Annotated in this window: 202 protein-coding genes and 2 tRNA genes (2 of these 204 running past the window's edge); 69 read left to right on the top strand and 135 right to left on the bottom strand. The window is 59.0% G+C overall.

All coding sequences use genetic code 11. The annotated features are described in order from the left end of the window. Both LF252_RS15580 and LF252_RS15575 read left to right on the top strand, forming a co-directional pair. A protein-coding gene (locus tag LF252_RS15580) for a metallophosphoesterase (protein ID WP_226270496.1) crosses the window boundary here: on the top strand, window positions 1-3354 show its 3' portion. 558 nt of this gene lie to the left of the window's left edge; 3354 of the gene's 3912 nt are visible here — the last part of the coding sequence; its start codon lies off the left edge, out of view; it ends in the stop codon at window positions 3352-3354. Window positions 3355-3511: 157 nt separating this feature from the next. Beyond that, window positions 3512-4639 carry a DUF6268 family outer membrane beta-barrel protein gene (locus LF252_RS15575; RefSeq protein ID WP_226270495.1) on the top strand — a complete coding sequence of 376 codons (1128 nt, stop codon included), beginning with the start codon at window positions 3512-3514 and terminating at the stop codon, window positions 4637-4639. Window positions 4640-4732: 93 nt separating this feature from the next. On the opposite strand, the gene LF252_RS15570 is transcribed toward LF252_RS15575, so the two are convergent. Then, entirely contained in the window at window positions 4733-5464 is a 732-nt protein-coding gene (locus LF252_RS15570) for a GAF domain-containing protein (RefSeq protein WP_226270494.1), read from the bottom strand. Window positions 5465-5602: 138 nt separating this feature from the next. Beyond that, a complete protein-coding gene (locus LF252_RS15565; protein WP_317197861.1) occupies window positions 5603-6679 on the bottom strand; it encodes an NAD(P)-dependent alcohol dehydrogenase in 1077 nt (358 codons plus the stop codon). Window positions 6680-6904: 225 nt separating this feature from the next. Here LF252_RS15565 and LF252_RS15560 point away from each other — a divergent pair, with 225 nt between their 5' ends. Further along, on the top strand, window positions 6905-7381 hold the full coding sequence (locus LF252_RS15560; RefSeq protein WP_226270493.1) for a hypothetical protein: 477 nt from the start codon (window positions 6905-6907) through the stop codon (window positions 7379-7381). Window positions 7382-7613: 232 nt separating this feature from the next. Here the strand turns inward: LF252_RS15560 and LF252_RS15555 are convergent, their stop codons facing one another. Both LF252_RS15555 and LF252_RS15550 read right to left on the bottom strand, forming a co-directional pair. Then, on the bottom strand, window positions 7614-10370 hold the full coding sequence (locus tag LF252_RS15555; protein WP_226270492.1) for a class I SAM-dependent DNA methyltransferase: 2757 nt from the start codon (window positions 10368-10370) through the stop codon (window positions 7614-7616). A 121-nt stretch (window positions 10371-10491) separates the two neighbouring features. Further along, complete coding sequence (locus LF252_RS15550) at window positions 10492-10830, bottom strand: ASCH/PUA domain-containing protein (protein ID WP_226270491.1); 339 nt, start codon at window positions 10828-10830, stop codon at window positions 10492-10494. A 274-nt stretch (window positions 10831-11104) separates the two neighbouring features. On the opposite strand from LF252_RS15550, the gene LF252_RS15545 reads away from it, so the two are divergent. Both LF252_RS15545 and LF252_RS15540 read left to right on the top strand, forming a co-directional pair. Beyond that, window positions 11105-11524 carry a hypothetical protein gene (locus LF252_RS15545; RefSeq protein WP_226270490.1) on the top strand — a complete coding sequence of 140 codons (420 nt, stop codon included), beginning with the start codon at window positions 11105-11107 and terminating at the stop codon, window positions 11522-11524. A 51-nt stretch (window positions 11525-11575) separates the two neighbouring features. After that, the gene (locus tag LF252_RS15540) at window positions 11576-11884 is read left to right on the top strand and encodes a carboxypeptidase-like regulatory domain-containing protein (RefSeq protein WP_226270489.1); all 309 of its coding nucleotides are present in this window, start codon (window positions 11576-11578) and stop codon (window positions 11882-11884) included. Between the two features lie 68 nt (window positions 11885-11952). On the opposite strand, the gene ppk1 is transcribed toward LF252_RS15540, so the two are convergent. Next, window positions 11953-14070, bottom strand: a complete 2118-nt coding sequence (ppk1, locus tag LF252_RS15535) for a polyphosphate kinase 1 (RefSeq protein ID WP_226270488.1) — start codon at window positions 14068-14070, stop codon at window positions 11953-11955. Window positions 14071-14190: 120 nt separating this feature from the next. Beyond that, on the bottom strand, window positions 14191-14682 hold the full coding sequence (locus LF252_RS15530) for a SixA phosphatase family protein (protein ID WP_226270487.1): 492 nt from the start codon (window positions 14680-14682) through the stop codon (window positions 14191-14193). A gap of 299 nt (window positions 14683-14981) precedes the next feature. Between LF252_RS15530 and LF252_RS15525 the strand changes: the two genes are divergently transcribed. Next, window positions 14982-17105: a T9SS type A sorting domain-containing protein gene (locus LF252_RS15525; protein WP_226270486.1), complete on the top strand. Its 2124-nt coding sequence runs from the start codon at window positions 14982-14984 to the stop codon at window positions 17103-17105. A gap of 82 nt (window positions 17106-17187) precedes the next feature. Here the strand turns inward: LF252_RS15525 and LF252_RS15520 are convergent, their stop codons facing one another. The 5 genes from LF252_RS15520 to LF252_RS15495 form a co-directional block, all read right to left on the bottom strand. Beyond that, window positions 17188-18888 (bottom strand): GEVED domain-containing protein, encoded by a 1701-nt coding sequence (locus LF252_RS15520; protein WP_226270485.1) that lies wholly within the window; start codon window positions 18886-18888, stop codon window positions 17188-17190. Between the two features lie 256 nt (window positions 18889-19144). Next, window positions 19145-20425, bottom strand: coding sequence for a M43 family zinc metalloprotease (locus LF252_RS23075; RefSeq protein WP_317197860.1), 1281 nt, complete (start codon window positions 20423-20425; stop codon window positions 19145-19147). 191 nt (window positions 20426-20616) lie between these two features. Next, the gene (hflX, locus tag LF252_RS15505) at window positions 20617-21951 is read right to left on the bottom strand and encodes a GTPase HflX (protein ID WP_226270484.1); all 1335 of its coding nucleotides are present in this window, start codon (window positions 21949-21951) and stop codon (window positions 20617-20619) included. 141 nt (window positions 21952-22092) lie between these two features. After that, window positions 22093-24846 (bottom strand): M16 family metallopeptidase, encoded by a 2754-nt coding sequence (locus tag LF252_RS15500; protein ID WP_226270483.1) that lies wholly within the window; start codon window positions 24844-24846, stop codon window positions 22093-22095. Between the two features lie 219 nt (window positions 24847-25065). Next, window positions 25066-25623, bottom strand: a complete 558-nt coding sequence (locus LF252_RS15495; RefSeq protein WP_226270482.1) for a hypothetical protein — start codon at window positions 25621-25623, stop codon at window positions 25066-25068. 150 nt (window positions 25624-25773) lie between these two features. Here LF252_RS15495 and LF252_RS15490 point away from each other — a divergent pair, with 150 nt between their 5' ends. Continuing rightward, entirely contained in the window at window positions 25774-26892 is a 1119-nt protein-coding gene (locus LF252_RS15490; protein WP_226270481.1) for a glycosyltransferase family 4 protein, read from the top strand. A 51-nt stretch (window positions 26893-26943) separates the two neighbouring features. After that, the gene (gene rfbC, locus LF252_RS15485) at window positions 26944-27486 is read left to right on the top strand and encodes a dTDP-4-dehydrorhamnose 3,5-epimerase (protein WP_226270480.1); all 543 of its coding nucleotides are present in this window, start codon (window positions 26944-26946) and stop codon (window positions 27484-27486) included. Between the two features lie 99 nt (window positions 27487-27585). Here the strand turns inward: rfbC and LF252_RS15480 are convergent, their stop codons facing one another. Beyond that, window positions 27586-28884 (bottom strand): UDP-N-acetylmuramoyl-tripeptide--D-alanyl-D-alanine ligase, encoded by a 1299-nt coding sequence (locus LF252_RS15480; RefSeq protein WP_226270479.1) that lies wholly within the window; start codon window positions 28882-28884, stop codon window positions 27586-27588. 64 nt (window positions 28885-28948) lie between these two features. On the opposite strand from LF252_RS15480, the gene LF252_RS15475 reads away from it, so the two are divergent. Continuing rightward, window positions 28949-31243 (top strand): T9SS type A sorting domain-containing protein, encoded by a 2295-nt coding sequence (locus LF252_RS15475; protein WP_226270478.1) that lies wholly within the window; start codon window positions 28949-28951, stop codon window positions 31241-31243. 97 nt (window positions 31244-31340) lie between these two features. Here the strand turns inward: LF252_RS15475 and LF252_RS15470 are convergent, their stop codons facing one another. The 4 genes from LF252_RS15470 to msrA all read right to left on the bottom strand — a co-directional run bounded on the left by LF252_RS15470 (window position 31341) and on the right by msrA (window position 35115). Further along, window positions 31341-32138 carry an amidohydrolase gene (locus tag LF252_RS15470; protein WP_226270477.1) on the bottom strand — a complete coding sequence of 266 codons (798 nt, stop codon included), beginning with the start codon at window positions 32136-32138 and terminating at the stop codon, window positions 31341-31343. A gap of 70 nt (window positions 32139-32208) precedes the next feature. Beyond that, window positions 32209-33381, bottom strand: a complete 1173-nt coding sequence (locus tag LF252_RS15465; RefSeq protein ID WP_226270476.1) for a methionine aminotransferase — start codon at window positions 33379-33381, stop codon at window positions 32209-32211. 76 nt (window positions 33382-33457) lie between these two features. Then, window positions 33458-34117: a hypothetical protein gene (locus tag LF252_RS15460; RefSeq protein ID WP_226270475.1), complete on the bottom strand. Its 660-nt coding sequence runs from the start codon at window positions 34115-34117 to the stop codon at window positions 33458-33460. A gap of 314 nt (window positions 34118-34431) precedes the next feature. Further along, on the bottom strand, window positions 34432-35115 hold the full coding sequence (gene msrA, locus LF252_RS15455) for a peptide-methionine (S)-S-oxide reductase MsrA (protein ID WP_226270474.1): 684 nt from the start codon (window positions 35113-35115) through the stop codon (window positions 34432-34434). A 142-nt stretch (window positions 35116-35257) separates the two neighbouring features. Between msrA and LF252_RS15450 the strand changes: the two genes are divergently transcribed. Continuing rightward, window positions 35258-38131 carry a BamA/TamA family outer membrane protein gene (locus tag LF252_RS15450; RefSeq protein WP_226270473.1) on the top strand — a complete coding sequence of 958 codons (2874 nt, stop codon included), beginning with the start codon at window positions 35258-35260 and terminating at the stop codon, window positions 38129-38131. A gap of 81 nt (window positions 38132-38212) precedes the next feature. Next, the gene (locus LF252_RS15445; RefSeq protein WP_226270472.1) at window positions 38213-40720 is read left to right on the top strand and encodes a TonB-dependent receptor plug domain-containing protein; all 2508 of its coding nucleotides are present in this window, start codon (window positions 38213-38215) and stop codon (window positions 40718-40720) included. A gap of 21 nt (window positions 40721-40741) precedes the next feature. Here LF252_RS15445 and LF252_RS15440 read toward each other — a convergent pair whose 3' ends face one another. Further along, a complete protein-coding gene (locus LF252_RS15440) occupies window positions 40742-41179 on the bottom strand; it encodes an META domain-containing protein (protein ID WP_226270471.1) in 438 nt (145 codons plus the stop codon). A gap of 409 nt (window positions 41180-41588) precedes the next feature. Between LF252_RS15440 and LF252_RS15435 the strand changes: the two genes are divergently transcribed. The 3 genes from LF252_RS15435 to LF252_RS15425 all read left to right on the top strand — a co-directional run bounded on the left by LF252_RS15435 (window position 41589) and on the right by LF252_RS15425 (window position 43091). Continuing rightward, the gene (locus LF252_RS15435; protein ID WP_226270470.1) at window positions 41589-42005 is read left to right on the top strand and encodes a hypothetical protein; all 417 of its coding nucleotides are present in this window, start codon (window positions 41589-41591) and stop codon (window positions 42003-42005) included. A gap of 192 nt (window positions 42006-42197) precedes the next feature. Then, entirely contained in the window at window positions 42198-42560 is a 363-nt protein-coding gene (locus LF252_RS15430) for a hypothetical protein (protein ID WP_226270469.1), read from the top strand. 81 nt (window positions 42561-42641) lie between these two features. After that, window positions 42642-43091, top strand: a complete 450-nt coding sequence (locus LF252_RS15425; protein WP_226270468.1) for a DUF2141 domain-containing protein — start codon at window positions 42642-42644, stop codon at window positions 43089-43091. Window positions 43092-43094: 3 nt separating this feature from the next. On the opposite strand, the gene LF252_RS15420 is transcribed toward LF252_RS15425, so the two are convergent. Further along, window positions 43095-43577, bottom strand: a complete 483-nt coding sequence (locus tag LF252_RS15420) for a YdeI/OmpD-associated family protein (RefSeq protein ID WP_226270467.1) — start codon at window positions 43575-43577, stop codon at window positions 43095-43097. 78 nt (window positions 43578-43655) lie between these two features. Between LF252_RS15420 and LF252_RS15415 the strand changes: the two genes are divergently transcribed. Further along, window positions 43656-44357, top strand: coding sequence for a DsbA family oxidoreductase (locus LF252_RS15415; RefSeq protein ID WP_226270466.1), 702 nt, complete (start codon window positions 43656-43658; stop codon window positions 44355-44357). Between the two features lie 313 nt (window positions 44358-44670). Beyond that, window positions 44671-45270 carry a DUF4136 domain-containing protein gene (locus tag LF252_RS15410; RefSeq protein ID WP_226270465.1) on the top strand — a complete coding sequence of 200 codons (600 nt, stop codon included), beginning with the start codon at window positions 44671-44673 and terminating at the stop codon, window positions 45268-45270. Window positions 45271-45563: 293 nt separating this feature from the next. Here the strand turns inward: LF252_RS15410 and LF252_RS15405 are convergent, their stop codons facing one another. Then, window positions 45564-45914: a hypothetical protein gene (locus LF252_RS15405; RefSeq protein ID WP_226270464.1), complete on the bottom strand. Its 351-nt coding sequence runs from the start codon at window positions 45912-45914 to the stop codon at window positions 45564-45566. Window positions 45915-46287: 373 nt separating this feature from the next. Here LF252_RS15405 and LF252_RS15400 point away from each other — a divergent pair, with 373 nt between their 5' ends. The 5 genes from LF252_RS15400 (at window position 46288) to LF252_RS15380 (ending at window position 49663) form a co-directional block, all read left to right on the top strand. Further along, window positions 46288-46959 carry a GAF domain-containing protein gene (locus tag LF252_RS15400; protein WP_226270463.1) on the top strand — a complete coding sequence of 224 codons (672 nt, stop codon included), beginning with the start codon at window positions 46288-46290 and terminating at the stop codon, window positions 46957-46959. Window positions 46960-47064: 105 nt separating this feature from the next. Continuing rightward, window positions 47065-48168: a spore photoproduct lyase family protein gene (locus LF252_RS15395; RefSeq protein WP_226270462.1), complete on the top strand. Its 1104-nt coding sequence runs from the start codon at window positions 47065-47067 to the stop codon at window positions 48166-48168. A 200-nt stretch (window positions 48169-48368) separates the two neighbouring features. Next, a complete protein-coding gene (locus LF252_RS15390) occupies window positions 48369-49199 on the top strand; it encodes an alpha/beta fold hydrolase (RefSeq protein WP_226270461.1) in 831 nt (276 codons plus the stop codon). A gap of 11 nt (window positions 49200-49210) precedes the next feature. After that, window positions 49211-49504, top strand: coding sequence for a hypothetical protein (locus LF252_RS15385; protein WP_226270460.1), 294 nt, complete (start codon window positions 49211-49213; stop codon window positions 49502-49504). An 18-nt stretch (window positions 49505-49522) separates the two neighbouring features. Continuing rightward, the gene (locus LF252_RS15380; RefSeq protein ID WP_317197862.1) at window positions 49523-49663 is read left to right on the top strand and encodes an amidohydrolase family protein; all 141 of its coding nucleotides are present in this window, start codon (window positions 49523-49525) and stop codon (window positions 49661-49663) included. Window positions 49664-49759: 96 nt separating this feature from the next. On the opposite strand, the gene LF252_RS15375 is transcribed toward LF252_RS15380, so the two are convergent. Both LF252_RS15375 and LF252_RS15370 read right to left on the bottom strand, forming a co-directional pair. Beyond that, window positions 49760-51286, bottom strand: a complete 1527-nt coding sequence (locus tag LF252_RS15375) for a tail fiber domain-containing protein (RefSeq protein WP_226270458.1) — start codon at window positions 51284-51286, stop codon at window positions 49760-49762. 188 nt (window positions 51287-51474) lie between these two features. Beyond that, window positions 51475-52185 (bottom strand): hypothetical protein, encoded by a 711-nt coding sequence (locus tag LF252_RS15370; protein ID WP_226270457.1) that lies wholly within the window; start codon window positions 52183-52185, stop codon window positions 51475-51477. 1009 nt (window positions 52186-53194) lie between these two features. Between LF252_RS15370 and LF252_RS15365 the strand changes: the two genes are divergently transcribed. Beyond that, complete coding sequence (locus LF252_RS15365; RefSeq protein WP_226270456.1) at window positions 53195-54397, top strand: DUF6575 domain-containing protein; 1203 nt, start codon at window positions 53195-53197, stop codon at window positions 54395-54397. Between the two features lie 36 nt (window positions 54398-54433). On the opposite strand, the gene mfd is transcribed toward LF252_RS15365, so the two are convergent. Continuing rightward, complete coding sequence (mfd, locus tag LF252_RS15360) at window positions 54434-57949, bottom strand: transcription-repair coupling factor (RefSeq protein WP_226270455.1); 3516 nt, start codon at window positions 57947-57949, stop codon at window positions 54434-54436. Window positions 57950-58316: 367 nt separating this feature from the next. Here mfd and LF252_RS15355 point away from each other — a divergent pair, with 367 nt between their 5' ends. The 3 genes from LF252_RS15355 (at window position 58317) to LF252_RS15345 (ending at window position 61080) form a co-directional block, all read left to right on the top strand. Next, entirely contained in the window at window positions 58317-58529 is a 213-nt protein-coding gene (locus LF252_RS15355) for a hypothetical protein (protein ID WP_226270454.1), read from the top strand. A 199-nt stretch (window positions 58530-58728) separates the two neighbouring features. Then, window positions 58729-59460, top strand: a complete 732-nt coding sequence (locus tag LF252_RS15350) for a metal-dependent hydrolase (protein WP_226270453.1) — start codon at window positions 58729-58731, stop codon at window positions 59458-59460. A gap of 636 nt (window positions 59461-60096) precedes the next feature. Next, window positions 60097-61080 carry an NYN domain-containing protein gene (locus LF252_RS15345; RefSeq protein WP_317197859.1) on the top strand — a complete coding sequence of 328 codons (984 nt, stop codon included), beginning with the start codon at window positions 60097-60099 and terminating at the stop codon, window positions 61078-61080. 97 nt (window positions 61081-61177) lie between these two features. Here LF252_RS15345 and LF252_RS15340 read toward each other — a convergent pair whose 3' ends face one another. Together LF252_RS15340 and LF252_RS15335 are read right to left on the bottom strand one after the other, a co-directional pair. Then, window positions 61178-61666, bottom strand: a complete 489-nt coding sequence (locus tag LF252_RS15340; protein WP_226270451.1) for a PaaI family thioesterase — start codon at window positions 61664-61666, stop codon at window positions 61178-61180. A 45-nt stretch (window positions 61667-61711) separates the two neighbouring features. Beyond that, window positions 61712-62152, bottom strand: a complete 441-nt coding sequence (locus LF252_RS15335; protein WP_226270450.1) for a GNAT family N-acetyltransferase — start codon at window positions 62150-62152, stop codon at window positions 61712-61714. Between the two features lie 142 nt (window positions 62153-62294). On the opposite strand from LF252_RS15335, the gene LF252_RS15330 reads away from it, so the two are divergent. After that, window positions 62295-62786 carry a YajQ family cyclic di-GMP-binding protein gene (locus tag LF252_RS15330; RefSeq protein ID WP_226270449.1) on the top strand — a complete coding sequence of 164 codons (492 nt, stop codon included), beginning with the start codon at window positions 62295-62297 and terminating at the stop codon, window positions 62784-62786. Window positions 62787-62839: 53 nt separating this feature from the next. Then, window positions 62840-63610 (top strand): TerC family protein, encoded by a 771-nt coding sequence (locus tag LF252_RS15325; protein WP_226270448.1) that lies wholly within the window; start codon window positions 62840-62842, stop codon window positions 63608-63610. A 77-nt stretch (window positions 63611-63687) separates the two neighbouring features. On the opposite strand, the gene LF252_RS15320 is transcribed toward LF252_RS15325, so the two are convergent. The 4 genes from LF252_RS15320 to LF252_RS15305 all read right to left on the bottom strand — a co-directional run bounded on the left by LF252_RS15320 (window position 63688) and on the right by LF252_RS15305 (window position 68316). Continuing rightward, on the bottom strand, window positions 63688-64431 hold the full coding sequence (locus tag LF252_RS15320) for a J domain-containing protein (protein ID WP_226270447.1): 744 nt from the start codon (window positions 64429-64431) through the stop codon (window positions 63688-63690). Continuing rightward, window positions 64428-64844 (bottom strand): hypothetical protein, encoded by a 417-nt coding sequence (locus LF252_RS15315; RefSeq protein ID WP_226270446.1) that lies wholly within the window; start codon window positions 64842-64844, stop codon window positions 64428-64430. Before LF252_RS15315 ends, LF252_RS15320 begins: the two co-directional genes overlap by 4 nt. Before the next feature lie 71 nt (window positions 64845-64915). Beyond that, window positions 64916-67588: a T9SS-dependent M36 family metallopeptidase gene (locus LF252_RS15310; protein WP_226270445.1), complete on the bottom strand. Its 2673-nt coding sequence runs from the start codon at window positions 67586-67588 to the stop codon at window positions 64916-64918. Between the two features lie 185 nt (window positions 67589-67773). Continuing rightward, window positions 67774-68316: an RNA methyltransferase gene (locus tag LF252_RS15305; RefSeq protein WP_226270444.1), complete on the bottom strand. Its 543-nt coding sequence runs from the start codon at window positions 68314-68316 to the stop codon at window positions 67774-67776. A gap of 233 nt (window positions 68317-68549) precedes the next feature. On the opposite strand from LF252_RS15305, the gene mutS reads away from it, so the two are divergent. The 4 genes from mutS to LF252_RS15285 all read left to right on the top strand — a co-directional run bounded on the left by mutS (window position 68550) and on the right by LF252_RS15285 (window position 73235). Then, complete coding sequence (mutS, locus tag LF252_RS15300) at window positions 68550-71261, top strand: DNA mismatch repair protein MutS (protein WP_226270551.1); 2712 nt, start codon at window positions 68550-68552, stop codon at window positions 71259-71261. Between the two features lie 276 nt (window positions 71262-71537). After that, window positions 71538-71613, top strand: a tRNA-Gly gene (locus LF252_RS15295). Between the two features lie 140 nt (window positions 71614-71753). Then, window positions 71754-71836, top strand: a tRNA-Leu gene (locus LF252_RS15290). A 109-nt stretch (window positions 71837-71945) separates the two neighbouring features. Next, complete coding sequence (locus tag LF252_RS15285) at window positions 71946-73235, top strand: site-specific integrase (protein WP_226270443.1); 1290 nt, start codon at window positions 71946-71948, stop codon at window positions 73233-73235. Between the two features lie 46 nt (window positions 73236-73281). Here the strand turns inward: LF252_RS15285 and LF252_RS15280 are convergent, their stop codons facing one another. The 18 genes from LF252_RS15280 to LF252_RS15195 all read right to left on the bottom strand — a co-directional run bounded on the left by LF252_RS15280 (window position 73282) and on the right by LF252_RS15195 (window position 90656). Then, complete coding sequence (locus LF252_RS15280) at window positions 73282-74094, bottom strand: hypothetical protein (RefSeq protein ID WP_226270442.1); 813 nt, start codon at window positions 74092-74094, stop codon at window positions 73282-73284. A gap of 160 nt (window positions 74095-74254) precedes the next feature. Continuing rightward, entirely contained in the window at window positions 74255-74947 is a 693-nt protein-coding gene (locus tag LF252_RS15275) for a KilA-N domain-containing protein (protein ID WP_226270441.1), read from the bottom strand. A gap of 39 nt (window positions 74948-74986) precedes the next feature. Then, on the bottom strand, window positions 74987-75187 hold the full coding sequence (locus tag LF252_RS15270; RefSeq protein ID WP_226270440.1) for a hypothetical protein: 201 nt from the start codon (window positions 75185-75187) through the stop codon (window positions 74987-74989). Window positions 75188-75189: 2 nt separating this feature from the next. Next, the gene (locus LF252_RS15265; protein WP_226270439.1) at window positions 75190-75483 is read right to left on the bottom strand and encodes a hypothetical protein; all 294 of its coding nucleotides are present in this window, start codon (window positions 75481-75483) and stop codon (window positions 75190-75192) included. Further along, window positions 75480-75770, bottom strand: a complete 291-nt coding sequence (locus LF252_RS15260; protein ID WP_226270438.1) for a hypothetical protein — start codon at window positions 75768-75770, stop codon at window positions 75480-75482. Before LF252_RS15260 ends, LF252_RS15265 begins: the two co-directional genes overlap by 4 nt. 330 nt (window positions 75771-76100) lie before the next feature. Further along, window positions 76101-77975, bottom strand: coding sequence for a leucine-rich repeat domain-containing protein (locus tag LF252_RS15255; protein ID WP_226270437.1), 1875 nt, complete (start codon window positions 77973-77975; stop codon window positions 76101-76103). A gap of 65 nt (window positions 77976-78040) precedes the next feature. Further along, window positions 78041-79258: an SH3 domain-containing protein gene (locus LF252_RS15250; protein WP_226270436.1), complete on the bottom strand. Its 1218-nt coding sequence runs from the start codon at window positions 79256-79258 to the stop codon at window positions 78041-78043. A 203-nt stretch (window positions 79259-79461) separates the two neighbouring features. Beyond that, window positions 79462-79728, bottom strand: a complete 267-nt coding sequence (locus LF252_RS15245) for a hypothetical protein (RefSeq protein ID WP_226270435.1) — start codon at window positions 79726-79728, stop codon at window positions 79462-79464. 112 nt (window positions 79729-79840) lie between these two features. Then, complete coding sequence (locus LF252_RS15240) at window positions 79841-82951, bottom strand: phage tail tape measure protein (RefSeq protein ID WP_226270434.1); 3111 nt, start codon at window positions 82949-82951, stop codon at window positions 79841-79843. A gap of 10 nt (window positions 82952-82961) precedes the next feature. Next, a complete protein-coding gene (locus tag LF252_RS15235; RefSeq protein WP_226270433.1) occupies window positions 82962-83420 on the bottom strand; it encodes a hypothetical protein in 459 nt (152 codons plus the stop codon). Beyond that, a complete protein-coding gene (locus LF252_RS15230; protein WP_226270432.1) occupies window positions 83417-84886 on the bottom strand; it encodes a hypothetical protein in 1470 nt (489 codons plus the stop codon). The genes LF252_RS15235 and LF252_RS15230 overlap by 4 nt, the downstream gene beginning before the upstream one ends. Next, window positions 84883-86913, bottom strand: a complete 2031-nt coding sequence (locus LF252_RS15225) for a hypothetical protein (RefSeq protein WP_226270431.1) — start codon at window positions 86911-86913, stop codon at window positions 84883-84885. The genes LF252_RS15230 and LF252_RS15225 overlap by 4 nt, the downstream gene beginning before the upstream one ends. A gap of 35 nt (window positions 86914-86948) precedes the next feature. After that, complete coding sequence (locus tag LF252_RS15220) at window positions 86949-87479, bottom strand: hypothetical protein (protein ID WP_226270430.1); 531 nt, start codon at window positions 87477-87479, stop codon at window positions 86949-86951. A 2-nt stretch (window positions 87480-87481) separates the two neighbouring features. Further along, entirely contained in the window at window positions 87482-88291 is an 810-nt protein-coding gene (locus tag LF252_RS15215) for a hypothetical protein (protein WP_226270429.1), read from the bottom strand. Between the two features lie 92 nt (window positions 88292-88383). Then, entirely contained in the window at window positions 88384-89784 is a 1401-nt protein-coding gene (locus tag LF252_RS15210; RefSeq protein ID WP_226270428.1) for a Fic family protein, read from the bottom strand. An 84-nt stretch (window positions 89785-89868) separates the two neighbouring features. Further along, window positions 89869-90069, bottom strand: a complete 201-nt coding sequence (locus LF252_RS15205; RefSeq protein WP_226270427.1) for a hypothetical protein — start codon at window positions 90067-90069, stop codon at window positions 89869-89871. Between the two features lie 27 nt (window positions 90070-90096). Further along, complete coding sequence (locus LF252_RS15200) at window positions 90097-90315, bottom strand: hypothetical protein (RefSeq protein WP_226270426.1); 219 nt, start codon at window positions 90313-90315, stop codon at window positions 90097-90099. Then, window positions 90312-90656: a hypothetical protein gene (locus LF252_RS15195; protein ID WP_226270425.1), complete on the bottom strand. Its 345-nt coding sequence runs from the start codon at window positions 90654-90656 to the stop codon at window positions 90312-90314. Before LF252_RS15195 ends, LF252_RS15200 begins: the two co-directional genes overlap by 4 nt. Before the next feature lie 329 nt (window positions 90657-90985). Here LF252_RS15195 and LF252_RS15190 point away from each other — a divergent pair, with 329 nt between their 5' ends. Both LF252_RS15190 and LF252_RS15185 read left to right on the top strand, forming a co-directional pair. Next, window positions 90986-92611, top strand: coding sequence for an AAA family ATPase (locus tag LF252_RS15190; RefSeq protein WP_226270424.1), 1626 nt, complete (start codon window positions 90986-90988; stop codon window positions 92609-92611). A gap of 53 nt (window positions 92612-92664) precedes the next feature. Then, on the top strand, window positions 92665-93507 hold the full coding sequence (locus LF252_RS15185) for a hypothetical protein (protein WP_226270423.1): 843 nt from the start codon (window positions 92665-92667) through the stop codon (window positions 93505-93507). A 15-nt stretch (window positions 93508-93522) separates the two neighbouring features. On the opposite strand, the gene LF252_RS15180 is transcribed toward LF252_RS15185, so the two are convergent. The 23 genes from LF252_RS15180 to LF252_RS15070 all read right to left on the bottom strand — a co-directional run bounded on the left by LF252_RS15180 (window position 93523) and on the right by LF252_RS15070 (window position 115341). Further along, complete coding sequence (locus tag LF252_RS15180) at window positions 93523-93894, bottom strand: hypothetical protein (RefSeq protein WP_226270422.1); 372 nt, start codon at window positions 93892-93894, stop codon at window positions 93523-93525. After that, complete coding sequence (locus tag LF252_RS15175) at window positions 93891-94355, bottom strand: lysozyme (protein WP_226270421.1); 465 nt, start codon at window positions 94353-94355, stop codon at window positions 93891-93893. The genes LF252_RS15180 and LF252_RS15175 overlap by 4 nt, the downstream gene beginning before the upstream one ends. Next, a complete protein-coding gene (locus LF252_RS15170) occupies window positions 94352-94921 on the bottom strand; it encodes a bacteriophage holin (protein WP_226270420.1) in 570 nt (189 codons plus the stop codon). The genes LF252_RS15175 and LF252_RS15170 overlap by 4 nt, the downstream gene beginning before the upstream one ends. Next, window positions 94921-95934 (bottom strand): DUF6712 family protein, encoded by a 1014-nt coding sequence (locus LF252_RS15165; RefSeq protein WP_226270419.1) that lies wholly within the window; start codon window positions 95932-95934, stop codon window positions 94921-94923. The genes LF252_RS15170 and LF252_RS15165 overlap by 1 nt, the downstream gene beginning before the upstream one ends. A 2-nt stretch (window positions 95935-95936) precedes the next feature. After that, window positions 95937-97313, bottom strand: a complete 1377-nt coding sequence (locus LF252_RS15160; protein WP_226270418.1) for a hypothetical protein — start codon at window positions 97311-97313, stop codon at window positions 95937-95939. After that, window positions 97310-97639, bottom strand: coding sequence for a hypothetical protein (locus LF252_RS15155; RefSeq protein ID WP_226270417.1), 330 nt, complete (start codon window positions 97637-97639; stop codon window positions 97310-97312). The genes LF252_RS15160 and LF252_RS15155 overlap by 4 nt, the downstream gene beginning before the upstream one ends. Before the next feature lie 318 nt (window positions 97640-97957). Further along, on the bottom strand, window positions 97958-99649 hold the full coding sequence (locus LF252_RS15150; protein WP_226270416.1) for a hypothetical protein: 1692 nt from the start codon (window positions 99647-99649) through the stop codon (window positions 97958-97960). Then, a complete protein-coding gene (locus tag LF252_RS15145) occupies window positions 99636-100298 on the bottom strand; it encodes a hypothetical protein (RefSeq protein ID WP_226270415.1) in 663 nt (220 codons plus the stop codon). Before LF252_RS15145 ends, LF252_RS15150 begins: the two co-directional genes overlap by 14 nt. After that, a complete protein-coding gene (locus tag LF252_RS15140; protein WP_226270414.1) occupies window positions 100276-101553 on the bottom strand; it encodes a DNA modification methylase in 1278 nt (425 codons plus the stop codon). Before LF252_RS15140 ends, LF252_RS15145 begins: the two co-directional genes overlap by 23 nt. Next, on the bottom strand, window positions 101543-102151 hold the full coding sequence (locus tag LF252_RS15135; protein ID WP_226270413.1) for a hypothetical protein: 609 nt from the start codon (window positions 102149-102151) through the stop codon (window positions 101543-101545). The genes LF252_RS15140 and LF252_RS15135 overlap by 11 nt, the downstream gene beginning before the upstream one ends. Continuing rightward, window positions 102148-102315 carry a hypothetical protein gene (locus LF252_RS15130; RefSeq protein WP_226270412.1) on the bottom strand — a complete coding sequence of 56 codons (168 nt, stop codon included), beginning with the start codon at window positions 102313-102315 and terminating at the stop codon, window positions 102148-102150. The genes LF252_RS15135 and LF252_RS15130 overlap by 4 nt, the downstream gene beginning before the upstream one ends. A 108-nt stretch (window positions 102316-102423) precedes the next feature. Beyond that, window positions 102424-102648 (bottom strand): hypothetical protein, encoded by a 225-nt coding sequence (locus tag LF252_RS15125; protein ID WP_226270411.1) that lies wholly within the window; start codon window positions 102646-102648, stop codon window positions 102424-102426. 3 nt (window positions 102649-102651) lie between these two features. Then, the gene (locus LF252_RS15120; RefSeq protein ID WP_226270410.1) at window positions 102652-103218 is read right to left on the bottom strand and encodes a hypothetical protein; all 567 of its coding nucleotides are present in this window, start codon (window positions 103216-103218) and stop codon (window positions 102652-102654) included. 55 nt (window positions 103219-103273) lie between these two features. Next, entirely contained in the window at window positions 103274-103606 is a 333-nt protein-coding gene (locus LF252_RS15115) for a hypothetical protein (protein ID WP_226270409.1), read from the bottom strand. Window positions 103607-103696: 90 nt separating this feature from the next. Then, complete coding sequence (locus LF252_RS15110; protein WP_226270408.1) at window positions 103697-104656, bottom strand: hypothetical protein; 960 nt, start codon at window positions 104654-104656, stop codon at window positions 103697-103699. A gap of 54 nt (window positions 104657-104710) precedes the next feature. Next, a complete protein-coding gene (locus LF252_RS15105; protein WP_226270407.1) occupies window positions 104711-106027 on the bottom strand; it encodes a S49 family peptidase in 1317 nt (438 codons plus the stop codon). A 129-nt stretch (window positions 106028-106156) separates the two neighbouring features. After that, entirely contained in the window at window positions 106157-106840 is a 684-nt protein-coding gene (locus LF252_RS15100; RefSeq protein ID WP_226270406.1) for a hypothetical protein, read from the bottom strand. Continuing rightward, window positions 106841-108889: a hypothetical protein gene (locus LF252_RS15095; RefSeq protein WP_226270405.1), complete on the bottom strand. Its 2049-nt coding sequence runs from the start codon at window positions 108887-108889 to the stop codon at window positions 106841-106843. It abuts the gene before it with no gap. Then, window positions 108890-109597: a hypothetical protein gene (locus LF252_RS15090; protein ID WP_226270404.1), complete on the bottom strand. Its 708-nt coding sequence runs from the start codon at window positions 109595-109597 to the stop codon at window positions 108890-108892. A 73-nt stretch (window positions 109598-109670) separates the two neighbouring features. Further along, a complete protein-coding gene (locus LF252_RS15085) occupies window positions 109671-110222 on the bottom strand; it encodes a hypothetical protein (RefSeq protein WP_226270403.1) in 552 nt (183 codons plus the stop codon). A gap of 857 nt (window positions 110223-111079) precedes the next feature. Then, window positions 111080-114184: a DUF6371 domain-containing protein gene (locus tag LF252_RS15080; RefSeq protein WP_226270402.1), complete on the bottom strand. Its 3105-nt coding sequence runs from the start codon at window positions 114182-114184 to the stop codon at window positions 111080-111082. A gap of 484 nt (window positions 114185-114668) precedes the next feature. Further along, window positions 114669-114923, bottom strand: a complete 255-nt coding sequence (locus LF252_RS15075) for a hypothetical protein (RefSeq protein WP_226270401.1) — start codon at window positions 114921-114923, stop codon at window positions 114669-114671. Window positions 114924-114966: 43 nt separating this feature from the next. After that, entirely contained in the window at window positions 114967-115341 is a 375-nt protein-coding gene (locus LF252_RS15070) for a hypothetical protein (RefSeq protein ID WP_226270400.1), read from the bottom strand. Between the two features lie 71 nt (window positions 115342-115412). Here LF252_RS15070 and LF252_RS15065 point away from each other — a divergent pair, with 71 nt between their 5' ends. The 5 genes from LF252_RS15065 (at window position 115413) to LF252_RS15045 (ending at window position 119243) form a co-directional block, all read left to right on the top strand. After that, on the top strand, window positions 115413-115757 hold the full coding sequence (locus LF252_RS15065) for a hypothetical protein (protein ID WP_226270399.1): 345 nt from the start codon (window positions 115413-115415) through the stop codon (window positions 115755-115757). Next, a complete protein-coding gene (locus LF252_RS15060) occupies window positions 115754-115999 on the top strand; it encodes a hypothetical protein (protein ID WP_226270398.1) in 246 nt (81 codons plus the stop codon). The genes LF252_RS15065 and LF252_RS15060 overlap by 4 nt, the downstream gene beginning before the upstream one ends. 220 nt (window positions 116000-116219) lie before the next feature. Continuing rightward, window positions 116220-117530 (top strand): site-specific integrase, encoded by a 1311-nt coding sequence (locus tag LF252_RS15055; RefSeq protein ID WP_226270397.1) that lies wholly within the window; start codon window positions 116220-116222, stop codon window positions 117528-117530. Between the two features lie 419 nt (window positions 117531-117949). Next, the gene (locus LF252_RS15050) at window positions 117950-118690 is read left to right on the top strand and encodes a hypothetical protein (RefSeq protein ID WP_226270396.1); all 741 of its coding nucleotides are present in this window, start codon (window positions 117950-117952) and stop codon (window positions 118688-118690) included. A gap of 103 nt (window positions 118691-118793) precedes the next feature. Next, window positions 118794-119243: a hypothetical protein gene (locus tag LF252_RS15045; protein ID WP_226270395.1), complete on the top strand. Its 450-nt coding sequence runs from the start codon at window positions 118794-118796 to the stop codon at window positions 119241-119243. Window positions 119244-119345: 102 nt separating this feature from the next. Here the strand turns inward: LF252_RS15045 and LF252_RS15040 are convergent, their stop codons facing one another. Continuing rightward, window positions 119346-120350, bottom strand: coding sequence for a helix-turn-helix transcriptional regulator (locus LF252_RS15040; RefSeq protein ID WP_226270394.1), 1005 nt, complete (start codon window positions 120348-120350; stop codon window positions 119346-119348). Between the two features lie 328 nt (window positions 120351-120678). On the opposite strand from LF252_RS15040, the gene LF252_RS15035 reads away from it, so the two are divergent. The 6 genes from LF252_RS15035 (at window position 120679) to LF252_RS22875 (ending at window position 128404) form a co-directional block, all read left to right on the top strand. Further along, window positions 120679-121092: an exodeoxyribonuclease X C-terminal domain-containing protein gene (locus LF252_RS15035; protein ID WP_226270393.1), complete on the top strand. Its 414-nt coding sequence runs from the start codon at window positions 120679-120681 to the stop codon at window positions 121090-121092. A 346-nt stretch (window positions 121093-121438) separates the two neighbouring features. Next, window positions 121439-122674: a reverse transcriptase domain-containing protein gene (locus LF252_RS15030; RefSeq protein ID WP_226270392.1), complete on the top strand. Its 1236-nt coding sequence runs from the start codon at window positions 121439-121441 to the stop codon at window positions 122672-122674. A 22-nt stretch (window positions 122675-122696) separates the two neighbouring features. Next, the gene (locus tag LF252_RS15025) at window positions 122697-123557 is read left to right on the top strand and encodes a hypothetical protein (protein ID WP_226270391.1); all 861 of its coding nucleotides are present in this window, start codon (window positions 122697-122699) and stop codon (window positions 123555-123557) included. After that, window positions 123554-125671, top strand: coding sequence for an ATP-dependent DNA helicase (locus LF252_RS15020; RefSeq protein WP_226270390.1), 2118 nt, complete (start codon window positions 123554-123556; stop codon window positions 125669-125671). The genes LF252_RS15025 and LF252_RS15020 overlap by 4 nt, the downstream gene beginning before the upstream one ends. A 17-nt stretch (window positions 125672-125688) precedes the next feature. Beyond that, window positions 125689-127500 carry a DUF7017 domain-containing protein gene (locus tag LF252_RS15015; protein ID WP_226270389.1) on the top strand — a complete coding sequence of 604 codons (1812 nt, stop codon included), beginning with the start codon at window positions 125689-125691 and terminating at the stop codon, window positions 127498-127500. A 124-nt stretch (window positions 127501-127624) separates the two neighbouring features. Then, the gene (locus LF252_RS22875; protein WP_262904951.1) at window positions 127625-128404 is read left to right on the top strand and encodes an HNH endonuclease; all 780 of its coding nucleotides are present in this window, start codon (window positions 127625-127627) and stop codon (window positions 128402-128404) included. A 114-nt stretch (window positions 128405-128518) separates the two neighbouring features. Here LF252_RS22875 and LF252_RS15005 read toward each other — a convergent pair whose 3' ends face one another. From LF252_RS15005 to LF252_RS14970, 8 genes are all read right to left on the bottom strand, one after another. Continuing rightward, entirely contained in the window at window positions 128519-128839 is a 321-nt protein-coding gene (locus LF252_RS15005; RefSeq protein WP_226270388.1) for a YegP family protein, read from the bottom strand. 32 nt (window positions 128840-128871) lie between these two features. Continuing rightward, window positions 128872-129543, bottom strand: coding sequence for a PD-(D/E)XK nuclease-like domain-containing protein (locus LF252_RS15000; RefSeq protein ID WP_226270387.1), 672 nt, complete (start codon window positions 129541-129543; stop codon window positions 128872-128874). Window positions 129544-129598: 55 nt separating this feature from the next. After that, window positions 129599-130288, bottom strand: coding sequence for a hypothetical protein (locus tag LF252_RS14995; protein ID WP_226270386.1), 690 nt, complete (start codon window positions 130286-130288; stop codon window positions 129599-129601). Between the two features lie 67 nt (window positions 130289-130355). Next, complete coding sequence (locus LF252_RS14990) at window positions 130356-130550, bottom strand: hypothetical protein (RefSeq protein WP_226270385.1); 195 nt, start codon at window positions 130548-130550, stop codon at window positions 130356-130358. A 4-nt stretch (window positions 130551-130554) separates the two neighbouring features. Beyond that, complete coding sequence (locus LF252_RS14985) at window positions 130555-130851, bottom strand: DUF3846 domain-containing protein (protein ID WP_226270384.1); 297 nt, start codon at window positions 130849-130851, stop codon at window positions 130555-130557. An 89-nt stretch (window positions 130852-130940) separates the two neighbouring features. Then, on the bottom strand, window positions 130941-131234 hold the full coding sequence (locus LF252_RS14980) for a hypothetical protein (protein ID WP_226270383.1): 294 nt from the start codon (window positions 131232-131234) through the stop codon (window positions 130941-130943). Further along, a complete protein-coding gene (locus LF252_RS14975; RefSeq protein ID WP_226270382.1) occupies window positions 131221-131514 on the bottom strand; it encodes a hypothetical protein in 294 nt (97 codons plus the stop codon). Before LF252_RS14975 ends, LF252_RS14980 begins: the two co-directional genes overlap by 14 nt. After that, window positions 131507-131878, bottom strand: a complete 372-nt coding sequence (locus LF252_RS14970; protein WP_226270381.1) for a hypothetical protein — start codon at window positions 131876-131878, stop codon at window positions 131507-131509. The genes LF252_RS14975 and LF252_RS14970 overlap by 8 nt, the downstream gene beginning before the upstream one ends. 178 nt (window positions 131879-132056) lie before the next feature. Between LF252_RS14970 and LF252_RS14965 the strand changes: the two genes are divergently transcribed. From LF252_RS14965 to LF252_RS14945, 5 genes are all read left to right on the top strand, one after another. After that, on the top strand, window positions 132057-132446 hold the full coding sequence (locus LF252_RS14965) for an SLOG family protein (protein ID WP_226270380.1): 390 nt from the start codon (window positions 132057-132059) through the stop codon (window positions 132444-132446). A gap of 970 nt (window positions 132447-133416) precedes the next feature. Next, window positions 133417-133911, top strand: a complete 495-nt coding sequence (locus tag LF252_RS14960; protein WP_226270379.1) for a M15 family metallopeptidase — start codon at window positions 133417-133419, stop codon at window positions 133909-133911. A gap of 4 nt (window positions 133912-133915) precedes the next feature. After that, a complete protein-coding gene (locus tag LF252_RS14955; RefSeq protein ID WP_226270378.1) occupies window positions 133916-134362 on the top strand; it encodes a hypothetical protein in 447 nt (148 codons plus the stop codon). Window positions 134363-134416: 54 nt separating this feature from the next. After that, window positions 134417-134713: a hypothetical protein gene (locus tag LF252_RS14950; protein ID WP_226270377.1), complete on the top strand. Its 297-nt coding sequence runs from the start codon at window positions 134417-134419 to the stop codon at window positions 134711-134713. A gap of 24 nt (window positions 134714-134737) precedes the next feature. Next, on the top strand, window positions 134738-134926 hold the full coding sequence (locus LF252_RS14945) for a hypothetical protein (RefSeq protein ID WP_226270376.1): 189 nt from the start codon (window positions 134738-134740) through the stop codon (window positions 134924-134926). A 160-nt stretch (window positions 134927-135086) separates the two neighbouring features. Here the strand turns inward: LF252_RS14945 and LF252_RS14940 are convergent, their stop codons facing one another. From LF252_RS14940 to LF252_RS14925, 4 genes are all read right to left on the bottom strand, one after another. Beyond that, window positions 135087-136400: an McrC family protein gene (locus tag LF252_RS14940; RefSeq protein ID WP_226270375.1), complete on the bottom strand. Its 1314-nt coding sequence runs from the start codon at window positions 136398-136400 to the stop codon at window positions 135087-135089. A 2-nt stretch (window positions 136401-136402) separates the two neighbouring features. Continuing rightward, the gene (locus tag LF252_RS14935; protein ID WP_226270374.1) at window positions 136403-137218 is read right to left on the bottom strand and encodes an McrB family protein; all 816 of its coding nucleotides are present in this window, start codon (window positions 137216-137218) and stop codon (window positions 136403-136405) included. Between the two features lie 881 nt (window positions 137219-138099). After that, the gene (locus LF252_RS14930; protein ID WP_226270373.1) at window positions 138100-139422 is read right to left on the bottom strand and encodes a Y-family DNA polymerase; all 1323 of its coding nucleotides are present in this window, start codon (window positions 139420-139422) and stop codon (window positions 138100-138102) included. Window positions 139423-139525: 103 nt separating this feature from the next. Continuing rightward, window positions 139526-139993: a LexA family protein gene (locus LF252_RS14925; protein ID WP_226270372.1), complete on the bottom strand. Its 468-nt coding sequence runs from the start codon at window positions 139991-139993 to the stop codon at window positions 139526-139528. Between the two features lie 219 nt (window positions 139994-140212). On the opposite strand from LF252_RS14925, the gene LF252_RS14920 reads away from it, so the two are divergent. Continuing rightward, complete coding sequence (locus tag LF252_RS14920; RefSeq protein ID WP_226270371.1) at window positions 140213-140473, top strand: hypothetical protein; 261 nt, start codon at window positions 140213-140215, stop codon at window positions 140471-140473. 98 nt (window positions 140474-140571) lie between these two features. Here LF252_RS14920 and darG read toward each other — a convergent pair whose 3' ends face one another. From darG to LF252_RS14870, 10 genes are all read right to left on the bottom strand, one after another. Continuing rightward, window positions 140572-141615, bottom strand: coding sequence for a type II toxin-antitoxin system antitoxin DNA ADP-ribosyl glycohydrolase DarG (gene darG / locus LF252_RS14915; RefSeq protein ID WP_226270370.1), 1044 nt, complete (start codon window positions 141613-141615; stop codon window positions 140572-140574). Window positions 141616-141620: 5 nt separating this feature from the next. Then, the gene (gene darT, locus LF252_RS14910) at window positions 141621-142238 is read right to left on the bottom strand and encodes a type II toxin-antitoxin system toxin DNA ADP-ribosyl transferase DarT (RefSeq protein WP_226270369.1); all 618 of its coding nucleotides are present in this window, start codon (window positions 142236-142238) and stop codon (window positions 141621-141623) included. Window positions 142239-142243: 5 nt separating this feature from the next. Continuing rightward, window positions 142244-142993 carry a M48 family metallopeptidase gene (locus LF252_RS14905; RefSeq protein ID WP_226270368.1) on the bottom strand — a complete coding sequence of 250 codons (750 nt, stop codon included), beginning with the start codon at window positions 142991-142993 and terminating at the stop codon, window positions 142244-142246. Further along, window positions 142990-146199 (bottom strand): type I restriction endonuclease subunit R, encoded by a 3210-nt coding sequence (locus tag LF252_RS14900; protein ID WP_226270367.1) that lies wholly within the window; start codon window positions 146197-146199, stop codon window positions 142990-142992. Before LF252_RS14900 ends, LF252_RS14905 begins: the two co-directional genes overlap by 4 nt. Before the next feature lie 100 nt (window positions 146200-146299). Next, entirely contained in the window at window positions 146300-147091 is a 792-nt protein-coding gene (locus LF252_RS14895) for a hypothetical protein (RefSeq protein ID WP_226270366.1), read from the bottom strand. 41 nt (window positions 147092-147132) lie between these two features. Then, window positions 147133-147750: a hypothetical protein gene (locus LF252_RS14890; RefSeq protein ID WP_226270365.1), complete on the bottom strand. Its 618-nt coding sequence runs from the start codon at window positions 147748-147750 to the stop codon at window positions 147133-147135. Window positions 147751-147761: 11 nt separating this feature from the next. Further along, the gene (locus LF252_RS14885; protein WP_226270364.1) at window positions 147762-148946 is read right to left on the bottom strand and encodes a restriction endonuclease subunit S; all 1185 of its coding nucleotides are present in this window, start codon (window positions 148944-148946) and stop codon (window positions 147762-147764) included. Window positions 148947-148955: 9 nt separating this feature from the next. Beyond that, window positions 148956-150479, bottom strand: coding sequence for a type I restriction-modification system subunit M (locus LF252_RS14880; RefSeq protein ID WP_226270363.1), 1524 nt, complete (start codon window positions 150477-150479; stop codon window positions 148956-148958). 84 nt (window positions 150480-150563) lie between these two features. Continuing rightward, entirely contained in the window at window positions 150564-151079 is a 516-nt protein-coding gene (locus LF252_RS14875; RefSeq protein ID WP_226270362.1) for a hypothetical protein, read from the bottom strand. A 4-nt stretch (window positions 151080-151083) separates the two neighbouring features. After that, a complete protein-coding gene (locus LF252_RS14870) occupies window positions 151084-151662 on the bottom strand; it encodes a restriction endonuclease subunit S (RefSeq protein ID WP_226270361.1) in 579 nt (192 codons plus the stop codon). A gap of 260 nt (window positions 151663-151922) precedes the next feature. On the opposite strand from LF252_RS14870, the gene LF252_RS14865 reads away from it, so the two are divergent. Continuing rightward, complete coding sequence (locus LF252_RS14865) at window positions 151923-153332, top strand: phospholipase D-like domain-containing protein (protein WP_226270360.1); 1410 nt, start codon at window positions 151923-151925, stop codon at window positions 153330-153332. Between the two features lie 33 nt (window positions 153333-153365). On the opposite strand, the gene LF252_RS14860 is transcribed toward LF252_RS14865, so the two are convergent. The 3 genes from LF252_RS14860 to LF252_RS14850 all read right to left on the bottom strand — a co-directional run bounded on the left by LF252_RS14860 (window position 153366) and on the right by LF252_RS14850 (window position 155147). Further along, window positions 153366-153662 (bottom strand): hypothetical protein, encoded by a 297-nt coding sequence (locus LF252_RS14860; RefSeq protein ID WP_226270359.1) that lies wholly within the window; start codon window positions 153660-153662, stop codon window positions 153366-153368. A gap of 133 nt (window positions 153663-153795) precedes the next feature. Beyond that, entirely contained in the window at window positions 153796-154785 is a 990-nt protein-coding gene (locus LF252_RS14855; protein ID WP_226270358.1) for a protein NO VEIN domain-containing protein, read from the bottom strand. Continuing rightward, the gene (locus LF252_RS14850; protein WP_226270357.1) at window positions 154785-155147 is read right to left on the bottom strand and encodes a hypothetical protein; all 363 of its coding nucleotides are present in this window, start codon (window positions 155145-155147) and stop codon (window positions 154785-154787) included. Before LF252_RS14850 ends, LF252_RS14855 begins: the two co-directional genes overlap by 1 nt. Window positions 155148-155183: 36 nt before the next feature. On the opposite strand from LF252_RS14850, the gene LF252_RS22870 reads away from it, so the two are divergent. Both LF252_RS22870 and LF252_RS14845 read left to right on the top strand, forming a co-directional pair. Next, a complete protein-coding gene (locus LF252_RS22870) occupies window positions 155184-155312 on the top strand; it encodes a hypothetical protein (RefSeq protein ID WP_262904950.1) in 129 nt (42 codons plus the stop codon). Window positions 155313-155382: 70 nt separating this feature from the next. Beyond that, window positions 155383-157281, top strand: coding sequence for a DUF262 domain-containing protein (locus LF252_RS14845; protein WP_226270356.1), 1899 nt, complete (start codon window positions 155383-155385; stop codon window positions 157279-157281). Window positions 157282-157426: 145 nt separating this feature from the next. Here LF252_RS14845 and LF252_RS14840 read toward each other — a convergent pair whose 3' ends face one another. From LF252_RS14840 to LF252_RS14815, 6 genes are all read right to left on the bottom strand, one after another. After that, window positions 157427-158224 (bottom strand): hypothetical protein, encoded by a 798-nt coding sequence (locus LF252_RS14840; RefSeq protein WP_226270355.1) that lies wholly within the window; start codon window positions 158222-158224, stop codon window positions 157427-157429. Continuing rightward, window positions 158187-159212 carry a hypothetical protein gene (locus LF252_RS14835; protein ID WP_226270354.1) on the bottom strand — a complete coding sequence of 342 codons (1026 nt, stop codon included), beginning with the start codon at window positions 159210-159212 and terminating at the stop codon, window positions 158187-158189. The genes LF252_RS14840 and LF252_RS14835 overlap by 38 nt, the downstream gene beginning before the upstream one ends. Before the next feature lie 12 nt (window positions 159213-159224). After that, window positions 159225-159800: a hypothetical protein gene (locus tag LF252_RS14830; RefSeq protein WP_226270353.1), complete on the bottom strand. Its 576-nt coding sequence runs from the start codon at window positions 159798-159800 to the stop codon at window positions 159225-159227. A gap of 9 nt (window positions 159801-159809) precedes the next feature. Beyond that, window positions 159810-160109 carry a helix-turn-helix domain-containing protein gene (locus LF252_RS14825; RefSeq protein WP_226270352.1) on the bottom strand — a complete coding sequence of 100 codons (300 nt, stop codon included), beginning with the start codon at window positions 160107-160109 and terminating at the stop codon, window positions 159810-159812. Window positions 160110-160188: 79 nt separating this feature from the next. Continuing rightward, on the bottom strand, window positions 160189-160479 hold the full coding sequence (locus tag LF252_RS14820) for a MerR family transcriptional regulator (protein ID WP_226270351.1): 291 nt from the start codon (window positions 160477-160479) through the stop codon (window positions 160189-160191). A 3-nt stretch (window positions 160480-160482) separates the two neighbouring features. After that, window positions 160483-160746, bottom strand: a complete 264-nt coding sequence (locus LF252_RS14815; RefSeq protein ID WP_226270350.1) for a hypothetical protein — start codon at window positions 160744-160746, stop codon at window positions 160483-160485. Window positions 160747-160848: 102 nt separating this feature from the next. Between LF252_RS14815 and LF252_RS14810 the strand changes: the two genes are divergently transcribed. Further along, window positions 160849-161727, top strand: a complete 879-nt coding sequence (locus tag LF252_RS14810; RefSeq protein WP_226270349.1) for a S24 family peptidase — start codon at window positions 160849-160851, stop codon at window positions 161725-161727. Between the two features lie 165 nt (window positions 161728-161892). Here the strand turns inward: LF252_RS14810 and LF252_RS23070 are convergent, their stop codons facing one another. Continuing rightward, a complete protein-coding gene (locus LF252_RS23070; protein ID WP_226270348.1) occupies window positions 161893-164271 on the bottom strand; it encodes an MG2 domain-containing protein in 2379 nt (792 codons plus the stop codon). Window positions 164272-164487: 216 nt separating this feature from the next. Between LF252_RS23070 and LF252_RS14800 the strand changes: the two genes are divergently transcribed. Continuing rightward, complete coding sequence (locus LF252_RS14800) at window positions 164488-165723, top strand: carboxypeptidase-like regulatory domain-containing protein (protein WP_226270347.1); 1236 nt, start codon at window positions 164488-164490, stop codon at window positions 165721-165723. A 25-nt stretch (window positions 165724-165748) separates the two neighbouring features. Here LF252_RS14800 and LF252_RS14795 read toward each other — a convergent pair whose 3' ends face one another. Further along, entirely contained in the window at window positions 165749-167413 is a 1665-nt protein-coding gene (locus LF252_RS14795) for a hypothetical protein (RefSeq protein WP_226270346.1), read from the bottom strand. Between the two features lie 439 nt (window positions 167414-167852). Between LF252_RS14795 and LF252_RS14790 the strand changes: the two genes are divergently transcribed. Genes LF252_RS14790 through LF252_RS14780 form a run of 3 tightly spaced genes read left to right on the top strand, consistent with a single transcriptional unit; the run spans window position 167853 to window position 170757 of the window. Next, on the top strand, window positions 167853-168836 hold the full coding sequence (locus LF252_RS14790) for an AAA family ATPase (protein WP_226270345.1): 984 nt from the start codon (window positions 167853-167855) through the stop codon (window positions 168834-168836). A 3-nt stretch (window positions 168837-168839) separates the two neighbouring features. Further along, the gene (locus LF252_RS14785; RefSeq protein WP_226270344.1) at window positions 168840-169397 is read left to right on the top strand and encodes an acyltransferase; all 558 of its coding nucleotides are present in this window, start codon (window positions 168840-168842) and stop codon (window positions 169395-169397) included. Beyond that, window positions 169348-170757: a lipopolysaccharide biosynthesis protein gene (locus tag LF252_RS14780; protein ID WP_449555723.1), complete on the top strand. Its 1410-nt coding sequence runs from the start codon at window positions 169348-169350 to the stop codon at window positions 170755-170757. Before LF252_RS14785 ends, LF252_RS14780 begins: the two co-directional genes overlap by 50 nt. A 142-nt stretch (window positions 170758-170899) precedes the next feature. Here the strand turns inward: LF252_RS14780 and LF252_RS14775 are convergent, their stop codons facing one another. Both LF252_RS14775 and LF252_RS14770 read right to left on the bottom strand, forming a co-directional pair. Then, complete coding sequence (locus tag LF252_RS14775) at window positions 170900-172639, bottom strand: T9SS type A sorting domain-containing protein (protein WP_226270343.1); 1740 nt, start codon at window positions 172637-172639, stop codon at window positions 170900-170902. A 203-nt stretch (window positions 172640-172842) separates the two neighbouring features. Beyond that, entirely contained in the window at window positions 172843-175689 is a 2847-nt protein-coding gene (locus LF252_RS14770; protein WP_226270342.1) for a TonB-dependent receptor, read from the bottom strand. Between the two features lie 148 nt (window positions 175690-175837). Between LF252_RS14770 and LF252_RS14765 the strand changes: the two genes are divergently transcribed. Both LF252_RS14765 and LF252_RS14760 read left to right on the top strand, forming a co-directional pair. Continuing rightward, window positions 175838-176734, top strand: a complete 897-nt coding sequence (locus tag LF252_RS14765; protein ID WP_226270341.1) for a YicC/YloC family endoribonuclease — start codon at window positions 175838-175840, stop codon at window positions 176732-176734. Window positions 176735-177069: 335 nt separating this feature from the next. Continuing rightward, a complete protein-coding gene (locus LF252_RS14760; protein WP_226270340.1) occupies window positions 177070-177615 on the top strand; it encodes a hypothetical protein in 546 nt (181 codons plus the stop codon). Window positions 177616-177699: 84 nt separating this feature from the next. Here LF252_RS14760 and LF252_RS14755 read toward each other — a convergent pair whose 3' ends face one another. The 13 genes from LF252_RS14755 to LF252_RS14695 all read right to left on the bottom strand — a co-directional run bounded on the left by LF252_RS14755 (window position 177700) and on the right by LF252_RS14695 (window position 196602). Then, complete coding sequence (locus LF252_RS14755; RefSeq protein WP_226270339.1) at window positions 177700-179067, bottom strand: M28 family metallopeptidase; 1368 nt, start codon at window positions 179065-179067, stop codon at window positions 177700-177702. Further along, window positions 179064-179471, bottom strand: a complete 408-nt coding sequence (locus LF252_RS14750; protein WP_226270338.1) for a VanZ family protein — start codon at window positions 179469-179471, stop codon at window positions 179064-179066. The genes LF252_RS14755 and LF252_RS14750 overlap by 4 nt, the downstream gene beginning before the upstream one ends. Before the next feature lie 22 nt (window positions 179472-179493). Next, window positions 179494-179874 (bottom strand): glycine cleavage system protein GcvH, encoded by a 381-nt coding sequence (gene gcvH, locus LF252_RS14745; RefSeq protein WP_226270337.1) that lies wholly within the window; start codon window positions 179872-179874, stop codon window positions 179494-179496. Window positions 179875-179989: 115 nt separating this feature from the next. Then, window positions 179990-180562 carry a hypothetical protein gene (locus LF252_RS14740; RefSeq protein ID WP_226270336.1) on the bottom strand — a complete coding sequence of 191 codons (573 nt, stop codon included), beginning with the start codon at window positions 180560-180562 and terminating at the stop codon, window positions 179990-179992. Between the two features lie 118 nt (window positions 180563-180680). Then, window positions 180681-188165 (bottom strand): T9SS outer membrane translocon Sov/SprA, encoded by a 7485-nt coding sequence (gene sov, locus LF252_RS14735; protein ID WP_226270335.1) that lies wholly within the window; start codon window positions 188163-188165, stop codon window positions 180681-180683. A 152-nt stretch (window positions 188166-188317) separates the two neighbouring features. Next, a complete protein-coding gene (ruvA, locus tag LF252_RS14730) occupies window positions 188318-188923 on the bottom strand; it encodes a Holliday junction branch migration protein RuvA (RefSeq protein ID WP_226270334.1) in 606 nt (201 codons plus the stop codon). Window positions 188924-189158: 235 nt separating this feature from the next. After that, window positions 189159-191435: an NADP-dependent malic enzyme gene (locus LF252_RS14725; RefSeq protein ID WP_226270333.1), complete on the bottom strand. Its 2277-nt coding sequence runs from the start codon at window positions 191433-191435 to the stop codon at window positions 189159-189161. 167 nt (window positions 191436-191602) lie between these two features. After that, window positions 191603-191971 (bottom strand): hypothetical protein, encoded by a 369-nt coding sequence (locus LF252_RS14720; protein ID WP_226270332.1) that lies wholly within the window; start codon window positions 191969-191971, stop codon window positions 191603-191605. Window positions 191972-191980: 9 nt separating this feature from the next. Next, entirely contained in the window at window positions 191981-192217 is a 237-nt protein-coding gene (locus LF252_RS14715) for a hypothetical protein (protein WP_226270331.1), read from the bottom strand. A 173-nt stretch (window positions 192218-192390) separates the two neighbouring features. Then, window positions 192391-194343, bottom strand: a complete 1953-nt coding sequence (locus LF252_RS14710) for a lytic transglycosylase domain-containing protein (protein WP_226270330.1) — start codon at window positions 194341-194343, stop codon at window positions 192391-192393. Between the two features lie 197 nt (window positions 194344-194540). Continuing rightward, a complete protein-coding gene (gene gatA / locus LF252_RS14705) occupies window positions 194541-195980 on the bottom strand; it encodes an Asp-tRNA(Asn)/Glu-tRNA(Gln) amidotransferase subunit GatA (protein WP_226270329.1) in 1440 nt (479 codons plus the stop codon). Window positions 195981-195993: 13 nt separating this feature from the next. Then, window positions 195994-196365, bottom strand: a complete 372-nt coding sequence (locus LF252_RS23065) for a Sec-independent protein translocase subunit TatA/TatB (protein ID WP_317197858.1) — start codon at window positions 196363-196365, stop codon at window positions 195994-195996. 12 nt (window positions 196366-196377) lie between these two features. Next, entirely contained in the window at window positions 196378-196602 is a 225-nt protein-coding gene (locus LF252_RS14695) for a twin-arginine translocase TatA/TatE family subunit (RefSeq protein ID WP_226270328.1), read from the bottom strand. A gap of 305 nt (window positions 196603-196907) precedes the next feature. On the opposite strand from LF252_RS14695, the gene LF252_RS14690 reads away from it, so the two are divergent. Then, window positions 196908-197864, top strand: a complete 957-nt coding sequence (locus LF252_RS14690; RefSeq protein WP_226270327.1) for a GAF domain-containing DNA-binding protein — start codon at window positions 196908-196910, stop codon at window positions 197862-197864. Between the two features lie 262 nt (window positions 197865-198126). Here the strand turns inward: LF252_RS14690 and LF252_RS14685 are convergent, their stop codons facing one another. The 7 genes from LF252_RS14685 to LF252_RS14655 all read right to left on the bottom strand — a co-directional run bounded on the left by LF252_RS14685 (window position 198127) and on the right by LF252_RS14655 (window position 206319). Further along, window positions 198127-199470, bottom strand: coding sequence for a murein hydrolase activator EnvC family protein (locus tag LF252_RS14685; protein WP_226270326.1), 1344 nt, complete (start codon window positions 199468-199470; stop codon window positions 198127-198129). Further along, the gene (locus LF252_RS14680; protein WP_226270325.1) at window positions 199454-200212 is read right to left on the bottom strand and encodes a DUF4292 domain-containing protein; all 759 of its coding nucleotides are present in this window, start codon (window positions 200210-200212) and stop codon (window positions 199454-199456) included. Before LF252_RS14680 ends, LF252_RS14685 begins: the two co-directional genes overlap by 17 nt. Further along, window positions 200205-202013: a tetratricopeptide repeat protein gene (locus LF252_RS14675; protein WP_226270324.1), complete on the bottom strand. Its 1809-nt coding sequence runs from the start codon at window positions 202011-202013 to the stop codon at window positions 200205-200207. The genes LF252_RS14680 and LF252_RS14675 overlap by 8 nt, the downstream gene beginning before the upstream one ends. A gap of 115 nt (window positions 202014-202128) precedes the next feature. Then, window positions 202129-203139 (bottom strand): sugar phosphate nucleotidyltransferase, encoded by a 1011-nt coding sequence (locus tag LF252_RS14670; RefSeq protein ID WP_226270323.1) that lies wholly within the window; start codon window positions 203137-203139, stop codon window positions 202129-202131. A 164-nt stretch (window positions 203140-203303) separates the two neighbouring features. Continuing rightward, window positions 203304-203738, bottom strand: coding sequence for a dUTP diphosphatase (gene dut / locus LF252_RS14665; protein ID WP_226270322.1), 435 nt, complete (start codon window positions 203736-203738; stop codon window positions 203304-203306). Window positions 203739-203910: 172 nt separating this feature from the next. After that, window positions 203911-205410 carry a lipopolysaccharide biosynthesis protein gene (locus LF252_RS14660; protein ID WP_226270321.1) on the bottom strand — a complete coding sequence of 500 codons (1500 nt, stop codon included), beginning with the start codon at window positions 205408-205410 and terminating at the stop codon, window positions 203911-203913. 120 nt (window positions 205411-205530) lie between these two features. Further along, window positions 205531-206319, bottom strand: coding sequence for an enoyl-CoA hydratase/isomerase family protein (locus tag LF252_RS14655; protein WP_226270320.1), 789 nt, complete (start codon window positions 206317-206319; stop codon window positions 205531-205533). Window positions 206320-206565: 246 nt separating this feature from the next. Here LF252_RS14655 and mscL point away from each other — a divergent pair, with 246 nt between their 5' ends. The 3 genes from mscL to LF252_RS14640 all read left to right on the top strand — a co-directional run bounded on the left by mscL (window position 206566) and on the right by LF252_RS14640 (window position 208612). Next, window positions 206566-206991, top strand: coding sequence for a large conductance mechanosensitive channel protein MscL (gene mscL, locus LF252_RS14650; protein ID WP_226270319.1), 426 nt, complete (start codon window positions 206566-206568; stop codon window positions 206989-206991). A 69-nt stretch (window positions 206992-207060) separates the two neighbouring features. After that, a complete protein-coding gene (locus LF252_RS14645; RefSeq protein ID WP_226270318.1) occupies window positions 207061-208062 on the top strand; it encodes a DUF3078 domain-containing protein in 1002 nt (333 codons plus the stop codon). Window positions 208063-208159: 97 nt separating this feature from the next. Further along, window positions 208160-208612 (top strand): hypothetical protein, encoded by a 453-nt coding sequence (locus LF252_RS14640; RefSeq protein ID WP_226270317.1) that lies wholly within the window; start codon window positions 208160-208162, stop codon window positions 208610-208612. Window positions 208613-209054: 442 nt separating this feature from the next. Here the strand turns inward: LF252_RS14640 and LF252_RS14635 are convergent, their stop codons facing one another. From LF252_RS14635 to LF252_RS14615, 5 genes are all read right to left on the bottom strand, one after another. Further along, window positions 209055-209843, bottom strand: a complete 789-nt coding sequence (locus LF252_RS14635; RefSeq protein ID WP_226270316.1) for a hypothetical protein — start codon at window positions 209841-209843, stop codon at window positions 209055-209057. A 189-nt stretch (window positions 209844-210032) separates the two neighbouring features. After that, window positions 210033-213083, bottom strand: coding sequence for a translation initiation factor IF-2 (gene infB, locus LF252_RS14630; protein WP_226270315.1), 3051 nt, complete (start codon window positions 213081-213083; stop codon window positions 210033-210035). 123 nt (window positions 213084-213206) lie between these two features. Continuing rightward, a complete protein-coding gene (nusA, locus tag LF252_RS14625) occupies window positions 213207-214493 on the bottom strand; it encodes a transcription termination factor NusA (protein WP_226270314.1) in 1287 nt (428 codons plus the stop codon). A gap of 123 nt (window positions 214494-214616) precedes the next feature. Next, window positions 214617-215090: a ribosome maturation factor RimP gene (locus tag LF252_RS14620; RefSeq protein WP_226270313.1), complete on the bottom strand. Its 474-nt coding sequence runs from the start codon at window positions 215088-215090 to the stop codon at window positions 214617-214619. 103 nt (window positions 215091-215193) lie between these two features. Then, complete coding sequence (locus tag LF252_RS14615; RefSeq protein WP_226270312.1) at window positions 215194-218679, bottom strand: DUF7948 domain-containing protein; 3486 nt, start codon at window positions 218677-218679, stop codon at window positions 215194-215196. A gap of 135 nt (window positions 218680-218814) precedes the next feature. Between LF252_RS14615 and LF252_RS14610 the strand changes: the two genes are divergently transcribed. The 3 genes from LF252_RS14610 to LF252_RS14600 all read left to right on the top strand — a co-directional run bounded on the left by LF252_RS14610 (window position 218815) and on the right by LF252_RS14600 (window position 222904). Beyond that, a complete protein-coding gene (locus LF252_RS14610; protein WP_226270311.1) occupies window positions 218815-219945 on the top strand; it encodes an endonuclease/exonuclease/phosphatase family protein in 1131 nt (376 codons plus the stop codon). Window positions 219946-220183: 238 nt separating this feature from the next. After that, entirely contained in the window at window positions 220184-221731 is a 1548-nt protein-coding gene (gene cysS, locus LF252_RS14605; protein WP_226270310.1) for a cysteine--tRNA ligase, read from the top strand. 153 nt (window positions 221732-221884) lie between these two features. Further along, entirely contained in the window at window positions 221885-222904 is a 1020-nt protein-coding gene (locus tag LF252_RS14600; RefSeq protein ID WP_226270309.1) for a M28 family peptidase, read from the top strand. 75 nt (window positions 222905-222979) lie between these two features. Here LF252_RS14600 and LF252_RS14595 read toward each other — a convergent pair whose 3' ends face one another. Together LF252_RS14595 and LF252_RS14590 are read right to left on the bottom strand one after the other, a co-directional pair. Continuing rightward, window positions 222980-223501: a GNAT family N-acetyltransferase gene (locus LF252_RS14595; protein ID WP_226270308.1), complete on the bottom strand. Its 522-nt coding sequence runs from the start codon at window positions 223499-223501 to the stop codon at window positions 222980-222982. A 69-nt stretch (window positions 223502-223570) separates the two neighbouring features. Then, window positions 223571-224479 (bottom strand): S66 peptidase family protein, encoded by a 909-nt coding sequence (locus LF252_RS14590; RefSeq protein ID WP_226270307.1) that lies wholly within the window; start codon window positions 224477-224479, stop codon window positions 223571-223573. Between the two features lie 139 nt (window positions 224480-224618). On the opposite strand from LF252_RS14590, the gene LF252_RS14585 reads away from it, so the two are divergent. Further along, a complete protein-coding gene (locus tag LF252_RS14585) occupies window positions 224619-225848 on the top strand; it encodes an alpha/beta hydrolase (RefSeq protein WP_226270306.1) in 1230 nt (409 codons plus the stop codon). 66 nt (window positions 225849-225914) lie between these two features. Next, window positions 225915-227075, top strand: coding sequence for an alpha/beta hydrolase (locus LF252_RS14580; protein ID WP_226270305.1), 1161 nt, complete (start codon window positions 225915-225917; stop codon window positions 227073-227075). A gap of 72 nt (window positions 227076-227147) precedes the next feature. Here LF252_RS14580 and LF252_RS14575 read toward each other — a convergent pair whose 3' ends face one another. From LF252_RS14575 to LF252_RS14565, 3 genes are all read right to left on the bottom strand, one after another. Continuing rightward, entirely contained in the window at window positions 227148-228413 is a 1266-nt protein-coding gene (locus tag LF252_RS14575) for a homoserine dehydrogenase (RefSeq protein WP_226270304.1), read from the bottom strand. Then, window positions 228403-229440 carry a homoserine O-acetyltransferase MetX gene (gene metX, locus LF252_RS14570; protein WP_226270303.1) on the bottom strand — a complete coding sequence of 346 codons (1038 nt, stop codon included), beginning with the start codon at window positions 229438-229440 and terminating at the stop codon, window positions 228403-228405. Before metX ends, LF252_RS14575 begins: the two co-directional genes overlap by 11 nt. Window positions 229441-229676: 236 nt before the next feature. Then, window positions 229677-230686 carry the 3' portion of an O-acetylhomoserine aminocarboxypropyltransferase/cysteine synthase family protein gene (locus tag LF252_RS14565; protein WP_226270302.1) on the bottom strand. 370 nt of this gene lie beyond the right edge of the window, so 1010 of the gene's 1380 nt are visible here — the last part of the coding sequence; its start codon lies beyond the right edge, outside the window; its stop codon occupies window positions 229677-229679.

Genomic DNA, 230686 nt, shown 5'->3' with positions numbered 1-230686 from the left:
CGCGACGCCTGTCCCGGGCCGGTAGAAATCCGCCTGCAGGACGACCTGGTGCTTATTGCCATTAACTCGCAGTGGTTTCTGCAGACTACCGGTGAGCGGCCGTACGGGGCCAACAGCGGCTGCGGTATTGCCAACGAAACCGACTTCTTCACGCAGGTGGAGGATATCATCCAGCGCAACGCGGGCAAGAACATTATGGTGGTGGCCCACCACCCGCTGTTTTCGGATGGTATTCACGGCGGATACTTCACGCTGGGGGACCATTTCTTCCCGCTCAGCATCGTGTACAAGTATGCCTTTGTGCCGCTGCCGGTCATTGGCTCCATCTACCCGTTTGCCCGCAAGTACGGTGGGGTAAGCCAGGATATTGCCCACCCGCTGTACCAGGCCTACAAGAAGGGGCTGCTGGAGATTTTCCAGAAGTACCCGAACGTGGTGTACGCCGCGGGCCACGAGCACAACCTGCAGTATTTCAAGGAAGGCAACCTCAACCACATCGTCAGCGGCTCGGGCTGCAAAACCCAGCACGTGAAACCCGGCTCGGGTGGCGATGCTATGTTCTCGGATAAGGAGAAGGGCTTTGCCCGGGTGAACTACTACGACAACGGGGAGGTGTGGACGGAGTTCTACATTCCGAACGGGGTGGGCGAAACCGGCCGCTTGGTGTACCGCACACCCATGTATGCCCGCCAGGATGCCGTGGCCGAAGGCCCGGGCAAAGCCACCGGCCCCCGCCCCAACTTCCGCGACTCCACCGTGACGGTAGCCGTTAACCCGGCTTACGACGACAAAGGCAAGTTCCACAAGTTCCTGTTCGGGGAGCATTACCGCAAGGAGTGGGCCACGCCGGTGAAGTTTCCGGTGCTGGACCTGGCCACTGAAAAGGGCGGCCTCACGCCCTATAAGATTGGCGGCGGCAAGCAAACGGCCTCGCTGAAAGTGCGCAACGAGGAAGGCCGCAACTTCACCATCCGCAGCCTCAACAAAGACCCCTCGGCGGTACTGCCCGAGGCCCTGCGCACCGGGGCGGCGGCCGATATTCTGCAGGACCAGATTTCGGCCCAGCACCCGTACAACTCCATCGTAATTCCGCCCCTGGCCGACGCGGCCCAGATTCTGCATACCAACCCCGAACTGCGCTACATTCCGCAGGACCCCCTGCTGGGCCAGTACCTGGAGCGGTTTGGCAACACGCCGGGTGCTATTGAGGAAGATGCCAAGGACGACCAGAGCAACGTGGAAAGCCTGGGCAACGCCAAAAACCTGGTGGGCACCGACAAGGTGTTTGAGCGCATTACCGACGACAACGACAACCGCGTCAACGAAAAAGCCTTTGCCCGTTCCCGCCTTTTCGATATGTGGATTGGCGACTGGGACCGGCACGAGGACCAGTGGCGCTGGGCTGAGAAAAAGGATAAGGATGGGGACCGGAAGTTCACGGCCGTGCCCGAGGACCGGGACATTGCCTTCTTCAAAGGCGACGGGCTGTTCCCGTACCTAGCCTCCCGCAAGTGGGCCATCCGCAACTTCCAGAACTTCGGCAAGGATTACGCCGACTGGAAGGGCCTGAACCTGACCGCCCTCAGCAACGACCGGGTGTACCTGGCCTCCGTAACCAAGGAGCAGTGGGTGAAGCAAGCCGAAGAGCTGAAAGCCAGCCTTACGGACGAGGTAATTGAAAAAGCCTTCCGTGAGCGGTGGCCCAAGCAGATTTATGACCTGCACGGGCCCGAAATCATTGCCAAGCTGAAAAGCCGCCGCGAGTTGCTGCCCCAGGTGGCCGCCGACTACTACGAGGTGCTCAGCCGCGTAACGGAGGTGAAGGGCTCCAAAAAGCGGGAGCGGTTTGTAGTGGAGCGCCTGCCCGACAACAAAACCCGCGTAACGGTCCAAAAAATCAATAAGGAAGGGGAGCTCACCAAGATGCTCTTCAACCGCACGTTCGATAACAAAGTAACCAAGGAGCTGCGCCTCTACGGCTTTGCCGGCGAAGACCAGTACGAGGTGAAAGGCGACGTGAAGAACGGCCCGCTGGTGCGCATCATCGGCGGCCTCGACCGGGACTCCATCGTGGACCGCTCCAACGTGGCCGGGTTCCGCCACAAGCTGCACGTGTACGATGCCGATACCGGCAATGTGATTGTGCCTGGTAAGGACGCCCGCCTGCGCCTGGAGCCCGGTATTGACGTGAGCCGCTACGACGTGCACACCCGCACCGACCGCAAGGACTACACCCTGAACTACTTCGGCCCCACGGCCTACTTCGGCTACAACGTGGACGACCGGATATTTGTGGGTGGCGGGGCAGTGTACCGCACCTACGGTTTCCGCAAGTCGCCCTACGCCACCGAGCAGAGCCTGGCGGCTAACTACTCGCCTTCCCAAAGCGCTTACAACGTGCGCTACCTGGGCCACTTCGTGGATGTGTTCGGCAAAACGGACCTGCGCCTCAACGCTCAACTCTACGGCCCGCAGCTATTGTACAACTTCTTCGGCCTGGGCAACGACACCCAGAACAAGCTGGCCGGTGATGATGATGGCCGCGTGCGTGCCCGTGACATCAACGATACGTACCGCATCCGCTTCTCGCGGCTGTACGTGGCACCCATGCTGGAAAAGGACCTGTTCAGCTTCCTGAAGTTTGGCTTTGGCCCCCAATACGACCAGTGGCGCATCGACCGGGCGCAGATTGGCAGCGAAATTGCTGCCGGCCTCAACCCTGATGGCAGCGGCCAGGATGGAACGGCCGCCGCTGGCATCCGGGCTTCCGATTTTGGGATGAACCGCTACATAGGCGGCAAGGCCTATCTGAACCTGGATGCGGCCAGCTCGCCTAAAAACCCTCGCATTGGCCTGCGCTGGTACAACTCGGTGGAGTACAACCACCAGCTCAACGGTGAAAAGCTGGACTACGCTCGTCTGGCTACCGAATTCCGGGCGTACCTCTCGCCCAACTTCCCCTTCCAGCTCACCTGGGCCGGCCGTATTGGGGCCAACCGTAACCTGGGCGACTACCGCTTCTTCCAGGCCAACACGCTGGGCGGCACTACCAACCTGCGCGGCTACCGCCGCACCCGCTACGCCGGCCGCAGCTCGGTATATGGTAACGCGGAGGTGCGTATTCAGCTGTTCAGCTTCAACGCCTACGTGGTACCCGGCAAGTTCGGCATCCTGGGCCTGGCCGATGCCGCCCGCGTGTACACCTCCCGCGACACCCAGAAAGGCCTCGATGCCTTCCACACCGCCGTGGGCGGTGGCGTGTGGGTAGATGTGCTGAAGCAGGCCGTCATCAACGCTACCTACTCAGTAGGCGAGGAGAAGCTGGTCTTCGTTGGCTTCGACTTCCTGTTTTAGGATAGTTGTCAGTTGCTAGTTGTCAGTTGTCAGGTACCGCAAGAACTAACAACGAGCAACGAACAACTGACAATTAAAATCTTATCCTTTTTCGCGAAAAGACGTTAAGGCTAGCCTGACGTCTTTTCGTCGTTTTTACCCCCTCTTACTCTCTTCTATGCCCCTATCTTCGACGCTGATTGGGCGCGTCGCCCGGCCATTTGCTCTTGGTTTCTGCGTGCTGACGGCTGCCGCGGCCCAGGCCCAGGTAACGCCCACTTCCCCGCCCGTGTACCCGCCGCCGGCCCCGCCCGCCTCCGATACCGTGGCCGCCGACCAGGTAGGCCGCGACCAGGAGTTTGCCACGCCTTCCGTGGTGGGCATGGGCCCCAGCAAAGGCCTGATTTTCCACTATGAGCGCATGCCCCGCTTCGGGGTTACCTCCGATGGGCAGGCCGTGGGGTTGCAGGACTACAAGTCGGATGCGGAGAAGAATGCCCGGCTGGTGATTAAGGGCTACATCCCGTTCTGGAACCGCCCGCACCTAAAAATGCTGCTGGGCATCAACTACGAGCGGGAGGAGTTCAAATTCAAGCAGTACCCCACCGGCTACGAGCTCTACGACAACATCGAGAACAAGGGCCTCAAAACGCTGGGGGCCCAGCTGGCCATTATCCGGCCGGTGAATGCCGTGAACTGGTACATCTTCCGGGTGAAGGGCGAGCTGAGCGGCGACTACACCTCGCAGGGCGTAAACGTGAGCGACTACCTGCGCGTGTCCTCCGAGTTTCTGTATGGCTGGAAGCGCAGCCCCACGTTTTCCTGGGGCGTGGGCCTGCAATTGGGCTACACCTTTGGGCGGCAGAGCATTTACCCGGCGGTGCTGTACAACCGCACCTTCAACAACCGCTGGGGCGTAGAGGCGCTATTCCCGGCCCGGATTACGGCGCGCTATAACGCCTCGCCCAAGTCCCTGTTCTTCGCCGGGTACTCCGTGGATGGCTTCAACTACATCATCAAGCTGCGGCAGCCTCTACGCCGCGCCGATAATATTGCCCTGAATACCCTGGAGCTGCGCGAAACCGAAGTGAAGTTCCGGGGCCGCTGGGAGCGGGAAATCTATGATTTCCTCTGGTTCGGGCTGGAGGGCGGCTACCGCTACAACTACGCCTTCGACGCCTTTGACCGCACCAATAACGACCGGACCAAAATCATCGACTCCAAGCTGGCCGGCGCGCCTTACGCCTCGGTGGAGCTGTTTATTGTGCCCCCGCGCAAGTTTCTGAAGAAGACGGTGAGCAAGTAGCGGAAGCCACCCCCGATAACGGCCCGATTACCAAAAAGCCCCCGGTGCGTGTTGCACCGGGGGCTTTTGTATGGCACGCAGTAGCGTAGCGGCTTACGCCAGCCGCTCCACGCGTTTTAGGGCCAGCTCAATTTGCTTGGTGAGCGTGTCGGCCACGAAATCCGCTTCCTCCGCAATGGATTGCTGGTATTCCAGGGCCGAAACCGAAGCCGCGTCCGTCTCCCACTGCAGCAGCTCCGAAAGGGTATCCAGGCGGGTCAGTGACTGGTCGAGGTGCTGGTAGAGCTGCAGCCAGATGGCGCTGGCGTTGGCGGGCTGCTTGGCTTTGAGCAGCAGGCGCAAATCCAGCAGCTGCATCACCACGTCGGCCAGCTTCTGGAGGCGAAGCTGCTCCTGGGCGGAGAGCTGGCGGGGCTTGCGGTCCATCACGCACAGGGCCCCCACGGGTACACCCTCGGTGGTGTGCAGGGGCGTGCCGGCGTAAAAGCGCAGGTGCAGGGCCTCGGCTACTGTGGGGTCTACCAGCTCGCAGGGCTCATGCTGCAAATCCTGGTACATGGTTACCTCCTGTTGCAGAATGGCCAGGGAGCAGATGCTCTCGTTGCGAGCCACCCGCTCGGTGCCGGCCAGCCCGAAGTTGGCCTTAAACCAGACGGTGTCCTTCTCCACCAGCGACACTAGCGCAATGGGCACCCCGAATAGCTTGGCCGTCAGGCGCACCAGCTCATCAAACACGGCGTCGGGGGCGCTGCCCAATACTTGGTAAGGCGCCAGCCCTTGCAGACGCTGCGCGTCGTCATCGGGAATCAGGGAAGTAAACTGCATCCGCAAAACTACGGCTTTCCAATTGGTAAAGCACAAGCGTAGGCCGCAGCAGCGAGGCTGAGTAGAGGTATTTACGGCGCACAAAAAAGCCCCCGGTGCAACGTGTACCGGGGGCTTTTTGATTGTAGCCCGTTCAGCCTATTCTTCCTTCAGCGAGGCCATGTCGATGACGTAGCGGAAGCGTACCTGCTCGTCTTTCAGCTTGTCGAAGGCCTTGTTGATGTCCTGCATCCGAATCATTTCCACCTCGGGCAGAATGTTGTGCTTGGCGCAGAAATCCAGCACTTCCTGGGTTTCCTGAATACCCCCGATGAGGGAGCCCGCAATGGAGCGGCGGTGCAACGCCACTTCCATGTTGTTGAGGGCCTTTTTGTACTCGCCCAGCAAGCCCACCGTTACCAGCGCCCCGTCGCGGCGGAGCAGGGGCACGTAGTCATTCAGCTCGAAAGCGTCGGGGATGGTTACTAGGATGAAATCCAGACTGAGGGCGTGGGCTTCCAGCTGCTTGGCGTCGGTGGTGAGGACCACGTGGCTGGCCCCTAGCTGCACGGCTTCGGCCTGCTTGTCTTTGTTGGTGGTTAGCACGGTTACTTCCGCGCCTAGGGCTTTGGCCAGCTTCACAGCCATATGGCCCAGCCCGCCCAGGCCGGCAATGCCTACTTTGGTGCCCTCTTTCACATTCCAGTTCTTAAGAGGTGAGTAGGTGGTGATGCCCGCGCACAGAATAGGGGCCACGGCTTTCACATCCAGGTTTTCGGGGATGCGCAGCACGAAGCTCTCTTTCACCACAATGGTAGTGGAGTAGCCGCCGTAGGTGTTGAAGCCGCTGCCATCGGGTTTCATGTAGCCGTTGTAGGTGGCCGTGAAGCTAACGGGGCCTTCGCAGTAGTTCTCTTCATGGTGCTGGCACGGCTCGCAACTGCCGCAGGAATCCACCATGCAGCCTACGCCCACTAGGTCGCCGACCTTGAATTTGCTCACGGCGGAACCCGCCCGCACCACGCGGCCTACCACCTCGTGGCCCGGTACGCAGGGGTACAGCGTGTTGCCCCAGTCGTTCTTCACTTGGTGCAGGTCGGAGTGGCAAACGCCGCAGTATAGAATGTCAATCTGTACTTCGTCCTCGGCCGGTGCTTTGCGCTCAATCTCCATTTCCGATAGGCCATTGAAGATAGAGCCCGTTGCGCCGTAGCCTTTGGCTTTGATAGTTTCCATGCAGGTGGGGGTGGTTGTGAAGTTAGGATAGTGCTTCACAGTACGCGCCCCTTAACGGAGGCGTTGTTGTACATACATACAAAGTATTGGCATTCCCGCCCAGGCCGGGGCTTGCGCGGCGTAGCCCAATTGAGCATCTTACCGTACTGTTCTGCTTATCCGCTACTGCCCGAAACGCATCTATTGCCGCGCGTTTTCCTTTACCCCCTTTTATCCCATCCTATCATGCCCAACCAGTTCTCGGCCGATATTCCGGCCGCCACCCTCGCCCAAGTGCAGCAGCACCTCGACGCCATCAAAACCGCTCTGGCACCCTACCTCGTCTCGCTCACGCCCGAGGAGCGCAAAACCATGCTGCGCATGGCCGACAAAACCGTGGCCTTCGTGCAGAAAACCGCCGACTATGCCACCAACACCCCTGCCTTCGTGCCCCCGTTCGTGGAGTTCAGCGAGATGCAGCAGGACGTGGCCGCCCTCACGGCCCTCACGCCCCTGCACCAGCAGCTGGAGCAGCTGGCCCTCGACGTGGACAGCACCATGATGACGGCCGGCTCCGAGGCCTACGGCCACTCACTTACCATCTACAACAACATTAAGTTTCTGGCCAAGAACAAGCAGCCCGGCGCGCAAACTGCCTACGACGACCTGAGCCAGCGGTTTGCCGGCCAGGGCAGCCGTAAAGTACCCGCCACCGAGAAGTAGGCAGCCGGAACGGAACGGCCGCAACGTTGGCCGCACGGGCGTTCTGGTTGCCTGAAAAGACGAACGAGTTCGGGTCCGACCCGAACTCGTTCGTCTTTTTGGCTGGCTGGTTGGCAACGGTGGCTTACTGACTGGCCGGCGCACTGAACGAGTTGCCTGAAAAGACGGACGAGTTTGGGGCCGACCCGAACTCGTTTGTCTTTTTGGCTGGCTGGTTAGCCAGCGCAGGAAACTAGGCGGCGGACTTGCGCGGGCGTTTGGGGGGCGGGGGCAGCAGGGGCGCTTGCAACTGCCGGTACTGCTCGAAGAGGAACTCCAGGCGGCTGAGCTCGGTGGGGAAGGCGGCGGGGCGGTAGCACAGGTCCACGGCCTTATCGAGCTGCTGGTGGGCTTTCACCAGAGCGGGGGGCATGGTGAGCGGGTCGTAGAGGGTGGCCAGGCTTTCCTCGGGGAACTGGGCCCGGGCCGCCAGCACCTGCTGCGCCGCCGCTTCCACCGCCGCCACCTGCTTCGCGCTGGGCGACGCCGGGAAGGGGAAGTTGTTGTATACGAGGGTGGCCGAATATCGGAAGTCGCTCTTGATGCGCCCGCAGATTTGCCGCATCCAAGCCATATGCATTTCCGAAGTCATCACGCCGAACAAATAGGGCGTAGCATTTGGGATACTCATGCAAGAATCACCGAGAATGACATCTGGAGTAAAGAAGCCAAAGGGTACGTAACGACGGTTTTCTGACGAGTGTCGGGGGATAAGCAGGTAGTTGTTTTTAGGCTGGCGTGTTTGGCCGAAAAGAGTCGGGTATTGGGCCATCCGTACTGTGTCAGCTTTGGAACTATCAAGACGGAATAATCTCACCTGATTAACTCGTTGCGACACAAGCGGCAATTCTTTAAGAACTGATGGGGAAATTCCTTCAAGCCATAAACTCCAACGGTTCTGGTTTCGCAGAAATTCTTGCGCCCCTAGAAATGGCTTGATGTAATCTTTCGCTCTTGGCTCATTCAGTAACAACTCATCCTTCTCAACATCATTCAAAAAGAAGAAGCCACCATCAACAGGCTTATTTCCATTGACCATTTCCGGGACGTGGCTTAACGGTTTAGTGCGGCCTGAAATAAGCGTGTTATCAGCTTCGATCAAGTAAGAGTTGATGCGTGAAACTTCTCTGCGCATAGGCTCAGCCCGTGGTGTGCTATAATCATAAATGAAGTGCTTCGGGCTGTCCTCTGGCCCAAATCCAATGATTACGCAATACACTTGCGCGTTTCCCCGTGCTTCATTATTCCATTTGAATGTGCGGTGAGCAAAATGAATTTTGACTTGCTGATTCGTGAACAGTTCATTCCATAGAATGCCTACTTGTTCACCTTGAACAATTGAGTTGGTGCTTACCAATGCCGCCCGTATACTGGTGCCCTTCATATACTGGGCAGCTTTATAAAACCAAGCCGAAGCAAAGTCCAACAGACCAGCACCGTTTACCCCCTTGAACAGTGTAGCCATTTCAGCCTTCTGCTGTTTAGTCTGCAAGTGGTAACCGATGAACGGCGGGTTGCCGAGGATGTAGCTGAGCTGGTGTTTGGGGGCCACGGTTTCCCAGTCGGTGGTGAGGGCGTTGCCGTGCACGATGCGGGCGGTGCGCGTCAGGGGCAGGCGCAGGTAGAGGTTGCCGAAAGCTTCGGAGAGGCGCAGGTTGAGCTGGTGGTCCATGAGCCACATGGCCACCTCGGCAATGCGGGCCGGAAATTCCTCCACCTCAATGCCGTAGGCCTGGTCTACCTGCACGCGGGCGTAGAGGGCCAAATCCACCGTCTGGCCGGTGGCGCGGCGGTCCTGGAACAGCCGCTCCAGAATTTCCTGCTCCAGCAGGCGCAGCTCCCGGTAGGTTACCACCAGAAAGTTGCCGCAGCCGCAGCTGGGGTCCAGAAACCGGAGCTGCTCCAGGCGGCGGTGCAGGGCATCGAGGCGGGGGCGGTTCTGGCCGGCCTGGGTGAGCTCCTGGCGCAGCTCATCCAGAAACAGCCCCTGAATCACCTTCAGAATGTTGGCCTCGGAGGTGTAGTGCGCCCCCAGGTTGCGCCGCTTCACCGGGTCCGTCACCGACTGAAACAACGACCCGAAAATGGCCGGCGAAATCCGCGACCAGTCAAAGTACGTGCACCGAATCAGCTGCTCGCGCAGGCCCGCATCGAAGGCCGGAAACGGGAAGAACTCCGTGAACAAAGAGCCATTCACGTAGGGCAGCTGCTGCAAGTGGGCCGGCAGCTGGCGCTGGCGCTCCTGGGGCGGCTGGTCGAGCACGGAAAAGAACTGGGCCAGCTGGGCCCCCACGTCGGAGCCATCGGGGCGGGTGTGGGCTTCCAGGAACTCGCGGAAGGCGTCCTTCTCGAAGATGGCCGTATCCTCGGCAAAGAGGCAGAACAGAATGCGCACCAGCAGCACTTCCAGCTTGTGGCCGTGGTAGCCGCCGCGCAACAGGGCGTCGTGCAGTTCGCCCATCAGCTCGGCCGCCTTTATGTTGGCGGGGTCCTCGGCCTGGTACTGCCGCTTCTGGTAGCCCGTCAGAAACGAGAACAAATGCAGGTGCTGGTGGAGCTCCTCCAGCCCGAAATCGAAGCTGGTGCCCTCATCCAGGTCGTAGAGCCGGAAGCGGGCGAAGTCGGATACCAGAATGTACTTGGGCAGCTCGTGGTCTTTGAGGCCGGGGAAATAGTCTTTGGCCTGCTGCACGGCCTTGTCCAGGTCTTTGCCCCGGCTTTTGTGCTCCACCAGCAACGTGCCCTTCCAGAGCAAATCAATAAAGCCCTGCTGGCCCGAGAGCTTCTTTACGGGCTCCTCGAAGGTGGCCACCCGGCGGCGGTTTACGCCGAACACGTTGAAAAAATCACCCCAGAAGGCTTTGGCTTCGGCGTGCTCCCGGGTTTCGCCCTGCCACTCCTGGGCAAAGCGAATGGCACGGTCTTTTACTTCGGATAAGGAAAGCGGCATAGCATAGGTAGTTGGGAGGCGGAAGATAGTAGTTCGGAACCATCCGCCCCGGCCCGCCGGGCGCAAAAAAGCCCCGACCTAGATAGGCAGGGGCGAGGGGTGAAAAGGAAATCGTACCGGGTTACCAGAGGCGGGTGTCGTGCACACCGGCGGGTAGGGGAGGATGTTCGGAGAAGCCCAACACGCACCAGCCGGCTTCTATGCCAAAGGAGCCCCCAGGCAGCAAGTGGCTGATCCAGCGCTCCAGCGTGCGGCCGGTGAAGTGTTCACTCTCAGGATCTACCTCGCAGAGCAGCACCGCGTCGCCGACCTGAAAGTTCCGGTCGTTGAGGCGAACGTCGAAGGGTTTGGTGCCGGCCTCCACCGCCGCAAAGCAGGCGGGCCAGATGTTGAGGGTATGAGGAGCAGCTAGCGCGGTAGCAGAAGCCCGCGCAATGGTGGCAGCAGAAGTAGGTTGCATACGCGTAGAATCAATGAGTGGAACGGCTTGCCCGCTAAGAGCATCATGCCGTATTGCCTTGAATATACGAAACAAGTATTCATAACGGATAATATAGGCGGATAGTTCAGCGGGAAGTAGTCAGAATAAGCAGCCGCTGATTTCTGGCCGCTTCAATGCACTAGCACGCGTTGCGGCTTCATCATTTCATGATGATTTGATAACCTGATGCTGGGCGAGGAGGGCGGTAATTTCGTGCCGGCCCGCTCTGTTCCCGGGCCACTATTCAGCGCCCATGAAAGCCGCCAAAAAACAGCTACTCGAAGAATTATCCACCACGTTGGCACCCCACATTGGCCTGCCGGCAGGCACTAAGCTCCCGAAGGGCATCAGCAAAACCGTGCAGCACCTTGCCGACCAAATTCTGCGGCAGCGGGCCAAGCAGGAAAAGCAGCGCACGACCGCACCAGCCAAAGTCGCCCGCCAGCTCCTGACCGAGCAATTGGCTGGCCTGCTCGATGCCCACTTGCACGATTCGCCGGAGCAGGAGCGGGAAGAACCCGTAACCAAAGCCATTCACAAAACTGCCGAACAGCTGGCCGGTAAAGTAGCCAAGCTCCGGAAGCTGCCGGTTACCGCCGAACCGGCCGACGAAACAAAAACGGCTACCGGGCGGCGCCCCCGCAAGGCCCGGGCCGTCAGCTCCCAAGCATAAGGCCCAATGATTGCGCGTAACCACTGTTTCTGGTTGATAAGCGGACTACTGGTGGCCTCAACTGCCCATGCACAGGTGCCGGAGCTAGGCACCCTGTACACGGGGCGGGTGCTTAACCAAGCTGCCGTACCATTGGCTGGGGCCTCGGTGCTGGTAAAAGGCACTGCCATAGCCGCCACTACCAACGCCAATGGCGCTTTCCGATTTATGGGCCCCAGCGGGCCGCAGGTATTGGTAGTGAGCTTCCATCAACACCTCACGGTGCAGCGCCCGGTAACCTTCCCTGACACTACAGTGGTACTGACGCTGTTTTCCACCCAGCCGCGCGTAACGGCCCCGCCTCGCCGAAAACGGCTATAAATAACTGGCCCCGGCCAAACCTCATAGGTTGTAGCCGGGGCCAGTATGGTAATCAGAAAAGTAGTAATCTATTGCTTCGGAGCGGCCGGCTTGCGTGGGCGGGCCGGTCTTTTGCTCAGGCTTTTCAGGTAGGCGTAGGTATCAAACTGGGAACGGATGCGGCCTGCCGTGGTGGCTTCGTCATCTTGACCCAGGAAATTATTCTGCCAGTCGCGGGCCTTCACGTTGTCCTGGCGCTGTAGGTCCAGCAGGTGGCGTACTTCGGCCTTCAGGTCGGGCTGCAGAATGGGAAAAGCCACTTCTACACGGCGGTCCAGGTTGCGGGCCATCCAGTCGGAGGACGCCACGTATACTTTCTCGTCGCCGCCGTTGCCGAACACGTACACCCGGGCGTGCTCCAGAAACCGGTCTACCATGCCGCGCTGCTGGATGTTGGTGCTTTGGCCGGCCAACTCCGGAATCAGGCAGGAGATACCCCGGATGAGCAGTTCCACCCGCACGCCAGCCTCACTGGCCTCGTATAGCTTCAGAATCATGCGCTCATCCTGCAGGGCATTCAGCTTCAGAATGATGTAGGCGTCCTCGCCGCGCCGGGCCCGCTCAATTTCGGCATCCACCAGGGCTACCAGCTTTTCGCGCAGCTCAAACGGGGCTACCAGTAGGTGCTGGAACTGGCCGGCCTTATCTTGCCGGTCGTGGAAGTACCGGAACACCTCGGCCACTTCCCGCGTGATTTCGGGGTTGCTCGTGAACAGGCCGTGGTCGGCGTAGATTTCGCTGGTTTTCTCGTTGAAGTTGCCGGTGCTGAGGTACGCGTACAGGCGGTTCTGGCCTTCCTCGGCCCGGGTAATCAGCAGCAGTTTGCTGTGTACTTTCAGCTCCGGAATACCGTAGATGACGTTGGCCCCGGCCTTCTGCAGCTTCTCAGCCCAGAACATGTTGCTTTCCTCATCAAAGCGCGCCTTCAGCTCCACTACCACCGTTACCTGCTTGCCGTTTTTCACGGCTTTCAGCAGGGCCTTGGCTACCTCGCTCTTGCCCGCCACCCGGTACAGCGTCATGCTGATGCCGCTTACCTGCGGATCCTTGGCGGCCTCCGTAATCAGCCGGGTCACGTAGTCGAACGACTGGTAGGGCGGGTGCAACAGGTGGTCGCGCTGGGCAATGGCGGGCAGCATGGCCCCAGTGCGTGGCAGGGTGGGATGGGGCAGCGGCGGCATGGGCGCGTACTGCAGGCGGGCCAGCCCAAAATCGGGGAAGCCGAAGAAGTCGCGGAAGTTATGGTAGCGGCTGCCTTCCACTAGTTCGTCCTTGCCAATGCCGGTTTTCTGCATTACGGCGCGCAGCACTTCCTTAGGCATGGCGGGGTCGTAGAGCAGGCGGGCCGGGAAGCCGGTTTCCCGCTTCTGCAGGCTGCTCTTGATTTTGGCCAGCAGGTTGCCCGATACTTCTTCCTGAATATCCAGCTCGGCGTCGCGGGAGAGTTTGATGGCGTGTACCTGCACTTTGCGGTACTTCGGAAACAGCTCCTGCGCGCAGCACCGGATTACGTCGTCCAGGAACATCACGTAGTGCTCCTCGCCCGCATCGGGCAGCTGCACAAAGCGGCTGCCGTGGCGCTTGGTGGGGAGCTCCATTGCCACCACCCGTTCCTCGTCGTGCTTTTTGCGGTCCATGGGTTCGGAGAGAAAGAAGGTCAGGTACACGCTCTGGTCGCGCAGGAACAGGTGGTGCAGGTTATCGTCGAGGATGATGGGCGACAGTAAATCCTGCACGTTGCTGCGGAAATACTGCTGCACCCACTGGCGCTGCTCCTCGCTCAAGTCGTGTTCCGAAATCAGGTGAATGTGCTCCTGACGCAGCCCGGGCAGAATCTGGTTGCGGAATGTGTCGCCGAATTCCTGCTGCTGCCGGCTTACTTCCTGCAGCAGGTCGCGGAGCTGCTCGGCGGGGTCTTCGCCCAGCTTGGCGCGGGTTTTCTTTTTGAGCTTCACCAAGCGGCGCAGCGTAGCCACGCGCACCTTGAAATACTCATCGAGGTTGCTGCTGAAAATGGCCAGAAACTTAATGCGCTCCAGTAGCGGCACTTCGGGGTTTTGCGCCTCCTGCAGCACGCGGCGGTTAAACGTCAGCCAGCTTAGCTCTCGGTTCAGCAGCCGGGGCTGCGCCTGTTTGGTTTCGGACATAAAGTTCAGTTGCCGGTTATGGGTTGCCCGTTGTGCGTTGCATATGGTAAGTAGCTCATTGTTAGCTAGCAGAGTTCAGGCCTGATAACGTACAACGGGCAACGCACAACCGGCAACTGCTTATTGGTTTTTCGGTTTGTCGAAGAAGTAGTATTCCGCGTTGGCCCGGTCAATCTGTGCCCACTGCTCGGTAGCAAACTTCAGGCACACGATAGCCGCCGTGGGCATTTCGGGGATTTCACTGGGCGAGAGCAGGTTGGCAAACTCCGTGATGGTGTTGTTGTGGCCCACCAACAGCACCGAGCCGGCCGTATCGGGCAGTTGGCGTACCACGGCCAGTAAGTCGGGCACGCTGGCCTCGTAGATAGCCTCAATCACTTTAATCTTATCGGTGGGGTATTCCAGCTCATTAGCCACCAACGCCGCCGTGCTCATGGCCCGCACAGCCGGGGAGCTCACCAGCAAATCCAACCGAATGTTACGCTTAGCCAGCGCCTGACCCATTAGGGGCGCATCGTCGCGGCCCCGGTCATTGAGCGGGCGTTGCTTGTCAGTCAGGTCATCAAAGTTCCAGCTGGACTTGGCGTGGCGCATTAGGTAGAGGGTCTTCATAGGAGTTGAGAGCGGAACGGTAGGCAGGCCTCTTTACTGAGGCTCCAGGAAAAAGTTTTACGGCGTAATTAATTAACACAAGTACCCTACCACAGCAGCCAGATTAGCCATCTTGGGGGGGAATATTAAGTGAAAATAATTCTTCAAATAGGATAGCTTACTCTTTGTTTGTATAGTTTTATGCTATGTTTTTCAATGATTTATGCAAAAAAAACCTCTAAACTTGTGGCAAATCCTGCAATTCGTCATCATCGAATTGGGATTGGGAGCATTTATTCCTGACTTCTTACCCACTATTTATGAGACAATTTTTCCCTGCTTGGTTACAATGCTTAATTCGGTATACGCTGGTCTGCGCCGTCCTTAGCCTGAGGGCTTGGCAAGCACAGGCCGAGGGCTCTAAAAACCTCACCCCCGGTACCGGTAACCGGGGCACGGCCACTGGTACCAACAACTTTGTCGGCTATCTGCAGCACGATGATGGCGCCCCCACCAGTGCCACTTCCAATTCCCGGTACTTTCTGAAGGAAGGAGCACCCGCCGACCAGCGACTGTATGTGCGCATGAACGGGGGCGAAACCCTGTACTTCGGGGTGCGCCGCGTGCGTACCAACGACGGCGTTAACAATGGCCGCCTGCGCCTGCAGGTAAAATACCTGAATGCCACCGGTACGGAGCAGGTAGCATTCACGGGCTACCTAGAACCACAAACTGCTACCGCCGAGGGGGGCGTGAACCTGGCCCCCAACCAACCCGGCTTCATTGCTACACCCGAGGAAGCGGCGGCCGGACCGCGCTACCAGGCCGGCAACACTACCCCGGCCGACGGATATAACCCCTTCGTGTTTGCTTCAGCCCCCGCCGACCCCGCCCGTGACTACTGGGTGGAGTTTATGGAAGTAAATGCCAGTGGCGCTTCGCAGGGTGTGAATCAGCGCAAAGCGTGGTATGACGTGTGGGATTTCACGGTGCGGGATGCCAATGGGGAAAAATCCGGGCGGCTGTATTCGCAGCAATGGTCGTTTACAGCCGCTGGCGGTACTAATGCGCTGTCTAGCTCCTTTATGCTCTACCCACTCATTCCTAACCCCAACTTCAACAACCAAAGCTTCTTTGTAAAGCGGGTGAGCTACGCGGGTATTCAGCCATTTGGCGTAATTCTGGTGGCCAATAGCCAGGGCACTACCGTAGCGGGCAACTTCCGGGCAAAGCGTAAAAGCCAGAGCAGCAACGTAGGGTACCCCGAGTACAAGCTGTTCGTGAACAACCCCGACCCGGCTATTTACCCTACTACGCCTCGCCCCAACAACCCCACAGTTACCACCCAGTGCAGCGGGGGTACTACCACTTTCAACCTGCGCGTAGACCAAGCCGGTTTTGGGGTGGTGTTCATTGATGGGGACCAGAACAACGTGTATGACCGCACTAAGGACCGGGTACTAGAAAAGCCCACCACCATCGGCGACAACGTGTTTGCCTGGGACGGTAAGACCGATGCCGGCACTGCCATGAACCAGACCACGCTGAGCGTTACGTTTTCGAGTGGGGTTGGACCAGTAAACTTTCCTATCTGGGACTGTGAGCAGGCCCCTACTACCGGCATTTCGGTGCAGGATGTGCGCCCCGGCAACGACGGGGCAGCCGACTACATTTTCTGGAACGATTCGTTGCTGGGCCCAAACTTCTCAAACCCCTATATCAATCCGGTGGGTAGCAATACCGTAGCTACCAGCCACCGCTGGGCCGCCGGCCTCGGCGACCAAAAGCTGGTGAACTCCTACGCTGTAGGGTTGCTGGCCCGCGGCAACGCCGTTCAAATTACGTACAACCCGGCTACTGCCTGCGCCACTACTGCGCCCGTAGTGCTGCAGCCGCTGCCGGTGCAACTAGTGTCGTTTGCGGCGCGGGCGCAAAAAGGTAGCGTAGCCTTGCAATGGCGCACTGCCTCCGAAACGCACAGCGCCTACTTCGAGGTAGAGCGGAGCGTGGATGGCCGGCACTTTGCGCCCGTGGGCCGGGTAGCCGCCCGGGGCACCAGCACTACACTGCAGCAGTACGCCTTCATCGATGCCACGCCGCCCGTGGGTCAGCTCTACTACCGTCTCCATCAGCTGGATGTGGATGGTACCGGCCAGTACAGCAGTGTAGAAGCGCTAACACTCCTGCCGCCCGCCGCGCAACTCACGCTCTATCCAAACCCGGCTACCGCCACCCTATACGTGCGGTGGCAGGAGAGCTCAGGTGGCCCTGTTACGCTCCGTATTCTGGATGCTACCGGCCGCGTGGTATGGCAGCAGCAGCACGCAATAGCCGCGTCGGAGCGGGGCCTAGAACTGCCAGTAGCCAGCCTGCCCTCCGGACGGAGCTACCTGCTGCAGGTGCAAACGGCTACAACCTCCGCGGTACAGCGCTTCGTTAAATAGAGCACAATATCAGCTCACGAAAAAGCCCCGCCTCCAGCTTGGAGACGGGGCTTTTTCGTGAGCCAAAGGCCGTGGGAAGACGCTATTCCTTGATGAAGCGCTGGTGCGTTACCTGCTGGCCATCGGCAATACGCAGGGTGTATACGCCTTTCGCCAGGTTGCCCACGTTCAGCAGGTTGCCGTCGAAGGATACGTGCTTCATCTGAGCGCCGCGCACGTCGTACACCGTTACCTGCACGGCCTTGTTATCGATAGACGAGGGTACGTCGATGTTCAGCACGTCGGTAGCGGGGTTGGGGTAGATGCGGTAGCCAGCCGATTCGGCAGTAGCTACGCTCTGACGGCCTGTGCCACCCGAAATGGTGATGCTGTAGTCTTCGGTTTCGCCGTAGCTGTAGCTGCTGCAGCTGGTGGTAGCCGAGGCGTCGCTCATAACAACGCGCATGCGGGTTTTACCGCTCTTAGCCGTGCTGGGCACTGTGAAGGTGCTAGTGAGCGTGCTGGAAGAAGCCGCGCTACGGCTGGCTACCAGCTCACCCGAGTCGGTGAAGTCACCGTCTTGGTTGTAGTCGATGTACACCTTCCAGTACTCGGTGTACGCCGTGGAGGCGTAGCCAGCCGAGTAGCTGATGGTTTGCGAAGTACCAGCCGTTACAGTAGTGCCAAGGGCGGTGCCATCGTAGTAACCAGCGTTGGCACCCGATGTGCGGTTGATGGAGCCCAACTGCACCAGGTCGATCCACTCATACGATACGCTGGTGCCTTTGCTGGCGCAGTAGGTAGGCGTGGTAGGCGTAGTGCCGCCGGGAGCGGTACCACCGTTGGAGGTGAGCAGCGAAGCACGAGCCCCGCCCGAGGCGAACAGGGCGTTCATGCGGCTCGACTGGCCGTTGGAGAACATGTACATACAGGCGTCATCCACGTAGTCCATGTAGTTCATGAACATGTCGCCGTTGCTGCCGTTGGAGCAGGTTACGTGCGGGAACGAGGGGCAGCCGTAGTTGCTGGTTTGCTGGGTAGGCGTATCCGACACCAGGTCATTGCCACAGTTTGCATCACCCCAGATGTGGCGCAGGTTCAGCCAGTGGCCTACTTCGTGCGTGGCCGTGCGGCCTAGGTTGAAGGGAGCCGACGACGAGCCGCCCCGCCCAAAGGCCGAGCTCAGGATTACTACCCCGTCGGTGCTCACGGCGCCGCCGGGGAACTGCGCGTAGCCCAGCACCCCGCCCGACAGGTTGCACACCCACAGGTTCAGGTACTTGGTAGCGTCCCAGGCGTTGAAACCACCGGTAGAGGTGCTCTTCATCTTGTCGTCGGTGCCCCAGCTGGTGATGGTCGTCGACTTACGCTCAATACCCGTGGTAGCGGCCCCGGTGGGGGTTTGCTTGGCCAGCACGAACTGAATGCCTACGTTGGCAGCCAGACCGGCAAAGGCGGAAGGCGTCTTGCTGGCGTCAGCGTTCAGCTTGTTGAAATCCTCGTTCAATACGGCAATCTGCGACTGAATTTGCGAGTCCGAAATGTTCTGGGCCGTGGTGTTGTACAGCACGTGCACTACTACCGGAATGGTTACCACCGCCGAGGTGCGTTTAGACACCGGGTTGTTGATGAAGCTCTGGGTCTGGGCCTCAATGCCAGCCAAACGCTGGGCCATAGCCGGATCGGCGGCCAGCTGCTGCGCCAGGTTTTCCATTGTAGAGCACTGCCGAACCTTTTGGGCCTGCGCCGAAAGCGCGCTGAAACCAAGGCAGGCTACTGCCACTGAGTAAAGGGTTGTTTTCATACGGTTTGTGTGAGTGGTTGTGGTAGATGGGTGAAGTGGAACAAAAAGGGCTGAGTAGGTGTGGTGGTTGTGAGAAAAGGGAACGTGGCGGCCAAATTATTGAAAATATTTAAATCATTTGAAGAATTATTGAATATTCTCTAATAATACTGCTCTGGTATAACTGAATTTTACATTTCAGGGCATCATTTTGAAACAACAACGCCCGGCCCCGCAGTTGCGGACCGGGCGTTGAAGCATGAGAAGCGACAATAGCTTACTGCTTCTGGAAGCGCTGATGCTGCACGTTTACACCGTCTGTGAGAACTACCTGGTAGAAACCAACGGGCAGCGACGATACGTCCAGGGTGCCGCTTTCGGAAGTGCGGGCCTGCTTCATCTCGAAACCGCGCAGGTCGTACACCTTGGCCGTCCAGTTGCTGGCGGGCGTATCCATAGCCGTACGGATGCTGATCTGGTCAGAAGCCGGGTTGGGGTACAGCTTCATCGACTCAGTAGTATTGCCGGCTACCAGCGGAGCAGTAGCACCGTTGGAGGTAACGAGGCCCACGCGGGCACCGCCCGTAGCAAACAGGGCGTTCATGCGGCTCGACTGGCCAGTCGTGAACATGTACATGCAGGCGTCGTCGGTGTAGTCCATGTAGTTCATGAACATGTCACCGTTCGGCCCGTTGGAGCAGGTTACGTGCGGGAACGAGGGGCAGCCGTAGTTGCTGGTCTGCTGGGTGGGGGTGTCAGCAACTTGGTCATTACCGCAGCTGGCATCACCCCAAATGTGGCGCAGGTTCAGCCAGTGGCCTACCTCGTGCGTAGCCGTGCGGCCTTTGTCGTAAGGCACGGCCGAGCCACCGGGCAGCGAAGAATACAGAATTACTACGCCATCGGTGCTGGCAGCACCGCCGGGGAACTGGGCGTAACCCAGCAGGCCCTGGCCCAGGTTACACACCCAGATGTTCAGGTATTTGGTAGCATCCCAGGCGTCGTCGCCACCCCGCTTGGAGTTTTTCACGGCGTCATTGCTACTCCAAGAAGTTGTCTTGGTTTGCTTGTGAATGATACCGTTGGTAGCGGTACCCGTGGGCGTACGCTTGGCCAGCGTGAACTGGATGTTGGTGTTGGCGGCGAGGCCCGAAAAAGCAGCCGGCACCTTGTTAATATCGGCGTTCAGCTTGGCGTAATCCTGGTTTAGCACGTCAATCTGCGCCTGTACCTGGGCGTCGCTCACGTTCTGGGCGCTGGTATTGTACAGCACGTGCACTACTACTGGGATGGTAACGGTAGCCGCAGTGCGCTTCGCCAGCGGGTCGGCTACGAAACGAGCAGTTTGGGCTTCGATAGTAGCCATACGCTGAGCCAGCGTCGGGTTGGCTGCCATCTGAGCCGCCAGCACCTCCATAGAGGCACAACCCCGGTTAGCAACTTTAGCGGGCAACTGACCATTAGCCGGCAACACAGTGCGTGCACCGGTTTGCGCCGAAGCAGTTACAGAAGCCAAACACGCCAAACCCAGCGACAATGAGTAAAAGGTTTTTTTCATGCGTAAACGTTGGTTGTGAAGAAGGGTAATGGGAAAATGGAAGCTAAATATACGATTTGTTGAAATATTATCAACAAAAAGCAAGTATCGATACGAACTATTGTAAAGTAGGTTAGGGCCGGACGCATTCAAAAATGAAAAAAGCCCGGCCTGGGAGCCGAGCTTCTTCATGGTCAGGAAGATAAATTTTGCTATTCTGCTTGGTCCGCTGATTCGGAGGTGGCGGTGTACCAGCTGTTAGGCGAGAGGGCCGCTACGTGGCGTACCAGCAGGGCCCGCAGCTCGTCGATGTTCTCCCGGTTTTTGGCCGAGATGAAAATCACCGGGTCGTGCAGCTTGGCCATATACGTGGCTTTGAGCTGCTCCAGGGAGGGGCGGGGAGCCGGAGCATCTTCATCCTCGTTCATCCCCTCAAAGCCGCCGTGATGGTTGATGCCTGCTTCCGGGTTGTACTCGTCAATCTTGTTGAACACGAGCAGCATGGGCTTATCGGCAGCCTGAATGTCCTTCAGCGTGTCGTTCACCACGGCAATGTGCTCCTCAAATGAGGGGTGCGAAATATCCACCACGTGCACTAGCAGGTCGGCCTCGCGCACCTCGTCCAGGGTGCTCTTGAAGCTCTCGATGAGGCGGGTGGGCAGCTTGCGGATAAACCCGACGGTATCGGCCAGCAGGAAGGGCACGGTGTCGAGCACCACCTTGCGCACGGTGGAGTCGACGGTGGCGAACAGCTTGTTTTCGGCAAACACGTCGGCCCGGCTCAGCAGGTTCATGATGGTGCTTTTGCCCACGTTGGTGTAGCCCACCAGGGCCACGCGCACCATGCCCGTACGAGACTTGCGCTGGGTGTGGCTCTGCTTGTCCAGCTCTTTCAGGCGCTCTTTCAGGAAGCTGATCCGGTCGCGCACCACGCGGCGGTCGGTTTCAATTTCGGTTTCACCGGGGCCGCGCTGGGCTACGCCCCCGCCGCGCTGCTTGTCCAGGTGAGTCCAGAGGCCGGTGAGGCGGGGCAGCAGGTACTGGTACTGGGCCAGTTCCACCTGTGTTTGGGCCGTGGCCGACTTGGCCCGTTGCGCGAAGATGTCGATGATGAGCAGGGAGCGGTCCACAATCTTCACCTTCAGCTCGGCCTCCAGGTTGCGCAGCTGTGAGGGCGAGAGGTCGTCGTCGAAAATGACCATGCTGGCTCCGCTGTGCTGCACGTAGGCCTTGATTTCCTCCAGCTTGCCCTCGCCCACAAACGTGCGCAGGTCGGGCTTATCGAGGCGCTGCACAAAGCGCTTGGTAACGGTGGCACCGGCGGTTTCCGCCAGAAACGCCAGCTCATCCAGGTATTCCTGAGTGCGGGCGTCGGCCTGGCGTTTTTCCGGCACGGCTACCAGCACGGCGGTTTCGGCTTCCTGAACGGTTTCGTAGGTGGCTTCTTTATTGCCCTTGGCCAGAATGCGAGCCACGCGGGGCTTCAGCCCGTCGGTTTGGCCGGGGTGGCGGGCACTGTTCTGGCGGCGTTTAGATTCTTTGGCCATAATCGGTGGGAAGGTCGGGGAAGTAAAACGAAAGCCCGCCAAGCGGCAGGCTTCCGAGGAATAGTACGGCAAAGGTACTGGGTTGGGTGCTGATGAGGTACGGGACGATAGGTAACTGCTGCCTCATCACCTGGCACTGCATCACTTCGCCTTTACGGAACGGGCAAAGTCGCCGGCTTTTACCTGCACAAGGCGGTCATAGGAGAAGTATTTTTGGATGGCGGCATTGACCTGCGCGGGCGTGAGGGCTGCCAGCTGCTTTTCCAGTTCGGCGTTGTACTGGAAAGTGCGGGCTTCGGGCCGGCCCAGGTACTGCGACCAGGTGCTGGCCAAATACCGGTCCTGGGCGCGCTGGACCTGGTAGTTCTGCAGCGCCGCCGATTTGGCCGCTTTCAGCTCCTCGGCCGTTACGCCGTCTTTGATAAAGCGCTCCAGCTCCTCGCGGTACGCCTGCTCCAGGCGGGCGGAGTTGTCGGGGTTGTAGATGGCGTAGGAGTAATAGCCGCCCATAGGGTCGTTGTCATCGGCGTACACCTGGGAGCCCACGCCGTAGCTCACGCCCTCCTTCTGGCGGATGCGGGTAGCCAGGCGGGAGTTCAGGAACCCGTCGCCCAGGATGTAGTTGCCCAAGAACAGGGCCGCGTAATCGGGGCTGTCGTCGCGCAGGGGCATTTTGAGCATGGTCACGTACAGGGCGTTGGCCTTATCGTTGGTCTGGATGCTTTCCTGGCGGGCCTTGGTTTCGAAGGCCATCAGCGGTACGCGGGTGTAGGGCGAGGCGGCTTTCCACGAAGCCAGCTGCTTGCCCACGCGCTGCTGCACGGCTTTCTCCTCGAAGGTGCCCACCACGGCCAGGGTGGCGTTCTGGGCCCCGTAGAAGGTTTTGTAGAACTGGCGCACGTCTTCCACCGTCAGCTTTTTCAGCTGGGCAATTTCGTCGTCGTAGCTCAGCGTTTCGAAGATGTGGCCGGCGGGGTAGGGGTTGGCCAGGCGCTCGGCCAGGTTGAAGGCCAGGGCCTGGGGCTCCTGCTTCTGGGCTTCCAGTTGGGCCAGGCGCTCCTGTTTCAGCTTCTCAAACTCCTGGGCCGGAAAGGTGGGGTTGTGCAGGCAGTCGAAGGCCACATCCAGCACGGCCGGCAGGTGTTCCTTATCGGTCTGAATGCCCATGGTAGTGGTCTGGCCGCCGCCGTAGAAGTACACCTGGGCCTTGGCTTTGTCGAAGGCATCCTTAATCTGGGCGTAGCTGCGGGTTTTGGTGCCGCGCTCCAGCATGGAGGCCGTGAGGCTGGCCAGCAACGCCTTGTTCTGCAAAGCCTGCTGGGTGCCGTAGCGCAGCTGCAAGGTAGCGTTGACGGCGTTGGCGCGGTTCTGCTTGTTGAGGTAGGCATACTTCAGCCCGTTTTTCTCCTGGCCGCGCTTGGTGCGGGCGTCAATGTTGGCCGGGGCCACATCAAAGGCCTCGCCGGTGGCCACGGCAGCTTCGCCCTTGTAGTCCTTCACCAGGGCCGCCACATCGGGCGTGGCCGGAATGAGGCTGCGGCTGGGCGTGTTGTCGGGCTGGAACAGGCCCACGGTGCGGTTGCTGGGCTTGAAGTAGGCGGTGGCCACGCGCTGTACATCGGCGGGCGTTACGCGGCGCAGGGCGTCGCGGTAGAGGTACACCAGCCGCCAGTCGCCGCTGGCAATGTACTCGCTCAGGCTCAGGCCCAGGTTTTCGCTGTTCTGGAACATCAGCTCCACGTTTTTCAGCAGCTTGGTGCGGGCCCGGTCTACTTCCTCGGCCGTAGGCGGCGTTTTGGTGGCTACCTCATCCAGGGTAGTCAGCATGGTGGTGCGGGCCGAGTCGAGGGAGCGGTTCTGGCGCACGTCGGCGTAGAAGTAGGCAAAGCCCGCGTCGTGCAGGCCCGGCGTGAAGCCCCAGGCGGCAGCGGCTTTCTTGGGCTCCACCAGGGCTTTGTACAGCCGGCCCGAAGGCTCGTTGGTGAGCACCTCCACCAGTACGTCGGTGGCGGGGTAGTCGGGGTGGGCGGCGGCGGGTACGTGGTAAGCGGCGGCCAAGCCCTGGGTGTCGCCGGGGCGGCGCAGCGTCACGCTCCGCTCCCCATCCTGGGTAGGCTCCACAGTGTAGGTAGGCTGCAGTTGGCGCGTGGGCTTCGGAATGCCGCCGAAATACTGCTTGATGAGGCTCAGCGTTTTGGCGGGGTCAATTTTGCCGGCTACCAGCAGCACGGCGTTGTCGGGCTGGTAGTATTTCTGGTAGAAGGCCTTGAGGTTGTCGATGGGCACCCGCTCAATGTCCTCCTTGGAGCCGATGGTGCTCTTGCCGTAGTTGTGCCAGAGGTAGGCCGTGCTCAGCACCCGGTCCATGAGCACGCGGGTCGGCGAGTTTTCCCCGCTCTCAAACTCGTTGCGTACTACGCTGAACTCGGTGTCGAGGTCCTTCTTGGCAATAAAGGAGTTCACCATGCGGTCAGCTTCCAAATCCAGCGCCCACTTCAGGTTTTCCTCGGTGGCCGAGAAGGTTTCGAAATAGTTGGTGCGGTCGTACCAGGTGGTGCCGTTGGGCGAGGCGCCGTGCTCAGTCAGCTCCTGGGGCACGTTGGGGTGCTTGGTGGAGCCCTTGAATACCATGTGCTCCAGCAGGTGAGCCATGCCGCTTTCCCCGTAGCCCTCGTGCCGGGAACCCACCAAGTAGGTGATGTTGACGGTGGCAGTGGGCTTGGAGGCATCCGGAAACAGCAGTACCCGCAGGCCGTTGGCGAGGCGGTACTCGGTGATGCCTTCCACGGCCGTGGTTTTGGTAACGCCCGCGGGCAGGGCCGGGGCAGTTTGGGCCCGGGCCGCCGGGGCCAGCAGGCTCAGCGCCAGCGGCGCCAGGAGGAAAGGTAATTTCATACTGAAAAAGGGAATAGGACTAAACAATCAGGCAACGGTGAAGATACAGAATAGCGTATAGAAGCCGCAGGATATTCAACAAAACAGCCAGATACGTTTACTAACAGGGGTTTTTGGGCAAAGCATGAAAACAAAAACACTTCTCTGTTTCTACCCACCCCAGGTGTAGAAACAGAGAAGTGCGTCGCAAATGGGCGCGGGATATTGCCCTAGTTGGTACTACAAGCTTGGCTGTACCGGAACTGGGGCAGCAGTGGTATCGGCGGCAGGTGCCTGGGCGGAGTCAACCGAAGTGCTGGAATTAGCAGCCATAGTAGTTGAATCGACCGGGGCTACGGCGTCAGGAGTGGCAGTAGCTTCGGCAAGGCCGGGAGCAGGGGCGCTGGTTGCAGCCGGAGCAGCTAGGCCGGGCAGCAGCGCCGGGAACGTGCGGTAAAGCGTAGCGCCGTAGAGCACGGCCGCCCCCAGCAGGTCGCCGAGGGCTAAGTGCCATTTCTCACGGCGCAGCGTCCACACATAGGCTACCAACAGCAGCAGCGTGCCCAGCAGCGCAATCGGAAACCCAACTCCCCGGCCCGAATCAACAGCCCACACTGCCCCACCCGAAATCAGTAGCAACCCCAGCAGCAGGCTGTCGGCCCAGCGGGTGCGGGCGCGCAGGTGGCGCAGCTGCTCCCGCCGGCCCGTGAGCAACAGCAGCAGTTTGTAGCCCAAGAACAGGAACACAACCAGCACCACAACGGCGTGCAGGCGCAACAGCAGAACGGGAGTAGCCAAGGCAGAAACGGGTGGAAGATGAAGGTGGCCTAAAAATACGGCACGGCCGCCGACCGTCGGCCGAAAACCGGGCGGGTGCGTATAGGGCGGCCGGGCACGGCGTATCTTTGCCCGATTTTACTCCTGCCCTTTACCTGTAGCACCCCCGGAATGCGCGTTGCCATCGTTATCAATACCAGCTGGAACATCTGGAATTTTCGTCGGAGCCTGGTGAAAGCCCTACAGGCTGCCGGCCACGAGGTGCTGGCCATTGCCCCGCCCGACGCCTACTCCGAGCGGCTGGAAACCGAGCTGGGCTGCCGCTACGTGCCCATCCTGATGGAAAACAAGGGCACCAACCCCGTGAAGGACGCTGCCCTCACCCGCCGCTTCTACCAGATTTACCGCCGGGAGCAGCCCGATGTAGTGCTGCAGTACACCATCAAGCCCAACATCTACGGCACCATTGCGGCCCGGCTGGCCGGCATTCCCAGCGTCAACAACGTATCGGGGCTGGGCACGGTATTTATCGTGAAAAACCTGGTGAGCAAGGTAGCCCTGGGCCTGTACCGCTTCGCTTTCCGCTTTCCCAAGCGGGTGTTTTTCCAGAACGACGACGACCGGCAGTTGTTTCTGCAGCACGGGCTGGTAGACAAGCGCATTACCGACCTGCTGCCCGGTTCCGGCGTCGATACCCACCGCTTCCGCCCCGACCCCGCTTACCAGCGCCAGGAGCCGTTCGTGTTCCTGATGATTGCCCGGGTGCTCTACGAGAAAGGCGTAGAAGAATACTTTGAAGCAGCCCGCCTGGTGCGCGAGGCCGTGCCCGGCACCCGGGTACAGCTGCTGGGCGGGGTGGATGAAAGCGGGGGCGTAGGCGTGAAGCGGGCCGTGTTTGAAGAGTGGCTGCAGGCCGGCAACATCGAGTATCTGGGCACCACCGACGATGTGGCCGCCCACATTCGCCGGGCCGACTGCGTGGTGCTGCCCTCGTACCGGGAAGGTACCCCCAAAACCCTGCTGGAAGCCGCCGCCATGGGCAAGCCCATCGTAACTACTGATGTGCCCGGCTGCCGCGAAACCGTGGTGGACGGCCAGAACGGCCTCCTCTGCCAGGTGCGCAACGCCGAAGACCTGGCCGCCAAAATGCTGCAGGTGCTGCGCCTGCCTGACCCCGCCCTGGCCGACATGGGCCGCGCTGGCCGCCGCTTGGCCGAAACCCGCTTCGATGAGCAGATTGTGCTGCAGAAGTACCTTGATGTGGTGCAGCAGGTAACGCGCCGCCGCTAAATCTACCTAACTTGCGGCGCGGTTGCCGCCTTGTCTCCAGCTGTTGCTTCTATGGAATTTAAGTACTTCGATATTGCGGATGTGGTCGAAATCCAGCCGCGCGTATTTGGTGATGCCCGCGGGGCGTTTTTCGAGTCGTTCAGCGCCCAGAAAATGGAAGCGGCCGGTATTGTGGGTGACTGGGTGCAGGACAACCAGTCACGCTCCGACCGGGGCGTGGTGCGGGGGCTGCACTTTCAGAAGCCGCCTTACGCCCAGGCCAAGCTGGTGCGCGTGGCTCAGGGCCGCGCCCTCGATGTAATTGTGGACATCCGCCGTGACTCGCCCACCTACGGCCAGCACGTATCGGTGGTACTCGACGCCGAGCGGTACAATATGCTGTACGTGCCGGTAGGCTTTGCCCACGGCTTCACGGCGCTGGAAGACAACACGCTCTTCCTTTACAAGTGCACCAACTACTACGCACCCCAGTCGGAAGGAGGCCTGCTCTGGAACGACCCGGCCCTGAATATCCAGTGGGGCGTCGAAAACCCGACCATTTCGGCCAAAGATCAGGTGCTGCCCACCCTGGCCGACTTAGATAGCCCATTCTAATCGGAAGGCAAAAGATCTGAGAACAAAAGTCAACGCGCGGATAGCGCCCCCACAGGGGGCATCCGCGCGTTGACTTTTGCTTTTACCCTCGCAGCTTATTTACACCAACTCCAGCAGCGTTTCCAGGCCCATGCCGCGGGAACCTTTTATAAGGATGAGTTGCTGGCGCAGTGCCTGGGACTGTAGCCAAGTGGCGGCTTCGGGCTTGGTGCGGAAGTAGTGCGCCCCGCTGTACGTGGCGTGGGCCATTTCCTGGCCTACCAGTACCACTACATCGAGGAATAGTTCGGCCAGCAAACGGCCCAGCTCGGCGTGTTCCCGCTGGCTGTCTTCCCCTAGCTCAAACATATCCCCCAAGATAACCACCTTGCGCTGCGCGGTGCCCAGCGGGCGTTTGGCAAAGCTGTGGAGGGCGGCGGCCATACTGCTGGGGTTAGCATTGTAAGCGTCCAGCAGCACCTCGTTGTGGGCGGTGCGCACCAGCTGGGAGCGGTTGTTGGTGGGCGCGTAGCCGGCCAGGGCCTGAGCAATATCGGCGGCGGGTACTTCAAAATAGGCCCCCACGGCGGCGGCGGCAGCTAGGTTGGGGAAGTTGTAGCCGCCCGTAATCTGGGCCTCCACCACCGTGCCGTCAAACAAACGCAGCGTAACCAGCGGGTCGGTGCTCAGGATTTCGGCGGGGTTGGTATCGGTGGGGCCGGGGTAGGTGATGCGATGGGGCAGGTCGGCGGCCATGCCGGGCAGGTGCACGTCGAGCGTGTTTACGAAGGCCGTGCCGCCCACTTCCAGTAGGTAGCGGAACAGTTCACCTTTGCCCTTTATAATTCCTTCCACACCCCCGAAACCCTCCAGATGTGCCTTGCCGATGTTGGTGATGAGGCCGTGGGTAGGCTCGGCAATGCGGCAGAGCAGGTCAATTTCGCCTTGATGATTGGCGCCCATTTCTACAATAGCCAGCTCATGCTCGCCGGGCCGGATGCTGAGCAGCGTCAGCGGCACGCCGATGTGGTTGTTGAGGTTGCCCTTGGTGTACTGCACCCGGTAGCGGCGGCTGAGCACGGCGTGCACCAGCTCCTTAGTGGTAGTTTTGCCGTTGGAGCCGGTAATGGCCAGCACGGGTATGATGAGTTGCCGGCGGTGGTACTGAGCCAGCTCCTGCAGCGTGGCCAGCGGGTCGGGGGTGTAGGTGTAACGGGCGGGGTCCTGGGTGGCCAGGGCCTCATCGTCCACCACGGCAAAGCGGGCCCCGGCGGCCAGGGCCTGCGGGGCAAAGTCGCGGCCCCGGAAGCTGGGACCATTCAGCGCAAAGAACAGGGTGCCCTCCTGGGGCTGGCGCGAATCGGTGCTGACGGCCGAAGCCTGCTGGTACCGGGTGTAGAGCGCCGCAATATCTGCCATACGGTTTTGTGCGTAATTTGAGAGCAATAGGAACTGAACGTGGGCCGCTAATGTCGCCTTTTTGATGCGTAAACTATTACTTCAGGGCGTTTTACTAACGCTGATGGGCAGTGGAAGCTACGGGGCTACGGCGCAGAGCACGGGCCAGTTTGGGTTCGAATACTGGCCCGGGGCAAAAGTAGTGCACGGCTCCGAGACGCTGCCCAACGCCTGGGCCGGGGGGCTCAACTCGCCCCAGTTCTCCAACCTTGACCTCAACGCCGACCAGCAGCCTGATTTGGTAGTGTTTGACCGGGCCAACAACCGGGTGCTGCCATTTCTGAGCGTGGCCACCGCCACCGGGCGCGGCTGGCAGTTTGCCCCCGACTACGCAGCCCTGTTTCCGGCGGACCTGTACGGCTGGGTGCTGCTGCGCGACTACGACTGTGACGGCCGCCCCGACCTGTTCACGGCCGATGCTTCCGGCAGCAACATCCGCGTGTTCCGGCACATGCCCGACGCATCCGGGCGGCCCGGCTTCCAACTGGTTACCCCAATGCTCACCTACAATGATGCCTTCGGTCCCGTAAACATTGCCACCGGCGGCTACAACACGCCCGCCATTGAGGACGTGGATGGTGACGGCCGCCTCGACGTGCTTACTTATGATTTCGCTGCCACCTCGCCTTCCATCTACTACTACCGCAACACCACGGCTACCGGTTGCGGAGGGCTGGAGTTGCGCGAGGCCTCAAGCTACTGGGGCGAAATAATTGCCTGCTTGAGCGGGTGCGGCAGCTTTACGTTTGCCCCCGACCGGTGCCGCCCGCTGCCCCGCCCCGCCCACACCGGCGGCTACAACATTGCCCTGTTCGATCTGGACGGAGACGGGGACAAAGACCTGCTGACCGGGCGTGACAACTGCCCCGAGCTGACCGTGCTGCGCAACGATGGCACGGCCCAGACCGCCCGTTTCAGCAGCGCCGGCTCCAACGCGCTGGCCCCATTCAATACCACGCCCGTGCGGCTGCCCAACTTCCCGGCCGCGTACCCCGTGGACGTGACCTTCGACGGCCGCCCCGACCTGGTAGTGGCCGCCAACCTCTACGATAACACCGACACTATTGAAACCCGGCAGTCGGTGCGGCTGTACCGCAACGCAGGTACGGCGGCGGCCCCCAGCCTGGTGCGCGAGCAGCTGGATTTTCTGCAGCACGATATGCTGGAGGTAAGCGAGATGGCGGCTCCCGCTTTCGGGGATATTGACGGCGACGGGCTGGTGGATATGCTGCTGGGTGGAGTGAGCCGCAACAACGCCAAGGGCTTTTACCGGGCCGGCCTGAGCTACTACCGCAATACGGGCACCCGCACCGCGCCGGTGTTTCAGTTGATGACGACGGATTACCTGGGCCTGATGAGCCGCAAGCTCGGCTTCATTAAGCCCATACTGGTTGACTTGAACCGGGACGGAGCCGTGGATCTGGTGTACTCCTCCTTCGCCCGCAACTCCACCGACAACCCCATCACTTACGTGCTCAACACGGCCAAAGCGGGCCAGCCAGTGGCTTTCGATGTGAGCACGGCGGCCACTTTCGCCAATATGCCCCAACGGGCTTTCGATATGCCCGCCTTTGCCGACATCAACGGCGACGGGCTGGTGGATATGTTGCTGGGTACCAACGCCAACTCCCTAGATTACCCGGGCCAGTCGTTGCGCTACTACCGCAACACCGGGGCCACCAACCTGCGCCAAGCCTTTACGGTGCAGGATAATGATTTTGGCCGCCTGCGCACCAGCACCGGTGCCCGCCCCACCTACCTGAGCCCCATAGTAGCGGATTTCGACGGTGACGGCCGCCCGGATCTGCTCACGGCCGATACCTACGGCGACGTGCAGCTATTCTCGGACGTGCGGGCCCAGGCGCAAGTCGGGGCATTTCTGGGCCGCTCCGATGTGTTCTACAACGTACTCACAAAACAGTTTCAGCCGGGGCAGTGGGGCCGGGCCAACTTGTGCCGCTATTCTTTGGCCGCCGCCGATGTAGATGGGGACGGTGCCCCCGAGCTATTTCTGGGGCTGGAAAGTGGGGGTGTTGTCAGCTTCCAAGGGCGCAACCGGGTAGTTACGGCTACCCAGGCTGCCCAGCCCAGTTTAGGGGTGCAGCTCTATCCCAACCCGGCCACGTTCACGGCTACGCTGGAAGCGGCCCAACCCGTGCGCGTAACGGTACTGGATTTAGCTGGCCGGGTGGTGCGACCGGCTGCCGCCGCCGCGCGCACTCATCAACTGCCCGTAGCGGGGTTGGCGGCCGGCATATACCTGGTGCGCTGCCAGGCCCTCACCGGCGAAACCACCGTGCGGCGGCTGGAAGTGAAATAATGAATAGTTGATGCCTGATTTTTACTTTTCCTGATAAAAGCAGAACGTCATTCCTCAGCGCGGAATGACGTTCTGCTTTTATCAGGAAAAGTAAAAATCAGGCATCAACTAGGCTACGCAGCTCAAAAGCGTCGCCGTCTTGGAGGGCGGGAAAACGCTCCCGGTAGGCGGTCAGCTCGGCGCGGCGCAGGGTGCGGGTAATGCTGGTTTCCTGGTTGCCGACTTCCACCAGATACTCGCCGCGCATATCCAGCAGGGCGGAGTCGCCGGTGTAGCTGAGGCCGTTGCCATCGGTGCCCACGCAGTTCACGCCCATGGTGTAGGCCAGGTTTTCGATGGCGCGGGCGCGGAGCAGGGTCATCCAGGCGGTGCGGCGGGCGGCGGGCCAGTTGGCCATGTATAACAGCAGGTCGTAGGGCTGATCCAGGGGGGTGCGGCTCCACACGGGAAAGCGCAGGTCGTAGCAGATCAGGGGGCAAATGCGCCAGCCGCGCCACTCCTCAATCAGCCGCTCCGTGCCAGCCGTGTACACGTGGTGCTCCCCGGCCATGGTAAATAAGTGGCGCTTGTTGTAGTAGCTTACTGAGCCATCGGGCCGCACCCACAGCAGGCGGTTGAAGTAGCGTCCATCCTCATCGCGCACGATGATGGTACCAGTTACCACAGCGTCGCGGGCGTCGGCTATCAGGCGCATCCACTCCAGGGTGGGGCCGTCCATTGGCTCGGCCAGCGCGGCGGCTTCCATGCTGAAACCGGTAGTAAACATTTCCGGCAGCACAATCAGGTCCGTCGGAATGGAAATGGCATCAATGTGACGGCTCATTTCCTGGTGGTTGGCGGCTGGGTCGTGCCAGCGCAGGGCCGCCTGCACAAATGAAACGGTTAAATCGGACATGACAGCAGGTGTGTTGAAGAAGATCAGTCAGGAAGTATACGTAAAATATGCTATTCAACAAAGCTATATTTCAATTGGCTTGCAAAGTCTGCTGATGCAGACGTTCGGCCGCTGCGCGTAGCGTGGCTTCCTGTTTGGCAAAGCAAAAACGCACCAGCCGGTCGTCGTGGCGGTGGTGGTAGAAGGCTGAAAGAGGCACTACAGCCACGCCGGTTTCCTGGGTGAGGCGGCGGGCAAACTGCTCATCGGTCAGTTCCGGGGCCAGGGCACTGAAATCGGCCACTTGGAAGTAGCCGCCCGCTACCGGCAGCAGGCGCAGCCCCGTACCGGCCAGCAGCTCCCGAAACAGGTCGCGCTTTTGCTGGTAGAAGGCAGACAGCTCGTCGTAGAGTTCCGTAAGGGGCAGCACGTCGGCCAGGGCGTGCTGGGTGGGCGTGCTCACGCTGAAGGTCACGAACTGGTGCACCCGGCGCAGCTCGGCCGTGAGGGCCGGCGGGGCCACGCAGTAGCCCACCTTCCAGCCGGTGGCGTGGTAGGTTTTGCCAAACGACGACAGCACAAAGGCCCGCTCCCGCAGCTCGGGGTGGCCCGTCACGCTTTGGTGCCGTGCCCCGTCGAATACCATGTGCTCATACACCTCGTCGCTGAGCAGCAGGGTATCGGTGTTGCGCAGCAGGCCGGCCAAGGTATCCAAATCCTCGGCCGTCAGCACGGCCCCGGTGGGGTTGTGGGGCGAGTTAATCATTAGCAGCCGGGTGCGGGGCGTGAGGGCGGCGGCCACTTGGCCCCAGTCGGGCCGGAAATCGGGCAGCGCTAGGGGTACGTACACCGGCTGGCCGCCCTGCAGGCGCACGGCGGGGCCATACAAATCGTAAGCCGGCTCCAGAATCAGCACCTCATCACCGGGGAGCACCACGGCGGCCAGTACCGCGTACAGGGCCTCGGTGGCCCCGCTGGTTACGGTTATTTCGGTAGCCGCATCGGGGCGGTAACCGTAGAGGCGGGCGGTTTTATCGGCAATGGCCTCGCGCAGGCAAGGCAGGCCGGGCATGGGGGCGTACTGCTGGTGGCCGGGCGTGAGCACGTGGCGGGCCAACGCCTCTAGCAGTGGCCGTGGCGGGTCGTAATCCGGGAAGCCCTGGGCCAGGTTGATAGCCCCGTTGTCCTGGGCCAGCTGGGTCATCACCGAAAAGATACTGGTGCCCACATCGGGCAGCTTGGAAAGCAGGGTAGGGGCGGGCATAACGAGAAGCACAAAGCGGAGACGCTGAAAGATACTCAGCGCCTCCGCTTCGGCAACAGACTGGACCCGACTACTGCTACCCCCGGCGCTGATAAGGGAAACGCTTGGCGGCGTTGCGCATGAGGGAGTTGGTTAGGTTCTGCGCATTGTCGGTGAGGCCCCCGCCGCCCTGGAGGCGGCAGTCGTAGCGCCAGAGCAGGCGGCCGGCCTGCTGGTCGTGCAGGCTCAGGGAGGCCGTCACCTCATCCGATATGGCGTAGAACGGCGTGAGGACATTGATGGCTACGGCGGCGGCCAGGGGCAGGGGTTTATTGAGCAGGAGCTGGCCGGTTACCACGGCATCCACGCCCAGTAGCTTAGCCAACTCCTCGCGGGGCTTCAGCTGCATATCCTCGTAGCTGAGGCCAGCCTGCTGGAGCAGGGCGTTAGTGCGGGCTACATCCTGAAACTCCACCGTGTAGCCATCTTTGCGCTGGCCCCGGTGTAGCAGCCAGCTGTACACGTTGCCCTGCACGGCCAGGCCGGTCTGGTATTCCTGCTCGGCCAGCTCGCGCTGGCTAAAGCGGGGCCGCTGGCCGGGGAACGGCGGGGCGGGCTTTATCTGAACGTTGAAGGGAAGAATGGCTACCGCGTGGTGGCGGGGCTGCACCTGTTGTTTGAAGTCGCGGGCGGTGTACACCCGGGGGGCGCAGGCGGCCAAGCACAGGAGCAGCAGGAAGGGGAGAAGCTTTTTCATGGCAATGCAGAAGCTGAGAAATAACCGGATAGGATACACCAGTCGCGTTGGTAGCACCGGGGCGGGCAATGGTTCAGCTTCTGGCCAGAAGTAAGATATTAGTGAGTTTGCAAACCCGGTGCCAGTTTTTCAGGAAAAGTTCCGAAGTGGAGAAAAATTTGTGCTGAGCAGGGAATCGAAGCAAAAGAAAGCCTGTCATCCTGAGCAGCGCGAAGGACCTTGTCACGCTGAAATGAACCGTTAACACGGCATTCGTACGAACGTGATGAGGTCCTTCGCGCTGCTCAGGATGACAGGCGTAATTTATCAATCCGCTACAGCGGATTTTTCAGCAGTTGCGGGAATTTGTGGCGCACCTTTTCCACCTTCACCATCGACACGTTCTGGATGTAACTCTCGCGGGGGTGCAGGCGCAGGTAGCCCTGGTGGTAGCCCTCGGCGGGCCAGAACTGCCGGTAGGGCCGCACCTGCGTCACAATAGGACTGCTGTACTGCTTGCTGGCATTCACGCGGCTGATGGTTTCTTCCAAGATTTTCTTCTCGGCAGGGGTGCGGTAAAAAGCCACCGAACGGTACTGCGGGCCCTGGTCGGGGCCCTGGCGGTTAAGTTGGGTGGGGTCGTGGGCGGCTTGGAAGAACACATCGGCCAGCTGCTGGTAGCTGATTTGCTTGGGGTCGTAGTACACCTGTACGGCCTCGGCGTGGCCGGTCTGCTCGTTGCCCACTTCCTCGTACGAGGGGTTGGCCACCGTGCCCCCGCTGTAACCCGACACGGCCGCCTTCACGCCGCGCAGCTCCTCAAACACTTCCTCGGTAGCCCAAAAACAGCCGCCCGCAAAAGTGGCTTGGGCCAAGCCCTGGGTGTTAGCGGGAGCCGGGGCGGCGGTGGAGCGGGTCAGGGGGCCGGGCTCGGCTTGCGCCTCGGCGGGACGGCGCTCCGAGCAGGAGGCCAGCAGGGTAATCAACAAGGCCGCAAGGCCGTTTTTCAACAGATTCATACAGCAGAAAGTCGACGGCAACGTGAGAGGAAAACCGTACATACGCAGCCACTCCATGGCTGGACGCAGCCCGTTCACCAGATAAAATTGTTTTCGGGCGGGCCGGGTGGTTTCTTCGGGAAGTAGAACAATAGCTGCTCCCGTGAAATTCCCAGTTTTTACACTGTTGCCGGCCCTGGGGCTGGTCTTTTGTCCCCTAATGGGGGCGGCCCAAACCCTGCTGCCGGTGGAGCAGCAAGTGCCCGCTGCTGTACGCTGGTACGAGGTGCGCACCTCCCATTTTCGGGTGGTTTACCCCGAGGGGTTTGAGGCGCGGGCCCGCCGCACGGCGGCCCGGCTGGAGCAGGTGCACGAGCCGGGCGGGGCTTCGCTGGGGCTGGCCGGCCGGCCCATTACGGTGGTGCTGCAGGCCCGCAATACCATCGGTAACGGCTTCGTGACCCTGCTGCCCCGACATTCCGAGTTCTACACCACCTTCCCCCAGGACCCCTTCTTGCCTGGTACCCTGGATTGGCTGGATGAGCTGACCGTGCACGAGTACCGCCACGTGGTGCAGTTTGATAAAGCCCACCAGGGCATCGGGCAGCTTGGGTACTTATTTGGCGGCTACGGCGGGCTGGGCCTCACCACCTTGGGTGTGCCCGACTGGTTTGCCGAGGGCGACGCCGTGGGTACCGAAACCGCCCTGACCCGCAGCGGCCGTGGCCGGATTCCGAACTTCGACGCCTACTTCCGGGCCAACCTGCTGGCCGGGCGGCGCTACTCCTACGCTAAGGCCGTAGCCGGCTCGTTCCGGGATAATGTGCCCAACCACTACGTGCTGGGCTATTTCCTGACTACCCGCCTCAAGCGTACCGCCCCCGACCCCGGCGTGTGGGGCACCGTGCTGAACCGGTACTACCGCTTCCCGGTGTACCCGCTGTCGTTTTCCGACAAGCTACGCCGCACCACCGGCCTGCGCACCGACGACCTGTACCAGCGCACCGTGCAGGAGTTGGATAGCCTCTGGCGCGCGGAAGCCGCTGCCCGCCCCCTCACGCCCGCCACCGAGCTGCCCGTGGCCGCCACCGAAAAGGTATTTACCGAATACCAGCTCCCGCAGTACCTCGACGACAGTACCCTAGTGGCCCTGAAATCCGGCCTGGGCCACACGCCCCGGCTGGTGGCGTTGCGCCGGAACCGCCCCGAGCGGGAGCTGTGGGTGATGGGCCTGCACCATAACGCGGAGCAATTGTCGGCGGGTGGAGGTAAGATGGCCTGGCTGGAATTCCGCTACCACCCGCGCTGGCAGCAGCAAGTGTACTCTGAGCTGCGGGTGCTGGACGTAGCCACCGGGCAGGTAAGCCGGCCCGGCTGCCGCAGCCGCTACACCACCGCCGTGCTCAGCCCCGACGGCCGCCGCCTTTTGGCGGTCAGCACCGATTCCAGCTACCAACACCGCCTGCACCTGCTGGATACCGAAACCGGCCGGGAGCTGCGCACCTTCGAGAACCCGCAAAACCAGCCCTACCTGCACCCCCGCTTCGCCGCCGACGGGCGCACGGCGGCCGTGGTGCGGCTGGAAACGGCCGGCAAGCGCCTGGAACTGCTGAACACTGAAACCGGCCAGGTCCGGGTGCTGCTACCCGCCGCCAACGACAACATCAGCCAGCCCCAGCCCGGGCCCGATGTGGTGCTGTTCACCTCGCCCCGCTCGGGGCAGGAGGAGGTGTACGCCGTGCGCATCAGTACCGGCGAGGTGCGGCAGGTAACCAGCCGCCCGGTGGGCAGCTACCACCCCGCCCTCAGCCCCGACGGCCAGCGGCTGGCCTTCCACGAAATCCGGGCCCAGGGCAGCCGGGTGCTGGAAATGCCCCTGAATCCGGCCCAGTGGCTGCCTGCTCCGCCCGCCGCCCCGGCCCCCAACCGCTACGCCGACGAGCTGGCTGCCCGCGAGCCGGGGACCCGCACTGTGGGCCCCGTACTGCCTCAGGACTCGGCAGGCGGGCCCGCGCTGGTAGCCCGGCGCTACCGCCGCCTGCCCCACGCGCCCAACCTCTACGGCTGGGGCCTGGTGCAAAGCCCATCCGGCAACGGCCTCAACCTCGGCATCCGGGCCCAGGACGTGCTCAGCACTACCCAGGCCATTGCGGGCGTGGGCTACGACGGGGTGGAGCGCACCGGCCGGGTGTTTGCCGATATTAGCTACCAAGGCTTGGGGCCGGTGCTGGATGTGAGCGTGGAGCATGGTGGCCGCCGGGCTATTGGGGCGTTGCCAGTAGGTGGGGGCGGTGAGGAGACCTGGCAGTACAACCGCCTGAGCTTAGGCACGCGGGTGCCGTTGGTGCTCACCACTTCCCGCATGCTCACCTCGCTCACGGTAGGGGCCTACTACCAGCGCGAGCAGGCCCGCAACTACCCCTTCACGCAGCGCCTCATTACGGAAGTGGCCGGTCAGCCCCTCAACGTGCTGCTGGGCACCATCAGCTTTGCCCGCACTCTGCGCCAGAGCACCCGCGACGTGGCTCCGCGCTGGGGCCAGAGCGTGCTGCTGACGGTGCGGGATACTCCCTTTGGCCGGGGGCTGGAAGCCCGGCAGCTGGGGGCGCAGGGCAGCCTGTTTCTGCCGGGTATTGGCTGGCACCACGTGCTGCGGCTGCGGGCAGGCTACCAGTACCAGCAGCAGCAAGAATACCGGTTTGGGGCGGCCATTTTTTACCCCCGCAACCTGCCCTACCTCAGCGCCAACCGCCTCACCTCCTACAGCGCCGAGTACCGCCTGCCCCTGGCCGATGTGCACTGGGAGCTGGGCCGGGTGCTATACGTGCAGCGCCTGAAAGGCAATGTGTTCTACGATGGCGTGCGGGCCGCGCACCCTACATTCCGCCGCACCTACTATTCTACGGGCTTCGATGTATCGGCCGTGTTCAACCCACTGCGCTTGCGCACCCCGCTGGAAGTTGGTGTGCGCACCGTGTACGACTCCTACTACCAACGCTGGCAGCTGCAGCCGCTGGTGCTCAACGTGGGTTTTTAGAATGATGAGTGTTCTTCATCAAATGCTTATGTGAGCTCGTGCTGCTTTAGCAAGTATTATCACTGAACTATATAAATAGGGATGATTCGTAAAAATACCTGGGGCCTATTAGTGGGCGGAATTGCGTTGAGCAGCGTAGTGGCCTTCCGGCCGGCGCTGCCGGATCCGCAACGACTACTACAGCAGGTGCAGCGTTTCTACGCCGAGGCCCAGCCCGAAGTCAGCTACCTGCACCTCAACCAGGATGCCTACGCTGCCGGCGAAACCCTGTGGTTTAAGGCCTACGTGGTGGGCGCCGCAACTCACCAGCTGGATACGCTGAGCCGGGTGCTGTACGTGGATGTGGTAACGCCCCGGCGCACGGTGGCCTTCCGCCGGACTCTGCGCCTCAACCGGGGCTTGGCCGAGGGTGATATTGTGCTGCCCGATACCTTGCCAACCGGCATTTACACCATTCGGGCGTACACCAACTGGATGCGCAACTGGCCCGAAGGACTGTTCTTCACCCGGCAGGTACCCGTATGGCAGGCTGTGCCACCAGCCGCTGAGCCAGGGGCTGCCGCAGCGCCGGGGTTGCCTGCGCGTACCTCGGCGGCACGTACCACGGCAACCAAACCCGATGTGCAGTTTTTCCCGGAAGGAGGGGAGTATGTACAGGGCGCGGCGGCGGTGGTAGGAGTGAAGGCCGTGGCCGCTACCGGGCGGGGGATGTCCTTGCGCGGCACCGTGCTCGATGAGCAGAACCAGCCGGTAGTGGAATTCAGTACCCCGGCGCTGGGGATGAACTCCTTCACCTTTACACCCCAATCTGGCCACCAGTACCACGCCCGGGTTGCTTTGCCCGATGGCACCACTGCCTCGTACCCGTTGCCGGCAGCCCAGGCCAGCGGCTGGCTGCTCACGGTGCGCGACATGGGGCCGCATTTTGCCCTGTATGTGCGGCGGCCCGGGGCCACCGGCGCCGAGGCGCTGCAGGTGGTAGCCCACGTGCGCGGCACACCGGTATACGCCGGGGCTGGCGCTATTGCCCCCGGCGAAACCTTCGCCGCTACCATCCCGAAAGACCGCCTGCCGGCTGGCCTCGTGCACATTACCCTGCTGGACGAGCAAAATGTGGCTCGCGCGGAGCGGCTGGTGTTTGCGCCCGCACCAGCCACGCCCGCTGCCGAGCTACGGGCTGATAAGCCGGCTTACGGCCTTCGGCAGCCCGTGAGCGTTGAGGTAGCCGTGCACGATGCGCAGGGCCAACCGTTGGCTGCGGAAGTGTCGGTGGCAGTGGCCGCCGAAAACGGGTTGCCCACCGAAGGACAGCAGCTGACGACTGTGCAGGCCCATCTGCTCCTGACCTCGGAATTGCGCGGCTACGTGGAAAACCCGGCCGGGTATTTCCGCGACGATACGCCCGCCACCCGTCGCGCCCTCGACGACCTGCTGCTTACCCAAGGATGGAGCCGGTTTGTGTGGCAGCAGGTGTTGGCCCCCGAGCCGGTAGCCAGCACATTTGGCTTTCCGCTGGAGCGTAGTTTGTTGCTGGGTGGACAGCTGGTTCGCGCCAATGGCAAGCCCATGCCCAACGGCCAGCTCACCCTGTTGCAGCAGGGCACTACTTCCGTAAGTCAGTTTACTACCAACGAGCAGGGGTATTTCCTGCTCAACGGCTTTGATGGTGCCGATACGGTACGGACGGTGCTGCAGGCCCGCACCCCCAAAGGCGGCGACAAAGTAACCCTGCGCCTCTGGGACCGGTGGCCGGTGCCCGGCGCCGACCTGCCCGTGCAGCCCCCGCTGACTGCGCCGGCGCAAATCCAACCGCAGCTCACTACCTACGGGCAGCAAAGTCGTCGGCAGCAGGTATTGGAGCGCCATTTCCGGCCCGATACCACCAGCGGCATTGTACTGCGCAACGTAACGGTGCGGGGCCAGCGCCCTGTTCCGGAGCACGATGTGCGGGCCCTGCACTCCTCGGCTACTTACGTGGTACGTACCAAGGACGTGCCTGGGGCCGCCAGCTACAGCAACATATTCGATGTGATTCGCGGGAAGATTCCCAGCCTGCAAATCAGCGGCAGCGGGATGCGGTATGATGTGCAGTACCGGGGGCAGGTGTCACTTACCATGAGCCCCGTGCCGCTGATGCTATTGGATGGCGTACCCACCGATATAACCACGCTGCTGACTATACCCGTGCAGGATATTGACCGGGTGGAAATGCTATCCGGCAACCAAACCATAGTATATGGGGGCGGTGCCCGCACCGGTGCCCTGGCAGTATTCACGAAGCGCACGGGCGGTCCGGTCAACCCGGTGGCGTCGCCCGGTGTGGCGGCCCGCCGCCTGCCGGCCTACTACCGTGCCCGCGAGTTCTACGCCCCGCGTTACGAGACTCCGGCCCCCGCCCAGCGCCCCGACCCACGCCTGACAACGCTGTACTGGCAGCCGACTTTGCACATACCTGCTTCCGGGCAGGCCCGGTTCACTTTCTACACCGCCGATGCCGCCGGGGCCTTCCTGGCCCGCCTGGAGGGGGTGGCTGCCAACGGGGAACCAGTAACCGCGCAGGCCCGGCTGGTGGTAGAGGCCAACCGCTAAATCAAGAACGGAGTACGTGGCTTACTCGGCCGCCCGGAACACCAGCCGGGGCTCAGGATGGGTGGCATCGTACAGGGCTAGCTGCCGGTTCTCAATGGTATAGCGCGCAATGCTGGGCAGCAGCGTGAGGTACCGGGTTTCCTGGTGCTGGCTGGGGCAGGTGGCAAAGGTGCTGAACTGCGGCCCGAAGGTGAGCTGGGCGGTGCCACTCGCCAAGGTGTACTGGCCGCCATACTGGTTGCAGAAACTCTGGCCCTGGTTGGTGCCGCCCACTGAGCTCAGCGTGAGGTAGGTGGTGGGGCTGCCGGCCGGGGCCGTTAGCTTCTCACCGTCTATTTCGGTGAGCATCCACCGCTGGTCGAGCAAGTATACCGGGGCAGGTACCGGCTCATCGTCTTTGGCGCAACCAGCCAGCACCAGGGCCGCAGCAACAGCTGCAGCGGCATACATACGCGTCATAAGCTCCACAAACTAAAACCGGAAGATACCAGGAAGAGGCCACTAGCTCCGGAATGGTTGCAACCTTTGCCGCCATGGCAGACCCCGCACTGGATCCTCTGCACAGAGAAGTATCCGCCCTGCCCTCCGACGTAGGCGTGTAGCACCACCGCGTAGGTGCAGGCCATTGCTGCGCAGTAAGTGGCCCCGCTCAGGTACTGCGTGGGCTGCACAATTTTCTGCGGACTTAAGCGTAGTGAGTACTCCAAACTTGTGGTATATTTCCTTGTATATAAAGCAAGTACGTTCTATGCGTTACGACACTGGTAGCTATCCGCCGGAAATTAACAATGACCCGCTTCCCGTGGTGGCGGCGAGGCATGGAGCAACACCTGCTGTATCCCGGCACACCTCAGTTGCGGTGTTACCTGTGGGTGCTGGTAGACAGGAAATACTGTTTGATAAGCCGTTTCTGCTGCTGACCTACGATGCCCGGTTTGAGTATCTGCACGCGCAATGGCGCGGTAATATCACGTTTGCCGAGGTGCACGAGGGCGCCGAAAAAGTACTGGAGGTGATACGAACCGGCCGGTACCAGCGCCTGCTCAACGACAACACGGCCGTCTACCAGATGAGCTTAACGCCGGAGGAGCAGCGCAGCTACCAGATTATGGACCTGCTCTTTGAAGGCGGACTGCATTACCTGGCCTGGGTGTACGCCCCCGTGCCGGAAGGCCGCGCCTACGCCGAAAACTCTATTGCCGTTACCGGCTGGCCGCTTATTCTCACGTTTGAAGAGGTTGGGCCGGCCTCTGAGTGGCTCCGGCAGGTAACCCGGCAGCATTAGGCGAGCCGGCATCAGGGTTAGGCGTGGTAGGCGTAGCATTGGCCGAAAGCCCAGCACGGGCAGTATGGCCCACGCGTAAACGGACATAACCAGCTACTGCAAGCCTGGTGGTTTTGGGCTGCTGCCCGCCCCGTTATGTCTGAGATATTGCTTCATACTGAAGCTCACGGAGAAATACTATTACTGCCTCAGGTGCCCTGCCTGCTGGTGCGCTGGCACGGTTTTGCTAACAGCCAGCACCTGCGTTTGGTGTTAGATACAGCGCTGGATTTTTACCGCCGATACGCCCCGCAGTATCCGCGTCTGGGGTGGGTTTCCGACGCCCGGTACTTCGGGGCCATGCTCCCGGCCGACCAGGAGTGGGCTGCTTCTGACTGGAACCACCGGGCCTACGCGGCCGGCATCCGGCAGCTGATTTTTATCTCGCCCGAAAATATATTCGGGCAGATTGCCTTGCAGCAGTTTTCGCGGCGGTTGATGCAGAAAAACGCCCTGCAGGCTACGCACGTGGCCTCGCCGGCTGATGCCTGGGCCCGGGTGTGGGCTGCAGCGTAGCAGCCTGGTCTAGGCCGCGGCTGAATGATTTTGCAGAAGGCCGTGTTGGCAGGTCATCGTTTCACCAGCCTGCTTTCTGCCATGCACGTATTCCGTCGTTTTTGCTGCTCGGCCGGGGTGACGTTGACCCTCCTGCTCCCGCACCTGAGCCACGCTGCTCAACCCAATGCCTCCGTTACGGTGGTGGTGTCGGCGCTGGCCTCCAGTACCTCAGCCGTAAAGCTATACTTCTACAATGTGCGCGAGAAGTTTTTGACTAAGGGCGGTTACGCGTTTATGCGGGTGGTAAAACCCGGTGGTCAGCGGCAGGTGAGCCTGCCCGTGGAGCTACCCGCCGGCGAGTGGGCCGTGGCCATTACCCAGGACGTGAACAACAACGACAAGCTGGATAAAAACCTGATGGGTATTCCCACCGAGCCGTTCGCCTTTTCCAACAACGTGCGGCCCCGGCTGGCTCCCCCGGCATTTGATGACTGCAAGTTTACCGTAGCTGGTGCGGCGGCCACCGTGAATATCAGCCTCACCAAGTAAGGCCTAGCTTTTGCGAAATGGGTGCCCTCCCCGGGCTAGCCGCTCGGTAATTTCTACGGCCCGGCGCATGCGGGTTTCGGCCTGCTTGGCCGTGTGTACGTGCTGGGCCACGGCCCGGCGCATGCTGCCGGAGAGCTGCTGAAACTGCTCCTCAGCTTCGGGCCACGCCTCCAGCGCCTCCGCCAGCTCATCCGGAATATCCACCCGGTCCGGTTCCGGGTCGGGTGCCAGTGCCAGCGTTACGCGCTGGCCCAGCTGCACACCAATGCGCTGGCACAGCTCCTTGTTCACCATCAGATAGCGGCCACCCCCGGTAAGCGGCAACAGGCCCAGCCGCACGGAGTGGCCATTGAGCGTGCCCGTTACCCGGCGCACCTGCCGGCCGCCCAGGGCTTCCAGCATCACAGGGGGCACCACCAGTATTTGCGTGGGCATAAAGCTGGGGCCGCCGGCTTCCAGGGTGGCGTTAAAGTGGCAGGCAGTCATGGGTTGATAAGGCTGGGGTAAACTTTTTGCTGACGAACGGGCTTATAGCGGTTTCAACCGCCACAACGCCCACGCAGCATGAAAATAGAAATCTGGTCGGACATCCTATGTCCGTTTTGCTACATCGGGAAGCGCCGCCTGGAGAAGGCCCTGGCTTCCTTCGACCACGCCCAGGACGTAGAAATCCACTGGCGCAGCTTCGAGCTGGACCCTCAGGCCAACCCCACGCCCGGCGAAAGCCAGTACGCCCGCCTGGCCCATAAATATGGCCAGTCGGAAGCCTGGGCCCGGCAAATGAGCGCCAACATGGCGCAGATGGCCGCCGAAGAAGGCTTGGCGTTTGACTTCGACCACGTAGTGCCGGCTAACTCCCTGCGGGCCCACCGGCTGGTACACTTGGCTGCCCGGCACGGCCAGCAGGATGCGGCCAAGGAACGCCTGTTTAAAGCGTACCTGGAAGAAGGCCTGGACATTAATGATGGGGCAACGCTGGTGCGCCTGGCCGCTGAACTGGGCCTGCCCGCCGCCGAGGTAGAGCAGCTGCTGGCCTCCAGCCAGTTTGAGCAGGAAGTGCGCTACGATGAGTACCAGGCGCAGCAGCTGAATATCCGCGGGGTACCCTACTTCGTGTTCGAGGATAAATACGCCGTATCGGGCGCGCAGCCCACCGAGCTATTCCGTGAGGTACTGGAAAAAGTTTGGGCCGAAGGTCGTCCGCAGCCAGTGCAGCTGGCCGGCTCCGAGGGGGCCGCCTGCGGCCTCGACGGGGGAGCTTGCTAAACTGCGTAAACCGGCGTCGCCTAAGCACCAGGACTGTTTCCACTCCGGAAGCAGCCCTGGTGCTTGTTGCCGGTTACCCAAATGTTGATGAAGGCTGGTTACGGGAAAGGTAGTGGACGGAGTGCAGGCAACGTGCCGTTGAGGGCTTAGAGCAGGGCTGGGTTTGCACTATGCTGGGCCGGTTCCATAGTCTGCCGAAGCACAACGGGGGCAGCGTGCAGGGTTTTGGCTATGTGGGAGTGGGCCGCAACTAGCCGCAGTTCAAGCTAGTATAGCCGGTAACACCCCTTCACTTGACTTAGCCTTTTCTTCTATGAAAACTACTCTTGCATCATTCCTGCTGCTGGTATTGCTACTAACGGGCTGCTCAGCCCCGGTGGCCGTGCAGCAAAAGCCCGGTGTTGATTTTAGCCAGTACCGCACTTACGACTGGGCCAAAACCGAAGTAAAGTCCGCTGACTCCAGGAACCCCATCTACCAAAGCTCCCTCAACGACCAGCAAATTCAGGACGCCATCAACGGCGAAATGGCCAAGCGGGGCATCCGGATGGTGCAGGGTACTGCCAAGCCGGATTTCTACCTCACCTACCACCTCTACATTGAGGAAGCCGAGCGCACGGTGGCCAACCCCCCGGCTGCCGGCTATGCTTTCCCCTACGCTTTTTCGTACCGTGGGGCTTACCTGCCCATCAACTACGGCTACTGGTACACCACGCCCTACTACAACACCGGCTACCGCACCGAAACTTACCAAGAAGGCACCATGATTCTGGATATGGTGGACTCGCGCAGCAACAACCTGGTGTGGCGCGGCTCCGTGGCCGATGCCGTGAACAATCCGGCCCGTCTGGGTAGCGAGTTTGCCAAATCGGCCAAGGATATCCTGGATAAGTTTCCGGTTGAAAAGCAGTGAGCAGCTAACACACGCCGAAAAAGGTCGTATCTGGCATGATACGGCCTTTTTTGTGTCGAATGAGGCAGTGCTAACGGGTAGCTGATTTGAATACTGTCAAGGCAGGCTGCCGGTGCGTACTTGGATGTTTGACAGCGTAATAATGTTTGGTTGGAAGACGATAAAGCAGTTTTTCCCAGCACCAGAAGAACCAAAGTAGCAAAGTGAAACGCCCCGGCGCAGCTACCCCGTAGCTGCCAGCTATAAAAAAGGCTGCCTACTGTGTAGGCAGCCTTTCAGGCAAATGAGGTGCTCTAGTAAGTAGAGCCGTTGGTAGAAGTGGTTTTTTTACCGTTGGTGCTCCGGGACTTTTGCATGGTCTTGTCTCGATTACCAGTGCGGTTGTTGCCGTTGGTGCGGTTCATCCGGGTTGAGTTAGTGCCTTGTCCGCTCATGGTGCCCTGGCGGTTAGTGCTACCCTGCATGGTCCCCGAAGATGAGTTACCCATCGTGCCCTGCGTCTGGGTAGAGGTAGAAGACTGGGGCGTGGTAGTGCTAGTGCCGGAGCTAGTGCCCGTACCGCCCGAGGTAGTGGGTGTAGTTTGAGCAGAAGCTACTGAAATGCCGAGCAGGAGCGCGGCGGCGGAAGCAAAAAGCGTTTTCATAGTGTGACGGCGTGAGAGGTGAATGCAGGAAAAAAACAAAATTTACAGGCTTCTATACGCTCTGGTTTTATGGGTGGCTAACAGCCGGCAGAGAAAGCCGAAATTATGAATGTGTTACGCAGGAGCTTATGTCATGGAAAGGCAGTTGCTGCGTAGACCTACTGTTTAGATTAGCGTGGTAGGCGAGGTGAAATTGAAATAGTATTATTTGCTGTGCCGTTTTGTGACAGTCTGGCGGCCTGCAAAAACTGCTGGTGGTATGACATCCAAGGCAGGTATTCTTTTTCCTGGTTGAGCTTCCTGGGAGCAGGTTCCTGCTGTATGTTTGTAAGGATGGCTCGTGCGGCCTGCCAGTACCAACTGCTGTACCTGAATGCTTATCGATGACCATAGCCGTTTGGAGGTGCTCGACTCGTACGACATCCTGTATTCGGCCCAGGAAAAGCTGTTCGACGACTTGGTGGCGCTGGCGGCCTACATCTTCAGCGTGCCGGTGGCGCGCATTGCCTTCGTGGCGGAGCAGCAAGTGTGGCACAAAGCCAGCGTAGGCCTAGATGCCCAGCAGGTACTGCCCCTTGAGCAAAGCCTGTGCCCCCGCGCTATTACGGCCCCTCAGCCGGTGCTGGTGTACAACCACCTGCTGCCCACCGATGCCTACAACACGGAGGCAATGCGGCAGCTGAAGGTACAGTTTTACGCCGGTGCGCCCATACGTACCCAGCAGGGGCAGTGCCTGGGTACCATTTGCCTGGCCGACTACGAGCCCCGGGAATTTACGGAAGCCGAGCAGCAGCTTTTGCTGCAACTCGCCGACCTGGTGATGCTGGCTCTGGAAGCCCGCCGCCAGGTACTGGGCAGTGCCGATGCCGCTGGCTGGGAGCAGTTGCGCCGCGAAGCCGAAGAAGCCTTGCACAACCAGATGGCCGTGGTGCGCTACCTCAAAGCCCGCAGTGCCGGGCAGGTGCCTGTGCCCGATGAGCTGCTGGAACCCATTGCCAAGCGCCTGCAGGAAGTGGCCGATGTGCTGCGGATTTTGCCGGAGTAGCCCGGGAATGTTGAGGCCGGTTTGTTAAGGTGAAAAGCGGCTTTTTAGTCGTAAAGAATTAGTTTCCGGGGAGCTATCCGGGCGGGGTGGGTGTTATACCTGACTATGTCGCAAACCCAGCTGTTTCCCTCGCTTGCTATTCTGGAACCCACGCCCGCCGTGCGCACCCACGCCGCCAAACTGTGGCTACCCAAGCGGGTGGTATTCACGCCCGATGCCCTCGATCAGCCCTTCGGCCAGCAGATGCTGGAGCGGGTAACGGCCCAGGGGCTGGAGGTGGAGCTGCTGAAATCCAACCGCATCACCGGTCTGCGCGGGGCCGACGACCGGGAAACCTACCGCCGGGCCAAAAGCACCCTGGCCGTGGTATGCGCTCCACCCAGTGCCCTGCGCCTGCAGCACACGCCCCCTTCCGCCGACTGGCAGATGAACCTGGCCGAAGGCTGCCCCGCCCACTGCCAGTACTGCTACCTGGCCGGCAGCCTCAGCGGTCCGCCCGTGGTAAAGGCCTTTGCCAACCTGCCCCAATTGCTCCGGAACACCCAGCAGTACGAGCAGGCCGGCCGCGTCACGTCCTTTGAGGTAAGCTGCTACACCGATGTGCTGGGCATTGAGCACCTCACCGGCTCCCTGGCCGAGTGCATCCGGTACTACGGGGAGCGAGAAGGCGCGCACCTGCGCTTCGTGAGCAAGTACAATCACGTGGACACACTGATGGACTTGCCTCACCACGGCCGTACCCGGGCCCGCTTCAGCCTCAACGCCGAGCCCCTGGTGCGCCAGCTGGAAGGCGGTACCGCCTCCGTGGAAGCCCGGCTGCAGGCGTTGCGGCAGTTGGCGTTACCCCGAGAGCAGGGTGGGGGCGGCTACCCGGTGGGCGTGGTGTTAGCCCCCATTATGCCGTTTCCCGGTTGGCAGGAAGCCTACCGTCAGTTGCTGGATAGGCTGGCCGCCACCCTCGACTTTCCCTGCGACCTGACGCTGGAGTGCATTACCCACCGGTTTACGCCCGGCTCCAAGCAGGTGCTGCTGGGCTGGTACCCCAACACCTCCCTGGACTTAGCTGAGGAAACCCGGGCGGTGAAGCGCAACAAGTTTGGGGGCACCAAATACGTGTACCAGCCCGCCGATATGCGTCAGCTCCGCGCGTTCTTTCAGCAGGAGTGGGCCGCGCGCTTCCCCCAGGCCCCGCTGCTGTACTGGACGTAGCGAGGCCACTGCCCGCTAATCAGCAGCCAGCCTCCCGTATGGGCAGGTGCCCATTCAGGATAAAAAGCAGTGAGTGTACAGAATCCGGTTCAAACGTGGCTGTCCGGCAAAGGATCCGCGTACTACCACATCGAAGCCTGTGCCTGCTGGTGAAGCCGACGGGGACCAGGCCATGGTTCAACTGTTTGGTATACGCACCTATGGAACTGCATCATATTCGGCGCGGCAGCGGACGGCCGTTGCTGCTTATTCACGGCATTGGGGGCAGCTGGCGCTCCTGGAACCCTATTCTGAAGGAGCTGGCGGCCCACCGTGAGGTACTGGCCGTAGACCTGCCCGGCCACGGCCAGACGCCCCCGCTACCCGGCCCCAACGGCTTCTACGAGCTGGCCGACGCCCTTACCACCTGGCTGCAGGCCCGGCAGCTCACCGGCATCGACTGCGTGGGCTCCTCCATGGGGGCGCGGCTGGTGCTGGAGCTGGCCCGGCGCGGGGTGGTGGGTGCCGTGGTATCCCTGGACCCCGGCGGGTTCTGGCAGGGGTGGCAGGTGCCGTTCTTCTACTACTCGGTAGCCGGCTCGGTGCGGCTGCTGCGGGCCCTGGAACCGGCCCTGCCCGCCCTCACCGGCCACGCGCTACCCCGCACACTGCTGCTGGCCCAGTTTTCGGCCCGGCCCTGGCGCATCCCCGCCGAGGTGGCCCTCACCGAGCTGCGCACCTTCGCCCTCACACCCGTATTCGACGAGCTGCTGCGCAACCTGGCCTACGGACCCCGGCAGCAGGGTGCTCCGCGGGGTAGCCTCCGGCACCCGCTGGTAATCGGCTGGGGCCGGCAAGACCGGGTGTGCTTCCCCAGCCAGGCCCGCCGCGCCACCGCCGCCTTCCCCGATGCCGCCCTCTACTGGTTCGACCACTGCGGCCATTTTCCGCACTGGGACCAGCCCGCCGAAACCGTGCAGCTCATCCTGTCCGTTACCAGCCAGCAAGCCAAGGCCCCAGCCACGGCACCGCAGGCCACGGCAGCTAACTGACTACATCATCTATGACCAAAAAGCCAGTTTCTCTCCTGCGCGAAGGAGGGGAGCTGGCTTTTTGGTTAGAACCCCATGCACTGCACCAAGCCGCAGCTGTTTCAGCAGCGCTGGGCCGGAGCATGCAGCCGCTCACGTCACTGCTCACGGCCGGGGGGCCGGTGGCCCTGGGCTCCGATAGGCCCCTGAATCCGTTTCTGAACAGTATGATGGCCAGCCTCACGCCGGCTCAGCCCCAGAAGGCCATTACCCGGGAGCAGGCGGTGCAGGCCTACACCTACGGCTCGGCCTTCACCGAATTTTAGGAAGCCAACAAGAGCCGGATTGCGGTGGGTCAGCTGGCCGATGTGGTGGTCCTGTCGCAGGATATCTTCTCGGTGCCGCCCCCGGCGCTGCCCCGCACCACCAGCCTCCTGACGCTCATTAGCGGGCAGGTGGTGTATGATGCGAAGGCGTTGAAGTAGTTCGGTTGCGGTTCGGCCTTTAACCCGTTGCGCCCAGCCTTTTCAATGAGAAAGGCCGGGCGCAACGGGTTAGCGTAGGCTGCTGGCGGACTGGCGTTAGCGCTGGGCCTGGGCCCCGAGCAGGGCTTCGAGGCGGCGCAGGCGTTCCTCCAGGGCGGCCGTGGAAGCCGTAGCGGCCTTTTCGGGCTCGGCGGCTGGGCGGGTGCTGAGCTGCAGTAGCTGCGCCTGTAGCCGGGCGTTTTCCTGCTTGAGTTCCAGCACCTGGCGGTAGAGGGCCTGGATGGCAATCAGGTTCACCCCGTCGAAGTCGGCTTGGTTGATGGTGGAGTCGTTGCCGATGGTGCCGAGGGCGTCGTGGCCGAAGGCGTGGTAGAAATCCTGGGCCATGGGGCCGTAGTGGCGCATGGTGCGCGGGTCCTGGCCGCGGTAGTTCCAGGAGCCCAGACGCAGGCGGTTGATGCGCTCCAGAAACTGGTTGCCATCGGCCAGGCGTACCAGCTCCTTTTTGGTCGAGTCGGAGGTAATCTGCCAGGAGTTGCTGCCCGCGTTCAGGACCACCCCGATGCTCATGGCCGCGTTGGAGTAGAGGCGGTAGCCGCCGGCGTAGCGGGCCGAAAACTGGTTGTTGGCCGAGGCCCGCAGCGTGTCGTTGACGGAGGCGTCGCCGATGGTGAAGGTTCCGAACTTATCACCGGCCGAGGCGTAGCGGCCCATGGCAATGGCATTATCGGCGTCGGCGGTGCACCGCTCGCCCAGGGCGAAGGTGGCGCGGCCCCGGGCCAGGGCGTTGATGCCCGTGGCCAGGCTGTAGCTGCCCTTCACGCGGCAGAGGTTGCCGAACACGGCCGAGGCACTGGAGGTTTGATCCACAAAGCTGTTGGCGCCAACGGTTACGGAGTAGCTGCCCCGGTTGGTGTTGTTGTAGCCACTGGCCAGGCCGTAGTTGCCGCTTAGCAGGTTGTTGTAGCCGAAGGCGGCCGAGTAGAAGCCCAGGCTGCCGTTGTCCCACTGGGTGCCATCGACGCCGCCGGCCCGGAAGGCCCCGTAGTATGACAGCCACATCAGCCGGTCGCCCTGGCCCGAGATGAGCGGGGTGGGGGAGCCGTAGCCAATGGTGGTGCGCACCAGCAGGCCGGCGTCGGCATCATCGAGGCGGAGGCCGGCGCCGTTGTCGTAGGTGTTCAGGGGGCGAATATTGGTGCGCAGGCGGACCAGGCCGTTGGCGTCGATGGTGAGGCCATTGGTGCCGGGCGCGGCGGCCGTACCGCCCACGATGCGCTGGTTGTTAAGCACCAGGTTGCGACCGAGGACGTGGTTGCCGAGGTTGTCGCCGGCGCGGGCTTTGTCGGGGATAAACACCCAGCTGCCGCCGGTGGCGTACCAGAAACCCTGGCGGCCGTCGGTCTGGAACACCATCAGCCCGTCGGGGGGAGTAGGAATGGCGGCGCGGGCGGCGGAGTCCATGCGGGGAATGAGCAGGCCCTTGCCAGTGGCCGAAACGTCGAGGATGGCGGCGGCATCGGGGGTGCCGGCCGCGCCGATGCGGACCCCGCCGGGCGTAGTTTGGGCCAGGGCAGTGGACGTGAGCAGCAGGCCGGACAGGAGGGCGTAGAATGTTTTCAAGGCGAGCCGGTTAGGAAAGGATAGACAAGCAAAAATACCCTAACTCTTTGACATATAGCTGTCCGGTGGTTCAATAAAACCTTGAGGATGTACTACGGGCTTTGCGGGTACTATCAAAAAAAGCGTCCGGCCTCCCGCAGGGGAAGCCGGACGCGGCTAGTGCACTAGGATAGTGTGGTAGTGGTGGCCTAGCTGGGCGTGGGGGCCGGGGTAGGGAAGGGGACGGTGGGGGCTTGCTCGGGGCGGGCGGCGGTGTTGATGACGTTGCGGGCCGACTGGTAGGCGGTGAAGAAGCGGGGCTCGGGGCGCTGGTAGCGCACGAGGTACTTATCGAGGCGGTTGCGGAGTAGGGCGGAGGCGGCGCGCAGGTCGGCGGCGAGGGCCTGGGTGCTGGCTTTGCCGTCGGCGGTGGCGAGGCGGGGGGCGGCTTGCTCCTGCTGGAAGGCGGCGAGGGCGGCGGCCAGCTCGGTGAGCTCCTGCTTGCTCACGCCCTGCTCCTGGAGGGCGGTGAGGTGGGTGGTGGCCTGGGTGTGGATGTTCTTGGCGATGCGGGCCAGGTCGTTGTCGGGGGCGCGGCGGAGCTGGCGCTCGGTGTAGTCGGCGTCGGTGTGGAGGCGGATGTCCTGCTGCTCGTCGGCGTAGGCGAGCAGGGCGGCGGCTACTTCGGCGGCACGCTGGGCCAGGTGCAGCTTGGTGGCCTGCTTCACGGCCCCGGCACTGCGGGCGGCACCGGCGCGCTGCTGGGTTTCGGCGGTGGGGTCCAGGTCCTGGACGAGGGCGGCCAATTCGGCGCGGGCGGCGCTGAGGGCTTTGTTGGTGGCATAGAGCTCGGCGTGCTGGTCGAGGACGGCGAGGGTGGCCTGCATCATGGTGAGGCGGGCGCGTTGCTTATCAGTCATAAAAGCATAAAGGTTAAGTACCTGGGGAAGATAGGCGGTGGCGGGCAGCATCCGCTAAGCTGGACCGTACTTTATTTCGGCAGGGGTGGCAACGGCTGCTGCCGGCGTGGCAAGCGACCCTGCCCTGGTGGCAACGCCTGCTGCCCTCGTGACAAGCGCCTCTGCCCACGTGGCAAGACCTGCTGCCCTGGTGACAAGGCCCGCTGACGAGGTGGCAACGCCTGCTGCCCACGTGACAAGAGCCGCTGACCAGGTGACAACGCCCACCGGCGGGGTGACAAGCCGTACTGACCGGGTGACAAGGGATAGTGACGGGGGCGCAACGCCCGCCGCCGCAGAGGCTTCAGCCCCCAACTGGCGCGAGCTTGTAGCGCGTGCCTGCCCTTGACGTGAGGCGGTGCCTCACCCGATAGGCCGAGATGGCACAACCCCAGTTTGCCGCGTTGCGGCAGATGAGGAGCAACCTCATCATAGGTAGGCACAAGCGTGTAGCTTGCGTCAGTTAGAATAAGCTAAAAATAACTGACAAACTTTCGCCAAAAAATGGATATTGCGCTCCTTTTCTACATTACAATGTGAATTGAATATATCTGATTTATGGCTTGGCCTACAAATTTTCCGAACAACTGCCCGCCTACAGAAGCTACTGAGCCAGATATGCCGGTCTTCAGGTTTGTCAGAAACGACCCTCCAGTACCAGGCGATTTTCAAAGCTATAGGGAAGAAGGCAAAAGCATAAGTGGACCTATGGAATGCCAAAGCTGTGGTGTCTCCGTATATACAGAATCAGACGATATACTAGAAGCTCAAAAGCTAATCCCAGGCATGAAAAAGCGGATGATTGCTGTAGGACATTTACAAAATGCGCATGGAGCTATCATGTCAACGCCTAGTGTTTCCTTTCCTGGTTGCGGACATTCACATCACACATGGTGGAAGTTGCTAGGGTTGATTCCGCCTGCTAACGAGTTTAAGGTAGTGTTCAGAAAGCTTACTTAATTAAGAGGTGATGAACACACTGCCAAAAGACTCTTTGCTAGGAAATCTATCGTTGATAGAGGTCTTTCACTACTATGATGGTCCTAAGTTATTCTCATGCAAGAATAACGGAGGGCAGATTTATTTTGTATTATGGCTTGGAGATGAAGAACTCGATTATAGGTATGATAGATGGATGTATGTGCCTGTGAGTGTAACTAGAATTCAGCATATAAAATCAGGTCAAATTGATTTAAGAAGTGCATGTATAAATCCAGAAGATGGATTTATTTGGATAGTAAATATTCCTTTTGACTCCAGTTTAGAATCTAATTTGGAGTTTAGAAGACCAGAGTTAGTTGCAGATGAGGATTTTCCGGAAAAAGGCGCTAAATTAAATATCAAAGTTGATACAATAGAGCCTATTGAGGAATTAAGTGATTATTCGAAGCATGTTTTTGTTGATGTTCTCGATATAGCACTTGAAGAAGAAGATACTAAATCTAGCCAGGTAAGTTCTAGAGCCCTTGGACAGACCCTAATAAATATTCAGGATTGTGTTGATTATATATACTCTCATAAAAGAGGTTATAAATCGTACAAAATACCTAGTCATGTATTAGAAAAATCTAGAATGCAGACAGTAGATGCATTTCCTTCTTCGTTTGGACTAAGGCTCGAAGCACACAAAGCATCTGTTGATTTGTTTGGGCAAAGCGAGTTACAAAATAGTATTAATATATTATTTAAAATAATATCAGCAGGAGATAATATAGATAACTTGCTCTATGCTTTAAGTAATTTGAATTCTTTTGTTGTGTCCAAATACTTGTCATTTACTAGGTCTTTGGCAAAAAATCATGTAAGCTTCAAGGCTAGCTGGGCAAGTCCTAATAATATTAAAACAAGTTCAGTTTCTATAACATGGAAGCAGGCTTACCTTGTAACGGAGATACTGTCAGATGCTTTGGAAAACTTTGTAGATGTAATTTATATTGAAAACGGAAGTCTGTTAGCTATAGATGTTGATAAGGGTAGTTTTAAAATTAAAGATGGCTCTAATAATGAGAAGTATGAAGGGAAAATTGATAAAGGAATTATAGAATATGCCAAAGAAGTATCAGCAAAGGTGCCTGGTGCATATGAGGCAGTAATTGAAAGATATAATAAAATTAGGCCTGGTGATAAAAAGATAGTGGAAATATATAATCTTAAAAGCTTGAAAGAAAAATAGAAAAGGCGGCAAATATTTGCCGCCTTTTCTATTTTTCTACACCCCCACCGTTTCCTCACTGCCCAACTCGCTCAGGATGCGCTTGGCGGCTTGGACGTTCTTCACGTCTTCAATACTGAGGATGAGCTGTTCCTTGCGCTCCTTCATGGAGGCGGAGCGGGGGTGGGTCTGCACGTAGCTGAGGATGTTGCCGAAGGTGTCGCTCTGGAAGTACCGCTCGTTGTTGGCGGCCGGGATGAAGCCTTTCAGCAGGTTCTTCTTCAGCGTCAGCTTCTCGAAGCCCACCTGGCAGGCCTGCCAGCGCAGGCGCACAATGTCGGCCAGCTGCTCCACCTCCTGGGGTAGCGGCCCGAAGCGGTCCACCATGCCGGTGAGCACCTTGCGCAGCTCCTCGGGGCCTTTGGCGCGGTCCAGCTTGCTGTACAGCTGCAGGCGCTCCGATACGCTGCTCACGTACTGGTCGGGGATGAGGATTTGCAGGTCCGTTTCGATGTTGCATTCCTTGGGGCGGCCGGTGCCGGCGGCTTCCTGTAGGCGCTGGGTAGGGTCGCCGAGGAACAGGTCGCGGAACTCGGTTTCCTTGAGCTCCTGCACGGCCTCGTCCAGAATCTGGTGGTAGGTTTCAAAGCCCAGGTCGTTGATAAAGCCCGACTGCTCCCCGCCCAGCAGGTTGCCCGCCCCCCGGATGTCCAGGTCGCGCATGGCTACGTTGAAGCCCGCGCCCAGGTCCGAGAATTCCTCCAGGGTGCTCAGGCGCTTGCGGGCGTCGGAGGGCAGGCCGGCCACCGGGGGCGTGAGCAGCAGGCAGTAGGCCTTTTTGTTGGAGCGGCCTACCCGGCCCCGCATCTGGTGCAGGTCGCTGAGGCCGTGCATGTGGGCGCGGTTGATGATGATGGTGTTGGCGTTGGGAATATCTAGGCCGCTTTCGATGAGGGTGGTGGCCACCAGCACGTCGTAGTCGCCATCCACGAACTTCATCATGCGCTTTTCCAGCAGGTCGCCGTCCATCTGCCCGTGCACGTAGGTCACGCGGGCATCGGGCACGAGGCGCAGAATCATGCTGGCCTGCTCCTCGATGTCCTTCACGCGGTTGTGCACGAAAAACACCTGCCCGCCCCGCTTCAGCTCCCGGGAAATAGCATCCCGAATCAGTAGCTCATCAAACACGTGCAGCTCCGTTTGCACCGGCTGGCGGTTGGGCGGGGGCGTGGCAATGACTGACAGGTCGCGGGCTCCCATGAGCGAGAAGTGCAGGGTGCGCGGAATGGGCGTGGCCGAGAGGGTAAGCGTGTCCACGTTCACCTTCAGCTCCTTGAGCTTGTCCTTGGTTTTCACCCCGAACTTCTGCTCCTCGTCAATAATCAGCAAGCCCAGGTCCTTGAAGCTCACGTCCTTGTTGGTGAGGCGGTGGGTGCCGATGAGGATATCGGTTTTGCCGTCGGCCACCCGGCCCAGCGTTTCCTTGATTTGCTTGGTGGTTTTGAAGCGGTTCACGTACTCCACCGTCACGGGCAAATCGGCCAGCCGCTCCCGGAAGGTTTTGTAGTGCTGCATGGCCAGGATGGTGGTGGGCACCAGAATGGCTACCTGCTTGCCATCGGCCACGGCCTTAAACGCGGCCCGGATGGCTACCTCGGTTTTACCGAAGCCCACGTCCCCGCACACCAGGCGGTCCATGGGGTGGGGCACTTCCATGTCGCGCTTCACGTCTTCGGTGGCCTTGGCCTGGTCGGGGGTGTCCTCGTAGATAAAGCTCGATTCCAGCTCGGCCTGCATAAAGGAGTCGTGGGCGAAGGCGTGGCCGGGCGCGGTTTTGCGCTTGGCGTACAGCCGAATCAGCTCGGCCGCAATGTCCTTCACCTTTTTCTTGACGGACTTCTTCTTGTTTTCCCACTCCGGGGAGCCCAGCTTGCTCATGGTGGGCGGCGTGCCCTCGCTGCCGCTGTACTTGGCAATCTTGTGCAGGGCGTGGATGCTCACCGTCAGCACGTCGTCGTCGCGGTACACCAGCCGGATGGCCTCCTGCACTCGGTCGTTGATTTCTACCTGCGTCAGGCCCGCAAACCGCGCAATGCCGTAGTCCTGGTGCACCACGTAGTCGCCGGGCACCAGGGTGCGCAGCTCCTTGAGCGTAAGGGCCTTTTTCTTGCTGAATTTGCGGGTTTCCTGGGCCCGGTAGTAGCGTTCAAACAACTGGTGGTCGGTGTAGACGATGAGCTTGAGCGTTTCGTCAATGAACCCCTCGCGCAAGCCCAGCAGCAGGTGCTGAAACTGCACGTTGTTGTCCAGCTCGTCGAAGATGGTGCGCAGCCGGTCGGCCTGGCGCACCTGCTCGGCGGCAATGATGTTGGTGTAGCCCTTCTTCTGGTTGTCGTGCAGGTTCTTCACAATGCGGTTGAAGTCCTTGCCGAAGCTGGGCTGGGGCTTGGCGCTGAACTGGAACTCCTCCGCGCCCGCCTTGTAGTGAAACCGTTTGCCGAACTCCACCACCGCAAACCCGTCCAGCAGCTTCTTCAGTGACTTCCCCGACTCAAACAAATCGTCAGGCTTGCTCACCACCTGCGTACCGCCCGAAGCGGCCAGCAACTCCTTGAAGCCGTGCTCGGCCTTGTCGAAGTACTCGTCCACCACGTCCAGGGTCTGGCGGACGTCCTTGGCCCAGATGGCCGTGTTCTGCGGAATGAAGTCCAGAAACGCCTCCCGCGTCTCCTGCAGCAGCTTGGTTTGCACGTTCGGGATGATGCTCACCTGCTGCCGCTTCTCCACCGATAACTGGCTCTCCGGGTCAAACGTCCGGATGGTCTCTACCTCATCCCCAAACAGCTCGATGCGGTAGGGCAGCTCGTTGGCGTAGCTGAAAATGTCCACGATGCCCCCGCGCACGGCAAACTGCCCGGCCTCATACACAAAGTCGCTCCGCTCGAAGTCGTACTCCGCCAGCATGTCGCTCACGAAGTTCACGTCCAGCTTGTCGCCCACTTTCACCAGAAAGGTGTTGGCCACCAGACTTTTCTTGTTGATTACCTTCTCAAACAGCGCCTCCGGATACGTGACGATGAGCGCCCCGGCCGTTTCCTTCACGCTGGCTTTGCCGCCCTTTTTGCCTTTAGCCGCCTCGTCGCCCTCAGCTTCGGCGGGCACATCAGCGGCTTTGGGGCCGCGGTGGGTGTTGAGCTTGTTGAGCACCTCGGCCCGCATCAGCACGTTGGCGTTTTCCGTCTCATCGAAGGAGTAGGGCCGCTTGTAGGAAGTTGGGAACAGCAGGGGCTCCTCGTCGGGCACCAAGTGCTGCAAATCGGCCAGGAAGTAGCCGGCCTCCTCCCGGTCGTGGAGCACGAACAGGTGGTGCTGGTCCGGGAACTCCCGGTGCAGGGCGGCGGCCAGCACGGCATCCTGGGAGCCGATGAGCCCGCGCAAATGCAGGCGCACGGGCGCGTCAGCGGCTTTAGCTTCGGCGCGCAGGGTGTTGCGGGTGGCCGGGTTCAGGCGGGCGCCCACGGCCAGCATGGTGGGGTCGAGGGCGTAGAGCTTAAGGAAATCAGAAACCTTCAAAACGAGGGGCGGCTAGGAGAGGAGGCAAAGGTAGAAGCCCGACCAAATGAACATCCGGTCGGGCAATGCGGGTGGCAACGCTGCAAACTACAGCTAAAACTAGTTCCCCTCCTCAGATGAGGAGGGGTTGGGGGTGGTTGATAACGGCAGAACGAGCTACTACTTCTGGCTTTTAGTTCTGGTTGTGCAACCACACCCAACCCCTCTTCAACTGAGGAGGGAAGCTAGCTGCTAGTTTATAAAGCAGAAGCGCGTTAATCAATACCACACCCACGCCTCGAAAGTTTCCAACACTTTTCGGCGTTACTGCCGTATCTTCCCATCCCCACCCGCGCTAGTTCCTGTCTTCCCCGGCTTTGCCTTGCTCATGACTACTTCCGCGACCAATCCGTCCCCCGATGAGTGGGATGATCTGCTCAACCACCTGCGCCACGTTCGGGAGCAGGTGCAACAACACGGCCCCCTGCCTGATGAAGAAAAGGCGGAGGTAGCCGATGCTTTCCGCCGGGGCCTGGCCCTGCTGGAAAACCAGGTGCGTGACATTCAGGGCAACCTGAAGGGCAGTTCCGGTAACTGGTAAGCTGGCTTGAGGCGTCAACAGGAGCGAAGCTGCCTGCTGGGTAAGCTCCCCCTGTTGTCACTGCTGGAGCCCTATCTATACCCTTGGTGGCGGCCCCAGCGCGCCGCCGGTTAGGCCAGCAAATTGTGCTAGCTGAACCGTATTTAGGAACGGTGCCGGGTGGTATCTTCGCGGCCCTTTTACTGTTTCTGCTTCTTCCGTGCGCGGCTCTTCTCACTTGGCCATTGGCCTCATCACCGGCGTAGCCGTGGCAGCTCTGGTGCCCGGTGTCCCTTTCTCGCCCGCAGGTATTGCCCTGGCCGGTTTCTCCTCCTTGGCTCCTGACCTCGACCATCCCGGCTCCCGACTTAGTAAACGCCTGGGATTCGCCCAGAACTACGTGCGCTGGGCCTTTATTGTGGTAGCCGCAGGCTTGGCCTTGTACACGCACTTCCAGCTGCCGCCCGGCCCCGATAGGCGCATGGGCTTCACGGCGGCGCTGGCGTTTGGCCTCATCGGGGCCGCCATGCAGGGCGACTCCACCCGCAAGCTGGCCCTGCTGTTCACGGGCCTGTGCACGGTGGTGGCGGGCCTGTACACCGGCTACGTGTGGCTCAGTATGCTGGGGTGTTTCGTGGCGGTGGCTCCCTTTACCGCTCACCGCTCCTGGACGCACACCATCTGGGCCGCCGGCCTTTGGACCTACATCGGGCATCTGGCTAACCAGAGCCTGGGCTGGCACGGCGTTGCGCTGTTTGCCGGCGGCGGCTACGTTTCCCACCTGCTGGCCGATACGCTTACCAAAGCCGGGGTAAAGTGGTTCCGACCCCTAACCGATGTCTGCCTGAAAATCCCGCTGATCCGAACGGGCTCTAAAAGTGGCAACCTGCTGGAAGTAGCTATTTGCACAGGCTACGCGGTGTTGGTTGCGCTACTGTGGCTAAGTAGATAAAAATGTTAGATTGATTCTAAAGAACTCGGGGCTGTATCTTTGTGTCTTGGATACAACAGCCACTCCGCGACGTTAGTCCTCAAATGCTGTGGCTTTAGCCATCAAGTACATGGGTTGAACGAGTAATGGCCGCATAGAATATAGGAAATAACTACTTTTGGTAGAAGCTCCGGATTACGTTTTTGGATTATTGAAAGAAGAAGCCATACAGGAGTTTGCCAGGAGCTTAGCGCCCTGCCTCGCCAAATATTAGACAGAACGTATACGAATTGTATTATATGAGAAAATAGAATATATATAGATAACTTGCTATTTAAGCGCAGGTTTCTGAAAATTACTGCAGGCAAAAAATGCCAGAATGCTCAGCATGAGCACGAATTATTCGGCTCTTCATGCGTCATTCATCGTACAACATTGTCTTTGCCTGTAAACAAGCATCGTGCAGTGCCCGTCCTCTGAACAGCTCACATGATTATGTGGTAAAAAAATCCGCTCTATGGATTTTGGTAATACCGTAAGTTTGATACTCAGTATCTTTGACCTGACCTGGCTACCCGCCTTGTCATACCGAACCAACCTACCCGCTCTTACTCACACACACCTTTTTGCGCTCAAACCGTTTCTTGTATGAACCAGATGAATAGCCCTCTGATCAGGATCGGCGTCTTCTATGACGGCAATTATTTCCTGAAAATCAGTGATTACTACTACTTCCAGCATGACCGTAAGGCCCGCATTAGCTTAGAAGGCCTGCATGAATTTATCCGTCATCAAGTAGCTGAAGAAGAAGACGTAGACGTACGTCTCAGCCAGATTATTGATGCTCATTTCTTCCGCGGCCGCCTCTCGGCTACGGAAGCACGGGATAAGGACCGCCTGTTCCATGACCGCCTGTTGGACGATATCCTGATGAACATGGGTATCCAGACGCATTACATGCCCCTGAAAACCCGCGACGGGCGGTTGCAGGAGAAGGGTATTGACGTGTGGCTGTCATTGGAAGCGCTGGAGTTGGCCATCCACAAAAGCTTCGACGTGGTAGTGCTCATTGCCGGCGACTCCGACTACGCCCCCCTGATTAAGAAGCTGAACACGGTAGGTACCCGCGTGATGCTGCTGAACTGGGACTTCAAGTACACCGATTTCAAGGGTGAAAACCGCGTAACCCGTGCTTCGCAGCAGTTGCTGGACCAAGCTACCTATCCGGTGCAGATGCACGAAATTATTGATCAGGGGCTCAACAGCAATGATGAGCTGATTGAAACAATGTTCGTGAATACGCCCGAGCCGGCTGCTTATCCGGTGGTAAAACCCGTGCGCCCCACTGGCCCTACGGCTGCCGGGCCGGTTGGTACGGTTGGCATCAGCACCATCAAAAACCTGAAAAATGGCTTCGGTTTTGTGGTGATGCCTCCGAACAACTTGTTCTTCAGCTACGCCGATATGGCCGAGGGCGACTTTAACGAACTGCGCGAAGGTGACTGGGTTGAATTTACGGTAGGCCGCAACCACCGTGATGAGGACTGCGCCCGGAACGTACGGAAAGTAGAAGCACCGGAATTGGACGGTGACGAGTACGACCATGAGCACGAATCGGCTAGCTCGCCCGAACGTCTGTAACCACCACGAATTATAGCGGTTCGGTACGTTGAAAAAGCCGCCAAAAACTTGCTTTACGCAGGTTTTTGGCGGCTTTTTGCATAAGCCAGGATGACAGCTACATTGGATTCTGGCCTTCTTCGTCTGAGGGAAACAGCAGGTCGTGGAAGTCGCGCTTGGTGGCGGGGTAGCGGTTAAAGGTGCCCAAGCCACGGGCTACCACCAGGTTGTCGCGGGCAGGGCATACAATGGTGGCGCTGCTTACCACCAGGGTTTTGCCGCTGTGCTCCACTGTGCCGTGCGCTACTAGGTGGTCGTGCAGGTGTACCGGGTGGAGGTAGTTGATTTTAAACTCAACCGTAGATACCAGTTCACCCGCCGTGAAAGCCAGCGAAAGCGCCGCCGCACCCAACGCCGAATCCATGAGGCCCGCCAGTACCCCGCCGTGGCAAGTGCCCGGCGAGGAGAGGTGCTCGGGGCGAATAGTCATGGTGTAGCGTACCTCGCCGGGCTGGGTCATGAATAGCTCCATGCCATTGGTTCGGCCGTACTGGTTGATCTGGTTGTAGATGGCGATGAGCGTGGCGGCATCAGGGGCCTGTTCCATGAAGGGAAGGTGTAGTGGGAGTAATGTGACTGTGCGTAAGGAGCCTCAGGAAAGGTGCTTACGCATCAGAAAATGCGGAATCTGGCCAAATAAGGTATGCGAGGGCTCTACTACGGTGTACCCGTGCCGTTGGTAGAAGGGAACGGCGTTTTCGCGGGCGTGCAGCACTATTTCCCTGAGGCCTTGCTGGCGGGCGGCTTCCTCCAGGTATCCAAGCACCTGCCCGCCCAAGCCGCGGCCCTGCCATGCCGGATGCACGGCCATAAAGCGCATCTGGCCCTGGCCGGGGCCGCTGGGGTGCACGCGGCCAACGGCCGTTGCGTACCCCTCGGGAGCCAGCACAAGCGCGTGCGTAGTAGTGGGGGCCAGGTCATCGTCGGCCCGCTCCGAGCCTTCGGGCTGCTGCCAGGGCTGGCGCAGCACTTCGTAGCGCAGGTGATAATACGCGGCCCAGTCGGTGGCCGAAGCGGGAGAGGCAATGTGCATGGGAAGAGGATAAGTGAGTGCCGTAGCGAATTACGGATAACTCACGTACAATTTCAGCTGGGGCGGCGGGCCCTGCAGTTGCTGCTGTATCTTTGGCGCCCTGACTCTCCCTGTTCTCATCCCTGATTAACTTCTTTTACCCATGGCATCTTTCGATATTGTAAGCAAAGTGGACCCGCAAACTCTAGAAAATGCGGTAAACACGGCCAAAAAAGAACTGCAAACCCGCTACGACCTGCGTGACACCAAAGGCGGCATTGAACTCGACAAGAAGGCTAATACCATCACCTTATCTTCGGAGAACTCCATGCGGGTACAGGCCTTGGAAAACATCCTGCTGGGGCGCATTGTGAAGCAGGGTATCGATGGCACTGCCCTGGATTTTTCGGCCGAGGAGCAGCCCAGCGGGGCTTTGGTGAAGAAGGTGGTGAAAGTGCGCGCCGGGGTAGATAAAGAGGTAGGCCGCAAAATCATCAAGGCCATCAAGGATGCCAAAGTGAAGGTAGAGGCCCAAATGCAGGACGACCAGGTGCGCGTAACGGCCAAGAAAATTGATGAGCTGCAGGCGGCCATTGCCGCCGTGCGCCAGGCCAGCATTGAGCAGCCCCTGCAATTCGTAAATATGAAGTCCTAAGCGCGTAGTCAGCTCCTGACTCTCCACTCCGTCACCTCACCACAACCGGCTTCATGCACTTCGATTTTTCCGTTTTCTCCAACCCGCAAACCTGGGTAAGCCTGCTCACGCTTACGTTCATGGAAATTGTGCTGGGTATTGATAACATCATTTTTATCTCCATCATCGTCAACCGCCTGCCCCGCGAGATGCAGAAGCGGGGGCGCAGCATCGGGCTGCTGCTGGCGCTGCTGTGCCGCATTGGGCTGTTGCTGAGCATCAGCTGGATTGTGGGTCTGAAAGCACCGCTGTTCCACATAGACGTGCCGTGGGCCGACCACGACTTCGGTGTAACTGGCCGGGACCTGATCCTGCTGGCTGGGGGCTTGTTCCTGATTGGTAAGAGCACCACCGAAATTCATACCAAGCTGCAGGGCGAGGAAGAGGAAGCTGAAGCCGGTAAAGGCGGCACTTCGATGGGGAGCATCATCTTTCAGATTATCCTCATCGACATTGTGTTCAGCTTCGATTCCATTCTGACGGCGGTGGGCTTGGTCGATAACGTGCTGATTATGATTCTGGCCGTTATCCTCTCAATGGGCGTGATGCTGGCCTTCTCAGGCGTAGTGGCCGATTTCGTGAACAAGAACCCCACCATCAAAATGCTTGCTCTCTCCTTCCTGATTATGATTGGGGTGATGCTGGTGATGGAGGCTTTCCACAAGGAAATCGAGAAAGGTTACATCTACTTCGCTATGTTCTTCTCCCTGATTGTGGAAGTGCTGAACATGCGCCTGCGCAAGAAAGCAACCCCCGTGCACCTGCGCGACTCGCAGTACGACTAAGCCGCACGTAACCGGTTGTCCGTAAAAAATGCCCGCAGCTTTAGCTGCGGGCATTTTTTATAGGGTTGCGGGGAATATCAGGACGCTACTACCCGGTGCAGCATGAGCCCGACGATACAGGCTGCCACCATAGCCGCTACCAGCAGATACACCCGCACTACCAACGACAGCCTGGGCCATTGTGTAAGCAACGCCACGACCAGCACTATTCCGCTAAACCAAACAAGGGCGAGTCTAGGAGACGCTACGGGTAGCGCTTGTCCATTAGGGAGCCAGGCTTTGTGTACAATGCGCATAAGCCTGGAGCGTTCCAGGCGTAGCTGAGTAGTAGCTGCTGGTATCGTATCGGGTGACGGGAAAATGCCCTTATCCGTAATGCAAAGTTGAGTATAGGCCGGCGCATGCACCCAATCCACGGTTAGTAGCTGTGCCGTTGTGGTGTAGCGGAGCACGTAATAATCCAGCAGCACACCCACGGCTAGCCCAATCAGTAGCCGCCCCAGTATCTGCACCGGCCATACATAGGGCCGTAGATTGTAGCGGGACCGGGGGCGCCTGGGGGCGTAGGCACGGCGGTGGGTGCGCGGTGTAGCAGAAGCTTGTACCGGCGCTACGTGTTGCTTCCGGCGCATATCGTACGCTGTCCGTCGGACCGGTTCGCTGAGCGTTTCATAGGCTTCATTGATGCGCAGAAACTGCTGGTGCGCCGCCGGATCGGGTGTGCGGTCGGGGTGGGTAAGCAGTACCAGCCGCCGGTACGCCCGCCGGATATCGTCGGGGGTAGTATGCTCCGGAATGCCTAAGTCCTCGTAATAGCTCATGCCGCGCTACTTAGCGTCGCTACTGCAGCGGCCTGGTCCTGCACGCGGCGGCTGGCCAGCTCCAGCAGCCGGCGGTTCAGCTCGGGGCGGTGCTGGCGGTAAGTGGCCAGCTCGGGCCGGGTGAATTGGCCCACTATTAGGCCCACAATAGTATAGCGCAGTTTCGTGTTGCGGCTGAGTAGCTCCGTCAGGAGCCGTTGCTGCTCCGTGCCAGCGGCAGACGACAATGGAATATGGTGGTCACGCACAAAATCAGCTACTACCAGCAGCAGCACATCATGCTGGAGCTTGAGCACGGGCCGCAGCGTCGTGTGCAGGAAATGCGCAACCGGAGTATCATTGGGCGTAGCGGAAACCTGCACAGTTGGGCGCAGTGCAGCTAATGCGGCGTCGGGGCGGTGAAAGTCGGACATGAGTGATGGAAAAAATAAACCCGCCCGGCAACGTGCCGGGCGGGTTGTATTACGCAGTATCGTGCCTCCGCTTAGTGTTGCACGGCTACTTTCTTGGTAATGGTGCCCTCCGAAGTAGTGAGGCGCACCACGTACACACCGGCGGCCAGCTTGCTGGTGTTCACCGTTACGCCTTCCTGCTGGAGGCGGGCGGCGGACACCGTTTGCGTGCTCACGCGCTGGCCCAGCAGCGAAACTACCTCTACCTGTACCGGCAGGCGGCTGCTCACTTGCGTGCGCACCATTAGCTGATCGGTAGCGGGGTTGGGGTATACTTCTAGCATCTGCTCGCTGAGCTGCTTGGTGCTCAGGATAGAGGAGGGCAGGTCGAAGGCAGCTTTCTGGTCGGTGAGGACGTTGCTGCTGCCCTGTACGGCGCTGGCACCCATGCCACGGCGGGCAAATACCTGCCAGATGAGGGCCGCGTTGGCGGCTTTGTTGTTGATGGAGTCAGCCTTCAGAATGGCGTTACGGCCGTCCAGGAAGCCTGGGTTGCAGGGCTGCAGCTTGCAGCCATCCAGCACCAGCTGCAGGGCAATGTTGTTACCGCCGGTTTTGGCCGTCAGGTCAGCATTGTAGCCGTACTTGTTGATCAGGGCCCAGTTCATATCCCACAGGGCAGTAGCCCACACGTAGCCAATATTGTGTACCTGGTTGCGGGTTTGGCCGTTGCCATCTACGTAGGTATTGTAAGCGCCGGTGCCAATGAGGGCGTATGTAGCCGGGTTAATCTTCGTATCAGTGCTGTAGCGGGTCGGGCGGATGCCCTCACCCGTGGTGGGCTCGAAGGAAGCGTACGTGCCAATGCCGCGGCCGGTAGTGCCTACGTCACCGGGCTTGGTAGTCATCCACAGCGCGAAGAAGTCACTCCAGCCTTCACCCATTTGCTCGGCGCTGGTGAGGCAGCTGGAGTTGGCCGGGCCACCCGTGAGGCGGTTGGAAATACCGTGGCCATACTCGTGCGCAATGATGCCGTTATCAAAGTCACCGTCGCGCATGTAGTAGTTACCGGAAGCCGTAATGGTAACAGTCTGGCCGGCAGCCAGCGCCGCCTTGAGTTTGTCGCCGTCCGATTTCAGGATAGAAATAGCCGGAATACGTACGCCCACGGTGTCAGCCGAACCGCCCATCACGATGGGCGTTGTGCCACCCACGGTGTTGTCGATAATCACCGCCATCTTGGCCCCGGCGTTCTGAGCGTTTTTCACTTTCAGGCCGAAGTTGCAAGTGCCACGGTCGATCAGGGCAATGTTGCCACTCACGTCAGCGGCATTGGCGTACGTAGCGTTGCAACCCAGCGTGGGGTCGGTGCTGCCGTCGTTGGCCAGTACCAGCTTGCCCGATACCGGGCCTACTTTCACCAGCTTGCGGCTGAAGTTGGCTTCGTTAGCTACCAGCGGCCCGGCTAAGTTGCTGGGTGCCGTTACGTTGATGGCAAGCTCCGAACGGTCCCACAGGTACATCTGCATCCGGGGGCGGGTACCATCCACGGGAGTGGAGAAGTTGGCGTTGTTGAGGCTTACCGTAGCAGCCGTCGATGCGTCCTGGGCTTCCGCTTGCACGTAGTCGTTGCCGAGGCCGGCGCCGGTGTAGTTTTTCACCTGGAAGTTGCCGCTCACTTCGTCAAAGCCTTTGCGGGCCATCACGTCGTGCATCAGGTTGTTCCAGTAGAACAGGTTCACTACGGCTGCGTTGAGGTTGCTGACGGGCGTAGCAGCCAGGGAGTTATCAAACGGGAAGTCGAACTCCAGATTCGCACCACCATCGGGGCTTACGTTGGTGCCGGCCGTGTAGGTGTTGGTGTTTTTCCGGTCGTCGTAGGCGTGCACGTTATTACCGCGCGTGATGGTGTATTCCGGGCCAGCGGCACCGTTGGTATCGTGCCAGCCGAAGGGCGACGTCACGGCGTCGGCCGGGTTGGTTACCACCTGGCGGGCACCGTGCGAGGGGCTTTCCACCGTAATGGGCCACACATTGTAGCTGTTAGGGGCAGCAGGCTTATGCGCCGTGGTGGGGGCCGGAGCCGGTGCAGTAGCAGCGGCCATAGCCAGCGGACGGGTCAGCGAGGCAATGCTGAAGCTCTCCGAAATGGTATAGTCGGTTTTGTCGAGCAGGGCACCGGAAGCCGCGTCCACGCGCACGTTCCAGTAATGCTCCCCGTTGAGCGGAGCCAGCGTTACGTCCCACACCAGCTGCAGGCTGCCGTTGGACAGCGGCTGGTACATCAGCTTCACCGGAATCTTATCCAGCGAGATGCCTCCGTCGTTGAACTCCATGCCCTCAGCGGCCGAGCCGGCTTTCTCCAAGCTCAGGCTGCGCGGTGCGCCCATGCCCAGTGCCTTGGCAGCGGCGGCTACGGCTTGCTCCGGAGTAAGTGAAGGAGCTGCGCTACGCGCCTGAGCGGCTACGTTGGACACGAAGTTGCTATGCAGGTCGGTTACTTTGCCGGCCTGGCTGAGGTGCACGTCGGCTACGGCTCCGTACACTTCAATGCCCTGTACCCGCTGCCGTAGATATACGTGCGTGATACCATTCTGCTGGTCGGTGTACTGGCTGGTAACCGTAGCATCGGTCAAATCCGCAGTACGCAGGCCCAGCTTCGACTGACGGGCCTTGAGCGCCCCCAGCGCCTGGTCCAGCGGCGAGGTTTGGGCGGCTGCCAAGCCCGGTAGCACCAGCATAGAGGCCAGCCCGAGCGTCCGCATGAAAGCAAGAGTAGAAGTTGATTTCATTAACTGCAAATAACAGTGAGTAGTAAGTGAAGCAAATGCAAAACGGACTACCGCGCTGGGTAGTCCGTTCAAATTTACACAACAATTGGCTGTTTTTATGCCTAATTCAGCAGAGAGTTTTATTAAAAATTAACAAGTTGGTAGTCGGGCCTCTAGGCTTACTTTGTAGAAGCCTGCCCTAGGGCCTGAATAAAGTGCCACAGCACCACCCCGGCGGCTACGCTCACGTTCAGGCTGTGCTTGGTGCCGAACTGCGGAATTTCCACCGCCGCGTCGCACAGGGCCAGCACCTCATCATCCACCCCAAACACCTCGTTGCCCATTATCAGCGCGTAGGGCTGGCCGGCGGCCACCCGAAACTCGGGGAGCGGTACGCTGCCGGTGGTCTGCTCCACGGCAATCAGCTGGTAGCCGGCGGCCTTCAGCTGCCGCAGCGCCTCCAGGGTAGTAGGCGCGTACTCCCAGGCCACCGACTCGGTGGAGCCCAGGGCCGTTTTGGTGATTTCGCGCTGGGGCGGGCGGCCCGTAATGCCGCAGAGCCACACTTTTTCCACCGCAAAGGCGTCGCAGGTGCGGAAGGCGGCCCCCACGTTGTGCAGGCTCCGCACGTTGTCGAGCACTAGGGTGAGGGGGAATTTTCGCGTATTTTTGAAGTCTGCCACCGTCAGCCGGTTCAGCTCTTCCATGGAAAGTTTGCGCATACCGGCAAAGGTAGGAACACCGGCGCTGGTGGCGGCTGTTGGGCCCGTAGCGCGAAGCCTTTGCTTCGCGTGCTGTTGAACGGCTTTTTTGCCGCCCGCCGTCCCCCGATACGCGAAGCAAAGGCTTCGCGCTACATTCCTTACTCGTGAAAACCAAATCCGCCGATTCTACCAAAAAGCCTATCCGCACGCACGGCTCCCTGGGGCCCGCGCCCGTAACCGATACGCCCCTGATGCAGCAGTATTACCAGCTGAAGCAGACGTACCCCGGCGCGGTGCTGCTGTTCCGGGTGGGCGACTTTTACGAAACCTTCGGGGAGGATGCCGTCACGGCCTCCCGTATCCTGGATATTACCCTCACCAAGCGCGGCGCGGGCACTTCCTCCGAAACCCCGCTGGCCGGCTTCCCCCACCACGCCCTCGACAACTACCTGCCCAAGCTGGTGCGGGCCGGGCAGCGCGTGGCCATCTGCGACCAGCTCGAAGACCCCAAGCAGGCCAAGGGACTGGTGAAGCGGGGCGTAACGGAACTGGTAACGCCCGGCGTGAGCCTGCACGACAATGTGCTGGAGCGCAAGAGCAACAACTACCTCTGCGCCGTGCACTTGGGCAAACAGGAGGCCGGTATTTCTTTTCTGGACATCAGCACCGGCGAGTTTCTGGTGGCCCAGGGCACCCTGGAATACCTGGGCAAGCTGCTCCAGAACTTCCAGCCGGCCGAGGTACTGTTCTGCAAGAAAAGCCGCCGCGACTTCGAGGAAAACTTCGGGCCCGACTACTGCCACTTCGCCTTGGAAGAATGGGTATTCGGCTTTGATTACGGTTACGACCTGCTCACCCGCCATTTCAACACCACGTCCCTCAAAGGCTTCGGTATTGACGGGTTGCGCGAGGGTATTACGGCCGCCGGCTGCATCCTGCACTACCTGGCCGAGACCAAACACACCGACGTGGGCCACATCGGCAGCATCGGGCGGCTGGAGGAGGATAAGTACGTGTGGCTCGACCGGTTTACGGTGCGCAACCTGGAGCTGGTGCAGCCCCAGCACCCCGGCGGCGTGCCCCTCATCGACATCCTCGACCAGACGGTGACGCCCATGGGCGCCCGCCTGCTGCGCAAGTGGGTGGTGCTGCCCCTAAAAGAGCCCGCCCAGATTCAGCGCCGCCTCGATACGGTGGAGGCTCTGCTGCAAACCCCCGAGCTGCTGGAAAACCTGCTGCAGCACCTGCGCCAGATCGGCGACCTGGAACGGCTGATTTCCAAGGTGGCCGTGCGCCGCATCAACCCCCGCGAGTTGCTGCAATTGGCCCGGGCCCTGGAGGCCATTGGGCCCATTCGGGAGCAGCTGGCCGCTTCCGGCGTGCGGGCCCTGCAAAAGCTGGCCGACCAGCTCAACCCCTGCGCCGCCCTGCGCGAGGAAATCCAGACCAAAATCAAGGCCGATGCGCCCATTCTCACCAACCAGGGCGGGGTACTGAACGACGGCGTGGACCGGGAGCTGGACGAGCTGCGCCAGATGGCCTTCTCGGGCAAGGACTACCTGTTTCAACTCCAGCAGCGGGCCATTCAGGAAACCGGTATTTCGTCCTTGAAGGTGGCCTATAATAAGGTGTTCGGCTACTACCTTGAAGTCACCAACGCCCACAAGGACAAGGTGCCCACCACCTGGATTCGGAAGCAGACGCTGGTAAACGCGGAGCGCTACATCACCGAGGAGCTGAAGGTGTACGAGGAGAAAATCCTGCACGCCGAGGAGCGGCTGTTCGTCATCGAGCAGAAAATCTACAACGACCTGGTGCTGTTTGCCGCCGAGTACGTGGCCCAGATTCAGCAGAACGCCCGTGCCATTGGCGTAGCCGACTGCCTGGCCTCCTTCGCCGCCACCGCCCGCCAGCACCGCTACGTGAAGCCGGTGGTGGATGATTCCACCAACCTCGACATCAAGGCCGGCCGCCACCCCGTGATTGAGCGCCAGCTGCCCCCCGGCGAGCAGTACATCCCCAACGACATCTGCCTCAACCAAGACGAGCAGCAGATTGTGGTGATTACCGGCCCCAACATGGCCGGTAAATCGGCCCTGCTGCGCCAAACCGCCCTGATTGTGCTGCTGGCCCAGATCGGTTCCTTCGTGCCCGCCGATGCGGCGCACGTGGGCGTAATCGACAAGATTTTCACCCGCGTGGGGGCCTCCGACAACCTGAGCAAGGGCGAGAGTACCTTTATGGTGGAGATGACCGAAACTGCCTCCATCCTCAACAACCTCTCCGACCGGAGCCTGGTGCTAATGGACGAAATCGGGCGCGGCACCAGCACCTACGATGGTATCAGCATTGCCTGGGCCATTGTGGAGCACCTGCACAACTCGCCCAAGGCCCGGGCCAAAACCCTGTTTGCCACCCACTACCACGAGCTCAACCAGCTGGCCGACGACTGCCCGCGGGTGCGCAACTACAACGTGGCCGTAAAGGAAGCCGATGGCCGCATCCTGTTCCTGCGTAAGCTGCGGGCGGGCGGCTCCGAGCACAGCTTCGGGATTCACGTGGCCCGCATGGCCGGTATGCCTACCTCCGTGGTGCTGCGCGCCAACGAAATCATGCACCACCTGGAGCAGGAGCGCACCTCGGCGGGCGTCGATACGGACCAGTCCACGGAATTTGACGACGTACTGGCTGGCCTGGATGATGAAACGGGTGGCAAGGTGGTGCCCCTGAACGGACAGCCCTCCGCAACCCGCCCCGCAGCAGCCAAAGGCCCCAAAGCCCAGCCTGCCGCCGCCGTCCACAATGCCCCCCGGCCCAATCTGCAGCTGAGTATGTTCGAGCCCGCCGACCCGGCCCTGGAGAAAATCCGGGAGTTGCTCGACCGCCTCGACGTGAACACCCTGACGCCCATTGAGGCCCTGCTGAAACTAAACGAGTTGAAGCTGGCCGCCGCTGGCAAGTAACCAGCCGCTGGTTGTTGCCATTTTTTCGCCCCGCCCTCCCCCGGCTCCCGCATTTCTGGTGCGGTAAGCCGGGGGAGGGCGGGGTGAAATGTTGAGTGCGGGTTAGTTGATGACGTATTCAGGGTGGTTTTTCTGAAAAATTTTCTGGCTGAAAATCAGTTGCTAATGCCCTTTTTCGTCGAAAAGAGCAGTTTTTTTTGGTGGAGGCTCTTGACTTCAAGGATTCCTGTACTACCTTTGTCACATCAAAACGCCACTACGGCGCCAAGATCGAAAGCGAGAGTAGCTCAGTTGGTAGAGCGCGACCTTGCCAAGGTCGAGGTCGCGAGTTCGAACCTCGTCTCCCGCTCCAAAAAAGACCCTGCTTATTCAGCAGGGTCTTTTGCTTTATGGTAAGTCGGTTTTCGCAGGACAGGGCCAGAAAAGGCCGGTATCTGCAGTCGGCATTTGCCGAATTTGCCGTTACTTTGTTGCGGTAACCAATACCAAATTGCCAGAGTGGTGTAATGGTAGCCACGAGGGACTTAAAATCCCTTGTCTTCACGGACGTACGGGTTCGAGTCCCGTCTCTGGTACTTTTTAGCCTCCGGGCACGCAAAAAGCCGTCTCCAACCTCGTTTCCAGCTCGGAAACGCAGGTTGGAGACGGCTTTTTTGCGTCAATTGTTTGACAAATGTTTAACACGTGAGTTTTACTGCGTCCATCAGCCTCCGTAAACCTGCACAGAAGAACGGGTTGAACACCCTGCGCTTGCAGGTCATCATCAACCGTAAGGTGCTGCTGCTGCCACTAGACATAGCCTGGCCAGCGTTCCTGTTTGATGAGGAAGCGGGGTGGTGCTTGGCGCGGCTCACGAAGAACAGGCCCAAGGGCTATAAAGAACTCCTAGCCCACACAGAGGCGATGCTGGGCCAGCCTCTGGAGCAGATGGCTCAGGACTACAACCTACTAATTGGCCAGGCCCGCGGCCGGGCCAATGATATCTGCGTCAAGTACCGGCTCAGTGGGCAGGTACTCACGGCCGACGAGTTTTTGCGCCAGTACACGAGTGGAACGAATAATGCCGACTTCCTGAGCTACATGGAGGCCCGGATAGCGGAGAGGGCCAGGAAGGGACAGATATCGGACTCTACGCGCATCAAGCACGTCACCACGTGGCGTAAGGTGCAGGAGTTTGCCCGCACGTTGCCCTGCAACCAACTCGGGAAAGGAGAGACCAAGACCCCGATGCTCCCCTTCCATCTCTTCACCCACAAGTTTGCGGGTGATTTTGATGCGTGGCTGAAGAAGGTGCATAAAAGCTGCATCAATACTCGCTCGGGGCGGCACCGGAATGTGAAGACGTATCTAGAACTGGCCCGGCGCGACAAGATTGCCTTTGAAGACCCGTATGAATACTTCATTAACTCCGTGGTGGCGGGTAAATGGAAAGCACTGGGGGAGGATGAACTGGCGGCTCTGGAACTGTACTATACGCAGACGGAGCCAGGCTCAACGCATCGGCGGATGTTGCAGAAGTTTCTCTTCAGCTGCAACTGCGGCCTTCGTCTTGGGGATTTGAAGCGCATGGGGGAAGCCAAAGTAGTGGGCCAACTGGTAGAGTTGAAGGTGCATAAGACCTACCGCTACGATGAGAAGGAGCTACTGCTACCCATCACCAAGAAAGCCCTGCGTTACCTGGAGGAAAGCCGGGCCGAGAATGGTACCGATGGCTTCTTTCTCTATACTGACCAATACACCAACCGAACGCTCCAAAGAATAGGCGGGGTGCTAGGCATCAAAACCCGCCTGCATCATCACATCGGCCGTGAAACATTTGCTACCCATTTCATGCGAAAGGGTGGACGATTGGAGGTGCTTCAAAAGTTAATGGGGCACAAGAAGCTAAGCATGACAATGAAGTATGTGCATGTTGACGAGGCCATGAAGCAAGCTGAAATAGACCGACTGGATACTTTAGATAGATTGGGGTAGATAGACCATAAGTAGATGATCTACCTACCCCCTTCTTATCTAATGACTATTTAGTGGGTTTAAGCTGCTCCGTGACATACTTATAAAATTCAATAGTGTTAGAGTATTTGGGATATATATCTGGAGATAATGGACCCATTTTTAGGAAGTAATCCACTAACTCATTGCGAGTTCTCGCTTCTAGCCCCAACGATTTGGTATTTTTCATCCCAAACTTCTCTAGTTCATCTACAGATTGCTTCCAGATCATTGGCCACTTAACTGCAAGAGATTCAGTTGGCTTGGTTTTGAGAGGAACTTTGTATTTGCTGTAGACAGATTCAATTTTATGCCCATCTATCGCATTGTAAGTATCCAAGCTGAGATAGATTGATGGGCACGTAATCACACCTATCCAGTCTACGGCTTCGTACCATGAAGCGACTTCGTCAACTGCTGGGCCTATTAAAGCATTGCCCTGTTTGGAAAACTCGCCTACGCTAGTAGCTCCGCGTAACGGTATACCATGAATTATGGAATATCGGATGAGTAAGCCAGATATGATACCGTGCTCAAGTATTTGATCACGCTCGTGTCTTTTGTCATTCGCCGGATAGCTGACTAGCGCTATTGTATCAGAGATACTGACAACTTCATATTTGTGCCTTCCACTAGCACCGAGGAAAGCAGAATGTTCTTCAGCAACAGCTAGTATGCTTTGTAAATTTGCCAGTGGGTCTTGGTCCCTCTGTCTTTGCCAAACACCTTTCCAGCCAAGAATATCCAGCAGGGTTATAACACCTGTTTGCATAAAATTTTGATGAGATTTAGTTGAATCTCCAATGTATAAAAATGCCCGCTCCTTACTAGGAGCGGGCATTTTTATTCTTGCTTAAGTAGCTAAACTCAGGTTGGTACTCTTGCATCTACAGTAGGATGAACACGCTGTTCAGCGTGTTCATCCTACCCAAAATCAATCTCTGTTAGATGCATCTACTACGCTCGTCAACGCTGGGGTGTCTGTTCAGATACCCCAGGTGCTATCGACCTCTGAAGATGTCCAGTTGGCTTGCGTTGTTACGGGCAATGCGGCTGCCTACTGTGCGGAGAGTAGACTCTATTTGGCGGTATTCTTGGAACGCTGGGTAAGATTGTAGCTCCTGCACTAGCTCATCGCGCCGGCTGGTCAGTCGGATTTTCTCTCGTAGCACTTCATTGGTTTTGCGAGCATTCTCGAATAGTACTTTGTCAATCGTCTGGTAAATCCAGACTTCGAAACGAGGCTCCAGCCATGCGGCAAACTTCAAGGCTAGGAGGCGGTGCATCCAAGTTTCACCGCCCTCTGCCTGCCCAAGGTTGACAGTTCGGACGATGCTAGCCTCACTTGCAAGCTGATTTTGCTGACGCAAAACCGCGTTTCCAGCGTTTGCGAGTGTGGGAGCCACACTCGCAAACGCTGGAAACGCGGTTTTCATTTCCTCTATGAAGCGCTTGGTGTGTTCTTGACGCAGGAAATCAATGGGGCGCTTGCCGAAGATTTTACCCATTTCAGTGGCGTTAACCATGACGTCTTCGCCTGACAGGTCGAACTCGACGACTTGTTCATCATAATAGAATTCAAGTGCAGTTGTGCTCATGTGTTGAATTGTTTTTGATACGATAATGAGCCAAATGTATGTTGTTTTGATTCTAAAGTGATACATATATGTATCAATAATTAACAAAAAAGCCACGCCCAATGCAGGCGTGGCTTTTTGCTTGTGGTAGATGAGTTACCTCGGGCGGTGGCCGAGGTGTTCGGCTAGCTCCTCCAGGGCCTTGATGATGCCGGCGAACTGCATGTCGCGGGCGGTAGGCGGGGTGAAGGAGATGCCGTACCGCTCACAGAGGAGCCAGAGCTCCTGATCGGTGAGGGTGGCGGGGCGCACGAGGGGCAGGTTGGGCTGGTCCTGGGGTTCTTCGGTGGCTCCCATAGCTAGGCGGCGTTGGCATGGGAGGAAGCATCGGCGGCATCGGCCAGGTCCAGCAGGCCGAGAAGGAGCTGCTGGTAGCCGACGTAGTGATACTTGAACTGGGGGCCTTCTTCCTCCACGGTGAGGAGGGAGCGGGCCTCGGCCAGACAGCGGGCAATGCGCCGGGGCGGGTAGTGCTGGAGCAGCTGGCGTAGCTCCTCCAGGGCGGGGGCCGACACGCGGCTGTGCAGGGCCATGTAGGCCAGGAAGCAGGCGCTTTCGTGGGCGGGGGCGAGTTTTTCCGGGGGCTGGCTCATACGCGGCTGCACTTGCGAGTAGTGATGCTGTCGATGGCGGTGGTGAGGCTGTTAACCACGCCCAGGATGCGGCGCAGCTTGCGGGCCGAATCACACTCGGTTTCCTCGTGAATGAGGTAGGAGGAAGTTTCCTCAAGGGCCTCGACGAGGTAGTCCTTGTCGTTGCGGTACCGCTCGTGCAGCAGCTTGAGCAGGGGCTGCATGTCCAGCTCGTGGCCGGTAATGGGGTCCTTCACGAAGATGGCTTCGCTGGGGAAGGCTGGTTGGTCCAGGGTGTTGTTTCGCATGGTACTCTGGGGTTGGGGTGAAACAAAAAGACGCGCAATCGTCTGGGTAGGAGCTGCGAAACAACACACGGTTATTTTGGTGGCCTTACGGTACCACCACTCCTCCCAGACTTTTGCGCGTCTGAATACGACTCGACAGAAAACAGTTCTGCCGTGCTAGAAAATCCGTCTGATTCTGAGCACGGCAGTCGGCACCGTGTATTGTTTCGCGGTTCAAAGGTGTAGGGTTGGGAGGAAGGATGCAAGAAATCCTATCGAATATTTTTCAGTAGGGTAGAAGCAGCACGGCCCGCCAGTGGAGTGCTGGCGGGCCGTGAGAAGTAAATGATTTTAGAACATGTGGAAAAGCTTATCTGCCATGTTCGCAAGCTCTCCCAGTTGATTTGCATGCAGGGTCTTATGTGCAAGAGCTAAGGCTGCTTTAACCTTCTCAACTACTTCAGGTGCATCCACAAGTGCAATGTGGGCCTTATCAATTACCCTTTCAGTTACAGAGAAGAAGTTTTTAACTGCACCGGCTATACCACTGCGTTTCTGCTCAGCAACGGCAGTTTCTACTTGGCTGAGACTTTCGTCGAGAGAGTCTTCTTCGTTAGTAAAGCGTTGTAAAAGATTGTGTAGTTCTTGAAAAGGTTCAGTCTCTATTTTGAAATTAAGCTTTACAGTGTTGGTCAGGGATGCAATTTGCTTAGTTGTGTTAGTGCTGTTTTGATTAATTGCAATTGTTATTTTTTGCTTAGATATATCTTCTATTATTTTTATAAGTGAATCTCGATGTGATATTAGGTTTTCATTTTGAACTTCTAATATTTTAATTCTTTGTTCATATGCGTTTATTTTACTTTCAACCGTGAGTTGAAGTAATTTAATGTCTTGAACTAATTTATCTACTGTTATTTGATTAATTATGTTGTCAATTTTTTTGTTAATTAAATATTGTGTATATTCTGTAAATGCATTTTGAATATTTAATGCTTCAAAATCGTTGATTTCTTGTAGTTCAATTTTTAATCCATTTTCGTGTTTATTGACGTTAAATTTTATTTTGCTTCCTGATACTGCTTCATAATACTCGTCAAAATAAACTAAGTATTCCTGTAGAGGGCCTCTAAATATTTCTGGAATTTCTATTATTATTGATTTAAGTTTGTTGATTTCATTTAAGTATTTGTATACACCTAAAAGATCATATTTGTAAAATATTGAATCTTTATCAAGTTTGTTTCTTGTATATTCTAATTTTTCAAGATTGGGCATATAAGCAAGCTGAATTGGGATATCTCTTATTGATGTTTTTGTTATATTTATGGATTTTAACTTATGTAATTTAAGTATTTCCAATGGAAATTCGCTTATATTCAAATTTGATGAAATTTCTATGTGATTAAGATGGGTTAAATTGGATATATTTTCAGGTATTTTATCAAATGTGGCCCCGGATATTGAAAGTGTAGTTAAATTTCTACACTCGACTAATGATTCAGGGAATATTGTCATGTCAGTATTTGCGTCTAGATAAACATTGTCTAAGTCATGAAATTTTGAAAAATCAATTCTGTTGCAAGTCTCACCTTGAATATATATTCCCTGTAACTTGGTGCAGTTGTTTATTTCATTCGCCAATGATCTTATGATATTTTTGTTAGTTATTTTTGCATGTTCACCTGATATTATGCTAATCACTAATAGATTTGGTATTTTGCTTAATTTAATAGTTTGTTCATTTATATTTGATATGTGCATTCTAATATTTAGTAATTTTTTTAATTTTCTCACATCTCCTATGGTAAAATTATTTCCACTTAAACTTAAGTATTCTAAATTAATAGCTGTAGATATAAGCTCGCTTGCTTCGTCTTCTTTGTCTAATTTGATTTCCAAGGATTTTAGTCTTGGTAGTAATTCGGATATTTTTGATAAATCTAACTTGTCATATGAATTTATGCTTAATACCTTTATATATTTCCAGTCATTAATAATTGATAGATCGGAAATTCTATTAAGTCCAAGATCAAGCTGTGTTAAGCTGGGGAGTTTGCTTAGCCAATTTGGAATGTCTGTTAGCTTGTTGAATCCTAATTCAATTCTGGATACATCGTTAAATTTTTCAATAAATTCATCTTGGCTAATTGGAAATTCTGTTGTATCAAGAGATTTTAACCTGAAAATTCTATTCTTTGTCCAAGTGTATTTCTTTTCTTCCATGGTGTGGTTTAAATCGGGTTGTTTGTGAAATTAGGTTTATTATATTTTTATTGCAGGTGTAATATTTAATAATTATTTAGTGCGCTTTCTGCGGTAAGATATTTTTTCAGTGCCCAACCATGTACAGGTTCTTTGTTGTCATCTTGGAAGCTGATATACACCCATTTGCCTTTCTTGCGCAAAACCATCACTACTTTGTTGGGACTCAGCTTGTCAATGACTAGGCTGCGGCGATTTGGTTTTAGATGTACTTGAACTGCTCTTTCTACTTGGTATACAATTCCCGTTCTAGCGGCAGCCTTATTTGCTACCTGTATTAGGCGGGCGATATTAGAAGTGAATTTCGCCAAGTCCTTTTTGGTAGCTGCCTCAGGTTGTGATTTTTGCTCTACATAGGCATAAGTACCCAAAGCAGCGGTGAGAATGCTAAACCAGAATACAAACACCTGAGTACGTTTGCTTGGCGTAGTTGCTGGTGCGACAATAAGTAGGACAACCATCTGTTGGGCCCATAACAGCATTGATCCGAGACGCTCCTTGGTAATGGTAACACCAGCGACGAATGAGTTAATAAAGGTTAGTGCTGTTTCACCTATATCAGCGCTGAGGCCTAGTTCTTCCCACTCTTCTTTGGAATCTGCTGCTCTTGCCAAGTCTCCATATAGACTGGCCAATGTTTCCTGCAACGTAGCGGTTTGACCCAACCACGGTTTCGCAAGTACTGCGGTGCTAGCGAGCGTATTGAATCCGCCATCTTGGAAAAAGCTCTTCTGTATGGATTCGAACTGGCTAAGCCGATCAATTACCGTTGATGGTACCTTAAATGCTTGTAGGCTCGTCACGTATTGTGACGGAAACAAGTCGGCAATAGAACCAGCAGCTAAGCCCGCAACACGTGCTGCTTCAAAAAATGAAGCGGGATAAGCGGAGGCGACTTTGCTTCCAATATCTGTTGCGACATTCTGAAAGGCACTAAGTTTAGCGACAGAATCAGCCAGTCCCGTTGTTTTGAAGGCTCGATTGATGTCGCGAGCTTGAGCGGCTATTAAAGCCAAGTCTGTGCCGATGCTACCAAAGGCACTTTGGGCAATGTGCGAGGTGCGAAAGGCACTTAAAACAGTCTCGCTTAATGAACTTGTAGCTTGAAATGTTTTGCCAATATCATGTAGGCGAGAAATATGCTCCAAGCCAGCGAAGGGGCGCATGATGTTATCAACCCACGACAGGGAAGAAGGCAGTTGAGCAAACTTGTTGAGGGACGAAATAAGGTCTTCGCTGTCCACGTAGTACAGATAAGGTGTACCTAAAGCTACCAAAAGCCCCTCCAAAAACCGCTCGTTTTTTGGACACGTTTCCAGCCCCCCTCTACGGCCCCGCCAACGCGGTTTTTTCGCCCGAATTTTCGCCCCCTTTTTTGGACACCCTTCTGGAAAGCAAAACTGCCCCACGGGGAGGCGGGGCAGTAGGTGCAATAGGTGGGAGGCGCTTACCGAGCTGGAGCAATCGTAACGCTGTCGATGGCAGCAGCCAGGTCGGCAATTAGGTTGTACTTCTGCCTCAGGCCTGCGGCCGACTCCTCGGCGCATCGTTCCTGCATGAGATAGGCATTGAGCTGGTTCAGCTCATGCACCAGCTGTTCTTTGTCCCCCTGATATTTCTGATGCAGCAGCAGGACGATGGGCCGTACATCAATGGTCATGTGCGTAATGGGGTCCACAATGGGCAATGGACCGTCTGGTATGAGGGTCTGCATAGATAGGGGAGGGTAAAAATTGTAAAGAGGGGCACCGCATTTTGAGGATGCTAGCGGTGGCCCTTACCTGTAGAAGAGAAACAAACCGCTAAAAATTCGGATGCTAGAATTCTTAGCGTCCTTTCCGGATGGCGCTGTCCTGCCGTACCTGCACCAGGGTCTGCTGCTCCCGCTCCAGCTGGAGCAGGTTCAGGTCAACGCCGAGTCTAGTCGCCCAGCTTTCGACTCCCTGCAACCGGCCGCTGAGCTGCTGCAACACGTCCAGCATCTGCCGTTGCCACTCCTGGCTATCCTGGTTAAGAAGGCTGCTGCTCATGGCCAGGGCAAGCGAGTTGGCTCCCTCCGCCGTTGGCCCACCCTGGGCGTAGCCCCGGAGGCGTTTGGCTTCGAGCCAGTTTTCAACCGCCAGCACCTGCGGGTCTTGGCGCATCCACTTTGGAATTACGTACTCGTTGTCGTGCACAATACCTGCGACGTTGTGGCCGGTGCTGTCGACGAGTTTGCCGCTGGGGCCCACGCGCACCCCAGACGCTTCCATGAGCTGTCCCATCGGCGTAACGCGCATGCCTCCCTGGGCCTGAATGCCCGCACCTGTGCGGCCACCATCCGCGAACTGCACGCCCTTCACTTGAGAAATGGCAAAGCCAGTACGCACTGCTGCCAGAGCCGTGCGGGCCGCGGCATACGCCACGCTGGCACCGGGGGGCAGCAGCTTCCAGAAAGGGTTTTGCGCGGCATCCGTCCAGATGCCCTGAATCTCCTGGGCTCCATCCAACACTAGTTTGGCAACGGTGAAGTTGCGGATGAGGCCGGCGTTTTTCTTCCGCGCCTGCTCATCGCGCCCCAGTATATCAAGGGTAAGTTGCAAGGCATCCATCTGCGTTTTCATCATCATGCCCTGAAACTGTTTCATGGCTTTCGCTCTATCCTCGGCCGATTTCTGTGCCTCCTTGGTGTGGTCCGTATCCAGCTTTTGCATCTCGCGGAAGGTCTTGCGGTACACGTCCGTGGTTTTCCCGCTGTATGCCTCCTCCAAGGCTAACTTGGCCTCCAGCACCATGCGCTTTGACCAGTACAATGCCTCGTCGCGCTGGGCTTCGGTTACCAGCGCTTCTTCAAACTGAGCTTGAATTTCCTCCTGGCGGGCCTGGTCGGCAGCATCCTGCTCCGCCAGCCGTTGCTCGAAGCGCTTCTTCTGGTTGTCATCCGCTTCCTTCTGGTATTTCTCGCTCAGAGCCTGCAACTCGCGGTCCTGTGCCTCCCGAATAGCCAGCAGTTGGGCCTGCTGCTCCTGCTCGGAGCCCGTTACCAGCGCCGCTTTGCGCCGGTATTTCAGCAATACTTCCTGAATTTCCCGCTCGTGGCCATCCTCAATGGCTGCTACCCGCGCATTCTCCAGCTTCTCCTCCAGCGCCACTTGCTTTTTCAGCGCATCGAGCCGGGCTTGGTCAGCTTTATCCTGTGCGTCGGCCACCCGCTTCAGCCGGGCTTTCCGTTCCTTTTCGGCCTTGTCCTCATCGGCTTCGGTCTGACCGGTACCACCTGATTTGCGCAGCGGCTTCAGCCCCCCGTCCTCACTGGTTGCTGAGGCAGAAACTTCCACAACGCTCTTGCTGGCCGTAGCCTGCTCAAATGCCCGGTTGAATGCTTCGCCGGCATCGGTGCCGATCTTGGCAAACTCGTCGGCCGCACCGCTGAAGTCCCGGTCTTTGATGTGCTGCCAGGCCCGGCCGATTACGCCGAAGCTCGTCTCCGCCGCCGTCGAAAAGCCGGCGAAGTAGGCGGGGCCGTTGGTGAGCAACGCAAATAAGCCGCGGATGGGCGCGGTCATCAGCGTGAGTACCGCCCGCGCATTCTCGGATTTCATGGCCCACTCTACCGTCGCCCGCGTGATATCGGCCAAGGCTCCCCACAGGAGCTTGGTGGGCGTGAGCATCCAGTTGATGACTCGGCCGAGTGCCTCGCCGACCCCTTTGGCGGTAATGCCCTCCTTGCTTACCCAGCCCATCGACTCGGCCAGCTTCATCAGAGAGGCCCACACGTCCTGCACCGGCTGAAATACTTCCTTAAAGGTCGCCCCCAGCGAAGTCAGCAGGGTGTAGAGTACCGTCATGGCCTTGTTGGTCATGGTGCTCATGATGGTGCTGCCGCCTTCGAAAGACTTAGCCAGGGCGTTTTGCGAGTCAGCCAGCTCCTTTTCCGAGAGGAGCTGGGCCCGCTGCCGCTGCACGTACACGTTGGTTTTGTCCACCAACTGGTCGACACCGGTGCCCACGTTCTGCAACGACTTCAGGTAGTCCAGGCCGGCATCTTCACCGGGGCCCCCGAACACGTCGGCAATAACGGTTTGCAGCTGCGAGGCCGGAATCTTGGTGTCGTTCATTTCCTTCGACACCCGGCGCAGGGCCTCCACCGACGACAGGCTGCCGGAATTCACTCCGTCCAGTATCTCCTTGGTGAATTCCGGCCCGAAGGCGGCATACATGGCATCCTTGGTAGACTTGGTTTGCTCCCGGATGCGCAGGCCGAACTCCTTTACTACGTCGGCTCCCTTATCGGAGAAAATACCGCCCGTTACCGACTGCGAAATTACCCCGATGGCTTCCTGAGCACTGAGCCCCGCCGACTTGAATTGTGGCCCGTACTCCTTCACCTGGTCGAGAAACTCACCCGACGCATCGGCCCCGCTCAAAAAGCCCTGCTCAATCAGGCGCATGGCTTCCTGCTGGCTCACGCCCATCGTTTTGCTCAGCGAGTTGCTGGCTACCAGTACCTCGTTGAAGTCCTTGCCGAAAGTGCGGGCCACGGCCATCACCGAGGAAGTCAGCCCATCCAGCTCAGCGCCGGCCGCGCCAGTCATGCTGTTGATGTTGGCCCGCAGCGTCTGTACTTCCTTCGTGGTCTGGAGCACTTCCGCCCCCAGTTCCTTGATACCATCGATGATAGCCTCGGTGCCCACGGACACGCCAGCAAATGCCATAGCCTGCTGGAACACATTAGTGGACTCTTTCACCTGGCCCAGTTCTTTGCGCACGTCACCGATGCGCTCCTTCATGTCGCGGTAGTCCTGAAGCAGCTTGGCCCGGCCCGGGTCGTCGGCTGATAGCTTGCGGAATTGGTTGTATAGCACGGCGGCTGCCGCGTCCATCTCCTTCAGACTGGCATTGACCTTCTGGCCGTTCACTACTATTTCAACTGTCCGTTTTTCGGTTTCACCTGCCATAAAACTTCACTTATAAGGTAATTTCTATTTGCTTGGGGAGGCCCATGCTCACCGTGGCGATGAGCGTGTTGCCGGTGATATCACTCATTAATTCGCCGAGGCGGTGCTGCTCCCGCGCCAGCTGCTTGCTCATCCAGCGCTTGGCTTTCCGCTCGTGGCGCCTGAGTTTGCCCTTCTCGTTGCGGAGCCGGTTATAGTCGCCGCTGGCCTTGGTCACGCCCGCGCCCATGCCTCGGCCCACGCCCATGTCGACGTACATACCCTGCACGGCGTACACCAGGCGCATCTTCAGCTCGTCACCACCGGCCGCCGTTAGCAGTGAGGATTGGAAGCTCTGGTACAGCTCGCCGGTGGAGCCGATGCGGAGCTTGCGGATGTTGGCCCGGAACTTCTCAATGGAGAAGCGCAGCCACTCCAGCGCCATACGGTTGCGTTCCGCCGTGAAATTGAGGGGTTGGGTCTCCGTCATCGTACTTCCTGGTAAATGATGGTGGCCTTGGTCAGCTTCCGTTGCAGGTCAATCGTGACGTTAATCTGCTGCCAGAGCCGCAAGTGGTAGTCGAGCATTTCCAACCGGCCGGGGTCGATGCTGCGCAGGTCGGCCAGGGAAAACTCTACTTCGTAGCGCGTCTCCACGGCTCGGCTCCGAAACGCCAGCCACTCTTTGGCAAACTGTTCGTAGAGGCCCTGCGGCCCGTCCCAGTGTAAGGTGAGCTGGCCCACCTCCCCACCAGCATAGTCCTCGTTGGCCGCTGAGCCCAACGGATACTCGTTGCCCTGTGAGTCTGGCTGCATTCCTCGGTTGAACAGCAGCCGCAGGCCCACCCGGCTATCCTCGCCCAACTCATAGGCGGCGCTGGCCCCTTTGCTCTCGACAGCTGGCAAAAGCCAGCGCCGGCCGGGCTGCAAGGCATCCTCTACCCGCACCATGTGCAACGTGCCAGCGTCCACCTGCACCTTCTGGCCGGCCGCGCCCAGGCGCAGCTCCTGCCAACTGGTGTCGAGGGTCTTATCCAGTTCGTCGTTGCTGTCCGGACTCTGCGTCAGATGCCAGCCGGTGGAGAGGTTGGGCTTGCTCTCCAAAAGCCGACCTGCCCGGTCCGCGTAGTCGGTGCGGGCCAGCTCGTGGCCCAACCGACGAATGCGCAACTCCCGGCGCTGGGGGTTGAAGTTGTAGCCCAGCGTAAAGAGGCCCTGCACCGCTATCAGGAAATCAGCAACCAGCATCTCGGGCACGTGCCGCGCCAGCTCTACTTCGGCCAGCACAGCGCCGGCCTCGTCCTCCAGGGCCCGGTCTGAGTAGATAACCAGCGCCTGAATTTCCGGCTCGTCGAGAAACTCACCGCTGATGCTCCAGCCGAAGTGGGCCAGCACCTGCCGCAGGACGGGCACGAAGTAGGGCTGCGGAGCAAAGGCGTGTGTTGAGCCGGGCTGCTGCACGTAGCCACCCGGCCCGTAGTAGTTCAGCACGCCCTTGAAATCCTTGTTTTTGTCCCCGTAGAAGGCCGTATTCTGCACCGGCAGCAGGGCGTAGGCCTCCTGCTCATTGTCGCGCACAAATGGTACCGTGCCCAGGTCGATATCGGAGATGCGTACCCCCTTGATCTGAGCAGCCAGGTCGGCCGCGTCCGCCACAAAGTTGTAGGTAAGCTGCTGCTTGGCTTCGTCACAGCCCTTGTACCGCAGCGCCCCTAGCTTCCAGAGCGGCCCGTCCACGAAGAGCTGCACCGGTACCGCGGCTGGCCCACCGGTGCCCCGGTACCGGTTGGGAAAGCCCAGGGCCCGCAGGTTGTCCCGATTCCAACCGAAACGAAACGGCAGTGACGTGGTGCCGGGAATGGCATCGTCCTCGAAGTACGGATTGTTGATTTCAAAGCCGATGCTGTTGCCGGCCAAGAGTAGCTCCCGGCCGTCACCGGTTACCATGCGCATCATGGCTGCCCCCCTTCTCCGGCCGTAACCGGTTTAGTGTTCAGCACCGATACCTGCGGCAAACGGGGCGTAAACAAGCGTTGCTGCGGCAGAATGAAATCAAACTCGTACTGGCGGGCTGTATCGCTGCCGTTGTAGGCTTCCAGCGCCTTGGCCTTCAGCGTGCCGGGCCAGTAGAACCCATTACGCTGAAGCGTGATGCGGGTGCTTAATAGGAAGTCCTGTAGCCCGGCCATTTCCGCCCGCGACAGCAGACCAGTCACGCAGGTCATCGTCAGCCCGCCCGAGTTGCTCACGGCCACCCGGTCACCGAGCAGCGGGTCGTAGCGTGGGTCGGGCCCTCGTTCTACCTCCTCGCGGGTTGGGTTCAGCACCGCTTTGGCTTCCCCGGTACACGGCAGCGTATCAAGCCCACCAAGCGAGTTTGTATAGAGAAAATACCGCTTTTCGGCCGCGTATTTGTAGTTGAGGAGGTAAGTGCGCTGCTCCGATATAGGTACGCCATTCGGGTTCAGCACCTGCACCGACCACGACAGCACCCGGCGCGTAGCCGACTCGTACTGGTCCAGGCCCAGCCCTACGTAGCCGACCGGCAGGCAGAACACCTCGTAGCGGCGCGGGCTCTGGTAGGTGTAGGCTTCGAACGATTCCTTGCTGCCATCCGAGCACACCACGTTCACGCGCACCGAAAATGAGGTCAGCGCAAACGAATCGGCCATGAAGTACAGGTACTCGGGCTGGTCGTTGTACACCTTCCGGTTGTTGGGCTGCCAGGTAAGGAACGGCTTGATAGCCGCCTGATACGTGCTGAACCAGGTGCGGGCCGCAAACTCGTAGTAATCTAGCCCGCCCAGCAGCACGTAGTTCTGCTGCTGTACGGTTTGAGCACCATCCTCCACCGGAGTGCCGGAACGTTCCCACCACCGCAGGTAAAACCGCTTAAAAAGTGAGTCAGCGCGGGTAATAACGGTTTGGTTCAGGGCGGGCAGGTGTTCTTGCAGGTACGCATCGAGCAGAACCTGCACCTCGAAATCCGTGCGGCCGTTACGGTCAGCCGGCTGCTCAATAGCCTCCCCGACGCGCACAAACTCGCCGCTCATGTACACCGGCTCAATGAGCACCTCGCACACGAAGGACAAGTTCGGTTTGGTAGTCGGGTCGGCCCGGTAGTCGTCGCCGGCATCCACCGACAACAGAATCGGGTTTTGGGAGAAGTAAAACCGGTAGGGCGTAATCGTAACGGCCACTTCCGTCGTAGCCCCCCGCACATCCGTGATGGTACAGGAGTAGTTGCCCGGAGCCAGGTTCAGCCGGCCTGCATCGGTGGTGCCATCCTCCCACAAATAGGTGTAGGGAGCCAGTCCACCCGATACGAGCAGCTGCACGTCATCTTCCTGTTGGTCGACTACGGCCGTGAGCTGCGCGTCCTGCTTTACCAGAATGGTGACGGTGGTGCTGGCTCCGCTGGAGTCAGCCACGACGCAGGTGTACCGGGCCGAGAGCAGGCCGTTGCGGCTGGCGGTGGTGGGCCCATCCGCCCAGGTGTAGGTGTATACCCCGTTGGTGCCGTTACTAGCCGCCAGCACGATAGAACCCGTAGCCGAGCCGAAGATGCCAGCCGGCGTGATGGTCTGATCAACAACAACCGGCCGGATCGTATTGATGGGCTGGAAATTGAAGTCGAACGGCCCCGGCCGGTTGCGCTGGCCTGGCTGGAAATCATACCGTGGGTCGTAGAGATTGGCCACCACGATGAAGCCCTGCAAGTAGTTACCCAGCGGCCCACCGGGTGGGGCTCGGTTTTCCTTCACCGTGTACGGCAGGCTGTACTTTGCAATGGCCTGCTGTACCACGTACATGGCCGACTGAATAACGATTTCGTTACCGTTCGACTGCTGATAGTTGGCGTTGAAGATGGTGTCAACGTCCACCGGGGGCAGTGAGCCACCTCGAAAAGCCGTGAACTGGTAGTACTGGCCATCCATCCAGATTTTAACCCAGTCACCAGTTTCTAGCTGGTCGGGTTGCATGAAAACGTACTGCTGTGCTAAACGCTCGCCTGCCATCAGTCTAAGAATTTATCGGAGTTATAAGTCAGCGCCTGCCGGGCAGAGCTGCGGAATACATAGTTGAAGCGGCAGCCGACGAACTGGCCGGCAATGGGGCCCACGGCCTCCTGCATCACATCGGCCGGCGTGATGTACATCCCGGCCTCAGTGAGCTGCTCGATGTAAGCGGCCATCAGTTCCTCACCGATCCGCTCGGTTTCGTCGATGGCCTGGTCGCGGGCCTCGTAGTTGCCGGCCTCGACCAGTTTGAGCACGATAAAGGAACTGTGGTGGAACTTGTAGTAAGCATCGCCCTGGTTGTCGTCGTAGTCGGCCTGGTAGTTTTCCAGCACCATTGCGGCTTTGTCGGCCGGTAAGTCCAGCGTGTTGCGGAGGCTGTTGTAGAAGTCGGAAAGGTCGAGCTGCTTCTGAATGGGGTCGGTGCTGATGAGGATGCGCAGGAACCGGCACTTGGTATCCGAGTGCTGAATGTCCTGGTGGCGGCGGGCCAGCTCCCGGCCCATATTGGAGTATTGTTGGTGGCGCATGGCTACGACTGATTGCGTTGTTGTTCACGAATTCGCTCGGCGGCTTCCAGATCATCCTGCATCTTGGCCAGCACCATGTGCAGGTTCTGCCGGCCGGTGGACTCTACCGTCCCGAAGGCCCCTCCACTCATTTCGCGCAGCACGTAGTCCCAGCCCTTCTCCGAGGCTTCTTCCTGGGTTTGGGGCGTAAACACCAACGGGTAGAGATGGGCCATTTGCTCCCGGCAGCCGGCGTACCAGACAAATACAGCCAGCTTTGTTTTGTCCGGCAGCCGCGCCAAATGGCGGCTGCGGTGCTCGATAAGGTGCTCGTTGAAGTCCTCGCGCCGGTCACCGGCGTACTCCGAGGAGTGCGGGTTGTAGTTCCGGCGCTGCGGCCGGTAGAGCACGGCCACCAGCTTATTGAGCAGTTCCGGCGTGGGCTGCTGGGTGTAGCGCACGAAGTAGGAGTCGGCGAAGATGAACTCGGCAAACCGCACGTTCCGCAGGCTGTCGCGGGGGCCAAAGTAGGTGCGGGCCGGGCCCTTGCTCCAGAGAAGCTGCACGGATGGCAGCAGCTGCTTAGTCAGCTCGTTGCCGGCGAAAATGAAGTCGGTCAGCCAAAGGAGCTGGGCCAGTTGCACCTCAGTAAAAGCCAGCAAGCGGGGGAGCGGCAGGGCCAGCACCACGCAGAGCAGCCGCAGCCGCAAGTCCATCTTGGTGCGGGTGGGGCTGTAGAGCAGCCGCACCACGGTGAGCAGTTCCTTTCGGGTGAGGGCATTCCAACAGTCGGGCGCAGTGCGCTGCCGGCCATCAATCTGGATATCATGCATGCGGTTGGGAAGTTGTTTTCCCAAAGCTCCCGCGCAGCACTGCGGTGAAAAAGGACACAAAAAAGCCCCTCCGGTGGGGAGGGGCTTTTCCACTATGACGAAGCTACAACTGCTTTAATGCTATCCATGACTTCTCTTAAAAAAGACTCAACTAAGAATGATAGATCAGCAGAGGTTAAGTGTTGAGGATAGTGCTTTTTTAAGCTTTTGCTTTTTGTGTTAATGGAATAATGTGAAGTGTTGAAGTCGAAAATTATATAATTAGAAATGGGTTTTGTGTTTTCATTTGCTTTAAATCCATTGTTAAAGTATGAAAATATTATTCTTAGTTTTTGAGTTTTTTTGAGTTTTTTAAATGTTTCTAATGAGACATTGTGTATAGGTTGGCTTAACCATGTATTGTAAAAATTTTCTGTATTAACTTCTTGATATTCGCTTCTTTCATGTATTCCTCCGTTTGAAGACATATTCATTGTAACTATCTGTGAGTTATTTTCAAAGAATAATGAGTTTATCTTTCTGCCTTTTTCTATTATTATTCTCAGTAGTGGTATTACGCATTTGTCGATAGAAAGTATCAAATTTTCTTTTGTCAAAGGTTCTTTAGATATCTCTTCTTCACTAAAGCTCGCAACAAAAAGCGCTAGCTCTTTATCAATATCAGACGCATCAGAAATATCCTCTCCTCTAGCGCCACGCAAATAGGTATCCAAGGAGCGAATGAGACGTTCTGCAAAATGCTGAATGAGTGGCTCAAATTCACCGGCATCTGCTTGGCTGAGTACACCATAATACTCTCCTTTCTCATCCTGTCGAATAACAAGAGGGGGAAAGCCCGCCTTCATCAATATGAGGTTTGAAAGTAGCCGGGTCATGCGGCCGTTTCCATCATCAAAGGGGTGGATGCTGACAAATTTGTGGTGAAACAGCGTCGAGAGCACCAGCGGGTGCATGGTGTCCCGATTGGTGCGGTACCACTCAATTAGCTCCCGCATCATGATAGGAGTGTCTTCTACGGATGCATAGTAGTGAACTGCACCGGTAACCGTTTGCACATGGTTGGGCATTGATTTGTACTCGCCCAGACGGATAGTTTTGGTGGTAGGTTGGCCATCGGCAGTTTGGGCGGCACTTTGGTAAGGCTCTACCAGAATCATCTTATGCAGTGCCCGGATGTCCATTTCCGTAAGCTCGGCATCCTGCTTTTGCAGTTGAATCAGGTAGTCAATGGCTTCATTATGGCCTTTGATGTCGAGGTGGTCTTTGAGGGGCTTGCCCTTGGCGGTAAGTCCCTCCATCAGGAAGGCGGCAGTTTCGCCGTAGGTGAGCTTATTGCCTTCAATTGAGTTGGAATTGTAGTTCCAGTCGAGGCGAAACTTCTGGAAGATGCGGGCTTCCTGTTCTGGCTTGAGGGGCCGTAGCGCATCGATTTCCAGTTTCATGGCATCGATGCGCTCCAGCATGGCTTCTGTCACTTCGGAATATTTTTCCATTGGGTAGGAGAAGGATAGTGTAGTAAGGGGTGAACAAGCTAGCAAGAAAAAGCCCCACTACAGCATAGCAGTGGGGCTTTTCAGTTAGCGGGGGCGGTGGCCCAAGTGCTCTACCAATTCCTCCAGGGCCTTGATGGTGCCGAAGAGCTGATAGTCGCGGGCGGTGGGAGGGGTGAACTCCACACCATACCGCTCACAGAGGAGCCAGATTTCTTGCTGAGTGATGCCGGCCGGCTGCACGAGGGGCAGGTTGGGCGTGGCATCGGCGGGTTCTTGGGTTGCCATATGTAGCAGGGGATAAGACGACGTGAATTACACGGCTTCGGCCAGTAGGGCCTGGGCCAATTCTAGCACTTGGGCATAGCCGAGGCCGTAGAGCTGGCCGCGGGCCTGGTGAGGCTTGGGGCTGGCCAGGGCCTGCTCGGCAAACCACAGCAGCGTTACGCCGGCTTCCTCGGGGCCTACGTTTTGAAGCCAGCGCTGCAAGCTGGGGCGCTCCGGCTCGGGCACCAGGGCGAGGGCGGCACTCATGGGCGGGTGCCCCGCGGGGACTTGCACGGTGCTTCCGCTATGGAGAGGGCCATTTCCTCCCACAGCACCTTGGCATCCACGGCGTGGCGGTTGGCCTCTTGCAAGTCGTGGTAGCTGCGCTCCTCGTCGGGCATGGTGTGGAAGTAGAGCAGGTCGTCGTGGGCCTGGCTCTCTAGCTGGCATAGCTCCCGGAGGTCGGGGCCGGCCTCGCCCGGCGCAATGCGGCCGTAGCGGCGTTCGAGGTACTCGAACAGGAAGGAGACGTCGAGCGTCTGCCTGGTGGTGGGGTGCGTCGCATACACTGGTATGCGGGGTTGCTGCTTTTCAGTGCGGTTTAGCATAGCGCATGAAAAAGAAAACACGGCTTCGGCGGGAAAGAGGTGCTAAACCAACACAGTGTGTTGCTTTGGGGTCCTCACGGATACCCCCCTCTTTCCAGCCTTTGCCGTGATGACAGACTGGATTACCCGGAAATGAAAACGCCACTCTTGGTACCCCGACTGGGATTAGAGTGGCAGTCTTCCACTGTGTTGGTTTAGCGGGGTAAAGGTGGCGGCTTTGCGTATAAAAAGCAACGTTTTACGTCACCAATTATACATAGGTGTGTGGATTTGCAGAGTAGGAACGGTAACTAGTGGGCTAGTTCAACCCGCTATCATTTCCCACCACTATGCGCATTAGCGAAGTTCGCCTCAAAGAGTTCAGACGGTTCACAGACCTCACGATTACCGGTATTCCTGCCACTGCTCGGCTAGTGGTATTAGTTGGGCCTAATGGTTCTGGTAAATCATCTTTATTCGACGGATTTAATGCTATGGCAACTGTCGTGAGCAATAATTTTCGGCCAATAGAAGGTTATTACAGCAAAGCAGGCTATCCATCTTCTGGTAGCCATTGGGGAATATTTGAACAAGAAAAAATAAATGTAAACTTCTATGATTCCCATCCATTCAATTGGAGAAACTCTGATAATGATATAAATACAAGATTCTATATCAGAACTGGGTATAGATATGAACCTGATTTCACTTTGAAGAGTTTGGCTAGGTTGGGTGATGTAACAAAAGATGAAGGGCAGCCAAGGTACATGATGTCTTTAGAGACTAGAGTCTCTAGTAATTATCAGAGGCTTGTTGCTCAGGCTGTGTCAGATATTTTCGAAGATACAAATGGTCATGAAACAAAAGCGCAGATAAGGGAAAGGCTAATAGGAAAAATAAGAGACTCGTTCAATAGAGTGCTTCCTGGTGCTATTCTGATGAACTTGGGTGATCCATTGAGTAATGGAAATTTCTATTTTACAAAAGGTAGTTCATCGAATTGGTCTTATAAAAATTTGTCAGCGGGCGAAAAAGCTGCATTTGATTTAGTTCTTGATTTTGCTATTAAATCATCTGCCTTTAATAACACAGTGTATTGTATTGACGAGCCAGAAGTTCACGTCAATACTAACGTACATGGGGCGCTCTTAGAAGAATTATATAGGTCACTACCAGGAGAGTCACAATTATGGATTGCTACTCACTCAGCGGGTATGATGCGAAAGGCACGTGAGTTGGAAGTTGCTCATCCTGGTACCGTTGTTTTTCTCGACTTCGGTGAACATGATTTCGACCAGCCAGTAGTGATGCGACCAGCGGTGACGAACCGAGCCTTCTGGCAACGGAACTTTCAAATTGCCATTGGGGATATGGCTAATCTGGTGGCACCTACTCAAGTGTTCTTCTGTGAAGGTGACCCTAATGGGACCAAGAAGAAAGAGTTTGATGCTCGATGCTACACAGGCATTTTTGCCAATGAATTTCCAGATGCTGTTTTTCTATCCGTAGGCAGCAGCAACGAAGTGAAAGACAAGGCTGCATTGCTGGGTGGCGTATTCAGTCAATTTCTACCAGGCGTTCAAACTACCTTCGTGGTAGATCGGGATGACTGTACCGAGCCTGAACGCCAAGAAATCATTGCACAAGGCAATAAAATTCTTTCTCGCCGCCACTTAGAGGCTTATCTACTTGATGAGGAAATTCTGGAAAAGTTCTGCCAGGTTCAAGGTCAGCCAGAGCAGTGGCCTACTCTTCAAGCGGAACGTGCCCAAGCGTTGCAAAACAGCTCAGGCCGTGGCAATCCTAGTGATGATTGGAAGTCGGTAGGTGAGCACATTCGGCAAGCAGCAAGGAGGCTACTAAGAGTAACGCAAATAGGTAGTAACTCTGATGCCTTCATGATTGACCATTTGGTGCCGCTTGTTACGCCAGATACGCAAGTGTATCAAGAACTCAAAAGAGATATTTTTGGCTAACAATGCCAGCCAGAAGCCCGGCCAAGTGGTCGGGCTTCTTTTTTACTTCTTCTATGCCTGCCGAACAACTTACCTCCGAAGCTTCTAAGCCCTTTATTCTTGAGTATGCTGATAAGCTGCTATTGCTACTAGTTCCTTACCTAATCCTAGTGTCGTGCCTGTACTATTATGGATACTGGGGTTCCCTGGGCTTAGATATATTCCCCTACATGGGAGTTGAGGATTTGATAAAGGGAGTTGTGTTTCCACTTAGAGGACCACTATACCTATTACTACCTTTTGTTATCTACCCTATAATTCATAATCTCTTTATCAAAAAAATTAGTCATCTATTGTCCATTCTAGCGGCTGGTGGGATTGTTTACTTAATATTAGAAGCTGTAAATGTATTTAATGCAAAAGGTGCTGCGAATCAAACATACTATCGAGGTGCTTCATTCATTGTTGGTGTCATAACTGCATTTTCTATTCTTGCAGTATCAACTATAATTATTTCATTTATTAAGAAGATGGTGGGAAGAAGTAAAGGCGCTATTATTTTAGTGAATACTGGTATCCTGGAAAGCTTGGTGTCATTGCTAATTGCATTACCTGTGTTTTCTTATCAGGCTGGCTTTTATACAGCAAGTGAGGTTATCAATGGACAGTTTTTTGACTATATAGATTGTGATACATATGATTCAAATAGAGATTTGATGTCATATTGTTATTTGAAATATTTAGGAAAGGCTGGGGATAGTTATTTTCTGCTTTCTCCTGAAAATAATCAAAGAATCATAATCAATGAAGGCGATGTTAAAGTGTTGAAAATTAAGGGGTATAATATTAATGAAGCCATGCACGCAAAAAATCAGAGCTATCCAGACTGCATAAAACTACAACGCCCGACTAAATAGTCGGGCGTTGTAGTTTTAGTCTCCTCCACGAAACGGGAGCAAGCGTGGCCCTAACCAAAGTAGCAGTGCCACCACACCCAATAGAATAAAGCTAGTGGTGAGTTGTCGGCCAGTAATACCCTGCTGACTCTGATCATTACCCACGTTCTTCAGCTTGACTTTCTGCGCAGTAGAGTTAGCCTCCATTAGCGCTTTAGTTTGGGCATCTGTCCACCTACCGACTTGTTTGGGTGTGGCCTGGGCAGGTGGTGGTACCAAGTAGGGTGGCAGGTTAGCCAGCTGCTTCAGCGAGTCGGGGTTCGGGGCCCGTACCATCGGCGGCACCTGGTAGACTCGCTCGGTGCAGGCACTCAGCAGCAGGAGTGCAACGAAAACGTGACGTTTCATGCTTTCAGGAATAAATCTGCCTCCCGGCCGCGGCGCAGGGTCAGGCCCTTGCTCACGATCTTCTGGCCGTTGACGGTGATTTTATTCCAGGCCCCGAATGCGGTGCGGTACGCGGCAGCGTCGGTTACGCCAGCATTGAACATGCGCAGCACCGAGGATTGCGTAAACCCGCCAGTGCCGATGTTGAAGCACAGGCTTACCATAGCATCGAACTGGTTTTGGGTGGGCACCCGCGTCAGTGAGTTGCTCACGTGGGCTCCGTACTTCGCGGCCACATCCTTGCGGAGCATATCGGAGGCCTGCGGCTCGGTAAGGGTCGCCGTATTCAGGTGCTGCTCAGCCGGCAGAATAACGTGTCCGTAGCCGATGGTGGGCTTTTTAGCCTCGCAGTAGTAGCGGCGGGCCATAAACTTCTCCTCGCGTTTGATCAGGGCGAGACCTGCGTCGGAAATCTGCATCATTGGATAACTCCTTCTTCGATTGGTGACGTGGATAAAGCAGCCTCCGCTGGAGGTGCGGAGGCTGGGATAGAGGATTGAGGGGCAAGTAGAGCTTGGCCAGCGGTGGCGGGGTCTTCGCTGAACTGCGCCAGGCGCTTGAGCAGGGCCTTAGGAATCAGCGTCGGCTCAATGCCGGCCAGGTTTTCCAGCAGGCTCAGCGCCTCGCGGGCCATCATGGCGCTGTAGATGAAAGTGTCGAACCACTGAAACAGCACGTTCACCTTGCCGTGTACCGTGAAGTTGGTCATAACATGGGCCAGCACGAGCAGGGCCAGGTAGATGAGCACCTTGGTAAAAATCCGGCTGAAGGCCCGGCTGCTCACCTGGCGCTGCCGCCAGCTGCGGAATACGCCGGTTATGGTGTCGACCACGATGAGCACCATCAGGAAGCCCAGGAACTGCCAGTCGTCGAACAGGTACTGCCGAATGAGCAGAGCCCAGGGCGAAACGACGAGGCCGGTGGTGACAGTCTCCACCATGCGGGGGCTGGTAACGGCCAGCACCAGCGTCTGAAAAACTGCCCGCATTACATCCAGCCGTAAGTGGCTCCATCGGGCGCAGTGCGTACCGTGGCGCGGGGAGTGGAGGGGTCACGGTAGGCACTAGAGCTGAAATACGTGGCGTACTTCGTGGGCGAGGCTGCCGAGTTCAAATGCTTTGTGAGCCGCTCCAGGTACACCTGCGCGTCCGACATGGCCTGCTCCACCTTCAGGGCCAGCAGCCCGTCCAGCGAAGGAGTAGGGTCTCGTGGGCCGGTTTCTTCCAGCCGGTTTACATCGAGCCCCAACGCATCGCCCTGCAACGTGAGGCCGATTTCGGGCACCGCCTTAGCAATTACCAAGTGCGCCAGCGCCGGCCGCACATACTGGTCGAGCACGTGCAGGTTGTCGGCCGACAAGTCCCGGTCCATAATCTGCTCCTTCAGCTCCAGGTAGTAAGCACTGCCCAATACCGGCTCAATGCTAAATCGCTCCATCTTCCGGAGCGTCGGCAGCAGGGCCAGGTAGGTGAGGCGGGAGGAGCCGATATTGTAGTGCTCACTGAAGGCACTGGCTGTGTTCAGAAAGAACTTGTGCGAGGCCGTGGCGGCGGCAGAAGTCGCCCACTCGGCAAACTCCGGCGCATCGATATGCTCGTCGAGCAGGTTCAGCGCCTGCTCCAGTGCGTTTAAGCCCTTGCCCTGCAAGTTGCTGCGGAGCTGGTTTATCTGCCACTGGTAGGGCTGCTTCTGGTCACCTGAGTCGGTTACTGTCACGCCCATGTCGGATATCAGTAACTGGCCCAGGGGCAGGTAGCTAACCATTGCCAGGCAGGCCACGGCCCGACGCAGCAAGGTGAGCACGGCGGTTTCGGCATCGGTCAGGGTGGCGTTACTGCGCACCTTCCCCTCCAACTGGTAGTAGTAGGCAGCACCGATGAGGGGCTTGATTCGCTCCTGCTCTACCAGCACCATATCGGGCAGGATGGAGCCGAGCGTGAAGCCGGTTTTGTTCACCCGGACGTGCTCCCGGTATTGTTCAATGGTGGTGATAAGGCCCATAATTATTTGGTTTCTTGCTGAGCAGGCTTGCTGTCCTCCTGCGTCATAATGAATGGATTGAGGAAGCGCCACACGATGGGTTTTCCATTGACCTGCCAGCCGTTGTAGCGGGAAATAAAGTTGAGCGGGCCCACCAGCACGTCGAGGTGGAATTGGGAGGTGCTGACGAAGTTGTTGAACAGCACTCGGGGCTCAGAGCCGCCACCAGCGCCGCCGCCCATGCCCTTGCCGGGGCTCACGCCCATCAGACTTGGGGCCACGCCCACGGCCGTGTAGATGTGGCTGCTGGCCTCCTGCGAGTCTTCGATGTAGATGCCATCCTTCAGCTTGTCGTCGATGGCCGTGATTTTGAAAGCCGACACCTCCTGCTGGGTTTTCTTATCCAGAATGGTGGTTGTCATCACCGTTTTGCCGGCTCCGTTGGTGCCCTGCATCACGTCGTTGAAGGCTTTGATTTCCTCCTCCAGCAGCGTTTTCTTCTCCTCCCGGGTCAGGGCATCCCAGTCGCCGAACTTCCACTCCCAATAGGCCGAATGCACCTCAATCAGATACTTAACCGAGAGCTGGTTCTTGAAAAGCATCTTCTTGAACTCTGGAATGGCTGCGGCCACGTCCAGCCAGCCAGAGCGGCGCACGGAGTTCCACGAGGCCAGCTGGTAGAGGGCCTTGTCCGGGCTGGGTATGCTGAGCGGGTAGATGTACTTATACCCATCCTTGCGGGCCCGTAGGCTGCCCACTGCGTCGAAATAGGGGTCGATAACGGGCACCGTCGTCGAAAACTCGTCGCCTGGCTTGCCGCCGTTGTCCCAGTTGGCGTTGATAACCACGCCGGGAATTGTGCCCTTCTTCGGCTTCAGGTATCGGCACCACGCGGCCTCCTGAATAGTGACTGCCTTAATCTTCTGCCGGTTTTTCGACAGAATTACCTCCGCAAAGGCATTGTAGAAGGTGTTGATATCGTGCAGCCCTTCAAAGCCATAAAGGTCCAGCCGAGAATACTGGATGAAATCGTCGATTTCGGGAATGTCCTGCGCCTCGAAAATCGGCCGACCATCCTTGTCCTTGCCGACGATGATGCCATACACCAGCCCGCCCCCGTACATCATGGAGGTTTTGCGCTCCAGCACCGAGGGCAGAATGGTATTCTTCTCAATATCCTTGATGACGTTCTGCGGAAACAGGTTGTCATCACCCCACGGCGCTATTTCGTCGGAGCCTTCCGGCTTCTTTTCGGACGTAGTGGGCGTGGCTCCCGGCGCGTAGGGCCCGGTAGAGCTGCCGCCCCCACTCGTTGCCGCCATGCTGATGCCAGTACGCACCATCAACCCGCCTGACTCGGAATAGGCGACGGTCAGGTCGTTATTAACTACAACACTCATGATAGCACTACTTTTTTACCATTAAAGGCCAGTATTAGCCAGATATGCACTTTTCTTACCTGCGTGCTGCGGCCCTGCACGATGTTGCGGGTGGCGTTGGCGAAGTGACTGGGCTGCCGGCTTGCCAGCGGGGCCGCGTCGGCGGCAGCTACAATCTTCTTCCGGGGCTGGCGCGTGGTGCGCGAAAGGCGGCAGTGGTGCCACTCCTCAATTTTGCCGGCCTTTTTCCGCTTGCGGTCAGCCTTCACAAAGCGCAGAGTGAAGCCCGAATCGGCCTCCTCCATCTGCTGTAACGCATCAACTAGTCGTATCGAATTAGTAATCATCGAGACGAAATTCGGCCGCACCCGAAGCGCGAAAAAGGACACGAAAACAGCCGCCCGACGAGGTGAAAAACCCTAATCTCACAGGGTATTGGCCTAGCGGTACCGTCAAGGCCGTTTTTGACCTGCCCGAATCCGTTTTATTCTCAAAATCTCGTTACTCACCCCGACGCGCACTGTCGCGTTTGGAAATTTCCACGGAGGGGGCCGGGGGATATACCAGTGACCATTTAAGTCAAAAAAGCCCGTTTTTAGGCTAAAAACGGGCTTTTTCAATTATTTCCATGTGATTTACCGGTATGAATGCCGGGTAGTGGGCGCTTAGCTGCTCACGATGAGCAAGCCATCGGCCTCGGGGGTCGAGCGAACCACATGCTTATCGATGCTCAGGGCATGCAGGTCGAAGGTGTCGGTGAAGTGGGTAGCTTCCTCACCTGGTATGGTCTTCTTCCGCTCACTCGTCTTGTCCTTCTCAATCTCGCCCCGGCTATTCTCCTTCAGCGGGGCCATGCTCATGGCGGTGAGCGTGTGCCGACAGTTAACCTTATTGAAGCGCAGGAGCAGCTGCCGCTTATCCTGCTCACCCAGCAGGTCGATGCCCAGCTTATAGCGGTGAGCATAGCTGGGCACACGACCTTGGTTGAAGTGGCGCACCCGCCAGCCTCGCTTCCGCAGTTCCTCGGCAAACGCCTGGTTGTAGGTGAGCTTGCTGTCAGGCTTGCGGGCGTTACCCCATTCGCTGTCCTCAATGAAGTGAAACTCCTTGCACAGATGGTTGTCGTAGTAGTCGCAGAACTGCTTAGCCAAGTCCTCAATGAGCTTCGGGTGCTTGACGTGGAAGTCCTTGAGGAAGCGGTACTCGCCGGCCTCCTTATGTATCTGGCCAATGAGTAGGCAGCTAATCTTACTGCCCCAGTCCACGGCCCCACGCAGGGGCAGATGTGCCAGGCAGTCCCCATCCTTCAGACAGCCCGGCTCCCTGAGCTTGGCGATGTTGAACTCCAGGCCTGTGATGTAATCGTTGGCCATGCACTCCTCGGCATGGTGGGCGATGTTGAGCCGAGGATAGAATCCAGCCTCTACCGTGGCAGGCCGCTGGTTGAGAATTTCAATAAGGAACACGAAATCCGACAGTTCCCGGCGCTGCTCCTCCAGGTAGGGGATGCCGATGTTAGCCAGGTTGTCGAAGATGTTAGCCTCCGAGTAGAGCAGGCCCTTGGGTGTCTCCTGCTTGGCCCGCTTCATGGCCTTGGGGTTCGGGTAGAAGCGCAACTGGCGGCTCAGTTCCAGTATTTCCTGGTAGAGCTGCATGCGGGTGCTCATGCTGCGGGAGTCCACAAACTCCAGTTGCAGCTTGATCAGGCTGTTGCGGGTGGACTCGAAGTTGTTGCCATCCCGCTCGTAGTAGAGCGAGTCGTTGAGCAGCCACTTGCCCTGGTCGCCCCACGGCATCGACGAGAACAGGAACTTGCCGTGGTGCAGGTCGCAGCCCTGCCAGTAGTCCTTATTGCCCCGGTTGGAGGCCACTACGTCGGTACCCAGCTTCTCGCGGTCCAGTAGCAGGGCCTCGTCGCCGATGTACCCGTCCAGGTTCAGACCCCGAGAGCTGGAACCGTTGCCATCCTGGGAAATCAGGTGAAACCCGGTTCCAGTATAGAAAATGACGAAGTGGTCGTACTTAACGGGCCGCTGAAACGGCTCTGGCCAACCCCACGAGGTTGGCGGCTTCCGGCCGATGAAGTAATGCACGTCCTTGATGTAGCCCAGCTTCTCAAGGGCCGCAATGGTGCTGGGCAACGTGCGGGTGAGAATTTGGCCGTAGGTAGAACCAACGATGCCCCAGCAGCTGCGGGGCATCTTGGTTACCACCATGTGAATCAGCCAGGCAATGATGGTCGACTTGCCAGTGGCCCGGCTCCAGAGCGACACGGCCGAGGCCAGCTTCGAGAGGATGAAGCGGAGCTGGGGCCGATTGAACTTGAGCGGCTTGATGTCGGGTCTATTTGTCTCCATCATCGCCCTCCTCTCCGTCCTTGGCCTCCAGCAGCAGCCCGCGCATCTCCTCCAGCCCTACGTCGCTGTGTTCTACGGCATCCACCACCTGGGCATAGGTATCCGCGTCAATCTTGTTCAGATTGCCCAAATCGATGGTTTTCGTTTGCCCGTCGCTGCCGGCCAGCGTGATATTGAGCACGTAGGAGCGGTTTGCCAGCACCTCGGGAGTCAGCGCGTTGGAATCGTCCTTATCCAGCCCTTTCAGGATGGCCATGTTCTTAATAGAGGCGTTCATGGCCTTCAAATCTGGCGGCTTGGCGCTGGCAGCCAGTTGAAAGACCTTCATAGCAAACTCGTACAGGATGTGGCGGATACCGTCCTTGTAGGAGCGGGTCACGTCGCCAAACAGCCGAATGGCCTCGTTGCAGCGCCGGTACGCCGTGGCCCGACTGAAGCCGAACCGGCCCACCAGCAGCGGAACGGCCTGCTCCATGCTGTGGTAGTTCACCAACAGCCCGTGCGCGGCCTCCAGCTCCTCCTTCCGGCTCTTATCGTCGGCCGACAACGCCGCCTCCGCCCCCTCGTGCAAATAGGAGGCCCGGATGCGGTCCAGCGCCGTTTCGGTGCTGCTGGTGTAGTTGGGGTTAGTAGAGGGCAAGTTGCTCATGGGTCAGCTCCTCTCCGTTGCGCGTCACGGTGAAGCGACGCTGGTTGTCACGCATAAACTTCACCCACCGGCGTACCTCCACGTCCACGTAGCGCGGGTCGAGTTCCACCAGGTGGGCTTCGCGGTCCAGCTTTTCACTGGCAATCAACACTGAGCCTGAGCCGCCAAACCCGTCGAACACCACGTCGCCGGGCTGGCTGCTGCACTCCAGCTGGTACTCAATGATGTCCAGCGGCTTCATGGTCGGGTGGTCAGCATTGCGGCTTGGCCGGTCGAACTTCAGCACCGTGGTCTGCTTGCGGTCTGAGTACCACTTATGCCGCTCACCTTCCTTCCAACCGTACAGAATGGGCTCGTGCTGCCAGTGGAAGTCCTGCCGGCCCATCACGAAGGTCTGCTTCACCCACACCAGGCACTGGCTCAGCTTTAGGCCGGCATCCTGCAACGCCAGGCGGAAGTTGGCTCCTTCCGAGTCGGCATGGAACACGTAAATCGGTGCACCGGGCTTCATGAAGGCGAAGCAGTTGGTGTAGTAGTCGTAGAGGAACTGCCGGAACGAGTCATTATCCATGCTGTCGTTCTCAATCTTCAGCGCATCCTTCGTTTTACCCTGGTAGTTGACGTTGTAGGGCGGGTCGGTATTCACCAGGTCGATGAGCTTGCCGGCCAGCGCCGTGGCCACTACGTCCGAGTCCGTCGACGAGCCACACACGATGCAGTGCTCCAAGGCCCGGCCGGGGCTGCTCAGCTCGTACACGTCCCCCAGCACCGACACCGGCTCGACCGGGGGCGTGGGGTCGAACTCCTGCTCCTCCGAAGGCAGCAGCGGCAGCGCCATAGCAGCCAGCTCAGCCAGTCCCGCCAGCATGCTGCTGTCGCCGATGGCAGCCAGATCGATATGGGCAAAGTTCTCCTGTAGGCTCTCGTAGTCCCACTGGCCCGCGCCCACGTTGGAGGTGATGTTGTACTCGTCGAGTTCCTCCTTGGTGAGCTGGCGGTTGGGCATCCGCACATCAATCACCTCCTCGCCCCGGCCCAGGTCGAGCAGGATGCGCAGGCGCTGGTGGCCGGCCAGCACCACGTTGTCGGTGTTGATGGCTGGGATTTCGGCCAAATTAAACTTCAGGATGCTGCGCGTGAGGCGGGCCCGGCCCTCCTCGGTCAAAATGCGCGGGTTGTAATCTAGTGGTACCAGGTCGCGGATACGACGCTGCACGGTGCTCCAGGATAGAGGAGCGAGTTCTTCATTCTGCATCAGAGGATAGTTTGGATTCTAGTAATTCGATGTTGGCCAGCACCTGCGCGTAGTCGGTGGCGCGGTCTTCCCGGCCGTGGAGCTTGCTGCGTTGGGTGCGGAGTAGTTTGAGGTGGTATTGGATTTCGGCCTTACTGGTAAGCGTAGCCAGCTCAGGCGCCGGCTCTGCCACCGGTGGCGGCTCCGGCAGAGTGCCGTATTGCACGTAATGGGCCTCGGCATCGTAGCTTTTCTGCAACTCGTCGCCGATATCCAGGATGCGCAGGGCCGAGTCGTGTCGCTCCGCATCCCCCACCAGCTCCAGCCGGGCATGCAGAAACTCCCGCTCACTGAGCAGGGGGCGGCGGGCCTGCCGCAGCTGGGTCATCACGTCGACTGGTGGGGCCACTACAGGTGTTGGAGCCGGCTCCGGCTCGGCGGCTGGTACCGTCTCGACCAGCTTGCCCAGCTCACGTGCCAGCAAGCCTCGGTTGTAGTTTGTACATGCGCCGGCCAGCAGACGCTTATACACGCCGCTGGTGCCGTGCTGCTCGTAAAGAGCCACACCGGTAGCATAGTCCTGCTCTGAGGCCAGCCAAGCGGAGATTTCCGGGCTCATTTCAACTCGAACAGGTCGCCGCGGGTGGTTTTGATGGGCATGCCTGTTTTCAGGCTTACCACTCGGGCTTCAATACCATGCTTTGCCAGCCACACGATGCGTACTGGGTGACCGGTGGCAGTTTGGCAAACAAGGAGTTTTTTGGGCTTCAGTAGTGCTTTCATACCTCAAAGCTCCACCCGGGTGGCACGGCAGAAAAGGACGCAAAAACGCCCCGACCGGTATGGTCGAGGCGTTTCGATGTAACACCCAGTTCCCTTTTCCTCTCTCCCCTAACCGGGTGTTACAGTGGCAGCGCGGCGGCGCACCTTCCGAGGCTTCAAGTATTCGGAAAGTACCTGCTTCGCTACCAGCTCGTCGGCCTCGGCCACACTGAGGGTACGGAGGTTCAGTTCCTGGTGGTCCAGGCTCCAGAGCCGATAACGGCCCGGCTCCTGCAACGCCTCATACTTGGCGGCCACTTCGGGGAGCAGCATGCTCTGCCAGTTCTTGTTCATCGCTTACGAGCCAGCGGTTACAACTCCAGTGGTAGCGGCAATGCTGCTACCATCCTTCATCTTAATGTCACCCTCGTAGAACGCCAGGCCGTTGGAATAGCCCTCTACTTTGAAAGTGAAGCCACGCTTACCGCTGCCAGTGGTGCCAGTATCGTAGTTGCCTAGAATTTCCACGCCCAGGCCCTCGGAGCCCAGTTGCAGTACTTGCCCATCCGGGGTTTGCACCAACACGATGGCTGATCGGTTTTTGATCTGGCGGTCAAACTCTGCCACCTCCTTGGAGTTGCCAGGGTGGAAGAACTCCAGCGCAATCTTCTTACCACGGCTGTCACGCTCCCCAGTGGGGTCAAGCTTCAGGTTGGCGGTGTTTGGCGTGGTGTAACACTTCACGAAGCCCTTACCATCAGGAAAAACGTGGGAACCGTCGATGGTTACTGAGTCACCAGCGGCATTGGTCTTTTTGAAACCTTTGATTGTCGTGAAGTCATCTTCAGCGGCAATAAAGATGTTGCTCTTCAGGCCGGGGGTGTTGTCTTTCCCCTGCGGGCCCTTCAATTCGAATAAGTCCATGTGGATCGAATAAGTAGCGGATAAATCAGGTTTTCAGCCTACTGACGCTGGCTTACTACTTGGCCTCGATCTTCTGGAGCAAGCCCGAACCGGACTTGATCAGTTCAGCCACCAGCTCCTTGTTTTTTTTCAGATCGGCGGCTTTCACCTCCTGGCCTTTGTGCTGGAATTTCTGCGCCAGAACACGGTACTGTGCGTTTTCATGCTTCACCACCACCTGTTCAGGGGCTGCGGCTTCGGCGTTGGCCAGCTGCTCGCCCATCTCTTCGAGAGTAGCGGTGGCAGTGGCGTTTTCCTCCTTCAGTTTGGCATTCTCGCTGCGGAGACGTGCCAGCTCCTGCTCAGGAGTCTCGGGAGCATTTTTGGGGGTAGGCTGAGTATCGGCCATGATGTTGGCTAAATGATATGTTGAGACGGGTAAACACTAGAATAACGCTGGCCGGCACCCTCGAAAGAGTGCCGGCTCGTTGGTGAGCTACTAGGACAAGTCCTGGTCGTTGGTGAAGACGATTTCGGGGATGATATAGCCGATACCCATGCTGAAGTCGGTGAAGAACTTGAGCAGACGGTCTACGTTTTCAACCTGCACCGTCGACTGGTTCTGGATGCGCTTGCGCAGCATCACGGCATTGCCCTGGGGCGTACACCAGATTTTCTGCGTGTTGCGGTGCGAAGTCAGCCCCTTCAGGGTGATGTTGGTTTTGTTGATGGTCAGGTCCAGAGCCCCGCCACCAGTGTTCTTGCCGTACTTCTTCTCCTGACCACGGAGGAAGGCGCGGGCTACGGCCGGCGAAGTACCCAGGATCATGGGAATATCCCAGTAGTCCTGACCGATGGCATCGGCGAAGTACTCAAACTGCTCCACCAGCGCCTCGGGGTTGGTGATTTCCAGCGCACCCGTAACGATGGGCGTGGTACGGCCCGACGATACAAACCCGTTGATGGTTTTCTTAATACCATCCAGAGCAGTGCCGGCAGCGCCAGGAGTGCCAGGGGTGGGAGCAGCGTACACGCCCTGATAGATTTCGTTGTGTTCGATGTCCTGCTTGATCTGCGGCAGCAGGTACACTTCCACGTACCAGCGCACGAAGGGCCATGCCTTACGGTCAATGCCTTCGCCATCCAGGAAGCCAAGCCAAGTCGCTTCCAGATCATCCGGATACTCCTGAGCATCCACCTTGATCTTGAACTGCTTGATTTCCACCGGTACGAACGTGGTGCTGGCCAGCGGAGTAAACGCCTTCTGGAAAGGCTGCACTACGCGGGTAAACAGCGCCTTGGCAGCCCGCCAAATGGTGTCGTCCGTCGTGATGGGCGTGAACATGCTCTCGGTGTTCGTGGCCGAGCGCAGCAACGTGTAGAGGCGGGTCAGGTTCTGACCCTGGTTGAGATAGTACGCGCCGAACTGGGCAACGATATCCGTGATAACTAAAGCCATTATTGATAGCTGTTAGAAGTGATAAATGAGGATTTGATAGGGATAGAGCTGAACTTATGAGTTCAGCATCTTTTCATGGAGGCTATCCACCACCGACTGCGGGTTGTCGCCATCTTCCTCCACGTCGGACTTCTCCTTGGTAGAGCTGGTGGGCACTGCGCCGGGCTGGTCACCGTACTCGGCAGCCTGGGCAACGGCCTCGTCGCGGGCCGTAACCAGCGCGGCTACCGAGTCCACGCCGGCTTCGGTCAGCGTGGCTTTGATGCTGGCCAGCTCCGTAGCCTGCGCCTCGAAGGCGGCAAGAGCATCAGTCGAGATGATGCCTGCGCCTTGGATGTTGGCGGCTTCCAACTCCGCGTTGGCAGCATCGAGCAGGCCCGCCGTTACGGCAGTACCCGTCAGGCCGGCCAGTGCAGCCACGGCCGGAAAGCGTTTGAGAAAACTCATATTGGTTGAATTGGAATGGTTGGCTTGGTCAGCCGCGCCATCAGCAGGCGCAGGCGCTTCAGCAGCCAGGTCGAGCACCCGCTGCACAGCAAAATCAAAGGAGCCGATACCCGTAATCAGGCCCATCTCCTTGGCTTCGGAGGCGAAGAACATGCCTCCCTTCAGCGCTTTCTCGCTGGTTTTGGGGTTGAGCTGCTCCCCGAGCGAAGCCTTCACATGCTCATGAAACAAAGCCCGTAGCGGGTTGAGTACATTGGCTTTGTAGGGCTCGTAGTCGCCGGCCAGCACCGAAAAGAAGTCGGCATTCTTATCCTCAGAGCCATCGGCCACCAGGTCGTGAAAGTTCACGCCCAGCTTTTGCAGCGCTGGCTTGATGTCCTGAATGGAGGCCATCACGCCAATGGAGCCGATGCGGCAGGTTTCGTTGTTGAGGTAGATTTCGGCACAGGAAACTGCGGCCCATACCGCAGCCGAGCCAATCAACCCATCTGTGTAGGCTACGATGGGCTTCGTGAGGGCGGCAATGCCAGCGGCAAACTCTGCGGTCCCATCCACGGCACCGCCTCCCGAGTCGATGTCCAGGAGGTGGCCCACCACGTTGTCGTGGCGGTCAGCAGCCTGCATGGCCCGTAGGAGGGAGGCGGTACCCGGAACGTCGGTGCACAGGCCAATCTGGTCCTGCTTCATCATCACGCCCTTCAGCTGGTGTACCGCTACTACACCATCGGGGGAATCATCGAACTTGCGGGCCGAGGAACGGCCACCACCTTTTGCCGCGGCGAACAGTACGCCAGGCTCCGCTGGAGCAGCCGGCGCAGTAGTTGCGGCCGGCTGCTCACCCTTGAGCATAGCCGCAATCTGCGGCAGATAACCGAGCACCGTCTCGCTCTGGATAGCCCAGGGCGAACGTAGGATGGCTGACAAAAGATGGTTGACTTGCATCGACTTGGGGTAATTATCGATGCAAAGCTGTTCCGGCTCCTACGCGTGAAAAAGGACACAAAAAAGCCCCGCCGGGTGGGCGGGGCACGTGTAGTGCGGAAAAGGAACTGCTTACAGGAAAGAAGTACCGAGCTTGGCGGCGAAATACTGGCGCACCTGCTCAACGTCGGCGTCCGTATCGTTACCCACCACAAAACCGAAGGCGTACCACGCCCCACGTAGCGCACCGTATAGCCCTCCACCATCGGGTGTGCCTCCTAAGTAAAACGGGCTGGTCGCCGTTTTCTGCACCCATTGCCCGCTGGCTTCAATCACACCGTTTACCAGCAGCGTAGCACCGGCACTATTGAGGCGCACCACCAGCAGCCGGAGCTGGTCATCGGGCGGCATAATGTAGTTGCTCATGGTCCCGCCGCTACTATTGTAGAGCACGGCTCCTTCGCTCACCTGCACAATCCAACGGTCAGAAAAGCTGTCAATAAACCGGATGCCCGTACCGCTGCTCTTGCGCACGAGTAGATAAATCGTGTAGTCGGAGGGCACGGCCCGCAGGGTGGAGAGTGAAAACAGTTGTGAGCCGTCGGCCACGTAGCAGGCCCGGCCCTGCGCGTCCACCGTCAGGGAGAAGGCCGTGTTGGCCACGGCATCCTTGCCGTGCCCGCTCTGGTCCAGCCACTGGGTGGACGTGTTGCCGGGACTATCCGCTTCCAGAAACGTCGCAAAGCGGGTTTTATCAATCTGGGCCGTAGCCCCCGGAAAGGCGTTCAGGTCGGCCGTGAGGAATTGCAGGTTCATTTACAGCAGGGTTAGGCCCACCGTGGCCGCATCGGCTGCCACGTTCGGAATGGTCTTGACGTAGAGTTTCACGCCGGCCAGCAACTCACCCGCGCTCAGGCTGGCCAGCAGCGCGTTGACCTGGGCCAGCGTCTGGTCGGGCGAGCCGTACTGGCGGTTGCCTACCCGCGTATTCTTATCCAGCTGGTAGGACAGGCTGGCCGCGTTCTGGTCCAGGGTTTCGCTCTGAATCTGGAGCACTGCCGGTACCGGAACCTCCCGCACCCGCGCGGTGGCGGTGGAGCGAATTTGCAGGTAGGAGGCAAAGCGGGTGTTGCTCTCGGATTTTGTGTAGTAGTTGCTCAGATCTACGTTTGCGCTGCCCCCGCCGCTCTGCACTGGCCGCTCATCGAGCAGCAGCGCCGCCAGAGTCGGAGCTGTCATGTCGGCCCCCGTTTGCAGGTCGGTAAACTCGGCAACCGGCTTGCCGCCACCAGGTGTAACTGTAGTACTGCCCTGCAAGCGGATGGTGTCGGCCTGGTAGGCGGCCCCGGAAAAAATCGGCCCGGAGTCCGATTTCAACGCGCAATCCAGCAAGGAGAGCTTACAGACCTGCGCCTGGTTTACCCCGGCCGGGTAGCGAAACAGGCCCGAGCCGCGGCCGGTGACGGTGCCCACGCCGGTCTGGGACTGCGTGTAGGGCACGTAGGCACCCGTATAGTGCATCCGCAGGCCCTCAAACGTCCATGCATCGTCGCCCTGGGAGTAGTAGCGGTGGCCGAAGCCTAGGAAGAAGTCGACCCAGGCATTGGGCCCACCGGTGCAGTTGACGAGGCGGTACGTGCTGGGCCCGGCTCCCTGCACCAGCAGACAGAGCCGCTTACGCCAGCTCAGGCCGTACACCGTGATTTTCTGCCCCGCCACATCGCCGTTAGGATAGTAGCCGAGGTCGGCAGCCTCCACTACGGCTCCGGCGCAGTAGTAGGTGCCAGGGCGGTAAAACCGCAAAAACGCATGATACCCGCTGATGTAGCAGGCATCGGTTTCTGCCATGCTGTCCAGCGCCGACTGCACATTGGTGTACCGAGTGATATTCCCAGCAGAGTCTATTCGTAGGGCCAGAGGTACGTTGCCAAGGCGTGGGTCGGCATTTCCAACGAATAACCCGCTATTCAGGGCCGCATTCACTGCCTGGCCATCCGTATAGCTGGCTCCACCACTCTGACGTACTAAAGCAATATCGTTCACCAGGTCATAGCGAACCGGCTTCCAGGTCGAGTCGTTCTGAAACTCATAGGCATCATCCAAGGCCAAGGCACGCGCATCAATAGCTTGCAGGCGCACGAAGCCACCGTCGCGGCCGGTTATCTGGTAGAGTACGCCGACCTTAAACGTAGCGGGCACGGCCCCGGTGGTGATATCCAGCGCATCCAGGATGTCCATGCTCACCGGCTCGGCCACCTCTGAGCCCAGCGGCGCGAAGTTGATGTAATTGGGGTCATCGTCCTCACCGGTAGGTTCAGGATTGTATTGCCCCTGCTGGTCGGCTTTAAACTCCAGCAGGCGGGTTTGCCCGTTGGGGAACGTCCATTTCACAATGTCGCCCTTCTTATGGGGCTGATCCTCCAGCAACAGGGTTGGGTACGAGGCAATTTTTTCCTCCTCTGTACCAGACACGCGCACCCAGCGGGCCGGGTAGGTATCCACTTCCTCCGGATTGATGGAGCGGTTGGCTATTACCTCGCCCTGGCTGTGCTCAATGAGCTTGAAGTATACGCTCTCCAGCACAATGCCGGCCCCGGCCTCGGCAGCGCCAGCACCGTTCACGGCCAGTGCCTCCATGCCAATGATCAGCATGCCCTCCGGGATGGTGCCCAGCGCGTCGATGTTGGGGATGCGGTAGAGCCCGCCTCGAATCATGTTGGTCGTTAGCTCCCGTCTGGGCGCAAACGTGTCCATAATATCAGCCTTAAACTCTCGGAAAGTGGCTTCCGTGATGTTCTCGAACTGGTTAGTAGCGAAGCGGGCGTCCCACTTTTGAATAAACTGCTGACGGGTTAACTCTGCCATCTAAGAGGATATGGTTAGTGCGACCCGGAAGCCGCTGGATATAGTCACTGTTTTACCGGCCTCTACGCGGGCTATCAATACGCCTTTGCGGTTGCGGATTTCCACGGTGCCGCCCCCTGCGCCGGCACCCGCGCCGGGAGCCGCATCCACGGCACCGGTGTCCGTGTCCACCGGGAAAGCGCCCTGGTAGTACTGCGCCCGCTGCATCAGTTCGCCCGAGAAGGTGAGGTCGAGCCCGGCGCGGCTGCTGGGGTTGCTGCCCTCGCTGCCGGCCCGGAACGTCAGGAACGACTCGCGGCTGCCAACCAGCCGCAGCCGGCCGCTGGCCTCACGCAGCATAACCAAGCAGCGCCGGTTATCCATCGTCTCCACCACGGCCAGCTCATCTGCGCCCAGGGCCCGCAGCGCCGACACCTTAGTGGTATAGGCAGTGGCCCCCTTCAACTGCTTCGGGGCTTCGTCGAACTTGATGGTAGCCTGGGTCACGCGCAGCGGAAGCCAGGCGGCTCCGGGGCGTAGGGCCAGGCTTTTCGTAATCACCGAACCATTCATTACCGGGTCGGCCAGTAGGTCTTCTACCGGCAGCCAGAACAAACCAGTGTAGCCGGCCAGGTCGGTACCAGCCGGCGAAGCCAGGGGCCGAGGCGTGAACGGAGCCGGCGCAAACCGCGAGTCCGTCAACAGTGAATCGGTGATAGAATCAGGCACAACAGATAGGGACAAAAATCAATTTTGAAGGGACAAACGGTGGAGTAGTTTTTGGCCCTTTTTTAAGAAATATTCAGGTACACTGGCACCGTACCATCGGGGTCGGTACGGGCGGCAGCTTCAGCAGCTGATTCTTGAGCACACGCACGGCTTTGAGCGGAGCCACCCGCACCGTCTTGGTGCGCGTCCGGTCTTCGCGGCGCTGACGCTGGTAGCTCTTCTTCACGGCATCGAACGACTTATCCGAATCGGTGAAGTCGTACTTGGCCCGCCACTCGTTGATGGAGTCATGGAGGCCCTGGCCGTTGTCGACGTTGGTGGCCACCTGGCCGTACATCTCCTTCATCATCACCTCGTCGACGTACTTGCCAAACAGGTAGATGGTGCCGGTGGTGAAGCTGCGCAGGCCCCACTTCTGCGCCGGATAGCCAGTCGTGTCAAAGTGAAACTTCGCCGTGTACTCGGCCATGCTGCTCTCCTTGCGCTTATCGACGAGGGGCCGGCGCAGCAGGCACAGCAGCATAATGCCAAACTGGTCGCCCAGGCTGAGGTGGTAATTCTCGCCGAGGTGAACCGATAAGTACTTTAGAACATGGGGCCGGACGGGTATCTGGAGGCTGCTCACAGGCTGAATGGCTTAGTATAAACAAACGTACAGCCAGGCCCAGCCGGGCAAAAGGACGGATTCGTGCGCCAGAGCATAAGAAGGTAAAACGGTAGAGGTAGACCCAATTCAAGCGATACTAATTCGTAAACAAGGTGTGCAATAATCTTCGATTGTTTACAAAAATGTATCAGCAACAATTCCACCAATGTTTCACCGAGGCTAATTATTGTATTGCGGTAAGATGAAGCTCCCACGCGCAGCGTCTCGGGTGACAGCACTCGATACAGCGAAATTCCGAAGCTGTATGCTGCGGGAGCTAAAAAGTCCGAAAACACCGACCTACACGACCTACAGCAACCTACAACGGTTAAAACGTCGATTCTAGATTGTTTTGAGGGTTTGTGGTGTAGGTTGTTTGTAGGTCGGAGCCCGATTTTGTAGGCCGTTGTAGGTTGAGCCCAAAACTGCCGACCTACACCGACCTACACCGACCTACACATTTTTGAGCCTGTTGCCACCTTCTGAATACTGTAAAACCTACTTTGAAGGAAATAGAAAGGCTTTTTACAAATATGTATCACCGTGTAGGTTTGTAGGTCGGTGTAGGTCGGCTTTTTGAAGGGTGCGGCATGAAATCAGTCTGGTTTACTCTCATTGTCTCTAAACGCGCCCGCCAGCGCCCGCGCCCGCACCCGCGCCCTCTTTGTACTTTCCGAAGCACCTGCGCCCGATGTGGGCCACACGATGGGACACGAAAAAGGGCAGCGCGTGTGCGCTGCCCTCGTGACCAGGTGTCCCGCCTGGTTAATCGATCCGGCCGCTACTCCGAATCAGAAAATGTGTGCCGATGTGCCGACCTACTGCAACCTCCAAACCTACTCGCCATCGGTCGCGTCGGCTGCCGTGGTAATGTTGGCGTACACGCTGCTGCTGAGGTCGATACCAAGTTCGGTAAAATTAAAGCCATAGCAGCTGGTGGGGTTGGTTTTGATAGATGTAGCCCCAGGCATTGGTACGGCGCTGGGCATATCGAAGCGCAGGTTCTTCATGCCCACGTAGGCTGGGTCGTTCTTTAGGTAGTAGTCCAGCGTTGTTTTGTCCAGGCCCGGTACGTTGTACTGGTTGCGGTGTTGCTGCATGTAGGGTGGGTGTACGTTGCCCAGGCGCAGGTAGAGGTTGCCTTTGTGGAATTTGTAGTCCACGCCCTCCACCACCAGGGCCGTGGGCTTGTGGCTGACCATCCCCACGAACACGTCCCAAAAGCGGCGGCTGTCGGTGCTCAGGCTGATCTGCTTCTGCTGCCGGCGAATAATCTCCAGCGCCATCTCGTAGAGCTCGTCGACGGTAAAAGGGAAGCGCAGCAGGTTATCTTCCAGCAGGTAGAGCGTAGGCGTAAGGATGGTGGCCATGTTCTGAATCATACGGTCTTCCACCTGCTCGTTCTCCAGCTGCTTCCGCAGGTTGTCGCGCACTACCTTGAAAAAGGGTTTGTAGTACTCCACGATACCCTCGCGGTGGCGCAGCACTTCCAGCGTGATGCTGGTCAGGCTTTTCTCCTGCATTTTCTTCAGCTTATCGAAGCTCTCGTAGTCGCGGCCTTTGTCCAGGAACTCCAGCAGGATGGTACGCGTGAACAGGGCGTTATCGATGTTGGGCATGTCCTGGCCGCTGATCCACACCGCCGAGCGGGGCTTGGTCACCTTCGTCTGGTTGTCGTTCGACTTCACACCGGTGGTGCGGCCAAACCCGTCGTAAAAGCCCTTCAGCATGCCCACCGTCTTTTTGTCGACGCTGTTCTTGTACTCGTCGAGCATCACGATGCTGTTGGTGAAGTTGGCCAGCGTCCGGATAACCCCGATAACTGTGCTGGGGTTCTCCAGTGAAATGGAGTCCTGGGGCGTACCGAACAGGTGCTTGAAGCTGTCGGCAAATACCGACTTACCCGACTGGCGCTGGCCGAAGGCGTAGAGCATGGGGAAGCTCTGGTGGGCTTCGAAGATATGGTCGCGGAACAGGGACGCAATGTAGAAGCACATGCCCATCACGCCGTTGGTGCCATACACCCGCTTGATCAGGTCGGCCCAGCCCTCGAATTTCACCGAGCTTTCCTTATGGCTGAACTTCTTTTCGTTGACGTAGGCATGATCGTCCTCGTTGATACCACTGAAAAACGGCAGGAAGTAGTTGAAGCCGTTGTGCTCCACGATGCCGTACTCGTCGGTTTTCGTCCACTTACTGTTGAAGATGCCGTTGCTGAAGGCGTAGAACTTGCCCCGCTCGTGCCAGCCCAGCGTGTTGATTTCGGTGGTAACCTTCTCCTCCCGGAACAGCTTTTTCTTCAGGCGGGTCAAATCCACCTCGTTGCCCTCGAATACGAAGTTGCCCACCGATTCCACGTACTTTTTAAAGGCGCCCAACCCGACAAATGCGTCGGTAGGCAGGTCGAGGGTGGTGGTATACCCGAACTGGTTTTTCAGCTCTACGATACGCTTGGGGTTGTCCTTGCTCTTTACCAGATACAGTACCTTGATGGTAAAGCCGCACACCATGCGCGGTACCCCGTCCTTAATGCTGTAGTAGCAGTTATCCTGCTCGTAAAAGCCGTGCTGGAAGTAATCCTCGGGGCTTACGCCCTTGGGTAGCACCTTCATCAGTTGCTCCTCCTCACTGGCCTCTTCCTTCAGGCTGGATATGGAGATGTTGTAGTGCTTGCCGATAGCGAAGAACTTAGCCGGCGATGTGCACACGGCCAGCTCCAGGGCCTCGTCGAATAATTCGTCAACGTCGCTCTTGGAGTAGCTCTTCTCCGGCCGGGCCAGGCGGTGCAGCAGCTCGCGGCCGTGCTCCCGGAAGATGGCCAGGCTGTTGGCTGTATTGGTCCAGTCCTCGTCGTTCTTGCCAATCCAGATGCCGCGGCGCTCAAATTCCTCCACGAACAGCGTGGCCTTCCACCAGTAGTCCTTCATGGCCACCGACCAGTTGTCCACGTCGGGCGGCAGCGTGGGCATTTCCTTTTGGCGGGTTTTCTTGCCCTTGGACTCCTCTTTGGGCTTGGCCGGGGCCACGATATCAGGGCGCACCCCGTCGCGCAGTGCGTCGGCTATATCGTAGCCATCGTGGCGCTCCGGAAACAGGTCGATAACGACGAAGTCCAGCTTGTAGGCTTTGAGCTTGCGTAAGCTGCTGTTGGAGCGGCCCCCCTCGGTGAGCACCGGCTTGCCGTTGCGCATCTCCGGTTGCCCGTCTTTTATGCGGGGCTGTAGCCCGTCCGCATCCGCCAGCCACCAGATGGGGCGGTTGTACAGGGCGTGGATCTTCTCGTCGGTGATGCCGTTGGCCGCACCGCAGGCCACCCAGTCCAGGTGCGGGTAGAAGAAGGAAGCCAGCACCGCCGATTTCTCCGATTCCACCACGCAGATGGGACGTTCGGGGTTGTCGTGGCGTATCAGGTGCTCCCCATACAAACAGAAGCCGTATTTGGCCGATTTCTTTTTTTCCTCGTCGGTGGAGGCGAAGGAGTACGGCTGGGTGAGCTTGTCGCGCTTACCCTCCTCGGTGTACTTGAACCATTTGGCGTTTACCAGCTGGCGCTCGGCATTCAGGTGCAGGAACACCGTCCGGTCACGGTCAGTGGCCACGGCCCACTTTTCGAGGTGCTCGTTGGGAATGGTCAGGCTACGGGCGTAGCGGTGCAGGTTGCTGCCGTAATCCTTGGTTTTGGCCAGCAGCGCTTCGGCCACGTCGGCAGCGGGCCGCAGGGTGATAGTTTCAGTCGCATCGTTGGCCTCACCGGAGCGGGTGAACAGCTCCCCGCTGGGGCGGTGGTCGTAACCGCATTTAGCCTGCCGGTCACAGATGCCGAATTGTTCGTCGAGGCGGTTGCCTTCTTCATCCTGGAAGAAGCGGAACACTTTCTTCTGGTTGCAGCTCGGGCAGGTGCCTTTGGGTTTGGGGTGCTTTTCGAGAGAGTAACGGGACATGGGACATGAGGCGGAAAAGGCGAATCAGCCACTGAGCATGTAGCGGTGCTCAGCGTTGAAGCATATCAGAAGGGTACTGTCAAAAGCCTAGTTGAGGAAGTGAAGCATGGCCTTTGCCGTATCTGGCTCGTAGCCGATTGTCAGCCGCATCGTGCTTCAGGTGGCAGGCTTGACATAGTAAGGCTAGGCGGTCATCGGTAACCTGCCAGTTGTACTCATCGTGGTCTAAGTGCGCCACCGTAAGCACAATGCGGATCATCGGTGGTGCCAACGGCTGCGGGGCGAGTTGAAAGAGCTGGCCAGCTCCGGCGAGGATAGGGGGTGTTCCGGGGTGGAAGATGCCAGCTACATCACGCCAGCCATATTGCCAGGCTCTAGCCCTACACCACTCGCATCGGGAGCGGGCCCGGAGCCGGATGCGGGGCACTATTTCAGTTTTCCAGTTGGGCGGGTACTTCTTGTAGTCGATGGGCATGAAACCGCTTTAGGCTGCCATCCAGGAAGGAAGGTCTATTTCCTTCGCAACTAATTCTTCTAATGCAGTGCGGAGAGCGAGACAATGATGCTTGTACCCTGCATATAGGTATTCCCAGGAATCAACTAAGCCCTGTTCGACATAGAGTAGCTTGCGTTCCGTCAACTGGAGCATCTGGTGCGTTGTAACATGAATTGCATTCACCAGAATGTCTACCTGTAACTCGAAGGAATACCCTTGCAGCAGTTGTAATAATGGATGCATGGCAGAATCAGCTTAATGAGCAGGGATGGAATCGATTTGTTCGTTAGACTAGCTTCTGAATGCTCTCCTGGAAATCTTGCTTCAGTTGCTCTGCTTTCTGCTTGTTCGCCGCAGCCAGCTTGATGATGGCATGTGTGATTTGATCCGTTGGGTTCATCAGCCGGATTTTCCGGAAGTAAGTAGCGCGGCTAATGCTGAACTCAGTACAGATTTTTTCCAGGTCATCTCGCGTAAGGTTTTGACGCAGGGCTTCAGCCTGTTGACGAAGAGTTGGCGGTTGCACCGAGGATGATTTGCTAGTGTGTTTTGATTGTCCCATTTCTTCTTGGCTTAGTCCTTGTAATACGTTTTTGTATCTATTAGAGACTGTTTTGATACAAATATGTATCAAAAGATGGTGCACGCAAATCAAAATCATAAAAAGTATGGAAAACAATTACCCACATGCACTTTCCAATTTTGTCTCACAATGAGACTAAAGCGTCACGCATGGCACATCGCGGCGAAATAGTGCAGAAGGCGGTAGGGAAAAGCGGGGTGAAGCTGACCAAGCTTCACACGAGCCTCGGTATAAGTCGGCCTACTCTGTATCGTCGATTCGAAGACCCCAACCTGGATTTCGACTTCATCCAAGAAGTGGGTAGAATCATCATGCACGACTTCAGCGAGGACTTCAAAGAACTGAAGCGGCCAGTGGTAGTGGAGGAATCTATTGGAGCTTACCAGTTGGATAGTCTTGAGGACTGCAAAAACAAGCTGCTACACGTTTATGGCTTGTACACGGATATTTTGCAGAAGTACAATGACTTACTCCTCAAAAGAGCTGGCCAATGAAACGTGCTGTAGTCGATACTTTCTGCAAAGCAGTAGAGCAGGAGGATATCCTGCTGTTCTCAAATGACGAGCAGTGGTTAGAGCCAGTATTCGAACCGGGCCAGCCAGTCCCGGCCTTCACGGCTTTTATCTGGAATAAGGGGCTTGACGACTGGTTTGTAGAAACAGGAACGGCCCTTGACGGGCCGACTCTGGAGCTATTGGTAAGTAAGATGACGACGCGACAGCTGACAAATGTTTAACATTTGTTTACCACGAGGTCTGTAAGTAATTGATAATAAGGGTAGTCATGTACCTCCGTCTCTGGTACAAGTACTTACAACCGGAAGACCCGGAAAATGCCTTCTCAAGTAGCAGAAGGGGTTTTCCGGGTTTTTTGCGTTCAGGGCAATTGGACCTCTGCAACGCGAAATGTGGACTGTGCAATGGGAGTCACGCCCCCTCTTACGCCCCCCTTTCCGGATGAACACGCAATTCATTCTTCGCAAAGACAAGCAGGACAGCGCCGGCCGCTGTCCGGTACACCTCATCGCCTATTTCAACGGCGTGCGCCTCAAATACGCCACCGGCGAGAAGTGTAAGCCCGCCGAGTGGAACGCCGACAAACAGAAGTTCCGCTCTGCCTATCCGCTGGCCGAAGAGGCCAACTTGTACCTGGCCCGACTGACGACGGATGCCTTGGCCTGGTGGCGTAAGCTGCGGGCCTCGGGCGAGACGCCCACCGTGGAAGGTTTGAAGGCTGCCTTGCGGCCAGCCGTGGAGCCGGCCGAGCAAGAAGAGAAGCCGCAATCGGTGATGGGCATTTTTGATGAGCACTGGCAGTCGCTGCAGGCGCGGGGGTACGTACACCACACCTTGCGGCAGCGCAAGATGCTGGGCTCGTGGCTGAGTGCTTATGAGCAGGACCGGGGCGAGCTGCTTAACCCCTGTACGTACGACCTGGCGACGCATGACCGGGTGCTGGGCTACCTGCGCTTTCAGCGCAACCTGGCTCAGAATACGGTGGCCTCCTTTGTTCGTGGATTGAAAGTTTTTCTGCGCTGGTGCCGGGAAGAGCGGGGGCTAGCCGTGGGTGTGGAGCTGCGCAAGCTGCAGGGGCGGCACGCCGACGTGCTGAAGATGTGGCTGACGGCTGACAACCTCACGGCCCTGGCCGCGGCCGAGCTGCCGGAGTACCTGACGCGGGTGCGGGACGTGCTGTTGTTCTGCTGCTATACGGGGCTGCGCTACTCGGACGTATTCGCCCTGCAGCGCGGCAACCTGCATCAGTGGGACGGGGGCCTGATCCTGCGGCTGGTGCAGACCAAGACCCGCACCGGTGTGAGTATCTACCTGACCGAAGCGGCGCGGGCCATCCTAGATAAGTACGCCGACCCCGGGCGGGTACGCCTGCTGCCGGTGCTGGCTAACCAGGTAATGAACCGCTACCTAAAGCGCGTGGGCAAAGCAGCCGGGCTGACGGATGAAGTAGTTGTTACTACTGTGGTAGGCGGGGAAGTGCTGAAAAAGTCGGTGCCGCGCTACGAACTGCTGACCAGCCACACGGCCCGGCACACCTTCGCCACGCAGAGCCTCTTGCGCGGGATGCCGGTGGAGGTGCTGCAAAAGGTAATGGGGCACGCCAAGATTCAAACCACGCTGGTGTATGCCAAGGTGGTGGAAGAGCTGCAGCACCAAACCATGCGCCGCATCTGGGAAGGTCAGGGAGCGGCCACGGACAACGCGGGGGCGCGGGCCAGCCAAATCTGCGCGGCGGAACCGTTGGCCGCCTGAACGTATCTCTCAGCTAGGAAAAAAAGGCCCGCCATGTTGGTGGGCCTTTTTGTTAGGTGGCGCACCATGTCAAGTGGCCAGCTAACCGGGCCAGGAGAGGAGCGTTGGTCATACCTCAGCCATACTGAAGCCATACTTGAGCCATACTTGAGCCATACTCTAACCGGTACCTACAGCTAGCTCGCTGAGAAAATGTGCAGGCCTGTTGGCGTGGCATCTAACCACATTTAGTTTATAAAAAGAATATATTTCTCATATTTGAATAGTATTTGGTTTCTTTATGTGAGTGCTAGCCAGATCTGCTTTTGAGAAAGGGCACCTGAAACGAAATCGAGCGGCATTACTGGGGTGGCTGCACTTAGTAGGGGCCGGTAGTGAAAGCAGCCAGCAACTCATTTTTCACCCTTACCCCTACCACTATGGCACGTCAGACCGGCGTAATCCAGATCAGTGGCACCGTGGGCGGCGTCGTTTTTGCGAAGGACGGCACGGTGCGCCAAAAACAGGGCTCGAACAAGAGCCAATTCAACTCGTCCGCCTCGATGCAGCGCGTACGGGAAAACGCCAGCGAATTCAGCACGGCGGCCAAGGCCGGCAAGCTGGTGCGGGACGCCTTGCGTCGCGTGGTGGTGCTGGCCTCCGACCGTCTGATGGTGTCGCGCCTGGCCCAGAAGATGAAGGAAATCCTCAACATGGATGAGGACAGCGACCGTGGCGGCCGGCAGATTCTGCCGGAGAACCTGCCGGCGCTGGTGGGCTTCGACTTCAATGCGGGCTCGGCCTTCTCGAGCACCTATTATGGCAGCGTGCAGGCCACGCTGGACCGGGCCACCGGCAATCACACGGTGGAGCTGGGCGAGTTGAACCCGTCGCGGGACGTGGCCGCGCCCCAGGGCGCTACCCACTACCGCATCACGGCGGCCGTGGGCGCCATCAACTTCGAGACGGGCACGGTAGCCAGCGCCGAGGCCAGCACCGTGGAGCTGCCGCTGAGCAACGGCGTGCGGCCGGCCGAGGCGCTGCAGCTCGTGCGTGCCGCCGCGGCCGATGAGGCGCTGGTGGTGGCCGTGGGCGTGGATTTCTTCCAGCAGCTCAACGGCAAGTTCTACCCGCTCAACAGCAACGCCTACAACGCCCTGAGCGTGGTGGCCGTGAGCTAATGTAGACCGAAGACGGTGAGCAGTACAGTAGGCGTCATGGCCTTCTACTGCTCACCGACTTTTGTCTCCGTTCTCATCTCTAACATCTCACATCTTAAAACAGATGGCAACTCTAACTGCTTATCAACGCCAATTTCGCACCCGCATGAAGCGGGCTATTCGAATGCGGGCCTCGGCTGATGCGAAGGCCCGGCGCTACGCGCAAAAGCTCGTTGATGCGCTGGGCGTGGCGGATGACGCCGCCGCCCAGATGAACGCGCTGAATCAGCTCTACAACGTGGACGTGAGCACGCAAACGATACTGGTACACGACCTGCAGCAACTCGTCACGCCGGCGCAGCTTACGGCCGCGCTGGCCGGGAGCACGCCGGGCGAGGAGCTGGTGATTTTCAACCAGATTCCCGATGGCAACGGCGGTCAGCCGCTCTCAACAGACCCGCTGTTTGGCGAAGTAGCGGCAGGTACCCCGATTGTTATCGTGGTGCCCAGTCCGCCGCAGGTAGTTGACAACATTTCTCCGCAGGCTCAGGCACCAGAGCAGATGGATGGGTAGCGGCTCTGGATGTTCCACTCGTCAACGAAACGGCCAGCCTCGTTATGAGGCTGGCCGTTTCTGTTTTTGGTGGGAAAATCTATAAATAGATGAAAATTGACCTTAGTAGCGGGTCAGGGCGGAGCGCAGGCGGTCGTAGAGGCGGGTGCGCAGGGCAGCGGGGGCCAGGACTTCCACGTCTTCCCCGAAGGCCAGGAGTTGGGTTTCCAGCTCTCGGTTAAGACGGAGGCGTAAGCGCAGCTCCAAGGTTTCTCCATCCTGAAGCATTATCTGCTGGCTGGGATGCAGGGGCTTGGTGCGCACGTACTGGCCACGGTCGTGGTAAAAGCGCAGGTGGACGTCCTGCACCGGCTCCTCGGGAGAGAATGAAACGCCAATGATTTCGGCGAAGCGGGCGGTCAGGTCGGTGGCGGGGGGCTGGAAGGTCGGAGCAGCGGCGGATTCTACGGCCAGAATCCGGTCGAGGGCGAAATTGCTGATGCCGGGCCGGCCGGAGGCCAGCCCGATCAAAAACCAGCGGTGGTTGTACTGCTTCAGCAGGTAGGGGTGCACCGTTTCCTGCCAACTACGGGCTGCGTCGAAGGATTGGTAGGTAAGCTGCAGTACCTGGCGGTGGTGAATGGCTCGGTGCAGGCTCTGCAGGTGCTGCGTGCCGGTGTAGGCGGGTACCTGCTCGAACTCGAGGGCCGGGGTGGTGGCGGGGCGTTCCTGGCGCAGGTTTTTCTTCACGCGGCGCACCATCTTGTCGAGCGGTTCATTCAGGCCTAGGCCCTGAAACTGCTGCAGTACCAGCAGCACCTGCTGCAGTACCTCGGTTTCTTCGGCGGTGACTGGGCTTAGGAAGTATTTGAAGTTCGGGTCTTCGTAATAGTAGCCGTCGGCGTCGCAGACGATGGGAGCGGGTTCTTCGCCGCCGATGCCGTTGCGCATGTTGCGGATGTCTTCGGCCAGGGTGCGCGGACTGACGCTCTGGGCAGTTCGGGACTCCTCGCGCAGGGCAGCACTGAGCTCTTCGATCAGCTCCTCCTTGGACCAGGGGCCGTGGTGCCGGCGTTGGAAGCACCGGTCAAGCGTGCGGTAGCGGATGAGCTGATTACTGATAGACATAAAAAAATGGAAAGATTTTTTTCCGATGCAGCAATCCTGCATTGGCGGGGCGGAAGTTTGTCGCAACGATACACAAAACCCCGTGCCAATGCCGCAAAACCAGCCCGTTGCCGCCGCCCATAACCTGTCATTTGTTCGCAGCATCACCTGTCCGCGCTGCCAGGGGCGGGGTCGGCTGCCGGAGTTTCGGCACGTGGAAGCTGGGGTGTGCTTCCGCTGCCGCGGGGCGCGGGTGGTTCTGATCCAGGGATAATTTTTCAGCGATGCAGCAATCTTGCAGCGGGCCGGCCGTGCTTTGCTTCACTCTCCTTCCACGTAGCTGACGACTATGCGCTTCTATACCCTCGATACCGTATTCACCTTCGGCCGTCATCAGGGGCAGACGGTGAGCCAGGTGCTGACCGAAAACCCCGGCTACCTCAATTTCTGCGTGCAGGTGCTCGACCACTTTGCTCTGCAACGGGCCGATGTGGAAGCCTGGCAGCAGCAGTTTCCGAAGCTGCGCGAACAGATGACCGATGCTGCTTGGCAGAAGCTGGACGAGAAGGAGCACCGGCTGCAGGCTGAGTTGGCGCGGGAACAGGAAGCGGAGGACGACTACGATTCCTACGACTCGGGCGACTACTACAGCCAGGATGACGCCGACCGGGACACGTTCGACGCGCTGACCGATGGGCAGTACGGCGACTACGACGACTTCAACGGCGACTTTGACTCGCTTCGCGACGCCATGGGATACTAGGTTTTCCCACTGGCAGTAGCATCTTTGCGGCACCAGATCCGCTATGCATTATCAGGCTTGCCCAGTAGGGGCAGCCGTTACGCTCTTTGAAAGTACCTGCAACCGGGTTTTTTACCTCGTACGGCGCTGGGCCGTGCACGTCACCCGCTGCTTCGGCGGTGGGCCCAATGGCAATCATAACCGGCTCATCAGTTGATTTTATTGATTAATTGATTTGAGTTGATTATTGATTTGATTATTGGTTGTCTGCTCTTAATTGAGTTTTTGTTTGATCTTTTTGTATCAGACTTAGAAGAACACCGCCAGGTATTTTCATTGGGCTTTATTCTGTTCGTTTTCTATTTCCATGGCCGAAACGCCTGACCAACTCCCCCCTACGCCCAACGAGAACGAGCCCGCCGCCGGTGCCCCAGCTGATCAGCCGGGTGAGCCGCTGGCTGGCTTTATCGTTACGGACGACAAACTACAGCCGGCGCTGCCGGCGGCCACGGAGCTGGCGGAACTGGCGGAGCATTTTCGGGCAGTAACGGATGCTACCTCCCTGGCGCTGGTGCTGAACTCGGCGCTGGAGCTGCACCGGAAGCGGCACCCCAAAGGGCGCACCAAGACGGTGGCGCCGGGGCTGCTGCTGTACTACGCCCACCACAAAAAGGAACGGTACCGCACGTTTCAGGTGCCCAAGCGCACCCGCGGACAGTTCCGCGACATCAAGGCGCCTGAACACGGCCTGCTGCGTATTCAGCGGCTGCTGCTGCTGTGCCTCACGGCCACGTTTACGACCTGCGACGAGGCCGCCCACGGCTTCGTGCCCGGCCGGAACGTGCTAACGAACGCCCAGCCCCACGCCGGCCGCCGCTTCGTGCTGAACCTGGACCTGAAGGACTTTTTCTCGAGTACGCGGGTGGGCCGGGTGCTGAAGGTGCTGCAACTGGCACCCTTCAACCTGCCCAAGGAGGCGGCGCACCTGATTGCCAACCTGTGCTGCGACCAGGGCAGCCTGCCGCAGGGCGCGCCTACGTCGCCTTTGCTCACGAACGTGGTGTGCGTGTGGCTGGACCGCAAACTACGCGCCCTAGCTAAAAAACACCGTTGCCGCTACACGCGCTACGCCGATGACATTACCTTCTCAAGTCAGCGGCCGGCCTTCACGCCCGCTTTCCACGCCGAGCTGAACGCTGTACTAGCTGATGAGGGATACGAGCAGAACCCAGCTAAACAGCGCCTGCAGACGCCCGAAACCCGCCAGGAGGTAACCGGGGTGGTAGTAAACGAGCGGCCGAACGTGCCGCGGGAGTTCGTGCAGGATATTCGCTTTCTGTTGCACGTGTGGCAGAAGCATGGCTATGTAGAGGCGTCAAAGGCAATGACCCGGAAATACGGTAGTAGCAAAGCGCACGCTCGATACAAGGGTAGCACTCCTAAGTTGGAGAAAGTGCTGGCTGGGAAGATTGCGTATCTGGGCATGGTGAGAGGCAAAGAGGATGTGGCGTTTGAACAATTTGCGCATAGCTTAGTGACCTTAAGTTCTCCAGAATATAGAGAAATTGAAATGCTGATTTCGATTCTGAGCAGAATAGGATAACACTAGATGTTTTGCGACTCACATGATGACGCTACAGGAAATTCAGCAAGTAGAACAACAAATAGAGGTACTTAAAATTCCTATTAATAAGGCTTCTATAATAGCTAGGCTCAAAAAAAAGTTAAGCGCTATTGAAGTTGTGCATGACTTACTTGAAGAAGAGGAGCTGGATAATAAAGAGCATGCCACTCTAATACAAGCCGAGGAGGAGAAGCCAATGCTTCCTATAGATTTAGTGTTGTTCAATATTGACGGAAAAACAGTTGTTATTCCAGCGTCTGTAAATGAGGAGGCAAACCAAGTATATGCATCCATAAATTTGAATACTCTAAAGATCGAGCTAGTCAAAGATTACTGTTCATTGTATTTGCAACAGCAATTAGGAAATATTTACGAAGGAGCTAGATTAGTAATGTTGCAAATAGAGAATATTATAAATTGCTCACTTAAGGAGAAGGATATCTTAAATAAGATTAAAACCATGCCTGAGCAACAATTGATATGGGTTTGGGATTTCGAGAGCAAAAAACTTACTAAAATTAGACCCGCAGTTTATATGTATGGCGACAATGAAAAAAAGTGGCATGAAAAAACAACCATGCCCTCTGATGCATATTTGAATTTTGTAAAAAAGATGACATTATTCTTTGCTTATTGTGTTAACAACGACCTTAAGGAAGGTTTTAAAAATGGCTCTATAGAACCAAGGCTTTTCAAAGAAATAAACAACATTAAAAAATTACGTGATAAAATTAGCCACAGGTTTGCTTCTTCTGAAGCTGCAATCGAATGTAATCTGCTTGATTTAAATGAAAGCGAGGCATTTATGAGAATTAGAAGCACACTTTCTAATTTTCTCATAAATAAGCCCAACTGGCTATGACTCTCACTCCCGCCCAACAAGCTGCCCTCTCATCCTTCCGCCAGTTCCTGCGCAACCCTAATGAGCCTATATTCCTGCTACGGGGTTACGCGGGTACGGGCAAGACGTTCCTGCTGAAGACCCTGCTGGCGGAGCTGCAGCAGCCGGCGGTGCTGCTGGCCCCCACGGGCCGGGCGGCGGGCGTGCTGCGGCAGCAGACCCAGCGGGAAGCCAGCACGATTCACCGGGGTATTTATGATTTTACGCGCCTCAAGCCCCTGCAGAACGGCAAGGAGGATGCCGACAAGTCGTTTAAGTTCTATTTCGACCTGGCCCGCAACACCGCGCCGGTCGGGACGGTGTTCGTGGTGGACGAGGCCTCGATGGTAGGCGACTCGTTCAGTGAGTCGGAGTTCTTTCGGCTGGGAAGCGGGCATCTGCTGACGGATCTGCTGCGCTACGTGCAGCCCGATGCCCGCAATGGCTACAAGCTGCTGCTGGTGGGTGATAGGGCCCAGCTGCCGCCCGTAGGTGACCGGGACTCTTGGGCCCTGGACGCGGCCAGTCTGAGCGAGCGGCTGGGCGGGGCGGGCGGCGTGTCCGTGCGGGAAGTGGAACTGACCGACGTGGTACGCCAGCAGGCCGGCAGCGGCATTCTGGCCAATGCTACGGCCGTGCGTGATGCGTTGCGCCACCGGCATTTTGCCGGCCTGCGCCTCACCCGCGCCGCCGACGTGCAGGACGTGCCGCCCGGTCAGCTGCTGCAGACTTATTTGGCGGCCGGAGGCAGCCCTGAGCGTGCTGACCAAGCCATCATCATTACCTACTCCAACAACCTGGCGCGGGAGTACAACAAGCTGGTGCGGACGCACTTTTTCCCCGGCCAGAGCGAAATCTGCGCGGGTGACCGGATCATCATCACCCAGAACAACTACCTCGACCCCGAAGCGCCCCTCTACAACGGCGACTTTGCCACAGTGCTGACCGTGGGGAGGCCCTACACGCGGCAGGTGCGCGTGCACGTCAATAAGGCACCTGTGTATGTGGCGTTGACGTGGCGGCCGGTGCGCCTGCGGCTTACCCGGCCCGATGGCACCCACCACGAAACGGACCGCCTGCTGCTCGACTCTTTTCTGGGCAGCCCCGACAACGCGCTGCGCTCGGAGGAAGTAAAGGCCCTGTACGTGGACGCGGTGCGGCGGTGCCGGGAAACGCACAAGATGGACGAACGGCACCCGGAGTTTAATAACGTTCTGCGCCAGGACGAGCATTTTCACGCCGTGCGGGCCAAATACGGCTATGCCATCACCTGCCACAAGGCCCAGGGCGGCACCTGGCACACGGCCCTGGTGGATTTTCAGGGCTTCTCGGGGCAGCAGCACGCGCACTATTTCCGGTGGGTGTACACAGCCCTGACGCGGGCCAGTCAGCAGCTCTACCTGCTCAACGCCCCCGATTTTACGCCCTGGGACAAGATGCGCCTCTTCGACCCGAAGAGCAAGCCGCCGGCTCCCGCGCCGGTAAAATTATTCAGCGAAGTACTGCGGGAGCAGACAGCACAGTTCGATGAGCTGACGATGCTGGAAAACCGGCTGAATATCCGGCAGCTGCCGCCGGCGCAGGTGCAGCAGGTACGCCGCGTGGCGACGGTGCTGGCTGAGGCAGGCACGGAAATAGACCAGATTACGCCGATTCAGAACGCGCTGCGCTACGACCTGCGGCGCGGCGAGCAGCGCGGCCAGGTGACCGTGTACTACAACAAGAGCGTACCATTCAGCTCGGTGCAGCCAACAGGTACGCCCACGGAGGTGACGCAGGCGGCCGTGACGACGCTGCGGGAACCACTGCCGGCCGCGGCTACCCTGGTGCCCGTGGAGTTTGCCCTGGATGCGCCGCCCGCCCTGGCCGGATTCTATGAGCAATTTGCCGAAGCGGCAACGGCTGCCCAAGTGAGTGTACTATGCGTGCGGCACCAGAAGTACGCCGAGCAGTACCAGCTGCAGGACGACACCGGCCGCGCCAACCTGATACTGGACTACGACAAAAAAGGCCGAATTACCGGAGTCCGGGTCGACCAGCATGATTCACCCGCGCTGCTCGAGAAGCTGCACCACATCCTGCAAACCCTGAATTAAGCCGCTATTCTATCTCTATGCCCACCGTTACCGAACTCCGCAAAGCTGGCCGACTGGATGAAGCCCTTACGCAAGGCCTGGCCGAATTGGCCGCTAAACCCACTGACGTATGGGCCAAGCGCAATATGGCCTGGGTGTACTATGAGCAGCTGAAGCTGGCAGCCGCAGACACTACCGTATCCTTGCAGCCGCAGCTGCAGGCATTGGCGGATTTGGGACTGGGGGCCGATGAAGAGTTGCTCTATACCCAGATTATCTGGCAGGTAGTAAAGCGTATATACGCGCTGGCGAAAGCTCCGCATGCTATCGGGGCGTGGCTGGAGGTGAAGTTGAATGGCTCTCCTGTCTGGACGCGCAGCACGCTGCCCACCGCAGATGTGCGCTACCGCTACAGGACAGAAGTACAGCAGGTGCTGGGACTGCTCGCCGAGATGCCGTATCCTCGGCCTTGCGAGGCGCATTCGGCCCTGTTGAAAGCTGTAGTACAGGTAAAGGAGAAAAGCAGCCCGCTGCCCTTCCTGCTGACGTACGGGCCTGCGTATCTGCGGGCGGATGATTTTGTAGGAGAAGAATATCAGGGCCGTCAACAGGCAGCCTTGGCGCAACAGGTGTTTATGGGTATTGCCCGGGAGCTGAGTACCGCACCCCTGAACACAGAAGCTACGCAGGACTTCCCAGCGCACATAGCAGCATTTCTGCCCCAACTGACGCAGGTCATCGAGAAATATCCCGGCTATCAGTGGCTGCCGTATTTCCGGGCGAAGCTGCAGCTGCGGATAGGCGACGCGGCGGCGGCCCTGCCGACGCTGCTGCCGGTCGTGCGCCAGAAGAGCAGCGAATTCTGGGCCTGGCAGCTGCTGGTCGAAACGCTGACCGGCACCGACCCGGCGGCGGCGCTGGCCTGCCTGTACCGGGCCACCACCTGCCGCACGGAGGAGAAGTTTCTGCGGGGCCTACGGCTCAATCTGGCTGCCCAGCTGGCAGTAGACCACCCCGGTGAAGCCCGCTGGCAGCTGCAGAAAGCGGAAGAAACAACCAACGCCGAAGGCTGGCCCGTGCGCGGGGAGATGCTGCTGCTGCGAACTCAACTGGCCGGCCACCCAGCCGCGCCCGATGAGGCTACGCGCCGCCAGTGGCTGGCCCTGGCTGAGCAGACTGCCTACGGCGACCTGCCCTGGCAGCCCGTCGTGCTCCAGTACATCCGCGAAGCCGCGGCCGATAAGCCAGCACAGGTGCGGCTGCTGCCGGCCGGCGCAGATGCCAAGCCGCTTTCCGTACCCCTGAAACGGTATCCGTGGCTGAGCAAATCGGCGCCGGGCACCCCTTTGCAGGTGCGTACCGAGCAGAGTGCCGACTACCAGCGCGTGGTGCAGCTAGCTGCTCGCCCGGCAGGTAAACTCTGGGACGTGCTGCCCGCGCACGTGGTGGTGCTTACCGGTTTTACTGCAGACCGTGCTATGGCGTTCTTTGGCGTGCGGCCCGGCTTCAGCGGCGCCTTCCGGCCGGCTGAATTCCAGCTGCTGGACCTGGAGGCCGGCGACACTGTGGAAATCAGGCTCCGGAGCCAGCAGAAAGACGGCGAGACCAAGCACTTCGCCCTCACCGTGGAGCCCACCAGCGCGGCATCTGATGCGCGGCTGTGCCGGGACTTTGCGGGCTCCATCAAGATACTGGATGCGGGCTTCGGCTTCGCGGACAATGTGTTTCTGCCGGCGAGCCTCATCGCCCGGCACGGCTGGCAGCAGGGCGACACTGTAAGCGGCCGGGCCGTGATGCAGCATAACAAGAAGAAGGGAAAAGACGAGTGGAATGTGGTGCGGGTAAAATAGCCCGCTACACCCGGCGCATGAGTAGGAACTTACGGAAAGAATAGGGTATACATGCCGCGGCGGCTACGGCTGTCATGGACGTTGACCGGCCCTCAGAATCACAGGGCCGAATAGTTTAGAAGCTATGAAACAAGGGCAACGCCTCTGGACGCGGGATGAGCTGCTGCTGGCCATCAACCTGTACTGCAAGCTGCCGTTCGGGCAGCTGCACAAGGGCAATCCGGCTATTATCCAGCTGGCGGAGCTACTGGGGCGCACGCCCAGCTCGGTGGCGCTGAAGCTGGTGAACTTCGCCAGTCTGGACCCGAGCCTGGACCGGGCGGGCATGAGCAACGCCAGCCACCTGGACCGGCAGGTGTGGGCGGAGTTCTACGCTGACTGGGCAGGGCGGGCGCTGGAAAGCGAGCAGCGTCTGGCCGAAGCGCAGCACCTGACGCTGGAAGAAGTGGCGGCGGAGTACGAGCCGCTGCCGCCGGTGCCGGTAGGCCGGGTGCGGGAGCAGCTGGTGCAGGTGCGGGTGAATCAGCAGTTTTTCCGGCGCACGGTGCTGGCGGCCTATGATAGTACGTGCTGCGTGACGGGGCTGCGGCAGCCGGCGCTGCTGGTGGCGGGCCACATCCGGCCCTGGGCGGTGGACGAGGCCAACCGGCTGAACCCGCGAAACGGATTGGCCCTGAATGCCCTGCACGACCGGGCGTTTGAGCTGGGGCTGTTCACGATTCGGCCCGACGACTACGTGATTGAGGTGGCGCCGGCGGTGCGGGCGGGCAGCCGGCCCGATGCCCAGGCGGCGGGTGAGCTGCTGGGGCAGTACCACGGGCAGCCGCTGCGGCTGCCGGCAAGGCGGCGGTTTCTGCCGGACCCGGCGTTTCTGGACTGGCACCGCAGCAAATGGCAGTCGTAGTTTTTGCAGCAAGCTGCTGCACGATTTGAGAAACCATTCATCAATAGCTCCCGGCAAGCAAAAGCCCCGTCAGCGGCATACTGACGGGGCTTTTGTTCGTTGAACGCCGCAGGACTAGCTCAGGTCCTCGACGTGGGCGGAAGGAGCGGCCAACATCACGACCTGCAGGCCATGGTCACGGGCTTGGGCGGTGGTGTACTTCTCGCTGCGGCCGATGATTTCGCCGTTGGCGGCCACGTGGTTGAAGCCGTACTGGCCGGCGGTGAAGAAGCATTTGAACTGCTCGGGCCGGCAATTAGCCTGCACTGACCGGATGCCGTGCCGGCAGCTGGCTTTGGTGGTGTAGCCCTCACCGGTCTGAACGATTTCGCCGTTGTCGGCGCGCAGGCGGTACCAGTACTGACCGTTGCTCTGGAAGATCTGGAATGTTGCCATGGTAGGAAGTAGAATCGGGTTTAGGCGGCGGCTCATGCGGCCAGCTGGTTGGCCGGTTGGATGTCAGTTTCGCGCGCGGCGTAGGCCCGCATTAGGCGCTGGTACTTTTTGCGGCCCTGCTCCATCGTGGCGGCGTCGGCTGACAACTCCACCAGCCAGATTTCGTGTGGGGCTTTCTTTTGGACTCCTACAATCAGGAAGCGGTCGGCCTGCAGGGCGTCGGTGTATAGGGCGGCCTGGCGGTCGTAGTCGTACTGCTCGATGGTGGCCACGAATTGGGCGTAGTCGCGGCAGCTGGTGGTTTTGAAGTCCACGAGTACCCGGCGGCCGAGGCGGGGCGTGGTCAGCAGCAGGTCGGGGCGGATTTTGACCGTGAGGCCGGTAGCGGTGTGGGTGGCCGTGTGGGTCAATTCGGGCGTGCCGCGGTGCAACAGGTCGCGGCAGTAGCGCTGGCGGCGCACGGCGGCGGCCAGGCTTTCCAGCAGCCGGACCTGGGCCGGGGGCAGTTCGGGCGGGGTGTAGCGGCCGGGCTCCAGCACGGCCTCGTGAAAGGCCACGCCGAAGCTGAGCGTCTGCGGATTGGGGCGGCGGTACTGGCCCAGCAGCTCGGCTTTCAGGGTGGAAAGGTCGGTATTGCTGACGTGGGGCAGGGCGCGGTGCTGGGCCTGGTTCAGGTTGGGGTGCGCAAGTAAATCCGTAAACATGGGTAGTAGGACTTTAGGGGCCCCACCCCGTAGCGGGGCGGGGCCGGTGGCAGGGTTAGGCAGCTTGGGCGGTGGCAGAGGCTTCACCGGCCGGCAGTTCGAGCGGGGCCGCTTCGGCCTGGGGCCGCTGGTAGCCGTGCTGGATGCGCACGTCGGCCGTGCCGGTGTGGGTTTCCTCGCGCCAGATGGTAAAGTCCTGGGCAAACTCGCGGCGGGCCTGTACCTCGGCCGGGTCGGCGGGCTCGTAGCTGAACTCGGCAATGTAGTAGGTGGCCTTCTTGCCGTCTTTGGTGGTTTCCTTCTTGCTGGCCTGCACCTTCACCACCACGTCGGCCAGGGTCAAGTCATCATAGAATAGGGGTTCAATCAGACGGTACAGGTTCTCCACCGAGTAGCCGTGGAAGAGGACGGCGCAGATGGCGCCCTTCTCGTCGGCGTAGAACAGCTCGGCCCAGAGCTTGCGGCCCATGTTCAGGATGTCGTCCTGGAAGATGCGCCAGGCCAGCGGGATGAAGCGAAGGGCATTACCCAACGGCGTAACGCCGTTGATGTTGAACTGGCCGGCCTTGGCGTCGAAACGGATTTGGCGCGGGTGGCCCGGTAGGTAGCGGAAGCGAGAAACCTGCTGCACCTCGCCGGTGGCTTCATCTACTTTTTCCAGCAGGTAGGCCCGGCGCGCTTCGGCGGGGGCGGTTTCGAGTACGGCGGGCGTGGTAATGGGGGCGGTGGCGTTTTTCTTAGCCATAAGAAGAAAGAGAAGGAGAAATGAATGGGGGCCAGTTGTCGGCCCGGCCCCCGGTAGCCGTGTGCGGTCACCCCTTGCGAGGGCTGGGGTGTTCGTGGCAGGTCTGGAAGTGGCGGCAGTCCCGGATGGCTTCGCGCATGGCGGCGGCCCGGGTGGGCCGGTCGCCGTTAGCGGTGGCGGGGTAAAAGGGCTGGCGGGCTTGCCAGACAAAGCCGAAGCGCGGGCAGGGTCGCACCCAGGCGCGGAAGGTGGGCGCTTTCATGGGCCTAGCGGAATTGCTTGTCGTGGCACAGAATCACGCGGCCCACAATGCTGTCCTGGCCGCGGGCGGCGGGCTGGTACTGGTACCACAGATAGGTAGCCAGCAGGTTGAGATAAGCCGGGTTGCGGAACTTGCCTTCGTCGTCGATAATCAAAATCAGCTCATCGGTGAGACGCACCACATCCACCGTGCGGCAGTCAAGTAGTTCGTACAGCTCGGCCAGCTTGAAGCTGCGGCCGTTGCGGGGTTGGATGGGTTGGGGCTTGGCGCTGTGCGGGTCGAGCAAATGGGGCTGGTACATAGTCTTTTGCTATTAGCTATTAGCTGATGGCTGTTAGCTTGTTGATGGATGGGGCCGGGCTAACAGCTAAGAGCTATCAGCCAACAGCCCTATTTCAAGTCCCAGGGGTGGGGGTGGTAGTCGTCGGCCGGCATGGGCAACTCGCCGTAGCGGTCGGCCGGGCGCAGACGCAGGATGGGCGGCGCGTTCAGGGCATCGGCCACGGCCTGGGCCTGCTCGTGGGTGGCGTAGGCGCCGGGGGCGGCCTCTTGCTGGTAATGGCCGGGGCCGCCGGGCCGGGTGCCGGGCTGGGCCACGTCGCGCACCACGGCCCAGCCCTTGTTGCCGGCGTACAGGCAGGCCGTATGCCAACGGCCGGCCTGCGGGATGCTACCAGCGGGCATATTGCTGGCGCAAGCGTTGGAGCTGGGCCCCTTCCGGGCTGGCGTGGAAAGCCTCGCAGGCGGCTTTGTAGGCGGCGCGGGCCTCGCGCAGGCGCAGGATGGCGGCGCGGATGCGGGCAAAGCGGGCCGGCTGGCGGGGGTATTCGTCGCGCAACGCGTACAGGGCGTGCCGGGCATCGAACATCACCGACTGCGTGCGGGCCAGCTGCTGACGTACGGTGGGCACCGGGGCCGCCCCCGATATGGGAGCGGCCGGCGCGGCTAGCAGGGCGCTACGCATAGCGCAGGCGGGCGCAACGGTGGCGGAGGCAGCGGAAGGCGAAGCCGGGGCGGCGGAAGGGGCCACCGGCCAGCGCCTGGGCCGCAGCAGCCAGGGCCTGGGCGGCATGGGCCACGGCCAGCGCGCCCAGCAAGCTGGGCGCGGGCTGGGCCACCGCAAACGCCTGCACGGCGGCGGCAATGGCCTGGAAGGGGCACTCGGCCTGCCCCAGGTGGCAGGCGCGGCCGACGTGGTACGAGGCCGTGTACTGCGTGCGGGTGTAGCCTTCCGGGGCTACGTAGTGGCTGATGGTGGCAAAATGGGCGGCGGCCGGACCGGACCAGGCAGCGGTAACGAGCTGCGAAAACTGCAAAGCGGTGAGCATGGGCTGTAGATGTTAGCCGTGGGCTGCGCCGCCGTGGCCTTTGGCTGGCGCAATACGTCCGGGCCTTTCCCGAACTACTATCTAAATATACGAAAGTATTTCCTAATAGTGTAAATTAAGAGGATAATTATTTCCTAATAGGTGTATAAAAAGATGATAATAAGACGTATATTTATATATGGAAAATGTTCAAAAAGTAGTGGCTGTGGTAGGTAGCCGGGGCCTGGTGCAAGCGCCTGGGCTGCTGACCCGGCTGGCAGCACTGCAGGCGGCGGGTGAACTGGCCCAGGTGGTGAGCGGGGGCGCGGCTGGTGTGGACAGCCTAGCAGCGGAATGGTGCCGCGCCCACCGGGTGCCGCTGCTGGTGCTGCGCCCCGACTACCGCACCCACGGCCCCGCCGCGCCCCACGTGCGCAACGCGGCGATAGTGCAGCGGGCCGACCTGGTACTGATATGTTGGGACGGGCAAAGCCGGGGCACACTGAGCGCCGCCCGCGCCGCCGCCCGCCTGGGGCGGCGCTGCGAGTGGCTGGCCGCCCAGCCGCCCAGTAGCACGCTAGGGCTGTAGGCGTGGCGCACGGCCCGGTGCAGGCCGCCGAGCGGGCAGACTGCCTTAGAAGCCTCGGCCGGGGGGATTGGGGGGCGGCCTGAGCGCCCCCAATGAGCAGGCCTGAAAGGCACCTTATGAGGGAATAGCGGCCGTTTTAGGCTGCGGAGCCCGAGGCAATGCAGAGCAGCGCGGAGCATGATACGGGGGGCCTGGGGGGACGCCCCCAATAGATGCTCGTCGCAGGCACCAAATCGTGTGGGGGCAGAGGCGGGCCGACCAGCGGAAGGCCGGCCGGGGCGGTGGGCATACGGTAGCGTAGGCTGGGCCCTGGTGTGGTGGGCAGGACGAGGCAGACAGGGCCGGGCAGGAGCGTAGGGCGGTCGGCAGGGGCGGCAGAATCGGGAGTAGGCGGGCTGGTGGAGCGCGGGGCGGGACGCAATGACCGGTGCGAATGGCGCGCAGCAAGCGGAGAGAGTGAGGAGCGCAGAGCAGCGGAGCGACGAACGAGCAGAGCGCCGCGTAGCAGAAAGAGCGGAGGGAATGAAGACCCGACCGGCGCGGGCGGGGCCTCGGTAGCGGAGGCCGGCGGCCGGCGGGTGGGCTGTGCGGACGGTCGGCGGTGGGCCGTAGCGCAGAACGAGCGGTAAGCAGGCTGACAGGCGGCGCTTTTTGGGGGGCGCGGCCTGGCGGCCGGCGTAGGGTGGTAGCCGGCTGCTGGGGCCCGTTTTCAGGGCCTGGGCAGCTGGCGTTGGACAATTAGCCGCTGCTGCTGCTCTCAGATTCGATGGGGATGCGCGAAGGATGGGAAGGGTGGCGACGCAGGAGCCAATGCGTTAGCACCGGAGCGAAGCCCTGGACAGCCTGACCCAACGGGGCGCGCCCAGAAAATGCAATTAGTGGAAGCTGGATGCAAAGTCTTATTGGTTTCTAAATATGTGAATAAGTTGCATATTTGTGTGTTATCATCTTGTGCGAAACGTCTCTGAATATGACAGTAGTTGCGAAAAATAATGGGCTACGGAAACCAGTCCTGCTAACCGATCCGCAGCGACAAATCCAGGCCAACCGGTTGGGGCAGGCAATGCCGGCGTTGGCGGCTGCGTACGTGGAGGCGCTGCAGCGTTGGATGGGTGACCCGGTGCTGCAGCTGGCCGGTCGGCCCATCATTACGGAGTGCTACCGGTCGCCGGAGCGGCAGAATGAGCTGTACGCCCAAGGCCGCTCGAAGCCGGGGCCAGTCGTTACCTACAAGCGCGGCGGGGAGTCGAAGCACAACCTGGGGCCGCCGACGCCGGCGCTGGACGTGGCGTTTCTGCTGGCCGATGGGTCGGTGTCGTGGTCGGGGCTGCTGCTCTCCAAGTTTGCCCGGCTGATGAAGGCGGCCGACGCGCGGGTGGTGTGGGGCGGGGACTGGGCTCAGTTTAAAGACCGGCCGCACTTCGAGCTACTGACTGCGCCGAAAGGAGGGCCGAGCCGTGGCTAATCCGGTGCTCGACAACTGGGGCGTGGTTACGTCGGTGGTGGGCGGGGCGGTGGCCGTGCTGCTGTACTTCGTGAAGAACTGGCGGGCGGTGGAGGAACTGAAGGCCACCTGCCGCACCAACGAGCAGAAGTCGGAGGCCCTGACCTTGCGCGTGGACGAGTACCACGTGTCGGCGGTGGCGCGGGAGGCCAAGCTGCGCGACGAAATGCGCCTGGACATCGAGCGGCTGCGCACCGAAAGCCTGGAGCAGCGCGAGGCCTTGCGCCAGCAGATGACCGAACTGGTGCTAAAGCTCACCGAGCGGCTGGGCCACATCGACAAGACGATGGCGCTGGTGGAGGAACGCACGCGCAACCTCTCGGATGCCTACAAAGAGCAGGTGGAACGCAACCGGTGGGCCGACCGGATTCTGGCCCGCCTGGAACAACACAACGGCCCCCAAGGGGTCTGAGCAGTACCGGGCGGCCGGGTGGCGGCCCGTTTTCACTTTTTTTCCTTTTCAACTATGTACAAGAAACTAACCCTTCTGGACCGGGTGACGCTGCCTACCCCGCGGTTCTTTCGCAAGGTGCGCACCATCGGGGCGGCGCTGGCGGCGGTGGGCGGCGTCATTGCCACGGCGCCGGTGGCGCTGCCGGCCGTGGTGGTGACCCTCGGCGGGTACCTGGTGCTGGCCGGCTCGGTGGCGGCGGCCGTGTCGTCGGTGGCGGTGGACCCAGAGGCGGTGCCGGTGCGGGCCGATGGGCGCACGGCGGCCGAGGTACGGGAAATCGTGGAGCGCGGGGACGCGGCTTCGTTGTAATTCACCTTTTACCCGGTCAGCATCATGGCGAAGAACCCACCTACTGGCGACAATGCCCGCAAAGGAGCTGTGCGCAAACGCTCCCAGACCTTCAACCCCACCACTGAGCAGTATGTGAAGCGCGACGCCGAGACGGGGCGCTTTATGGATGTGAAAGAGGATGGCAAGCCGTTTAAGGGCGTGCGAAGGGAGAAGAAACCGCCTCGGAAGTAATGAGCAACGGCCGCCCATAGGGCGGCCGTTGTATTTTCGGGGTGTGGCTCCAGATGTAATGCGCGAGCTGCAAGAGTCAGCAGTTAAGTTGTCGGCTCCGTCACAGCTATTGCACCGAAAGCCCGGCCTGTAAGCTGGGTTTTCATTTTATGCGCTTAGGTCAGGGCTGTTTGACAGATCCATATGCCGGTAGCTTGACGGCCAACTTGTAGAATCGGATAAACGCAGGCAATGGGCGGTCCTGGAGGCTTGCTAGCTCAGGTATGCTCGGCACGGCTTGCTGGTCGGGTTGCTGGGTGTACTCGTCGTCCAACCGGTCGGGGTAAACTACAAGGCACCGCACCACCGTTGTTTCCAGGGTTTCGGCCGGTACGCCCAGCTTCGTCAGCACTTGTCGGTCACGGGCGTAGCCGCTCAACTGCCGAACGTCCTCGATGCGGTATTGGGCCTGCTGGTAGAGCGGCTTGTACTTGGCGTCGATAATCCACGGCTCGGCGCCCGGAAGCAGAAAGTCCGGTAGTCCGTAGTTGCCCTTGGCCTGTTCCTCGCCGTACAACACGGCCTTGGTGCCGAACCGGTCATACAACAGCCCCAGCACGTACAGCTCGAACAGGTACGACATATCAATCCAGTGCGGCGGCACGTGCACGGTGTCGCCCTGCTCGCTCTCCATCGTCCGCAGCGAGAAGCCGAAGCGTTTTAGCAACAGCCAGCCCACGCGTAACGCCTCCCCGTAGGCACGGTAGAGCGGGTTGGAAACGGGGGCTACTTTTAACGTCACTTCTGCGTCGCTCACAGCCTCAAACGCCGGCTCGCAGAAGCGGATCAAATGTTCCAGGGAGCGGGCATAGGTGGGGAAGTCGTTCAGGTAGTGGCGGGCGAAGCGCAGGGCTTGCTTCAACAACCGGTTCTCTGGCACATCGGTACTGAACTCCGAATAGGCGCACGACATGGCCAACGGGCGTTGCCGAAAGGTGCCCCGACGTAGCGTCTGCCCGATGTCCAGTTTGCCTTTGATGCGGCCCCTTAGCTCCCGGTTGACGGGGTTGTAACCTTTCTTGAGGCCTTGCCGAACCACCTCCTGTAGCAAGTAGAGGAAATGACCCACCAGCAGGGGCGTCAGCAGGTCGTTGCGCCGGGGCAGGCCGATGAACGGGGCCTCCGTGTCGAGCGTATAGAGGCGCCCGGCGAAGCGGGCCAATTCCGGCCGTTGGAGGCAGTTGAACAACATCCACACATGGTCGACGCCGTTATCCGCACCGTTTAGCTTGGGCTCGACGCTGACGGCCACCTGGCCAGTGCGCAGCCAATCGGCACCGACGTAGTAGCTGGGAAGCAGGTACCGGCCCTGGCTCTCCTCCCGAAGCAACAGGCACTCCCGGTCGGGCTGGCCGCCGAAGGCTATGACCGAGCGCACCGCGCCGGCGTCCTCCGGCACCCGGATGCGCTCATGTTCGCGTCCTCGTAGCAGCATCGTTAGGCGCTCAAGGCGTTGATGCCTTCCTCGGCGCCCGGCAATAGGATGCCGTCGCGTAGGTACTCGCGCAACAGCGGCTTCAACTCGTACTCTATTTTCTGGCGCAGGGTCATGCCGGCTCCGTCAGTCGTCAGAAAGTAGCTGTGGCCGGGCTGCACGTCGTGTAGTTTGAACTCGGAGGACAGGTAGTTATCGAACAGCTGCCGCGTCTGCTCGAACAGCTGGCGAGCTTGGCCAGCCGGCACAACCCCGGCATCGGGCAGCACCGAAACGAAGGCGAATCGGCGGCGGATGGCGTAGTCCATGTGCCCCACGGAGCGGTCAGCGGTGTTCATGGTGCCGATGACGTACAGGTTGCGGGGCAATACTAGCGTGCGGCCTTTCTCGAGGAGGGCGTACACGCTTTCCACCGTCTTGCCCCGGTTCTCCAAGGCGTAAATCAACTCGCCGAGCACGGCGGGCAGGTTGGCCCGGTTTATCTCATCAATGATCAGTAAGTAGTCGTTGTCGGGGTCGGCAGCTGCTTGCTCCGCCAACTCCGCCAAGATTTTGTTCTCGGCCCGGTAGCTTAGCGCGCCTCCCACGGTGTCGGCCGCAATGCCTCGAACGAAGTCCTCGTAGGCGTAGGCCGGGTGAAATTGAATCAGCTTGTAGCCATCAGGTGCCGAGGCAATTGCATCGCCAATTAACTCAGCCAATCGGGTCTTGCCAGTACCAGGAGGCCCCTGTAATACAATCTGGCCTTTAGCTTTGAGTAGGTCTATAACGTCACGCATCTGCTGTTCACGCTCGTACTCGGCATCGTATCGGGACATGGCGTTGACTAGACTGGCTTTGTTATAAGGGTTGATGCGGCAGATGCCTTGCTGCAATTCGTAAAACAAAGCTCCACGATGAGGCAAATCAAATATTCGCGCTGATGCGGCAAACAATGAGTCTTCGAAAGGAATTCTAAGCCTATCCATCTCCGACTGCAATTCGGGCCTCTCGGTGACGGAGTAAGCTGGGCCTAGAATCTTGGCTATTCCCAGCCCGGAGTGCCCATCTGTCAGTAGTACAAGGTCGCCCACCTCGTATTCATTCTCCCATACTCCGACTACCAACCGCTCATCCTTCAACCAATCATAAAAAAGCGGTTTGCCGGCACCCCACCGGCAGCCCAATTTCCAGTATGTCATTGCGTACTGTTCTTTGAATAATAAATGTGACTTGGGCCGCAAGGTTAACGGATAGTGGTCGATAGTTAACCAGGAGCGGAAAATTTAAGTAGCCACTAGCTCTGCTTCGTAGTAACAATCCCAATATCCGTTTTCGAGGCGGTACACGTTAATGCGGTGCACGAGGCCAGTTCTAGGATGACGTTCCTTGACTTGACAGCGCCAGACAACGGGACTGGCTGGTGCCTCAGGCGCGGGTTGCACTGCTTGGCCAAGGCCAAAGGCGAAGCCACTACTTGTATAGGCAAGGTCATTCTCTACTTGGCACTTAGCGAGAGTTGATGGCCGAGAACCCGCAGCGGAACTACAACTCACGTCGTGCCAGGCTAGCAGCTCTCCGCAGCTTTGGCATAGCGGAGCTTGAATGTCGTCTGGGTGAGCGAGTGTGGCAGAGTAATCTGAACCTTCCAGCTGTGCGGAATCTAAGACAACGATTTGAGGGGCTTTTTTGCGGGTAGCCATCGGGTATTGAGAGTAGGTTAAGAAACAGTCATTAGATCATCAAAGCGGGTGGTGTAGGCCTGGCTGCGGTGCTGAGCCTTGCCCTGCCAGGGCGCGGGCTGGGAGCCGGCTACGGCGGTGGCGGCCGGGCGCACGGTGCCGCGGCCAAAACGGCGGTTGAGCGTGTCGAGCGTGTGCATGAGCTGCTGGGTGCGGCCGGGGTCGGGAGCGGTTACCAGGGCAGCGGGGCTGGGGTCGAACAGGCTGAGCTGCTGGCCTCGGCCGGGCGGCTCCAGGCCGTCGAGCACCACGCCGGCCTTCAGGTACTGGCGGCCGGGCTCGTAGAGCTTTTCCAGCAGGCGGCGGGCGTAGGCCAGCAGCTGCAGGGTGTTGCTGGTGGGGCCGCTGGGCAGGGTGAGCGTGGTGGAGCGGGTGTAGGGCGGCGGCACGCGGGTATCGTAGCGGTCCTGGCTGATGAACACCGTCAGGATATGGGCCTGGTCGCCCTGGGCGCGCAGCTTCTCGGCGGCCCGGCTCAGGTAGGTAGTGACGGCGCCCCACAGATCATCGAAGGTGACCAGGCGCTGGCCGAAACTGCGCGAGCAGCTGATGCTTTGCCGGGCCAGAGTGCCATCCTCGGAAGGCAGCAGACCCTGGCACGGCTGGCCCAGCAGCTCCTGCACCAGCCGCCAGCCCACCACGCCGCCCAGGTGCTTGCGGGCCCAGGCCTCGGACACCTGGCTCAGCTGCCAGGCCGTGTGGATGCCGTGGGCGGCGAGCTTGCCGGCGTACTGGCGGCCGACGCCCCAGACGTCGCCGACGGGCAGGGCACGTAGGGCCCGCTCCCGGCGGCTGGCTGTGTCCAGGCGCAGTATGCCGCCGAGTTCGGGGTGTTTCTTGGCTAGGCGGTTGGCGACTTTGGCTAACGTTTTGGTGGGGGCCATGCCGACGCAGGTGGGAATGCCGGTGCAGGCCAGCACGTCGCGGCGGATGGCGCGGGCGCGGGCGTCGAGGGTGCCGCAGTAGGTGGTGAGGCCGTGCAGGTCAAGAAAGGCCTCATCAATGCTGTACACCTCCACGGCGGGCACGTGGGCGGCCAGGCGGCCCATGACGCGGCGGCTCATGTCGCCGTAAAGGGCGTAGTTGGAGCTGAGGGCGTGGCCCTGGTGGTGGCGCAACAGCTCGCGCACCTCGAAGTAGGGCGCACCCATAGCAATGCCGAGCTGCTTGGCCTCTGGGCTGCGGCTCACGACATTGCCGTCGTTGTTGCTCAGAACTACTAGGGGGCGTCCTTCTAGCCGGGGCTGAAAAACCCGCTCGCAGGACACGTAGAAGTTGTTACCGTCGACTAAACCGTACATGGGTGGTGGGGTAAGAGGGTATGAGTTTGAAGTAGTGCAAGGGAATTAGGCCATTCGTGGAGTTGAGCAACTTCCTGCCCTCTTGGCCTCCCACCCTCTTGCCCTATTCCCGGGTGCGTAGCAGGGCGGTGAGTTTGCCCGGTACCAGCTCGTGCACCACTTGGGTGACTACGCCCCAGATGCGCACATTTTCCGTGTCTCTTATCTCGTAGTCGGGGTAGTCGGGGTTTTCGGCTTGCAGCCACCATGCACCGTCGCGGCTTACCAGGCGCTTGACGGTGCAGTCTCCGTCGATGACAGCCACCACGATATGGTTGTGGTCGGCCTCCATGCGTTTGTCCACGGCCAGCAGGTCGCCGGCGTGGATTTCGGCGTCCTTCATGCTCTCCCCCACTACGCGCACCAGGTACGTGGCCTCAGGGTGGCGCAGCAAAATGCGGTTCAGGTCAAACAGCTCCTCCAGCTCATCGTTGGCGGGTGAGGGGAAGCCGCAGGGCACTAGGGTAGCGAACAAAGGCAGCCACAACGTGGTGGTTGGCTCGCCGACTTCGATAAGTTCGATGGTCGTCATAATGGGATGCGTAAGGTGTCGAGCACGGCAATTATACTAAAATAGTTAGCATATTGTTTGCATAATAGTGTATCATTGCCGGCAGAAGAGTCGCACAAGAAGTAGCTCATCACATATGAAATATGCGTAATTGTGCAAAAAAAGCGCACATATGGCAGCTATTGCAGCGTGTGGAACCTCGACTTCATTTTTTCAACTAAAATAAATAGCAAAATCCCTATGAAATACTTTCTCCCCGACCAGGACTCCCTACGAGAGGTGTTTGGAGCCTATATGTACAAGGGCCTGCGGTTTGAAATGAAGCAGGATTCCTACTTCGGATGCTACGCGCTCAAGGTGCGGTTTGCGGAGGGTAGCAATGCTTCGCCGGTGTTGCCGCTTTATCCGGAGAAGATGCAGACGCCGGAGGCGGCACAGCAGTGGCTGGAGCACTTGCGGGATGAGAAACTGGCGCTGATTGCGGGGTGGATGGTGGAGTAGGTAGATGCAAAAAAGCAAACAGCCCCGGCCTGTGTGGTCGGGGCTGCGTTGTTTAGAAGTAAGCGTTGCTTACATCCTTTCCAGTGAGTATGTAGAAATCACTCTGCGGGTTTTAGGCGTTGCTCACGCAGCCTACCCAGGGCTAGCTGCAAGTATTCCGGGATTAGAACACGCTTTTTACGAGCGTTCCAAGTTCCCACGGCTGCTACGAGGCTGTTTAAATCGGTTGCTTCTTGATGATCAAGCAAGTAATCCACCGTTGCCAGCAACTCCATGCCCAGGGGGGACTCAAACCCCTCAATAAGGCTTGTGAGGCGGGCGAACTGTTGCTTTTGTGCCGGGCTCAGGTTGTGCTCCATGTAGGCCTCCAACTCCGGGAATTTCTCCTCTATCAGGGTAAGCTCAGTGAATGCCTTGGCGTCTTTGTACTGCATGCCGTGCAGGAAAGCACCATCCATACGGTGGAGCACAAAGCTTAGATTATGGGCATAAGGACCGTACTGCCCTTTCTGAAAGTCCAGCCGGAGGGGTTCGCCGAGGCGCTGCAGGAAGTACGCTAACTTCTGTACTTCCACCAGGCTCAAGCTATAACCTAGCGAGGAATAGACGCGCATAGCGGCCAGTAGCATTGCCCTGGCTGGCGTCAGCTTAAGTGAATCAGCAGTGGGCTTACGCTCGCGCTTGGAGACGATATCGGAAGGTTCGTAGAGGTGAACTGGAATACCAATCCCGGCTACGGCCTGCTCGATGAGGGGGCGCACCACCTCCCAGTCAAGGCCGCCGTTGCCGCAGCCCAGCGGCGGCATGGCTACAGACGTGATGCCGTATTGGGTAATCACCCGCTTCAAGTCCTTCAAACCCTCGGTGATGTACTCCAGGCGGGAGCGTTCCTTCCAGTGGCGCTTGGTGGGGAAATTGATAATGAAGCGAGGGCCTACCAATTGGTGGGTCTCCGTCACGAACATTTCCCCAACCCGGACACGCTGCTCCTTGCAGGCCTGCCGGTAGAGCCGGTAGTTTTCGTCAAAGGCCTCCTTGAACTGCAAGGCAATACCCTTCCCCATCACCCCCTCTGTGTTGACGGTGTTAATCAGCGCATCGGTGGGCGCCTGGAGAAGATTGCCTTGATGGGAGCTAATCATGGGGGTTAATAGTACCAACTTTTTGCTACCGCAACGGGTAGCTGCAGCCCAGCCTGCTGAACGATTTGCTCAACCTGGGTGCGAATATGTTCATCATAAACAGCAATTCCTAGCAAAGCATTCACGGGCACGGCCCTATGCACTAAAAGTTCGGCTTGCTTATGTCGCTGACGGTGAGGGTTTTGTTCGGTTGGCTTCCACTGCTCAGCATAGATATCGTCCCAGGCCAAGCCAGCCAGCTGAGCGGGGTCCTGATAGTAGGAGGTAAAGGCTTCATAGGCGTGACCATCGGTAAACACGAACGGTAGTGCCAGCTGTTGAAGCCGCTGTACGTGGCTGACCAAGTAAACGATATCGGACTGGGGAGCATTCCGGCTGATTCGGTACAGCATGGGGCTGCGCGGACCCAGATAGAAGGGCACGTAATCGTTGAGTACGCCTCCCGGGGCTACCGTAACGGCTTTGCTGCCGCGGCGGCTGGTGAGGTCCGCGTCGCCAATGTTGCGGTAGGGGCCACCGGGCGGAGCTGGGTGGTTCCGACAGAAGAGGCCGTGCTGCAACGTATCGGGCAGATTGATTAGGTGCGTGATGCGGTAGATGCGCGTGGGAATGGGCTGGAGCATAGCGGTTAGCTGTAGTGGTTGAGCCGCTCGCGCAGCGCCGGCCAGTTTGGTAGTAAACGGGTGAGTAACTGGTAAAACCCGGGGCCGTGGTCGGGGTGGGCCACGTGGCAGAGCTCGTGCAGAATGAGGTAGTCGACGCAGGCGGTAGGCGCCTGAATGAGGCGGGGATTGAGCAGGATGCGGCCGGCACGGGTGTAGCTACCCCAGCGGGTAGGCATGGTGCGGAGCTGCCACTCGGGAGCCTGGATGCCATAGCGACGTACTTGCCCGGCGCAATGGGCGTATCGCTCGGCGAGGCGACGACGTGCGTGGTCGGCGTACCAGCGTTCCAGCAGGCGCCGGGTGTGGTCGGGCGCCTGAGGCCGGCGCGTGTAGACGTGCAGGTAGGCACCGCGCAGGCGCACGCCCTCCGGCTCGGCGGGCTTCCCGGCCTGCGACGCGGACTCTTCCACCAGCGACACAATGCGCAGGCGGTACTGGCGGCCGAGGTAGCGGTGGGTTTCACCGGCCACGTACTCGCGGGGGGCAACCGGAGCCGGTACCGAGGCGAAGAACTGTAGCTGGCGCACCAGCCAGGAAGCCCGGCGCAATACGGCAGCCCGTACCTGCTCCAGCGGCGTGGCAGTAGGTGCTACTACGCTGATGCAGCCGGCGGGGCGGACGGTAATGCCTACCGTGCGTCGGCGGGGAGAATAGCTCAGGCTAAAACTCAGCTCGCGCGTGCCGTAGGAAACCTGGTGAACATCAGCACTCATGCGAAGTTATTGCGGGCGACTTCCAGGGTACGGTCCCAGAGGTTATCAAGCAGGTCGTACTTATCTTTCTCGGCCAGGTGGGCTAGGCCCAGCTCCACCTGGTGGTCGAGCAAGTAGTCTTCCACGGCATTATGCATCTGATTCTGCACGTCGGCATTGCGGCGCCAGTCGCGGATGAGGAAGTTGCGCAGGAGCTGCTCGACTTGCTGGGCTACAGTGGCCAACTGGTCGGGGACAGGCTGGGCCACGGCTGCTACTTCGCTCAATGCCTTTTTGAGGGCGTTGAATAAGGCGCGGGCTTCGGGCTGATGGCGCAGTACCGCCGGGATGCCGGCATCGTATCCCTGACCAACCAGGCTGGTCAGCTCCTGCACTTGGCGCAGGTATTCGACTTCGGAGCTGCGCTGCTGGTGGAAACTGTCGATGGCATCCTGGAGTAGTTTGGAAAACTTCTCGTAGAGCACCGGGTCCTGGTCGAGGCGCTCGAAAATCACCCGCTGGAGGTTATGCGCAATGAAGTCGGCCTTGGAAGCGTGGGACTTGGCAGGGTCCAGCTGCTCGGCAGCATCTTTCTCGAAGATGTTGATGGGCTCCCCCATAGAGTGAATATCCACTACGCCCACGTGGGTGTAGAGCAGCTTGCGGATGCTGGCCTCGTACTCGCGGAAATCCTGGTCGTCGGCGTAACGGGCCTTGACGGAGCGCCACAGCGTGGTGAACAAGGATAGTTGCTGGCGGTAGTAATCGAGGTTGAGGTGAGGAGGCGGCACGGCGACGGACAAGGCCACCTGCAGGGTGCGGGCGAAGCGGGAGAGGCAAGCGCGGAACTCGTCGCGGCGGTCGGCGGGGGCCAGGTGGCGCTCGAGGGCTTCGAGGTCCAGGTTGGGACGGTTTAGCTCGCGGGGAAACAGGGCCCAGACGGCGCTGTGGTGGTCGGGCAACTTCTCCACTTCGTCGTCGACGTTGGTGACGGTACCCACGAGGTCTTCCTCGTCGAAGCCACGAAGCTCGTCGTAATCGGTCAGGGCCTTGTCGAGGTGGCCGAGCAGGTGGGCGTAGTCGATGATGTAGCCGAACTGCTTGCCGGTGAACAGACGGTTGACGCGGGCAATGGCCTGGAGCAGGGTATGGCTTTCGAGGTGGCGGGCCAGGTACAGGACGGTATTGCGGGGAGCATCGAAGCCAGTAAGCAGCTTACTGACCACGATAAGCAGCTCGACCTCATCGGAAGATGAGTTGAACTTGTCGATAACGTCCTCCTCATAGGCCTCGGGCGTTGGGTAGTAAGCCGTGACGGTTTCCTGCCAGAAGCGCTGCACCAGCCCGGTCTGGTCGGCCTCCTCGTACACGTTCACGTCCTCATCGGCAGCGGGCAGGCGGTCGGGGGGGGAGATGACGACGGCGGAATTGACGCGCAGGGCGGGGTTTGTTTTGGCCAGCCGCTGGAAGGCCTGATGGTAGAGCACGGCCACGCGCTTGCTGGTGACGGCCAGCTGGGCTTTGAGGCCGGTACCCTGCCAGGTGCTGGTGTAGTGCCGGGCAATGTCGTGGGCAATTTCTTCGATAACCTGGGGGCTACCATAGAGGTGGGTAACGCGGCGGGCGTGCTTTTGCTTGATGGTCTGGGCCTGGTACTCGGGCAACGGCTCGGTTACGCGGTCCACGCCCCGGTCCAGGGGTACGGCGTTGATATCGAAGCTGAGGTGGCGGCCCTCGTAGAGCAGGGGCAGCACGGCGCCATCCTGCACGGCCTGGCGGATGGTGTACTTATCGATGAAGCCGCCGAAGCGGCGGGCGGTGCTGCGCTCGGCTTTGAGCAGGGGCGTGCCGGTGAAGCCGATGTAGCAGGCCAAGGGCAGCAGGCGGCGCATTTTCTGGTGGCGGTTGCCGAACTGGCTGCGGTGGCTTTCGTCGATGAGAACAAAGATGTTGGCGTCGGGGTCCTGGAACTCGCGGCCGCGCAGGGCGGTGTCGAACTTGTCGATGATGGCCGTGATGACGTCGGCGCGGCGGTCCTGGAGCAGCTCGATGAGGTGCTGGCCGCTACGGGCGGGGGCCACTTCCTTGCCGCACTGCCGGAAGGTTTTGCGAATCTGCCGGTCCAGGTCGCGGCGGTCGGTGACGAGCACCACGCGGGGGCGCAGGATGTCGGGCTGCAGGGCCAAGGCTTTGGCCAGCAGTACCATGGTGAGGGACTTGCCGGAGCCCTGGGTGTGCCAGATGATGCCCCCGCGCCGGGACGCCGGCGCGCCCTCTTCGCCGGAGCCGGCGGTGTTACGGGTGCGCACCCGCTCCAGGGTGTTGCGCACGGCGAAATACTGCTGGTAGCGGGCGACTTTGCGCACGCCACCATCGAAGAGGGTGAAGCGGTTGATGAGCTCCAGCAGGCGCTCGGGGCGACAGAGGCAATACAGCTGGCGGTCCTGTTCGGTGGGCAGGGTATCGGCGGGCTCGGGCGGCAGGCCGGGGAGCTTGCGCAGGCGCACCCGCTGCACGGCCGCTTCGAGGCTGGCTTCCGACTGGCCTTCCTCGCGCCAGCGGGACCAGAAGTCGAGCCGGGCGCCGGTGGTGCCGTAGCGCACCTCGTTGGGCTGCAGGGCCAGCAGCAGCTGCGCGTAGTGGTAGAGGCGCGGAATACCTTCCTCGTAGTCGTAGTTGCGCACGTGCTGACGGATGGCTTCCTCCACGGTATGCTCGCCGTCGCGGCGCTTGGCTTCGATGACGCCGAAGGGGATGCCGTTGACGAAGAGGGTGAGGTCGGGCCAGCGCTTGTGCTGGGCGCCCTGCACAAGCAGCTGGGGCACTACGTGGTAGTCGTTGTTGCGGGGCTCGGCCCAGTCGATGTAGCGCAGGGTATAGCTCTTGGTGTCACCCTGCACGGTTTCGGGGGCACTTTTGCCCAGGGTGAGCAGGTCGTACACCTGCTCGTTGGTGCGCACGAGGCCTTCGTCGGGAATGTCGCGCAGGGACTGCACGGCCAGCTGGATGCTGGCCTCGGAGAATTCGTAGCGGGTATCGAGGTAGTCGAAGCGGTTCAGCTCGCGCAGCTTGCGGGCCAGGATGCTTTCCAGCAGCACGGCCTGGGGGCGCTGGTCGCGCGCTTCCAGCGCCTGCTCGGGGGTGAGCAGCTGGTAGCCCAGGCGCTGCAGGAAGCGCAAGGCGGGGGCTTCGGCGTCGGATTTTTCGGCGTAGGAGTTGGTGGACATAGCGGTGGTGGGACCTCACCCCCCGGCCCCCTCTCCATAGGGAGAGGGGGAGCCACGGCGGCGCGGATTTGGCGTTATGATTGACAATCAGATTCAGGCGTTACTCGTCGTCGTTGTCGTCTGCTCGATGGCGCTTGATTAAATCAATGTGCACAGGGGTTGCCTTGTAATTACCACTTTGAATGGCGGCAATAATGTCTGCTCGGGGGATGCCCCATTTGCTGGAAATGTAGTGGAGGTGAGGTTGTTCATCTTGGTAGTTCTCCTTGCCGGCAATGCTTTTTTCGGTATAGAAGAAGCAATGCCATTCATCACCCTTGTCCAGGAATTTGGCGTGAATCACCTTCCGGTCAGTAATCACCTGCTTTAGCTGGCCAGGAGTGAGCGTGGTGTGCCCTACTGACTCCACTGCGTTGTTTTTGCGTAGGCGTATCAACCGGGGTAGCTTGGTTCTGTCGAGCCCCTTGCGGTCTATATGGGCACGGTAGGAACTGTAGGAGTAGCCCAGATTTTCACCGGCCTGGCACACGAAAGCGAAGAACTCGTTCCAGGAAAGAACTAGGCCGCGCAGGGCCTTTATCTGGTCTTTTTTGGAGTCAGCGGCCAACACATTCCAAAGCGCCTGTGGAGCTTTCGTGGTCATGTATTGTTGTTCCTGTTCTGCCCACGCTTCGACAGCATTTTTGAAGAGGACCTTCATCCAGATTTCTTCTGGAATCCCTGCACCTATACCGGTTTTGGCGTTTACATCTACAGCAGCCTTGAGGAACCGGATGCGTGAGGGTATAAATAACTCCCTAATCTTCTCGAGGGGCCTGACGAATTCGAAGTCTCCGACTTCGGTAATGTGATAGTTGCCATTCTGGCCATCGGGGATAACTGCGTGATACATACGAATTGGATAGGTGATATGTGAGGTGAAAAAGTATTGGTTTACGCCGCGCGCTGCTCCAGGCCGTCCCAGATGCGGAGGAAGGAGTCGGCTTCGCCGGCGAGGAGCAGGTCGAGGCCGGGGCGGCGGGGGCCGGCCACGTGCAGCTTGCCGGTGCTGAGCTGCAGCAGGCCCAGCACGGTGCCGGCGGGCAACTGCGGGCCGAGTTGCAGCTCCATGAGGCTGAGAATAAGCTGCACCTGGGTGGGCTTGAGCTGGTCGTCTTTGAACCAGACCTGAATAAGGTGGGGCTGGCCGTCGATGCGCAGGCCCAGGTGCGGCGCTACCCGCACCTGCAGCTCCTGGTGCTGCCAGAAGCTGGCCGTGGGCTCGAACCACTCGAACGTGCGGCGCCCCCAGAAGCGGTGGTACTTGCTGAGGCGCAAGGCGTAGCTGGCTTGCTTCTTGGCATCGGCGGTGAGGGCCGGCAGTAAGCCGGGCACTTCAGCGCGGGTACCGCCCTGACGGTGATGCTCGCGTAGGCCATCCCGCAGCGGCTTGTAGAAGTCGGTGGCCGGGTGATAGTCGGGGCGAGTGAACAGCTCCTGCACTTTGGTGAGCTTGGGCTGGCCGCTACGGGCCACGAAATCCACGAAGTCGGTGAGGTAGATGGCGGGCATCGGTACGGGGGTTAGCGGGTGAAAGCCTGGCCCGTCAGCAGCCGCTGCATCAGGCCTTTTTTCTGCTGCTGCAGAAGTGTGAGCTGCTGACGGAGCAGCTTGATTTCCTTATCGGCGCTTGATAAGACCTTCGCAATTGCTTTCTGTTCATCAACGGATTCTGGAATCAGAACCTTGACTTTAGCAAAGGAGGGGAACTTGCAGTTGAGTGTGTCGTCAACTAAGCCCTGCGAGTAACGCCAGAACTTGTAAATGACACTTTGAGTCTTGAAAAGGAAGCCCGCGAACTGTACATCAATGCTTTTACCAGGTACCACGACGGTATAGGCAGGACTTATTATTCCCTCCTTATCAGCTACGGCGGCTACCCCCTGCCACAAACGCATGGTATTATAGCCGATGTCACCGACCCGGATGGCTTTGTACTTGCTTTTGTCGCTGTTAGAAGTATCGCGCTTCTCAAGTTCGTCACGATGAACGAGGCCTTGCTTGCTAGTAATAGAAAGCAACGGTAAGCGTATGTGTCCCCGTTCGGAGCGTTCCGAGAACAAACTTCCTAAAGGCACTTCTTTCCACGTCGATTGCGCAAACTGAGGAAGCCGTTTCACGCCGCTGGTCAAGGTTTCCTGTAAGACCTCAAACCGCTTCTCCTGCTTCTCCAGCAGCTGGGCGGTACCGTCAATGGCCCGGTCGCAGGCATCGAGGATGGCAACTATTTTCTCCCGGTCCGCTTTGGGTGGTATCGGTACCACATATTCACTGATGAACGACGTGGGAATACGCTTCTGCCCGGCACTGCCAGTCATGTTGGCTTCGCCGCGTACTCGGAACTCGTGGGTGCTGAAGTGGTGATAGAGCAGCCGACGGGTGCTTTCGTCTTCGGCCCGAACCACGTGGAATTCGGTACTGCCGAAGCCCTTGCCGTTGGTAAGCCCCGTGACCAAAGCCCCTTTGCCGTTCTCGAAGCAGGGCGTGATTTTGGCAATCAAGAGGTCGTTGTCTTCAAAGCCAGTGAAGCCGTTAGCAACTTCGGCGTAAGGCCGGGGTGCATGATTGACCAGGCGCATATCCTCCGATACATCGGCCATGCCGACAAAGCTGACCAGTTCATCGGGCGCGGCCTTGGGTTTGCGAGGATTCACCTCGGCTACTGAACTGACTTCGCAAGCCGTCCAGCCTTTCGGTAGATTCTTCATACAGCCCGCTTACAGTTCAATGCCCAACTCCTTTAGGTAGCCATCCAGCTCCTGGCGCACGTCGGCCAGGTCGGTTTCCAGCTGACGGATTTCGCGCTGCACCTGCTGCACGTCCACGGCTTCTTCGGCCTCGAAGGTGTCGACGTAGCGGGCAATGTTCAGATTGTAGTCGTTCTCCTGGATTTCGGCCAGGGTGGCCCGGTAGGCGTAGCGCGGCACCGACTCATAGGCCTGGTAGGTGGCCACCACGCGCTCGAGGTGCTCGTCGAGCAAGCGGTTCTGCTTCTTGCCGGCCTCGAAGTCGCGGCTGGCATCGATGAAGAGCACATCCTTTTTGTCGCCCCGGTCTTTGCGGAACAGCAGGATGGCGGCCGGAATGCCGGTGCCGAAGAACAGGTTGCCGGGCAGGCCGATAACGGCGTCGAGCAGATTTTCCTGGATGAGGCGCTTGCGAATGGCGCCCTCCGAGGAGCCCCGGAACAGCACGCCGTGGGCCACGATGACGCCCACCCGGCCGCGGCCCTCGGTGGCGCTTTCAATCATGTGCAGAATGAAGGCATAGTCGCCCTTGCTTTTGGGCGGCAGGCCGCGGCTGAAGCGGTTGTGCAGGTCGTTTTCGGCCACGTCGAAGCCCCATTTGTCGAGCGAAAACGGGGGGTTGCCCACCACCACATCGAACTTCATGAGGCGGCCGCCTTCGAGCAGCAGCGGGTTGGTGAGGGTGTTGCCCCGCTCGATACGGGCCGAGTCGAAGCCGTGCAGGAACATGTTCATCTTGGCCAGCGCGAAGGTGCTGCCATTGATTTCCTGGCCGTAGAGGGCGAAGTTGCGGGTGGGGCGGCCCTGGTCGTCGCGGGCAGCCTGGGCCGCCTCGATGAGCAGACCCGCCGAGCCGGCCATGCCGTCGTAAATCCGGTCGCCCTCGCGGGGGGCCACCAGCCGGGCCAGCAACTCGCTCACGGAGTGCGGCGTGTAGAACTCACCGCCCTTCTTGCCGGCGCTGGCTGCAAACCGTTCGGTGAGGTACATGTAGGCGTTGCCCACGATATCTTCGCGCTTGTCGCCCCACACTTTCTTGCTGTAGTCGAGGCTGGGCTGGTTGAAGTCGTTGATAAGGTGCTGGAGCAGGCGGTTGCGCTCCTTGGTGGAGCCCAGGCGGGCCTCGTTGTTGAAGTCGATGCCCCGGAACACGCCTTCGAGCTTGGCGCGGTTGGCGTCTTCGATGCTGGCCAGGATACGGTTGATCAGGTCGCCGAGGTCGGGGTGGTTGCTGTTGGCTACGATGTGCTCAAAGGTGGTGCCTTCGGGCAGCACGAACCGCTCGCGGCTGAGCTTGCGCTGGAGGAGGGTTTCGTCGTCGCCGTACTGGGCGCGCAGCTCCTCGCGCTTGTCGTTCCAGACGTCGGAGAGGTACTTAAGGAAGAGGAACACGAGGATGTAATCCTTGTACTCGGTGCTGTCGACGGGGCCGCGGAGGGTGTCGCAGGCGCGCCAGAGGGCGGCGTTAATCTGGTCTTGGGTTGGGCGGGTCATGGGGAGGGCCTCACCCCCCGGCCCCCTCTCCAGGGGGAGAGGGGGAGCCAGGCGGCTTGGATTTTGATTGAAATGGATGTGGATTTACAGCTTACCTAGCAGCTTGTTGATTTTTTCCTTGCGCCTTCTTGACTTGGCGAAAGCATTCACCTGATCGATTGAATCGAACTCACCCAAGATGTCAAGTGCGCTGAAATGAGACACAAAGAGTATGTCGCCCAGCTGGAAAACCTCTAATTCGTCCGGCTCAGGTTGGCGCGTATACGAAGTGAGTCTAAGCCTTACCAATTGCGCCTGTTTCTCAAAATCATCCACTTTCTTGCTGAAATTGCTGTCAAGGATAGCACCAGTGGTAAAGGTGGATTTTTTTAAAGTGGCCCGAGCTAAACCAAAATGCTGGTCAATGTCATCTCTGAGTTCATTGTTTTGTTGTTCAACAACATCAATGAGTTGGAGGCGGGCTTTGCGAACTTGGCTAGGTGGAAGATGCTCTGTGAGGTACTGGCGTGTTTCGCGGGCTATTTTTCCCGTTTCTTCAACCGCTAAGGCAAGACCCGACTGCGCAAAGTCGAAGTCGGCGAGTTCAAATGTTTTTTTCATATGCTTATTCTTCAGTATTTATCTGGGTTAAAAGTGCTTGTTCAATGGCCAGGGCACGCTTTTCGCGCAAACTGTCGGCGAGTTTGGCCTCGCGGCGGAGGGCGTCGGCGACGTGGGCAATGTGGCGCTGGACCTGCAGGTTGGGCAGCGGGATTTCGAGGCAGCCCAGCAGGGGCTTGGTGATACCGGCGACGCTGCTGCCCTGGCGTAGGCTCTGGAGGGCAGCCTGGCCGGGGGTGGAATTGAGGTACCAAGTCAGGTAGCCGGCATCGGTAGTAGCCGGGTCATGGACGCGGAGGCGAAAGAAGAACGACATGGCAATGGCCCGGGGCCAGGGCTTGGTATAGAGCACGGCCGGATTGCGGGGGCCTTTGGCCAGAAGCAGGATATCCTGGGGCTGCAGGAACTGTTGCTTCGGGACGGAAGGCAGCTCGGTACGGAGCGGGTCGTCGGCCAGCTCGTTGTAGGGGCTGGCAACGTCGCGCACCTGGATGATGTATAAGGAGCCATCGGGTTCGGGGGTTGGTTTTTCCCGAAGCGTAGCCCCAGAAACGATATCAACAAGTTCCTGCAGAAGAATCATCAGTAAAGTTATGCTGTAGTTTCTTATGCAAAGATGGGGATTATATCGTCGGGAGCAATAGGAGAGTTGTCAGTATAGTCATGCTGTATGAAATAATATTTGCAATCGTCTGATTGTCAGTGGTATTATTTTATAATTATTTTTAAAATAATCTGTTGTTACCTTTTTGGGGAGTAGTAGAGCCTTTGCCCGACAGTAGGTGTAACCAGAAACATATACCATAATCCTATAGGTAGTAGCTTTGGCCAAAACGACCCTATATGCTACCCGAATTCTTGCCTACTGGCTTTGCTACCAAAAGTGCCCGGTCCATTATCGACCGACTAGACTTCAGCCTGAGCCAAGCCACGGCCGTGCGGGCCAGTGTATGCTATTGGACGCGCTGGCCCAACCACCTGCACCGTAATTTCACGGAGCTGCTGAAGTGGGACGACTCGTTTTGCTGCGTGGATATTAAGGACACCACTGAAGTAGATGCGCTGTATGCCTTCAGTGAGGAAGGGGCCAGCAACTTCTATGTGTATCTGAAGGAGGAAAGTGAGAAGCGGCCTGGGCAGTTGCGGCTATACCACAACCTCCTGCACCCCAAAATGCTAGTGCTGGATATGCCCAATGGCCAGGCGGAGGTATGGGTGGGGAGCCACAACTTTACGGAGCGGGCGCTGCACGGCCATAACTATGAAGCCTCTACCGTGACAGTCTGCACACAGGATTCGGCTTTCTACTGGCACCATCGGGCATACCTGGAGCATATCAGAAACCAGTGTCAGCAGTTCAACCCCAATTTGCGTGCGGCCTATAAGGCCCTGCAGCGCCCGTACCAGACGGGCAACACGGATAACCTCTACCAGATTTTGCCACTGGTGGGGTATAACGTACTCGCGCTGCCAGGGCAGACGCTGCTGCTGCTGGGGGATGATGCGCAGGAGCTACGGCGCTTCAGCGGGGCCACGCCCCGCCTGCAACGGTTTCTGGTGCGGGCCGGCGACCTGCAAACCGGGCAGCAGCATTTGCTACATGCCCACGTGCAGAGCTCAGGACTGATTGATAAGCTGGATGAGCAATCGTTCGGAATTGATTTCTCGGCCCGTCCCTACGCCATTCGGCGCCGGGACCTGATACCGTATACCGCTTACCGCAGCAAAGCTTTTGTGGGGACCGAGCTAAAGCGCTTTGCGTACTGGGTGAATATCAAACTGGGCCCACTGGCTGGGCATGGTGAGGAGCTACAGGCCGTAAAAGCGCCTCCACTAGCCTGGTGGGCTAAGGATGCGGCGGCTACGGCGCATCTGCGCCAAGAAATTGCGCGGGAGCGGGCACGCCAGCGGATGGCCACTGGCTGGGAGGATCAGCCGCGGCGGGAGTGGGAAACAGAACGGGAGCTGTTGGAGGCGCAACAATTTCAGCCGGAAGTGCGGGTGGCGCGTTTTCGGCAGGAGTCGGATGTGCCGGTACTGGTAGCAGGCCGCGACCAAGAGGCGGCATTTACGCCCCGGATGCTGACAGCCGCCCAGCCTTTTTATGAGCGGGAATTTCAGCAGGTATACTTTGAACCCGAGGCAACTGAGCGCCGCCCCTTCCGACTGAAGCCGGAAGCGCAGGTGCCCGAAGAACTGCGGGCCTTCACGCTTAAAACACTGGTGCAAGAGCGGCGGTGGCAGGGTGGTTGATTATGCACCATCTTGCGAAGATGCCAGAGCAAGCTATGTAGCTTGGGGGCGTGGGCCACGCCGCCGGAAACCGGGTAATGCTACGCCGGCCCGAAATTCATGGTAGCAGTTTACTGCTGCTCGGTCGTTGGCTATATGCTTGGTAGTACGCGCCGGGGCTTCGTTGCCAAGACGGTGCAGCACTTGGTTCGTGTTGGCAACCGTAATGGGCTCTATCGTCATATTCAGGCGTTGTTCGACGCGCTCAATATCACGCAAATAGGCGCGTGGCGTTTTGGGTGGATAGCCTTGGTTGAGCATCCAGGTAGTAAAGGCAGCGCTGTGCAGCATAAAGTGAATAGAAAGATGAAGCTACTGTGCGTGCCAAGCTACGAAGTACCCGCATGATGTACTACTTGGAACGGTGTTACCGTACAAATACGGGTGTGCACGATGGGCTGCTGAAGATAACAATGCCGGGCGGTTATAGGTGCATACGGGCACCTACAATCTGTTGAATAGTAAGAACGTGATGGTGCTCGTCCAGCCACTGATTGGAGGCTAGGTCGCACGAGAAGACGTGCAATTTGGGCTGAGTAAGGGCTTGTGTGACCACGCAAAGGCGATATCGGGGGCGTTTCCCCGGGTTGTTGAAGGCTGAATACTCGTTCGGGGTAAGTTCGACTTCCAGCTGAGACTCGGACAGGCCCTTGACCTCCAGTAGAAGATGAAGCCGGTCGGCGGTAGCTTCCAAATCCCACCCAACATTGTCCTTTTCAACGGAGGCTAGGTTGTAGCCTAACTGCGTGTAGTGTTGCCATACACAGGTTATAGCTGCCTGTTCTACTGCTATGCGTTTGAGTGTATCGGGCTGACGGGGGGAGCCTGATCGACGCACAGCCGGTGGCCGGCCGGTGCTGGTATAAGCCTTAATGAAGCGGTGCACTTGCTGGATAAATGGGGCTGCGTCTTCAGTGTCAGCGTACCACACATTGCTTTGACCCATTCCGCCCTTGCCCCGGGGCACTGCCAGCGTACGCGCATCTGGAGGCAGGAGAAACACATCAGTTGCCGCCGCCGTGATGTAGTAACCAACTTCACGGTCCTGCCAATCCCAACTGCTGCGACGAGGCGGGGAAAATAATTCGGAATAGTGCCGTTGAACAGTCGCATTCAGGTACCACCCAATTACACAGGTGCCACCGGAGCTTGGATGCCGAGCCGTCCATACGACAGTGACACCCGATAGCTGCGCGGCGTCAGCTGCTGCGCCCAGGCGTTCAATTCGAATGTCGCTGGCCTTTACTGTTTGGACATATCCGTAACACTGGCCGCCAAACGGTAGGAAGTTGTGGACCTCGCCGCCCGTTTGATGTTCGTGGATATAACTGCCGCCGCCCGTAATTGGATCAGTGGCGGTCAAGCCGCGGTAATGTAGCATCCAGCCGATATTGCAGAACAGGATAGTAGGCATCAGAAAAAATAACGTAGGAAGAGGTTGAGCAGCGGTGACGAAGATATTGATGTGTTGGTAAGGGTAGTAGCGTATTGTAAAGAATATAGGTACAGATGTTCTGAGCGTATACTGTAACGCTGGGCGAAGCGACGCGTCGCGGCCTCGTGGCGGCGGTTGATGGCGCGCAGGGCGGCTTCGTCAGGCTGCCAGTCGGGGCGCGGGCTGCGGTGAGTGGCGGCGTGAGTCTGCTGGCGCAGCTGCTCGGCTTCGGTGGGGAAATGTAGGCCCCGTTTTTCTTTTTGGCTGATGATGGTTAGCCGCTGGCGCAGATGCTCGGCATTGGGGTGGTCGTCGGGAATCTGGCGGCTGAGGCCGGCCACGAGTTGCGGGGAGGCCTGCTGCAGTTGCGCTACGGTGTGCTGCTGGTTGCTGGCTTGTTGGGCTTTCTGGTCGAGGTGCTGCTGCTCGAGGCGGTGGACTTTGCGGTCGGAGTTGCGCGGGCAGTAATAACACGTTTATTTGTGATGCTCAAATTGGCCAAATAGCCACTAGCTGTCTTTGTGAGACTATTTGCGTGCTCTAATATTTCCTTCACCATTCTGCTCATCCTTTCCCATGGCTGAATCCACCTTGGACACCGGCAAGAAATACATCAAGTCTATTTTTCAATCCGATCAGTTTTACAACATACCAGAGTATCAGCGCCCGTATGTGTGGGGGCCGGAGCAAGTCACGACGATGTTTGATGACATTGCCACGGCTTATGAGCAGGATAGGAACCGGGAGTACTTTCTGGGTTGCATGATCTGGAATGCTAAGGAAGACCGGAGCGGAGAGGTTGTTTACCCTTATAACGACATTCTAGACGGGCAGCAGCGTTTTATCACATTGTACCTGCTCCAAGGGGTGATTCGGGATGTGTCGAGCAATGCCAAACTGAAGGACACTGTGGCCAAGCGCTTGCAGCAGGAGCGCGACGACCTGGAGGGTACCCCCGAGCGTAACCGTTTAAAGTTCAGTATTCGGCACGACGATGATTTCCTGCAGCAGTACGTGCTAGCAGAAGGCGGCACCTTGCAGCATCCGCAGTTAGTGGCTCTGATCGAAGCCAAAACCACGAGTACGTCAGTGCGCAGCATGGCTACGGCGTTGCTGACCATGCACGAATGGTGGAGCAGCAAGCGGCGCGACTTTGATTCGGAAGAAGGCTATCAGAAATTCCTGTTTGAGTTCTACGGCTACCTAAGCAACCGTGTGCTGGTGCTGTACCTGTCGACCTCCGACAACCTGGATGATGCCTATAACCTGTTCACGGTGCTGAACAGCCGGGGCGTGCAGCTGCAGTCGAGCGACATCTTGCGGGCTCAAAATCTGCGGGTGATTACGCACGAAGACAGCCGCAAGAAGTACGCGAGTAAGTGGGATGAATACCAAGACACTATTGAGTCGCCCTACAAATCGTTTGACGAGTTCTTGTGGGCCATGGTGTACATCTTGATGAAGTACCGCTCCGACTCCAACCAGAGCATTAGCAAAGCCTTCAACTTCATCTACGAGCGGAAGCTACTAAGTCGGGGCGTACCAACATTTGAGTTCATCGACAAGTACGTGCAACACTTAGAGGCGGTGTTCAATGCAAACTACCAGGCTTCGGAAGCGGGCTGTCTGTACGAGAACCTGAACTACATCCTGGCTTCCACCTTCGGCAATCAGTACATCGTGCTGCTGATGCATTATCGGGAGTGTTTCGGGGAGGCAAACATTCTGGAGTTCCTGATCAAAGTAGATAACCTGTTCTCGGTGGCCTGGTTGACAGATACCCGTAGTCTGCAGACGCGCATCTTTATCATGCTGCGCAAAATGGAGGAACTGCGGGATAAGTATAGCAATCAGCAAGAGGCATCCGCTGCCTTCCTGCAGGATAACGTGTTGCGCTACGACTACGAAGACGAAAAGGCCAACACATTCATCGATATCGAGAAGTTCTTCGACAGCTTGGATATGGAGAAATGGGGCAGCTTCGCGGGTACTCGCATCAACAAGACGCGCTACCTGCTGCTGAAGCTAGACTTGCTCACGGGCAGCCTGCACAACAAGCTGCAGTTCAACAAATCGTTTGCTTCGGTGGAGCACATCATGCCCCAGAAGCTGCGCGTGCCGGCCTGGGCTGTGGACGAACAGGAGCACCAAGAGTGGCTGCATCGGCTGGGCAACATCGTGCTGATCGATATGAAGAAAAATGCGTCGCTCAGCAACTCGTCGTTCCCAGATAAGCGGCACAAATACAGCACCTACATCGAAGGGCGGGCCAACACGAATTACGTGTTTATGACCTATCAACACTGGAGCATTCAGACACTTAAGCAGAACCATCAGCGCGTGTTAAACCTGCTGAAGGGTTACTACACGGGTAACAGTCTACAGAGCCTGAAAGACCTGAAGAAGCAGGCTTCGCTGGCAGGTGCCGTAGCGAGTAATGTTGCAGTACTGTCGGCACCGGTAGCTGCTAACTAGCTGTTAGCAGATATGAGCTGGCCTATGGCATAGCTGAACCGATAAGCCCTATTTGGTCTACGGAGGGTAAATGCACAAAGAGCCCTGTACGTAATGTACAGGGCTCTTTTATTGTACAGGTGGGTCGACTAAGCCAACAAAAAAACTACAGGTGCTTGGGGGCAATACCGTGCCGCTGTGCGAAGCGGAGCGTACTAACCTCGTGGCGACGGGTAATGGCTCGTTGAGCGGCCTCGCCGGGCTGCCAATCGGGGCGCTGGTTGCGGTGGGTGGCGGCGTGAGTCTGCTGGCGCAGCTGCTCGGCTTCGGTACTGGAGAGCAGGCCGCGTTTTTCCTTTTGGCTGATGATGGTTAGCCGCTGGCGCAGATGCTCAGCATTGGGGTGGTCGTCGGGAATTTGGCGGCTGAGGCCGGCCACGAGTTGCGGGGCGGCCTGCTGCAGCTGGGCCAGCTCCTGCTGTTGGTTGCTGGCCTGCTGGGCCTTCCTGTCGAGGTGCTGCTGTTCAAGGCGGTGGGCCTTACGGTCAAAGTATTCGGCCAGCAGGGCGTAGATGCGGGCCGGGTCGAGGGACTGGTAGAACTTGCTGCCGCGGGTGCGGGCTTCCTTCAGGGCCAGGATGACGTCCTTGAGGCTGTCGTGGGTGTAGGTGTGGGCCAGCGTGTCGGCCAGCTCCAGAATGTCGGCCGCGTCGGGCTTGTCGGGCACCCGCAGCGAATCCAGGAACGCCCGCAGGATGATGACCAGCAGCTTAACCACCACGGTGTCGCCGGCGGGGCCATACTGCAGCTGGAAGCGGCGGCGCAGCTGGAACAGCTTGGGGGCCTGGGCGGCCGCCTGGGGCGTGAGGCCCACGGACAGCTCGGCCAGCAGGGCGCGGGCCTCCGGGTTGGGGGTGGCGGCCAGCTCACGAATCGTACTTGGAGCGGTAGCCAGTGCGAGCAAAGAGTGTTCTGGCGTCGGTGGGGCTGGCACTGCCGGGCTGGTGGGCGTGGACGCCGGGGGCCAGTTTGAGGCGGTTATCGTGAGCATCGTTGAGGAAGAATTGAATGGCGGTGGCGCGCCAGTCGCGGCGGCGGGGTGGTTCTCCTTTCTGGCGCCAGGCGCTGATGCGGGCGTGGTAGTAGCGCAGATCAGCTAGGGCGTAGTCGGTGCCCTCAAAGGCGGCGGCAAAGGCTTCGTAGCTGGCTAATTCCGAATCAGCGAATGAAACTTCCGAGCGCTGCTGGCGTCTCGGCCTGGTTGAGTTGGCTGCCGCTTGGCCCGCTGCTTCGCGCATAGCTGCCTGCTTTACCGCCTTCTTTTTTGGCGCAACTTTTTTCTTGGGGGCCTCGGCTGCGCAATCATCTGGAGCTGGTACTGAACCCCCAGCCGTTTCTTTTGAAAGCCTGTCGTCCGCCAAAGACTGCTCGTCTTGTTGTTCCTTGCTGCCTCTGCCGTTTAGTGGTAGAGGTTTATACCTACCAGAAGTTTTACCTAATAAGGAGTGTTGTTGCACTTCTGCACCTGGTAACCCCTGTTCACCTGTGGCAGAAGTGGTAACGGTAGGGTCAGGTACCGGGTACACTTCTGCCACAGGTGGCGCGGTTTCACTTGGCCCAGAAGTGGACCCGATAGGCTCATCTACCTGTGGCACTTCTGCACTCGGTAGAACAGTGAGGAAGCAGCGGCTAGGCTGGTGTTTGGAATTGCTCGGCTGGTAGGTGAGCAGGCCCCAGGCCTCGAGGTCGTACAGCTTTTCGGTGTAGGTGCTTCTGTTGCCAATGCGAGCCGCCTGCATCGTGGCCTGGTGGTCCAGGTCGAGGGCGGCGGGAAACCGCTCGGCGTTCCACTGGTAAAACAAAGCCCAATACAGGCTGATGTGGTGGGGCGTGGCGGCGGGCTGTTGGCTTAGCTGCTCATGGGCGGCGCGGGTGTGGCGGACATAGTTCATGGCGGGGCGGCACTATGCGCCTTCGCCCAGCTGCAGCGGCTCGGTGGGCTGGTCGAACAATTCCAGCTGGCGGTACTCGGTGCATTTGCCCCGCAAGGCGGCTTCAACCTCTGCTAGCGCCTGGAGAACGGCTGTTTCGAGCAGGCCGGCGTAACCGTAGGCGTGGTTAGTTTCGTCGTCGTAAGCCACGTAAGGGCTGTTGAGGTTGAGCACCTTGCCGCCGGTGAGCCGACGCTGTCCGACGAGCGTAACGCCGCCTTGCCCGATACTCAGGCCGGTAACGGTAAACTGCTCAAAGTGGGCGGGCAGCGGCTGTGCATCGTCTTCGGGCCAGTAGGTAGGCGTTTCGGTTAGCTGCTCGGTGAGTAGGCACAGATGCGGCACCAACTGGGCAAAGCGGTGGAGCAAATCCGGGTGTACCAACTCTTGAGCAGTGAGGGTGAAGGTGCGGGCCGGGGCGTCGTCAGTGCGCTGCTCCGTGAATTCGCAGGTAAGCTGCTGGTTTTTGATTTTGGCCTTCTGAATGCGAATGATGGAAGGCGTGGTGGGCGCGTCGGGCCCAACTATGGGGGCGAGTTGAGTAGTCATGTAGAACCGTTAATCAGGTAAGGGCCCGCCAAGCGGACGATTGTAGCGCGTGAGGTAGCGGTTAAGCTCAGAGAGGTAAAAGCCCCATTTCTTTTCGTTGATGCGCACGCCTTTCACGCGGCCTTTACGGCGAGCCTTCCGTAACCCCTCCGGCGTTATGTGCAGGTGAGTAGCTGCCTCGCGCACTTTCATCAAGCGGTCAGGCGGCGTGGGAGGGCCGCTGAGTTTTTCGACTTCTCTTCGGAGGCGGGCCACTTCATTTAGTAGACCGTGCCATTCGGCTTCAGAGATGAGAATAACGGCTTGCATGGTATGGACATGAAAGGTGAAACCATACCAGTTAGAACAAACCAGTCAATGCGAAGTACTGGAGGCAATCATCCCCAGCTTAAGCCGCTTGGGCGGTGCGGTGGTAGCGGCGTGGGTAGGCATCGAGCACGGAGCGGCGGAAGCCCCAATCTTTCTCGTTGAGGCGCACGCCCTGGATGCGGCCGACCCGGCGGGCCCGGCGCAGGGCTTCGGGGCAGAGGCCCAGGTAGGCGGCAGCCTGCTCGGTGGGCAATACTTCGTCGGGCGGAGGTGGGGGCGTTTGGCGCGCCTGCTCGGCGGTTTCCAGCTTTTCGAGGCGGCCCAGAATCTGCCGCCACTCCGGTTCGGGAATGAGGACGACGGTTTGCATGGGCTACTGCTTGGTGAGTTGGGCAATGCGTTCCTGGATAAGGCGCTGCGCGGCCTTCTCCTGCTCGATGGTTTCCAGCAGCGCGTTGATGATGGCCGGCGTGCCGTGGCCGCGCCGGATGACGCTGTGAATGGTGCTGCGGGAGTAGGTGTGGCCCTGCTGGCTGAGCTTGTCCAGCGTGTTCTGCACGATGGTGGTTCGGCCGCCGAACTGCTTCACCAATTCGTACAGGCTAGACTTTTCTACTTTATTACGCAACTGTTTCATGCTATTGTGCGAAAAGAGTGTATATTTGTTTTGCACCTGCCGCAAAACAGCGTACATATTACTACGCTTTTCGCACAAAAGAAAACTAATAAGCGCCTAATAATGCAACAGGTTGGTTCACAAGCTGAAAAAGAGCAGGCGAAAGGCCTAGACGCCGAGGTAGGCGCCCGGATTAAGCAACTCTTTGAGCATCATAAGCTGACGACCTACGAAGCCAGCATGAAGCTGGGGTACGGCAAATCCAGCAAGCTATACAAGGCCTTGACGGGCGAGGTAAAGCCTTCCTACGAGACGCTGTACGACATTCTAGCCACGTTCCCGGACGTGTCGGCCGACTGGCTGATGCTGGGCCGCGGGCCGATGGAGGTTGGCAGCGGTTCGGCTACGGTGCGCGTGAGCCAGCCGGGGCCCAACAGCAGCCTACAGGTGCTGACGGTAACGGTGGACAAAGACGGTGAGGAAACCACGGCCCTAGTGCCCGTGCAGGCCCAGGCCGGCTACTCGCTGCAGCACAACGAGGCCGTGTACCTGCGCGACCTGCGCCACTATAAGATACCAGGCTTTGAACACGGCTCGTACCGCGCCTTCGAGGTAGCGGGGGACAGCATGATACCCATCTTCAACCACCGCGACGTGGTGGTGTGCTCCTTCGTGGATGACCGGCGCCTGTTGGAGCCCGGGGAGGTGTACGTGGTGGTGACCAGCGAGAGTGTGATGCTCAAGCGCATCCGCCAGCAGATTACCTCGCCTGAAATGGAAGTGGTGCTGTACTCCGATAATCCGCACCGCAAGCCTTATTCCATCGAGGGCCGCGACATTCAGCAGCTGTGGCGGGTGCGGGGTTGTGTCACCAGCTTCATCCCTAGCGCCCCGGACGTAACGACCGAGCGACTGTGGGAAGTTATCGAGCTGCTGGGCCACGACCGGACCGAAGTAAAACGGTATATGATGGAAGACGCCCCCTCTAACGCCCCCCGTTGAAAACGAACAGCCGCTGCGAATCGCGCAAGTAGCTGATAGATAAAAGCTTACCGAGTCTTCCGGATTGTAGGTTCTGTCACCGTCTCTGGTACAGACACAAACAGGCTCGGGGCCAACAATCATTCAAAAATATGGTTGTTGGCCCCGAGCCTGTTTGTGTCTGCTCTAGTTCTTTTCCTGAACCCGCAGTGAGGTGGTACCATACAGGGGGATGTGGGCCGCCGCTAAGCCTTCGGCAGAAACTGTGAAGGAACCCTTTGCATCCGAAGTGTAGAAAGTGAATTGAGCTGTGCCATCGGGCTGAGTACGGATGGTTGGAGCCCAAAAGAGGGTCACGTGGCGCGGGTCTGGCTGGGTTGAGCTAGTGGCAGTATAGCGAGGCATGTAGAACTCGCGGGCTTGGTAGTAGCTCGGTAAAGAAGTGGTAATAACCGGCGTGTTTCCCGAGAGGCGTTGCTCTTGTTTAGGGGTATCGATGCTGCGGTTACGAGAATGAAGTATAATCACGCCGCCATAAGCCTGGGTCCCAAACATATTAGCGGCGTTCTGTTTGAGAATGTCGATGGTTTCAATTTCGGCTAGCGGTACAGTGGCAAACTGCGCCCCCGAGATAATATTGCCGTCGAGCATATATAGAGGCGGAATGAGGGAGGGGCCGCCGGTTTTGTCGTTATGCAATGTTATGGCGCCCCGAATGTTGACGGATTCTCCGTTCACCAACACGCCGGCTACTCGCCCGCGGAGGTATTGCACCACTGTTTGGGAACCGGCAGTAGCCGCCAAATGTCCTACAGGTAGATAAATAGCGGCCGGACTATTATAGGTGCGCGCCACCCCGTCGGTTGGCTTGGTGGTGGGACCAGATTGCCCTTTGATTACCACATTACCCAACGCAACCGTGCCAGAGGTGGTCCAGACCGGGGTTGAGCTGGCCTGCTGCTTGGCGTACTGTAGCATATTGCCAGAGGCAACCAAGTCGGCAGGCCAGGGAGTAGTGAAAGATGGTGAAGGCTGAAGCTGCAGATACCCACCTCGCTCGGCTTTGGGCAGCTGGGCCCGCAGCATTACCAGGGCCGTATCGGCACCATCGAGCCCCCGGAACAGGAACCGGCCGTTGGCATCGGTAGTGACTTGCCCTTCGCGGGATGGGCTGGTTTGCAGGTAGGATACTTGCTGTTGCGCTAGTGGCTGACCTGTTGAATTCAGAAGCTGCCCGGCTACCGTCAGGCCAGTTTCCAGCGCATAGGCCGGAGGAGGCGTGGGACCAGTCATCAGTTGCTTCCAGACAAAGCGCCGCCAGCCCTGGGTCATCAACAAATTATTGAGGGCTTGCTGGATGGCTGGGGTTTGGGGTTGTTGCAGGTAGTAACCGGGAGTTTCAACCGGCCCCGCCAAATCGGAGGTCAGCAGCAGATGCGAAGTGATAGTGCCTACCCAGCCGGCTACCGCCGGGGAAGCATCGGCCAGCGTAACAGCCACCGAAAAATCCCCGGCTACGGGCTGTCCGGTTTCATTGGTAGCCCGCAAGGTGGCGCGCACTGCTTCCCGCGGGCCATAATTGGCTTTATCGAGGCTGAGGGTCAGTCGGGCTTGCTCGCGGGGCGGAATGAATGCCAGCCGTTCGCAGAGGGCAGTGCCCTGCGCATCGAACAGGGTGAGGTGGGTTAATCCGGCCTGAAATTTAGCCTTGGGCAGCCGTGCCACCACCGGAGCAGTGCCGGTAACCTGTATCTGGGCCGCGTAAGGTACTTGCTCCCGCACGTGCGCCAGCAGAATCACGGGTTGGTCGGTCGCTTCGGTAGGTGATGCCCGGCGGGTTAGCGTAACGACCAACTCTTCCGGGTTTTCGCTCAGGTGCATGTTGTAGCCTGTAGCCGTAGCCGCTGGCAATGCATACCGCACGCTGGCTCCCTGGGACGTTTGTATTATTGCCTGGTACTGGCGGCCCGCCACGGGGGTAAACGCAAAAGACCCCATACCCCGGTACGTGCTGGCAAAGCGCCCAACCGGTTGGTTCTGGTCATCTACAATCTGCCCCTGTACATCTACGCCCCGGCCATCGGGCCCAACGGCTTTGAAGCCAACCGTACCCGCAACGCCGGCTAGCAGCGTGCCGCTTTCCGGAAAGAACTGTACATCAGGGCGAGTACGGGCGGCTGAGGTTTGGGAAGCAGTGGAACTGACCAGCGTAAGCGGCCGGGTAAACAAAAAGTCTGGGCCGGCATTGCGCATCCAGTTGGTGTAAGCGCGCAGCTGATACGTACCGCCCGGCAGCGTATCGGGTAGCGTAATATCAGCGGGAGCCATGCCTTTCTCGAGGCGTAGGGTGCGGCGCGCAACCAGCTTTTGGCGGGGTGAGAACAGCTCCACGTACAACACGTGGCTTAGCGTATCGGGCCGGTGCGAATCGGCCTCCACCACATATGCCTTCAGCCAGATGGTTTGGCCGGGTGCGTAATACGGCCGGTCTAGGTGCAGATAGGCTTTTTCGGGTAGTGTTTCGGCGTAGAAATGCAGCAGGCTGCGAACAATACGGCGGGCCACAGAGTCATCGGCAGGCCCTTTTTGAAAGGCACAAAGCCCAATCAGACCGACAAGCAGAAGGCCATATACGGCCCGGGGCAAATGGAATAGCATGCGTAAGAATGGATAGGAAGTAGATGAGAAAGCCGAGCAGGCAAAGTTGCCCGAAGCAGTTTAATAATAAACTGAAAATATGCTACTATTACTCCGCGCCTTACATCTATTCCTACTTCCCTCATGGCTATTCGAATTTATTCCTTGCTGTTGTGCTTAGGCCTGTGCTGGGCCCCGATGTTACGTGCTGAGGCGCAGGCAACTATCCAAGGGCAGGTGACGGATGCCCGCACCAAGGAGCCCTTGCCTTTCGCGGGCGTGTTCCTGGCCAATACTACCTACGGTACCACTGCTGACTCTATTGGTCAGTACCGGCTCGGCGGGGTTGCTCCGGGCCAGTACGAAATGGTAGTTTCTTATCTGGGGTATCAGTTGTACAAGAAGACTATCACGGTGCAGCAGTCGGTAACCATGCCGATAGCGCTGCAGCCCGCCGCCGCCCAGCTGGGCGAGGTGGTGGTGCGCCCCAAAAACAAGCCCGCCGACTATCAGAAGTTCACACGCCTGTTTTTGGGCAACAGTGCGCTGTCGTTGAAGTGCCGAATTGAAAATCCCCAGGAAGTATATGTAGCCTACGACCCAGCAGCCCGCGAGCTGACGGCCGTGGCCCCTAAAACGCTTAAAGTGCTAAACCCCGTACTGGGCTACCGCATCACCTACCACCGGCTCGATTTTAAAGTGAATTACCGGATGGGGACAGTCACGCTGTTGGGCTGGCCGGTATTTGAGGAGCTCACCCCAGCCAACCCCCAACAGCAACAGCACTGGCTGGAGCAGCGGCGGCAAGCCTATCTGGGCTCCCTGGCGCATTTTCTGCGGAGCGTACGTACCAATCAGGTGCAGAGCGAAGGGTTTGTGGTTCGCCCTCTGATAACGGAGCCTGATAACCCGCAAACCCAGCTGCATGTGCAGCAGGCAGGTGATTCGCTGGCCGCTGTGCAGACGTTGAACGGGCTTACCTCGCGGATATACCAGCAGGAGCTGGCGGCCGCCGATATTCGCCGGCTAGTGCCTGATACCACGCACGTGCAGCTGCAGTACAAACACTCGCTCCAGGTAACCTATGTGGCCGAGAAGCCCGAAGATACTTTTGTGGCAGAAACGCGGATGCAGCGGCAGTTTGCTCAGCAGGAAATGCAAAAGCGCAAGTACATGGGCTCTAACACCAACGCCATTATCCGGGGTACAACAGATCCGGTGCAGCAGGTATCGGAAATCCGCTTTTTGGGGCCGGTGGCCGAAATTCAGCCCAACGGCTACCTGCTCAACCCGCTGAGTATTCGGGTTGATGGCTACTGGGGCTACGAGCGGGTAGGCGAGTCGCTGCCCCTTGACTATACCCCAAGCCTGCTGAAGTAAACCGGCCTGCGCGGTTCCTGCCGTGTCAGCGCACTTCTACTCCCTGGCTGTAGGAGGCACCGTCGGAAGTGGTGAGTTGCAGCACGTACAGGCCATTGGGCAGGGAAGTACAATCAAACGTAGCCTGTAGATGAGCCGCCGGGCTGGCTGAAATGGTCTGGACTGCTACCTGAAGGCCAAGCGCATTGGTGAGGGTTGCCTTGCCGCCCAACCGCATGCCCGCGTCACCCCAAACGAGCCTGGCCACAATACGGCCCCGGGCCGGGTTCGGAAACACCTCAAGCGTGGGGCGGGTACCAAGCGTAGGCTGCCGAATGGTGAGCCGGGCGACAAAGCCATCGGTACGGTCGGCGGTTTGCAGGGTGGTAGGGCCGAACGAGGCCGTGCCAGCAAGGGTGCCGGCCAGGTAGAGCTGGCCGCTGGTGCTTTGGGCAAGGTCGTAGCCTCGGCAGCTGCCGGTGGTACCAACCACATCAGACGTGTACAGAACCCCGTTAGGCTGAAAGCTGTGGAGCAGCAGCTTGGGCTCGAAGTTTTGGTTCAGGCGCTGGCCTACGAGGGTACTAAAACCGTCGGCATCGGTAACAAGCTGGGTGCTGTACTCCGGAGCAGGAGTGCCGGTGCTTCGGGCCCACTGCACTACGCCGGCCTGAGTGTAGCGGGCAACAAAAAGATCGGTCTGCCCGGCATCATTGCCCAGTAATGGATGGCCCCCCAGCGACGTGACGCCGGAAAATTCGCCGGCCACGTACACGTTACCCAGACGGTCGGTGGCCAGCGTGGCAATGCGCACATTATTGTTGGCCGAGGGAGTACCGGTGCCCCCGCCCTGCTTCAGCCACTGTAAAGCCCCGGTAGTTGTCGAAAGTCTGGCCAGGTAAGAATCGGTGCCAATGGTAGTGAGAGCCGCGCCGTCCAACGTCATGTCGTTGTTGAAAAAACCGCCCACGTAGCAGTTGCCGCGTCCATCCAGCGCAACGTCGCTGCCGCTGGCCCCGAAGGTGGAATAGTTGCCGGAAACCTTGGCCCAGGCTACCTCGCCGGTAGTGCGGTAAGCGGCCACGTACATCACCCGTCGGCTGCCGGGGCTGTGGATTTTGTTGCCAAACTCAATGTTGCCGTAGTCCGACTGCCCCGTAATGTAGCTGGTGCCCGTGGCATCGGTAGCAATGGCGTAAGCATAGCAGCTAAACTGCCGGATTCCGAAGCGTTGCGCCCATTGCACCTGGCCCCGGCTGTTGATCTTCGTGATGAGACCGGTCTGGAAGCCGTCACTATAGTTTTGCAGCGTACCGCCGGAGTAGGAAATGCTGCCCGTGAAATTGCCCAGTACATACACGTTGCCGGCCGCATCCATGGCTATGGCTTTGCCGCTGGCGCTGGCCTGGTAGTACGAGGGTGCGCTCGAGTTCTGGCCAAACTGCGCGGCCCACACTGCGCGGCCCTGGGCGCCATAGCGCACCACAAACAAATCCTCGGAGCCCCGACTGGTAAGCGTGAGCTTATCAAAGCAGATAGTGCCCCGGAAGGAGCCCGTAACCACGCTGCCACCATAGCCATCGAGGGCCACGCCCCGGGACTGTACGTTGCCGCCGGAGCTTTGCAGTTGAGTAAGCTGCTGCCAACTGACTTGCGCTAGGCTTTCGAAGCCAGCTAATACCAGCATTACAAGGATAGTAAGCGTTTTCATAGAACAGAAAATTGGATGGAACAACAAACCCGGCCGCGCCCATTCATTGGCCACAAAGCCAAAGGCGCGACACACGAAAGCAATAGGGGAGAGGAAAGTCCGGCAGCAAAAAGCAGCGTAGCCTATCAGGCTGGCAGCACAAAATGTCAACAGCTTCAGTCAGGGAAGATAGAAACTTTGTTATAGATTATATCATACTTAAACATGAATTTTTAATAAAAAAATACAAGCTGAGCTGTTCTGCGGACACGTTGTGTGAACAAGTATCTGGCTATATGTAGGAAGTAGGTAGTCTTCGCGAAGCTCCAGAACCGTTTGCAAACAGGGCTTTAGTGGGGTCAGCCTCAGCGTACCAGTTGATTCTGAAAGCGCAGAAACGCCGCCGGGTAATGGCGCCGTTTTTCTACCTTTAAGCGCTTTCCATTCGTTTCGCAGTTGTATGATGCCTCCCCAGTCTGGCTCGGCTACCGATTATCCGCAGAAAATCAAACAGGTGTTTGCCGAAGTAGGTAAGGTGGTAGTGGGCCAGCAGTACATGCTGAACCGGCTGCTGATAGGCCTGTTTACGGGCGGCCATATTCTGCTGGAAGGCGTGCCGGGCTTGGCCAAAACCCTTACTATCAGCACGCTGTCACGGGTGCTGCACCTGCACTTCCAGCGCGTGCAGTTCACCCCCGATTTGCTGCCTTCCGATTTGGTGGGCACCATGATTTACAACCAGGGGCAGTCGGTGTTTGAGGTGAAGAAAGGGCCGATTTTCGCTAACCTCGTGCTGGCCGACGAAATCAACCGCTCCCCGGCCAAGGTGCAGAGTGCCCTGCTGGAAGCCATGCAGGAAAAGCAGGTAACCATTGGCGAAACCACCTACTCGCTGGATTTGCCGTTTCTGGTGCTGGCCACCCAAAACCCGGTGGAGCAGGAGGGCACCTACCCGCTGCCCGAGGCTCAGGTAGACCGCTTCATGATGAAAGTGTATGTGGATTACCTCAAGAAAGCCGACGAGCTGGAGGTGATGCGCCGCATGGCCAATATGAGCTACGTGGGCGAGGTAAGTCCGGTGCTCACCAAGGAGGATATCTTCGGTATCCGGCAGCAGATCAACCAAGTGCAGATTTCCGAAACGCTGGAGAAATACATCATTGAGCTGGTATTTGCCACCCGTCGCCCTGCTGACTACGACTTGGCCGATTATCAGCAGTACGTGCAGTTTGGGGTGAGTCCCCGGGCCAGCATTGCCCTGCACCGCGCCGCCAAAGCTGTAGCCTACCTGGATGAGCGGGATTATGTGCTGCCCGAAGACATCAAAGAAGTGGCCACCGACGTGCTCAACCACCGCATCCTGCTAAACTACGAGGCCGAGGCCGACGGCGTGCGGACACAGGACATGATTGAGGCCATTCTGCGCAAGGTTCCAATCAGCTAATCCATGCAGCACGGGCTGAAAAAGTGGGTGTACCAGGTGCTGCGCCTGCGGCCCGAAATGCCGATGCATTTCTACGCGCTGGACGTGCTGTTCCGGCGGGCGCTGCGCCAGAACGCGGGCGTGCCGTGGGCCGTGCACCACACCAGCACCATTCACAGCCCCGAGCGCCTCACGGTGGGCCGCGGCACTTTTCCCGGCGACTCGCCCGGTGTGTACATCAACGCCGACAACGGCGTGTACGTGGGCGACTTTACCAACCTGGGTCCGCAGGTGGGCCTGATTTCAGCCAACCACGACGCCGTGGCCAACGCCGAGCGGGTAGCCGCCGAGCCGCTGCGCATCGGCCGGTTCTGCTGGCTGGGGATGGGGGCCGTGGTGCTGCCCGGCGTGCAGCTCGGCGACTTTACCGTGGTGGGAGCCGGGGCCGTGGTAACGCGCAGCTTCCCGGCGGGCTACTGCGTAGTGGCCGGCAACCCCGCCCGCCTCATCCGTCACCTTGACCCCGCCGCCTGTGATGCCCAAGCCCGGAGCACCTACGCGCAGCACGCTGCTGGGCACTAGCGCCTACCTGTTCCTCATCCGGTTTTTTCCCACGCTGGCCAGCGTGGCGGCGTTGGTGTGGCTGGCCCGGCACACACCGGCAGCCTGGTACGGCCGCTACCAGAGTTTCTGGGTGCAGTGGCAGGTGCTGCACGTGGTGGCCTGCCTGGGGTTGCCTACGCTGGTGCTCACGTACCCGGCGGCCACCGTGGCGGCCCTGGGCCGCCAGCTGCGTCCTAAGCACTGGGCCGCACTGGCGGGGTGGGCGGGCCTATGTGCCGGCGGGCTGGTGCTGGCTCAGTACGCCACAGGCTCCGTGTTTGCGGGCTGGCAGAGCGGGGCGTTTCTGCTGCTGAATGTACCCGTGGCAGTGCTGGAAGCCTATGTTCTGCTGGGCCGGCAGTTCCGTTCGGCGGCGCTGGTCAGCATTGCCTACGCTGGCTTGTTTGCCCTGAGCCATGTGCTGCTAGTAGCCAATTTGCTTGGCAGTGAGCAGTTGATGAATCTGCTATTGCTGGGCAATGGGCTGCGGCTGCTGGCCCTGGCTCGGCTGGCGCAACGACAATTTCAGCACAGCCAGTCACCGGCCGAACTGCCGGCCGGCCGGCAAAACCTGTGGGTGCATACGGCCCTGAACGAAGTAGTGCAGATTCTGTTCCGGTGGGTAGATAAGCTGGCAATAAGCTTTCTATTGCCGGCCACGCTGTTCGCATTTTATTTTAATGGCACCATTGATGTGCCCTTTCTACCGATACTGTTGGGGGCGGCGGGTAGCGCGTTGTTGCTGCATTTCCACGAACCGGAAGTGTCGGACTCGCAGCGGGTAGAGCTGCTAAAAGCTACGGCCCGGCTGCTGGGGAGGCTGGTGTTTCCGTTGTTTTTCCTGTTGGTGCTGTTTCGGGGGGAGCTGTTTGGGGTAGTATTTACCCACCGCTACGATGCCGCCGTGCCGCTGTTCCTGCTTTCGTCCCTGGTTATCCCGTTGCGAGCGTACAACTTCACGGCTTTGCTGCAGCACAAGGGACAGGGGCGCATTATTACCACCGGGGCCGTGCTGGATTTGCTGGTGGCACTGGTACTCATGTACCCGCTGTACCATTGGCTGGGGTTGCGCGGGGTAGCCCTGGCCTTTGTTATCAGCACCTGGCTGCAGGCTGGTTACTATCTGGGGCACACGGCACGCCTGCTGGGCCAACCATGGTACCAGCTGTTGCCGCTACGGGCCTGGACCGGGCAGCTGGCCGGGTTTGGAGTAGGTATTTGGGCGCTGCATAAGCTGCTGGCACAGTGGCTCCCGGAGGCCGGCGTGCTATACGTTGGGACCGGCTGCGTGGGGTTGCTGCTGGCAGTGCAGCTGTGGCAGGCCCGGCGCGCTGGCTGAGGCTCGGCAACCACAGCAGTGCGGCAACAGGCCGCCGTACAGAGGCGTAGCCGAAACACAACAATCGGTCGGTACTGAAATAAAAAGAGGAAGCCCGGAACAGCGTCCGGGCTTCCTCTTTCTTTCGTCGCTTTGCGGCTGACTACTTCGTTACAATGAAGCGCACCAATTGGCGAGTTTCCGCAGTGGTTACCTGGGCCGTGTACACACCGGCTTGGAGCGTGGCGGGCAGAGCAATCTGCTGAGTACCGGCGGCCAGTTTGCCGTTCGTCAGCACGGTGGCTACTACGCGGCCGGTTACATCCAGCACGCGCACCGAGGCAGTACCGCTGCGCTTCAGTTCAAAGTTCAGCATGGCCTCGCCGGCCGTGGGGTTCGGCGACACCGTCAGCTGCTGCACCTGGTCCGAAGCCGCCTTCACCGCCAGCACCTGGCCGGGCGTGTTGTAGCAGGTAATCTGGGGGTTGAAGTTGGCCCAGCCCTCAGCCCAGTTGGTGCTACCAAAAGCACCGCGGTAGGTTACCACATCAAAAGTGCTGTTGGGGCCACCGTTACCGTTGCCGGTGAGCTTGGTGCTGGTGAAAGCCGCGCCCGAGTTCAGGAGCGAAGCAGCGGGCAGCTGCAGGCTCGGGATGCAAGCCTTGCTGGTGGTGCAGTTGCCTTCGAAAGCGAAGTTGTCGCCGTTCAGGCCCAGCTGGGCTACCGTGCGGGTCGTGTCGTTGTTGCTGGCCAGGAACGTGTTGATGCTGAAGCCGGCAGTGGTGCCGCTGTTGCTGGTTACGCGGCCAGCCCGGCCGGGGGTGGCGTAGCCCGCCAGCACGTTGTTCTGGAAAGCCAGCGAGCCGCTAGCGGCATTGGCCGTGGTGAGGTTGGTCGAGTTGCTGTTCAGGTTCAGCCCGTAAGGCCGGCCCGCAAACACGGAGTTGAAGATGCTCTCTGCGGAGTTGCGCCGAATCAGCGCTCCATCGGCGTTGTTGAATGGCGAGGCGGGCGTGGGCGAGGTGGGCAGGAAAACGGTGATGTTCGTAAACACGGCCGAGGTCTGGGGCAGGTTGGTAGAGCCGTTGGCGTCGTTGTCACTCTCGAAGCCGTTGGATACCCCACCGGTAGCCGTGTCACCGCGGCGCGGGTCGCGGATGGCCAGGCCGTATTGCACTCGGCCCGAGAAGCCGTTGTCGGTGTCGAAGTCGTCGTCGGTAGCGCCCAGCGAAATCAGGTACTTGGCATTCACCGAGCCGCCAAACCACTCAAAGGAGTCGTCGCCGGAGGCCGTAACCTGCACGTGGTCGATGGTGGTGCCGGAGCCTACGCCGGCCAGCGTGAGGCCGTTGATTTCGTTGTTGGGCAGGAAGGCAATGCCCCCAAACTCGATGCGCACGTACTGCAGCACGCCGGAGTTATCGGCCGAGTTGGTACCGCCGAAGGTAGCCACCACGCCGCCCTCTACCGAGGGGTTGCCGGGAATGTTCACCGGAGCGCGTCCGCAGATAATCAGCCCGCCCCAGTCGCCGGGGTTACGCTGGCCTGCCGGCTGGTTGGAGGTAAACACGATGGGCTGCGTAGCCGTGCCAGTGGCGTTAATCTTACCACCCTGCCGGATAATCAGCGCGCCCTGGTTGGTCAGGTCACCTTTAATGATGGTGCCTGGCTCAATCGTCAGCGTCACGCCGTCGTTCACGTACACGGCCCCGTTGAGCAGGTAGATGTTGTTGCGCGTCCAGGTGGTGTTCTGGGTGATTTCAAAGCCGGACTTGTCGGGCTTGCCGAGGCCTACCGATACCACGTTGGAGGCCGTAGCCGGGCACGACGTCTGGGCCTGCGTGGCAAGCGAGGAACCGGCCACCAGTAGTGCCGTCAGAACCGGGAGTACAAGCTTTTTCATGGGATGGAAACGATGCGTAGTAGGAGGAAGAATGACGCCACAAAGGTGCAGCCGCCCACCCCGCATTATTGCCGGTTGCGGGTTACCATTCCGAGTACCCAGCGTTAAGAATGTGTTACCCCCCCAACGGCCCGGCAGGTGCCAAAAACAATGCAGCCCGGCTAGTGGGCCGGGCTGCGGGTAAGCGGTAAAGCAAGAGTTGGTTACAGGCGGTAGGTGAGGCCCAGCGTAGAGTAAGTGCCCCGCTTGTAGCGGGCAAAGGCCGCGCCGTTTTCCATGCCATTAATGCGGCCGTTCCGGTCGAAGTCGTAGTACTGGCGTACCTCCTGGTTCAGCAGGTTCTGAATGCCGGCACGCAGCTCCAGGTGCTTGCCAATGCCCTTGGTTACGGCCAGGTCAATTACGTTGCGGGGCAGCTCAATTACCGAGGGGTTGCGGTCCTTGTCGCCCACGAAGGCGATGCGCGGGCCAATTACGTTGTACTGCGCCGATACCTGCCAGTGACGCTCATCATCCTGGTAAAACACGCCCAAGTTCACCACGTACGGCGACTGGCCTTGCAGCGGGCGGTTGGTGAGGGCAAAGTTGCGGTTGTTCTCGAGGGTAGTATCCAGCTGCACGCGGCTCTTAATGAGCGAGGCATTCATCACAAACGACAGGTGCTGCAGGAACCGGTTCTCGGTCATGTTCATCAGCGACTTGCGGGCCTCCACTTCCACGCCCAGGTCGTAGGCGCGGGTAGCGTTCTGGTAGGTCATGGTCAGGTCGCCGGTGGCCGAGCGGGTCGTCTGCTCCACGGCATCCTTAAAGCGCTTGCCAAACACACCCACCGACAGCATCTCGGAGCGGGTAGGGTAGAACTCGTAGCGCAGGTCGGCGTTGTAGATGGATGCCGTGCGCAGGTTGTTGCTACCTACGATGAAAAAGTTGTTGGTGAAATCGTAGTAAGTGTACCCGGCAATTTCGCGGAACTCCGGCCGGTTCACCGATTTGCTCACCCCGCCGCGCAGCAAGTGGCGCTCCGAGAGGTTGTAGGTGGCATTCAGCGAAGGCAGCACGAACGTACGCTTCTCCGAGTAGTTATCGGCGGCGCCGTCGCCGGGCAGCAGTTGCTTGTGGTTGTACTCCACGCGCACCCCGCCGGTCACGTTCAATTGCTCGGTCAGGGGCAGTACGCCGCTCACAAAGCCGGCTACCAGGCGGTTTTTACCGGTGTAGCGGTCCTGGGGCAGGGTGCCTTCGCGCAGTACTAGGCCGGTTTTGGGGTCCAGGTTCTGGGGGCTGAAGATGGTTTCCAGCGGCTGCTGCCCAATGCTCTGGTCGAAGAAGCGGTAGTTACCGTAGAAGTAGTTGAAGTAGCGGCTGTCGTACTTACGTTCCTTTTCCTCGGCGTAGAAACCGGCCCGCACCTTGTATTGGTTGGCGCTGGTGGTGTCGCGGCCGGCAAAGCGGCGCTCCAGCTGGCCACTGGCCATGTACGTATTCTCGTTCAGCTTGGAATAGAACCGGGCGCTGGTAGTGGGTACAATGTTAATCACCACCTGGTAGGGCTCGGGGTTCGCATCGCCGGGGCGCTTAGCGTCGTAGGGCCGGATCTGCTGGTTCTGGCGGTAGTCGGGCTCGTTGCGGTTTACGTAGTTATAGCCGGCCGCCCAGGTCAGCGTCATGTTGCGGGTGGCCCCCAGGTCGTGGTTGCCGCCCAGCTGCCCCGAGTAAATGCTGCGGCTCTGGTAGTGCAGGGCGTAGTCGTTGTGCTCGCCTTCGTCGAAGTTGTTGCCCCGGCGGTTCACCACTTCATCGGTACCATACTGGTTGAAGAAGTTGCGCAGCTCCACCGTATTCCGGTCGTTGATACGGGCCTGGTAGTTATGGATGATACCCAGGCGCACGGCCGACAGGCTGCGGGTATCCGTGTAATCGTAGGCCTTGCCCGGCAGCTGGTCGGGCATGTTGGGGTTGTAGGCCGTGAAGCGCTGGCGCTGCCAGGTAGTTTGCTCCTGCGTGCTCGAGTAGGAAATCGACGTTACGTTGCTCAGGTACACCTTCCCGATTTCAAACTTGCGGTTCAAACCCAGCGAGAAGCGGGCATCGGGGCGCGAAGTCACGCGGCTCGGTACAAACTCGTTGCGCAGCTGGCTGCGGGCCGAGGAAATCTGGTCTGAGGAGGTAGTAGTGGCCGCCGTGCCGTTCAGGCCGCTGAGCACGTTAGGCAGGCTACGCTGGCCATCATCAAAGCCCAGCCAGTCGGTGCTGCTGTGGTTAGACTGCAGAAAGCCGCCCTGGAAGGTGTTGGTAGAGCGGGCCCAGCCCGACACGGTGAGGCTGGTGGAGTTTTCCAGCACCGAGTTTTTGGTGTACACTTTCACCACGCCGCCGCCAAATTCGCCCGGCAGTTCCGGCGAGCCGGATTTGAAGATCAGTACCCGGTCAATCACCGAGCTGGGCAGAATATCAAAGGAGAAGGAGCGGGTATCTACCTCGGCCGAGGGCGTGAGGGCGTCGTTCAGCAGTACCGTGTTGTAGCGCTCGGCCAAGCCCCGAATTACAATGAAGTTGTTGCTCTGCACCGTTACGCCCGGAATGCGCTTTACCACCTCGGCTGCGTCACGGTCCAGGGTTTTCACAATCTGGTCGTTGCTCATCCCGCTCACCACTACTTCCGACTTCTTCAAGTCCTGAATCATGGCTACCTCGGTGCCGGTCTGCTTCTGACCGGTCACCACTACTTCTTTCAGGGCCTGGGCATTTTCTTCCAGTGCCCCGTTGAGCGTAGTAGCTTGGCCGGCCTGAATGCTGATGCCCGTAAACGTGAGCGGCTTGTAGCCAATCGATTGAATAGTGATGCCGTAGGTGCCGGGCGTCAGTTTAAGTGTGTAGCTACCGTCCAGCTCTACCGGCGCGGCCTGGGTGGTGCCGGTTACCAAAACCGTGGCGCCAATGGCTCCTTCACCGGTTTTTTTATCGGTTACTTTTCCGGTCAGCGTGCCCTGTTGCGCCAAGAGCAAGTGGCTGATCGTCAGGAAAAACAATAAGAGGAAAGAACGCCGCATACGAGCTTCGTAAAAAGGTTTCACAAAGCTAGACTGGCCCTGTTATGCTAATATTGCGGCCACGTTATGCTTGTGTTACCGCCCAGCTAAGCCGTTCACTGTCTGCGTGAAACCTGTACTTTTGCGCCCACTTTGCCCAAATCTGCCCATGCTCCAGTCCATGACCGGCTACGGTATCGCCACCCGCGAAACCGACCACTACGCCGCCACCGTCGAGATTAAGTCCCTCAACTCTAAAACCCTCGACCTCAGCCTGCGCCTGCCGCGCTTCCTACTGGACCGCGAGCTGGAAATCCGCAACCTAGTTACCAAAAGCCTGATTCGGGGTAAGGTGAACCTGAACCTTGACTTCACGCGCCCGCGTGCTACGGGTGCGCAGGGTTCTATGGTCAATCAGGCCGCCGTAACTACCGCCTGCCAAGAGTTGCTGCAGGTAAGCTTGGCCACCGGCCTGAGCCTGGAGCAGGTAACGGCCGTAGCCCACGCTCTGCCCGGTGCCCTGCGCATCCCCTCCGATGCCACCGCCGCCACCGAGGAAGAGGAGGAAACGCCCTGGGAAGAGCTGCTGCCGCTGCTGCAGCAAGCCCTAGACCGCGTCAACCAGTTCCGCCGCGACGAGGGCCAGGCCCTGACCACCGAAATCCTGGGTTACGTCGACCGTATCCGCATTTTGCTGGCCGAGGTGGAGAAGCACGACCCCACCCGCATTGAACAGGTCCGGCAGCGCCTGGAAAGCCACTTGGCCGACATATCAGGCAACGAGCACTTCAACCCTGTCCGCTTTGAGCAGGAGGTATTGTACTACATTGAGAAGCTGGATATTGCCGAGGAAAAGGTGCGGTTGGTCAACCATTTGCACTACTTCACCGAAACGGCCGGTTTGCCCGAACCCACCGGAAAGAAATTAGCGTTTATTTCGCAGGAAATTGGTCGGGAAATCAACACTATCGGGTCAAAAGCCAACGATTCCACCATTCAGCACTTGGTGGTGAGCATGAAAGAGGAACTCGAAAAAATCAAGGAACAAATCAATAACATTCTCTGAGTACTAACCTCTGAGCCTGAGCTTCGTAATAACTGTAAATTGAACTTTGAGCGTACAGAAACTGATAGACCATTCCTAACATGGTATTGTGTTTTTCCTGGTTTGGTATTTTCTAAGTCAAAACTGGATTTAATCGCAAAATGCTTGTTTTTTAGTGTTTTAAGCGGTTTTTAGCGTTGGTTTCAAGTTGCTATATACCCAGTTCTGAATTATTTTTTTGTAAAATACTTGCAGCTCTCATTTTTGTGCGTAAATTGTGTTATCCAAACAGAGTAGCCTCTCTTTCTTCGGATAAAAATCAGCCTTTGAATCACACCTTTTTTCAGTCTAGCATTATGAAAAAAGTCTTACTCTCTGCCCCCCTGTTTTGCCTGATGCTGTTGCTGATGGCTGCCCGTCCCTTCGCTGAAGTGGAACTGGTGAAAAAGCGCGTGCTGAGCGAGCGTGTTGAAATCCTGATTCCGAAGGGTTTTGAGGTGATGAGCGAGCAGCAAATGGACTTTAACTATGCTAAAGCCCAGAGCCGCCCCAGTGTTATCTACACCAACAACAAGGAAGCCAGCATTGCTTTCTCGTATACCGACAATACGGCCGATCAGGACATGATCGACATGTACTCGGATAACTTCTACAAGATCTACGCCAAGCAGTTCAAAGAAGCGAAGTGGTTTAATCACGGCGTGAAAGATGTAAACGGCCGCAAGGTTGGCTACATGGAGCTGATGAAGCCGGAACTGGGCCACGAAGTATATCAGTTGATTTTCTTCACTGATGTGGAAGGCAAGTTGCTGATGTGCACTTTCACCTGTGCCGACCGCCAGAAGCCGGAGTGGGAAAACGTCGCCAAGCAGATCATGGGCTCGTTCAAAGCCAACAGCTAATACAAGCCTACAAGTAAAGTACAAGGCCGATTCTCCATCCGAGGGTCGGCCTTTCTTTTTTTAAGCTTGCCAGCAAAAGAACTATTACCGAGCAGCGGCGCCTTGCAGATTCAGAAAGTCGCGGAGGAGGAAGAAAAGCTTTGGGAAGGCAGTGAGGGGCAACGACTCGGGGCGGTCATGCACATCGTGGTAAGCGGTGGGGCCGCCACGCGTGTACAGGAAAAAGGCAGGAACGCCCCGCTCCGAAAAGTAGTAATGGTCAGAGTTGGCGGCGCGGCCCCGGGCTGCTAAGGAAGGCAGATACTGATGCGCAGCATTCAACTGCTGTAGCTGCTGAAACTGCTTTTCAAATACGCGTCCGTTCACCACGGTTGCACCTTCGGAGCCAGTGCCCAGCAAATCAAGGTTGAGCAGAAAGCGGATGCGCGGCAGTGGTACCAATGGGTGCTCGGTGAAATACTTTGAGCCAACCAAACCGGCTTCTTCCGCCCCGAAACCAACGAATACAAGCGAATAAGCCGGGCGGTTTTCGGGACGGGCGTAGTAGGCGGCTAGCTCCAGCAGCGTAGCTGTACCGCTGGCATTATCATTGGCACCGGGGAAGTAGGTGCGGCGGCCCATGGTGCCCAGGTGGTCGTAATGGGCAGTTACTACCAGGAAGGAGTCGGGCTGCACGCGGCCGGGCAGATAGCCCACAATATTCTGAGTCTGGTACTGGCGTTGCAGCACGGCCTCCACCCGTGCAGTCACCAACGCTACTGTGGGGCCGCTGGAGGGTACATAGTTCCATACGGAATCCAGCACTTCCAGCCGCATTTGGGATACTTGCTCCGCCGCCAACGACGCCGTAAGCTTCGGTACCAGCGTCAGGCGCAGGGCTGCCGAATCCAGGTGCTGGCGAACGGGCAGCGGTAGAGTAGAGAGCCGGCGCTCATCGGTGGCGCGTAGTACAAAGCCGCCATTGTGCCAGGGGCGCCGGAGTAGCTGCTGCTGAACAGAGGCGTTGGTAAAGGCAAGGGTATCAAACTGCCAGACAGGCACGGCTGAGAAAGGCCCGCCAACCTTACCGCCACCGGATTCTGGCGCGGCAATAAAATCCTGACCGGGGCGCAACCGGCGCGAGCTGCTGAGGCCGGGGAAACGAAGGGCGCCGAAGCTCAGCTCCAGCTGCAAACGGCCCGGGAAAGTGTTTACATCCAGCGCGAATGGCTGCGTATAATTGGGGGCAAGGGGCTGCAGGCCCAGCTCCTGGAACCGTTGGCGCAGGTAGGCTGCGGCTTTTTGGTCGCCGCCGCGCACGTAGCCCCGGCCTTGGTAGGCAGGTGAGGCAAGGGTAGCAATTGTCTGGCGCACCCGGGGCATATCCTGCCCGTAAGCCGGTGCCAACCACGCACAGGCGGCTGCCAGCAACAGGCCGCGGCTCGGCGGGAGGAAGGTGTGCGGCTGACTCATTGCCAAAACCGGCGAGTAAGCCACATGAGCAGCAATCCTACTACTGCGCCCAGCGAGTCGCTGAGTAAATCGGACCATTCGCCGTGGCGGCCCAGGTTCATCCGCATCTGCAGCACTTCAATGAATGCGCCCATGAATACAGTGCTCAGCAGCACCGCCGTAAAGGCGTGCTGCCGGAGCCACGAAAACCAGCGCTGCCGCCGCGCCGAAAAAACAGCCAGCACTGCCTGCACCCAGAACACAAACGCGTGGGCGGCCGTGTCGAAGGACAGCAGCTCCCAGTGCGGGGTATCCGGCATGGATTTGGCCGGGGTGAGCGTGCTAACCAACACAAACGCCGCCCACGCCAGCGGCAGGACCACAAGGGCCCGGCGACGGGGCGGGGGCGGCGCAGTAACAAACAAGGCCGGGGAGGTTGGCCGTAGACTAGGCGCCTACCAGCTCACCATAAGTTTCAGCCGACAGCAGGGCCTCAAGTTGGGTGGGGTTGCTGATGGACATTTTGATCATCCAGCCGTCGCCATAGGGGTCGGAGTTCACCAGCTCAGGGCTGCCGTCGAGCTTGTCGTTGATTTCCAAAACGGTGCCGGTGATGGGGCTGAACAGGTCGGAAACGGTTTTTACGGCCTCTACGGTACCAAACACCTCGTTCTGAGCTACCTCTTTGTCGAGGGTGTCGATGTCCACGTACACAATGTCGCCGAGTTCCTTCTGGGCATGGTCGGTGATGCCGATGAAGGCAACGTCGCCTTCCACGCGGATCCATTCGTGCTCTTTCGTGTACTTCAGGCTGGCGGGCAGATTCATGGGGTGCGGTACTTGATGGGTGTAAGTGAGGAAGCGGAAGCCAAAGGCTTACGGGCCAAAAGTACGAGTTGCGAGGCAGTTTCCGAGCGGCGGCCTGGTAAGATTTGGTGCATGCTTACCGGGGCGGCAGCATCTGGGGCTTCACGCTGCGTACTACCCAAAAGCCCCAGGCGCCCTGTTCCAACTCCAGCGCTAGGTAGCGGGCTACCACCGTGCGCCCGGCCTGCTCGGGTAGCGCAATGTGGGTGGGGCGGCCATCCAGCAGTACCTCCGCATAAGCATCCTGTGCACCCGGAACGGAGGTGCGCTGCACCGGTAGCAACAGCAAGCGGGTAGGGCCCGATGCCAGCAATTGGTTGGAAGCCAGCAGCAGCACAGCGGCCAGTAAGCCAAACGCCACAACAGAGTACAGATACAACAGCACCGTAGTTACCAACGTGTCTTTGCCGGTGGGAGGGGCCGCCTGCTTGCGGCGGCGCTGGACGGCGAAAAACCACAGTAGCCCGCCCGTCACCGCACCGGCCGTGCCCAGCACAACGCCCCAGAGCAGCCCCGCCGAAACCACCGTACGGGCCGACAGATGCAACAACGCAAATCCCCACACAATACCCAGCAGTAGCAGTATGGCACCCAGCACCACGGGGCGGCTGGCAGAAGAAGGAGCGGGCGAAACCGCGGAAACAGGCATAGCGACAATAAGCGAATAAGATGAAATCCGGTCCTAATTACGGACTTGTGACTGGTTGCACAAAAGCCCACCCTTACCGGAAGGGTGGGCTTTTGCCGAATCGGGGAGCCGCTGTCCGTTACTGGGAGAGGCTATAGCGGAGCTGGATACCGCCTTCCGTGGCCGTGTTGCGGAACGCATTCTGTACCCGGGGCTCCGTGATGTTCTGGGTGAAGAAGAACTGCAGGTTCAGGCGCTGATTCAGGGTGTAGTCGACGGTGGGGCGCAGCTGCACCTGGCGGGTGCCGCTGGTTACCTGGCTGGAGGCCCGGCCCTTGCTGCCGGTGACGGAGCCGGTGGGGTCAACCACATCCAGAATAGTACGCTGCACGGCGTAATTGTCGCTGATGCTCAAATCGAGGCGGGCGGTGAGGTCGTTGCGCAGGATGCGCTGCTCCCCGCCTACCCGGAACGGCAGCTTAAGGCGGTTGGTGGTGAAGCCCACCCGAATTACAATATCGGAGCGGCGCAGCTCGGTTACCTGGGCCACGGGCGTGTTCAGGCCAATGGTGCGGTCGATGCGGTACTCAAGGCCGCCCGACAGCTTACCGGTGGTCTGGAAGTTTACGCCCAGCAGCGGCGACAGGCGCTCGGCAATGCTCACCTGCCCCAGAATGAAGTACGGAATAAACAGGCCGTTTTGGTTGATGATAGATGAGAATTCATCCTTCTTTGGCTCTCGGACGTAGTTGGCCGAGGTGGTGTAACCGGCAATGTTGTATTGCGAGGTATACACGTGGCTGAGGGTGAACGAGCGGAAATACTGCTGAATGAACGGCAGCTCAGACAGCCCATTGTACTGGATATTCCAGTTGGGTACGGGCAGCACCGAGAAGGGCCGGAAACCCTTGGCTTTGTAATTACTGGACGACTTGCCCCGGTACGCATCCAGGAAAGCCGGAATCAGTACATCCTGGGAGTTGTAGCCGTAGCGGCCCTGCGTAACCGGGCCAGGAATGGCGTACCCTCCGCGCGCTTCCTGCAGGCGCTGCTGCACAAATACCCGGTTATCAATGAACCGGTCGAAAGCTCTGGAGATTTCCCCGCCCCGGCTCAGGTCACCAAACAGGGTCTGGATAGAGATAAAGGAGGTGCTGAACGTACCGGAACCAAGCGAATTGCTGGGCAACGGTATAGCACCAGCAGGGGCCAAGAGAGTAATTGTATCGATGGGGTTGCGGTAGAATACCTCCCGATTGCGCACCAGGTTGCGACGGGCATCCAGCTGCACAATAAAGTCGCGGAAGGGCTCCAGGGTGGTGCGCAGGGTGAGGGCCTCGGTGAGCAGGGAGCTGAGCGGGGTGTTCAGGTACTGGCTTTCGGTGGTGTACCAGTTCCGCGAATAAGCCCGGTTAAACAGAGCGTCCAAGTCGTACTGCTTGCCCAGCAGGAACGGTACGCCGGGTGCATCGAAGCCATTGTCCATCCCGAAGAAGCGGGTGCGGGGCAGGTAGCCGGGCAGCAGCGTGCCGTTGGAGCGGGCGTAGGTGAAGTTGAGGGAGCGGGCCGTCATCAACGAGCGAAGAATACCCTTCAACAGCCGCAGCTCCGGGCCTTTGCTGGAGTCGGCCGCGGCGGTGGCGGGAGCCTGACCGGGCTTGGTGCCGGCCGCGTCCTTCACGCGGGGCTGGGGGGGCGGGGCGTTGTTGATGATGTTGAGGAAGCGCACCTTGTTGTAGAGCTTCACTAGGTCAATCTTGCCGTTGGCGCTCAGCTCCCCGTTGTTCTGAATGGTGTTGCCCAGCTTCAGCTCCCGGGTCTGGGTGCTGTCGGGGAACTGCGGGTATACCGGGGCCGTGAGGGCCGTGGAAGCGGCCTGCCAGGTGTAGTTGGCCGCGTAGCGCACGTCCGAGGATATCCAGTCGGTAAGCGGGAATTTATCCAACGGCAGGCGGTAGGTGAGGGCTACCGTCTGGTTAAAGTTGGTGGTGCGGCCCCCGTTGCGGAACAGGTTGCGGCGGAGCTGGTCCCGGTTGCGCTGGGCCTCATCGGAGTCGCCGATGCTGCGGCCCACGCCCTCATCCACCACGGCGCGGTTGTTGGCCGTGTAGTCCAGGGCCAGGGCTTTGGTCAGGTCCCAGCGCAGGTCGTAGATGCGGTTGAAGAAGAACGATTTCTGGAATACGCCCGGAATGCCGTCCGTCACGGGCACCTGGCCGGGCTCCAGGGTGCGCTGCAGGAACCGCTCGTTGTAGCGGCGGTCCAGGTCGGCGCGGAAGGAGAAGCGCGAGGGCAGGGGCGTGAAGTTGATTTCCTTGAACATAGCCAGATACGGCGAGTCGAAGGCTTTCACCTGGGCCAGCGGGGTGTAGTTTTTGGGCGTGGCCTGATACACGTAGGCCAGGGCCCCGGTGTAGGTGCGAGTGTAGTCCCGGTCGGTGCGGATATCGGTGTGCAGGCGCTCGGTGAGCGAGTAGCTCACGGCAAAGTTCTCGATATCGTAGGGGCGGGGCTTTTTCTCGGGGTTGGTGCGCTCCTTGCGTACGTTCAGCAGCGAAATGCTCCGTTGGCTGGTCTGGTCTACCACCTCCTTGCGGTAGGCGGCTTTCTCCTCATTCGACTTAAACTTCTGTAGCGACTGGTCGAGCTTGGTGTCGGGGTCCAGCGGGTCGTACTTGGGGGCGCGGGTTTCCACGCCGGCCTGCAGCAGCACCGGGATACGGAGGCCCAGCTTCTCGGGCAGGAATTTCTCGGCCGCCACGGTGGCATTCACGTCGCCGCGGCTGATGTTGTCGGTGGAGCGTTGCTGGGCCCGGTCCTGCAGGCCGCCAAAGCCGGTGCTAATGAAGCTGCCCGTAGCTGTAATGTTGGCCACATCGGCCAGCTTGGCATTGAAGCGGGCCGTAGCCGCCCAGCCACTTTCGGTATCGAAGTCGAGTACCCGCAGCTCATCGGCCCACAGCGTCACGGATTTGTTTTGACCGTCATCCTTGGGGTTGAGTACGCCAATCATAGCGCCCTGCACGGCCGAAAGGTCGGGGTTGCCCACCACGGTAATCGTCGAGCCATCAGCCAGCGTTACCACGAAGGGCTTGGTATAATCGATGCTGGAAGCAGCCTGCTTGTTCCGGGCCGATTTGGCGTCAATAAAGGCCTGCAAAGGCAGGTCGATGCGGTTTTCTACCGGCCACACGTTGTCTACGGTGTACACCACGCCGCTACGGGGCTGCTCGGTGAGCTTCAGCGGCTTGCTGTATTCGTAGTAGTTCTGAATGTAGTCGGTGCCCAGGCGCACAAAGCCTCGTAGCTGCCCATCACGCACGTTCCGGTCTTGCGACTCAGCGTGCAGGAACATTTTTAGCCGCTTATAGCGCAGCATGTTCAGGTTCAGGTTTTTGTAGGCGGCCTTGGCAAAGCCGTCGCGTAGGCCATCTACTACCAAGCGCAGGCTTTGCTCGTTCTGCTGACGGTTCACGGTGCTGGAGCCGTACTCCCGGTCGCGGCGGATGTTGGGAGGCAGCACGTACGGAATGGCATTGCCCTTGTTGGAGGTGCCGTTTTCCTCAATGCTGACGGTGGAAATACTGAAGCCGTCGGCGTCGGTATCGGGGTTTACGATAGTCTGTCCCGGTTCGGCAATCTTGTTGAGGTAGCGGCGCCACTGGTTGGCCACAAACTGGGGCTGCACCATGCGCAGCACCACCGGCTGCTGCCAGCGGGTGAGGTACATGCGCAGGAACCGGATGGATTTGAAGCCGAATTCTTGGTTGCCGTTGCCCTGAATACCGGTGTACTGGCGAATTGGCACCCGGAACTGGTACCACGTTACGGGCTCGTTGTTGGTATCGGTATTATTGGCAATAACCTTATCTACGATGTAGTTCTGCCCGATTTCCAGCTGGCCGGGGCGCAGCTGCAGGCGGTATTCGTAGTAGCGCTCCGTGTCGTTGAGCACGTTGTCCCGGTTCAGGTCCTCTTTGTCGGGGAAGGCCGTGGAGCTGAGCTGGCTGCCCTCGGGCGAGTTGCCCTGCAGGCCGTTGTAGTCCTTGTAGCGGGCCAGAATTTTGGCGTCCTGCTGGTCGTAACTGGGGTCTAGGTGGTGGCGGAAGTTGTCGGCTGCCGGGTCGGGCGCGGTCTGGTATACCGGGCTGATGTTGGCCAGCTGCTGCTCCTCACCATCATTGAAACCATCCAGACCCACGTCCTGCCGGGCCCGGGCACCGGGGGCAGCGCTGAAAGCATCCGTCAGAAACTGCTGGCGGGTGGCGCGACCCCACAGCGTTTCCACGGTTTCAGTAGCCAAGTTGGCGTCGTCAGCGGGCAGGCCGTTTTCAAATTCGTACCGGTTTTCGTCCTTCAGCACATCCTCCGACACCGAGCCTAGGTTGATGTACAGGTCGCCGCCGGTGTTGTTGTTGGAGTTGTGGCCGTCGGAGTCCACCACCCGGCCGTTGTCACCGGTCAGGAAGGGGTCCATCATCCAGAACTCCAGAAACTCCACGTTGGCGTTGTCGAAGTCGGTATCGAAGGTGATTTCCCGCGCAATACCCGCGTGGCGGGCCAGCATATCGGTCTGGGAGTTGCTGGCGAAGAAGGTAGGCCGGGCGGCGTCCACCCGGGGCGTGTAGTTGTACTGCCCGCGCTGGTCGGGGAAGTACGCCAGGTCCAGGGTCGTTTCGAACGAGTTGCCGGTGGTGCCCACGTCCCGGTTCGGGAATACCTCCGTGCGCTTTATACCCCGGATGTAGTGGTTTTTCAGGTCGCCCACGCCAATGTTGCGGGGCTTGCTCTGGCCATTGGTGTAGTAGCTCTGGTCGATGGTGTACCAGGCCAGCTTGGCGCGGTTGTAGGCCACTTCCAGACCCTGGGCTGAGCCCAGCAGCGGAGCCGGGGTGGAGCCCAAACGCCAAACAGTAGCCGAGTTGATACCGCCCAGCGTGTAAGGCGTGCGGGCGTTTTCGAAGTCATCGAGGTACGATACGCCGTTTTCGCCGCCACTGTCGCCGGAACCCAGCTTACTCTGGCTGGGCAACAGCTGCGCAAACTCGCCGCTGAATGACACCGTGGAAATTTCCTTGGTGCTCACGAAGGGCAGCGCATCCAGGTACTTGGTCAGGGCCCGGGACTCGCGGCGCACGTTCACGTCGAAGCCGTAGATGGTGTTGTTGCCGGGCTCGTCGCCGATGTTTACGCGGTTGATGCCGGGGGCCTGGTTTTCACGCAGGTGCAGCACCGTCGCGCCAAAGTTCATATCCGGCGACACGCGGTAGTCAAAGCGGGCCCCCAGCAGCTTGCGGGGCTGCACCTGCACCAAGGCATTTTTCTCAAACTCCACCCGCAGCTCGTTGGCCGAGTTCAGGTAAGCCGGGTTGAGGATTTTCACCTTCGCCTGGTCGTAAAACACTTGGTAGTCGGTGCCTTCCTGCAGCAGGGTGCTGCCCGCAAATACCCGCACCGAGCCCTCGGCCACGCCAATACCCGGCAGGTTAATCTCATCGGTAGAAGTAGCCTGGTACCGCCCGCGCAGGAAGAACTTGTCCTTTTCCTGGCGCTGCTGGGCGTCGCTCTGCACCTGGTTGTACAGCTCCCGGTACACGTATTTGCGCGCCAGGTCCTGCTCCTGCGGCGAGGCCAGCGTATCAAACTGCGCCGCCAGGTAGGAGCCGAAGGGCTGAACCTCCGGGAAAATGATGCGGCCAAACTCGGTATCCACCGTCACGCCGGGGAAAAAGTCGAAGTTGCCGTCGGGGTTTCGGTCGTTGTTGGGGTTTACGTTGTCGAGGTTGAGCACCTCAATCAGCGGCCGGTTGGCAATGCGCTGACCCTCTTTCAGGGAAATCAAATCCACGCCCGTTACGTCATCCTTGTAGATGAGCTGGAGCTGGAAATTGTCCCGGTTGAGTTGGTTGGCATTCAGGGAATAGATGTTTTTCATCATCAAATCCCAGGTCGGCAGGTTGCGCGTGAGCAGGTTGGTATTCTGCGGGTTCTGCGCGGGGTCGGCCAAATTCACACCGGGGTTAGTGGCCTTCAGCATCTTCAGGAAGATAACCTCGTCTTGGCCCACGGTGGCGTAATCCGTCTGAATTTCCCCGACGGTGTACGTCTTGTTGTTGTAGATGTACTGGTACGATACGCCCAGCACCTGCTCGGGCAGCAGCTGCGTATTCAGCGAGATGTAGCCGAGCTGTGCGTTGTAGGTGTACTCGCGCGGGTCGAGCTTGCGGGCCCGCACGTGCTCGAAATCCACGTTTTTCTGCAGGCCCAGGCTGTTTAGGGCGCCATCAACTGTCTGGTTGCCCCGGAACCCGAAGGCGCCACGAATCTGGCTGAGCAGGGTGTTGGCTGTGTTGTCGGCCAGGGCGTTGGGGCCGTTGGCTTTGCCGAATTGCTGCCGGTACAGGCGGCGGGGCTCGGCCACGTCCATCAAAGTGATGACGTTGCGTAGGTTGTCGCTCTGGCGGTTGTCGTTGGTGACCCACACTTCCAGGTGGGTAATTTCTACCCCGCTCTGAATGGTAGGCAGGTTGCGCAGCGCGGCGTCGTACCGGTCCCGGAAGGTCTGGTTCAGGAAGAAGTGCCGGTCCCGCTCGTACTGGCTGGCCTTGATTTCAAACTGCCGGGCCTGGCCCCCGTTCTGAATGCGCACGGCATCGGCCTGGCCGCGCAGGGTGCTGGCAATGGCCGTTACGCCCAACCGCCCAAATTGCAGCTGGGTTTTTACCCCAAACAGGTTCTGCCCGCCCTGAATCAGGGAATTGTTCAGCGGCAACGACACGTTGCCCAACTCCACTTTGCGGATGATGTCGGTATCGAAGCCCGTGTAATCGAGCTTCATATTGTTCTCGAAATCGAAGGCCGCCCGGGTGTCGTAGTTGAAGGTTAGTTTCAGCTTTTCGCCAATCTGCCCGGCCAGGTTCAGGTTCAGGTTTTGGTCGTACTGGAAGTCGCCTACCCGCTGCTGCCGCAGCGTGAGGGTGGGGTTTTCGTTGCGGTTGCCCCGGTAGCCCATGCGCAGCGTCACGGCGCCCTGGGGCCGGATGTCCACGTAGCTGCCCCCAAAAATCCGGTCGGCCATGGGCCCTAGGTAGATTTTGGGAATGAGGCGGCGGTTTTCGGGCTGGTTGGGGTTGCCGGCCACGCCGCCGTTGGCGCGCTGCCGGAAGTAGTTGCGCACGGCCTGCTGCTGCTGCCAGCGCGAGTACTCCTCAAACGTCATGCGGCTGGGGTCCCGGAAATCCACGTCCGCGCCCACCCGTTCCCGGATGTCGAAGTTCTGCAGGCTGTCGTCGGGCTGCACGTCCAGCTGCACGTTGGAGGGCAGGGGCAGCACCAGCGGGGAGCGGCGGCGCTGCGGCGAAAACGGCGTGCCCACCCGGTCTTCGGGCGCTACCCGTGGGCGGGTGCTGGGCCGGTAGCGGGTAGTATCGGTGCGGGGCGTATCGGGCTGAAAACTCAACGCCGGGCGCGGCCCCCGCGCAGAACCGGGCAGCCAATCGGACCAGAGCTGCCGCATGGCAAACGGCGCCGCCGGCCCGCCCAACGGCCGGGCCTGAGACCACCACGCTACCAACGACACAGCGGCCACCACCGAGGCGGCCAGGGACTTCTTACCGGTATTCAAGCGTCAATAAGCCAAGAGGTTATTAGCTGTTAGCTGCTGGCTAATAGCTGGTAGCTTTTGTCTGAAGAAGGTGGAGTAACCAGCATAATAGGCCCACGGGCCCGCTACACTTGCTAAAAAGCTATCAGCCAACAGCTGATAGCCAACCGCTCCTAGTGCGACTTAAGAGCGAATTTAATTAATTCCTCCACGCTCAGGTCGTTGCCGTGCTTGTGCTGAATTTGGTCGAGGGTTTTCTCGGCCGCCGCCCGCGCAAAGCCCAGCGTTACCAGGGCTGCTAACGCTTCGGTGCGGCTGGTATTGTGTGCCCGGGCCAGCGGCACGGTATCAATACCGGCTTTGGCCAGTAGTTCATCTTTGCGGAGCTTGTCTTTCAACTCCAGCACTACCCGCTGGGCAGTTTTGGGTCCCACGCCTTTAATGGCCTGAATGGAGCGCACGTCCTCGTTCACAATGGCCTGACGAATTTCGCCTACCGACATCGACGATACCATCACAATGCCCGTACCCGGCCCAATGCCCGATACCGAAATCAGCTGCAGAAACAGGGCTTTCTCGTTGGGGTCCAGGAAGCCGTAGAGCGTCTGCCCATCTTCCTTCACGTGCTGGTACGTGTACAGCTTGGCCTTCTCGCCCTCGGCGGGTAGCTTGGAGTAGGTGGCCAGCGAAATCCGGATTTCGTAACCAAGGCCGTTTACATCCAGAATGGCTTGGGTAGGGTCTTTATAAGCGAGTTTACCGTCGACGTAGGCAATCATGCGGGGTGGTCAGGTTGAGGGATATCAGAACCAGCAAAACAGCATCAGGCGTAAAATTGTGCCAATGATTTTAGTGGTTCTAATAAAATTAGTGTAGAGCGTGGGTGGCTGCGTCTGGCAAGTTGCGCCGAATTCGGTCGGAATCAAAGTATTGCCACTTCATGGCCGGTTATAACAACGCCAGAGCCACCCGCAGGCAACTCTGGCGTTGATACTTTTCGAGCAGCGGGCTTGCTTACAACCCTTTACCGTCGGGCTGCTGGGCGTCTACTACGGCAATGGCAGCCATGTTCACGATTTCGCGCACCGACGCGCCCAACTGCAGAATGTGCACCGGCTTGCGCATCCCCATCAGGATAGGCCCGATTACCTCCGCGCCGCCAATTTCCTGGATGACTTTGTAGGCAATGTTGCCGCTAATCACGTTCGGGAAGATGAGGGTGTTGGCCCCGCCGTGGGCGGCCAGCTCCGAGAAGGGATACTGCTCGCGTAGCAAATCGGGGTTGAGGGCAGTGTTGGCCTGCATTTCTCCGTCCAGAATCAGCTCGGGGAAGCGGGCTTTGGCCAGCTCGGTGGCGCGGCGCGCCTTGTCGGGCAGCTCGCCGGGGTTGGAGCCGAAGTTGGAGTAGCTGATAACGGCCACCTTGGGTTCGGCATCGAAGAACTTTACCGCCCGGGCCGTGAGGCCAATAATTTCCACCATTTCCTCGGCCGTGGGGTCGATATTCACGGTGGTATCGGCGAAGAAGAACGGGCCCTTCTTGTGCTGGATGATGTACATAGAAGCCACCCGCTTCACGCCCTCGGCCACGCCAATGGCCTGCAAAGAGGGCACAATGCTCTTGCCGTAGTCTTTGCTGAGGCCGGTGATGAAGGCATCCGCCTCGCCGGTTTCCAGCATCATTGAGCCAAAGTAGTTCCGCTCGCGCAGCAAGCGGCGGCCTTCGTAGAGCGTAATGCCCCGGCGCTGGCGCTTCTCGTACAGCTTCTGGGCGTACTCCTCGCGCTTGGCCTCCTCGTGCAGAATGTCGATAATCCGGCAGCCCTCCAGGTCCATGGAGTTTTCCTGGGCAATGCGGGCAATTTTGGCCCGGTTACCGAGCAGGATGGGCTGGGCAATGCCCTCATCGTGCAGAATCTGGGCGGCCTTGAGGATTTTGTAGGTGTCGCCCTCGGCAAATACCACGCGCTTGGGGTTGCTGCGGGCAGCCTGCGTGATGCGGTTCATCAACTTCTGGTTTACGCCCAGACGGGCGCGCAGCTCATCCTCGTAGGCAAACCAATCGTCGATGTGGATGCGGGCCACGCCGCTTTCCATGGCGGCTTTGGCCACAGCGGGGCTCACAGCCGTAATCAGGCGTGGGTCCAACGGCTTCGGAATCAGGTAAGTGCGGCCGAAGCTCAGGGTGTTGTCGCCGTAGGCTTTGTTCACCATATCCGGCACGGCTTCCTTAGCCAACTCCGAGAGGGCCCGCACGGCGGCCAGCTTCATGGCCTCGTTGATTTCGGTAGCTCGCACATCCAGCGCCCCCCGGAAAATGTAGGGGAAGCCCAGCACGTTGTTCACCTGGTTGGGGTGGTCGGAGCGGCCGGTGGCCATAATAATATCGGGCCGGGTAGCCATGGCCACCTCGTAAGCAATTTCCGGGTCGGGGTTGGCCAGGGCAAACACGATGGGGTCGTGGGCCATTTTGAGCAGCAGCTCGGCGGGCAGCACGTTGGCCGCCGAGAGGCCCAGGAACACGTCGGCGCCTTCCAGCGCTTCGGCCATCGTGCTGATGGGGCGGGTGGTGGCGAAGTGCATCTGCAGCTCGGCCAGGTCGGTGCGCTGGGGCGTGATGATGCCGTCCTTGTCGAACACCACCACGTTTTCCACCTTCAGGCCCAGGGCCAGGTACAACCGCAGGCAACTGATGGCTGCGGCACCCGCGCCGCTCACTACCATCTTAATTTCTTCAATCTTCTTGCCCACCAGCTCCAGACCGTTGAGCAGCGCCGCCGACGAAATGATGGCCGTGCCGTGCTGGTCGTCGTGCATCAAGGGAATGTTCATCTGCTCGCGCAGGGCCGTTTCGATGCGGAAGCACTCCGGGGCCTTGATATCTTCCAGGTTGATACCGCCGAACGTGGGCTCCAGGCTTTTCACGATGCGGATGAACTCGTCGGGGTCGGTGGCGTCAATTTCAATATCGAAGCAGTCGATGCCGGCGAATTTCTTGAACAGTACGCCCTTACCTTCCATTACGGGCTTGGAGGCGTCGGGGCCGATGTTGCCCAGGCCCAGCACGGCGGTGCCGTTGCTGATAACGCCCACCAGGTTGCCCTTGGCGGTGTATTTATACACGTCTTCCTGGTTGGCAGCAATAGCCTTGCAGGGTTCGGCTACGCCCGGCGAGTAGGCCAGAGCCAGGTCCAGCTGGGTGCTGACGGGTTTGGTGGGTACCACTTCAATTTTGCCGGCGGGGCTTTGCGAGTGGTAATTGAGGGCGTCCTGTTTATTGATTTTCAGCATACGCAAAGGGGTGGGCTTCCCGGAACAAAGAGCAAGGAAGCAAGATGGGGCAAAATCTGCCCGCTACAAAGGTACGCCCCCCCGCCCGGATAGAAAAAAGCCCCGCACCGGAAGCCGGTACGGGGCTGATATAGTAGCAACTACTACCGCTGAGGTCTGAAACGGCACTATTGCAGCGGGATTTCCCGGAACGTACCGTAGCACTTCACGTCGCACAAGCGGCGCGGGTCGAGGGAAGAGCCAATGGTCAGGAATTGAAATGGGTCCCGCACCTGCCGGATAGTGAACGTGTACGAGCCGCTCAGCAGCTTGCGGCCGGCATTGTATTCCGAGATGGTAAAGCTGCCTTCCATCACCGACGTGTTACCGGAATACTTATTCAGAAACACCCCGGTGCCGGGATACGGCCGCTCGTAGGTAACCTGCATTTCACCCTGGCCCGGGTCCGGCTGCGACGACAACGTGTAGGTGCCAACCAAACCGGACTTTTGGCGGCTCTGGGGTAGCATAAACTCCAGGCGGTCTTCTATTACCAAGGCATTCTGCTAAAACTCCTTCTCGAAGGTCAGGCTCAGCCGGCTGGTTTCCAGCTTGCCTTTAGGATCCTTAGCCAGAAACGTCTGGCCCTTGCTGTCATTTGGATAGGTATAGAGGAAGTTGACGTTAGCTTCCTGCACTGGAGCGGACTCGGCGGGCGCAGGCTGCTGGTCGTCGTCTTTCTGACAGCTGACCAAGGTCAGTAAGCTAAAGCTGGAGAAGATAAGTAGCGGTTTGCGCATCATAGCAGTACGGATGGATGAAGAACTGAACAGTTCGGCCGAAACAAACGCTATGCCAGCTCAGCTCGTAAAAGTTCAATTATAGAGTCGTTAGGTTTCTGTGGTGCAGTAATGCGCTATAAGTCAATGATAAAAAAATACCCGGCCTGAGCCGGGTACTATATTCAGCAAGGAAACTAGCTGCGCACAATCAACTTCTGGCCCGGTTTCACGTCATCGGACTGCAGGTGGTTTAGCTCCCGTAACTTCTCTACCGTAAGGCCCTGGTAGCGGCGGGAAATATTGTAGAGCGTGTCCCCGGGCTGTACCAAATGCACCTCAGGCAGCGGCTGGTTGGTTTTGGGAGTTGCGGGTGCCGGGCGGGCAGCCGGGCGTTGCGTAGCCACTTCACGGGTGGCGGCTACCAATTCAGCAGTTGGGGTGGGGGCTACCAGCATGAGCTTTTGCCCCGGCTGTACGGTTTCGCCTTTCAGGTTATTCCACGCCTTGAGTTGGGCAATGGTCAGATTGTGGGTACGGGCCACTTTTTCCAGAAAATCACCGGAGCGTACCACGTAGTAAGTCGGAACGGTATCATCCACCTCGGCGGGTGAGGGAGCTGCCTCGACTGGCAGAGTCCGACGAGCAGCCGGCCGGGCTGCCACGGACCGGGCCGCGCGGGCCGCAACAGGTACTTCTACAATATCCTCGGCTTTCTTCGGTTCGGGAGCCGACGCCGCTTTCGGAGGACGGACGGCAACCGGTTTAGTGGCCGCCACAGCAACCATAGTCGCAGAAGCGGCCTGGATTGCTGGTGCTGCCTGGGGCACGAATACCACTAATTGCTTACGTGAAGTTAGCGAGTTTCCACGGCCCAACTCGTTCCAGCGCCGCAATTGGGCTGTACTTACCGCGTACTGCTCGGCTACCGAGGCTACGGTTTCGCCGCGCTTCACAGTGTGGCGCACGCGCCGGTATTTGGGCTGGGCAGCAGCCGGACGGGTAGCGGCCACGGCATTATCCTGGGTTGGGAAAGGCTCTACCCCCGTAAGCAACACGGAGCGCAATGGCAGCGGAGTAGGCAGCTCGGCCAACGGGCGGCAGTAGTCAAATAGGGTTTCCCGGTCAACGGCCGCCAAGGTGATGCGAGTGGAGGCCGGGAACTGCACGGTGTAGGGCCGGTAGCCGGCCGGTAGGTAAGGCTTGCGCAACTCCGGGTTCAGGCGCAGCAGTGCCATCGAATCGGGGTAGCCGCAGGCGCGGGCCAGGCGGGTCAGGTCGAAGGGGCGGCCGCCGAGCTGCAGCGTGTCCATAGCCTCGGCATGCTGGTAGCGCAGGGCGGGAGAGTGCAGCTGGTGCTCGTTGGCGTACTTCATGGCGTACATGATGGCCGTGAAGGTGGGCACGTAGTTGCGGGTTTCGACCGGCAGGTTGGGGTGCACTTCCCAGTAGGTTTTCTTGCCGGTACGGCGCACTACCTTCTGCATGTTGCCCGCCCCCCAGTTGTAGGCCGCCAGCACCATTTCCCAGTCGTGAAATACCCCGTACAGGTAGCGCAGGTGCTTGCAGGCGGCTTCCGTGGCTTTCTCGGGGTCCATACGCTCATCCACCCACTCGTCGCGGCGCAGGCGCAGGTCGTTGGCGGTAGGGCCCATAAACTGCCACAAGCCGGTGGCGCCCACCCGGGATTTAGCCGTCGGAATCAATGCCGACTCCACCACGGCCAGGTATTTCAGATCAGTAGGCAGGTTGTACTTGGCCAGGTATTTCTCGAACAGCGGGAAATACAGGTTTTCGCGCTCCAGTACCCGCTGCGTGTAGCCCCGTTGCCGCTCCGTAAACAGCCGCACAAAGGCCATTACGTGGTTATTGAAGGCGTGGGGCATCTCCGTTTCAATACAGGCAATTCGGTCGCCCACTAGGTCGCGCAGCTCGGGCGGAGTACGGAGCCACCGCAGGCGGGCCGAATCGACGGGTACCGGAACTGCCACCAGCGAGTCGGGCAGCAGCTCCAGGTGTACCTGCAGCGTGTCGTTGAGGGCGGGCTGAGGAGCGGGCGGTAGCTGGGGCCGTACCTGGGCCGCTACCGGGCGGGCCAGGGCCGAGGCCAACAGAACGGGAACAGCAGCGCGCAGCAACGACTTCTTCATCAGCAATAGATAACCCGGGGCAACGTAGCCGGAGACACAAAACGCTGAACCTGAGCTCAGCACATTTTCAAAAATAACGCAGATTCGCAAAAAAGCCAGCCCGGCGTTCAGCAAACTGCCTGGCAGGCCCTACGCACAACTCAGCAGAATCGTTCGGCAGGGCCCGCCAGGCAGGCTGTTACGCGCGCAGTTCCGGCCTAAGCTTCGGCGGGCGCGAGGGTTTCAGTGAGGGAGTTGGCAAAGGCCAGCAGGTGCTCCTCGCGGAAGGCCCCGCTCAGAATTTGTAGCCCAATGGGCAGACCCTGGGCATCCGTACCATTCGGCACCGAAATAGCCGGTACGCCGGCTAGTGAGGCCTGCACCGTGAAAATATCGGCCAGATACATTGCCAGCGTGTCCTTGTTCACGTCGCCAATGCGGAAGGCCGTGGTAGGCGTGGTAGGCAGCACTAGGAAGTCGTACTCACGCAGCAGCTCGTCGGTAGTTTCCTTGATAAGGCGGCGCACCTTCTGAGCCTTAGTATAGTAGGCGTCGTAGTAGCTGGCACTCAGTACGAAGGTGCCCAGCATAATGCGGCGCTGCACCTCGGGGCCGAAGCCCTGGGCGCGGGTTTTCTTGTACAACGACTCCAGGTCCGTAGCATCCGGCGCGCGGTAGCCAAACTTCACGCCGTCGTAGCGGCTCAGGTTGGAGCTGGCTTCGGCCGTGGTCAGGATGTAGTACGTGGGTACGATGTAGTCGAGGTAGGGAAACTCCACCGCTTCTACCACGTGTCCTTGACCGCGCAGCTGCTCCAATGCTTGCTCAGTAGCCGTTTTGATTTCGGGGTTGAGACCCGGGCGCTCCAGACAATCCTTGATGTACCCAACGCGGTAGTGGGGGGCCGGCGTGAGCTGATGGCTATACGCCGGTACCTCGCGCTGGCTCACGGTGCTGTCGAACTGGTCGGCCCCGGCCATTACTTCCAATAGTAAAGCCGCATCCTCCACCGAACGGGTCAGCGTACCAATCTGGTCGAAGGAAGAAGCGTAGGCAATCAGCCCGTAGCGCGAGATGCGCGAGTACGTGGGCTTGAAACCCACAATCCCGCAAAACGCCGCCGGCTGCCGTACTGAGCCACCCGTATCGGAGCCGATTGACGCCAAGCACATATCTGCCTGCACCGCCACGGCCGAGCCGCCCGAAGAGCCACCAGGCACCCGCTCGGGGTCAATTTCGTTGCGGGAGGGCCCAAAGTAAGATGTTTCGTTGGACGCCCCCATGGCAAACTCGTCGCAGTTCTGGCGGCCAATTACAATGGCATCCTCCTCCAGCAGGCGTTGCACGGCCGTACCCGTAAATAGGGATTTAAAGCCATCTAGAATATGGCTGCTGCTCTGCAGGGCGTGGCCTTCGTAGGCCAGCACGTCCTTCAGGCCCAGCACCATTCCGGCCAGCTTACCAGCCGTACCAGCCGCCAGTTTGGCGTCCACGGCGTCGGCCTGGGCCAGAGCCTCCTCGGCCCATACTTCCAGAAAGGCGTTGAGGTGTTCTTTGCGCCGGATGTTATCCAGATAATACTCCACGAGCTGACGGCAGGACGTGGTGCCTGCCGTCAGCTCGTGGCGAACTTCCGTGAGGGAGTTAAAGCGTCTCAAGACGAAATATGATTTAGTTCAACTGATCGGGGCGGGGATGGGCTTCCGGAGTTGGAGTTACCGGAGGAGTAATGCCACCATCCATGGGCGGAGCAATGGGAGCTGCAGCGGGAGAATCGGCTACGGGAGCCTGGTAAGCGGGCTGCTGCTGATAAGGCTGTTGCTGAAATTGCTGCTGGTACGGCTGTTGTGGCGGCGCACCGGCATTCTCAATTTCGCTGCGGATTTCGCGGGAGGCGTCCTTAAACTCGCGGATGCCTTTACCGAGGCCCCGAGCCAGCTCAGGAATTTTGTTCGCCCCGAAGAAAATCAGGATGAACAGCACGATAACCATCAGCTCACCGCCGCCGATGCCCTCCAGAAAAAGGAAAAAAGGTGTGTGCATGGCAATCAAAGGTTATACGCGGGGAGCGTTGGGGTCATTGGGGTTCGTAGGACGGTCCCGGTACTCTGGTTTTTCGTCACGGGAAGCATCCTTAAACTCGCGGATGCCCTGGCCCATGCCCCGGAACAACTCCGGAATACGCTTGGCGCCAAACAGCAGAATGACAGCCAGAACAATCAGCAGCACTTCGGTGCCGCCGAAATTGCCGATACCAAGCAGAAGAGTGGCAAGGTTCATAGAATACGGGCCATGGGGCCGGTTGGTAAGAAGTGAAAGCTCCTTATACGGGGCGCACCACCGCTAAGGATTGATAAAGGTACCGCATAATTTCAAAATCAGTTCCCGTGCCGGCCGCGGCTACGCGGTACCACTGGCTGCTGCATCGGCTAAAATGGTCGTGACTCGAACCAGAAAACCTGAACATTAGGCGGGTAAATGTACAGATTCGGCGGTACCACCAACACGGTGCGGGTATTTATGCGCAATTTCGGGAGTTAGCAGTTATTCATGCTGGCCGTAAACAGGATTTTCCCCGCCGTTAAATGTCGCCTAAGTTACCTGCTGTTTCCACCCGTACCAGGCCGGCTACCCGGCGTCCGGACGAGGCCGCGCGCATAAAAGCCCTGGAGCAATACCAAATCATGGACACCCCGTCCGAAACGGTGTTTGATGATTTAGTGCGTCTGGCCGGATTTATCTGCGGCACTCCCATTTCCCTGATTACACTGCTGGACGGAGAGCGGCAATGGCTGAAGGCGCAAACGGGCTTATCGGGGGTGGAAAGCACGCCCCGTGATGAAGCCTTCTGCCAATACACCATCCAGGGCACTGATTTGCTGGAAGTGGAAGATGCGCTGATTGATCCGCTGTTCCGGGACCACACCATGGTTACCGGCGACCCGCACATCCGCTTCTACGCGGGCTATCCGCTTATCACGCCCGAAGGCCATGCGCTAGGAGCCATCTGTGCCATCGACCAAGTGCCGCGCCGGCTGAATAATGCGCAACGAGAAGCGCTGCGCATTCTGGCCCGTGAGGTGGTGGCGCACCTGGAGCTGCGGCGAGCCAAAATTCAATTGGAAGAAGAAAAAACGAAACTCGAAGGGCTACTGCGTATGGCCAACGATACTGCCGAATCTCTGTACCTGAACGGCGGGCAGAATGAGATTTTCATCAAGCAAGACCATAAGCTGCTGCGGGTAAAGACCACGGACATTCGCTACGTGGAGGCCTTGGGCGACTACGTGAACATTTACTCCGGGCGGGAGCGGTACACGGTGTACAGTACCATGAAGGAACTGGAGGCAAAACTGCCAAGCCGGGAATTTGCCCGGGTGCACCGCAAATACATTGTGCGCCTCGACCGGATCATCTCCATCGAAAGCGACGCCCTGATTGTGGAGGCAGGCCGCAGCCTGGACCAGGCTACCAGCCTGCTGCCCGTGCCCATCGGGAGTTCTTATAAAGCCGCGCTGCTGGGCAGGCTGAACCTCATTTAGCGCCAAGCCGGGCAAGCGACATTCCGAATAGCGGGTTTCATCGAGGGAAAAAACTATTTCGGCGAATTTGGACAATCAACTGTTGCCGCCCGCCGTATCTTTGGAACGGTTATCGGGGATTAACCTCGAAAGTGCCAACTGCCCCGTGTGGTTAGCTTGCTTTCGGGGGAGGGATTCTGGTAGCTAAGTTTGTTTTCATAGCTCAGAAAGACACCGCGCCTTGCACGGTGTTTTTTTATGCCCTGATGCACTGAAAATGCCCTTATTTGCGACCCAGCCAGTTTTCGGGGTTAAGGTTGGAGCTGTTATGCCACACCTGAAACTGCACCTCAGAAGTACCTTCCGCATCAGTCGAAACCGTGCCGATGGTTTGCCGGGCCTGCACGGCTTGTCCTTCGCTCACGCTCACGCTGCGCAATTTGGCATATACCGTGAAATAGTCGCCGTGCTGCACCATCACAATGGTGCCCATGCCCGGCACACTGGCCACCGTAAGCACCTTGCCGCTGAACACCGCCCGCACCGGCTCACCGGCACTGGTCTGGATATCAACTCCCCGATTTTCTACCACCACGTTCTTCAACACGGGGTGATTGTGGCGGCCAAACCGCTGACTGATAAAGCCGCGGCCTACGGGCCAAGGCAACCGGCCCCGGTTGTCATGGAAAGAAGAAGCCAGCTCGGCCGTTTCGGGCGTGAGCGTCACCTTGTCCACCCGTTCCGCCGCTGAAACAGCGGCGGCTTCCGCCTCGGCGGTGGGGGTGGTGCGCGTGGTAGCGGCCGGACTGCGGGATGGGGCAGAGGCTGCTGCGGCCCGCGCCGCATTAGCCGCGGCGGCCCGGCGAGCAGCGGCGCGGGCCGCCCGAGCTATTTCCTCGCGTACGCGCTGAGCAATCAGATTATCCAAGCGGCTGACGGCCTGCTGGCGGGCGGCCAGCTCCTTGCGCAAGTCTTCTTCCTGTTGGGTGAGCTTGGTTACTACCTGGTCCTGCTGAGTTTTCAGCGTGAGCAGGTTTTTCTTCTCCGAAATCTGGTTGTTGAGCAGGCTACCTTTCTCTTCCTGCTTTTCCTTCAAGCCAACCAGCTGCGAGCTTAAGCGCTGCTGGGTGTGCGTGATTTGGGCCGCTTGTGCCTGGCGTACCTCGGTGTACTGCCGGATGTAACGTAGCCGCAGCAGAAACTGGTTGAAGGACTCCGAGGCAAACAAGAACATGAGCCGGTTGTAGCCGTTGGCCGTTTTGGAGCCAGCGTAAATCAGGCGGGCGTACTCGGCCTTGAGCTGCTCCAAGCTTTGGCGCGTCTGCTGCACCTGGGTTTCCGTTTGGCGTACATCGGTTTCAATGTAGCGCAGCTCGTTGCTGATGTTCTTAATAACGCCCTGCTGCACCGTTAGCTTTTCCTTAAGGGCGTTAAGCTGGCCCACGGAAGCCTGCTTTTGCTGCTGGGTTTGCGCTAGGATGCGGCTGGTTTCCTGAATGCGTTTAAGCGTGGCGCGCCGTTCCCGCTCCAGTTGGGCTTTGGATTTGCGCTGGGCCTGCACCGGCAATGCCGTCAGTAGGCCCAGCAGTACCACCAGCAAAAGCCAACTATTACTTCTTGCGCGCATAGCCCTTCGGTACCGAGAACGGGAACTGCAGCCGCTCCTTGTCTACATCTACCGAGCGGTAGGTGAGCGTGACGGTGGTGGGCGGCGTCTGGCCCTGCTGCACCTGCACCAGCGTGTTGTAGGCAAACTGCTGCGGGCTGCGCTCCAAGGGGCGGAAATCGGTGTAATCTACCGTGAGCTTGTTCTGGTTGGCGGGCACCTGCACCTGCAACTGCTGAATGCGGGCCCGGTCGAGGTTCACCAGCTGCTGCACCAGCAGGCCCGCCTGCTCATAGTTGATGCGCTGCATAGAGCCTTCGGTAGTAATGGTGGGCTGCACCGCGGCACTGGGCGGAGCCAAATAGTTACCCAGTAGCAACGCCTGCACCATCTCAAAGTTGACGGGCACGTTCAGCCGCTGGCTCAGGTAAGCAAAGTCACCGGCGTAGTATTCCTTGTGCAGCTTATCCAGCACCTGCACCGAGTCGCGGGTGATGTAAATGCGGCCGCCTTCAATGCCAATAAGTGAGGCCGAAATCCAGATAACACTGTCTTTACGGATGCGCACGTTGATGTTGCCGCTCTGGTCGCCAAACTGTGCTTTGCCTTTGGCAGCCAGAAACCGGAAGTCCACGTTGGCGGCTTTTACGGCCTCCGGCATGGGTACCGTAGCGGCTGGTTTTTTGCCGGGCAGCAGTTTACGGGTGCAGCTGCCTAGCAGCAGCAGGGCGCTCAACAGCACCAGCACAGGGCGGTTACTCATAGAGTTTCTTGTCTTTGATCTTGCGGTCGATAAGCGAGGAGGCCCCGCCCAGTTTTTTGGCGCGCTGCCATTCCTGCAGCGCCTTATCGGCCTCCCCCAGCTGAAACAGTACGTCGCCGTAATGCTCCACCACGGTAGCATCAGTTGTTGTTTTAAGAGCTTTTTCGAGTTGCTGACGGGCACCGGTATAATCTTTCAGCCGGTACAGTACCCATCCGTACGTATCCAGGTACGTGTCGTTGTCGGGGTTCTGCTTCACCAGCTTGCCAGCCATTTCCCGGGCTTTCTCCAGCTTTTCGCCCCGCAAAGAAAGGTAGTAGCTGTAATTGTTGAGCGCCTGTGCATTGTTGGCGTCAAAAGTGAGTGCCGCTTCATAGGCCGCATCCGACTTAGCGTAGTCCTTCAACTCGTGGTACACGTCGCCGAGCTGGGTGTCAAACTGGGCCAGCAGCTCGGGGTTGTCGGTGGCCAGCTTCCGGCCGTATTCCAGGGACTTGATGGCTTTGGCCGGCTGCTTCTTGAGTTGGTAGCCCACGCCGTTATAAAACCACAGCGGAGCCTGGTTGGGAAATAGCTCCAGCGCTTGGTCGGTGTGCGTCAGCAGTGAGTCAACTTGGCTGAGCTCGGCATCAATGAGTACTACCTGCTGCCAGATTTGGTAGCGGGAGTTATCCAGTCGGATGGCCTGCAGATAATTGCTGCGGGCGGCCGCGCGGTTGCCGGTTACCGTCTGAATGTCGCCGGCAATAGAAAAAGCCTTGGCCTCCTTGGGGTGCACGCGGGTGGTGATGGTGGCCAGCTCCTGCGCCGTCTGGTTCAGGTCGGGGTTAGGCAGCTGCTTGATGTAGTCCACCAGAATCCGCACCTTGTTGTCGATGTCCAGCGAGGGGCTCTCAAAAGCCAGCTTCAGCTGCCGCTCCGATTCCGGCGTGTTTTTCTGCTGCCGATACACGTCGGCCAGAATCATGCGGGCCCGGGGGTTATCGGGGTCTTGCTTCAGAGCCTGCTCCGCCACCCGGATGGCGTCGGGCAGACGGTTGTTGGTGGCGTACATCTGGGCCTGGGCCAGCACGTAGCGCACCTCGTCGGGGTTGGCCGCAATGAGGGCTTCCCCTTCCTGCAGCGCCTTATCGAGGTTATTTTGCTTGAGGTATATCTGCTGCTTCTTGAACGATACCTCGTCCAGGGGGCCAAATTTCTTCTCGGCTTCCTCAAACGTGGCCAGTGCTTCGTTCAGCTTGCCCTGCGCCAAATACAGATCAGCTAGATTAAATAGGTAAGGCCCGGAATTAGGCACCGTTTTGATGAGGGTGCTGTAGGTCTGGGTGGCCTCGGCGTACTGTTTCTGGGAGGCGTAAATCTGGGCCAGCAGCAAGTAATAGTAGGCATTCTGCGGATCCAGCTTGATGGCAGCCTGCGCAAAATTGGTAGCGTCCTTGAAATTGCCGCTTAGCAGGTTGGTTTCGGCAATTTTATAATTGACGGCAGCATTGGTTGGGTTAAGCGCGTAGGCCTTCAGCAGCCGCTCCAGCGCCTTATTGTAGTCTTCCAGCAGCAAAAACCGCACACCGTCCACGAAGAACGCCTCGCTCATCTCCCGGTCTTTCTCCGACAGATTCACCCGTTGTCGGGCGGCAGCCTCTAAGGAGGCCCGACGGGCCAGTTCTTTTCGCTCTTTGCGGCTAAGCTTGTGCGGCTTGGCTGGGTCGGGAACTGAGGCAGGGGCCGGTTGCTGGGCATAGCCGGGCCCGGCCAGCAACAGGCCCAATACCAGAACTAAAAAGACGCGGAAGTGGCTCATTGAAAACGGTAGCGCGGACCCCGGGCCCGCGAATTGGAAACAGGTTACCTAACCCCAACACGCTGGTGGCCCCCAAAGGTCCGCGCTACTTAAAACGTCAGGCGACGCAAAAATATCACACGCGCAGCGTGTTGTAGTCGCCCACGCTCAAATCGTTGGGTTGGCTGGCTACCGTGGCGTGGCTGCCTACCATGGAGTTGGTAATATTGGCGTGCAGTACGGAGGCCGACTGCTGCACAATGGAATTGGAAACGACGGAGTGCCGCACGTTGGTATGGTCACCCAGGCTTACGTGCGGGCCCACTACTGAATCGGTAATGACCACGCCTTCGCCCACGTACACTGGCGGAATCAGTACGGAATTGGTCACCTTGGCGGATTCGGCTACCAAGGTTTCGCCGCGCTCCTGCAGGTACTCCAGGTAGCGCTGGTTGGTGAAGACGGTGGCGTCCTTGTTGCCGCAGTCGAGCCACTCGGTTACGCGGCCGGGCACAAACTTGGTGCCCTTGTTCTTCATGTTTTCGAGGGCGTTGGTGAGTTGGTACTCGCCCTTGTCCTTGATGTCGTTATCGAGCAGGTACTGCAACTCCCGGCGCAGGTACTCGCCATCCTTGAAATAGTAGATGCCGATGATGGCCAGGTCCGAGACAAACTCCTGGGGTTTTTCCACGAAGTCGGTAATCTGGCCCTGCTCGTCGAGCTTCACCACGCCAAAGGGCTTGGGGTCGTCCACGCGCTGCACCCAGATGGTGCCTTCGGCCGAGGAGTCCAGAATGAAATCGGCTTTGAACAGGGTATCGGCAAACGCCACCACTACCGGTCCATCCAGGGCCGACTGGGCGCACAGGATAGCGTGAGCCGTGCCCAAGGGTTCGTCCTGGTAATGAATGGTGCCTTTAGCACCCACCGATTCGGCAATTTTAATCAGGCTTTTCTCTACCTCGCTGCCGAAACGGCCGATGATGAAGGCTACTTCCTCCACCGGCTCGCCGCACACTTTGGCAATGTCTTCAACCAGGCGTTGCACAATGGGCTTGCCGGCAATCGGAATCAGCGGCTTCGGAACGGTGAGCGTGTGAGGGCGCATCCGCTTGCCCATACCGGCCATTGGGACAATAATCTTCATGTGAGGAAGGAATTAGGAATTATGGGTTCAGAGGTAAAAATTCTGAAGTATGAATGGCGAATTAAACCAGCGTGGGAGAGTTACTGAGCAGGCATACGATACTCCAAGGTACTGCTTTCAGCAAATGGTAGCCCACGCGCACGGGGTAATTCTTGCTATCGGTTTCAGGCAGTGCCCGTACTGCCGTAGCCGCCGGTGCCCCGCTGGGTTTCACTGAGTATTTCGGCGGGCTGCCACACAATAGTTTCGTGACGGGCTACTACCAGTTGCGCTACCCGCTCACCGTCCTGCACCACAAACTCCTGATCCGACAGATTGACGAGCAAAACTTTTAGCTCGCCCCGGTAGTCGGCGTCAATGGTGCCGGGACTGTTGACAATACCAATGCCGTGTTTGTAAGCCAAGCCACTGCGCGGACGCACCTGCGCCTCGTAGCCAACCGGAATTTCCAGAAACAGGCCCGTGGGTACGAGGGCGCGTTGCAGGGGCTTCAACGTAATCGGCTCCGGGAGGTTGGCCCGAATGTCGAGGCCGGCGGCGTGGGCGGTTTGATACTCCGGCAAGGGGTGCTTGCTGCGGTTGATAACGGGAATGTGCATGAAGAAAAGGAAGTCAGACAGTTGCAAGGATACAGTACGCAACGCGCAGACTACAGGCAGCCGAGTGGCTTGTGGTATTCAGAGGAAAAACAGAACAATTCCGGCGAAAAAATCTGTCGGAACGGCCCCAATCTAGGGGTTTTTTGCGGTATCCGCAGCATGCGCAGCTCCTTCAGATGGTGCGCAGCCGCCGACCTTCCACTGCCGCTACCAACCCCACAAAACCAAGTGTAAGCAGCGCATGAAAACCGTAGCGGGCCCAGCCAGCGACCACCGGGGCCCACCAACTGATGGCGACTACTCCCACCGCCACCGCCAGCCAGGCCAGCAGCCGAACCACGGGGTACGGTACCGGAAAATGCCGTTCGCCCAGCCGCCAGCACAGGGCGGCCATCATGAAATAGCATGCCAGTGTGGCAATAGCTGAGCCCATGTAACCCAGCAGCGGAATCAGCAGGAAGTTGAGGGCAATGGTGAGCACCGCGCCGGCAAAGCCTAGGTAGGTGCCGTAGTAGGTTTTGTCGGTGAGCTTAAACCACACGGAGAGGTTCCAGTACACACCTAGGAACAGGTAGGCCAGCAGTAGCACCGGCACCACGGCCAAGCCCTGCAGATACTCGGCGCGCTGCAGGAAAATGCGGGCCACAATATCCAGATTCACGCTTACGCCCACGAACAGCATGGTGCAGCACAGCGTGAACCACTTCAGCACCAAGGCAAAGGTGCGGGGTGAGTTCTTCTCGGTACTCTGGGCGAAAAAGAACGGCTCGGCGGCGTACTTGAAGGCCTGAATTACCAAATTCATCAGTACGCTGATTTTGTAGCAGGCCCCGTAAATACCCAGGGCGGCTTGCTTGCTTTGGCCAGGGTAGAAGCCTTCGGGCAGCCACTGCGGCAGCATAATCCGGTCCAGCATTTCGTTTACCATACCCGCCATGCCCATCAGCAGAATAGGGTAGGCGTACTTAAGCAAGGGCCGTAGCGGCTCCAAGTTCAGGCGAGGCCGAATATCCAGCAACTCCCGACCCAACAGCAACAAGGTAAACGCCGAGGCCGCCAAGTTCGAGAGGAACACGTAGCCCACGCCCATAGTGGGGTTGTATACGCTTTCTACCAACGTCCGCAGCCCCGCCAGGTATTTGCCCGCCAGTACATCGGGGCAGAACACGATGAAAAACATGTTCAGGCCCACGTTCAGCAGAATGTTGGCCATGCGAATGGCGGCAAACTTGGTGGCCTTATTCTCCAGCCGAAGCCGAGCAAACGGAATGGCCGTAATGGCATCCAACCCCAGAATTAGCGCAATCCAGACGGCGTACCGCTCGTGGCCAGGGGGTAAATCGAGTAGGCGCATCAGGGGGCGGGCCAGGGCGGCCAGGGCGGCCGTCAGCACCACGCTGGACAGCAGCAGCAGAGTCATTACCCGGTCGTACAGCTCCTTGCGGTCGGTGCCGGGGCGGTTGGCGAAGCGGAAATAGGTAGTTTCCATGCCGTAGGTGAACAGCACGTTCAGAAACGATACGTAGGCGTACAGCCCCGTTACAATACCATATTCTGCCGCCGCAAAGCGGGCCGTGTACACGGGCACCAGAAAGGTGTTCAGTACGCGGCCCACAATGCTGCTTACGCCATAAATGGCCGTTTGCGACGCCAGCCGCTTGGCAATACTCATCTGGAATGCGTAGAAATGGAGAACTGAAAGTCAGAATCGGGCGGGCAAGCGCATAAAATTCGGCGGACGAGCAGCGCAGGCTAGGTCATCCACCGAATTCTACGGGTTCTTACTCGCCAGTTATTTTCCGGTAAACGCCGCCGGACGCTTCTCCAGGAAAGCGGAGGTACCTTCGCGGAAATCCGCCGAGTTAAAGCACCGCCCGAACGACTCCGCCTCGGCCTGGTAGCCGTCCCGGCCTTTGTCGAAGTGGGCATTTACGGCATCAATGCACAGGCCCACGGCAATGGGGGCTTTGGTGAGGATGCGCTGCAGCAGCTGCCGCGTGAAGTTGAGCAGCTCGGCCTGCGGTACCACGTGGTTCACCAGGCCCAAGCGCAGGGCTTCATCAGCCTTTAGCATATCGGCCGTGAGCAGCAGCTCAATGGCTTTGCCTTTTCCAATGAGCTGCGTGAGGCGCTGAGTGCCGCCGTAGCCTGGCAGCAGACCCAGGTTCACCTCGGGCTGGCCAAACCGGGCATTATCGGCGGCAATGCGCATGTGGCAGGCCATGGCCAGTTCGCAGCCACCACCCAGGGCAAACCCATTTACGGCCGCAAGTACCGGCTTGTGGCTTTCTTCAATAAAGCGGAAGGCCTCCTGACCCTGCTCAGCCACGCGGCGGGCGGCGGCTTCGTCCAGCTGCGTCAGCTCGGCAATATCAGCGCCGGCTACAAACGACTTCTCCCCGCTGCCCGTCAGAATAATGCCGCGCACGGCGGGGTCTTGCTGGGCCTGCTCCACGGCTGCCCGAATTTCCTGAATAGTGGCCGCGTTCAGAGCGTTTAGCTTGTCGGGACGGTTAACAGTGAGGGTCAGAATGCCGGTTTCGGGCTCAGCCTGGTACAGCAGGTTGGTGAAGGTGGTCATGGATGGTATAACTGGAGAGGTGGAAATGCAGAGGCGGTAAAGATACTGGGAATTGTGCCGCACCCTCATTGAACGAGCAAACCCGGCGCTAAACGCGCACGGGCACTGGTTGACCGAAACCCATAGCTAGCGGGCTTAGGTAAACTGCATATTTGCCCGCAGTAACTAAACGGTAGCATCCGAAGCGGAAAATTCTATATTTACCCGCAGGTCTCTACTGTTCTCACCTTCAAACATTTCCAAAATATGGGCTTCGTTTCCGAGTTCAAAGAGTTTATCTCCAAAGGCAATGTGCTCGATTTGGCCGTTGGCGTTATCATCGGCGGAGCATTCGGCAAAATCGTCACGTCACTGACGGATGATGTTTTGATGCCTGTGTTGACGTTGATGACGGGGGGACTAGACTTCAAAGACTGGTTTTTTGCCTTGGATGGCTCGGCCTACAAAACCCTGGAGGAAGCCAAAAAAGCGGGGGCGGCAACTATTAACTATGGCCTGTTCCTGAATGCGGTTATCACATTCCTGTTGATGGCTTTTGCCATTTTCTGGCTGGTGAAGATTGCCAACCGCTTCAAGCGGCCTCAGGAAGTGATACCTGTGGCCGACCCCGGCCCAACCAAAGACCAGCAGCTGCTCATGGAAATCCGGGACGCGCTACGCACGCGCAGCTAAGCGCCTCGGGCTGTATTTTTGGCCGGCTTTTGCCTCTGTGGGCAGAAGCCGGCCTTTTTTTGTTTGCTGATGCATCTGTTCTCTACCTTTTCCCGGAAAGCCGTTCTGGCTGCTGGTCTGGTTTTGTCCTCGTTTGCGGCTCTGGCCCAGGCCGATGACCCGCGCCGCCCACCCGCGCCGCTGCCGGCTTACAAAATCTCTACCGAAGTGGATACCGCCCGGGGTTGGCAGCGGGGCGGAGCCGGCACGCTCAACTTTAGCCAGGTGAGCCTGCGCAACTGGGCGCCCGGTGGGCAAAGCTCTCTGTCGTTACTGTCTACTGGCAATCTGTACCTGCACTACCGGGGCCCCGAGCATACATTTGATTTGGCTGGCAACATGGTGTACGGCTTGCTGAAGGCCGGCAAATCCAGGGTTCGTAAAAACGACGACCGCCTGGAGCTCAACGGCCGCTACGCCCGGCAGTTCACCACTACGTTGTCGTACGCGGCCCAGGTGAACCTGAAAACCCAGCTGACGCCCACCAAAGCCCCCGAAAAGCCCGACTCCCTGCTGTCCCGGTTTTTTGCGCCGGCCTACATTCTGGCCTCGTTGGGCGTGGAATACAAGCCCAATACCGATTTCTCACTGCTGCTCTCACCCGCCACCGGTAAGTTTACCATGGTAGCCGACCAACGCCTGGCCGACGCCGGCTCCTTCGGGGTGCAGGGTGCCCGCCGCGACGCGGCCGGGGTGCTACTCCGAGGTACCGGCGAGCGGCTGCGGGAGGAGTTGGGGGCTTACCTCAACGCCCGCTACCGGCACGTGCTGTTTACCAACATCACCTACAACACCAAGCTGGAACTGTTCAGCAACTACTTCCACAACCCGCAGAACATCGACGTCAACTGGGAAAACCTCATCGACTTCAAAGTGAATAAGTACGTCAGCGCCAGCGTCACCACCCTGCTCATCTACGACGACGACGTGCGGGTGCCGCTGGACCGCAACGAAGACGGCGTGCCGGACGACCGGGGTAGGCGTGTGCAGTTCAAAGAAACCCTGGGTATAGGTCTGACTTACAAGTTTTAACCGAAAACGAACTAACTTTGCCGGCTACCCGTTGGCCGCTTGGGTTCTGGCACAGAATCTGTTTTGCTGGCCTGTTCCCTTCGCCTTTCTATACTCTATGAAGAAGCTTCTTTCCGTTGTAGTGCTGGCCGCTGCCGGCGCGCTAGTGGCCCCCAGTGCTCAGGCGCAAAGCTCCCTTTCCGGCGAATCCATCGGCCAGCCCCGCCGCGCTGAAGAAGCTCCCCGCAAAAAGCAAAAAGTAGCCGCTAATGATGTGGCCCGGATGCAGCGTCGGATGAGCATGAACCCCGACGAGGTGAAGCGTGACCAGCAGATGGAAGTGCTGGAAGCCCGTTCCGGCATGGGCACCGCCAACACCAGCTTTGGGCGGGCTTCGGGTCCGGCCCGGCAGTACGAAAAGGGTGCCGGTGGCTTTACCGTTCGTAAGTTCAAGGACAACCGTATTGGCACGGCTCGCCAAAAACGCGGCCAAACCCGCCCAGCCGGCTTCGTGGACCCCAAAGGCAAGCCGCTAAGCCACAAAAAGAAAAAGCACTTTCTGTTCTTTTAGTGCTTTGTAAGATTTTGAAATTCATAAAAAAGCCCCGGCGCAACGCTCCGGGGCTTTTTGTTCTTCAGCAGTACCGAGGCCACCGTTCGCCCTCGGTTTCGCTGAAGAGGAACGAGCAATAAACTTGCGTAGCCGAATGCTTAATGGCGGGGCCGCACAAGCGACGCCTGATAAATGCCTAGTAAAGGTGACTGAGCCCTAGTATGGGCCAGCGTAGGCGGCCGGGTTGAATCAGACCGGTAAGGTGGCGGCTCCGAGCCCGGGAGCGGCGGCGGGAATGCCGGTTTGTGATGAGGCGCAGCGCTTTCCGATAGCGGGGCACAGGCTCCGCAGCCAGCAAGTAGTACGCCCGGTAAAACACGCCGTAAGTCCATCCTCAATTCCTCCTTCAGACTAATCGGTGCACAACACTACTCAGCAAGGCCTGATGGTGGTGAGCCGATCAGAACTTGGCTGATAACCCAAGTTTCAGATAACTCATATCGTAGCCCGCTTCCGCAAAGGCCCTTATGTTATCCGTGAAGTAGTACCGTCCGCCAATAAAAATGCCGCCTTCCACTCTAGTTCCGCCATACGAGTTGTTGTACGCTCCGCTCAGATACTCAGAGTAATACGTGTCTTTGTAGTTTTCGATGCGGGCCCCCAGGCTAACGCCGGCGTACGTGTCAACCTTGCCATTCTGCAGCAGGTCGTAATGATACGTGCCGCGCACCAGCACAATAAAGTTGTTCCAGCGGGCCTTATAGTCGCCGCCGGGGTAGTCGTAATGGTAACCCTTGTAGCCAATCAGCCCGCCAATGCCAATGACGCCGGGACCAATACCTTCTATAATACCTTTCTCCACTGACAAGCTCACGGCCGGAGCCGATTTCAAATTGCTGCCGAACCCGTAGCCATAGCCCAGCCCCAGGCCTACACCCAGGTTTACTACGGTGGTGCCCTTCTGAAACAGGCTGTTGCTCGGAGCTACGGGCGCAGCCGTGGAGGTGGCTGCTACGGCCGGAACAGGTTGGGCTACTGGGGCCGTTGCTGCGGGCGTAGATGGGCGGGACGCTGGCTTTGAAACTGGTTTGGTCGTAACTACGGGCTTGGCAGCCGGGCGGACAGCCGCAACGGGTTTGGCGGCCGGTTTGGCCACGGGTTTGGCGGCCGGTTTGGCAACTGGTTTGGTTTGAGCCAGTGCTGGTGAAGCCAGCAGCAAGGCAGCGTACAGAGCGGTAGTTGTTTTCATAGCGCGAAGGTAAAAGAGGCACAGAAGCAAGGAAATATGCTAGGTGCAATTATTTCCTGAACTGATACAAAATTACCTCCGGCTTGCCCCGTCGTCAATCACATAATGATGTGAACGAATACGTTAATAAACACAACGCCCCGACTCTTGCGAGTTGGGGCGTTGTGTTTATCAGAAATACGAAGCGCCTTACAGCGTCCGTTTCACTTCCTGTTCTTCGAAGCCTTCGATGTTGTCGCCTTCACGCAGGTCGTTGAAACCCTTAAGCGAAATACCGCATTCGTAGCCCTGGCGTACTTCCGACACGTCGTCTTTGTAGCGCTTGAGGTCTTGAATGTCGCCGGAGTGCAACACAATCCCGTCGCGCACGAGGCGCACTTTGGTTTTGCGTGTGAAAGTACCGTCCGTTACCATACAGCCGGCAATGGTGCCCACTTTGGTAATGTTGAACACCTGACGTACTTCGGCGTTGGCCACTACAACCTCTTTCACCGTTGGGGCCAGCATGCCTTCCATGGCATCCTTCACCTCGTTGATGGCGTTGTAGATAATCGAGTAGAGGCGGATGTCGATCTGCTCTTGCTCGGCCAGCTTGCGGGCACTCTGTGAGGGGCGTACCTGGAAGCCGATGATGATGGCGTCGGAAGCCGAAGCCAGCAGTACGTCGGTTTCCGAAATGGCACCCACCCCTTTGCTGAGGATGTTCACGGCCACTTCCGGCGTGCTCAGTTTCAGCAGCGAGTCGGCCAGTGCTTCCACCGAGCCGTCCACGTCGCCTTTTACAATTACGTTGAGCTCTTTGAACGAACCAATAGCCAGACGACGACCAATTTCGTCCAGGGTGATGTGCTTCTTAGTACGCATGCTCTGCTCACGGGCCAGCTGCTGACGCTGCGTAGCCAGTTCGCGGGCTTCGCGCTCCGTTTCCATTACCTGAATCTTATCGCCAGCCTGCGGAGCACCGGTCAGGCCGAGTACCTGCACCGGCGTGGCCGGACCAGCCTGCTTCATCTTCTTGCCGCGGTGGTCGGTCATGGCCTTCACGCGGCCGAAGTGCGGACCGGCCAGCACAATGTCACCAACTTGCATGGTGCCGGTTTGCACCAGAATGGTAGTTACGTAGCCACGGCCTTTATCTAGCGAGGCTTCAATAACCGTACCCACGGCGTTGCGGTCGGGGTTGGCTTTCAGCTCCAGAATCTCGGCTTCCAGCAGTACCTTTTCCAGCAGGTCGTCGATACCTAAACCGGTTTTCGCCGAAACTTCCTGGCTCTGGTACTTGCCGCCCCATTCTTCAACCAAGATGTTGATAACCGACAGCTCTTCCCGCACTTTGTCGGGGTTAGCACCGGGCTTATCAATCTTGTTAAGGGCAATTACGATGGGTACACCAGCAGCCTGCGCGTGATTGATGGCTTCCTTCGTCTGCGGCATCACCGAGTCGTCGGCGGCTACCACAATGATGGCAATGTCCGTCACCTTGGCACCACGGGCACGCATAGCGGTAAACGCTTCGTGACCCGGAGTATCGAGGAAGGTGACGCGCTTGCCCGATTTGGTCATTACGTCGTAGGCCCCGATGTGCTGGGTGATACCACCGGCTTCCCCTTTGGCTACGCTGGCGTTCCGGATGTAGTCAAGCAGCGAGGTTTTACCGTGGTCCACGTGACCCATGATGGTCACGATGGGAGCCCGCGGCTGGAGGTCTTCCTCGTTGTCTTCAATTTCGATGCTCGTTTCCTCTTCTTCGGCGCTCAGGAATTCTACATCGTAGCCAAACTCGTCGGCAATGACGGTAATGGCTTCGGCGTCGAGGCGCTGGTTGATGGATACGAACATGCCCATGTTCAGGCACACCTTAATTACCTCGTTCACCGACACGTCCATGAGCGAAGCCAGGTCGTTGGCCGAAATAAACTCGGTTACTTTCAGGGTTTTAGCGTCCAGCTCGTTCTGAGCGCGCAGCGCCTCGCGGTCCTCGGCCGCCATGTTGCGCTTGTCGCGGCGGTATTTGGCGCGATTCTGCTGCTGACCCCGGCCGCCGCTGAGCTTGGCCAGCGTAGCCTTGATCTGCTCCTGAATCTGCTTGTCGTTCTGCTCAGGCGTGAGGGCCGGAGCCGGCTGACGATTGCCACCACCGCGGTTGTCACGGTTGCCGCCTTGCTGGCCGCCTGGGCGGTTGCTGCCTTGCTGACCGCCGGGGCGGTTGCCGCCACTTTGCTGGCCGGGGCCACCGGGGCGGTTACCACCGCCTTGCTGCTGCCCGGGGCCACCCTGACCACCTTGCTGGCCGGGGCCGCTCATCGGAATGCGCTGGCGTTTTTTCTTGTCGTTGGCGTTGAGGCCGCTCTTGCGCACATCGGACGAGGCAACAGGGCGGGCGCCCCGGCCTCCACCACGCCGCGACGAATCGAGGGGTAGCTCAATTTTGCCTAGTACCGTCAGGCCTTTCAGCTGGTCGGCTTTGGCTACGATAGTGCCTTCCTCGCCAGCCGCTTCCGGAGTAGCCGGAGCTTCGGCTGCCGGGGCAGGGGTAGGGGTAGCTGGCGCAGCTTCCGGAGCTTTAGCAGCCGGTACGGCCGGCTGCGGAGCTGGGGCCGGAGTCACCGGAGCCGCTTTCGGTGCTTCGGGTGCCGGCGTGGGCCGCGGTGTTTCAACTACGGGAGCCTTCGGCGCCTCGGGTGCTTTCGGTGCTTCCGGAGCAGGCGCCTGGGGCGTTTCAGCTACCGGTTTCTCAACTGGAGCCGGAGTAGGTGCCGGAACTGAAACCGGAGATGCGGCAGCAGCCGGCTTCGGGGGAACGGGACGGCCTTTGGCATCCAACTCAATTTTACCCAATACCTTCAGGCCAGGCACGCGGGCCGGCTCTTCAGCGGGAGTGGGTTTAGGGGTTTCAGCAACCGGGGCCGGCTGGGGCGTGGGTTGCGGGGCGGGAGCAGCGGGCTTGGGAGCCGGGGCCGGCTTGGCTGCTTCGGCAGCCTTGGCCGCTGCCGCCTGGGCTGCGGCGGCTTCCAGCTCGCTCTGGCGCTTGGCCTGGCTTACTTTGGCAGCATCCATCTTGTCCTGAGCCGACGACGCGAAGGCCTTCTCCAGCAGAGCCACTTGCTCTGAGGATAGCTTGGTCGTGGGTTTGTTTTCAATGGAATGCCCTTTTCCCGCCAGAAAATCCACAATCGTGGAAAGCCCGACGTTCAGGTCTTTGGCCGCCTGATTCAGCCGTTTGGTTGCTGCTTCCGCCATTCTATGCTCGCGAACGATACTCTTATCTTGGTGCAAAGGTACTAACTTAAATCTTGCCGGGCGGCGTTAAAATCAAGCCACCCGGCTGATTCTAGCGCCCTTGCCGTACCGGCCGCCGCGCACTCATTGCGCGTCGCCGGAATTTGGGGTTTCGTCGTCCTGGTCGTCGCTGTCCTCAAACTCTTGGCGGATGATGCGGAACAGGTCTTCCACAGTTTCCTCCTCAAGCTCAGTGCGGCGCACGATGTCATCCTTGCTGACAGCCAGTACGGCCCGACCGGTATCGAGGCCGATTTTCTTCAGCTCCTCGAGTACCCAGCCGTCAATCTCGTCCTGGAACTCGTCCAGGGCAATGTCTTCCTCGAAGTCGCCGGCATCCCGGAATACGTCGATTTCCATGCCTACCAAGCGCGAGGCCAGCTTGATGTTGGCACCGCCGCGGCCAATGGCCAGCGACACTTGGTCGGGCTTTAAGAACACCGAAACCCGGCCAGTTTGTTCGTTGATTTTCATCGACGTGAGCTTGGCCGGTGACAGGGCCCGGGCGATGTACAGCTCCAGGTTGTCGGTGTAGTTGATGATGTCAATGTTCTCGTTTTCGAGCTCCCGCACTACGGCGTGAATACGCGAGCCTTTCATACCCACGCAGGCACCCACCGGGTCGATACGGTCGTCGAAGCTTTCTACGGCTACTTTGGCCCGCTCGCCGGGTTCCCGCACGATATTTTTGATGGTGATGAGGCCATCAAAGATTTCGGGTACTTCCTGCTCCATCAGGCGCTCCAGGAAAGCCGGCGCGGCGCGGGAAAGAATGATTTTAGGGGTACCATTGAGCACATCCACGCGGTGGACCACGGCCCGGATAGTGTCACCCTTCCGGTAGCGGTCCTTGGGAATCTGCTCGCCTTTGGGTAGCACCAGTTCGTTCTCGTCCTTGTCCAGAATGAGGGCTTCACGGCCCCACACCTGGTACACTTCACCCACCACAATTTCGCCTACCTGGTCTTTGTAGGCCTGGTAGAGGTTGTCGCGCTCCAGGTCCTTCACGCGCTGAATCAGCGTTTGGCGGGCCATGAGCACGGCGCGACGGCCGAAATCCTCCAGCTTAATTTCCTCGGCCACCGATTCGCCCACTTCGTAGTCGGGCTCGATTTTTTGGGCTTCAGCCAGCGGAATTTTGTCAAGGTCCCAGATATCTTCCGAGTTGTCATCCACGATTTCGCGGTTGCGGTAGATTTCCAGGTCGCCCTTGTCCACGTTCAGAATCACGTCGAAGTTCGAGTCGTCGTCGTACTTCTTGCGAATCATGGTGCGGAACACTTCCTCCAGGATGCTCATCATCGTAGGACGGTCGATGTTCTTCGACCGGGCGAATTCGGCAAACGATTCAATGAGGACGTTGCTGTTCATTTTTTTAAGCTTTTAGCTACTAGCTGTTAGCTGCTGACTTGCGAAGCCGGCAGGCGGCAACAACTAAAAGGTGAATTATGTCAGAATCAAGCCAAACGCCCAAGGCTGTTGGCTCACCGCTTACTACTTAAACGAAATCACCACTTTGGCTTCGCTGATATCGGCGAAGGGGATGAAAGCGGCGGGCAGGGTTTTCTTTTTGGTTTTTTCCTTGACAACCTCGGCCAACTGGATGCCGGTGGCCTCAGCGGCTTCCAAGGTGCCGGTTTTCTCGTTGCCGTCGGCCATTTTCAAGCTGAGGCTGCGGCCTACGTGGCGGGCGTACTGGCGGGCGTCGCGCAGGGGCTGGTCGGCGCCGGGCGAAGTTACTTCCAGCGTGTAGCTGGCGTCTTCGCCGTACTCTTCATCCACGCGGCGGGCCAGGCGGCGGCTTACCTGGGCGCACTCATCAATGCCTACGCCCTGTTCCCCATCGAGGGTAACGGTTACTTTGGGCCGAATGGCATCCGACACGGCGAGGCTCACCACAAACAGGCTGCCATCGGTGGGCAGGCTATCCTGGAGGAGCTCGGAAAGGCGGGCTTGGTCGAGTTTCATGTGGACACCGGTGATAAAAGAAAGAGGGGACTGTCCGTCCCCTCTGTTCGTGTTCTAGTTTGCTGGGGCAAAGATACAACGCAAAAATGCGGAATGCAAGCCCTCAGCGCTGCACCGTAACCCAGCCTTTTATAGTGCGGCCGTCGGTGTCTTTCAGCAGGTAATAGTAGAGGCCATCGGGCAGATTATCGGCGCGCCAGTCGTTGCGGTAGGTGTCAGTTTCAAATACCTTGTTGCCCCACCGCGTGAACACCTGCAACCGGGCCGGCTGGCAGCTGAAACGCGGGATAAACGTCTCGTTTTTATCGTCGCGGTTGGGGGTGATGATGTTGGGCACGAACACCTCGCCTACCACCACCGGTACGAAGCTGGTTTCAACGGTGCAGTTACTGTATTGGGCCGTGAGCTTCACGTTGTAGGTACCGGGCTGCTGAAACACGTGGGTAGGGGCTTCCTCCATAGATACCGGACTTCCGTCGCCAAAATCCCAGGTGTAAGTGCCGCCGGTGAGTACCGGCACAAAGGGGCAGCTAAACGGAGCCAGCCCGGTGTACTGTGGGAAACTGGTGCACTCGGGCACACTTAGCGGAAAGTTGGTGGTTGGTGACGGGGCCAGGAGCACTTGCCGGGTGGCCGAGTTGGCGCAGCCGTTTTCGGTTACGGTGTAGGTGAGTGTGAAGATTCCGCCGCGCAGGTTGGTATTAGGTGGCGTAAACAACCCGCCCGCCGATACACCTGTGCCACTCCAGGTGCCGCCCGCCGGGGAAAAGCCAGTGAGCTGTACCGGTTGGGTTTCGTAAGCACAGAAGGTGAGATTGGGGCCAGCCTCTACTTTTGGCAATGGGTGCACTACAATGGTGCGTGTAGTTGAGCCGCAGCCCAGCGTATCGGCAATGGAGTAAGTGAGGGTATAAGTGCCAGGGCCAGCCTGCTGCGGGTTGAATACGTTGCCGGAAAGGCCTTTGGTAATACTCCAGGTGCCACCCGCTGGCGAAGCCTGCAGCGTAACCGGCGCGCCGTTGGCACACAAATCGGGCACGGGGCTGATGTTCAGTACACGCTCCGGGGTAACAATCAGGGCTAGGGGGCGCACACTTCGGCAAATGCCGGTGGTGGCCACGGAATACTGCAGCACGTTGCGGCCAACCAAGGCCGGGGTGGGCTGAAACTGATAGGTGCCGTTGGCTTGCCGCGTCACGCCGGGGCCGCTCCAGATGCCACCGGTAGGCTGCCCGCCCAGCGTAACGGGGCCATCTTTCACGCACACGTAGCGGGTAGGGCCGGGGTCGGCAACAACCAGTCCGAAGCTGATGGCGAAGGCGGCGTTGTTACAGTTGGTGCTGCCGTTGCGGGTGGTATAGTAGTTAGCGCCTTGCGGCACCGGGAAATTTTGGGTGCCGCGGCAGCCGCCGCACACAGCCTGGTACACCACTCCCTTCTTATCGAACCGGGAAGTGCCCCCGTCCACGTGCTCACCTGCGCCCCCAAACTCCCCATAAAAGGTGGCATACTCCAGCGCAGTGAGGCCAGCCGTAAACTGGGCAATGTAAAAGTCGCTGCCATCGGAGGTGCGCTGCAGGGCGTTGCTAGTAACGGGCAGGTTGCGGGTAGAGCCCCCGCCGTACCCGGCATTGGTAGCGCCTCCCCAGCCGCTCACGTACACCCGCTCACAGTCATCAACCAGAAAGGCCGTCGGTGAAATGTCGTAGCCGGTTGATACCGTACCGAAGGCCGTGCTGTAGCGGGTGGTGCTTAGGTCGGAACTGAGCTTGTGAATAAACTGGTGGGCCCCCTTCACCCCATATAGGTCGGTAGTAATGGGATACGCATCCGAGCCGGTTTGCCCCAGAGTGTACACGTCCCCGTTGGCATCCAGCTGCAGGAAGAAGACAAGATCCGGAGCGGAGGTGCCCAGATACGTAGCGTATTGCAGGGCGGTGCCATCGGGCGGGATGCAGGCCACAAACCCATCCTTGTCACCGGGTTGCTTGGGCTGGAGTGCGCCAGCAGTTGCGGGAAAATTGGCGCTGTTGGTGCCACCCGCTACGTACAGGTGTCGGTCGGGAGTTAGCTGCAGAGAGAAGCCGGCTTCGGCCCCGCTACCGCCCAGGTACGTACTCCACACCTGGCGGCTGAGCTGGCGGTTAAGCTTGCACACCACGGCATCGGAAGAGCCCTGACGGTCCTGCTGGATCGGCTGAGCCAGCGGAAAGTTGGCGCTTTGCGAAACAGTGGCTATGTATACGTTATTCTCCCCATCTGTGAGCACATCTCCCCGAAAGGCGTCGCCATAGTTGTTCACCAGGTTCAGGTTAAGCCCATCGTTGGCAGTACCCCCTAAGTACGTGGAGGCGGTCAGGCGGGCACCATCAAAGCTGAGGGTGCTGACAAATATATCGGAGCCGTTGGGGTAGCTCATAGGCCCACCCGAGCCGGAGCCGATGGGATTCACCGCCGGACCACCCTTGAAAGCCGTTTGCACTGCCCCGCTGGTAATGGGAAAGTTATTGGACCCGGTAGTACCTAAAATTACTAATTCGCCGAGGTTATTGACTACCAGGCTATGGGGGGCATCAGTGGAGTTCCCGCCCAGGTAGGTAGCGTAGAGCCGGGCCGCCGGGCCAGAGGTAGTAACGCGGTATTTGATGATGGCCACGTCGGCAGCACCGGCAAACCTGGTCTGGAAAGCTCCCGTGGTAGTTGGGTAACCCTGGTCGAAGGCCACGCCGCCAGAGTACATATTACCCTGCGCATCATAGGTGGCCGTGAAGCCCCAGTTGTCGGCCGAGGAACCGCTGAAGGAGGAGAACAACACCGTTGGATCAATAGTCAGCGGGAGCTTGGCATTGTAAGTACCCAGCTGAAAGCTAACCGTTTGGCCGCTGAGCACGAAGCGGCAGCTTACGGGCTGGCGCTGGCCCGAGGGCAGAGTTTGCCAAGCCTGGGGTGTTTGCTCGGTTACGGTGCCCACCGAGGTTTCTAACCGAAGCTGGCCCTCCGCCGTGAGCTGTAGGCTGGTAAGCCCGTCGTAGCGCAGCCGGATCTGGCCGGGACGGGCTCCGGGGACCAACTCAAAATCGTATTCCAGCTGTTGCTGCTGATTTTCGTAGAGGCGCACATCAATGCCCGAATACACGCTTGGGTAGCGCACCTGCCGAAAGCCACGCACCCCCGAAGCCCACTGTTGCGGGCTGCTACCCCGGAAGTAGTTGCGGGTGCCCGCAGTAGGCTCCTGCGTAACCGGCGCCAGCCGGGTGCTGCCGCCTACAAACGACATGGTGTAGGCGTGGCCGCGTACAGCAGTAGGGACCGGTTGGCCAGCCGCATTAGACTCACCGACACTGCTGCCGTGGTGGGAAATGGCCTGCGCATCGGCCGGGTGCAGCAGGGAATATGTGAAGCCGGTAGGAGTGAGGTACAGTTGGCCACCGGGTACCTCGGCCCTAAACAGTGCCGGACGAGGCCACTGGCCTTTATTTTCTACGAACTCCAGGCTTTGCTCGGGTAGGTTCACAGCAGCGGGGCGCGGGCGGGCCTGAGCCAGCAGCATATTCAGCAACAGGCAGATAAGTAGTAAAAATCGGGGCATACAGAAACGAAAATAAAGCCAGCGGAAGGTACGCACTCCGTTGCGCAAAACACAGACCATTTTGGCGGTAGGGCAGGCTCGCACGGAACGGCTACCTTTGTGGGCCTGACACTATTTGCCGCTGAAAAGTTGCCCGTGCGTCGTTCGTTTGCATTTAAGAGTACCGTGTTGGTGATGGGGTGGGTGCTGGTGGCCATTGCCTGCGCCCAGATTCCGGCGTACACCTTCTGGCCAGCTATTTTCGGGGCGCTTACGCTGCCGGTGGCCCTGGCCCTGAACCTGCTGTTGGTGGGCTACTGGCTGCTGCGGCGCTGGCCGGTGGCCCTGCTGCCCCTGGCGCTGGCTGTGCTTACGTGGCCGCACTTTCAGCGGGGGCTGGCGCTGCATCCATTTCGCCTGGTGAATGCGCCTGCCCCGGAAAAGGGTCCGGTGGTGCGGGTGCTGTCGGCCAACGTGCGGATATTTAATGTGTATCCGCAGCTGCGCAATGAGGGGCTGCAGTCATCGAAAGCCATGGTGAAATGGCTGCAGGACAACCCGGCCGATATCCTATGTCTGCAGGAGTTCTACAACGAACCGGCCGGGACCAAAACGCAGGATGGCACCGTGTTTCGCACGGTGGATAAGATCGGGCGTGAGGCGGGCCGGCAGACATTCCTGTCCAAAACCCTCACCAACAGTGCCGGGGCCGAGTTTGGTATGGCCATTTTCTCGCGCTTTCCCATCGTGCACCACGGGACCATCAGCTTCGGCAAACTCACCCAGAACCATGCCATGTGGGCCGATGTGCGCCTGCCGTCCCAGGATACTATCCGGGTGTACAGCTTCCACCTCCAGAGCATGAGTATGGAAGAGAAGGACATTGTGGACAGCTATTCCAGCAAAGCCGGCCTCAAGCAAAAAGGGGCCGGTCTGCTACGCCGCTTCAAGCGCGGGGCTATTGCCCGGCACTGGCAGGTAGATACGCTGGTGAAGCGCTTTAACCGGTGCCGCTACCCCATTCTGCTCTGCGCCGACCTCAACGACGTGCCCTACAGCTACAGCTACGACCAGCTGGCCGATAATTTCCAGAACGCCTGGGCCACGGTGGGTAATGGAGTAGGCAGTACCTACAACGGCCGCCTGCCCTTCGTGCGCATTGACAATCAGTTTGCCGGATTCCGGTTTTCCGTCGAGGATTTTCAGGTGCACCACGAAATTCCTTACTCCGACCACTTCCCCACCATCGCTACTTATCAACTGCGCCAGCCCGGAGCCAAACGCTAGGAATATGTACCGGCCGCGGAACAGTTTGTACTACCATTCGAACGTTATAGACTGCTTGTAAAGCAATTTGTACCGCTTGGACTGGTTTATAAACTAAGTTTCGGGAAATACGAAGCAGTGAGCAGACTTTTAGCCGGTCTATTCTGTTAAGATACCCTTTGTTGGTGGCGGCCGTAGCTGGTTATTAAAATCTGGCACCGCCGCCGCTTCTGCCGAAACTGCGGTTACTTTTGCACTTATGCAGCACCCTCTCTCGCTCTACAATACCCTCACCCGCCGCAAAGCCCCGTTCCAACCCCTCAATGCGCCCTTCGTGGGGGTGTACCTGTGCGGACCAACGGTGTACAACGAAGCCCACGTGGGCAACGCCCGCGGGCCGGTGGTGTTTGATGTGCTGACGCGCTACCTCCGTTACCTGGGCTACACCGTACGCTACGTGCGCAACATCACCGACGTAGGCCACCTCGAAGGCGACGCCGACGAAGGCGAGGACAAAATCGGGAAGATTGCCCGGGCTCAAAAAGTCGAGCCCATGCAGGTGGCTGAAGGATACACCAACCTGTATCAGGCACACATGGAAGCCCTGGGCTGCCTGCCGCCCGATATTACGCCCCGGGCCAGCGGCCACATTGTGGAGCAGATTGAGATGGTGCAGCAAATCATCGACAATGGCTTCGGCTACGAGTCCAACGGCTCGGTGTACTTTGATGTGCCCGCTTACAACGCCGCCGGCCGCGAGTACGGTAAGCTCTCCAACCGTGTGGTGGAGGAGCTGCTGGCCGGCTCCCGCGACAACCTGGCGGGGCAGGAGGAAAAGCGCAGCCCCCTGGATTTTGCCCTCTGGAAAAAGGCCGATGAGCGCCACCTCATGCGCTGGCCCTCGCCTTGGAGCGACGGGTTTCCCGGCTGGCACCTGGAGTGCTCGGCCATGAGCCGCAAGTACCTCGGCGCTGAGTTCGATATCCACGGCGGCGGGCTGGATCTGATGTTCCCCCACCACGAGTGCGAAATTGCCCAGAGCCAGGCCTGCAACCACCCCACCAACGAGGCCCAGGTGTGGATGCACAACAACATGATTACGGTGAACGGAGCTAAGATGAGTAAGGCCGTTGGCAACTTTATCACCATTAGCCAATTGTTCGAGGGTACTAACAACACCCTGGCCCAGGCCTACTCGCCCATGACTGCCCGGTTCTTCCTGCTGCAGGCCCACTACCGCAGCCCCGTGGATATTACCGATGAAGGCCTGCAGGCCGCCCGCAAAGGCTACCGCAAGCTGATGAACGGCCTGCGCCTGCTGGACAAGCTGCGCGAGCTGAGCCTCTCGCCCGACGTTATCAAAGCCCGCACCGTGGCCCCCGTTACGGAAGGCAAAACGCCCGATACCACCGCCGCCGATGCCGAGCTGCACAAGCTGGTGCAGGACTGCTTCGTGGGCCTGAACGACGACCTGAACACGGCCCGCTGCATTGCCAGCCTGTTCAATCTGTTGCGCAAACTCAACGGCTTCGCCGCCAACCCCGCCACCCTGGCCACCGTCAGCGCCGCCGCGCTGGACGAGGCTACCACGGCCTACCAGGCACTGGTGCAGGATGTGCTGGGCCTGCGCGACGAACCCCGGGCCAGTGCTGAAGACCTGCTCCGCCTCACCCTGGAGTTCTACCAGGAAGCCAAAGCCACCAAGGCCTACGATAAGGTAGACCAGATTCGGGCGGCACTGAAGGAACAGGGCATCGTGGTGAAGGACACCAAGGCCGGTATCGACTGGGCGTATAGTGAGGAGTAACACATGCTTTAGCTTGCGCAGGTACCGGCCGCTGTTGCCCGGCTTTCCGCGCAAGTCGTAGTTTGCAGAGCTTTTCCATTTGCTACCTTCTTAACTCCCTTTTTGCGCCGTTTTCTGCCGTCGCAAGCTAAAGCTTACGCTACTACGCCTCGTATGAAGCTTCCCCTTCTTCGCCTTGCCCCGGCCGCTGTGGCCAGCCTGCTCCTGCTCACGGCCTGCCCCAGCAAAAACGACACCGCCGAAACTACCGATACCGCTGCTGCGGAACCCGCGCTGCCCAAAGCCCCGGCCTTCAACGCCGATTCGGCCTATGCCTTCACGGCCAAGCAGGTGAGCTTCGGCCCGCGGGTGCCCAACACGGCGGCCCACGTAAAAACCGGCGACTGGATTATCGGCAAGTTCAAGGAAGCGGGCCTTACGGTGAAGGAGCAGCCCTTCGAGGCCATGGCTTTTGATGGGAAGATGCTCAAGTCGCGCAACATCATTGCCCAGTACATGCCCCAGGCCCCGCGCCGGGTGGCCATCTTCGCCCACTGGGATACCCGCCCCTTCGCCGACAAGGATAAGACCCAGAAGAACGCGCCCCTCGATGGTGCTTCCGACGGGGCCAGCGGCGTGGCCGTAGCCCTGGAAATGGCCCGCGTGCTGGGGGGCCAGAAGGATAGTCTGGCCCCCGGCGTAGGTGTCGATTTCATCCTGTTCGACTCGGAGGACTACGGCTACGACGGCAGCACCCAGAGCGAGAAGAAGAACCTGCTGGGCAATCAGGAGAGTTGGTGCCTGGGCTCTCAGTACTGGGCCAAAAACCTGCTGCCCGTGGGCTATAAGCCTAACTATGGCATCCTGCTGGATATGGTAGGGGCTAAGGGCGGCAAGTTCAGTCGCGAGGAGCTCTCCCGGCAGAAGGCCCCCGATGTAGTAGAAAAAGTGTGGAATACCGCCTCGCAGCTGGGTTTCTCCGACTACTTCCTGTTCGCCGATGGCTTTGGTATCACCGATGACCACGTGTTCACCAACAACGCCGGCATCCGCACCATCGACATCATCGACTTCCTGCCCAACGGGGAGTTCCAACCCTACCACCACACCACCCAAGACAACATGAGCATCATTGACCGGCGCACGCTCAAAGCCGTCGGTCAGACGCTGCTGACGGTACTTTACGGCGAATAAGCCAGATCTAATCAACCCATCAAAAAGCCCCGGTAGCACCAAGCTGCCGGGGCTTTTTTGAACGTGGGACATAATTTATCCTAGCAACTTATAGTACACTACCGTTGGCTCCAGCGCCCCACTGGGCACGCGGGCGAAGGCCGGAATGGCTCCGGCAGCCGTGTAGCCAAGCCCTTGGTACAGCAGCTCCGAACCGGCACCCTGCAACGTATCCAGCACCAGCGTGGAGCGGTTGTGTTGCCGGGCCAGCTTCTCCACGGCCAGCATCAGTTGCCGGCCAATGCCCCGGCGCTGGGCGCTGGAGTGTACCAGCAGCTTCGATACCTCAGCCCGGTGCAGGCCATTCGGCTTGGTGGCCAATACCAACTGTACAGTGCCTACTAGCTGCCCGTCGTTTTCTGCCACTAACAGGAGGGTAGTGCCCGCGGCTACGGCCGTGCCTACTTCCTGCCAATAGGCTTGCCCCTCGGCAGTAGGTAGGGGTGGCAGGAAACCCACGGAAGCGCCTGCGTCCACGGCGTCCCGCAACAGTTCTATAAGGCCACTTTGGTCGTGAGCAAACTCTGTGGCCGCTACGTAACGAATGGTAAGAGGCATACACCAGAAGGAAGGGGTGTGGAAAACCAGAAGGAAGGGGTGTGGAAAAATAATACGTTCCTACAGCGCTTAATCCAGATACTCCAGACGGCTACCGGCGGCATCCACCGTCAGGCGGGCTGCACGGCCTACAATCAGGGCATGGTTTTGGGGCTCGTGGCCTACCGGAAAGCCGTGGGCAATGGGGAAGCCGTAGCGGGCAGCGTAATGCTGGATGATTTCGTTGGGCGTCTGGCCGTAGGGTACGGTGTTGTCCTGGGGGTTGGTGAAATGGCCCACCACCAGCCCGGCCAATCCGGCTAGCTTACCCGTGCGGTCCAGGTGCACCATCATCCGGTCAATGGCGTACAGGTACTCGTCAATATCCTCCAGAAACAGGATGCGGCCCGCCGTGGATACGTCCGACTGGGTGCCAGTGAGGGTTTGCAGAATACTCAGATTGCCGCCCACCAGCTCGCCGGTGGCCGTGCCGGGCCGGTTAAGCGCGTGGGCCGGTGCCGCGTAGCTGATTTGCTCCCCAAACAGCGCCCGGCGCAGGCTCTCTAAAGAATCCTCACCGCCTTCCAGATGAAACAGGAGCGGCATTACCCCGTGAATACTCTGGTGCCCGTGCCGTAGCAAATGGCAATTGAGGGTGGTGATATCCGAAAAGCCGGCAATCCACTTCGGGTCCTCGCCGAAGTGCGAAAAGTCGATGCCGTCAATAATGCGGGTAGTGCCGTAGCCGCCCCGGGCACACAGAATGGCCCGGATTTCGGGGTTGTCGAGTTGCTGCTGAAAGTCCTGCCGTCGGATTTCATCGTCGCCCCCAAACTGGTGCTGCGCCACGTTGGTGCTGGCGCCCAGCACTATGCGCAGTCCCCAGCTTTCGAGGGTAGCTACGGCGGCGGTCAGTTCCTCGTGCGAGGCTTTACGGGCGGGGCACACAATAGCAACCTGGTCGCCGGGGCGGAGGGGGGGAGGGGCGGTAGTAGGCATCGAGAGAAACTAGCTAAGAAAGTAAACGTACTCAACGGAAGCATGTACTACTGTACAGAAGCAAGATGTTGTTGGAATAAGAAAAATTTTGATTGAAAGAGTTATATTTTAACTTGCATAGGTCATATCACGCCACCCTATGAAAAAACTTGTTCTTGCGCTGTTTTGCGTGTGGCTGGGCAGTGTGCTGGAAGGCGCGGCTCAAAGCCGCATTGATACTACTGGGGGTCGTTACTATCGACCCGTTTTTGCCAATGTGACCCGCACGCAGGATGTCACTTATGGGGCCGCCGCCGACTTTCTGGGTAACAACCAGAATCTGCGGCTGGATGTGTACCAGCCCACCGGCGACACCGTGCGCCGCCGGCCGCTGCTGGTATTTGCCCACGGCGGTGGCTTTGTTTCCGGCAACAAGAACGACGCGGACGTGGTAGAGCTGTGCACCCGTTTTGCCCGCATGGGCTACGTGACGGCCAGCATTGATTACCGGTTGCTCTTTCTGCCTTTCGATACTGTAAACATCGGGCGGGCGGCCATTCGCGCCACCCAGGATATGCGGGCGGCTATACGTTTCTTCCGCAAGGATGCCGCCACCAGCAAGACTTACCGCATCCACTCCGGGTTTATCTACGCCGGGGGCTCTTCGGCGGGGGCGTTTATGGCTCTGCAAACCGGCTATCTGGATAAGGATACGGAGGTACCCGCTTACATCGGGCTGGTGGCACTGGGCGGACTGGAAGGCAACGGCGGCAACCCTGGCTACAGCAGTTCGGTGCAGGGCGTCGTCAACCTATGTGGTGCCCTGGGCCGCCCTTGGTGGATTGAGGCTGGTAACGTGCCGGTAGTAAGCGTGCACGGTACCGCCGATGCCGTGGTGCCCTACGCGGCGGGCACGGTAGGCGGGGGGCTGCCCGCGCAGAAAGTGTACGGCAGTGCCATTCTGCACGCCCGTGCCACGGCCGTGGGCGTACCCAACCGACTATACACCTTCAAACGGGCCGGCCATGTGCCCTACAACGGCAGTAGCCCCGCCGCCGTGGCCTACATGGATACCACTACGCGCGTGGTGCGCGACTTTCTGCGGCCCCTGCTGCGGCAGGCCGCTACCGTAACGACCACCAAAATAGCCGCCACTGCCCCTACGCCCCAGGCATTCCCGGTGCCGGCCACTGCTGCCGTGCAGCTGCAGTGGCCGGCTACGCAGGCGTTTCGGCGGCAGCCGGTGGAAGTGCTGAACACCACCGGGCAGGTAGTACGCCAACTGCAATGGGAGCAGCCCACGTTGGTACTGCGGCGCGGTGCCCTGCCGGCCGGTACTTACCTGGTGCGCACGCAAGGGCTGGCGGTCCGGCGCATTGTGTTCTTGTAAGGCCGGTGCTGCCATCAGGTAGTATCTTTGGAAAGGCAGCTGCTTTACTGGCGGCTGCCTTTTGCTATGAAATACCTTTTGCTGCTGTTGCTCAGCTGCTGCCTGCGGGCCGCGCAGGCGCAGCCGACGACGCCCATCGATACTACCCACGGCCGCTACCACCGGCCGGTATTCCGGCAGGTACAGGTGCGCCGCAACGTGGAGTTTGCCCACGTAACCACCATGATTGGGCTGCCCCAGACGCTGTACATGGATGTGTACGAGCCTCAGGGCGACACCGTGCGCCGCCGCCCCCTGGTCGTGCTGGCCCACGAAGGCGGCTTCCTCACCGGCACCCGCGACGATGCCGTCATGACAGCCCTGTGTACCCGCCTAGCTAAGCTGGGCTACGTGGCCGCTACCATTGATTACCGGCTCTACTTCTTCCCGTTTGATACCGTTGGTATTGGGCGGGCGGCCATTCGGGCTACCCAGGATATGCGGGCAGCCGTGCGCTTTTTTCGCCATGATGCGGCCACCGCCCGTAAGTACCGGGTGCACCCGCAGTACGTGTTTGTGGGCGGTTCCTCGGCCGGGGGCTTCATGGCCTTGCAGACCGGCTACCTTAACAAAGAGGCTGAAGTGCCCGCCTACCTGGATTTGGCCGCGCTGGGCGGGCTGGAAGGCACCGGCGGCCACGCGGGCTACAGCAGCCGCCCCCGCGGCGTAGTGAATTTGTGCGGCGCCCTGGCCCGGGCCAGTTGGCTGGAGGCCGGCGACCCGCCCCTGTGCAGCGTGCACGGCACCCGCGACGGGTTAGTGCCCTACGCCAAAGGCACCATTGGGGCGCAGCTGCCGGCCCAGTTGGTGTACGGCAGCGGGGCGCTGCGCCTGCGGGCCAATGCTGTGGGCGTGCCCAACGTGCTGCGCCGCCTGCGTGGCGCGGGGCACGTGCCATACTCCTTTGAGCCCATTTATATCGACTCGGCGTTCTTTGCCATGCGCGACTTTTTGCGGCCGTTGCTGGGTAGCGGGGCACCGGGCCCGCTGCTGGCCGCGGCCCTGAACCCGCGCCGGGAGGCCCAGGTAACGGCTATGCTGCTGCCGCGCCGGGTGCAGCTGGTACCCGCGCTGCCGCTCCCCCCGCCGGAATGGCAGCCCGATCTGCTGAAAACGGCTCCTGATTCGGTGCCGCAGCGGCCGGTGCCGGCAGCGGCGGAAGCTACCGGCGCGGCTTCGCCCCGGTAGAAATCAGTAGCCCTGCTACTGTACCCAAGTAGCGGGGCTGCCGGTAAACAATGCATTGCTCTACGGCTGAAATCAGGCCAGCACTTCGGCCGTGAGTACTTCGGTGCTGACGGGGCGGAGGCGGCCGGTGCGCACGATGAACGCACCGTATTTGCGCAGGGTATCCCGGTGGCGGATGAGGTTAGCCAGAGCCACGTAGCCCACCACGTACTCGTCCTCGTCGGCCTCCTCCGAGATTTCGCTGAAGTCCAGCAGGTCAATCAGGCGGTCCTCATCGGTACGCAGGTAGATTTCCACTTCCAGGTCGGAGGCGTACTCGGCGGGGTTGGCGGCTTTGGAATACTGGTAGGTGAATCCCTGGCGCAGAGCGGCCAAATCGGCCAGCACGGCCGAGCCGGTGGGGTGCCCCCCGGCCCCGCGCCCCTGCAGAAACTGCTCGCCCGCGAAATCGGCCTCAATCACCACCCCATTAAACTCCCGGTCCACCGAATACAGCGGCGACTCGGGGCCCACCAGCTGGGGCGTTACCAGGGCGGTAATGCGGCCATCGGCCAGGCGCTGCAGGCCGGCTACAACTTTAATTTTCTGCCCGTTGCTGGCGGCAAAAGCAATATCCACAGCGCTAATGCCTTCGATACCCAGATTTAGCACCTCATCCGGGTTCAGGAAGGAGCCGTAGGCGTGGGCAGCCAGCAGCACGGCTTTGGAGCGCGGGTCGAAAGCGCCCATGTCCAGGGTGGGGTCAGTTTCGGCAAAGCCTTTGTGCTGGGCTTCCAGCAAGGCCGGGGCGTAGTCGGAGCCATCCTCCCCCATGCGGGTAAGCACGTAGTTGGAGGAGCCGTTCAGAATACCCGTAAGGCGGCGCAAGGGCTCAGCCCCAAAATAGGCGTCCAGCGTCCGAATGATGGGGATGCTACCGCACACGGCCGCTTCGTATAATAAGGTGCCCTGGCCGGCGCGCTGCAGCTGCACCAGCTCCGGCAGGTGGCGGGCCAACATGGCTTTGTTGGCCGTCACCACCCGGCGGCCCCGGCGCAGCGCCTCGCTTACCAGCCGGAAAGCCGTATCGGCATCGTCAATTACCTCCACCAGCACATCCAGTGAGTCGTCGTTCAGCAGGGCCTCGGCATCAAACTCAAACCGCCCGGCCGGCAGCGGGCGGGTTTTGCCCGGCGTTTTCACGGCAATGCGACTTACGGTGAAGCCCGCTTCAGGGCGTTGCTGCAGAATATCGTACAGGCCCTGGCCTACGCAGCCAAACCCAATCAGGCCCACGCGCCAAGGGTGGGCCGGGGCAGGTGCGGAAGAAACAGGCGAGGGAGCAAGGTTAGTGGACATACGTCTGGACGTAGAATCGTTCGAGGAAGTGGGTGATTTGGGCGGTTTCAATCAGGAAACCGTCGTGGCCGTACTGGGAATCCATTTCGGCGTACATGGCCCCCTTGATGTAGCGGGCCAGTAGCTGCTGCTCCTGGGGCGGAAACAGCACATCGGAGGTGATGCCCAGCACCAGAGTGCGGGCCCGAATCCGGCCCAGGGCCGCCTGCACCCCGCCCCGGCCGCGGCCCACGTGGTGCGAGTCCATGGCGTAGCTGAGGGTTACGTAGCTGTAGGCATCGAAACGGGCCACCAGCTTGTCGCCCTGGTAGCGCTGGTAGGAGCTGGCCAGAAAATCAGTGGTTTTGGTTTCGTCCGCGTCGGTTTGGGTGCGGCCGTAGGCATCGTGGCTGCGGTAGCTAAGCAGGGCCACGGCCCGGGCCGCCCGCAAACCCGCCGCGCCCCCGGCCGGAGTGGCCTGGTGGTAAGTAGGGTCGGCCAGAATAGCCAGGCGCTGCGCCTCATTGAAGGCAATACCCCAGGCCGAGTGCCGGGCGCTGGTGGCCAGCAGCACCAGGTTTTCAAACACACCCGGCCGCTGCACCGCCCACTCCACCGCCTGTTGCCCTCCCAGGGAACCCCCAATCAGGGTATGGATGCGTTTGAGGGCCAGGTGTTCCCGCAGTGCCTCATGTACTGCCACCATATCCCGGATGGTAATGAGCGGAAACTGCTGAAACGCAGCCTCACCGGTAATGGGGTCGGGCGTGAGCGGGCCGGTGGTGCCGTAGCAGGAGCCCAGCACGTTGGCGCACACGATATACCACTCGCTCGGGTCAAAATGGCAGCCGGGGCCTACCAGGCCGGGCCACCACTCCAGCACATCAGAGTTGGCCGTGAGGGCGTGACACACCCACAGCACATTGTCGCGGGTGGGGCTCAGCTGGCCGTAGGTATGGTACGTTACCGCCACGTGCGGTAGTACACCGCCATTTTCCAGCCGCAACGGCCGGGGCAGATGAAACACGTGGGATTCTGCGGAAGACATTGTCTCGGAGTGATGAGTTATGAATGCTGAATGATGAGGTATAAATGCTGACTTATTCGCGCCAATTCAGCATTCATACCTCATCATTCAACTCTCAGAAAAGGTGCGGGCACCACTGCTGCACGAGGATTTTCTCTCACAAAAACCCGTGCGGATGCCCGCGCTGCGTGCTGGAAGCTGCGTAATGGGTGGCTCTCTCACCTGCCGCCCACTACCTCAACCCCTCTCAAGTTTTGCTAGACTTCCAGCGGGGCAGCGTGTTCGGGTTCCGGCTCGGGCAGCAGGGTGCTGCCGTGCTCAGGAGTGGCGGCGTTGCGCACGGCGTCAAACGCCTGCTGCAAATCAGCCCGGATATCTTCAAAATGCTCAATGCCCAGGGACAGGCGCAGCAGCGTGGGCGTTACGCCGGCGGCGCGCTGCTCCTCCTCGGAAAGCTGCTGGTGCGTAGTGGCCGAGGGCTGAATGATGAGCGTTTTAGCGTCGCCCACGTTGGCCAGGTGGCTCACCAGCTTCAGGTTATCGATGAACTGGATGGCGGTTTCCTTGCTGCCTTTGATGGCGAAGGTGAGCACCCCGCCGTAGCCGCGCTTCAGGTATTTCTGGGCCAGCGCATGGTAGGGGCTGCTGGGCAGGCCAGGGTAGTTCACGGCTTCCACCTGCGGGTGCTGCTCCAGCCAGGTAGCAATGCGCAGGGCGTTTTCCACGGTGCGGTCAACGCGCAGGCTCAGGGTTTCCAGGCCCTGCAGCAGCAGGAAGGCATTGAAGGGGCTCTGCGAAGGACCGAAGTCACGCAGCCCTTCTACCCGGGCCCGAATGATGAAGGCAATGTTACCGAAGGGGCCATTCTTGCCGAATACGTCGTTGAACACCAGTCCGTGGTAGCCTTCCGAGGGCTCCGTAAACTGCGGGAACTTGCCGTTGCCGAAGTCGTAGGTGCCACCATCCACAATCACGCCGCCCACGCTGGTGCCGTGGCCGCCAATCCATTTCGTGGCCGATTCTACCACAATGTGGGCACCGTGCTCCAGGGGGCGGAACAGGTAGCCGCCCGCCCCGAACGTGTTATCCACAATGAGCGGTAGGTCGTGCTTTTCGGCAATGGCGGCAATGCGCTCAAAATCGGGCACGTTGAAGCCAGGGTTGCCAATGGTTTCCAGGTACAGGGCCTTGGTGTTCTCGTCAATCAGGGCCTCGAAGCTTTCGGGTTTGTCGCCGTCGGCAAAGCGCACCTCAATGCCCAGGCGCT

The organism is Hymenobacter pini, assembly GCF_020421205.1.
Classification (GTDB): Bacteria; Bacteroidota; Bacteroidia; order Cytophagales; family Hymenobacteraceae; genus Hymenobacter; species Hymenobacter pini.
Note: the sequence above shows the minus strand (reverse complement) of the source record. Positions and strands in the feature narration are given on the sequence as shown.

Coding starts and splice junctions, on each gene's coding strand:
- LF252_RS15410 (WP_226270465.1), top strand. CDS start 44,671: ATGAAAACTACTCTTGCATCATTCCTGCTGCTGGTATTGCTACTAACG.
- LF252_RS14860 (WP_226270359.1), bottom strand. CDS start 153,662: ATGCTGCACAGCGCTGCCTTTACTACCTGGATGCTCAACCAAGGCTAT.
- cysS (WP_226270310.1), top strand. CDS start 220,184: ATGCAGCACCCTCTCTCGCTCTACAATACCCTCACCCGCCGCAAAGCC.
- LF252_RS15490 (WP_226270481.1), top strand. CDS start 25,774: ATGCGCGTTGCCATCGTTATCAATACCAGCTGGAACATCTGGAATTTT.
- LF252_RS14935 (WP_226270374.1), bottom strand. CDS start 137,218: ATGTCCCGATACGATGCCGAGTACGAGCGTGAACAGCAGATGCGTGAC.
- LF252_RS15320 (WP_226270447.1), bottom strand. CDS start 64,431: ATGAGCTATTACGAGGACTTAGGCATTCCGGAGCATACTACCCCCGAC.
- LF252_RS15270 (WP_226270440.1), bottom strand. CDS start 75,187: ATGGGAGCCACCGAAGAACCCCAGGACCAGCCCAACCTGCCCCTCGTG.
- LF252_RS15500 (WP_226270483.1), bottom strand. CDS start 24,846: ATGAAATTACCTTTCCTCCTGGCGCCGCTGGCGCTGAGCCTGCTGGCC.
- LF252_RS14945 (WP_226270376.1), top strand. CDS start 134,738: ATGGCGAAGAACCCACCTACTGGCGACAATGCCCGCAAAGGAGCTGTG.
- LF252_RS15390 (WP_226270461.1), top strand. CDS start 48,369: ATGGAACTGCATCATATTCGGCGCGGCAGCGGACGGCCGTTGCTGCTT.
- ruvA (WP_226270334.1), bottom strand. CDS start 188,923: ATGATTGCCTACGTCGACGGTAAACTCGCTTATAAAGACCCTACCCAA.
- LF252_RS15280 (WP_226270442.1), bottom strand. CDS start 74,094: ATGCCCGCTCCTAGTAAGGAGCGGGCATTTTTATACATTGGAGATTCA.
- LF252_RS14865 (WP_226270360.1), top strand. CDS start 151,923: ATGCTACCCGAATTCTTGCCTACTGGCTTTGCTACCAAAAGTGCCCGG.
- LF252_RS15555 (WP_226270492.1), bottom strand. CDS start 10,370: ATGCCGCTTTCCTTATCCGAAGTAAAAGACCGTGCCATTCGCTTTGCC.
- LF252_RS14845 (WP_226270356.1), top strand. CDS start 155,383: ATGGCTGAATCCACCTTGGACACCGGCAAGAAATACATCAAGTCTATT.
- LF252_RS15125 (WP_226270411.1), bottom strand. CDS start 102,648: ATGAACAAGAACTGGCAGAGCATGCTGCTCCCCGAAGTGGCCGCCAAG.
- LF252_RS14975 (WP_226270382.1), bottom strand. CDS start 131,514: ATGCGTAGCGCCCTGCTAGCCGCGCCGGCCGCTCCCATATCGGGGGCG.
- LF252_RS15230 (WP_226270432.1), bottom strand. CDS start 84,886: ATGATGCGCATGGTAACCGGTGACGGCCGGGAGCTACTCTTGGCCGGC.
- LF252_RS15340 (WP_226270451.1), bottom strand. CDS start 61,666: ATGGAACAGGCCCCTGATGCCGCCACGCTCATCGCCATCTACAACCAG.
- LF252_RS15465 (WP_226270476.1), bottom strand. CDS start 33,381: ATGCCCGCCCCTACCCTGCTTTCCAAGCTGCCCGATGTGGGCACCAGT.
- LF252_RS15135 (WP_226270413.1), bottom strand. CDS start 102,151: ATGAGCCCGGAAATCTCCGCTTGGCTGGCCTCAGAGCAGGACTATGCT.
- LF252_RS15330 (WP_226270449.1), top strand. CDS start 62,295: ATGGCATCTTTCGATATTGTAAGCAAAGTGGACCCGCAAACTCTAGAA.
- LF252_RS15310 (WP_226270445.1), bottom strand. CDS start 67,588: ATGCGGACGCTCGGGCTGGCCTCTATGCTGGTGCTACCGGGCTTGGCA.
- LF252_RS15480 (WP_226270479.1), bottom strand. CDS start 28,884: ATGGCAGATATTGCGGCGCTCTACACCCGGTACCAGCAGGCTTCGGCC.
- LF252_RS15005 (WP_226270388.1), bottom strand. CDS start 128,839: ATGGCAACATTCCAGATCTTCCAGAGCAACGGTCAGTACTGGTACCGC.
- LF252_RS14680 (WP_226270325.1), bottom strand. CDS start 200,212: ATGAGTAACCGCCCTGTGCTGGTGCTGTTGAGCGCCCTGCTGCTGCTA.
- LF252_RS15440 (WP_226270471.1), bottom strand. CDS start 41,179: ATGACGCGTATGTATGCCGCTGCAGCTGTTGCTGCGGCCCTGGTGCTG.
- LF252_RS14725 (WP_226270333.1), bottom strand. CDS start 191,435: ATGCTGAAAATCAATAAACAGGACGCCCTCAATTACCACTCGCAAAGC.
- LF252_RS14575 (WP_226270304.1), bottom strand. CDS start 228,413: ATGTCCACTAACCTTGCTCCCTCGCCTGTTTCTTCCGCACCTGCCCCG.
- LF252_RS14905 (WP_226270368.1), bottom strand. CDS start 142,993: ATGAGTGCTGATGTTCACCAGGTTTCCTACGGCACGCGCGAGCTGAGT.
- LF252_RS15415 (WP_226270466.1), top strand. CDS start 43,656: ATGAAAATAGAAATCTGGTCGGACATCCTATGTCCGTTTTGCTACATC.
- nusA (WP_226270314.1), bottom strand. CDS start 214,493: ATGAACAGCAACGTCCTCATTGAATCGTTTGCCGAATTCGCCCGGTCG.
- LF252_RS15045 (WP_226270395.1), top strand. CDS start 118,794: ATGGCAACTCTAACTGCTTATCAACGCCAATTTCGCACCCGCATGAAG.
- LF252_RS14685 (WP_226270326.1), bottom strand. CDS start 199,470: ATGCGCGCAAGAAGTAATAGTTGGCTTTTGCTGGTGGTACTGCTGGGC.
- metX (WP_226270303.1), bottom strand. CDS start 229,440: ATGTCTTCCGCAGAATCCCACGTGTTTCATCTGCCCCGGCCGTTGCGG.
- LF252_RS14690 (WP_226270327.1), top strand. CDS start 196,908: ATGTCGCCTAAGTTACCTGCTGTTTCCACCCGTACCAGGCCGGCTACC.
- LF252_RS15345 (WP_317197859.1), top strand. CDS start 60,097: ATGAATAGCCCTCTGATCAGGATCGGCGTCTTCTATGACGGCAATTAT.
- LF252_RS15215 (WP_226270429.1), bottom strand. CDS start 88,291: ATGCATGATATCCAGATTGATGGCCGGCAGCGCACTGCGCCCGACTGT.
- darG (WP_226270370.1), bottom strand. CDS start 141,615: ATGATTAGCTCCCATCAAGGCAATCTTCTCCAGGCGCCCACCGATGCG.
- LF252_RS15150 (WP_226270416.1), bottom strand. CDS start 99,649: ATGGAGACAAATAGACCCGACATCAAGCCGCTCAAGTTCAATCGGCCC.
- LF252_RS14965 (WP_226270380.1), top strand. CDS start 132,057: ATGGAAAATGTTCAAAAAGTAGTGGCTGTGGTAGGTAGCCGGGGCCTG.
- LF252_RS15155 (WP_226270417.1), bottom strand. CDS start 97,639: ATGATTACTAATTCGATACGACTAGTTGATGCGTTACAGCAGATGGAG.
- LF252_RS14670 (WP_226270323.1), bottom strand. CDS start 203,139: ATGAAGATTATTGTCCCAATGGCCGGTATGGGCAAGCGGATGCGCCCT.
- LF252_RS14880 (WP_226270363.1), bottom strand. CDS start 150,479: ATGACCCGCCCAACCCAAGACCAGATTAACGCCGCCCTCTGGCGCGCC.
- LF252_RS14775 (WP_226270343.1), bottom strand. CDS start 172,639: ATGAAAAAGCTTGTACTCCCGGTTCTGACGGCACTACTGGTGGCCGGT.
- LF252_RS15180 (WP_226270422.1), bottom strand. CDS start 93,894: ATGAAACGTCACGTTTTCGTTGCACTCCTGCTGCTGAGTGCCTGCACC.
- LF252_RS15395 (WP_226270462.1), top strand. CDS start 47,065: ATGTCGCAAACCCAGCTGTTTCCCTCGCTTGCTATTCTGGAACCCACG.
- LF252_RS15235 (WP_226270433.1), bottom strand. CDS start 83,420: ATGACGGAGACCCAACCCCTCAATTTCACGGCGGAACGCAACCGTATG.
- LF252_RS15475 (WP_226270478.1), top strand. CDS start 28,949: ATGCGTAAACTATTACTTCAGGGCGTTTTACTAACGCTGATGGGCAGT.
- LF252_RS15400 (WP_226270463.1), top strand. CDS start 46,288: ATGCTTATCGATGACCATAGCCGTTTGGAGGTGCTCGACTCGTACGAC.
- LF252_RS15020 (WP_226270390.1), top strand. CDS start 123,554: ATGACTCTCACTCCCGCCCAACAAGCTGCCCTCTCATCCTTCCGCCAG.
- LF252_RS14770 (WP_226270342.1), bottom strand. CDS start 175,689: ATGCGGCGTTCTTTCCTCTTATTGTTTTTCCTGACGATCAGCCACTTG.
- LF252_RS15470 (WP_226270477.1), bottom strand. CDS start 32,138: ATGTCCGATTTAACCGTTTCATTTGTGCAGGCGGCCCTGCGCTGGCAC.
- LF252_RS14980 (WP_226270383.1), bottom strand. CDS start 131,234: ATGCCCGCTGGTAGCATCCCGCAGGCCGGCCGTTGGCATACGGCCTGC.
- LF252_RS15425 (WP_226270468.1), top strand. CDS start 42,642: ATGCACGTATTCCGTCGTTTTTGCTGCTCGGCCGGGGTGACGTTGACC.
- LF252_RS14830 (WP_226270353.1), bottom strand. CDS start 159,800: ATGACTACTCAACTCGCCCCCATAGTTGGGCCCGACGCGCCCACCACG.
- LF252_RS14875 (WP_226270362.1), bottom strand. CDS start 151,079: ATGAAAAAAACATTTGAACTCGCCGACTTCGACTTTGCGCAGTCGGGT.
- LF252_RS14580 (WP_226270305.1), top strand. CDS start 225,915: ATGAAATACCTTTTGCTGCTGTTGCTCAGCTGCTGCCTGCGGGCCGCG.
- LF252_RS15525 (WP_226270486.1), top strand. CDS start 14,982: ATGAGACAATTTTTCCCTGCTTGGTTACAATGCTTAATTCGGTATACG.
- LF252_RS15080 (WP_226270402.1), bottom strand. CDS start 114,184: ATGTCCCGTTACTCTCTCGAAAAGCACCCCAAACCCAAAGGCACCTGC.
- LF252_RS14995 (WP_226270386.1), bottom strand. CDS start 130,288: ATGGCTAAGAAAAACGCCACCGCCCCCATTACCACGCCCGCCGTACTC.
- LF252_RS14640 (WP_226270317.1), top strand. CDS start 208,160: ATGAAGAAGCTTCTTTCCGTTGTAGTGCTGGCCGCTGCCGGCGCGCTA.
- LF252_RS15170 (WP_226270420.1), bottom strand. CDS start 94,921: ATGCGGGCAGTTTTTCAGACGCTGGTGCTGGCCGTTACCAGCCCCCGC.
- mscL (WP_226270319.1), top strand. CDS start 206,566: ATGGGCTTCGTTTCCGAGTTCAAAGAGTTTATCTCCAAAGGCAATGTG.
- LF252_RS15575 (WP_226270495.1), top strand. CDS start 3,512: ATGCCCCTATCTTCGACGCTGATTGGGCGCGTCGCCCGGCCATTTGCT.
- LF252_RS14600 (WP_226270309.1), top strand. CDS start 221,885: ATGAAGCTTCCCCTTCTTCGCCTTGCCCCGGCCGCTGTGGCCAGCCTG.
- LF252_RS15255 (WP_226270437.1), bottom strand. CDS start 77,975: ATGGAAGAAAAGAAATACACTTGGACAAAGAATAGAATTTTCAGGTTA.
- dut (WP_226270322.1), bottom strand. CDS start 203,738: ATGCACATTCCCGTTATCAACCGCAGCAAGCACCCCTTGCCGGAGTAT.
- LF252_RS14715 (WP_226270331.1), bottom strand. CDS start 192,217: ATGATGCGCAAACCGCTACTTATCTTCTCCAGCTTTAGCTTACTGACC.
- LF252_RS23065 (WP_317197858.1), bottom strand. CDS start 196,365: ATGCACACACCTTTTTTCCTTTTTCTGGAGGGCATCGGCGGCGGTGAG.
- darT (WP_226270369.1), bottom strand. CDS start 142,238: ATGCTCCAGCCCATTCCCACGCGCATCTACCGCATCACGCACCTAATC.
- LF252_RS15025 (WP_226270391.1), top strand. CDS start 122,697: ATGATGACGCTACAGGAAATTCAGCAAGTAGAACAACAAATAGAGGTA.
- LF252_RS14950 (WP_226270377.1), top strand. CDS start 134,417: ATGTACAAGAAACTAACCCTTCTGGACCGGGTGACGCTGCCTACCCCG.
- LF252_RS14635 (WP_226270316.1), bottom strand. CDS start 209,843: ATGAAAACAACTACCGCTCTGTACGCTGCCTTGCTGCTGGCTTCACCA.
- LF252_RS15520 (WP_226270485.1), bottom strand. CDS start 18,888: ATGAAAACAACCCTTTACTCAGTGGCAGTAGCCTGCCTTGGTTTCAGC.
- LF252_RS15030 (WP_226270392.1), top strand. CDS start 121,439: ATGGCCGAAACGCCTGACCAACTCCCCCCTACGCCCAACGAGAACGAG.
- LF252_RS15160 (WP_226270418.1), bottom strand. CDS start 97,313: ATGAGTGTTGTAGTTAATAACGACCTGACCGTCGCCTATTCCGAGTCA.
- LF252_RS15260 (WP_226270438.1), bottom strand. CDS start 75,770: ATGCGAAACAACACCCTGGACCAACCAGCCTTCCCCAGCGAAGCCATC.
- LF252_RS15185 (WP_226270423.1), top strand. CDS start 92,665: ATGCCTGCCGAACAACTTACCTCCGAAGCTTCTAAGCCCTTTATTCTT.
- LF252_RS15015 (WP_226270389.1), top strand. CDS start 125,689: ATGCCCACCGTTACCGAACTCCGCAAAGCTGGCCGACTGGATGAAGCC.
- LF252_RS15225 (WP_226270431.1), bottom strand. CDS start 86,913: ATGCAACCCGACCAGCTAGAAACTGGTGACTGGGTTAAAATCTGGATG.
- LF252_RS15370 (WP_226270457.1), bottom strand. CDS start 52,185: ATGACTGATAAGCAACGCGCCCGCCTCACCATGATGCAGGCCACCCTC.
- LF252_RS15100 (WP_226270406.1), bottom strand. CDS start 106,840: ATGAACCTGCAATTCCTCACGGCCGACCTGAACGCCTTTCCGGGGGCT.
- LF252_RS14710 (WP_226270330.1), bottom strand. CDS start 194,343: ATGAAGAAGTCGTTGCTGCGCGCTGCTGTTCCCGTTCTGTTGGCCTCG.
- LF252_RS14900 (WP_226270367.1), bottom strand. CDS start 146,199: ATGTCCACCAACTCCTACGCCGAAAAATCCGACGCCGAAGCCCCCGCC.
- LF252_RS14920 (WP_226270371.1), top strand. CDS start 140,213: ATGAAATACTTTCTCCCCGACCAGGACTCCCTACGAGAGGTGTTTGGA.
- LF252_RS15095 (WP_226270405.1), bottom strand. CDS start 108,889: ATGGCAGAGTTAACCCGTCAGCAGTTTATTCAAAAGTGGGACGCCCGC.
- gcvH (WP_226270337.1), bottom strand. CDS start 179,874: ATGAATCTGCCCGCCAGCCTGAAGTACACGAAAGAGCACGAATGGATC.
- LF252_RS23075 (WP_317197860.1), bottom strand. CDS start 20,425: ATGAAAAAAACCTTTTACTCATTGTCGCTGGGTTTGGCGTGTTTGGCT.
- LF252_RS15060 (WP_226270398.1), top strand. CDS start 115,754: ATGAAACGTGCTGTAGTCGATACTTTCTGCAAAGCAGTAGAGCAGGAG.
- LF252_RS15110 (WP_226270408.1), bottom strand. CDS start 104,656: ATGGCTTTAGTTATCACGGATATCGTTGCCCAGTTCGGCGCGTACTAT.
- LF252_RS14885 (WP_226270364.1), bottom strand. CDS start 148,946: ATGAAGAATCTACCGAAAGGCTGGACGGCTTGCGAAGTCAGTTCAGTA.
- LF252_RS14755 (WP_226270339.1), bottom strand. CDS start 179,067: ATGAGTCAGCCGCACACCTTCCTCCCGCCGAGCCGCGGCCTGTTGCTG.
- LF252_RS14620 (WP_226270313.1), bottom strand. CDS start 215,090: ATGAAACTCGACCAAGCCCGCCTTTCCGAGCTCCTCCAGGATAGCCTG.
- LF252_RS15530 (WP_226270487.1), bottom strand. CDS start 14,682: ATGAAGACCCTCTACCTAATGCGCCACGCCAAGTCCAGCTGGAACTTT.
- LF252_RS15000 (WP_226270387.1), bottom strand. CDS start 129,543: ATGTTTACGGATTTACTTGCGCACCCCAACCTGAACCAGGCCCAGCAC.
- LF252_RS15565 (WP_317197861.1), bottom strand. CDS start 6,679: ATGGAAACTATCAAAGCCAAAGGCTACGGCGCAACGGGCTCTATCTTC.
- LF252_RS15055 (WP_226270397.1), top strand. CDS start 116,220: ATGAACACGCAATTCATTCTTCGCAAAGACAAGCAGGACAGCGCCGGC.
- LF252_RS15050 (WP_226270396.1), top strand. CDS start 117,950: ATGGCACGTCAGACCGGCGTAATCCAGATCAGTGGCACCGTGGGCGGC.
- LF252_RS14825 (WP_226270352.1), bottom strand. CDS start 160,109: ATGCAAGCCGTTATTCTCATCTCTGAAGCCGAATGGCACGGTCTACTA.
- LF252_RS14985 (WP_226270384.1), bottom strand. CDS start 130,851: ATGTACCAGCCCCATTTGCTCGACCCGCACAGCGCCAAGCCCCAACCC.
- infB (WP_226270315.1), bottom strand. CDS start 213,083: ATGGCGGAAGCAGCAACCAAACGGCTGAATCAGGCGGCCAAAGACCTG.
- LF252_RS15075 (WP_226270401.1), bottom strand. CDS start 114,923: ATGCATCCATTATTACAACTGCTGCAAGGGTATTCCTTCGAGTTACAG.
- LF252_RS15315 (WP_226270446.1), bottom strand. CDS start 64,844: ATGTCCGACTTTCACCGCCCCGACGCCGCATTAGCTGCACTGCGCCCA.
- LF252_RS15460 (WP_226270475.1), bottom strand. CDS start 34,117: ATGAAAAAGCTTCTCCCCTTCCTGCTGCTCCTGTGCTTGGCCGCCTGC.
- LF252_RS14855 (WP_226270358.1), bottom strand. CDS start 154,785: ATGCCTACTATCCTGTTCTGCAATATCGGCTGGATGCTACATTACCGC.
- LF252_RS15305 (WP_226270444.1), bottom strand. CDS start 68,316: ATGCGCAAACTTTCCATGGAAGAGCTGAACCGGCTGACGGTGGCAGAC.
- rfbC (WP_226270480.1), top strand. CDS start 26,944: ATGGAATTTAAGTACTTCGATATTGCGGATGTGGTCGAAATCCAGCCG.
- LF252_RS14960 (WP_226270379.1), top strand. CDS start 133,417: ATGACAGTAGTTGCGAAAAATAATGGGCTACGGAAACCAGTCCTGCTA.
- hflX (WP_226270484.1), bottom strand. CDS start 21,951: ATGGCCAAAGAATCTAAACGCCGCCAGAACAGTGCCCGCCACCCCGGC.
- LF252_RS15265 (WP_226270439.1), bottom strand. CDS start 75,483: ATGAGCCAGCCCCCGGAAAAACTCGCCCCCGCCCACGAAAGCGCCTGC.
- LF252_RS15035 (WP_226270393.1), top strand. CDS start 120,679: ATGCGCTTCTATACCCTCGATACCGTATTCACCTTCGGCCGTCATCAG.
- LF252_RS15335 (WP_226270450.1), bottom strand. CDS start 62,152: ATGCACATTGCCTCTCCCGCTTCGGCCACCGACTGGGCCGCGTATTAT.
- LF252_RS15220 (WP_226270430.1), bottom strand. CDS start 87,479: ATGCGCCACCAACAATACTCCAATATGGGCCGGGAGCTGGCCCGCCGC.
- LF252_RS14815 (WP_226270350.1), bottom strand. CDS start 160,746: ATGAAACAGTTGCGTAATAAAGTAGAAAAGTCTAGCCTGTACGAATTG.
- LF252_RS14925 (WP_226270372.1), bottom strand. CDS start 139,993: ATGACGACCATCGAACTTATCGAAGTCGGCGAGCCAACCACCACGTTG.
- LF252_RS15365 (WP_226270456.1), top strand. CDS start 53,195: ATGAACACACTGCCAAAAGACTCTTTGCTAGGAAATCTATCGTTGATA.
- LF252_RS14655 (WP_226270320.1), bottom strand. CDS start 206,319: ATGACCACCTTCACCAACCTGCTGTACCAGGCTGAGCCCGAAACCGGC.
- LF252_RS14970 (WP_226270381.1), bottom strand. CDS start 131,878: ATGCTCACCGCTTTGCAGTTTTCGCAGCTCGTTACCGCTGCCTGGTCC.
- LF252_RS14765 (WP_226270341.1), top strand. CDS start 175,838: ATGCTCCAGTCCATGACCGGCTACGGTATCGCCACCCGCGAAACCGAC.
- LF252_RS15070 (WP_226270400.1), bottom strand. CDS start 115,341: ATGATTTTGATTTGCGTGCACCATCTTTTGATACATATTTGTATCAAA.
- ppk1 (WP_226270488.1), bottom strand. CDS start 14,070: ATGTCCGAAACCAAACAGGCGCAGCCCCGGCTGCTGAACCGAGAGCTA.
- LF252_RS15120 (WP_226270410.1), bottom strand. CDS start 103,218: ATGGACTTATTCGAATTGAAGGGCCCGCAGGGGAAAGACAACACCCCC.
- LF252_RS14695 (WP_226270328.1), bottom strand. CDS start 196,602: ATGAACCTTGCCACTCTTCTGCTTGGTATCGGCAATTTCGGCGGCACC.
- LF252_RS15130 (WP_226270412.1), bottom strand. CDS start 102,315: ATGAAAGCACTACTGAAGCCCAAAAAACTCCTTGTTTGCCAAACTGCC.
- LF252_RS14785 (WP_226270344.1), top strand. CDS start 168,840: ATGCAGCACGGGCTGAAAAAGTGGGTGTACCAGGTGCTGCGCCTGCGG.
- LF252_RS15560 (WP_226270493.1), top strand. CDS start 6,905: ATGCCCAACCAGTTCTCGGCCGATATTCCGGCCGCCACCCTCGCCCAA.
- LF252_RS14890 (WP_226270365.1), bottom strand. CDS start 147,750: ATGCCCGCCATCTACCTCACCGACTTCGTGGATTTCGTGGCCCGTAGC.
- LF252_RS14820 (WP_226270351.1), bottom strand. CDS start 160,479: ATGCAAACCGTCGTCCTCATTCCCGAACCGGAGTGGCGGCAGATTCTG.
- LF252_RS15420 (WP_226270467.1), bottom strand. CDS start 43,577: ATGACTGCCTGCCACTTTAACGCCACCCTGGAAGCCGGCGGCCCCAGC.
- LF252_RS14790 (WP_226270345.1), top strand. CDS start 167,853: ATGATGCCTCCCCAGTCTGGCTCGGCTACCGATTATCCGCAGAAAATC.
- LF252_RS14835 (WP_226270354.1), bottom strand. CDS start 159,212: ATGAACTATGTCCGCCACACCCGCGCCGCCCATGAGCAGCTAAGCCAA.
- LF252_RS15190 (WP_226270424.1), top strand. CDS start 90,986: ATGCGCATTAGCGAAGTTCGCCTCAAAGAGTTCAGACGGTTCACAGAC.
- LF252_RS14675 (WP_226270324.1), bottom strand. CDS start 202,013: ATGAGCCACTTCCGCGTCTTTTTAGTTCTGGTATTGGGCCTGTTGCTG.
- LF252_RS15175 (WP_226270421.1), bottom strand. CDS start 94,355: ATGATGCAGATTTCCGACGCAGGTCTCGCCCTGATCAAACGCGAGGAG.
- LF252_RS15195 (WP_226270425.1), bottom strand. CDS start 90,656: ATGCTAAACCGCACTGAAAAGCAGCAACCCCGCATACCAGTGTATGCG.
- LF252_RS15355 (WP_226270454.1), top strand. CDS start 58,317: ATGACTACTTCCGCGACCAATCCGTCCCCCGATGAGTGGGATGATCTG.
- LF252_RS15210 (WP_226270428.1), bottom strand. CDS start 89,784: ATGGAAAAATATTCCGAAGTGACAGAAGCCATGCTGGAGCGCATCGAT.
- LF252_RS15240 (WP_226270434.1), bottom strand. CDS start 82,951: ATGGCAGGTGAAACCGAAAAACGGACAGTTGAAATAGTAGTGAACGGC.
- LF252_RS15065 (WP_226270399.1), top strand. CDS start 115,413: ATGGCACATCGCGGCGAAATAGTGCAGAAGGCGGTAGGGAAAAGCGGG.
- mutS (WP_226270551.1), top strand. CDS start 68,550: ATGCAGCAGTATTACCAGCTGAAGCAGACGTACCCCGGCGCGGTGCTG.
- LF252_RS15200 (WP_226270426.1), bottom strand. CDS start 90,315: ATGAGTGCCGCCCTCGCCCTGGTGCCCGAGCCGGAGCGCCCCAGCTTG.
- LF252_RS15145 (WP_226270415.1), bottom strand. CDS start 100,298: ATGAGCAACTTGCCCTCTACTAACCCCAACTACACCAGCAGCACCGAA.
- LF252_RS14795 (WP_226270346.1), bottom strand. CDS start 167,413: ATGAAAACGCTTACTATCCTTGTAATGCTGGTATTAGCTGGCTTCGAA.
- LF252_RS14740 (WP_226270336.1), bottom strand. CDS start 180,562: ATGCCTGTTTCCGCGGTTTCGCCCGCTCCTTCTTCTGCCAGCCGCCCC.
- msrA (WP_226270474.1), bottom strand. CDS start 35,115: ATGAATCTGTTGAAAAACGGCCTTGCGGCCTTGTTGATTACCCTGCTG.
- LF252_RS14645 (WP_226270318.1), top strand. CDS start 207,061: ATGCATCTGTTCTCTACCTTTTCCCGGAAAGCCGTTCTGGCTGCTGGT.
- LF252_RS15445 (WP_226270472.1), top strand. CDS start 38,213: ATGATTCGTAAAAATACCTGGGGCCTATTAGTGGGCGGAATTGCGTTG.
- LF252_RS14660 (WP_226270321.1), bottom strand. CDS start 205,410: ATGAGTATTGCCAAGCGGCTGGCGTCGCAAACGGCCATTTATGGCGTA.
- LF252_RS14760 (WP_226270340.1), top strand. CDS start 177,070: ATGAAAAAAGTCTTACTCTCTGCCCCCCTGTTTTGCCTGATGCTGTTG.
- LF252_RS15165 (WP_226270419.1), bottom strand. CDS start 95,934: ATGGGCCTTATCACCACCATTGAACAATACCGGGAGCACGTCCGGGTG.
- LF252_RS14585 (WP_226270306.1), top strand. CDS start 224,619: ATGAAAAAACTTGTTCTTGCGCTGTTTTGCGTGTGGCTGGGCAGTGTG.
- LF252_RS15040 (WP_226270394.1), bottom strand. CDS start 120,350: ATGTCTATCAGTAATCAGCTCATCCGCTACCGCACGCTTGACCGGTGC.
- LF252_RS14990 (WP_226270385.1), bottom strand. CDS start 130,550: ATGAAAGCGCCCACCTTCCGCGCCTGGGTGCGACCCTGCCCGCGCTTC.
- LF252_RS15115 (WP_226270409.1), bottom strand. CDS start 103,606: ATGGCCGATACTCAGCCTACCCCCAAAAATGCTCCCGAGACTCCTGAG.
- LF252_RS22875 (WP_262904951.1), top strand. CDS start 127,625: ATGAAACAAGGGCAACGCCTCTGGACGCGGGATGAGCTGCTGCTGGCC.
- LF252_RS14590 (WP_226270307.1), bottom strand. CDS start 224,479: ATGCCTACTACCGCCCCTCCCCCCCTCCGCCCCGGCGACCAGGTTGCT.
- LF252_RS15550 (WP_226270491.1), bottom strand. CDS start 10,830: ATGCAACCTACTTCTGCTGCCACCATTGCGCGGGCTTCTGCTACCGCG.
- LF252_RS14895 (WP_226270366.1), bottom strand. CDS start 147,091: ATGTATCACGCAGTTATCCCCGATGGCCAGAATGGCAACTATCACATT.
- LF252_RS14940 (WP_226270375.1), bottom strand. CDS start 136,400: ATGCTGCTACGAGGACGCGAACATGAGCGCATCCGGGTGCCGGAGGAC.
- LF252_RS14800 (WP_226270347.1), top strand. CDS start 164,488: ATGGCTATTCGAATTTATTCCTTGCTGTTGTGCTTAGGCCTGTGCTGG.
- LF252_RS14930 (WP_226270373.1), bottom strand. CDS start 139,422: ATGTACGGTTTAGTCGACGGTAACAACTTCTACGTGTCCTGCGAGCGG.
- LF252_RS15545 (WP_226270490.1), top strand. CDS start 11,105: ATGAAAGCCGCCAAAAAACAGCTACTCGAAGAATTATCCACCACGTTG.
- LF252_RS15325 (WP_226270448.1), top strand. CDS start 62,840: ATGCACTTCGATTTTTCCGTTTTCTCCAACCCGCAAACCTGGGTAAGC.
- LF252_RS14870 (WP_226270361.1), bottom strand. CDS start 151,662: ATGATTCTTCTGCAGGAACTTGTTGATATCGTTTCTGGGGCTACGCTT.
- LF252_RS14615 (WP_226270312.1), bottom strand. CDS start 218,679: ATGCCCCGATTTTTACTACTTATCTGCCTGTTGCTGAATATGCTGCTG.
- LF252_RS14595 (WP_226270308.1), bottom strand. CDS start 223,501: ATGCCTCTTACCATTCGTTACGTAGCGGCCACAGAGTTTGCTCACGAC.
- LF252_RS15405 (WP_226270464.1), bottom strand. CDS start 45,914: ATGAAAACGCTTTTTGCTTCCGCCGCCGCGCTCCTGCTCGGCATTTCA.
- LF252_RS15205 (WP_226270427.1), bottom strand. CDS start 90,069: ATGGCAACCCAAGAACCCGCCGATGCCACGCCCAACCTGCCCCTCGTG.
- LF252_RS14810 (WP_226270349.1), top strand. CDS start 160,849: ATGCAACAGGTTGGTTCACAAGCTGAAAAAGAGCAGGCGAAAGGCCTA.
- LF252_RS15385 (WP_226270460.1), top strand. CDS start 49,211: ATGACCAAAAAGCCAGTTTCTCTCCTGCGCGAAGGAGGGGAGCTGGCT.
- LF252_RS15140 (WP_226270414.1), bottom strand. CDS start 101,553: ATGCAGAATGAAGAACTCGCTCCTCTATCCTGGAGCACCGTGCAGCGT.
- LF252_RS15570 (WP_226270494.1), bottom strand. CDS start 5,464: ATGCAGTTTACTTCCCTGATTCCCGATGACGACGCGCAGCGTCTGCAA.
- LF252_RS15245 (WP_226270435.1), bottom strand. CDS start 79,728: ATGCAGACCCTCATACCAGACGGTCCATTGCCCATTGTGGACCCCATT.